The sequence below is a fragment of the Paraburkholderia largidicola genome (assembly GCF_013426895.1).
In the GTDB taxonomy this organism is placed as follows: domain Bacteria; phylum Pseudomonadota; class Gammaproteobacteria; order Burkholderiales; family Burkholderiaceae; genus Paraburkholderia; species Paraburkholderia largidicola.
In genome coordinates this window covers 1713133-1943818 of the sequence record NZ_AP023176.1, presented here as the reverse complement: position 1 = coordinate 1943818, position 230686 = coordinate 1713133, and the positions used below count along the sequence as shown (strand labels likewise).

Genomic DNA, 230686 nt, shown 5'->3' with positions numbered 1-230686 from the left:
TGCACGTGCATATGTCGAAGGATCTTTCGTGTCGACAAGCGATACACCCGGAAAGTCACTGGCAAATTCGAATGCTGCAATGCGGCTTGCGACAACGGGAATACCCGATGCCAGTGCTTCGAGAAAGCCGATGCTATGGGCTTCTCTGAGCGACGGCATCGCAAAGACCTGCGAAGCATGCAGAATCGCCGCGACGTTCGATGCTGGACCGCACAGCGTTATCCGCGACTCCAGATTCAAACGATGCACGAGATTCGTGGCCATATCGTGATAGGCGGGATCTTCGATGACGCCATACAACACCAGGCGCGCGTCGGGTTCCTGTTGCAGCACGATGTCGAATGCCTGAATGGTTTCCAGTTGTCCCTTGTCGACGACGTAACGGCCCAGCTGCACGATCTGCTGCGACGCGCCACAGCTGGCCATAGCGGATGCGGGATCGGCGCTCTGAAAGCGCGGCAGGTCGACGCCGTTGGGGATCACCGTGACGAGCGGATGCGGTCCGACTTCGCGCAGATAGTCGAGCGTATTCTGCGGCGAGACGCCGACCACGGCCTTTGCGCGGTGGGATAGCATGCGTTCCGCCCACCGCAGTTTTGGATTGGCGAAGTCATTGGAACCCGAGTGCATCACATAGATGACGGGTACGGCAACGGGAAGAAGACGCACATAGAGCGCGGCCAGCGTCGCGTGCGCAATGATCACGTCCGGTCGAAATTGCCGTACGCTGCGCCACAGATGCATGAGACGCCCGACACGTCCTTGTGGCGAATCGGGAAAGTCGCACAGTACGTCGGCGGCCGCGAGTTCACTGCGGCTATGATCGAAGTCCGCCATTTGCGGCTGCATCGACGCAATGCAGACTTCGTGGCCACCCTCCCTGTGCTGGATCGCGAGACCCTTTGCCAAAATCTCCGCCCCAGACAAACGTGGCGCATAGACGACCTGTAGTATCCGCACTTTTCACCGTCTCGAATGGGGCGTTGTCTCAGAGAGCCGTGTCTCTCTTCTTTTCTGCAGCGTACGGTTGCGTAGATCAATCGTCAATTGTCGTAATCGACATATGTGGATATACCATACGCAAGCAACACGTTGCGATTCGGTCAAGCACTAGTTGTTGCTGGACACGGATAGTCGTTCAAAGAACTTTTCGCTTTTCTTTTCGCAAATGCGAGTGAGAGCAACCCTCATCCGAAATGCCGATGCTGTGTCTTTATTGAAACAGACGGTCGAGCCAGAGCGTTTCCGAGTAAACGGCTGGCAGCGAAAAAACTTCCATCGGAATACTTTGAAGGTCGATTCCATTGAACGCGTATCGCACGAATGCGGACGTGCCGGCCGAGAAGAGTGTGTTGGCGAGTAGCGCATCGGTACGCTCATAGAAGACGAGCGCTGTGTGGTTCCGGTCGCGAAGCAGCGACGGCGCCGTGTCCTGCCAGCGCAAATCGCGCAGATAGCCGAGAAGAACCGGCGAAGTCTCGCCATTCTGCAGGTTCCATTTCCATACGTCGATGCCGCCGGGCTGCGGGAAATGCGGAACGGTCATCACTATCGTCATGTCGGCGCTGGTGTCGCTCGCAAAGCGTGTGGTGTCGCGTTGGAATCGAGGAGGGAGAAAAGACGTTGCACCCAAGCTCCAGCGATCCTTGTCAATGCTGAGTGTCGTGACGGACGGGCGACGGCTTTCGTCGGCAGATTGAACGGCAATGAATGTTGCCGTGTCTTTGCGAGTACTTCTCGCTGCAAGCAGTTGCACGTTGGACTTCAAATGACCCGTGCCGCTAACTTTTTTCTGCTGGATATGACCGGTCTTATCCGTGGCTATCGTCCAGAGATCGACCCCATTGTCTGATGTTTGAACTGCAGCCAGGATCTTTTCGTGTGACGTTTCTTTTGTCGAAAAGGCAAGGTACTGCTGCGTGCGTTCCGCAGGAATTCTTTCGTCGCTCTGAAACCATAGAGCGGGAGCGGCAAAGCCATTGCCGTTACTGCGCAACAACCAGAAGGCGGATCCGCTGCTTCCCGGCGTGATGACCATGAGATCCGCACGGCCGTCGCCATCAAAGTCGCCGACCAGAAAGCGCGCGCTGTCGAAACACAATGCGTCTGCGCTACATGTCGGCGTTGTCGCGCGGCTATCGAAGCGTACGGCATTCGCGTACCAGTTCGAGGGCGCTTCAGGTTTTCCTAAGATTGAAGTCTGAACAAAGACGTCGAAGCCGGGACCGTCTGAACGTCTTTGCACATAGATCGCGGCGGGCGTGCCGCGTCCCGTTACGTCGCCGTACATGGCGCCCGTGAGACGCAGATCGGTCGACCATGCTGGACGTGCCGTCGACCATCGGTAGCGCGTCGTCAACGATGCACACCCTCTAATATGAAGGCGATTGTTTTCTTCTCCAAGGCAACGCCGCGAGGGCGTGAATATCAGGCCAAAGTCCCACGGCGTCCAGCGTTGCGACGCATTCCATTCTTCACATGGTTCTTCCGCGAGTTTGCCGTCATGTTCGGCGATGCATTGGCCCGTCGAGGCGGACACGAGTGCCGCGTTGTGCTGGTTGCCTGCATATGCAGCACGCGGTTCCCATTTCCATTGTTGGCTGACCGAATCATCACAGGGCGCCAGTTCGGGGGCGCCATGACTGCCTTGCGAAGTCAGGCACTGGCTGGAACCGGTATTGAAGAGCACAGAAGGAATGGCGACGAAATCCGGCGTCCTGTGAAGCGTGGTGTCGTTGCGTAAATAGTTGCGTAAAACCCAGTTGCCGTCCCACTGGTACTCGCCGAACACATGCCCGAAGTCGCCACCGTCGATCGAGAAATAGCTGGCCGCTACGTCGCGCTTGCGTTGTGCTTCTTCGCCGAACAGCGTGGCGGGCCATGTTCCTGTCGGATATGTCGTATAGAAGGCAATGGGAATATCACGGCCTGACGTCTGCGCGACATGGCGTGTCATACGGGCGGCGTAGATATGATCGGGATGTTCGATGAACGGCACGGTGTCCGGGTTGAGCGTGGCGATTCTTGTCGCGTCCCGCAGTATCGTTTTGAGGACGGCGGAAAGCGAATCGCGTGTATAACGCGTCGCCGGCAGTTCTCCATGTCCCATTGGATAAGTCGTGAGCGTCGCGCCCTGATCCCAAAGCAACGCGAGCGGCACGCGGCCGCCGCGGACCGCGCCGCCGGGAAGCCTGAGTTCGAGCAGCCGCACGCGTGGTTCGGCTTTCAGCGTGAGCTGGAATACCGGCTTTCCGGCAATGGGTACTGTCGATTCATCCCACGTATTCGCGACTCCGGCAAGACGCGCATAAGCGAGCCGCGAAGCTTCTTCACGCTTTTGCACGTAGGCGAAATTCGCTCCGTTGGCGCCGCCGATCAGATGAACGGTCGTGACGCACCATCCCGCGCGCAGCCGTTCGCTGATAGCGGGTTCAACGAACAGCAGGTCGTCGTCGAGATGGGCGACCACCGTCACGAGCGTGCCCGCGCTGCAAGCGGCGGATGCCGCGCGGGCCTTCCCGACGAGGATCAAGCACAGGCAAAGAAGCAACAGGACAGAGCGGGATAATCGAAAAAGCCCGAATGGCGACGTATTCATTTGATGGCGGTCGTCCCTTTTTTCTTGGTGTTGTCCCGAGAGCCGTCGTCGAACGAATGAAGTAGCCTCGGCTTGTTTACACGTGCTATTACACGAGTTGAATCCTTACCATTTGAAAGACAGTCATCCTTTATGGCCAAAAAATATCGAAGTGGCCGCTTCCAGATAAGCACGAAGGCCAGTCTATATTTGTGAGCCGTTCTTTAATAGAGCGTAGTTCTCCCGGTTCGAACACGGATTGCAACGCGACGAACAGCCTTTAATAGACAGATTGCAGTTGTCAGTGGCAATTCATACAAACGCAACCTTGTACCCGTAATAGAGTAAGTGACGGCTGACGCAGCGTTCGTCAGTGGTCTGAGGAAGGAAGAACAATTCAATAACGGCATCCCGACGGGTTCGCGCGTCGTGCGTTTCTGCCAATAGTGGTGTTTTGAGGACGTCATGCGGATGCTGTTCGTTATCGGTCACCTCGGTGACTACCACGTGCCGCGCTATGAAGCGCTGATGCGGCTTGCGACGAGACGTGGCGATGAAGTCTCTCTGATCGAAGTATTCGGGCGGTCGGGTTTCTACTCGTTCCCGCAAACGCGGCGCGCGTCTTTTTTCGAGCAACGTCACGAGCGCGTCACCACCCTGGAGAACGATGTCAGCGATGCGGGTGGACGCTGGCTGAATGTCTTCACGCGTCTCACGGCGATCATCCGTCGAATCGAGCCTGATGTCGTCGTCACGTTGGGCTATGACACGCCGTATTCGTTGTGGCTCTGTTTCGTCAGAAGGTTCACGAGGCCGTTTGGTCTGATCTACATGTCGGACTCGAAGGCCGACGACGGTCCGCGCAGCAGCGTCAAGGAATGGCTGAAGCGGTGGCTGGTGCGGCGGTTCGATGCCGCGCTGGTCGCGGGAGAAAGGCATCGCGACTACGCTGAGTCTCTCGGCATTCCGCGCTGGCGCTCCCGCATCGGTTTCGATGTGATCGACGTCGACCAGTTCTCGCGCCGCGCATCGGCGGCGCATGCCGCTGCCGAAGAGGTGCGCCGGGTACGCGGCTTGCCGCAGCGCTATGTGCTCTGCGTCAGCCGCTTCGTGGCGCGCAAGAACGTGAACGTGGTGATCGATGCGTTTGCGCGTGCCCGTCTCGCCGATCATGCCATCGAACTGGTGCTGATTGGCCAGGGACAGGATGAACCCATGCTGAGAGCCCTCGTGTCACAACTCGATCTTGAAAGCAGCGTGCGCTTTCTCGATGCACTGCCCAATGGCGAAATGCCTGCAATATACGGCCTTGCCGATTTCGTCGTGCTCGCCAGCGAGTTCGATCAATGGGGACTCTGCATCAACGAGGCATTCGCGGCGTCGCGCACGGCGATCGTCACGCATACGTGCGGCGTCGCGCGTGAGCTCGTCGTGAACGGCAAGAATGGCTATGTCATCGATCCGGGCAACGCGGACATGCTTGCGGCGCGCATGCGTGCGCTGGCATTGGACGATGGGCTGCGCGAACGCCTGTCCGCGCGAGCACGGCTGACTGTCGAGCAATGGAAGCCGTCCACGTTCGCGAGCAATCTGATGGAGCTCGCCGATTGCGTGCTCGATTCCGATCAGGTTATTTCGCGAGCCGAACATGAGTAGCGTGCATCGCGGCATCACAGCGCAGGGGGACAATCATGAATGAGCCAGAGAGCCTCGGTATGTACACACCATTTCGTTTATGCATGATGGCCGAGGAGCAGGACGAAGCGCTCACGGATGTCATGGCGCTGGCGAAAGCGAATAGCGAACTCGACCCGAATGTGGCGATAGACAGACTCGCTGAGATTCACGAACTCGTGAAGGACTATCTCGATACCTGAGTCGAGAACATGCGGCAGATCGCGTCACGCAGCCATGCAATGCCGGGGTCGGCGGAAAACTGCATATGCGTGTGTACCTGAATTTCAATTGGTGGCAATGAAAAGGGCAACGGCAGGATCCGGAACGCCTTGTTCCGGTTGAACCGCTGCGCAATGCTCTTCGGGAAGATGACGGCGAGATCGGTGTTCTGGACGATCTCCGGCGCAACCACGAAATGCGGCAGCCGCAGCACGATATCGCGGCGCAGATTCAATTCTTCGAGCCATTGCTCGACCATCCGGTGACCAGTTGCATTCGTACTCGCATACACGTAACGCAGGGCGGCAAGGTCGTCCTTGGTCGGATTGCGTTTGCGCAGCGGATGCCCCGCGCGCACCACGCACACATGCTCGTCGACGAACAGTGTCGTGCTGATGCAGGCGGCGTCGAGTCCCGGCACATAACCGAGCGCGAGATCGATCTCACCGCTGCGCATTGCCGTGCTCACGGCATCCACGGAGAAGTTGACGACCTCGATACGTATGCCGGGCGCCGTGCTGTCGATCATCGCAAGCAGCGGCGGCAGAAAATAGAACTCTGACATGTCCGACATCGACACGCGGAACACGCGATGCGCGGTTGCGGGATCGAACTTCGCCAGTTGCTGAACCGCGACGTTGATGATGCCGAACGCCTGTGCGAGCGGCGCGTGCAGGCGGACGGCGGCGTCGGTGGGCACCATGCCCGTCGGCGTGCGAACGAACAGGGGATCGTCGAAGAGCGTGCGCAAGCGGCGCAATGCGTGACTGACGGCGGGTTGCGTGAGCCCAAGACGTTCGCCCGCCGCCGTGAGGCTGCGCAGATCGGAAATGGCCAGAAACACGCGCAATAGATTCAAGTCCGTGATGCCTTGGGGCGTCTTTGTCATGTCGTTCGGAACCCGGCCGTGGCGGCGCGCGACTGGTTTGCAGTCGGACGCGCCTCGCTGTTGGACCGAACCCGCATGCCCGCGTTCGGCGCTTTCACTCGCGCGTCAGATTACCGTAAATGCTGTGCATCGGGTAATGCGGCGTCGCTCCGCTATACGGCGGAAACGAATCGAAGTCCGCTTTCATACGGGCACGCACGGGCGAGGCCAGCGCGGCATCGAGTGAAGCGACGTCGTCGAATACCACCTTGTTGCGTTGCATGGCCGTTGCGCGCGTGTGCTTCAAAGCCGAGCGATAGTCGATGCGCGTATAGATCTCCAGTTCGCGAATGCCAGGCAGTTGTGTCATCAATGGCGGATGATGGGTCAGGTAATGCGTGAGCCACGCGTTGAAGTCGTGCGCTTCACCTTCATAGCTGACGAGATAGGTGCAACGCTCGTCGTGTGTATCGCTTGCATGCGGTGTCGGGAACTTGCGCACGGCCATTGCCTGCTGGAGCAGCGTGCACTCGTCCACAGTTGCAGCGATGCTGTCAGCGGCGGCTTGTATTGCGCCGCCAGGCTGCAGCGCCGCTTCGAGCCGTTCGAGATCGTCGAAATACCATTGTGTGACACAGAACGGCGCCGAAGCCACGCGCTCGTCGTGCCCGGCAGGAAGATGCAGCACGAAGCGACGCAAGCCCGCGGCGTCATGTGCGACAGACTGCAAGCGCGAGATCTCCGATCGATCGAGCACACTGCGCGCTTGAGTAGTACTTTCGCCAATCAGAAAGAAGCAGACTTGCACGCTTACCTCGCGCATTGAGTGGCAACGGACGCTGTGGTCGCGACGGGCCGCACTAGGCGATGAAACTGCCGCGCGAAATAGATCAGACCGTCGCCATCCGAGCGTACCGAGATAGCGTCGATCCGCACGAACATGACCGAGTGCGATCCGACGCTCTTCAGTTCGACGATCGTGCCTTCGAGGTTCGCAATCGCATGCGAAAGCACGGGTACGTCCGAATGGCCCAGCTTCCACGGATGACGCGCGAAGCGCTCGTCCATCGGGCACGACGTCATGCCCGCGAAGTCGCGCGCGAGATCCTGATACTCGCCGGCAAGCACGTTGATGCAGACGCTGCGGTTTTCACGCAGCACGTCGTGCACATAGCTGGCCTGGTTGATACAGACGAGCATCGTCGGCGGTTCGTCGGTCACCGAGCAGACCGCGCTCGCGGTGATGCCGCAGCGGCCGCTCGGGCCGTCGGTCGTAATGACATTGACGGCAGCGGGCAGGCACGCCATCGCGTCGCGAAAGCGCCGCTTCATGTCTTCGTTCGTCATCGCTTGCTCCTCGGGTTCGATCGCGCGTTGCATCAGGGATACGGCGTGACGGGCGGAATGCCGACGAACAGCGCGCCCGACGCGTCATACGTGCCCTCGCCGAGAAACGCGTGCTGCGTCACGACGATCGAGTCGCGCACCAGACGCTGCAAACGGCTCTCGCGATAAATCGCGGCAATGCCCGCCATCTGATACGCCTGCATCACGACTTCGGCACATACGTGGGCCGCATGTGTCGCGCTCAGGCGCATCAGATTCGCCTGCTCCGGCGTGACGGGGTCGCCCGCGAGAATCGTGTCCCACGCGGCTTGCGCGGACTCGTAGAAGAACGCACGCGCGCTGCGCCACTGCGCTTCCGCTTTCGCGAGGCCGGAGCGGTAGTAGCCGCGGTCTGCGAGACGCGGCGCGCCCGTCGTCGTTTTGGTCGCGCCGGACATGTCGCTCAGGAGATCGAGCGCGGCGCGCGCCAAACCGACGTTCACGGCCGCATGCACCTGCGCCTGATAGGCGACAGCGGGGTAGCGGTACAACGGTTCGTCGATCAGCGCGTGACCGCCGCGCACGAAGGTCCATTGCGCATCGACGAACTTGTCGCGCAGGCGCAGATCGTGACTGCCCGTGCCCTGCATGCCGACCACGTTCCAGTTGTCGACGATCTCCACCTCGCTCGCGGGAAATACGGCGGTGAATGGTTTGCCCGCGCCCGCATCGCCCGAACTCGCGGGCGTGCCGCCAATACCGACGCCGATCCAGTCCGCGCCTTTACAGCCGCTCGCGAAGCGCCACTGGCCGCTGACCTTGTAGCCGTCCGGCACTTTGATCGCGGGTTGCAGCGGGTAGAGACCGCCCGCGAAAACCTGATCCGGTCCCTTCGCGTAGATCCGCTGTTGCGTTTCAATGGGCAGCGCCGCGAGGTACGTATTCGCCGATCCGAACGCGGCAACCCACGCAGTCGAGCCATCCGCGATGGCAATGCGTTCGAGGATCGCGAGAAACTGCGGCGGCGGCAGTGCGTCACCGCCGAAACGGCGGGGCGTGCTGGCGCGGTAGATGCCCGCGCGTTTCATCTTCGCGATCATGTCGCGCGGCACATGCGACACCTGATCGAACTCGTCGCGACGCCGTTCGATTTCCTCGATCAGAACATCGAGCGAAATGGGACCGGCATACTCGGGATACGACTCGCCCTGGTCGATGAAGCGCGGCTCGCGGGCAACCGTCGAAATGCTGTGAAGGCTTTGCATGATGGATACGTGTTGAGTGGAATGGAGCAGTCGATCAGGCCGTGACGGGCTCGGCGCTCTGCTTTGCCTGCAGCCGTGCGGCGCGTGGGAAGGTTTCGGGGGCGATGCAGGTCGCGATCACCGTGACGAGCGCGAGTGCGACGAGATAGATCGCGACGGGCGTGGCGCTGCGATAGTGAGCGAGCAACGCGGTGGCGATCATCGGTGAAAGGCCGCCGCCGAGTACCGACGAAATTTCGCGTCCAATGCCGAGGCCCGAGAAGCGCAGATGAACGGGCAGCAGTTCGCTGATGAACGCGGGCTGCGCGCCTTCCAGAATACCGAGCGTGATGCTATTGGCGAGGATCAGCGCGGCAATTACTTTCCACAGCACGCCCGAGGCGAGCAGCGTGAAATACGGATACGCGACCAGCACCATCGCAATGGCACCGACAAGATAGACGGGCTTGCGGCCGACCTTGTCGGTGAGATGTCCCATCAGAAGCGACACGGGGAGCATCAGCAGCATCGACAGCGTGAGTCCGCCGAGTATCCATGTCGACTTCAGGCCGAGAAACTGGCCATACGCAATCGAGAACGCGAAGAAGATATACGACGCGCCGCCTTCGCCGAAGCGCAGGCCGAACACAGTGAGCACCTGACGCGGGCAACGGCGCAATACTTCGACGATCGGCATGCGGCTTTCGCGGTGCGTGGACTTGACTGCGGCGAAGTCGGCGCTTTCTTCGACGGAGCGGCGCATCCAGAGTCCGAGCACGACGAGCACCACGCTGCACAGGAACGGCACGCGCCAGCCCCAGCTGAGGAAGTCGTCGGGCGACAGCGTTTGCGCAAGCAGGAACGCAGCCGTCGACAGCACGAAGCCAAATGCCGCGCCGCTCGGGCTCCAGGCGGCAAGTGCACCGCGCCTCGATGGCGGCGCGCTTTCGTGAATCAGCAGAATGCTGCCGCTCCATTCGCCGCCCGCTGCGAGCCCCTGAAGAATGCGCAGCAGGACAAGACCGATAGGCGCCGCGATGCCGATCTGCTGATACGTCGGCAGAAGCCCCATGCACATCGTCGCAACGCCCATCGTCAATAACGTGAGCATCATCACCGTCTTGCGTCCGTAGCGGTCACCGATATGGCCGCACAGCACGCCGCCCACAGGCCGTGCAATAAAACCCACGGTGAATCCGCCGAATGCCGCGATCGTGCCCGTCAACGGATCGCTGCCGACGGGAAAGAACAGTTTGCCGAATACGAGCGCGGCTGCCGTTCCATAGAGAAAGAAGTCGTACCACTCGAGTATCTGGCCGAGCACGGCCGTCGTCACCGCGCGGCGGACGCTGCTTGTCTTGCGTACGGGAGAGGAAGGAGAAAGCGTGGCTGTCGCGTGAGGATTCATGGCATTGGGCTGAGCAAGACGTTGAAGTTTCCGCTTCCCGATCCTGGGACGGGCAAGGCGACCTGGCGAATCAGACAGACATGAGCGAACGATAGGAGCGTGCAGAAAGACCGTCAAATTCAGGCCAAAAATGCGCGACATAAATGGCATTCATGTCGCGTGTGACTGCGTTTGCTTGCGTGCAGGTTTAAATAAAGCGCGCTTATCGCGCCTGCTCTATTTGACTGATTTGACCGCGCATAACGGCGAACTTAGATTGCGGTCCTCGTAAGAGCCGCGGCGCAGTCATCATTCGCTGCGTCATTCAATCGAAGCAGTCGGGATGAACGGGATGACGAATCTATGAGAATCAAATCCGCAGCCGCATTGGCCGCATTGACGTTGGTCGAGTGTGCGTTCGCTGGCGCGGCGCACGCGCAGAGTTCGGTGACGATGTACGGCATCGTCGACGATGGTTTCAACTGGACCTCGAATTCGGGAGGCCACAATCTGTACAACGTGTCGAGCGGCGTGATGCAGGCGAGCCGCTGGGGGTTGCGCGGCAAGGAAGATCTCGGCGGCGGTCTCGCTGCGCTCTTCGTGCTCGAAAACGGCTTCGATCTGAATAGCGGATCGCTTGGCCAGAAGAATCGCGGCAGCACGCAAGGGCTGATGTTCGGACGACAGGCGTATGTCGGGCTGTCGAACGCGTATGGCTCAGTGCTGCTCGGCCGCCAGTACGATTCCGTCGTCGATTATGTCGGCCCCTTTGAAGCAGGCGATCAGTGGGGCGGCTATATCGCCGCGCATCCGGGCGATCTCGACAATATCAACAACGCGTATCGCGTGAACAATGCGATCAAGTACACGAGCGCCAACTATGCGGGCCTCACGTTCGGCGGCGTGTACAGCGTGGGTGGCGTAGCGGGCGAGGCGTCGCGCAATCAGGTGTGGTCGCTCGGCGCCGGCTATGCGAACGGTCCGCTTTCTCTGGGCGTCGGCTATCTGAATGCGCGCAATCCGAATGTCGGTTTCTTCGGGGACAACGGCGCGAGCACGGCAGCCACGGCGAGCACGAACTTCATTTCGTCACCGGTGTATAGCGGCTATGCGTCGGCGCGTACGTATCAGGTGATCGCGGCGGGCGCGGCTTACACGTTCGGCGCGGCGACGTTCGGTGCAACGTATTCGAATACGCAGTTCAGGAATCTCGGCGATACGGTGGAGTCCGGTCCGAATCCGCGCGGCTATCATGGCAACGCGACGTTCAATAACGCGGAAGTGAACTTCAAGTATCAGCTGACGCCTGCCTTCCTGCTCGGGGCGGCATTCGACTATACGCACGGCGGCAGCGTCGATTCGTCGACGGGAACGAACCCTGGCGCGCGCTACTATCAAGGCGCGATCGGCGCGGATTATTTTCTGTCGAAGCGCACCGACGTGTATCTGATCGGCGTCTATCAGAAAGCGTCGGGCACGGACTCGACGGGCACGGCGGCCGTTGCGGCCATCAACAATCTCACGCCGTCCACCAGCGACCGGCAAAGCACCGTGCGGGTCGGCATCCGGCACAAGTTCTGATTGCTGCATCAAGCCGCCGGTTCATATGAACGCGGCGGCTTTGACCGTTTTAGAACCGGTGCCGCATCCCGACAGCAACGACAATCTGTTGATCGTTCGATGAAGCGCTTTGTCCGCTGATATCGGCAGTGAGACCGGAGCCGTCAGCGGAGATATGCTGATAGCTCGCCTGCACGTAAAGGTCGGTTCGCTTGGACAGGAAGTAATCGGTTTGCACCGAGACTTCATGCCACTTCGGATGATGCTGGCCCGTCGCATTCGACATCGAGCCCGACGTGTACGTGTATTCGCCGTTCAGCGCGATGGTCGGCGTGAGCGAGTAGCTTGCATTGAGTTCGTAATTGCTGAAGCTCATACCCTCGCCATTCGCAGCGAGGCCGAGGCTGTTCGCACCGTTGATCGTCGCGAGTCCGCCGAGTTGCGTGCGCGTCCAGACCGCACCGAACGTCGCCGCGCCGATCGAGTAGGTTCCGCCCGCGCCATACGTGCGCTGACGCGCTGCGATAAACGTGCGGTCGGTCAACGTCAATGCGCCGTTCGTGTTGCTGCTGCCGCCGTTGTCCGCCTGGAAGTAGCCTGCGCCGAGACGCAACGGGCCTGCCTCATACGAGGTACCGAAGCTGTATAGCCGGTTGTCGTCGAATCCGCCCGCTTCGTTCGAGAAACCGTACAACGCGCCGAACTTCACGCCCGCATAGCTGTTGCTCGCGAACTTCACCGAGTTGTTCACGCGGAACGAGTTGTTCAGATTGTCGTTGTCGTAAGGGTGCGCGGAGAGATTGTTGCCGCCGGGATGATGACCCGTGAAGCTGAGCGGCGCGAGGTAGTCGACCACGGAATCGTACTGACGTCCAAGCGTCAACGTGCCGAACCTGTCATTCGACAGCCCCGTATAAGCCTGGTAACCGAACAGACGCCCACCCTGGCGCAGCGTGCCGTTCATCACGCTGAAGCCGTTTTCGAGCTGAAAGATCGCCTTGGTGCCGCCGCCCAGGTCTTCGCGAGCCAGCATGCCCCAGTGGCTGCCCGTCACGTCGCCGCTGCCCGCTTGCCACGCGCTGCTGCCTTTCTGGTTGTTCGTGTACGACAGACCCGCGTCGATCACGCCATACAGCGTGACCGTGTTTTGTGCCTGCGCATGGCACGCGTAGCTCGCCGCGAGGGCAGCCATGACGAATGTCTTTTTCATTTTTTCCCCTTTTTGTTTGATTTGAACGATTTGACGATCCACGCAGCAGCGCGGCGCCCACCGGATGGCGGGCGTCGTGCGTTGAAACGGATGCGGCGTGGCGAGGTGGCTGGCTGGGACGCTCGACGAATGTCTAGCGGCTGGCGATGCCGTCCTGAACCGACAGACCGTCGATCAGGACTTGATGCTGGCCGCGCGAACACGATTCGATTCGCGCGGTGACTCCGAATACTTCTGCAAGGCTCGCTTGCGTGACGACATCGGCGCAGGGTCCGAAGCCTGCGATGCGGCCTGCGTGAAGCAGCATCGCCTGATGGCAGGCGCGCATGGCCGTGTTGATGTCGTGCAGAACCACGACGGTGACGATGCCGCGTTCCCGCGTGATGTCGCGCAGCACGCGCATCACATGGAACTGGTAGTTCAGGTCGAGCGCGGACAACGGCTCGTCGAGCAATAGCACTTGCGGTTCGCGCACCAGTGCCTGGGCGATACCGACGAGTTGTCGTTGTCCGCCCGATAACTCGTCGAGCGAGCGCGATGCGAGTGCATCGATGCCGAGGCGTTCGAGCACGGCCCGCGCATTCGCGAGGTCGTCGGTACGGGCGCCGTGAGCGCGGAATGCGCCGCGCGTCGCGCAACACGCGACGAGCACGGACTCGAGCACTTGCAGCTTGACGCCTGCGGGCAATGACTGCGGCAAGTAGACAACGCTATGTGAACGGGCGCTCGCTGCGGACAGTTCGAGCGGCGTGCCGTCGAGCGTCAGTTGACCGGCATGCGCGCGCGTGAGGCCCGCCAGCGCGCGCAGCAGCGTCGACTTGCCGCTGCCGTTCGGACCGAGCAGCGCGGTGATCTGGCCGCGCGGCAGCGGGCCGGCATCGAGCGATTTGAGCACCGCGCGCTTGCCGTATTGCACGCTGAGACCGTGAATCGACAGGCCGTTCATTGCGTGGCTCCTTGCGAGCGCACGACGATCCCCAGAAAGAGGGGAATGCCGACCAGCGCTGTCACGATGCCGACGGGAATCAGCACGCCCGGCACGATGATCTTCGATGCAATCGACGCAAGCGACAGCATCAACGCGCCGATCAGCATGCTGCCGGGCAGATAGAAGCGGTGGTCCTCGCCGAATACCGTCCGCGCGATATGCGGCGCAATCAGCCCGACAAACCCGATCGTGCCGACGAACGACACCGCAAGCGCTGACAGCACCGACACGCGCAGCAGCGTGCCGAGTCGCAGGCGTCGCACGTCGATGCCGAAGCTGGCGGCGCGATCTTCGCCGAGTCGCAGCGCGGTGAGCGTCCACGCGTTGCGCATCGAGAGCGGCAACGCGACTGCGAGCGCGACGGCGAGCACCGCGATCTTCGGCCAGTCGGCGCGCGCGAGCGATCCGAGCGTCCAGAACACGAGGCCTTGCAGTGCGTCGGCGGAAGCGATGAACTGCATCAGCGAGACGAGCGCATGGAACGCGAATACGAGCGCGATGCCGAGCAGCACGACGCCGGATGTCGACATGCCGCGCCAGCGCGCGACGCCGTCGAGCATCAACGCCGACATGAACGCGAACAGGAATGCGTTGGCCGACACGACCCAGCTTTGCGCGATGCCGGGCAGCGTGATATCGAGCACGATTGCAAGCGACGCACCGAACGCCGCCGCCGCCGACACGCCGAGCGTGTAAGGACTCGCGAGCGGATTGTTGAGGATGGTCTGCATTTCCGCGCCCGACAGGCCGAGCGACGCGCCCACCAGCAGCGCCATCACCGCGTACGGCATGCGGATCTGCCAGACGATGACATTCGTCGCGGCATCGGCGGATGCATGATGAAACACCGCGCGCAGCAGCGTCGAAACGGGCAAGCCGGACGGGCCCGAGCGCAGATCGAGCAGCAGCGAGCCGACGATCAGCAATGCGACGACGCACAGCCACAGCACACGCAGGCGCGTGATGCGCAGATACGGCTGCAGGCTGGCGTCCGCGGCGCCTTGCTGCGCGCGCGCGGAACGGGTCAGGGAAACGGAATCGGACATCGCTGCGCCTGTTAATGCGAAGCGTCAGCCGTGGACTGCGCGAGCGGCGCGTCGACCCACTCGGCGCCTTGCGGCGGCACGGCGAGGAAGCGCTTGTACAGTTCGGCTTGCGTCGCGTGGACGTCGAGGTCCTTGAACTGCGTCGGGTAGAACCACTTCGCGAACGCTTCGATTGCGAGAATGTTGTACGGCGAGTCGTAATAGTTGTGCGAGATGCCGTGCGCGTTGCCGTCGTGGATCGCCTTGATCGTATCGAAGCCGGGACGCGCGACCAGTTGCGCGAGGCTCGCGCGCGCATCGTGCTCGCTCGTCATCGGGCCGACACGCAACGACGCGAGGCCCGGTTTCGTGCGGCTGCCCGTCGCGATGTAGACGTCGGGTTGCGCGGCGATCACCTGTTCCATGCTGATGTCGCCGAGCACGCCCGGCACCAGACCTTGCGCGATATTGCGTCCGCCCGCTGCCTGCACGAACTCGCCGAAGTTGCCGTTGCCCGCCGTGTGACAGCAGCCGGCATCCCAGACGCCCGCGAGCAGATCGACGAATACCTTCGGACGCTGCGCTTCGGGCACGCGGTTGACGACGCTCTGCACGCGCGCCAGATGCTGCTGATAGAACTGGATGTACGCATTGGCCTGCTGATCGCGATGCAATACCGCGCCGAGCAGCTTGATGCTCGGCAGCGTGTTCTGCATCGGATGCAGGCGGAAGTCGACGAACACGACCGTCGTGCCCGTTGCTTCCAGTTGCTTCACGAGCGCGCTGTAGCGGCTCGGGCCGTGGCCCGCGATGCTGAAGATCGCCAGATCGGGTTTGAGGCTCAGGGCCTTTTCATCGCTGATGCTGTCTTCCGTCGCTTTGCCGATCAGCGGGATCGTTTTGATGTCGGGAAATTTTTGCGCGTACGTGTTGAAGGTCTGCGGGTCCATCAGCGGCAGATCGCCTTGCCAGCCGACGATGCGCGCGAGCGGCTTCTGGCCTTCGAGCAGCGCGACGGCCGACAGCAGGCGGCTTTCACCGAGCAGGATGCGCTGCGGTTCGGCGGCGGGCACGCGGATCGTGCGGCCGGCGAGATCGGTGAGGGTGGCCGGCGCGCTAACAGCTGCGGGCGTTGGGGCGCTTGCGGGTTGAGCGGCGAGCGCGGGTGCGCTGGCGGTCAGCATGAAGCCGGCGGCTACAGCGAACGCGACGGAGGAGACCACCGGGAAGGCAGCGCGCGCCGCCGTCGAAACGGCCCGCCCGCAGGCCGAGGAAAGCACGGAAATCGACATGATATAGTTGCTGGATGAGAATTATTTGCATTTACGGGCGCCACTTTATCGGCGGGATGTAATGGCGATGTGTTGAAACGGCGCACTTTTGTAATGGAATGTGTTGAGCCGTTTTTTTCCCGTGGCAATACGGACAATGCGGCTGAGTGGAAGAAAAGAAGAGCTTTTGATGGACCACATACTTGTCGTCGACGACGACCCGAACATTCGCCAGCTGCTCGGCGACTATCTGCGCAGCATGGGCTATCAGGCGACGACGGCCACCAGCGGCGCGCAGATGAAGCAGATCATCAAGGCGTCGCAGATCGATCTGGTCGTGCTCGACCTGATGCTCGACGGCGAGGACGGACTCGAACTCACACGCGAGCTGCGCCGCGAACAGGGCATGCCGATCGTGATCCTGAGCGCGCGCGGTGGCTTGCTCGACCGCATACTCGGCCTCGAAATGGGCGCCGACGACTACCTGCCCAAGCCATTCGATCCGCGCGAGCTGGTCGCGAAGATCAAGTCGGTGTTGCGCCGCGCGCGCAGCATGCCGGGTGCGCTTCCCGCCGATGCCGCCGCGTTCGTCAGCTTCGCGGGCTGGAAGCTCGATACGCGGATGAAGCAGATGCTGTCGCCCGAAGGCGTGGTCGTGTCGCTCGGCGGCTCCGACTACCGGACGCTGCGCACGCTGCTCGATCATCCGAACCGGCCGCTGTCGCGCGATTTCCTGCTCGACCATGTGTTCGACAAGGAGCACACGCCGCTCGACCGTTCGATCGACGTGTGCATCAGCCGCCTGCGACATCATCTGAAAGACGCCGCGCGCAGCGCCGCGCTGATTCGCACGGTGCGCAACGAGGGCTACATGCTGGTCGCCGACGTCACGTTCGAAGCATGAGCGGCCGCGCGATGAAACTGCGTCCGTGGCCCGATTCGCTGTTTGGGCGGCTCGTGATGATTCTCGCCGTCGGTATGTTCGCCGGGCAATTGCTCACTAGCACGATCTGGTTCGACACACACGACAACCGCACGCTCGAAATTCCCGCGCGCCTGTTCGCGAGCCGTCTCGCGGATACGGTCCGGCTGCTGCAGCACGCGCCCGATGCAGCGGCGCGCGACGCGATCGTGTCGCAGTTGTCGGATGCGCGTTACCGTCTGCAATGGACCGATACGCCGCAGCCCGTGCAACAGACATCGCTTGCGAAGCGCACGGTCGGCGATCTGATCGCGGGCGTGATTCGGCGGCGACTTGGCGAGCCGATCGACGTGCGCCTGATCGATGCCGAACTGCGCGACGAAGAGCACAAGCACAAGGGCATTCTCAGTCTGTTCGATTCGCGCATGCCGACGGGCGATTTCCACGTGCAGATGAAACTGCCCGATGGCAAGTGGCTCGACGTGCAGGCCAATGAAGGGCAGGCGGGCATGCTGAGCGAGCCGGGCTCGCTGGTGTTCGACTATCTCGTCAGGATCTATCTGCTTCGTTTCGTGGCGATCTGCGTGCTGGCGTTCGTTGCCGTGCGTTTTGCGGTTCAGCCGCTGCGCGATCTTGCCAAAGCCGCCGATGCGCTCGGCCGCAACATCTACCGGCCGCCGCTGCCCGTCAGCGGGCCGCTCGAAGTGTGCAGCGCGGCGATGTCGTTCAACTCGATGCAGCGTCAACTGACGGAAAGCTTTGCTGGACGCGCACGGTTCTTGACCGCCGTGTCGCACGATCTGCGCTCGCCGTTGACCAGGCTACGTCTGCGCGTGGAGATGTTGCCCGACGAACAATGGCGCGATCGGCTGCGCGGCGATCTCGACGACATGGAGGCGATGGTGCGCGCGACGCTCGATGCCGTGCAAGGCATCGAAGTGACGGAAGCGCGGCATGAAATCGATGTCGATTCGATGCTCGAAGGGCTGGTCGAAGATGCGCGTGAGGCCGGGCATCCGGTCGCGGTGGAAGGGCAGGCGGCGCGACCGGTTGCGGGTTATCCGCGCAATCTGAAGCGCTGTTTGCAGAATCTGCTCGACAACGCGATCCGGTATGGCGGCGAGGCAGCGATTCATGTTGTCGATGACGGACGCGCGGTGCGCATCGCGATCCGTGACAACGGCCCGGGTATTCCGGATGAAACGATGCTGGCGCGCGTGTTCGAGCCGTATTTTCGCGGGAATGCGGCGCGTGCGGAGGGAACGGGTGCGAGTGGCGGCACTGGGCTTGGGTTGACGATTGCGCAAAGCATCGCGGCGACGCATGGCGGGACGTTGACGTTGCGCAATCGCGCGGCGGGTGGGCTCGAGGCGGAGCTTGTGTTGCCGCGCGACGTGTGAAATCGCTCGCGCCGGGTCGCTCCGTCGCGCGTACACCGAGGCGCAATTTCGATGGAATAAGCTTGTATCGTCAGCTGTTCTGGTAAGGAAAAGCACAAAAACGCCACCGATATACCCTCCTTACCGGATCGTCATCATGTTTCCCTCCCGCACGTCCTCCCTCGACGTCATTCGCGCAATGCGCCCCGGCGTGCAACGACAGATCGCATACCGGGCGGCGCTAGCTTGCGCCGTGCTGATGTTGCCCTTCGCCGCGAATGCCGCCGACGTAACCCCACCTTCGCTGGTGCCTACGGGCGCCCAGCCGTTCGCCGTTACGACGGCAACAGGTGTGCAGATGTATGCCTGCGAGTTCGACAGTGCGCATCGTCTCGGCTGGGTGTTCCAGCGGCCCAACGCCACGCTGTATGACGACGCGGGTCAAGTGTCGATCCAGCATGGAGCGGGTCCATCCTGGGAGGCGGCCGATGGCAGCCGGATCGTCGGTAAAGTGATTGCCCAGGCGCCGAGTGCGAATGCGAACAGCATCCCGCAACTGCTGCTCGAAACGCACAGTACCGCCGAAGGCAGTCTGTCCGGCGTGCGGTTCGTGCAGCGGCTCGACACAGCAGGCGGCACGCCGCCTTCCGCGCCTTGTGCACGTGAGCATCAGGCGGGTAGTTCGCCGTATTTCGCGCGGTACATCTTCCTGAAGTAGCGTTCTGTTTGTGTCGCGTGCACCCGCAAGCTTCATGGCTGCCATGAAGCTTGCAGATGCACGCGACGTCGCCCTCGCGAGCGATGCGGGTTACGGCTTGTATCCGTCAGTCAGCGTGTTCATGAACGCGATGATGTCCTTGATGTCATCGTCGGACATCGCAGGCTTTTCGCCCAGCTTGCGGTCGAACGGTGCGTCGGCCACGTCGATATTCGCGTGGTACTTCGCGGGAAGATCGTCGTACTTCTGCGGCTTGCCGGCGGCATCGAGCGGATAGATCTTTTCGGGGCTCGTATTGCGCAGGTTATAGAAGTCCATCACCTGCTTCAGGTCGTGGTAGACGCCGTTGTGGAAAAAGGCGTGTCGCGTGGCGACATTGCGCAAGGTCGGCGTCAGGAACATTCCACAGTATTGCGTGAGCGTCGCTGCGTCGTCGCGGAAGGGACCGCATACGCCCATGTCGTAGAAATTCCGGTCCTTGTTGACAGGCAGATCGCGATTGCGCGGCACGCCGAGCGCCTCGTATTGCGTGTCGGTGAAGAGCGGCGGCAGATGATCGGCTGTCGGCTTGCTCAGATGGCATCCGGCGCAGTTCGCCTTGTCGGGATCGTTGAACAGGCGCAAGCCGCGCATCTCCGCCTGGGTCAGACGTGCCTTGCCCTGGAGCCAGTAGTCGTACTTGCTCGTGAAGCGATGAAAGGACGGGTCTTCGAACTCGTAGCGTCCCACTGCGAACATCGCTTCGTCGAAGAGCAGGTCGGGCTGGCTCATGATCCGGTCGCCGAACAGCTCCTTGAACTGGTCGAGATACTTCGCGTTCAGCAGCTTGTGCACGACGTCGCCGGTGTTCTTGTTGGCCATTTCGACGGGATTGAGCATCGGGCCGATCGCCTGATCCTGCAACGTGCTTGCGCGGCCGTCCCAGAACAGGCCGCCCTGCGGAACGAGTGCGGGTGCCGCGGGCGCAACGCCCGCCGTTTTCACCGCGCGTTGCGTGCCGCTCGCTGCCGTGGCCAGTTGATCGAGCGTGACGGGCGCGGCGTCCATGTCGTTTTGATCGGGGCCAATCGAGAACGGCGCCTGGCGGTAGAGGTACGCAAGCGACGGCGGCGGCCGGTAGCCCGCGTCCGTCATATGCGGCCCGCCGAGTTGTACGGACAGATCGTTCGGCGGCCCGTACGCATGTTCGGGGCTGTGGCACGACGCGCACGACTGCTTGCCCGACGCCGACAGCGACGGGTCATTGAAAATCTGTTTGCCGAGCAGGGCAACCGCGCTCAGCGGCTGGCTCGGCGGTACGTGCAACGCGACCGGCTGCGGATTCGCGCCGGTGATGTCTTCGACGATGGTGCCGATCGCAAGAGGCATGCGCTCCGGATAGATTGCCGCATAGGCGATGAAGGCGGCGCAGCCGGCCGCAACGACGGCAACGGCCCAGCCGAGTACGCGCAGAAACTGTCGTTTGGCGCTCGCGGGTTGCGAGGGATCGCCGGCAGGCAGTGAGGGCGGCAATGCAGGGTTTGGAGAGCTCATGGCGATGATGGCAAAAATAATCCGCAAAAGACGTCGAGCCAGCACGTTGCCGCGCTGGCTCGACCCACTTCGAGTTATCTGGCGTCCCGCTGCCCGTTGCGCCGGCGCGAGCCGGCGAGGCGTGAAACAAGCGGGACGCGCGTCGGGTTAGTTGGTCGCCGGCGCAGCTGCGAGCTTCGTGCCAACAACCGGGTCGAGGAAGACGGTCGCGTTGTTGCCCGCGCCAGTCAGATTCAACATGCCGCGGATATCGCCGGCCGTTGCGTCGAACGAACCCGCGCCGAGCCGCTTGCCGCCGAGCCAGTTGTCTTCGATGAACTTGACGACCGACGCCTGCGTGATCTGCGTGTGGTCAACGAAGTTCTGCTTTGCCCACGGCGAGATCACGAGGAACGGCGTCCGTGTACCCGGGCCGCAACGGCCGTTGACCGCACCACCGTTGATGCCGAGCGGCTGCGTCGCGCTCGCCGACGTGCACTGGCCCTGGCCCGACAACTGGTCGGCGCCCGTGAAGGTTGCCGTGCCGACGTGCGTGACGAGCGTGGTATCGAACGACGAGCTCGTGATTGCCGGCGTCACGTGGTCGTACCAGCCATCGGAGTCGTCATAGGCGATCACGACGAGCGTGTTCTTCCAGTCGGGTTGCTGCTGCAGGAAGTTCGTGACCTTCACGACGAATGCCTGCTCGTCGAGCGGGTCCGAATTGCCCGGATGGCCGTCGCTGATCGCGGGCGCCTTCAGGAAGCTGACCGACGGGAAGTTGCCCGCCTGTACGGACGCGAAGAAGTCGTCGGTGTCGTACTGGTGGTGAACCGGCGTGGCCGTATTGTCGAGCGTCGGCTCGGTGAAGCCGATCATCGCGGTCGAGGTCGGACGCTGGTGCGTCGGATTGGCCGTCGATGCGTAGTACTGGAACCAGGCGTGATGCTGGACATAGTCAGTCGGCGCGCTGCCGAGCACGTCCGACCACGTCGAGCGCAGGCAGCCCGTCGTACCGTTCGCGTTGACGGTCTGCAGGTTGAAGCCGCCCATGAAGCCGCCCCACGTGATGTTCGAAGCATTCAGCAGATCGCCGATGTTCTTGCCGCCCATCATGCCCGTCGGGCCGGACGTGGTGGTTTGCGCGGCCGCCGTGCAGGTGTCGGTGGTCGGATCCAGGTCGCCGATCATCGTGAAGCTTCCCTGTCCGTCAGGAATCGCATTGCTGCTCGTCGTGACAGTCGGGTTCTTCGGATTGGGCGTGACCGTCACGCCCTGATTCTGGCCCGAGATCACTTCGATGGCACCCGGCGTCGACGGACCAAACGTGTCGGTCCACGCGTTGTCGTTCATCGCGAAGTTCTGTGCGAGGTTCCAGTACGCGGTGACCGTGTTGCCGTCGAAGTAGCCGAGCACCTGCGCCGACGAGCCGAACTGGCCCGTGCTGCCCGCGATGATCGAGCTGGCCGACGTGAAGAGCGGGAACGCGTCCATCTTCAGGTTGTCATCGGCGAGCTGTTCAGGCCCATAGCTGTGGTTCTGGCTCTTCGTGTTCGCCTGGGAACGGTCGAGGCGGAACGGTTGCGCGGTGGTCGTGGTCAGCGCGGCGCCCAGCGTCGGCGGCGTGGTCGTCTGGCCGTTGACCGTCGCAGCGACGATGTTCGGCGAGGTGGCCTGCGCGTTCGGGTTAGCGGCGCCCGTCAGCCCAGCGGCCGCGAGCGTGGCGATATCCGTTTGCGTGCCGGTCGCCGCGGTGAACGTCGGCTCGCCCGCTACGTTCTTCGCGCTCGGATAGGTAGCGAAGTAGTGGTCGAAGGAGACGTTCTCGCCGAAGATCACCACGAGGTGCTTGATGGGCGTCGCAGTCGCGAGGGCATCTTGCGCGGAAACGGCGGGCGGGGTCGACGTCGTCGTGTTGTTGTGCGAGTTGCTGCCGCACGCGGCGATGGTCAACAGCGACGCAACAGCGATCGCGCTGGGTAGTATTGTCCTGTAAAGCATTTTCTCGGGGGCTCCAGATTGCCGTTCAGCGCTCCGTTGTGCGTGGAGTTGCTGGGTTTTTTTAGGTGGAATTGCAAGCTCACTTCAAGATGGAGGTGAAGCAACGGCATTGAAGCATCCGCATATTTCGTCATCGAGAAATATTCCTTACCAGGCTATTACATACATTTGCATTGCTATTGCTTTCGTTTTTATTCGTTATGAGGGGGAGTGTGCTGAATGATTAGTGATCCGAATAGTTGTGAAGGGCAACGAGAGGCGCACGGGTTTCGATTGCCGACCAGCGGCACACCAGATTCGCACGATGCTTTTCTCACACAGTCGTGCGAATCATCAATTAAGTAAATAAAGTCGTTTGATGAATCTACGGGAAAACCCTAGAGTAGGGGCTTCCCCGTCCCATCGAGCCACGCCGTCATGCCGTCTCCCATCACCCTCGACCGCAAATCACTGGTCCGCCTGGCCGTCGTCACAGTGCTGACGGGCGTGGGCGCGGGCCTCGGCGGCATGCTGCTCGCGCTGCTGCTGCACGCCGTCCAGCACATCGCGTACGGCTACAGCCTCGATGCGCTCGTCGGCGGTGAAAGCTTTCTGCAAGGCGTCGGTGGCGCGTCGCCGGAACGGCGCGTGATCGTCATGACGATGTGCGGCCTGGTCGCCGGGTTCGGCTGGTGGGCCGTGCGCCGTTTCGGCACGCCGCTCGTGAGCATCAGGCAGGCAGTGAAGTCGCCCGACGCGCGCATGCCGATGCTCAGCACGCTCGCGCATGCGCTGCTGCAGATCGTGACCGTCGCGCTCGGCTCGCCGTTGGGCCGCGAGGTCGCGCCGCGTGAAGTCGGTTCGCTGGTGGCGGCTTGGCTCGCGCGCGTCGGCGGTCTGTCAGCGAACGAAACGCGCGTGATGATCGCCTGCGGCGCGGGCGCCGGCCTCGCCGCCGTGTACAACGTGCCGCTCGGCGGCGCGGTGTTCGTGCTCGAAGTGCTGCTCGTCACCTTCGATGCCACCACGGTCGCGATTGCGCTCGTGACCTCGGTGATCGCCGCCGTCGTCGCGTGGCTGGGTCTCGGCGACGAATCGCAATACGCGATTCCGTCATTCGCGCTGAGCGGCAGTCTGGTTGCGTGGTCGGTGGCGGCGGGGCCGCTGTTCGGCATCGCGGCCTATGCGTTCTCGCGCTTCATGGATCGTGCGCGCCATGCCGCGCCGGGCGCAGGCTGGCTGATCATCCCGCTCAACGTAATCAACTTCGCCGCGATCGGTGTGCTCGCTATGCACTTTCCGCAATTGCTCGGCAACGGCAAGGGCACGGCGCAGCTTGGCTTCGACGGTCAGTTGAGCATTGGGCTCGCGGCTGCGCTGCTTGCGTTGAAGATTGCCGTGAGTGCGAGCAGCTTGCGCGTCGGCGCGCATGGCGGTCTGCTGACGCCGGGGCTGACGGTGGGCGCATTGCTTGCCGTCGTGCTCGGCGGCGCGTGGAATCTGATCGGCGCGAGCGTGCCCGTCGGCGCGTTCGCCATTGTCGGCGCGGCCGCGTTTCTCGCTTCGTCGATGAACATGCCGATCACGGCCATCGTGCTCGTCGCCGAGTTCACGCACCTCGGGCACGACATGCTGTTTCCGGTGGTGTTCGCGGTTGCGGGTTCAATCGGCGCGAGCCGCGTGTGCGCGATGCTGGCGAGCCGCGCGAGCACCGCCCCGAAGAATGTTCAGGCGCATGTGGCGGCAAGCGTGACGCCACATGCGGCGCAAGAGCGGCCCGCTGCGATGAAGCTGTTACCCGTCACGCACAAGTGAAGATCGAAGGGCGCATCACGTGAAGCAATCCAGATGCGCGGCGATTCAGAACGTCTCCCAATCGACTTCAGCACGGCTAGCGGCTGCTTTCCCGGCGCCCGGCATCTGAGCGGCGAGCGGTTTTGCAGAAGCCGCGTTCGCGGTTTTCCTTGGCTCGGCCACGGCGGCGCGCGCAACCGCCTTCGGAGGAGCGGACGCAGCGCTCATCGCGTTCGCCTGTTGCCCGCCCGGCAGCCTGAACACCGATACCAGTTCACGCAACGTCGCAGCCTGCGACGCCATCGACTGCGTTGCCGCCGAAGCCTGCTCGACGAGCGCTGCGTTCTGCTGCGTCACCTCGTCCATCTGCGAGATCGCGACGTTGACCTGCTCGATGCCGCGATGCTGCTCGCCGGACGCCGCGCTGATCTCGCCCATCAGATCGGACACCTGGCGCACCGACTGGACGATCTCGCCCATCGTGCGGCCCGCTTCGTCGACGAGCGCGGTGCCGCTGTTCACGCGGCTCACCGATTCGCCGATCAGATCCTTGATCTCCTTCGCCGCCGCCGCGCTGCGTTGCGCGAGCGTACGCACTTCGCCCGCGACGACCGCGAAGCCGCGTCCCTGTTCGCCCGCACGCGCCGCTTCGACGGCTGCGTTCAGCGCGAGGATGTTGGTCTGGAACGCGATCCCCTCGATCACCGAGATGATCTGCGCGACCTGCTGCGAACTGGTCGAGATGCCGCGCATCGTATCGACCACGCGGCTCACGACCTCGCCGCCGCGCGCCGCCGTTTCCGACGCACGCGCTGCCAGCGCGTTGCCTTGCGTCGCGTTCTCCGCGTTCTGCTTGACGGTCGCCGTCAGCTCTTCCATGCTCGCGGCCGTTTCTTCGAGCGATGCGGCCTGTTCTTCCGTGCGCTGGCTCAGATCGGTGTTGCCCGCGGCGATTTGCGACGAGCCCGTGGCGATGCTTTCGCTGCTCGAACGCACGCGGCTCACCGTGTCCTGCAGTCGTTCGTTCATGTGGCGTAGCGCGCCGAGCAACTGGCTGAGTTCGTCCGAGCCGTCGACGTGAATCGCCGCAGTCAGATCGCCGCGCGCGACGGTTTCGGCCACACCGACGGAACGGCGCAGCGGCCCGACGATCGAGCGCGTGGTGACGACGGCGATGAACGCGCCCGCGAGCAGTGCGAGTGCCGACAGCACGACAGTCCACATGCGCGCGCTGTGGAACGCGGCTTCCGCCTTCGCGACTTCTTCGACCGAGCCTTCATGGTTCAGCTTGATGTCGCGGTCGATCAGATCGAGCGTGGTCGTGAAGCGTGCCGATGCGTCGCCCGCCGCGAGTTGCCGCGCTTCTGTTGCGCTCGATTCTCCGGCGTCGATCAGCTTTTCGATCTTTTCGTCGACTTCGAGATAGCTGGCCCACGAAGTTTTGATGTTGTCGTCGAGCTGCTGTTCTTCGGGCGACGAGATCAGTTTCGAATAAGCGTCGAGCGACTGCGCGAAAGCATTCACAGCATTCGCATGCTGGGCGCGCGTCGCGCGCATCTGGTTCGCGTCCGTGCTGAGCAGTTCACGCAGCGACAGGCGGCGCACGTCGTCCGCATGGCTGCGCAGCGTGCCGAGCGTTTCGACACTGGGGAGCCAGTCATTGCCGATCCGATACGTGCCGTCGTAGATGCGCGACGATTGAAGCAGGCTAACGCCGCCGACGGCGCAAAGCAGAAGCAGAACGATTGCAAAGCCCGCGCCGAGACGCGGACCGATCTTGAGGGTATTGAGAAACGTCATTGACAGTTGTTATGCGAGAGACGAACACGTTCTCTTATCGACAAAGAGGTATGCGTTCTGCAATAACGTTTCAAATATGACGAATGGCCGACAACGGTGATACGACGGCATTACATCGACGCAGTGCGTGAAAGGTTGGGGCCGCAACGTTCCGGCTGAACGCCGTCAAGTTTCCAGCGACGCATCGCCGCGCGCGAACATCGACATCCTGCGCAAGATCCATTCGAGCAGTTCATTGGCGGCAGCCGCGAGAGGCCGCCCCGACTTCACGAGCAGGCGTGCTTTCGCGCCCTGAAACAACGGGTGATCGATCGGTACGATGGCGAGTTCTTCCGCCACCAGTTCGCGATACGCAGCGAACTCGCCGATCAGCGTCACGCCGTCGCCATGCGCGACGAAGCGCTTGAGTGCCGTCAGCGAATTGCTGGTGAGCGTCGCGCGGATTTTGATGTTCTCGGCGAACTCCAGCATTTTCGCGGCATGGCCGATGCCGAACGTGGCCGGCATCAGCGCGAGCGGCCATTCGAGCAGGTCCTTCACGCTGGCGGGCATACCGCGTAACGCGAGCGGATGATCGCGCCTCACCAGCAGCACGACGGGTTGCGCCGAACTCGCGCGGTACTCGATGCGCGGATGCGGCGGCGGATTGTACGCAAGCCCGATATGCGCGCGGCTCTCGGCGACCTGGTTGAGCAGATCGTCGACAGCAAGAATTTCGACGCCGATATCCAGCTTCGGATACTTCGCGCAGAACGGCGCGATCACCTCCTCGATCAGCGGATCGACATAGCCCTCGCTGACGGCCAGTTGCACCTGGCCTTGCTGCAGCCCTTTCAGCAAATGCAGCTGGTCTTCGAGCTTTTCCTGCTGCGAGCGGTAGCCGCGCCAGAATTCGAGCAGATGCGTGGCTGCCTCGGTCGGTTTGACGCCGCGCGCCTCGCGCTCGAACAGCGTCGTATCGAGTTCCTCTTCGAGCAGCCTGATCTGGCGCGTAATCACGGAAGGCGACGTGTTCAGGCTGTCCGCCGCGCCGCGGATGGTGCCGTGCGACAGCACCTCGTGAAAGTAGCGCAGCCGTTGCTGGTTGATTTCGCGCATGTCCGACATCTCCAGAGCTGTTGGTTTGGCAGTCGTTGCCTTGCAAGCAACGAAGTGTGAACTTAGTTGCTCTTGCTCGCGCATTTTTACCCCGACACCATGCTGGAACGCAAGCACGGGATTCAAACCCGAGATACCGGAGACGAACATGACAGCGATACAGACCCTGAAGGAGAGCGACGCGGCGCGCGCCCTCTACAACCGGCTCAACTGGCGGTTGCTGCCGTTTCTTCTGGCTTGCTACATGTTTGCGTATCTGGATCGCGTGAACGTCGGCTTCGCCAAGTTCCAGATGCAGAGCGATCTCGGTTTCTCCGATGCGGCGTATGGCGTCGGGGCGGGCATCTTCTTTCTCGGCTACGTGCTGTTCGAATTGCCGAGCAATCTGCTGCTGCCGAAAATCGGCGCGCGCAAGACGTTCAGCCGCATTCTCGTGCTGTGGGGCATCACGTCGGCGTGCATGCTGTTCGTGCGCAACGTGCCGATGTTCTACGGCATGCGCTTTCTGCTCGGCATTTTCGAAGCGGGCTTCGCGCCGGGCATGATCTATTACCTGTCGTGCTGGTACGGACCGACGCGCATGGCGCGCGCCATTGCGATCGTGTTTCTCGCCGGGCCGCTGGGCGGGATCGTCGGCGGGCCGTTGTCGGCGTGGCTGATTTCGGCGCTCTCGGGTGTGCACGGGCTGGCAGGCTGGCAATGGATGTTTCTCGTCGAGGGCTTGCCGTGCATCGTGCTTGGTGTGGTGACGCTGTTCGTGCTGTCGAACCGTCCCGCCGACGCACGCTGGCTGAATGCCGACGAAAAGCAGCTGCTCGAAAGCGAAACGGGCGCGGCACACGCGCACAACCATTCGTTCAAGGCCGTGGCGCGCGATCCGCGTGTCTATCTGCTGGCGTTCGCGTACTTCTCGATCATCTTCCCGATCTACGCGATCAGCTTCTGGCTGCCGACGCTGATCAAGGAACAGGGCGTGAGCGACACGCTGCGTCTTGGCTGGTATGTCGCGATTCCGTATGTCGCGGCGGGGATCGGCATGTACGTCGCGGGGCGCAGCTCGGACCGCACGGGCGAGCGGCGTTATCACTGCGCGCTGCCTGCCTTGATCGGCGCGCTGCTGCTGGTCGCATCGATTTTCACGCAAGGGCATCTGTTCGCGACGCTTGCGCTGCTGACGGCTGCCACGGCGATGATGTGGATGGCCTACACGGTGTTCTGGGCAATGCCTGCCGAATACATCAAGGGCCCGGCGGCGGCGGGCGGCATTGCGCTCATCAATACGATTGGATTGTCGGGCGGCTTCTGGGGCCCGGCGGCAATCGGCTGGGCGCGCACGGCGACGGGCAACTCGCAACTCGCGCTGATCGTGATGGCGTGCATGCCGGTGATTGCGGGCTTGCTGATTCTGGCCAACCGGTCGACGCGCAAGTCCGCTCATGAAGCGCCGGAATTGACGTTGAGCCCTGAATCGAACTGAGTTCGCAGAGCACGAGGACGAACGAATCATGAAGATCCTGATTGCTGGATTTCAGCACGAGACCAACACCTTTGCGCCGACCAGGGCGTCGTACCAGAGCTTCATTCAGGGCGAAGGCTTTCCGCCTTTGACGCGCGGCGCCGACGTGCTGACCTTGCGCGACGTGAACGTGCCGATCGGCGGTTTCATCAAGGCTGCCGAGGCAGCGGGCCATCAACTGATCCCCGTCATCTGGGCCGGCGCGAGCGCATCCGCGCATGTGACGGAAGATGCGTTCGAACGCATTGCCGGTGAGATCGTCGATGCCGTGCGCGCGGGCGGGTTCGACGCGATCTATCTCGATCTGCATGGCGCGATGGTCGCCGAACATATCGACGATGGCGAAGGGGAATTGCTTGCGCGTGTTCGGGGCATCGTCGGTGATGAGATGCCGCTCGTCGTATCGCTCGATCTTCACGCGAACGTGACGGACAGGATGCTGCAACTCGCGGATGCGATCGTCGCGTATCGAACTTATCCGCATGTCGATATGGCCGAAACGGGCGAGCGCGCTGCCGCGTTGCTTCAGAGGCTGATGCACGATCGACGCCCTTTGCAACGCGTGTCGCGGCGCATTCCGTTTCTGATTCCGGTGAATGCGATGTGCACGCTCGTCGAGCCCGCGCTCGGCATCTACGACATGCTGGCCGCGCTCGAAGAGGGGCCGGTTGCTTCGCTGTCGTTTGCGCCGGGGTTTCCCGCTGCGGATTTTCCTGAGTGCGGGCCGGCGATCTGGGGTTACGGCTATGACGAAGACGCGCTCGAGAAGGCTATCGATGCGCTACACGCGCGCATGCTCGCCGACGAAGCGCGATGGGACGTGCGCTTCCTGTCACCCGACGAAGCGGTGAATGAAGCGTCACGTCTCGCGCAACATGCGCACAAGCCCGTGATCATCGCCGATACGCAGGACAACCCGGGCGTCGGCGGCGATTCCAACACGATGGGCATGGTGCGCGCGTTGTTGCGGCATCGCGTGCAGGACGCGGCCGTTGGCGTGATATGGGATGCGGAGGCGGCAGCCGCGGCGCATCGTGCGGGCGTCGGCGCGCGCATCGACATCGCGCTCGGGGGCCGCTCGGGTGTGCCGGGCGACGCGCCGTTGCAAGGCGTTTTCGAAGTCGAGCATCTGTCGGATGGGCGTTTCCGTTTCGATGGTCCGATGATGAACGGAATGCAGGGCGATCTCGGGCCGGTCGCGTGTTTGCGTATCGACGGTGTGCGGATCGTGGTCAGCACGATCAAGATGCAGATTTTCGAGCGTAACTTTTTTCGCGTTGGGGGCGTTGAGCCTGAGCGGATGAAGGTACTCGTCGTGAAGAGTTCGGTGCATTTTCGCGCGGATTTTCAGGCGGGCGCGCATGCGGTGCTGGTGGCGAAAGCGCCTGGGCCGATGGCCGCCGATCCGTCGGACTTGCCGTGGAAGAGGCTGGATGAGCGTATGCGGGTGCGGCCGATGGGGCTCACGTTTGCAGAATGGCGTTCGGCGACTGCGAAGGAAGCTGTTGGTCAATTGCAGTGAGCGACCAGACGCGTACGCCCCAAGGCTTGCACATCACCCCCATTTCCGGCGAAATAGCGCATCCTCAACGCTCGCGCATGCCTACCAGCCCATGATCTCCTTCGACACCGACGGCCACCGCTTCAACTTCCGCGCCGTCGCCGTCATCACGACACGCGAGCGCGTCCTGCTGCATATGCTGGAAGGCGATGAATACTGGTCGTTGCCGGGCGGCCGCGTCGAGGCGGGCGAGGACGCGGCCACGGCCGTCGCGCGCGAGATGCGCGAGGAACTGGACATCCAGGTGAGCGTCGGACGCTTGCTATGGATCGTCGAAAACTTCTTCACGGGTGGTGGTCGCCCACATCATGAAGTCGGCCTGTACTTCGCCACCGACGTACCACCCGAGGCCCGCATCCTCGATTTCTCCATGCATCACGCAGGCAACGAACCGGGGCGCAAGCTCGAATTCGCGTGGTTCGACCGGCACGAACTGGCGAGCATCGACGTGCGCCCCGCATTCCTGCGCGACGCGCTCGCACGAGACCCGCTTCCGTTCGCGCATATCGTCAGCCGCGATGCCGTACCCGCCTAGCCCGTTCTCCTGCTGGCCTCGCGCATACGATCGCTAAGGCTTGACGAACTTGAGCGTCATGCGATCCGATTCTCCGATTGCAGCAAAACGTGATCTGTCGACGTCACCGCCTTGATAAGTCGGCGGCAGCGACCACACGCCGTGTGGATAGTCCTTGGTATCTTTCGGATTCGCGTTGATCTCGCTGCGCGCAAGCAGAACGAAGCCGGCTGCTTTTGCGTGCTCGATGACGAAAGCCTCAGTCACGTAACCGGAATCGATCATCTGTTGCTCAGTCGTGCCTGGCCGTGCGCGGTGCTCCTCGACGCCGAGTTCGCCGCCGTGCTTCAGCGCGCCGTAGAACGCGCGCAGGTTCGCATCGAATTGCCCGTCCTTGATCCAGTTATGGATGTTTCGGAAGGTCAGCACGCGGTCGAACCGCTCGTTCGAGTCGAAGCCGTTGAACTGGCCCGCATGCAACGTGCCGACGACGATGTTCCCGTAGACCGATGGCGCATTCGCGAGCTTGCGCCGATAAGCGGCATCGGTCGCGCTGTCTTCGGCGGCGAGATCGACTGATGTGCTGAGATATTGCGCTTCGTAAAGCTGGCCGGCGTTGCGCAGGTAGGGCGCAAGTATGTCGGTGTACCATCCGCCTCCCGGGGCGATCTCCAACACCGCTTGCGTCGGACCGAGGTCGAAGAACTGCAGCGTTTCTTTCGGGTGACGATAGACGTCGCGCGCACGCGCCTGGCTGCTGCGTTGCGATCCATTGATGGCGGCATCGAGCGACGCGGCGCTGGCACCTTGCGATTGCGAGCCCCGCGATGAGTCTTGCGAGTCCAGCGACGAGGACGCGCAGCCTGTCAGCGTAAGTACGAAAAGGGCGGCGGCAATCGTGATTGTGCGCGCACGGCCATGGCGAGTAGCGTACATGGGATCGATTCAGGTTTTGAGGTACGGGAGACGATACGCGATTCTTGAGCTATCCGCTCCCGGTCATATTGATCGCCCGCGCAGCGGTGTGCGTTCGCCAGTTCAATCACGACCAAGCCACCTCGCGCAACCGATGCGCACACACAACACTGCATAGTGACCGGCAGGCTTACAGTCGCTTACTATCCCGTCTCCATAATAAAACGCCAACACGGCGCGAATCGTTGAGACCATTTATGAACCCTGCACGCCAATTCGTCGTTCCGTTGATCGCATCCGTGTTCGCTATCGGCATCGCCGCGAATACCGCACATTCGGCGGAACCGGCATCGGATGCCACGCCCGAGGCCGAAGTGGACATTTCCAAAGGCGGCGAAGCACCGACGAGCGATCTTCACAGCGACCTCGGCGAATTCTGTTTCTTCGCCCACCTCCCGCCCGCCAGCCAGAAATACAAGGTCATCAAGAACATCAAGATCGGCAAGGGCTCGTACGGCAGCGTTCAGGACATTCTCCCGAAGATGGCGGAGTACGCCCAACTACGCGGGGCAGATGCCATCGTCGAGTACAACGGATCACAGCGCTTCGGCTTCTGGCCGTGGCGTCTGGTCCGGCCCGTCGTTCGTGGCGTCGCGGTGCAATGGACGGATCCGAAGCGTTCCGATTGCGAATCCATCGGTGGCACGAAGCTGAGGACGATACTTTCATCGGGGCAGCCACCTGCACAGTAATAAGTTTTCCGCTCGCGTCGCGTGCTTCTGACGCCATCGAATAGCGGCGGTAGTGACCGCCCATACCGGATTCATCGACGGAGATTCGCCGGAAAGTCTTTTGCCTCACTGAATACGCTCAGAGCGTAGTGGCGGCATGCGCGTCTGACGGCCGGGAAAGATAACGATGTTGTAATGAGCGGGTCAGCATCGGGACAGGCACCACTGCCGAGAATGAAGGAACTACTCATCGACGCCGATGGGGAGGCTCAAGGTCGCGTTCATGGTGAATGTGGCCGCTACGCTCCCAAAGGGGAACCATCATGAAAGCACTGGTCAAGGCGGTACTGATTGCCTGCGCGCTGAGCGCATCTACATTCGCGGTTGCCCAAACCTCCAACGCGCCGGTGACGCGCGCCGAGGTACAAGCCGATCTCGTCCGGGTCGAACAAGCCGGTTATCGTCCAGCAGCGAAGGACCCGTACTATCCCTCCGACATCCAGGCGGCCGAAGCGAAGGTCGCGGCGCAACGCCAAACGCCCGAAACGGAGTCGGTCGGCGGCGTGCCGACGGGCGCCTCACAGGCCGGCGCGCCTCTTGCGCTGAACGACGCGCAGCCGGTCTACGATCATCATTGAAGCACGTCATGCTGCCGCGCGCTGCCGGACCGGGTCCGGCGTAAGAGGGACGCGTCTTGGCCTGAACCCTTGAAGGGCGCGGCACGCTGTTCCCCGCCGCGTCTTTTCCTTGATGGAAACGCACCAACATTTTCCCCATGCCCGGCACTCGTAAAACCGGCAGCGTCAGCGGTACCGTCAATTCTATTGGCCGCTCGACACCATCGCATTCTGGAGCGCGACGTTGTGATCTCGCTTGCACTCCGCCGTTGCTGTGCCTGCTCGTGACGTCCACTAAGACAATACTTGGATTCCAGAACGATTCAATCGATCAGGGCACACCTGATGGTCGCCTCGCTAGCCGCGATCGCAATTGACGCAAGCGTTCTTGTGGTGATGGGACTATTCAATGTCCCCGAGTCGGCCTTCGAAACGACGATCTTTCGGATCGCGGTGATTGTTGGCGTATCTCTCTCTGTATTCTGGACACGAAGTCTGGCGCTCATATCCTATCGATCGGCTCTGCGACAGGGTCACATTTTGATGGCCACTGAAATCGAAGACATACATCTGTCTGAAGCATGTCCCTTCCGACCACTGGTGATATTGCATTTTCGACTGAAGGGTGTTTCACGAAATCTGATTCGATAGCGATTCGACTCGTTCAACTTTCACACTGGACGGATGGTTCCAGGTTCACTGGCTGTTGTTGACGACTCCGGTTTATCCGGTTGCCGAGATTGGCGTGAAGCGCCTTGACGTCGACCTCATCATGACATGGTCGGAACGGCGTGTCGGTAACCGGCTCATTTTTGCATCGACAGCAGCAACCCTTCCGACCTGCTAGACTGAAAGTTCCCCTGCAAGCTATGGAGGGAAACATGACGACTATCTACGTCGTGAAGACTGGCGAGAAGTTCCTCTGCACCGCAGAGGACGGCGATATCGGCATGGCGCCGGAGATTAAGGAAGCCACTTCCTTTCTCTCGTATGAGGAAGCGAACAAAGTCGCGAACGAGCACGCCGACCCCGGATACGAAATCGTGGCCGTCAACCGTACGAGACCCTGATTAGGAGTTCAACGGAATGGTGCGGTGTGGCGGCTCGTCGGACTCGTAACCCGAAGGTCGCAGGTTCAAATCCTACTTCCACAACCAGGTGGAGTAAGGTTTTGCGCGATTCAGGCCATGTTCGCCACGGAGTGTTTCGACGAATTTGGGCGCTATGTGGGCGCTGGCCCCGAAAATCCGGCAAAAACCGTCACGCCATCAAACCCGCCTGCGAGCGGGTTTTTTGTTTTCGGCGAGAGCTTGCGTAGGCCCTCTCCGCGCCCGTCAGGCTGCAGCGAGTTCTTCCTTGATTTCCTGGTACTTCTCTCACGCCCGCTCGGAAACGCGAACTTCGTCGTGCCAGGCTGCTTTGGCTGCTTACCGTGCCGCCTTGGCCGCGAGCACGACATCTTCAGTGACGTCGCCTTTCTTGTGCGCTATGACCATCGCCGCAATATGCACGCGTTTCAGCACGTACTTGAGCAGTTCGTCTCGATGTCGGATCGATCTCAACGTCCACAATCTCACCGACAGGCGCTGTTTTATTGCCGCGAATGCTGCTGGCGCGTACGTCGGTAAATCGCTGAGTGCGGTTGTGAACCTGCATACCAACGAGTGCACAGCGGGAATGCATATCTCTCGGAGATACTTCGTGCGTCGCGGCGGCTGCACGACCGTCGTCATCCGGTGTAGTCACGGCCGGGTATTGGCGTTGGGTTCACGCCGATCGTACGAAAAATCTTGAGCAGGGGATGCGCTGGCACTGCGGTAAGCTATCCTCGCTCGATACAGCGTTGAAGCAGATTGAACCGACGAGCGCGTTGCGCTCGCAAAGGCAGCACGCATCGGGCTTCGTTTCGCATACTTTTGAATAGTCCGACGGCAACTTCACCCAGGACGCATCCCGCGCCCGCTCATCAGGAACGGCATCATGGGCAACTACTCCTCTGGGAAGGTCGGTGACCTGCTCGCAGGCGGCAGCCGCCATCATCAGATTTTCCCCACGCTGACCGAGCGACAGGTCGCGTTGCTCGATCGATATGGCGAGCGCCGCATGCTCAAGATGGGGGACGTCCTGTTTTCTCAAGGTGACCGGCATATCCCAATGTTTGCGATCGTTTCCGGAACGATCGAAGCGACTCGCGATTCGCTTGACGGCTCCCATCCCATTGGCGTGCACGGGCCGGGCTGTTTTACGGGTGAAGTGGGCACGCTTGCCGGCCGGGCGGCCATCGCGACGGCGCGGGCCCAAACGGATTGCGAAGTCATCGTTATCGACGAGGAGTCGTTGCGCGCGCTGGTGATCGCAGAGGCGGAACTGGGTGAAACGATCATGCGCGCCTATATTTTGCGGCGCGTCGCGTTCATCCAGGATCAACAAGGCGGCGTGCTCGTGATCGGCAGTTCTGCATCGGCCGAAACGCATAAGCTGCGTCACTTTCTGAGCCGTAACGGCCAGCCTTTCGCCTACTTCAATATCGTCGAGCATCCCGAGGGCAGGGAACTGCTTGAGCGATACGGCGCAACGGATGCCGATATGCCCGTTGTTATCACGCTGCAGGGTGACGTGCTCAAGCGGCCGACGCATCGTGCCGTCGCCGACGCCATCGGCCTGAGTCCAGACCGGTTGAACGACGGGCGCTTCGACGTCGTCGTGGTCGGTGCAGGGCCGGCCGGTCTCGCGGCTGCGGTGTACGCTGCTTCGGAAGGGTTACGGGTCGCGGTGCTGGATACCAAAGCGCCGGGCGGCCAGGCTGGGACCAGTTCAAAGATCGAAAACTACTTTGGTTTTCCGACGGGCATTTCTGGCCAGGCGCTCGCCGGCCGCGGGTTGTCGCAGTGCCGCAAGTTCGGTGCCGAGGTCGGGGTGCCGATCGAAGCGCTGGCAATCGAGTGCAAAGACGCACCGCCCTTTCATATCAGCCTCAGTCACAACGAGCACGTCTACGCCCGGGCGGTCGTCGTCGCGACGGGCGCGCGCTATCGCAAGCCCGCTCTCGGCAATCTGGAGAACTTTGAGGGGCGTGGCGTCTACTACAGCGCGAGCTATATGGAAGCGGCTCTCTGCGGCAACGAAGAACTGGTCGTGGTCGGCGGGGGTAATTCGGCGGGCCAGGCTGCCGTATTTCTGTCGGGTTTCGCGCGGCACGTACATGTCGTGATTCGTAGCGATGGACTCAACGCCAGCATGTCGGACTACCTGATCAGGCGCATCGACGCAGCGGCCAACATTACGTTGCACGTGCGCACGCAAATCGTCGGGTTACAGGGCGAAGACAGGCTTGAGGGCATCACGTGGAACCGGCAAGGCGAGATTGAACATAAAGCGATCCGCCATGTGTTTCTGTTTCTTGGCGCGCAGCCCAATACCGCCTGGCTGCGCGACTGCGTTGCGCTCGACAAGAACGGATTTGTGCTGACTGGCCCTGATATCGGCACGAAATGGGCGTCCGAGCGGCCACCGCATTTTCTGGAAACGAGCCGCCCCGGAATCTTCGCGGTGGGCGACGTGCGAAGCGGTTCCGTGAAGCGGGTCGCGGCCGCTGTCGGTGAAGGTGCGGCCGCTATTCAGTCACTGCATCAGTACCTGGCCTTATTGGGTGACCGTCCTGCGTGATGGTCGGGCGTTTTCAGGTCGCAATCCGTCGACGGGTGAGACCATCACCCATCCAGCAGCGAAGGTTGGAGGTTCACCGCAGGCGTGGCGCTCAAGGACGTCGTAATTGCCGCATGAGTGGCTCGGTGTGCAGCGTCGCCTGATCAGAGAGCGTGTTGACGCAGCAATCTCATGCATGCGCGGGAATTCACGCAACCGGTTTTCTTTCCAGATAGTGCTCGACAAAGCTGAGAACCGCCTTCGAGCGATAGTGCTTCGCCAACTGGTACAAGTGATCTGCGAAGGGGCGATAGCGCTCGTCGAGTTCGTTGAGATGCGCGGCATGCTGCACGATCGCGCGCATGTCACCGAGCCGCGCCAGATGATGCAGCGCCTTGATTTCATCCGGCGGCGGAGCGATCAACGTCTCCGCCATTACCGGTGGCGCGCCAGCGATAGCGTCGCTCCATTCGAGATCCAGCAGTTTTGCGATCTGCGACAACAGCGCCCGATAGTCGACCGGCTTTGGCAAAAACGCGTTCGCGCCCGCCGCCAGACTTTTCGCCGCATCGCTGCCCGACGCGCTGGCCGAGATCGCAATGATGGGCAGATCGCGGAATGCCTGCATCTGCCGCAAGCGTCGCGTGACTTCGAGCCCGTCCATGCCGGGCATGACGATGTCCATCAGCACCAGCGCCGGCCGAAGTGCCTGTATCTTTTCCAGCGCATCCAGCCCGTTGACCGCTTCTGCCGTCTCGAAGCCGATCTGGCCGAGCATGTTGACCGCGACGGCACGGTTTTCCATCACGTCATCGACGACGAGCACGCTCTTGCGTGGCCCCTTGTAACCGCTGACCGCCCATTCGGGTGCGGTATCGACGGCCTGGGGCGCGACCACGGGGACATTCAGCTCGAACGAGAACGTGCTGCCCGCGCCGCGGCGGCTCACGATATGGATATCGCCGCCCATCAGCCGCAAGAGCTGCCGGCTGATCGCGAGGCCGAGCCCGGTGCCGCTGAACCGGTGCCGGTTGTCGCTCGCCTGTTCGAAGGGCCGGAAGATCGTTTCGAGACGCGCCTCGTCGATGCCGATGCCCGTGTCCAGCACTTCGAAACGTAGGCACTCCGGCGGCAGGAAGGCGACGCGCAGTGTCACGTCGCCTTCCTCGGTGAACTTGATCGCGTTGGAGAGCAGGTTGAGCAGCACCTGTCGCAAGCGCTTTTCGTCGACCCGTATGCCTGCGGGCAAAGGCGGCGTCATCTCGCACGTGAACGAGAGGCCCTTTTCCGTTGCTTTCACCCGGATCGTCTCCGCGATGAAGTAGATGAAGCGCTCGAGCGGCACGTCCGTGGGGTCGAGCTCCACTTTGCCGGCCTCGATCTTCGCCATGTCGAGGATGTCGTTGATCAGCGTCAGCAGATGTTCGCCGCTGCGCTGGATCACGGTGAGTCCGTCGATCTGGCGCTGATCGAGGCGCGTGTCCCGCCTGAGAATCTGCGCGAAGCCGAGAATCCCGTTCAACGGCGTGCGTAGCTCGTGGCTCATGTGTGCCAGAAAATCGCTCTTCGCCTGATTGGCCGCGTCTGCGTGTTCCTTCGCGATCGCGAGTTCGGCCGTGCGCTCGCGAATCATGTCTTCCAGATGCTCGCGATACCGGCGCAGCTCTTCTTCGGCGCGCTTGTGCTCGGTAATGTCGCGCGAAATGCCGAGCAGAAACTGCGGCTCGCCGCGCACATCGAGGATCGGCATCTTCATCGTGTGCAAGAAGCGCTGCCCATGACGCGTGTGGACGGGCTCTTCGGGCACGTCGACCATCTGCTTCGACGCGAGCACGTCTCGATCCTTCAACGCGAAGAAATCGGCCTCATCCGGCGGAAACAGATCGTGGACGGACTTGCCGATGACCTCGTCGCGTCCATAGCCGAGCAGTATCTCCGTGGCCTTGTTGACGCGTACGAAGCGCAACGTTGCCGCCTCCTTGACGAAGACGGTGTCCGGGATGTTCTCGACGATGCTGCTCAGGAATTGTTCGCTGGCGCGCGCGGACTCTTCGGCATGCTGACGTTCGACGATCTCGGCCGCCTGGCCGGCCAGCGCCGTGCTGAGTTCGGCCGTGCGCTGCGCGACGCGCGCCTCGAGTTCAATGTTGAGTTCTTTCAGAGCTTCTTCCGCCTGACGTCGCTGGCGCCGGTCTTCGAGGAACTGCTCAACGGCGCGCGCCATGTCGGCGATCTCGTCACCGCCGTGCACGGGCATGCCGGCTTGTTCGCCTTCGGGATCGCCATGGCGCAGCGTATGGCTCACCCGCCGTAATCGCGCTACGACACGGCGGCCGAGAAAGACGCGGGCAATCAGCCACGCGATCAGCAGGCTCACCGCTACTTCGCCGGCCACCCACCTACGCGTGCGGTCCGCCTCGTTGGCAAGCGCCTCGACGGCTTCGCGATAAGCGCGCGACAGATAGCCCGACTGCTGGTGCGCTGCGGCGGAGAGAGCATCGGCCTGGCGGTGCAGTTCGTCGTCGAGTGTCGCCAGTGACGTGTCGGGCGGCGCGGCGCCCGGTGCGCTTCCCTGCGCAGTCCCGGTAGCGAGCGCCGTCTCGCGCATCTGCGCCTCGACGTTGACGGTGTTTCGAAAGCGCTGGCTCGAGCGATGCAGCGCCAGCGCGTCGACGCCGACGTCGTCGCTCGCCGTCGCGGACGCGAGGCGGTCCACCAGGCCATCGAATGACGCGAGTTGATCGATGATCTGGCGATGTGTCTCCCGCACGGCTTCGACAGTGTCGTTGCCGGACAGTTGCGACGCCAGGCGTTCGATCTTCAGCGTCTGCTGCGCGAGATTTTGAGCGTCCTCGAGACGCGCCAGGCGCGCTTCAGCCAACTCACGGATAGCGTGGGCCGAGCTGGACAGCGAGTAAAGCGTCGTGCCGCCGACCGCGACCACGAGCGCCGCGAGGCACGATACGACTAGCGCAAATTGCGCGCTCAGCGACTGAGGAAGGAGCAGTTTCACGGGCGTTGCCAGATGTGGCGATAAATGTTGCGATAGTCATTGGCCGGATCGTAGATCAGACGGTCGCCGCCGTCCGCATTGACGTTGTCGGCCGTCACGAGATGCACGGGCACCACGTAGTTCGTGACGCTTTCGCCGGCGAACAGCCGGTTCATCTCGTCAATCAGTTGCCAGCCGTGCAGATTCAGCGGTTCGGCGACGGTGCCCGTCTGGAAGGTGCCCGTGCGGATTCGCAGAAACGCGGACTCGCTGCCGTCGCCCGCCGACAGCATCGACAGCGCGCTATCGGGCATACCGGCCTGGGTCAGCACAGGCGCGGCATAGTCGAAGTAGATGTCGTTGATTGCGAGCGCGTACGTCCAGCGCTTTCCGTAGCGTGCGAGCAGCGCGCGGGTCGTGCCCGGCATCAGCTCCCGGCTGCGCGAGATCGCGACGTCGCGCACGTCCAGTAACGTGCAGCCACTGCATGCGCGTATCACGGCGGCCATCGCATCGGCCTTGTCGCGCGCGATCGGGAAGTACGCGTCGGTGAAGACGACGACACCCGCCTGTCCGCCGGACTGCACGATAGCCGCGAGGGCCGTCACGCGGGCGACTTCCAGCGGATCGGTCGAGACGTTCATGGCTACGGGCGTGCCGGGCACGGGACCCGCCTGGGCAGCGACATGCCAGCCGACGATGGGAATGCCCCGATCGGCGAACGGCCGCAGCGCGGGTGCCAGCGCGCGGGCATCCGCACCTGCAATGATCAGACCGTCGGGATGGCTGGCGAGGGCGCTCTCGAGGACTTTCAGTCGAAGATCCGGCAGGCCCTCGGAGTCGAAGACCTTCACGCTCCAGCCGATGACCTTCGCGGCTTCCAGCATGCCGTCGACCACACCGAGCACGCCGCCGTTACGCAAATCCTCGGCGAGGACGGCGATGTGTTTGTCGGGCTGGGCGCGCGGCCCGGTACGCGGTCCGCTCCACGGAGTGATGGACCGCGACGCAGCGTCGACGATGCGCTTTGCTTCCGTGAGAAAGCTTCGCGTGCTCCCGGCAACCGAAGCTGCGGGCGCAGGGGCCGCGGTGACACCCTGCGCAGCAACGATTGGCGGCACGCATGCACATGCGCATGTCAATGCCCACGCCAGAGGCAAGCCCCTCATGCTGTTCCCCACCACCCCCGTCGGGGTCGATTGTCGTCCGCGAAGACGTATATGGATGTCGCGTGCGCAAATGGTCCTGCCATCACGATAGTACACCGCCATCGAGGCATTTCAGGGAGGGTTAGGGTAGGGGAAAGTACAGGTGCGAGTCGCACGCACGAGCGTGAGGACGTCCCATGGTCGTCATGCTGGAAAAGGTGGCTCGCACGCACAAACCCTGTCGCGCACCAGGCAGTCTTGCCACGGAGCCTGCGCCCGGAGAACGACAATTCACGGTGCGTCCGAACGCGCAATCACGACCCTAAGCCGCCTTTGACCCGGCGCGACTTCGACGGCAGGTTCACCAGTTACAACGCCCATTCGAGCGGTCGACTCGGAAGATAAGTGCCGTCACATTGACGCGTGCAGCGTGTCGCTCCACCAGCAGCGTTGGGAACAGCGAGCGCAGCGAAAAACTCGTGGTGGCCGGCGTGGCACCGATGCGCAGCAGCCTTGCTCGCGTGACACGTCTATATTTCCGAACGCTTCAGAAGATAATCGAGGCCGCCAACCCGATACCACCGATAGCCATAAGGTTCGAGCACCACTGCATGACGACCGTCCGCGCCAGGCTCGCTATGGTCGTCCGAAAGCAGATTGATCAGACGGCAGCCAACCGGTTCGTTGCAGCCCGAGCGAAACTTCACCGTGCATGGCTCGGCGCCGAAGTTATGTAGAAACAGTACCGAGTTGTTGCGCCAGTGATAACAGAGCGCGAGGACATCGTTTCGCGAGGTGCGCAGTACGTCGAAATCGCCCCAACTGATTTCGGGGACTTCCTTGCGCATGCGGATCATCCGCTCCATCCAGTTGAGAAGCGAGTTCGGGTCGCGCCGCTGCCGGGCCACGTTGACCCGCTCGAAACCATATGCCCCGCCGGATATGACGCGTGTATGAGGCTTTGGATGTTTGGTGAAGCCGCCCTGTGGCTCTGTCGACCATTGCATCGGAGTGCGCGCACACGCCCGCTCGGGGAGGCGCAGATCGTCGCCCATCCCGATCTCATCGCCGTAACGGAACACGGGCGTGCCCGGCAAACTGAGCATCAGACTGTAGGCGAGTTCAAGGCGGCGCCTGTCGCCCGCCAGCATCGGGGCAAGCCTGCGTCGAATCCCGCGCTCATAGAGTTGCATGTTCGGCTCAGGGCCGAACGCAGAGAACACGGCAGCGCGTTGTTCGGGCGTGAGGCGACCCAGATCGAGTTCGTCGTGATTGCGCAGGAACACGCCCCATTGTGCGCTCGGGGGGCGCGGCCTGGTCGCCAGCAGCGCATGCTTCAACGGCTTCGTGTCACCCGTTGCGAGGGTATAGAAGGTATTCTGGTTCACCTGGAAGTTGAACATCATGGGCAAGCGCTCGCCTGCATCACCGAAATACTCGAGGTCTGTATCCGGGAGTACATTCGCTTCCGCCAGAATGATCGCGTCACCTTCACGCCATTGCAGGAATTCTCGAAACGTCCGCAGCATTTCATATTGCTCGACGGGCTGGCGCACCTTCGGTCCCTTGGTTGAAATTACAAATGGCACTGCATCCATCCGGAATCCGGATACGCCGAGCTGGATCCAGAAGCCCATGATTTTCAGCAACTCAGCCTGAACATGAAGGTTGGTGGTATTCAGGTCCGGCTGAAAATCGTAGAAGCGATGGAAGTACCAGCGCTTTGCACATTTGTCGAAACTCCATGTCGATTTCTGCACGCCTGGAAATACCACGCCACGTTGTGCGTCTGGCGGCTTTTTATCTGACCACACATACCAGTCGCGATATTTCGAATCAGGATCGCTGCGTGCTTCCTTGAACCACGGGTGTTGGTCCGAAGTGTGATTGACCACGAGGTCGATGATCACCCGCAGGCCGCGCTCGGCACAGGCGTGGGTAAATTCGGCGAAGTCGCCGAGCGTGCCGTATCTGGGATCGACGTTGTAGTAGTCGGAAATGTCGTAACCGTTGTCACGTCCGGGCGAAGGTTGAATGGGCATCAACCAGATCGCCGTCATGCCGAGACCTTGAAGGTAGTCGAGCCGACGCATGAGTCCCTGGAAATCACCGACACCGTCGCCATTGGCGTCCATGAAGGTCCCTACCGATAGACAGTAGATGATGGCGTTCTTGTACCAGAGGTCGTTGAGCATATGGTCCGCACGTGGCGCCAGGCGGTCGACTATGTAGAGGAATTGAAATGCCGGAGCTGAAGTGGTGGCAACGCGGTGTGATCTATCAGATCTATCCTCGCTCGTTTCAGGACAGCAATGGCGACGGCATCGGTGATCTCGTCGGCATTGACGCACGTCTTGAATACGTCTCCGCGCTGGGCGCCGACGCTGTCTGGATTTCGCCCATCTATCCATCTCCCATGGCGGACTTCGGCTATGACGTGGCGGACTACTGTGACATCGATCCCATGTTCGGCAGCCTGCCGGAGTTTGAGCAATTAGTGATCCACGCCCATCACCTCGGCCTCAAGGTACTGCTCGATTTCGTGCCGAACCATTCGTCGAACCGGCATCCATGGTTCGAGGAAAGCCGCTCATCTCGCGACAATCCGAAGCGCGACTGGTATCTGTGGCATGACCCCGCGCCCGACGGCGGCCCACCGAACAACTGGCTGAGCCGCATGGGTGGTTCTGCGTGGGAGTGGGATGAACATACGGGCCAGTACTACTATCACGCGTTCCTGCCCGAGCAGCCCGATCTGAACTGGCGTAATCACGATGTACGCCGCGCGATGGATGGCGTGTTGCGATTCTGGCTCGATCGCGGTGTCGACGGATTTCGCGTGGACGTGTTGTGGCTGCTCATCAAGGATGACCAGTTTCGCGACAATCCACTGAACCCCGCATATCAACCTGGTGAACCGGAGCATCATCGGTTATTGCAGACCTACACGGAAGATCAGCCGGAAGTGCACGAGATCGTGCGCTCGATGCGGGCCACGCTGGACGATTATGGCGACCGTGTGCTGATCGGCGAGATCTACTTGCCGGTTACGCAACTGATGAAATACTACGGCGCGGCCGGCGATGGGGCGGACATGCCGTTCAATTTCCAGTTGCTCAATGCGAGATGGAGCGCAGCCACGATTGCCGGCATGATCCGGGATTACGACAGGGCGTTGCCTGAGCATGCCTGGCCAAACTGGGTCTTGGGCAATCACGACAATCCGCGGATCGCATCGCGCGTGGGCGCTGCTCAGGCACGCGTGGCCGCTGTGCTGCTGCTGACGTTGCGGGGAACGCCGACGATCTATTACGGTGACGAAATTGGCATGACGGATGGGGACATCGAACGGGATCAGGTCAGGGACCCGGCTGAACTCAGGCAACCAGGCATGGGTCAGGGACGCGATCCCGAGCGCACGCCAATGCAATGGGAGCGCTCGCTGCCGAACGCAGGCTTTACGGACGGCAAACCGTGGCTACCCGTTGCGACGAACTCGAGCGTGCGCGAACAGGACGGTGACACGTCGAGCATGCTCTCGCTCTACCGGCGCCTGCTTATCCTGCGTCGTAGCCATGCCGCTCTCGTGCAAGGCACGATTGCGAATGTCGTCGCAAACGGTGACGTGCTGACTTACGAACGCCGATACCGTGACCAATCGCTCTTCATCGCGTTGAACTTCGGCGTCGAATGCGCCATGGTGCAGTCGCGGTCCGGCGTGGTGGTGCTGTCGACGTCTACACGGCGCGACGGCGAAGTCGTTGCGGCAGGCACCATCCCTCTCGCAGCTGGCGAAGCAATCGTCGCCTCTGTTTGATGCTGCCCGACGCGAAGGCTTGCCGCCGCGAACTGCGCGTTATGAGAGCGGGCTACCTCGTTCGATAACCGCGGGCAACGTAAAAGTACGTCACACACCTGCCATGCGGAAATACATGTCTGGACATTCGTCCGGTCGCGTCCAACTGCGCAGTAAATGCTCCGATTCTCTGTGCGGTACTCGTCGGGCACATTTGACTTTCTGTCGACTGGCGAACGTCGAGATGCATGCATGACTCATCGGGGCTCGATCTGGCCAAGCCGCTGCGTCAGCGATTGCGGATGGCCATCAAAAAGCGCCGCGTAGTACACCGTGTTCGACAATACATTCTTGACGTAGTCGCGGGTTTCGTTGAACGGAATCGTCTCCGCGAAAATGGCACCTTCCACCGGACGCGGCAGGTTGGCCTGCCACTTACGCGAGCGCCCAGGGCCGGCGTTATAGCCGGCCGTCGCGAGTACGGCAGAACGGTCAAGCTGGTTGTAAATCATCGATAGATAGTACGTGCCGAGCAGGATGTTCGTGTCGATGTCGTTCATCCTCGCCCGCGAGATCGTACCGAGCCCGATCTTCCTCGCGACCATCGCGGCCGTGTCTGGCATCACCTGCATCAGACCGCCCGCGCCAACCTCCGAGCGCGCATTGATGATGAAGCGCGACTCCTGACGAATGAGGCCATACGCCCATCCGACGTCGAACCCGGTGGACTGCGTATCGCGCTCGACAATCGTGCGGAATGGCGCCAGGTACCGCAGCGAAAAATCATGTTCCGCCTGCGTCCTGTCGGCAGTGCTCACAGCCCGGTCGTAAAGCTCGATGCGGCGCGCGTACTCGGCGACTGCGAGCAGTTGTCGGTCGGTCATGCCGCGCAGCTGCCAGTTCCATTCGCGGTTGCCTTCCGTACGCAGGTGCAGCGCGTAAAAGCGTTTCGCCAGCTCGAAGCCTGGTATCCGGCTGGCCCGCTCAACTTCTTCGTCGGTCGCCCTGGTTTGTGGCGGGATCACGACCTGCCGGCCGAGCGCCTCGGAGGCCAACTGGCCATAGAAGGTGTAGTTACCCGCGATCGTTCGGAAAGCCTGGTCGGCCGCTGCCACCTCGCTGTTCTGCTTCAAAGCGCGCGCGTACCAGTACACCCATCCTGGCTGCGTGCGTAGCGCGGCCGGCATCTGCTCGATTGACCAGCGCACCATGGTCCAATCTCCGGCCAGCAGCGCACTGCGCGTGCGCCACTCGTAGGCCTGACTCGACAGGGGCGCGTTTGCCGACAGCCGGTACCAGTTGACTGCGCCCGATAGCTGCCTGATCGCTGCCTGATAGGCAATCGTGCCCCAACCGATAGCCCGTTCCGCCAGGGTGAGCGACGGTGCGATTGCGGTGAGGGTAGCCTCGGCGGCCTCCGGATCGCCGACCGCCAACTGTGTGATGGCGAGCAACGCGAGCTGATGGGAGGCTGCGTCCAGCTGGATGCCTTTCGCGAGCAACAGGCGTGGCTGGTTCGTCGCCTGGTCGAAGAGCAGCGGATCCGGGCGCGCCGCGCCCAGCGCATCGACCAGTCTGCCGCCCGTCGTCGTCGCGCCCTGTTCATAGGCCTGGCGAATCAGTTGCCAGACATCGTCCGGAGTGAACTGCTGGTTACGGTTGAGCGCGCTGATCAGATCGACGCAGCCGTCACCGTGCCACTTCGGCTCGACGAGCAGCGCCCGCGCCGCGTCAGCCACATTTTCACCTCGCGTGGCGCGGGACTCGAGCGCATAGCACTTCACCTGCGTGTCGTCGTCCAGGACGAACTTTGCATATTGCGAATCGAAGTTTTGCCAGTCGTGGCGCGCCCCGAGCACGCGAAGGTAGTCGTTGCGCAGACGGTCGCCAATTGCCTGTCCGTCGTAGCGTTGCAGAAATGACAGCACGGGTGCGTCCGGCGCGTCAAGATTTGCATGCCCCGCGCCAGTGAACAGACGCGGCTTGATCTGGAAATAGCTGAGATAAGCCGGCGCCGGATAATTCGGAATCAGGCTTGCGAGGTGCGCGGCGCGCGCGGGGTCGTTGTCGCGTGCAGCGTCATGCAACCTGATGAAAATCTGATCGTCGGCGGATAGCGAGGGGAACGGCCCGGGATGTCTGGCTAGCACCGTGCCAGACATGAACAATGTCACGGCGACGAAGGCAAAGCCAACGGTGTGAGACACCCGGTGGAGTCGTGTGGACATCGCTGTTTTCTCATTGTTTGGGTGCAGAACATTGAGCCCAAGCTTAGGCCGCAACCCGGCGAAGCGAAGCTTCGAAAAGCACTGGACTCAACCCGCAATTCGGCTCATTGCGAGCCGGATGCCTGGACCACATCGGCGCTTGCGTGTCGGTTGTTTCGTTGAGTGAGAAAGACTGGAAAGACCTGGCGTGGAGACTGAGGGGAAGTCGTCTCCTTCTACGGCGAAGTTCAGAAACCCGAAGACGGGTGCCGTCCGGTCTGACTACGCGACCAATAGTACCTGGTGAATTGGCGGCTGCACACGGCCCCATCGAGCTGCTTCGGCGTGCATCCGGTGAGGGCAGCAGTAGATATCGGTTTGCTCGGAGATATCGTCGTCGTTGCCGACGTGCGCTCGGGGGCCGCGCGCAGCGCGACCTCAACGTTCTTCGGGCATCCCGGGCGATCAGCGCACGCAGATAGACGTTGCCACGCCAGTCGATCCGCCCGAGCGGGATCTGCCGACGTTCGCCGCAATTGCAGATTCAAGCCGCGGGCAATCTCCGCAGTCTCCAGCGCCACGAGTCGTCGAATTAACAATTTCCACGTGGCCCTAAAAAAATAATTTGCACGCAAACCTTTGCGTCATCCTGGCGCAGGGTTCGTCACCCTACAGTAAAGCCCAACCGCGCCGTAATGCGAAATGCATAGGCGCGAAGTGTGTGTCCTGTGCTATCCGGGGAGGCGTCGTTCCGGACACCGAACGGCTTGACTCACCGGTTCGCGTACAACAGGTAACAAGTAGAGTCGATATATGAATCTCAACACTCTGTCGGTAAAGGCCAAGCTCACGGGAGCTTTCGGCGTGCTTGCCGCTGTCGTTCTGATCGTGTCGGGCATATCGCTGAAATCGCTGAACGACGCCAACGACCGGTTCGCAAGTTTCGTGTCGGGCGTCAATGCCCGCGCCAACATGGCCACACAGGTTCGAACCGCGGTTGACCGGCGCGCGATCGCAGCGCGCAACATGGCGCTGGTCACCACACCGGGCGATTTCGAAATAGAAAAGGCCGCCGAAGCGCAAGCGCAGATGGAGGTGCAGGCGAACCTCGCGAAGCTCAACGAGATGGTTTCGTCCGCGTCCGATGCGACTGAAAAAGCCCGCGGCCTCGTGGGCGAAATCAACCGGATCGAGGCCGCGTATACACCTGTTGCCAACGCGATCGTTGCCCTCGCCGTTGCAAACAGGCGCGACGAAGCGGTCAGGAAAATCAACGACGACTGCCGGCCGCTGCTTGCCGCGCTGGTCAAGGCATCGAACGACTACGCGGAGTACACGCGTGCCCGTGCCGATGAACTGGTTAGCGAGTCGGAGGATCGTTATACGACGCAGCGGAACCTGCTGATGGTGATTTGCCTCGCCGCCGTCGCGATGGCGATCGTGGCGGGCCTCGTCATCACACGGGGCCTGCTGCGCGCCCTGGGTGCCGAGCCAGCCGAACTGGGGGCCGTCACGCAACGCGTCGCGTCGGGCGATCTCAGCCCGGTCGCGGGTGCGAAGAACGCGCATGCCGGGAGCGTGCTCGCCTCGATGGGGGACATGCAGGCCAGTCTCGTCAGTCTGATCGCGCAGGTCCGCACCGCGGCGGACAGCATCGCGACGGGTTCCAGCCAGATCGCTTCGGGCAACGTCGATCTTTCGTCACGGACCGAACAGCAGGCTGCATCACTACAGGAAACCGCGTCGAGCATGGAAGAGCTGACCGCGACGGTGAGGCAGAACGCCGAGAACGCGCAGCAGGCCAGTTCGCTCTCCGCCAATGCATCCGAAGTGGCGCACAAGGGCAATGAGGTGGTCGGACAGGTCGCCGGCACGATGGGCGAGATCAGCGCGAGCTCCAGCAAGATTGCGGATATCACCGGGATCATCGAAGGGATCGCGTTTCAAACCAATATCCTGGCGCTGAACGCGGCGGTGGAAGCGGCGCGCGCAGGTGAAGAGGGCCGCGGCTTCGCGGTGGTCGCGAGCGAAGTGCGCAGCCTCGCGCAGCGATCATCCAGCGCAGCGAAGGAAATCAAGGAACTGATCAACGCTTCCGTGCAGAAGATTCAACACGGTTCGGTGCTTGCGGACGAGGCGGGAAAGACGATGTCGCAAGTCACCCGGGCCGTCGCGCGGGTGACCGACATCATGGGGGAAATCGCCGCTGCGTCGACTGAACAAAGCCGGGGTATCGAACAGGTCAACCAGGCCATCACGCAGATGGACGAAGTCACGCAGCAGAATGCCGCGCTGGTAGAGGAGGCGGCGGCGGCCTCCCGATCGCTCGAAGACCAGGGGCGCCAGCTCAATCAGGCGATTGCTTTCTTTCAACTGGATGCCGGAGGCGGTTCGCCCGCGACGGGCGGAAGGGCGCCACGCGCGCCATTTGTTCGTTAACCGGGCTGCGAGCCCAGCGGGCGATGGTAAGGGGAGACACGGCCTCCGACCTCCCTTAGGTCAAACTGTACGGATAGCCCCAACACATATCGCGCGTCTGTTGGGCGACGTGCTTCATCGGGGCGCTTGCAGCACCGCGCCCGTAAAGCCAATTTCTCGTTTAATCAATGGCATAGCGCGATACGGCGAATTGGCACGTCCCATGCAATGTTGGTTTCAAGCCAGCGTTGCCTTGCGCCGACAGGCGCAAAACGGCATCGGGAGGCTTCGAAACACCGGGCGCATCGGCGCCCGGTGTGGCTTCCGGGAGTCTACCCATGCCGCTCGCTCGACTGCTCCTCTGCTTTCGCCAGTGCCTGCTCGTGGCCGCGGTGCTTGTGCCCGTCGTCGCGGGCGCGGCGAATCTGCCAGCCGCATCCCAACGCGATGCGTCCGCCACGCGCGACGCGGGTCCCAGCGATCCGGCTGCGCCTCACGCACTGAAAGCCGGTATCGAGCGCCTGCGCGCCGGGACGTGGTGGGAAGCCAACCGCAAGATCCGCCCGGAACTCGCGCAGGTCGGCGATCTGATGTTTCTCCTGCCGCTTGCCGACAAAACGCTCGAACCCTCGTCGGATGCGATCGGCCGCGTGCAGCGCCTGCGCGAAGCGCTGCGCAGCCACCTGACGCGCGAGCCCGCAGGCTGGGGCCGCCTCGTTGCGCAGGTGCGGGCAGAGCGCGCGAAGGCCGGCGATGCGTCAGCCGCGATCCTCGCCGACGCGCTCGTCAACGAGGTCCGCTACCGCGACGGAACCGACGGCAGCTACTACGCGCCGGCCCGGTTCTTTGCCGAAAGCGGCGTGTGCAAGGATTTCGCCGTCGCCAAATATCTGCTGCTGCGCGACGCGGGTTTCGACATCGCGCGGCTGCGTCTCGTGTCGCTGGCGCCGCGCTACAACAACACGCCGGACGACTGGCACGTCATCCTCGTCGTGCAGATCGACGGCGCGAGCGAACCGCTGGCACTCGATTCACCGAGCGGGCCGGCCACGAAGCGCACCGGCGAAACGGCCGACGAAGCATCGGCTTCGAGCGGTCCGTCCGCGTTGCTTGCCGCGATCCTCGCCGGCCGCACGCCCGCGAGCGCGGTGCTGCGCGCGCCCGCAGGACCGCTAGCCGCGTCGCTCAGCCAGTCGGGCCAGGCGCGGCGGCCGCTTGCGACCGTGTTCAACGAGCAGGGCAGCCGGTCGTTCGAACGCGCCGCACCGGGCGCGCTGCGGCGCGCGTCGACGGCCGCGCGAGGCGCGAACGCGACGTATGTCGACGAGATGGGCGAGTCGTGGAAAGTCGACGGCTCCGCGACGTTTCCGAAGTGGCGGGTCGCCGTTGACCCGGCCGATGCGCTGGCGAAGCCGGGGCCGGCGGCAGGGCTGATGCGCGTGGCGGCACGCTGACTGAGCTTTCGCCGCAAGGCCGTGACCAGATCTAAATCGACAACAATGAATTGCCCTGTTGGTGCTCACTTCCGGGCGGTCGCCGATCTACACTGCTTTCACTGAGCCAGCAAAAGGCTGCGCGCGAAAAACACTCCCCGGAGAAAAATCATGAAACTCGTTAAGTTCATCGTCGCTGCATCGCTGTTGGTCCCGGCTGTCTCTTCGTTCGCTCAGTCGACGCCGCAGGCGATGAACGACGACGTCAGAGCACAACTCGCTCAAGACAAGACGACCTACCGATATTCGGATTCCAGCGATCGGAAGCAGGCTTCGATCAGTGATGCCAAACGGAGTGCGACGCTGCCGCATCAGATCACCGGCATGGACATGGGTCGGTACTCGCTATCCGTGGTACGCCCTTCGTTTTAACAGCGGTCAGCTTGTCGACCTTCACGTGCCGCTGACGGCGCCTGGCAACCTGAGCGCCGTCAGCGGCAACTGCCGCATCTAACGCTAGCAGGCGTCGTACTGCAGATACTTGTGAGCGAACGCGATGGCCATGCTGCCCTCGCCGACCGCGGAAGCGACGCGTTTGACAGGGCTCAACCTCACATCCCCACAAGCAAACACGCCAGGCACACTCGATTCGAGCAGGTAAGGATCGCGACTACAGGACCAGTGTCCCGCCTTGACGACATCGTCGCCGGTGAGAACATATCCGCGCGCGTCGCGAGCGATTTCCGTCGGCAGCCATCCGGTTTCTGCGTCGGCGCCAATGAACACGAACAATCCACCACAGTCGCGCCGGCTCACCTCCGCGCCCGGTCCTTCGCGTATGTCGATCGCGGTGAGATGGGTGTCGCCGTGTGCGCCGACCACTTCCGAACGCAATTGCACCGCCACGTTTGACTTGCTGCGAAGCTGCTCGATCAGATAGCGCGACATGCTCTTCTCTAGTGAATCGCCTCGCAAGATGAGCGTGACCATGCGTGCATGATTGGCAAAGTACAAAGCGGCCTGGCCGGCCGAGTTTCCACCGCCGATCAGATAGACGTCGAGTCCGTGCGTCGCGTTCGCTTCGCTGCGTGACGCGCCGTAGTAAATTCCTTTACCGATGAACCGGTCGAAGCCATCGATCGCGAGGCGGCGCCACGTGACGCCCGTCGCGAGAATGATCGTTCGCGTATGGATGACGTCGCCGCCATCGAGGTGAACGTTACGCCCGTCGACATCGATGCGAGCGACTGACCGCGTCACCAGAATCTCGGCACCGAGCCGCCTTGCCTGCTGCAACGCGCGGCTTGCGAGTTCGTCGCCCGACACGCCGTTGGGAAAGCCGAGGTAATTCTCGATGCGCGAGGACGTTCCGGCTTGCCCGCCTGGCGCTTCGCGCTCCACCACCATCGTGCGTAAGCCTTCCGACGCGCCATACACTGCCGCAGCCAGACCTGCGGGGCCTCCACCGATGATCAACGTGTCGTATGCAGCAAGGCGGGGCTGCGTCTGCAGACCCAGTAGCCCGGCGAGCTGACGTGTCGCCGGGCGGCAAAGCACCGTCCCGTCGACCAGCCGCAACGCCGGGCAATCGTCCTCTGGCGGGCGAGTACCCGGCCAGCGCGCGGGCAGTTCGGGCGCATCGGGCGTCATCCAGTCGCAGCTGATCTGGTTGCGGGCCAGAAAGTGGCGCAGCTCGGTACAAGCTGTGTCCCAGCGATTGCCGACAAGGGTCACGCGAGGCTTGGGCGTCTCGGCGGAGAGGCCCTGCAGTCCGCCGATGCGCTCGCGGGCGAGGGCGCCCATCTTCAACGCAATGTCCGGCGCAGCGGCAGCGAGTGTGTAGTAGCGCTGCGCGTCCACGCGCATGACACGCGACGGCTCCGCAGCCCGATAGGCGCCTGGAAACGGTGAACTCAGCGCGAGCGGCACTTCGCCAAAGATGGTTCCGGGCAGACGCCAGCCCAAGGTGCGCTCGATGCCGTCGAACGTCTTGATGACTTCCATCTTGCCGGTCAGAACGGCGTACAGCGCCCGCTCGCCACCTTCATGGACCGCGAATTCACCCGCGCACAGATGCAGGTCTGCCGACGTGTGCGCGAGATGCTCCAGCTCGGTGTCGGAGAGTGTCGAGAACAGGGGAATCGCCCGGATGTCGTCGATGGTGAGCATGGCTTCGTCCAAACAGAGCAGATGAGGTGAAGCTCGGTCAACGACCTTCGGGACGTGTGCCCGACCCCAGGGACATGCGCCGCCGGGCGCACGGATACGGCTCGAACGGCGATGCGAATGCCTATCACAATCGCACTGCAGACAGCAGGCAGACTTAGCCAGTATATGACCTTCGGAGGCGAATGGTCATCCGCTGCAGCCAGCCTTAACCGCTCGCCGATGACAACCCGAAACGCTTGCGCTGCAGGAACCGGCGCACGGCCGGATCGCGCGCGAGGCCGATCGCGAGATCGTAAGCATGGAGCGCTTCGGCCCTGGCGCCGCTACGCGCGAGCAGATCGGCGCGCGCGGCCCAGTACGGCTGGTAGTCGGCCAACCGCGGGTCGTCTGCATAGGGCGCGAGCGCGTCGAGCGCCGCCTGCGGGCCGTCCCGCTCCGCCAGCGCGAGCGCGCGGTTCACGGCGACCACCGGCGACGCTGCAATCGTGAGCAGCGCATCATAGAGTTGGACGATCTCGTCCCAGTTCGGGCGGCGCGTGCGGCAGCGGTACACGTGCGCCGACTGGAGCGCGGCCTCGAGCTGAAAACGTCCGATTGCGTTGAGCGCGTTCGCGCGATGCAGCATAGCGTCGGCTGCGTCGATCATCGGTGCGTTCCATGTCGCCGGGTCTTGAGCCGACAGCGGGACGTAGTCGCCCACTGCATCGCGTCGCGCGTCGCAACGGGCCTGCGCATACAGCATCAGTGCGAGCAGCCCCAATGTCTCTGGCTCCTCGGGCAGCAGTTCGACGAGCAGATGTGCAAGAAACAGCGCCTCGCCGGTGAGATCGCGCCTTTCGGTATCGCCGCCAACCGGGTCGGTCCATCCTTCCGCATACGCCGCATAGACCGCTTCCAGCACGGCATCGAGCCGGCCGGGCAACTCTTCGCGTTCGGGCACGCTGAACGGAATGCCCGCTTCACGGATCTTGTTCTTCGCCCGCACGAGGCGCTTGCTCATCGCCGCGGGTGACATCAGGAACGCTGACGCAATCGTCTTTGCTTCGAGCCCGAGCACCACCTGCAGCATCAGCGGCGTGCGAATCGCGGCCTCGAGCGCAGGGTGCGTGCACGCGAACAGCAGCGCAAGCCGCCGGTCGGGCAATGCGCCTGCTTCACGCTCGTCGATTTCGTCGGCGAGGATCGCGAGCTGGTTCACCACTTCGTCGCCGACGCGGCGATGGCGCGCGCCGTCGATCGCCCGGCGGCGCGCGACCGTCATCAGCCACGCTTCGGGATTCGCCGGGCAGCCGCGCTCCGGCCAGTCGGCGAGCGCGGCCGCGAACGCGTCGGCCAGCGCGTCCTCGGCCGCGGCGACGTCGCGCGTGCGCATCGCCAGCAGCGCGACGAGTTTGCCGTAACTGCGACGGGCGACCGCCTCGGCAATCGAACGCGCGGCGCCGTCAGCGTCACGGTCGCCGCCGGACGGACTCATGCAGCGGATGGCGCATCGTAGGGCGCCGTCCAGACCGGGCGCACTTCCATGAGGCCATGCGCCGCGCCGGGACAACGTGACGCCCACGCGATCGCCGCATCCAGGTTGGGCACGTCGATCAGGTAGTAGCCGGCGAGCTGCTCCTTCGAATCGGAGAAGGGGCCGTCAAGAACCTGCGGCTTGCCGTCGACGAGCCGCACCGTGGTGGCCGTGTTCGTGTGCTGCAGCCGGTTTGCGCCCGCCAGCACTTCCGCTTTTTTCAACGATTCGGTGTACGCCTGATACGCGGCGACGCCTTGCTGCCGCTCGCTGTCCGTCATCTGGTTCCAGCGGCCTTCTTCCGAATAGATCAGCAACAGGTATTGCATATGAGCCTCCGTCATGGAATTGAGGCGGGTGATGTCATCAGGCCGCCATCACAATGACGCGTGGGCCGCATGCTGATGGACAGGCTACGTCGAAAAGTTGCGCACGCCACCGCCGCCTTACCCATACAGACTAAAGTGCTTTATACGGCACGGGATTGTTCGGGCTTCATGGCACACTCTCACGAGCAGGAAGCGCGTTTCATTTGAAACCACGCTCTGGCGAAGGTTCACAGTCGTGCCGATTGCTGCAACTGCAGCATGCGCAACCGGCATCGATGGGTAACAGAGGTCGTCTCGGCCGATGCCATTGCAGGTGGCTTTCGTTAGAATCTGAGTTCGATTCGTTTGTTCGTCTATTACCGGAGGCGAATGTGCCAGGTTTACTTCCCAATGTCGACCGCGAGGGGCTCCTCGAATACTCGGTCGTGTACACCGACCGATCAATCAATCACATGTCGCAACTCTTTCAGGGCGTCATGCGCGATATTTCCGCCGCCCTGAAAAAAGTCTACAACGCGAAGGCGGTCGTTGTTGTCCCGGGCAGTGGCACGTTCGGCATGGAAGCCGTTGCCCGGCAGTTCGCGACGAACAGAAAGTGTCTGGTCATCCGCAATGGCTGGTTCAGTTTCCGCTGGTCTCAGATATTCGACATGGGCGGCATTCCGTCTGAATCGACGGTGTTGAAGGCGCGTCCCGTCGAATCAGGAAGGCAGGCCGCCTATGCGCCGGCTCCGATCGAAGAAGTGGTCGCGGCGATCAAGGAAAACAAGCCGGATCTGGTGTTTGCGCCGCATGTCGAAACTGCGTCCGGAATGATGCTGCCGGATGACTATATGCGCGCGGTGTCCGACGCCGTGCATTCAGTAGGCGGCATGTTCGTGCTGGATTGCATCGCCTCCGGTACGGTCTGGGTGGACATGCAGGCCAGTGGCGTCGATGTGCTGATCAGCGCGCCGCAAAAGGGATGGAGCGCGTCGCCATGTTGCGCACTGGTGATGCTCAGCGCGCTTGCCCGCGAAAGAATCGACTCGACGACCAGCAGCAGTTTCTCTTGCGATCTTCGCAAATGGCTGCAGATCATGGAGGCCTACGAGAACGGCGGGTTCGCGTATCACGCCACGATGCCCACTGACGGTCTCGCGGTACTGCGCGACGTCATGAAGGAGACCGAGGCATACGGCTTCGACAAGGTGAGAGTCGAGCAACTCGAACTCGGCAAGCGCATTCGCTCACTCCTGACGGGCGCGGGTTTCAAAAGCGTGGCGGCGGAAGGTTTCCAGGCTCCGGGCGTCGTGGTCAGCTACACGGACGACGACGGCATACGATCCGGGAAGAAATTCGCCGATGCGGGCCTGCAGATCGCGCCTGGCGTTCCCCTTCAATGCGACGAGGGTGATGATTTCAAGACCTTCCGCGTCGGATTGTTCGGGCTGGACAAACTGCATGACATCGAAGGCGCTGTCGCCAGGTTCGCCAAGGCGTTGGACAGGGTTCGTTAAAGCGCTTTCCGGAGCTTGTGCGCATGGCGTGTTCCTGCAAATGCATTGGCGGCTGGAAGAATCCGGAGCATGGCGGAATTGCTATGCGCACAATCCGGCCATAGCCGCGTGCCGTGCGTCGGCTCCACGATGGTTCGCTGCCATTCGCAAAGCGGCATCGGCGAATGGCATTTCTTGCTGTCAATGAATGAGTCTTACCGACCCACGTCTGACATCCGGCGCGCCATCCTCGTTATCCTCATCAGTGTCACCATCGGAATAGCGCACCTTATCCGGACGCGGGGTCGGCGTCGATCACCGTCCGGTCCGTATCGCACACTCACGTCACGTCTGGCGCCGGCATCTTTCGGCCGCCATCAGTTGCAGGCGAACTGCGCAGTTCAGCGTGCGGCGTTCAGTAACCGCCGCCTGACGAATTGGTTGAACTGCCCGACGCGCCGTTGCCGCCTTGATTCATGTCGCCCGCAACCGCGGATACTGAAACCACGGCCATTCCGAGGCAAACGAGACACGCAAGAACCATCCGGATCAGCTTCATGATCATTCCTCCTGGCGTAGCTCGCAGGCAGTCCCGCAGAGGGATATCCAGCGAGGCATGAACCGCGCTATTAACAAACACACCGACGTGCCGGTGCATGGCGGACGCGTCGCGCGGTGAATCGCGAACGCAGGCGTCGACATAACCGTAAACGTCGCGCGGCGACGCCTTATTCCACTGGCCAGTCTTATTCTGGAGCGGGATGAAAGAACTCGACAAGCACCACGAGCCCCGCGCGGATATTCACTTTGATAAATGAACGACTACTGTATGGTTTTTCGCCTACTCTTTGATCGGTTGCCCGCGAAACACGTAGTGCGAGTCAGCCGAAGTTACTACCCAGGAGGTGGGCCATTATGAAGACCTTAGTCCACGCAGTTTGTGCGGTCGCCGTGATTGCTGTGCCAATTGCATCGTTGGCGCAGTCGGACGGGGCGATGTCCCGCGCGCAAGTGGAAGCAGAGATCACTCAGCTTCAGCAAGCCGGCTACAACCCGGCCAATGCGAATACCGTCGATTTTCCTGTCAATCTGCAGGCCACTAACACAAGTGCCCCAGGTCAAGGCAGCGGCTACGGCCCGGGGACCAACGGTTCGTCGCAGATGGGCCGTCCGGCCATCACGAGTACGAGCGGGATGAAGCCCGTGTTCTTTGGTGGGTCGTAAGCTTTTTCGGTTCACCAGGTTGGGCGACGAGGAGCACGCCGTTTCTATCTGGCACGATGCGGGTGTGTCGTGTCATGCGCGTCTGCCGAATGGTTGCGGCTGCTTCCTGAGCGGGTTCATAGGTTTTCGATGACACCAGCGGCCAGCTTGCGCAGTTCGTCGAACTGCGTAACGAGTTCGAGGCACAGAATAAAGGCGAGCATTGCTGAAGGCCCCGGGCGATGTTCGATCCATCGCAGTGCCGAAGTCGCATAGCGCAGGCGGATCGCATCTCGCGTCATGACATAGGTAATGCCGATTCCCACAGCGGCGCCCACCAGCAAATCGGTTGGGTAGTGAAAGCCGAGATAGGCACGCGGGACGCAGATGAACAGCACGGTATAGAGAATCGCCAGCACACCGATGCCACGCCACACAAGGAAGATGCCGGTAGCGACCGCCATCCATAGCATCGCGTGATCGCTTGGAAAGGAACTCCATTTCGTCAGCAGTGCGTCCTTGATATTGCTACCTGCAAACTGCAGATGCAGTTCGGTGCTATAGATGGGACGGACTCTGAACGGCAACCAGTGGGTCAGCAGTCTTCCGACGAAGAGTGCCACGATTCCACTGATAAGCGTTGCGAGCACCATTTCTCGCCGCCATTCGCGGCGCTCGCCCTGCCGAAACCACATCCACCACAACACGGGAATGAGTACGAGACCTTTGAAGGTGTAAAGGTCCGCAATGGCTTCTATGGTTCGGGTGGCGAAATGACTGAAATGGATGTTGGACAGATATGTTTCAATAGACGAATCAAAGCTATTCATTTAGTAGGAAGATAGTGCTAGTCGCGTTGGGTTAGCATAGCCCACTGCATGCACCGCATTTTTTTGTGCTTACTTTTCCTGACAACTTTTACGGTGCAATTCTTCGCCAACCTTCAATGATGCTTTCTGCGCGCATACGCTGAATTTCGGGCAATGAGGCTTCATCGGCTGGATCGTCAAGCGCGGCAGCGAGCGCCCGCCTGCGGGCCGCGAATAGCGAAGGTGCCCCGGTGCAATCCGCCATGCTCCCCAAATCCGGGCGACGCCGGCGCGTCTCATGAGCGATATCGCTCGATGATCTCGAACAGTCGCCGACACGATGTAGCGAGGTGCTGTTCAGGAGCGGTAGCCACCCCGAGCAAAAGGCCGGGTAAAGTCCAGGACGGATTCGCGAACCACACGGACAATGGCGATGGCGCCATGCCAACGGTCATCGCTTCACGAACGATCCGCACGTCCGGTGCGCCGTCGGGGAGTCGAAGCAGGACTGCCAGGCCGGCGTTGACCCACTCCGCGTCGCGCATTCGCAACTGCTCGCATAGTGCGTCGCGCTGGGCGGAATATAGACGCTTGAGCCGACGCACGCGCCGGATGTAGTGGCCGTCACGCATGAATTGAGCCGTGGCGAGTTGAATGACGGGCGAAGGCGCGGGAGCGAGTGTTGCGGCGACTTCGGCGAATGCGTTCGCCAGTTCGGTCGGCGCCACGACGAATCCGAGCCGCAGTGCGGGGCTGACGGTCTTGCTGAAAGAACCGATGTGGATGACCCGTTTGCCCTCGCCCAGCGACGCCATGGCAGGTGCCGGCCTGCCTTGAAGTTGTAGATCGCCAAGGTAATCATCCTCAATGATCCAGGCGTCCCTCGAAGCCGCCCACTCGAGCATCTGAAGACGTCGCCTCAACGACAGGGTCGATCCCAGCGGGGCCTGTTGACCGGGCGTCAAAACGGCTAACGCGGCGTCCGCAGCCTTCTCGATACCATAGTCGACGTTGAGACCGTCTGCATCCACCGGGATCGGCACGATATTCAGGCGTGCGAGCTCCAACCCTTTGCGCGTGACCATGAAACCGGGCTCTTCCATCCAGACTTTCTTACCGTCCAGATTCAATACCCGCAGCGCAAGGCCTAAACCGGAGCTGTATCCCGACGTGACGAACACCTGCTCCGGGTGGCAGTGGAAGTTTCTGGCAATGGATAGATTGCCCGCGATTTCCCTGCGCAGTTCGAATTCCCCTCTTGGGTCGGGATAGAGCAGGGACGATAAACATCCCGTTTTCAGTAGATTGGACGAGCGCGCCCGTGAAAAAAGCTTCTCCGGTAGCCCTTCAAACGCTGGAACGCCGAGCTGGAAGATCGCCGGTCCCGCGTTCATCTCCTCATAGGCCCGCATAAACGCCCCGAGCCGCGGCGCTTTGGGTAGCGTTGCCGCCACGCGGAGCCGCGGGGCCACGCGGGTGCCGCCTGCCCCGAATGTTTCGATCATCTGTGCATCGGACAACCGTTCATATGCCGCTTGAACCGTTCCGCGTGCCACGCCGAGCTGCGCGGCCAGGTCCTGCCACGAAGGCAGTCGGGTGCCGGGAGCGAGCACACCTGACTCTATGGCCCTACTGATGCTCTCACGAATCTGTTCTGCCAGAGAAAGCTTAGCTGTCCGGTCCAGCTGAATCTGCAAGTCCGAATCCATGTTCTTAGTACACACAAAAGTGGGTGATCTTGGTTCTTCTGTTCGTACCATCGATGGTACAGAATAATCGCACCATCGTTGATATCAATGTAAGGCCAACGCGGAGAGCGCTGCTCATGATCATTCGACCGATTCTGTCCGCGTTCTGCGCGAAAGCCGATGACATGTGGAAGGTACGCGGCAGGAGTCGCCACTCTGATCCTGAGCAGGCGCTCGACGCCGCAATTGGCCTGTGAAGCAGCCGGAGAAAGAGGCATGAATATCCTGCATATCGATTGCAGCGCGCGACGGGAGTCGCACAGTCGACAGTTGTCGGCGGCCGTCGTCGAAAGGCTTCTCGCGATCGTCCCCGACGCGCACATTCGCCGCCGGGATCTGGGCTATGAGCCGATACCTCATCTCGGGGCTGCCTATGCCACCGCGCTTTCGACGCCCGCGACGCTGGCCGCAGCAGGGCGGTCCGCCGACGCGTTATGTCTGGCCGAGCAGCTCATCCAGGAGGTCGAGCATTCCGACGTCATCGTCATCGGAACGCCGATGAACAATTTCACGGTGCCGTCTGTCCTGAAGGCGTGGATCGATCAGATCCTTCGTGTCGGCCGCACGATGAAGTCCACGCCGGCTGGGAAGGTCGGATTGCTTCGGGACCGTCCGGTATTCATCGGGATCGCTTCGGGTGGTGTATTCACGGGCGATCGAGCCAATCAGCCGGATTTCCTCACGCCTTATCTGAACGCTGTACTTGGCTGCATCGGCCTCAATACAGTCCATTACCTGCCGTTGCAGGCCACGGCTTTTATGGATGATGCTCGCGCGGCCGAACGTCGCCGCTCGCTCATCGCCACGATCGAACCAGCGATGGCAAGCCTCGTGCGCTACGCCGTTTGAGCAGACGAAAATCGCAATTTAATGGGATCAATGCGGTGCCAGGTACTACTACCTGAAAGATGTTCTCGATGCCGGATACCCGGATGGGTGTTCGACAAGGTTTTGATGATGAACGATGCGCGACCATGCAAAACGAACGTTCGCCCTTGCACATTTCAATCGTGGAGAAGCTGTCGACGACGACAATCAGCATACGCTGGAGCGATCCGTGTCTGGGTCATTACGCAAATCAGATCTGGGGTATCGGTCTCGCGCGTGCGGATGCTATTTGTGTGCTGTCCGGAAAGCCGATACGCCGCGGGGACTCGGTATTTCGTCCGCGCGTCTATCAATCGCAAGTGCCCATCAATCGCCATCGGATGATCCTGGCTTCAGCGGTATCGGGCTTTCTCCAAAGATCATCACGTTAAAAGGTACTAAAGTATGAGCAGGTCACGAAAGGTTGTCGTCGTAACCGGCGCGTCGCGCGGGATTGGCGCCGCGATCGTTCGGGCATTCCGCGAGCTCGACTATGCCGTCGTTGCAACCTCACGTTCGATCAAGCCCTCGGACGACGCGAACGTCCTGACGGTAGCCGGTGATATCGGTGATCGGGCCGTTGCGCAACGCGTCATTGCCGAAGGCATCGCCCGATTTGGCCGGATCGACACGCTGGTGAACAACGCGGGCATTTACATCGGAAAGCCTTTCACCGAACACACATCAGAAGACTACGCTGCTGTGATGGACGTGAATATGAGGGGCTTCTTCTACATCACGCAACTCGCCATTGCCGAAATGGAAAGGCATTCGAGTGGTCACGTGGTTAACGTGACAGCCAGCATCGCTGACACTGCTTACACCGGCGTGTATTCGGTGCTGGCAGCGCTGACCAAGGGCGGTCTGAATGCCGCTACAAAGTCACTCGCGATCGAGTACGCGCGCAAGGGGATTCGCGTGAATGCCGTTGCGCCCGGCATCATCCGATCGCCGATGCATGCACCGGAGACTCATGATGCACTCGGGGCGTTCAATCCGCTGGGACGCATAGGGGAGATGAGCGATATCGCCGACGCGATTCTCTTTCTCGATGCCGCACCGTTTATCACAGGAGAAATCCTGCACGTCGACGGCGGGCAAAGTGCCGGCCGCTAAGACGCGCCGACGCTGATAGCAAAGCACAAAGCGAGTGGCGCTCAATCATGCAATCTTCACACGCAGGCTCGCGCAATAGCCTGATCACATGTCGATCTTCCCTGTGCTGAGGCCGAACGGAGTCCTATGTCCCAAGTCGACTGGCTGAGTCATCTGTTGCAAATGATCACCATCACCGGGCGGTTGGAGATCCGTTGCACCTATGGTGCGCCATGGCGTGTGGCCTGGGCCGAGTCGGCAGCGAACGAGATTCCCTACCACGTCGTGCTCAAGGGACGGGCCATCGTTGAGAATCCGGCGACAGGGACGGCCAGAGAGCTGGTGGGCGGCGACATCGTGCTGATGCCTCACGGATCGGCACATGTTCTGCACGACGGCAGCGGACGTGCCCCTGGGCCTACTTACGAACGCGAAAATTCTGCTGGGTTGACGCTCAGTGAGAATGACGGCACGGGCGACCATCTGGACATGTTGTGCGGACGATTTTTCATTGAGCCACCCCATGATCGGCTGATTCGCAATTACCTGCCCACGGATCTGGTAGTACGGACCATGAATGACGATAGTGAAAAAATTATCGCGTCTGCTTCGACTCAGCTTGCCAGTTTTGTGGGGCTGATGCGCGAAGAGTCCACGGGCGACAAGGTGGGCGGATACGCGATCCTCAACGCACTCAGCTCGGCGCTGTTCACCCTCGTGCTGCGCGAGGCGAGCGGATCAGAACAGGCTCCGGCAGGCTTGTTGGCGCTCGTCGGACATCCACGTCTGGCTCCCGCCATTTCAGCCATGTTCTCCGATCCCGCCCGGCCCTGGAGTCTGCCGGATCTGGCCGGCTTGTGCAGCATGTCACGCGCCACCTTCATGCGGCACTTCCAGGACACGCTCGGGCGCTCGGCCATTGACTTGCTGACTGATATCCGCATCAGCCTGGCTGCCAACGCGCTGAAGAATTCGACGATGAGCACCGAGGCTGTCGCCGAATCGGTTGGGTATCAATCCGTCTCGTCATTCCGGCGCCTGTTCGCCGACCGGATGGGAATGACGGCTGGTGAATGGCGCCGTCTGGCGCGCAAGTGCCCGTCATAGCCTCGAACCCTCGCTTCGCTTTCGGTGTGAAGCGTGGATGAGCGTTAGCCTGAACCTCGATCCCGATGAGACGCCATGCCTTTGTTCCGTGTTTTGAAGTGAAGGAAATCGTCTGTGTTCACTTGATCCTTTTGGATATTTTTTTGAGTAAATGCAGGCGTGAAGTTGCGGTCCAGTGAGCCTAAATTAGAGGCTCACAACCACCTGATGAAGACCACGCACCGAAAGCACTCGTGCACTACAACCTCTCTCAACAGCCATAGGAACCACCATGACCAATGCAGTCATCGAATGCATTCTGAGCCGCAGCGCCGCCAAGTATTACGATCCCGCTGCTACCTTGAGCGACGAACAGATCCGCGAGCTGGTGCAGATCGGCACCAGTGCGCCGACCTCCTTCCACTTGCAGAACTGGCGCTTTATCGCCGTGCGCACGCGTGAAGCCAAGGCTCGGCTGAGTCCGATTGCCTGGAACCAGCCCGCAGTCACCGATGCGGCGGTTACCTTCATCGTCTGCGGCCAGCTGGTCGATACGAGCGTCATACCGGAGCGCCTGGCTCCGCTGGTGGAAGCGGGCGTGATGCCGGCCGCGATGGTGCCGGAATGGGAAAACCCCGCGCGCGATCTGTACATGGCATATCCGCAGCGCCGGCGCGACGAGGCCGTCCGCACCGCCACCTTCGGTGCGGCAGCGATGATCTATGCAGCCCGCTCACTCGGACTAGGTTCGACGCCGATGATCGGCTTCGACGCCGAAGCGGTGCACCGCGAGTTCGGCCTGGCCACGGACGAAGTGCCCGTCCTGCTGTTGTCCATCGGAGCGGAGCGACCAGGAAACTGGGCACAGAAGCCGCGCCGTCCGGTGGCCGATGTATTGGCGCTCGTATAGGCCCGTCGTCGAGGCGTTGATCGCATGGATTGACCAGGCGGTCGTTAAAACGGGAGGCAAGCGCAACGTACCTCCTGGTTGAAGACCTGACCCGCTTCGACCCGGGGCCAGGCAGGAAGTAAGTAAGCAGAGGGAAGGGTTGCACCTGAACTTTCCCCAGGCAGTGAAACCCGTAACTTATAGAGACTATGATGACAAGGACTACTATCTTAAAGCAGGACCAGGTACCGAACGATTCGAAGCCGACACTCGATGCGTTCACCAGGAATATCGGATTCACCCCGAATATGATGGCGGCCTTCGCGCAGAGCCCGATCGCGTTCAACGCATGGGCGACCCTGCTCGGGTCCTTGAGCAAGGCACTTGACGTGAAGACGCGAGACAGCATCGGCCTGGCTGTGTCCGAAGTGAACGGATGCAACTACTGCCTGACGGTTCACAGCTTCACGGCTGAGCATATGGCGAAGCTGCCGGCCGATGAGATCGTTCTCGCCCGGAAGGGTCACGCAACCGATCCGAAACGGGACGCCGCGGTGCAGTTTGCGCGCAAGGTCATCGAAACCCGGGGCCAGGTCAGTGACGCCGATCTGAAAGCGGTCCGCGATGCCGGCTACACGGATGCAAACGTGATGGAAGTCGTCGCGCTGGTGGCCATGTACTCCCTGACGAACTTTTTCAATAACGTGTTCGATCCGGAGAAGGACTTCCCCGCTGTTGCGCCGGCAGGCTCGATCTGAACGCTGTTCAAGCAATCGAGGCCCTCCGCGTTCGTCCGTGAGAAGCCCAGGAGGGCGAGCAGTTTTGCCCTCCCGTGAATCGTCGTTGTCCGTTTTCCTGGTGCCGATGGCTCTGCCACGGAGCCAGGGGGAAGGGCAGTGCAGCGCGGGTTGGAAGTGGCGGTGGCCTGAGGCAAGGCCGGCATAAAAACACCGAAGTGCAAAAGACTAGCCGATACTCAGAAGGAAAAGTCCATGAAGATCCGAACCATCATCGCTGCCAGCTACGTGACACTCGCCATCGTGACGGCCTGCTCCGCCTCGGCCCACGACGGCGCAGGGGAAACCGTCACCAAGAACTTCGATGGAGTCATTCCCAATGTTCCCGGCAAGTCGCTGATTGCTGTGGAAGTCGACTACGCGCCGGGCGCGGCTTCCCCGCCTCATTCCCACGCGAGGTCGGCCTTCATTTACGCCTACGTGGTCGCGGGTGCGATCGAGTCGAAGGTGAATGACGGTGAGACGCACATCTATCGGGCAGGCGAGAGCTGGTCCGAACCGCCGGGCGCTCTCCATTCGATCAGCCGCAACGCGAGCAAGACCGAGCCGGCAAAGCTGATCGCTGTGTTCGTCCTCGATACCAACGACAAAGCGCTGACCTCGCCGATCAGGTAACTACGAAGAGGAAAGCAACATGAAACAGTCCGCCCTGATCGGCGACAGAATCGCCGACAAATCTTCACAACCCGATGAGCGCACTGTCCGCGACTGGATGGGGCCGGAGGCGTTTGAACATTGGGTCGAACTACGTCACTGGATCGAGGCATCCTACCCCGGCGTTTTCGCGCCAGACTGGCTATATGGTGGCAAGAAACGCGGTTGGTCACTGCGCTACAAGAAAACCAAGGCCTTCTGCACTCTGCTGCCGGCATACAGGTTGTTGTCGGTTCTGGTGGTCTTGGGGCGAGTTGAGCGAGAGAACTTCGAGGCGCGGCGTTATTCCTGGAGTCCACAGTTGGTCAAGCTCTACGACGAAGCCCACGCATACCCTGATGGGAAATGGCTGACTGTCCCGATCTTATCCGCGCATGATCGACATGAGGTGGAAGAGCTGATGAGTATGAAGCGCCCTGCGCCTTCACGCGGTTGATCGTCGCGGAAGTTCTAAAAGCCGCGACACACTCCCCGGCCCCGATCGCACGGACGTTACAGTGAACAGACACTGCCGTGTGTTTGCAGGTGAATCAGGTTGGTCTCTCGCGCCTTTGCCCCGGCAGGACGTCTACTTTGCGGACATCCGCCGAGGAGCGGCAAACCCTGCTGACCGTTGCTCACGCGTGACGAGCCTTCGGGTTTTTTTTGCCTTTGCGTGAGGCGGAGCGCTGGCTGGCATCCTTTGGAAAGTGATGTGGATTGCGAAGGAACTCGATCAGCCGTGTCTCGCATTCGGAAAACGAGTACCCGCGCCGCTGCGAAATCATGAACGTGAGGGGGCGCATGTGCCATGCGCGCCGTTGGAGTTCGACAAGCGTTCCATTCGCGAGGTCTTGCGCAACCAGATGATGCGGCATGTGCCCCCAGCACAAACTTCCCCGGAGCAGATCGTGCTTCGCGCCGAGGTCATTCACCAGCCACTGGCGTTCACTGGCGATGCCTTGTTGTGTCTTATCCGCATCGGGCTGATTGTCGGTTACGACGAGCTGGATGTGCCGGCCGAATTCCTCCCGCGGGATCGGCGCCGCGATCGCGGCCAGCGGATGCGATGGCGCACAGACGGTCACCATTTGCGCTTCACATAAATGCTGCCTTTCTATGGTGCCTGGGCTCAGCTCCGGCACGTCCGTGATCGTCACCGCCAATGCGCACGTGCCTTCGAGCACCAGGCGCTCGCCGCCCTGCATGGTCGTCATGCGCAGATTGATCGCTACCGTTGGAAAGTCGACCTGCAGGGTGCGCAGGCATTCAATCAGGTGCGCACGCGGAAAATAGGTATCCACGGCAATCGAGACCTGTGGTACCCCCGCTTCGGCAATCGCGACCGCGCGCATCTTCATTTCCTCGGTGCGTGAGATCACCCCGCGAGCATCAGGCAGAAGGCTGCGTCCCGCGGCCGTCAGCGTCGCTTTGCGAGCGTTGCGCTCGAACAGCAGCACATCAAAGGCACTCTCGAGCGCGCTGATCGCGTGACTGATCGCCGACTGCGCACGCCGCAGCTCCCGTGCGGCCCCGGAAAAGCTTCCCTGATCACACACGGCGACGAAAGCCCGAAGTTGATTGATGGTGACGTTGTCGAGCATAGGTATCTAAAAAGTAGATGGTATTGATAGATTTTTAGTCAATTGGCTTCATGAATCAATAGCTTCAGAATCGTGTTGTCGCTTTTGTTTTCGAAGGATGCATGACATGAAAAGACTGAATGGAAAGACGGCCGTGATTACCGGCGGCGCGACCGGGATCGGCCGCGCCGCCGCAAAGCGCTTTATCGAGGAAGGCGCCTTCGTCTTCATCTTCGGCCGCCGGCAGGAGGCGCTCGATGCCGCTGTGGCCGACCTCGGTTCCAACGCCCGCGCGGTGAAGGGCTCGGTCTCCGATCCGGCCGATCTCGACCGACTCTACGCGGCGGTGAAGGCCGGGCGCGGCACCCTCGACATCGTCTTCGCCAATGCCGGGGCGGGAAGCCAGCTTGCGCTCGGCAAGATCACCGCCGAGCACATCGACGAAACCTTCGACACCAATGTGAAAGGTACGATCTTCACGGTCCAGAAGGCGCTGCCGCTGATGGGCGAGGGCGGTTCGATCATCCTGACGGGATCGAGCGCCGGCACCACGGGCGCCCCGGCGATGAGCGCCTACAGCGCGAGCAAGGCGGCAGTGCGCAACCTCGCGCGGACCTGGGCGGAGGACCTGAAGGGCACGGGCATCCGGGTCAACGTGCTGTCGCCCGGAGCGACGGCGACCGAACTCGCGAAGGAAGCGCTGGGCGAGGAGGGTCAGAAGGTCTTCGCCTCGATGACCCCGCTCCAGCGCATGGCCGATCCGGCGGAGATCGCAGCGGTGGCCGCCTTTCTCGCGTCGCCGGACAGCAGTTTCATGACCGCCAGCGAGGTCGCCGCCGACGGCGGCCTGGCACAACTCTGACGCGCTACGCCCGACGGGCCACTCCATGCGATATCAGGAGCCCGCAGGGCGTGCCACACCGAAGGAAAACTGATGAGCTACGCAATTATTGGTTTCGGCAAGATCGGCCAGGCGCTTGCCAGGGCGTTTGCCCGAAGCGGCATCGAAGTATCCGTTGCAACTACTCGCGATCCGGAAAGCTTTGCATCCGCTGCCGCTGCGATCGGACCTACGATCATTCCCAGAAAACTGACGGAAGCGGTCAAGGCGGACATCGTCTTTCTGGCTGTCGGTTTCAAGTCGCACCGGGATGTCGCGAAGGCGCTGCCCACCTGGCAGGGGAAGATCATCGTCGATGTGACCAATGCCTACGGCGTGCCCCCTGAGGAACTGGGTGGACAACCGTCTGCCAGAGCCGTCGCGCAGGCTTTCACAGGCGGCAGACTGGTCAAGGGCTTCAATCATTTGCCCGCGGCCGTCCTTGGGCAGGATCCCGCCGTACATGGTGGCAGGAGAGTCGTGTTCCTGGCGAGCGACGATGACGGCGCCGCAGCGGAGACTGGTGCGCTTGCGGAAAACCTCGGTTTCTCGCCGATCAAGCTTGGCGGCCTTTCGGAAGGTGGACTGCTCGTGCAGGCGCGCGGAAATAGCTGGGGTCAACTGATCTTTCAGGACCTGGTCAAGTTCGACTGATCCTGCCTCGTGAACACAGGGCAGTCACAGTTTGACTGGCGAAAGCAGGACAGGCTACGGCTTCACCAGAAGCCGAGCATCTTCCACCAGAGGCTGCCCACCACCGCGAAGATCAGCAACTCCACCACACACATCACAAAGCCGACGCGCCACCAGGTTCCCATCGTGACGTAGCCGCTACCGAAGATGATCGGCGACGTGCCCGTCGCATAGTGGGTCAGCGTCATCATGATCGCCGAGCCGGCCGCCATCATCAGCATGAACGGCGCCACATAGCCGGGTGGCATCAGATGGACCCCGACCGTCAGGAAGGCGAGCATCATCGCACTGATGTGCGCCGTCGTACTGGCAAACAGGTAGTGTGAAAACACGAAGGCCAGTACCAGGATCGTGGCAGTGGCGCCCCAGCCGATGCCGCTGGCAACGATCGCGCTCTTCATGGCTTCCGAGAACCAGGTGATCACGCCTTGCTTGTTCAGTTGCTCGGCCAGCATGATGAGCGCACCAAACCACACCAGCGTGTCCCAGGCGCTCTTCTCCGACAGCACATCGTCCCAGTCAATGGTGCCGGTGATGATCAGCAGGAACAGCCCGACGAAGGCGACCACTGTCGGATCCAGGATGAACGACGGACCGAACACCATCGCCGGCACGTCGGCCCACAGCAGCAGTAACAGCGCGAAGGTCCCCAGCATGACCATTTCCTTCGGTGACATGGGGCCCATCTTCGCCAGTTCGGCGCGGGCATACGCTACCGCATTGGGTGTGGCATGGAGCTGCGGCGGCGCCAGCACGTAGATCACGAGCGGCATGACCAGCATGCATAGCAGGCCGGGCAGCAGCATGCACAGCGCCCAGCTCGTCCAGGTCAGATGCAGGCTCTGACCGGTCGCCTTGGCGATGTAGTCCACCACCAGCGGATTGGGCGCGGTGGCGGTCAGAAACATCGCCGAGGTAATCGGGTTGGCGTGATAGTTGACCATCGCCAGGTAGGTGCCGACCTTGCCCTCGGTTCCCCTGGCGGGATCCGAGTCGAAAGCGTTGGCGATCGACTTCATGATCGGATGGACGATGCCGCCACCGCGCGCGGTATTGCTGGGTGTGAACGGCGCCAGCACCAGTTCACAGACGGCCAGACCATAGCCGATGCCTACCGTGCGCTTGCCGAGCAGTGAGATGAATATCAGGCCGATGCGACTGCCCAGGCCGGTCTTCTTCAGCCCGCGGGAGATCAGAATGGCCACCACGATCAACCAGATCAGCGGACTGTCGAAGGCGGTCAACGCATCGGCGATCGCCCCCTTGGACGAGGTCGAGGTCACCTGTGACAGCGAGAGGACGACGATTGCCATCACCGCCATGACCCCGATCGGCATGACCTTCAAAATAATCGCAACGATTGTTGTTAGAAATATGGCAACGAGGCCCCAAGCCTTGGGCTTCAGCCCCTCCGGCACAGGCAGCAGCAACAGGGCTACCAGCACGGCCGTTGTGATCAGCGCGGGACCCAGCCGGAACGGGACAACGCTGTTGAAGTAGCGGAACGTCGCTTTCAGTCTCGAGAGCATTCTGCGATCCTTCCCGGAATAGTTGGCCGCGTCCGCTGGAACATAGTTCAGGGCGGTGCGTTTGGCAACGTGCAGCTTGCCTCGCCTGCACGTGCGGGAAGACGCAGACCCTGAGCCGTCGTGACGCATCCTCACTGGACCTGTCGGTGATTGTGGGAGCGCATAACGTCGTCCCGGAAGTCGACAGCGTCCAGCTAAAGCAAAAATCAGCTTTGAGTCACCTTTGGGTTCACCAACGCCAGCCGTCTTAAAGAACCTCGGACCATTGTCGTTAACCGGAAAGTCAAGGTAGTCTCGACATCAGGCACCAAGGCACCGTCCTTGCGTACGTAGCCGTCGTTTCGCGTGTTTCTCAGCGCCTGCTACGCCAATACAGGCAAAAATTGCCGGTAGGCCACCTTCAAATGATGCGGTAAGCATGTCGGAGACTTCGTTTGGCCAGTCGTGTTTTCAGTCGGATCTCGCTTCCCATCCGCGTGACGCTGTTTCTCGTCGTCGTCTGCGCGCTGTTGATCGGCAGTGACGTATGGCGCAGCGTCACGTCGCGTCAGGACCAGATGGAGGAAATGTCCGTGGCGGCCGCGAACCTCGCGCGCGCCATGGCGCAGCACGCCGACGACACCATCAAGCAGGCCGACACCACGCTAGTCGGCGTCGTGGAGCGCGTCGAGCATGACGGCGTGAGTCCTGCTGCGCTCGACCGGCTGCATCGGCTGTTCATGCAGAACGTGACGGAACTGCCGCAACTGAACGGCCTCTATCTCTACGACCGCGACGGCAACTGGCTCGCGAACTCGCAGCCCACGCTCGCCAGGACCTTCAACAACGCCGACCGCGAGTATTTCGTCTACCACCGCACGCACACGGACCGCGGTCCGCACGTCGGCATGCCCGTGAAAAGCCGTTCGACGGGGAAATGGATCATCCCCGTATCGCGCCGCATCGACGGACCGGACGGGCAGTTCGCGGGCGTTGCGCTCGCGACCATCGACATCGATTTCTTCTCGCACTTTTACGACAGCCTGGACATCGGCCGATACGGCGCCGTCGCGCTCGTCGCGGACAACGGCATCATGATCGTGCGCCGTCCGTTTGAAGCACGCTTCGTCGGCAAGAACATCACCGACACGATGCTCTTCAAGGTCCATCGGCAATCGGGCGAATCGGGCCGCTTCGTGTCGAAGTCCGCGCAGGACGGCGTGACGCGCCTGAACAGCGTGCGCAATCTGAGCCAGTACCCGCTGTTCGTCGCCGCGGCGCTTGCACAGGACGAGATCCTCGCGCCCTGGTGGTCGGACACGTTGTGGCATGCGGCAGGCACGACCGTGCTCGTGCTGATGCTCGCCGTGTTCGGCTGGCGGCTGGTGCGCAACGCGAACGCTCGCACGCGCATCGAGCGCAAGCTGGCCACGAGTCTCGAAACGACGCGCGCGATTCTCGACACGGCCGTCAATCCCATCCTCACGCTCGACCGCTCGGGCGTGATCCTGACGCTCAACCCGGCGGGCGAGAAGGCCTTCGGTTATGCGGAACGCGAGATCGCCGGCAAGGATGTGCGCGTGCTCGTGTCGGGCACGGTCAACGAACTGTTCACCCGCTACGCGTCGCAGTTCGCCGAGAACGGCAACCAGGACGCACGCGAGATCGCCAGCGAATGCGAGCTGGCGGGCCTGCGCAAGGACGGCAGCGAGTTTCCCATCCATGTGTCGACGGGGACGATGGTGACGGGCCGCGAGCGCCGCTTCGTCTGCGTGATCACCGACATGTCCGAACAGATTCGCGAGCGCGCCGCGTTGTCGGAAGCGCGCGACCAGTTGCTGCTGGCTGCGGACATCGCCGAACTGGGTATCTGGTCATGGGAGTTTGCGAGCGACGCGCTGCGCTGGAACCCGCGCATGTTCGAGATTTTCGGCTACGCGTCGACACCTGCTGACGGTCTGCGCTTCGAGCACTGGCTGTCGCGCGTGTACGAAGAAGACCGCGCCCCCGCAGTCGAAAAACTGGAAGCGGCGTTTGCCGGGAAACTTGCCGCGAAGCACATCGATCTGCCGCTTTACCGGATCGTGCTGCCCGACGGCGAAATCCGCCATATCCAGACGACGTTCACGGTTCAGTACGATGCCGCGGGCAAACCCATCGGCATGACGGGCGTGAATCACGATGTCACCGAGCCGCGCAATATCGAGCTTCGGCTGCGCGACGCCAAGCAGCAGGCCGACGCGGCGAATGCGGCGAAATCGGCGTTCCTCGCCAACATGAGCCACGAAATCCGCACGCCGTTGAACGCGGTGCTCGGCATGCTTGATCTCGTGCAGTCGACGGGACTCAACGAGCGGCAGGGCGGCTATGTCGTCAAGGCCGAAACGGCCGCGAAGTCGTTGCTCGGTTTGCTGAACGATATTCTCGATTACTCGAAGATCGAAGCCGGCAAGCTTCAGCTCGACACGCATACGTTCGAAATCGAGCCGCTGATGCAGGATCTCGGCGTCGTGCTCTCGGGCAATCAGTACGACAAGGAAGTCGAAGTCCTGTTCGACATCAGCCCGGACCTGCCGCCCGTCGTGATCGGCGACAGTTTGCGGCTGCAACAGGTGCTCGTGAATCTCGCGGGCAATGCGCTCAAGTTCACGATCAAAGGCCAGGTCGTCGTCAGTTTCACGCTGCTGTCGCGGCTCGATAACGGCGTGCGCGTGCGCATCGCGGTGACGGACAGCGGCATCGGTATCAGCGAGGCGCAGCTCACGCAGATTTTCGAAGGCTTCAGCCAGGCCGAAGTGTCGACCACGCGCCGTTTCGGCGGCACGGGCCTCGGCCTCGCGATCAGCCGGCGGCTCGTCGAACTGATGGGCGGCAGGCTCGAAGTGGCGAGCGAACTCGGCAAGGGCAGCCGCTTCTGGTTCGACATCAATCTCGGTGTCAGCGACGTGGTGCCCGCGGATCACTTCGATCTGTACCAGCCGCGCGACCGGCGCTTGCGCGTGCTCGTCGCCGACGACAACGGCATTGCGCGCGAAGTGCTGTCGCGCACGGCGCGTGCGCTCGGCTGGGAGGCGGACGTGGTGCCGGGTGGCATTTCGGCCGTCAAGCTGACGAGCGCCGCCGAGCGCGAGAACGAAGGCTACGACGTGATCCTGCTCGACTGGCGCATGCCCGACCTCGACGGCCTGGCGGCGGCGCGGCGCATCGACGAAGCGCGCGCGGGCCGCAGCACGCCCGCTATCGTGATGATCACCGCGTACGGTCAGGAAGTGCTCGCCGCCGCGCAGGAATCCGATGACATGCCGTTCGATGCCTTCGTCACGAAACCCGTCACGCCGAAGCAGCTTGCGCAGACCGTGCAGCGCGTGCTGACGGGCCAGAAGACCACGCACGTGAAACGGAGGCCGGCGCATGCACCGGCGGGCGCGGGACGCCTGGCCGGCCTCACGTTGCTGGTCGTCGAAGATAATCCGTTGAACCGCGAAGTGGCCGAAGGCTTGTTGAGCCGCGAAGGCGCGCAGGTGGCGCTCGCCGAAAGCGGCCTGGAAGGCGTCGAGAAGGTGCTGACGGGCACGCGTGTGTTCGACGCCGTGTTGATGGACATGCAGATGCCGGACGTCGACGGTCTCGAAGCGACGCGGCTGATCCGCTCGCATGAGCGCTTCGCCGCGCTGCCGATCATCGCGATGACGGCCAACGCGACGCGCGCGGACCGCGACGCGTGTCTTGCGGCGGGCATGAACGACCATGTCGGCAAACCGATCGACGTCGCGCAACTGGTCGACGTGTTGCTGACCCACACGCGAGCCGGCGCACCGCCGGCATCGACGGTGAACGCGAGCACCGTCGATGAGCCTGCCGTGAACGAATTGCTCGAACGGAAGGAATCGGTCGTCGGGCGCTTTGGCGGCAGTGAAGATCTGATCCGCAAGGCGCTTGGCGTGTTCGTCAGCGAAATGGAACGGCATCTCGACGATTTGCGCGACGAAGCGGAGCACGGCGGCACCGGGCGCAGCGCGGCGCTGCTGCATGCGATCAAGGGCAGCGCGGGCACGATGGGCGCCAAGGCGCTTGCCGATGTCGCGGCAGCGCTCGAACATCGCGTGATCGAGGCGGACGGAGAAGACTCAGCGGCATGTGTCTCGCACGCCGAAGTGGACAGACTCGAACGGCTGCTGCTCGACAGCGTCGCGCAGTTGCGTGTCGTGTTCGGCAGCAAGCAGGGCGCGCAGGCGGCGAGCGCCGCGCAGCTGCAGACGGACGAATATCGCGAGCGGCTTGGCCGTTTGCTCGAACGGCTGGAGTCGTCCAATCTGGAAGCGCTCGATCTCGCCGAAACGCTCGCGCCGCATGTGCCGTCGGCGTTGCAGCCACGCTTCGACCGGCTGCTCGCCGAGATCGAAGCGCTCGATTTCGTCACGGCCGCCGCAAGCACGCGCGAGATGCTGGATAACCTGACATGCTAGAACACATCCCCGGAGACTGGGCTCACACCTTCACGCGGCGTCCGAAAGTGCTCATTGCTGACGATCAGCCCACGAACGTCCGCGCGCTGCATGCGCTCTTCAAGGACGACTGCGACGTGTTCATGGCGACCAGCGGCGCGCAGACCCTCGAGCTATGCAGCAAGGTGATGCCCGACCTGATCCTGCTCGACGTCGTGATGGACGGCATGGACGGCCACGAAGTATGCCGCCGCCTGAAGGCCGATCCGCTGACGCACACGATTCCCATCATCTTCGTCACCGCGCAGACCGACGAGGCCGACGAAGAGTACGGCCTGTCGCTCGGTGCCGTCGACTTCATCACGAAACCCGTCAAGCCGGCCATCGTGCGTGCGCGGGTGCGCGCGCATCTGTCGCTGAAGATGCAGGGCGACGTGCTGCGCTCGATCGCGCTCGTCGACGGGCTGACGGGCGTCGGCAACCGGCGCAAGTTCGAAGAGGATTTCGACGCGAGCTGGCGGCACTGCCTGCGCGAATCGGCGCCGCTGTCGCTGGTGATGGTCGATGTCGATTACTTCAAGCGCTACAACGACCGTTACGGGCATCAGGCGGGCGACCGCTGTCTGCAAACCGTCGCAAAACGGCTGACGGAAACGCTGCGCCGCCCTTACGACACGGTCGGCCGCTATGGCGGCGAGGAGTTCGCCTGCCTGCTGCCGAACACGCCGCTCGAAGCGGCGGCGCGTCTTGCTATGCGCATGGAAGAGGGCGTGCGCGCGCTCAAGCTCGAACATCTCGATTCGGGGTGCGCGGAGACGGTGACGATCTCGGCGGGCGTCGCGACGCTGATCCCGACTGACGACGCGCAGCCCGCCGAACTCATCGATGCCGCCGACCGCCAGCTCTATGAAGCGAAGCACGCCGGACGCGGCCGTGTCGCTTCGCCGATGCGGATGATGGAAGGTTAGGCCGGCGCGTCGTCGCGGCGCGTCACGTTCTTTCGCGCGGCATCGCTTGCAGCGTATCGACGATCTCGCGCATCAGCGCCTTGCGGTCGTCCGACGCGCGCTGCACCATGCCGACCGTGCGCAGCGTCGGCGGGCTGGCAATGGGGATCACGCGCAACAGCGGGTCGTTCAGCCAGTTGCCGCGTATCAGCAGCGGCAGCACCGCGACGCCGACCTTCTCGCGCACCAGCGCGACGATCGTTTCGATCGAATTGAGTTCGAGATACTCGTTGACCATCAGGCCCGCTTTCTCCAGCGCCTGCTCGACCACCTGGCCGGTGCGCACGCGCCGGTCGAAACGCAGAAAGCCGTGGCTGCGCAAGATGCGCTGCGGGTCATTGTCGGCGACGTCGCGGCTCACGATCAGCATCATCGGTTCGGTGTAGAGCGTGGTCCATTTCAGCGTGTCGGGCAGTGTTTCGTCGGCACGCGCGACCACGGCGGCAACGTCGACTTCGCCGACTTCCACCATGTTCGCCAGTTCGTCGGAGCGTGCCGAGAGCAGGCGCACGTCGAGCCGGGGATGAGCAGCCTTTAGTCGCGCCACCGCCAGCGACAGCGCCCCGATCACCGACACCACCGCGCCGATGGTGACAGGCCCTTCCATCGCATCCGTCGGCTTCCCTTCCAGTTCTGCAAGCAGATCGAGAATCTGCTCGACTTTTGGCCAGATCGACTGGCCGTGCTGCGTCAACGTAATTTGTCTGCCTCTGCGATCGAACAGCTGCCGCCCCAACGCCTCTTCGAGTCCGCGCATCTGCAGGCTGACGGCGGCTTGCGTCAGCGCGACCTTATCGGCGGCGGCCGAGAACGAACCGGTGCGGGCAACGGCCTTGAAAGTCTTCAACATGCGAAGCGTCGGCATGGGCGGTTCCGGATCCGAGTTTCACGGCCGATCGCTCGATCGACTCATGAGAAAAACTTAAGTATGGAAAAGAAAGTTTAATATTTTTTGTACGTAGGCCGCCAGTATGATCGTTCGATGACGATCTGCAAGGACGAGCAATACGATGCGGAGTACCCAGGCATGACCGGTGCTGAACGCCGGCCGGTTCTCGATGTACGCGGCTTCTCGTTGAAGTTTTCGAACGCGCCCGATGTGCCGAATGTCGTCGACAACGTCTCGTTCCCGGTTCATGCGGGCGAGACGCTGTGCATGGTCGGCGAGTCGGGTTGCGGCAAGAGCGTCACGTCGCTGGCGCTGATGGGGCTGCTCGCGAGTCCGCCCGCGCGGCGCGTCGGCGGCACTGCGCATTTCGAGGGCGTGGATCTGTTCGAGTTGTCCGAGCGCGAACTGGCCGACATTCGCGGCAACCGGATGTCGATGATCTTCCAGGAGCCGATGACCTCGCTCAATCCCGCCTACACGATCGGCGAGCAGATTGGCGAGAGCATCCGGCGGCATCGCGGCGTCAGTCGCGCAGAGGCCCGCGAAGAAGCGCTGAAGATGCTGCGCCTCGTCCATATTCCCGCACCTGAAACCCGGCTCGACGCGTTCCCGCATCAACTGTCGGGCGGCATGCGCCAGCGCGTGATGATCGCCATGGCGCTCGCCAACAGCCCGCGTCTGCTGATCGCCGACGAACCGACCACCGCGCTCGACGTGACCATCCAGGCGCAGGTGCTGTCACTCGTGCGCACGCTGCAGAAAGAAACGGGCACGGCGATGCTGCTGATCACGCACGACCTCGGCGTGGTCGCTGAAGTCGCGGATCACGTCGCGGTGATGTACGCGGGCAGGATCGTCGAATACGGCACGGTCGCCGATCTGTTCGACGATCCGCAGCATCCGTACACGATCGGTTTGATGGGCGCGATTCCGTCAGTCGGCAAGCGCGAAGGCTCGCTCGCGACCATTCGCGGCTCGGTGCCGTCGCCCGAACAGATGCCGCGCGGCTGCCGCTTCGCGCCGCGCTGTCCGTTCGCGGAGCAGCGCTGCATCGAAGCCGCGCCGCCCGATAGAACGCTCTCGGGCGAGCATCGCGTCGCATGCTGGCTCGCGCCTGTCGAGCAGCTCGTCAAGCCTGTGCAGCAGAAGGAACTGACATGACGAGCGCGACGCATATCGCGACACCCATCCTCGAAGCGAGCGCGCTGACCAAACGCTTCGGCGGCGAGCGCCAGATGTTCGCGCGCACGCCGACTGTGCACGCCGTCAATGAAGTGTCGTTCGCCGTGCAGACGGGCGAGACGTTTGCGATCGTCGGCGAATCGGGCTGCGGCAAGTCGACGCTCGGCCGTCTGCTGCTGCGCCTGATCGACGCGACGCAAGGTCACGTGCTGTATCAGGGCGAAGACATCACGCACTGGCAGGGCGCAAAGCTGCGCCGCTTGCGCCGCGAGATGCAGATCATTTTTCAGGACCCGTTCGCGTCGCTGAACCCCGGCATGACCGTCGGGCAGATCATCGCCGAGCCGGTGGCGTTTCATGGGCTCGCGCGCAATGCGTCGGAGCGCCGCGATCGGGTGGCGCAACTGCTGACCAAAGTCGGTCTGCAGCCCGCGTATGCGGAGCGCTATCCGCATGAGTTTTCGGGCGGGCAGCGGCAACGTATCGGCATTGCGCGGGCGCTGGCGGGTGAGCCGAAATTGATCGTCGGCGACGAGCCGGTGTCGGCGCTCGATGTGTCCGTGCAGGCGCAGGTCATCAATCTGCTCGAATCGCTGAAAGCGGAACTCGGTCTCACGCTCGTGATGGTCGCGCACGATCTCGCCGTGATCCGCCATATGAGCGACCGCGTCGCGGTGATGTATCTCGGCGAAATCGTCGAACTGGCACAGGTCGACGAACTGTTCGACGCGCCGCTCCACCCCTACACGCAGGCGCTGTTGCGCGCGATTCCCGCCAGCAGTCCGCACGAGCGGCGCACGAAGCCCGCCTTGCAAGGCGATCTGCCGAGCCCGACCGCGCCGCCGCCGGGCTGCCGTTTTCATACGCGCTGTCCGCACGCGAAGCCGCGCTGCTCGCAGGAGCGTCCGATCGCCGAAACACTGCCGGGCGGACGACAAGTTGCCTGTCATTTCTGGCGCGACGTGCAGAACGCGGGCGGCGGCGCGCCGCTCGCCGCGAGCGTCAGCACGAAGCTGAACGAGCGCCTCGCGATCTACCGCGAGAAGCAGGCGGCACTGACGGCGAACCCATAGCACAACCCTCTGATGGCAACCCGAACTGCAACAAGGACATAACGCATGCGAAGAATGTTGATTGCCGCCGCGCTCGCATTGGGCGCTTCCGCCGCGATGGCCCAGAGCACCATCCGCATTGGCTTGCAGGACGATATCGGCTCGCTCGATCCGGCCCGCAGCGTGCAGTTCGTCGACCGCATCGTGTTTGCGTCGCTGTGCAATTCGCTCGTGGATGTATCGCCCGATCTGAAAATCGTGCCGATGCTCGCCACGTCGTGGACGACGAGCCCCGACGGCAAGAGCCTGACTTTCAAGCTGCGCCAGGGCGTGAAGTTCCAGAACGACGAGCCGTTCAACGCGGCGGCCGTGAAAGAGAATCTCGACCGCTACCGCAGTCTGCCGACCAGCAACCGCAAAAGCGAGTTGTCATCCATCGATCACGTCGATGTCGTCGACGACAGCACCGTCAAGATCGTGTTGAAGCAGCCGGACGCCGCGCTGCTCGCCACGTTGTCCGATCGCGCGGGCATGATGCTCGCGCCGAAGACGCTCGCGGACGCCGCCGGCGTCGGATCGCACCCTGTGTGCTCGGGGCCGTACAAGTTCGTGCAGCGCGTGCAGAACGATCGCGTGGTGCTGGAGAAGTTCGCGGGCTATTGGGACGCGGACAAGTACCCGATCCAGCGCGTCGTGTTCCAGCCGATTCCGGACAGCACCGTGCGGCTCGCAAACCTGCGTTCGGGCTCGCTCGATATGCTCGAACGTCTCGCGCCTTCCGATGTCGCGTCGGTGAAGGGCGACGCGAACATTCAGTTCAAGCCGGTGACGGGTCTCGGCTTCTACTACGTGACCTTCAACATCAACAACGGGCCGCGCGGCAACAATCCGCTGAAAGACAAACGCGTGCGCCAGGCGTTCGAACTGTCGATCGATCGCGAGGCCATCGATCAGGTGATCGGCGCCGGCATTTTCTCGCCGGCCAACCAGGGCATTCCGAAGTCGAGCCCGTACTACAACACGTCGCTGCCGACCACGAAGCGCGACGTCGCGAAAGCCAAAGCGTTGCTGAAAGCAGCAGGGCAGGAGCATCCGACCATCGAGTTCGCGTATCCGAACAACACGGTCGCGAGCCAGATCACACAGATGCTGCAGGCGATGCTGAGCGAGTCGGGCATCACGCTGAAGCTGCGTCCGAGCGATTACGCAACGGAACTGAACGCCGGACATAGCGGCGATTTCGAGGCGATGTACACGGGCTGGTCGGGCCGCGTCGATCCGGACGGCAACCTGCATCAGTTCAATACCTGCGCGGGCAACCTGAACTACGCGCATTACTGCAACCAGCAGGTCGACTCGCTGCTCGATAACGCGCGCACGCGGCTCACGCCGGCCGAGCGCAAGACGGACTACGACGCCGCCGGCAAGATCCTCGCCGACGACGACCCGATCGTCTATCTGTACGCGCAACCGTGGCCGTTCGTGCTGTCGAAGAAAGTGCAGGGCTTCACGCCTTCCGCCGACGGTCTCGTGCGCCTGCGCGGCGTGTCGGTGAAGGGCTGAGCGTCATGCTGCGGATCATCGCGAATCGCATGCTGGTGGCCGTGCCGACGCTGATCCTGGTGTCGATGCTGATTTTCGGCCTGCAGAAGCTGCTGCCGGGCGACCCGGTGCTGGCGATGGCGGGCGAAGATCAGGACGCGCAGGTCATCGCGACGCTGCGCGTCAAGTATCACCTCGACCAGCCCGTGCCGACGCAGTACGCGCTGTGGGTGCGCGACGTCGCGCGCGGCGATCTCGGTTCGTCGCTGCGCACGGACGTGCCCGTGCGCTCGCTGATCGCGCAGAAGCTGCCCGTCACGCTCCAGCTCGCGGTCATGGCGATGATCCTCGCAATCGGCATCGGCATTCCGGCCGGCGTGATTTCGGCGGCGAGCCGCGGCGGGCCGCTCGATTACGCGGCGAACATCTTCGCGCTCTCGGGCATGTCGATACCGAACTTCTGGCTCGGCATCATGCTGATCTTCATTGTCTCGGTGCGCTGGCATCTGCTGCCGTCGTCGGGCTATGTGTCGCCGGGCGAGGACTTCTGGCTCAGCATCAAGACCATGCTGATGCCCGCATTCGTGCTGGGCGCCGCGCTCGGCGCGCAACTGATGCGCCACACGCGCAGCGCGATGCTCGGCGTGCTGCGCACCGACTACATCCGTACTGCGCGCGCGAAAGGTCTGTTGCGCGGCGCCGTGGTCGTCAAGCATGCGTTCCGCAATGCGCTGATCCCCATTGTCACCGTGCTCGCATTGCTGTTCGGCGAACTGCTCGCGGGCGCCGTGCTGACCGAACAGGTGTTCACAATTCCCGGTTTCGGCAAGCTGGTCGTCGATGCCGTGTTCAATCGCGATTACCCCGTCGTGCAAGGCGTCGTGCTCGTCACGGCGCTGGCGTTCATCGTCGTGAATCTGTGCGCCGACGTGCTGTATATCCTGCTCAATCCCCGACTGAGGCGCAGTTGATGGCTACTTCAATCGATGCACGTTCCGCCGCAGCGGCGACGCTGCCGCGCCGCAAGCGCCGCGGCCTCGTGCGCTTCATGCGCAACAAGGCGGCCGTGTTCGGCGCGCTGCTGGTCGCGCTGATCGTCGTGATGGCCCTGTTCGCGCCGTGGCTCACGCAGTACGACCCGGTGCAGGCGAGCTTCATGACCGTGCGCCAGGCGCCGTCGGCGGCACACTGGTTCGGCACCGACGAACTCGGCCGCGACGTGCTGAGCCGTCTGCTGTACGGCGCGCGCGCGTCGCTGCTGGCGGGCGTCGTATCGGTCGGCATTGCCGTGGTGCTGGGCGTGCCGCTCGGGCTGCTCGCGGGCTACTTCGGCAAGCTCGTCGACGGCGTGATCTCGCGTATCGCCGACGCGCTGCTGTCCATTCCGTTCCTGATTCTCGCGATTGCGTTGAGTGCGTTTCTGGGCCCGAGCCTGACGAACGCTATGGCCGCGATCGGCATTTCGGCGATGCCGCGCTTCATCCGCCTCACACGCGGGCAGGCGATCAGCGTGAAGGCCGAAGAGTACGTGGAAGGCGCGCGCGCGATCGGCCTCGATCACGGGCGCATCATTCTGCGCTACATTCTGCCGAACGTGCTGCCGCCCATCATCGTGCAGGCGAGTCTCACGGTGGCGAGCGCGATCATCGCCGAAGCGAGCCTGTCGTTTCTCGGGCTCGGACAATTGCCGCCCTCGCCGTCGTGGGGATCGATGCTCAACACCGCGAAGGATTTCGTGAGCCAGGCGCCGTGGATGTCGATTTTCCCCGGCATCGCGATCTTCCTCGCCGTGCTCGGCTTCAACCTGCTCGGCGACGGTCTGCGTGACGCGCTCGATCCGCGCGAGTCCTGATTTATTTACACAGCGCCGTTGCTCAAGACGGCGCTGTGGCTGAACTGGCAAAACCTGAGAGTGACAACATGACAAGCTTCAACTGGCAGAACCCGTATCCCACGCTGCGCATGCCCGTCTTTGCGCGCAACATCGTGTCGACTTCGCAGCCGCTCGCCGCACAGGCGGGCTTGCGCATGCTGTGGAAAGGCGGCAATGCCGTCGATGCCGCAATCGCGGCGGCTGCGGCGATCACCGTGGTCGAGCCGGTGTCGAACGGTCTGGGCAGCGATGCATTCGCGCTCGTGTGGGACGGCAAGAAGCTGCACGGCCTGAACGCCTCGGGCGTCGCGCCCGCCGCATGGAACGTCGATTACTTCAAACGCAAATACGGCGAAAACAATGGCGTCGCCACGCAGCCCGTGCGCGGCTGGGATACGGTGACGGTGCCGGGCGCAATCGCTGGCTGGGAAGCGCTGCATAAGAAGTTCGGCTCGCTGCCGTTCGCGGACCTGATGGAGCCCGCCATCGAGATCGCCGAGCGTGGCCACGCGGTGGCGAGCGTCGTCGCGCGCAAGTGGGCGGCCGCCGTGCCCGAACTGAAGAACCAGCCGGGGTTCGCCGACGCCTTCATGCCGCATGGCCGCGCGCCCGAAGTCAGCGAACTGATCCGCATGCCGGGCCACGCGAAGACCCTGCGCCTGCTCGCGGAAAAAGGCCCGCGCGCTTACTACGAAGGCGAAATCGCGGAGCGCATCGCGGCCTTTGCGCGTGAAGCCGGTGGCGCGATGACGTTCGACGATCTGCGCAACTATCAGCCCGACTGGGTCGAGCCGATCGGCAAGGACTATCGCGGCTACACCGTGCACGAAATTCCGCCGAACGGGCAGGGCATCGCCGCGCTGATCGCGCTCGGCATCCTTGAACAGTTCGACGTGGCTTCGATGAAGCTCGACGGCATCGAATCGCAGCATCTGCAGATCGAAGCAATGAAGCTCGCCTTCGCCGACGTCTACCGCTACGTCGCCGATCCGCGTTCGATGGAAGTGACGCCCGAGCAGATGCTCGACGACGCCTACCTGAAATCGCGCGCGAAGCTGATCGACCCGAACCGCGCGACGCAGTTCGACTTCGGCATGCCGAAGACGGGCGGCACGATCTACATGTCGGCGGCGGACGAGCGCGGCATGATGGTCAGCTTCATCCAGTCGAACTACATGGGGTTCGGCTCGGGCTGCGTCGTGCCCGGCATGGGCATTTCGCTGCAGAACCGCGGCTGCGGTTTTTCGATGGACCCGAAGTCGCCGAACGTCGTGGAAGGCGGCAAGCGGCCATTCCACACGATCATCCCGGCGTTCCTCACGCAGCAGGTGAATGGCCAGCAGGAAGCCGTGATGAGCTTCGGCGTGATGGGCGGCGACATGCAGCCGCAAGGCCATTTGCAGACCGTCGTGCGGATGCTCGACTACGGCCAGCAGCCGCAGGCCGCTTGCGACGCGCCGCGCTGGAAGGTCAACCGCGACTTCTCCGTCGACATCGAAGCGACGCTCGATCCGCGCGTCGCGAGCGAACTCAAGGACCTCGGCCACACGATCAAGTCGATCGACGATCCGTATATGGATTTTGGCTCCGGCCAGTTCATCTGGAAGCTCGACCGCAACGACCCCGATCGTGGCTATGTCGCGGCGAGCGACAGCCGGCGCGACGGTCTCGCAGCGGGGTTCTGAGCGGGCGCTCGCGGCGTACTGCGAAGAACCAATAAGGGGGCGAAAGCGCTTTCGCCCCCTGATCAATCGGGAACTGTCCCCTCGCCGTCCTTGCGTTCGACACGCCGCGCGGCTTTCTCCACGGCGAGCCAGTACTCGCGCATCGCGCCGATCCGTTTCTGGTCCGCGTGCACCGACGCAATCGCCTGCTTCACGCGCGCCTTGAGCACGGTGGGTTGCGCGCGATTCAGCACGCTGTCGGCGAGACCGTTCAGCAGTGCGCCTTCATAGTCGGCGTTGTCGCTGGCCGCGCCGTCCGTCATCAACAGCACGGGCACGCCTTCGAGCCGCGACTCTTTCTTCAATGCCGCGCATAGCTGCAAGCCGCTCGTGTCCGACAACGCGGCGTCCACGAGAATCACGGTCGGCAGGCTGTGCAGCGCGCGTTCGAGTGCTTGCGCGCCCGTCGTCGCGGACGTGCAGCGGCCCAGATCGTGCAGCAGGTCCTGCAGGCGGCTCGAGCGGGCGGGATCGCTGTCGACGACCAGAACGTTGTCCGGCAACGCGCCGAGCATGGGCGGCAGGAACAGGCCGGCGCGAAAGCTCTCCGACTGGTTCAGGATCTTCAGCCGCCTGCGCAGCTGCGTCTCGACGCGTGCGCGCAATTGGGTGGCGTTCAGCGGCTTCGTCACGTAATCGGCTGCGCCTAGCCGGAACGCATCGATTTCGAGCGCGGGCGCGTCGTGGCTGGTGACGAAGATCACCGGGATTTTCGCGAGTTCGCTGTCGGCCTTCAGGATTTCGCAGAAGTCGAAGCCCGTCATGCCGGGCATGCTGGCGTCGAGCAGAATCAGGTCCGGTGTGGACTGGCGCGCGAGGAGCAGACCCATTTCACCCGACAGCGCAAAGCGCCGTTCTCCGTAACTGGAAAGCATATCGCTCATGATGCGCACCGTCGCGACGTCGTCGTCGACGATCAGGAGCTTGAACTTGTACGCTGACATGTGATGCGTAACGCCTCGGAATGAATGCCGAACGCAGCGTTCGACGACGCCGCTTGCGATGCAGGGTATGACCGCTGGCCGACCTCAAGAGTAGGCGGAGATGCATGCAACGGGCAATAGCGATTTCCCGATATTGATCGCGAATACTCGTGCGTCCCATCCACTCAGCGTGTCATGTGACGCGCGCATGTCAAGTGTTCGGGTTTTTCCGGCGATCACTTCATGCGTTTAGCAATCAGTGTCACGAACGCTTCTGCGACGCGCGGCAAGGTGCGGCCGCGTTTCCTGATCAGCGCGATGGGCCGCACGAACGAAGGATCGTCGATGGGCTTCGCGATCAGATCCCGTTCGGCCAGCACCTCGCGGGCCGTTGCCGGCAGGATCGTCACGCCGAGCCCGCCGCGCACCATCGCGACGGCCGTCATCATGTAGGTCGGCTCGCAGGCGATCTCGGGCGCGCAGCCGGCCTGTTCGAGCGCGGCATCGACGACGCTGCGAACGCTCGTGCCTTGCGCCGTCAGCACGAGCGGCGACGCGGCGACATCGCTGACCGATACGCGACGCTTGCGGGCCAGCGCATGGTCTTTCGGGCACACCACCACGAGCCGGTCGGCGCCCTCGACCAGCACTTCGAGCGCCGCGTCGAAGGTGTCGCCGCCCGTCAGCCCGATATCGGCCTCTTCATTGCGCACGAGCGCATTCACCGTGCTCGCGACGACGTCGCGAATCTGGAACTGCGCCTGCGGCACGCGCTTTCTGAACGCCTGGATCAGATCGGGCAGCGCGCTCGCCGCGAACGTCGGCAGACACGCGAGGCGCACGGTGCCGCTCGATCCGTCGCCGAGCGCGCGGGCGTCGCGCAGCACGCGCTCCATGTCGTCGAGCGAGCGCTGCAGCAGCGGCAGCAGTTCGCGGCCCGTTTGCGTGAGCGCGACGGTGCGGCTATTGCGGTCGAACAGCCGCGCGCCGACGGTCTCTTCGAGCCGCCGTATCTGCACGGTGAGCGCCGGCTGCGATAGATGCAGGCGGGCGGCGGCGCGCGTGAAATTGCCCGCGTTGGCGACCGTGACGAAGGCGCGGATGTCGCGAAGATTCAGATCCATAACGGTTTTTGATTGCTGCGATCAAATCATTTCAATTGTGTTATTGCTGCGCTGAACTTACGCTCGAAGCCATTAAAAGACAAGATCTGGAGACACGCACATGCTGCCTTCACTGGGGCTCATCACCATCGCCGTACTGCTCGGCGCCATTCTTTCGAAGCGCATGTCGCCGCTCGTCGCGCTGATCATCGTGCCGATTGCGGCGTCGCTGATCGGCGGGTTCGGGCTGCAGACCAGCAAGTTCGTCGTCGACGGGTTGAAGAGCCTGGCGCCCGTGGTCGGCATGTTCGTGTTCGCGATCCTGTACTTCGGCACGATCACCGACGCGGGCACGCTCGATCCCATCATCGACCGGATTCTGCGGGCGGTCGGCACGCGGCCGACGCGCATCGTGATGGGCACGACGCTGCTGGCGCTGCTGATCCATCTGGACGGCTCGGGCGCCGTCTGTTTTCTCGTCACGATTCCGGCGATGCTGCCGCTCTACGAGCGTCTGCAAATGGACAAGCGCGTGCTGGCGGCGGCCGTGTCGCTGGCGGCGGGCATCAACTTCCTGCCGTGGACGGGGCCGATGATCCGCGCGTCCGCGTCGCTGCATCTGCCCGTCTCGGCGCTCTTCAATCCGTTGATCCCCGTGCAGGCGATCGGTCTCGTGTTCGTGTTCGGCACGGCGTACTGGCTGGGGCGTCGCGAAGAAAAGCGGCTCGGCGTGTCGGGCGCGGCGGGCGGGATTCCGATGCCGCAACGCGAGCTGACGCCCGAGGAGCAGGCGCTGCGCCGTCCGCAGAACTTCTGGTTCAACATCGTGCTGACGGTGATCGTGCTCGGCACGATGGTCGTGATGGGCGAGAAGATCCCGCCCGCGATCATGTTCATGGTCGGCCTGTGCATCGCGCTGATGGTGAACTATCCGAACGTCGACATGCAGCGCAAGCGCATCGATGCCCACGCACGCGCCGCGCTGATGATGGCGGGCATTCTGCTCGCGGCCGGCGTGTTCACGGGGATCATGCAGGGCAGCGGCATGCTGAAAGCGATGGCGCAGGCCGCTGTCGGCTTCGTGCCGCCTGGCATGGCGGGTCACATTCCCGTCGTGCTCGGCCTGCTTTCGATGCCGCTCAGCATGCTGTTCGACCCCGATTCGTTCTATTTCGGCGTGCTGCCTGTGATCGCCGAAGTGGCGGGGCAACTCGGCGTGCCCTCCGTGCAGGTCGGCCAGGCGGCGCTGCTCGGTCAGATGACGACGGGCTTTCCCGTCAGCCCGTTGACGCCCGCGACGTTTCTCGTGGTCGGCCTGTGCGGGATCGAACTCGCCGAGCATCAGAAGTTCACGTTTCCGCTGCTGTTCGGCGCGTCGATCGTGATGACGCTTGCGTGCGTCGTGCTGGGTATTTTTTCGTTGTGAGTTTTAGCAGAGGGTGGTGCGGCAATGACAGCAAATCAGCGCGAACGACGCGTCAGGCTCGGAGCCGGCGCAGGTTACTCGGGCGACCGTATCGAGCCCGCCGTCGAACTGGCGGAGCACGGACAGCTCGACTTTCTCGTGTTCGAGTGCCTGGCTGAGCGGACCATCGCGATCGCGCAGCAGGCGAAACGCAAAGATTGGCAACTCGGCTACGATCCGCTGCTCGAAGCACGCATGCGCGCCGTGCTGCCCGTTGCCGCGCGCAACGGTGTGCGGATCATTTCGAACATGGGCGCGGCCAATCCGCACGCGGCCGCGCGCAAGACGGCGCAGATCGCGCAGTCGCTCGGTCTGGGCGGCCTGAAGGTCGCAGCGGTGAGCGGCGACGACGTGCTCGACGTCGTGCTGCAAGGCCAGTTCCGTTTCGAGGAGTCGGGCGATGACGTCGCGGCGTATCGCGAGCGCATCGTGTCGGCGAATGCCTACCTGGGCGCAGCGCCCATCGTCGCCGCGCTCGATGCGGGCGCCGATATCGTGCTGACCGGGCGCGTCGCCGATCCGTCCTTGTTCACGGCGCCGCTGATCCACGCGTTCGGCTGGCGCATGGACGACTGGGCGACGCTCGGGCAGGCGACGGTCGTCGGGCATCTGCTCGAATGCGCGGGGCAGATCACGGGCGGCTATTTCGCCGATCCCGGCTACAAGGACGTGCCGAAGCTCGCGCGGCTCGGTTTCCCTATCGGCGAAGTCACGGCGGACGGGGCCGTCACGATCACGAAAGTGCCGCATGCGGGCGGCCGTGTCAGCGCGGCGACCTGCAAGGAACAACTGATCTACGAGATTCACGACCCGGCCCGCTATCTGCAACCGGATGTGGTCGCCGATTTCACCGGGGTCGACGTCGCGGAAGAAGCGGTGGACCGGGTGCGCGTGACGGGCGGCAAGGGCACGGTGCGCACGGATACGTTGAAGGTGTCGGTGGCGTATGCGGATGGCTACATCGGCGAAGGGCAGATTTCGTACGGCGGGCCGGGTGCCGTCGCGCGCGCGCGGCTCGCGCTCGACATCGTGCGCGAGCGACTGGCTCTGACGGGCGTCGCCGCGAGCGAACTGCGCTTCGATCTGATCGGCGTCGATTCGCTGTACGGCGAGACGGCCGCGGACGAGCGCGGCGAGCCGTACGAAGTGCGCGTGCGCGTCGCCGGACGCACGGCCACGGCGGAAGAAGCGCTGCGCATCGGCAATGAAGTCGAAACGCTCTATACGAACGGACCGGCGGGCGGCGGCGGTGTCACGAAATCGACACGCGAGGTGCTCGCCGTGCAATCCGTGCTGTTGCCGCGCGCCGACGTGAAACCGTCATTCGCTTTCGTGGAGGCTTGACATGCAACTACGCGAACTCGCGCATTCGCGCACGGGCGACAAGGGTAATACGCTGAACGTGTCGGTGATCTGTCACGACCCGCGTCATTACGAGCATTTGCGCACCCATCTGAGCGCGGCGCACGTGAAGGCCTGGCTCGCGGATTTCGTGCATGGCGAGGTGACGCGCCATGAGTTGCCGCGGCTCGCGGCGTTCAATTTCGTGCTGCGCGATGCGCTCGGCGGCGGCGTCACGCGCTCGCTTGCAATCGATGCGCACGGCAAGTCGGTCAGCTCGGTGCTGCTCGGCATGACGGTGCCCGATCCGGACTGACACGGAAGCGGCAAGCGGTTTCACGGAAATGACCGTGAAATCCGTTACTTTTTGCATGGAAGGACAGGCGGCGCGTTGTACGGCAGGAACACGTCATTGCGCAATCCCGTCTAGAATCGCCGGGCGTCGCTTGCTGGCCGGGTTTGTTTCCGGCTTCGGCATCGGCGGCGCGCAATACCGTTTCGACGGGCGCCGTTCAGCGAGAACGCTGCCCGCTCCATGCCTGAAAGGACCGCTGTCGTGTGGCATTTCCCCACCGCTATCCCCGCTTCGCTCGGCCCGTGGGCCGTGTTTCTCAGCGTGCTCGTCACGCAACTCGGCGTGCCCGTGCCGGCCGCGCCGATGCTGATGCTCGCCGGGACGATGGCGGCGATGGGGCAGGTGTCGTACGCGGGGGTATTCTTCGCGGCCGTCGGCGCGACGCTGCTCGCCGATTCGCTATGGTTCTTCGTCGGACGCGTGCGCGGCCGGCGGCTGCTGAACGGACTCGTGCGCTTTTCGCTGTCGCTCGATACGACGCTGCGGACGGCGCGCGGCGTCTTCGAGCGGCATGGCGCGCCGATTCTCACGCTCGCCAAGTTTCTGCCTGGCCTCGGCCTGATTTCCGCGCCGCTGCTCGGCACGACGGCCATCGCGCCCAGCGTGTTTCTGCTGTGGGACGCTATCGGCGCATCGCTGTGGACGGGCGTGTATCTGATCGGCGGCGCGGCGCTGCATGACCAGATCGTGCAGGCGATGCTGCTGGTCCGGAACAACGGCGGCACGATCTTCGACGCGTTCGCGGCCATCTGCGTGACGGTGCTCCTGTATCGCTGGGTGCGGCGCGTGCAGTTCCGGCGCCTGCTCGCGAAGACGCGTATCAGCCCCGACCAGCTCGACACGATGATGCGCTCGGACGCGCCGCCGCTGATCTTCGATGCACGACCGCGCAGCGTGCGCGAACAGGAGGCGTACCGCATCGCGGGCGCCTATCCGCTCGATCTCGACTCGCCGGACAAGCTCGACGCCGTGCTGCTCGCGCATCCTATCGTCGTGTATTGCGTCTGTCCGAGCGAGGCGACGGCGCGGCGCATCATCGCGCAGTTGCATCGCAAGGGCATCCGGCATGCCCACGCGCTGAAGGGCGGGCTGGACGCGTGGGAAAAGCGCGGCTATCCCGTCGAGCCGCTGCCGTCCGATTTCTACACGTCGCTGGAACGGCTCGCGGTCGACGTGCCGGAAGGCGAATACACGGTACGCGCGACGATGGCGAGCTGAGGCTTCGGCGAATCGTTGTCATTGCAGCGATTCGTCCGTAAGCCGCACGACCGTTCGCAAGACCTTCTACAGACGGCAACGCTGCAATTTTTCCCCTTCGACGGGCGTTTCCGCGCCTCGCAAAAACGCCTGAAAGCCCCGTCCCACAAGGCGCCGGGCGCCGTGACATAGGCTGAAATAACTTCCGCATAGCCTGTAACGACGGCTATCACTACAGTGCGCTTATCGGATGCGATGCACTGACTGATCCAACACCACCGCAGACGATACCTCCCGCCACAACCGTTATGGCATCGTCATGGAACACTTCGGAAAACTTCCTCTTTACGCTTCGGCCGTCATCGTATTCGTGTCGCTGATCGAAGCAGTCGTGCTCAGCAGAAAAAAACGCAGCACCGCGACGCCGTTCGCGTGGTACGAAGTCTGGATTTCGCTGTTCGACCTGGTCGGGCGCAAGCTGCTCGCGCTGTTGCCGCTCTCCCTCGCGACACCCGTCTTCGCCCTCGCATGGGACCACCGGCTCTTCACTGTGTCGATCAATAGCGCGCTGATGGTGTTCGCGCTCTTCATCGGACAGGAGTTCTGCTACTACTGGTATCACCGCGCGTCGCACCGGATGCGCTTCTTCTGGGCCACGCATGCCGTGCATCACTCGCCGAACCAGTTGACGCTGTCCACTGCCTACCGCCTCGGCGTGACGGGCAAGCTGACGGGCTCGGCGATGTTCTTCACGCCGCTCGTGTTCCTCGGCGTGCGTCCTGAAGTCGTGCTGCTGACGCTCTATATGAACCTGCTGTACCAGTTCTGGCTGCATACGACGTGGGTGCCGAAGCTCGGCTGGCTCGAATACGTGTTCAATACGCCGTCCGCGCACCGTGTGCATCACGCTTCGAACGTCGAGTATCTCGATGCGAACTACGGCGGCGTGCTGATCATCTTCGACCGTCTGTTCGGCACCTATGTCGAAGAACGCGCCGAGGAACCCTGCCGCTACGGTCTTGTCACGCCGACCACGTCGCGCAATCCGTTCGTCGTCGAGTTCGAGCACTGGGCCACGCTGATTCGGGATGTCGTCACGGCGAAGAGCGTGTGGATCGCGATCAATCATGTGATCCAGCCGCCGGGCTGGTTGCCCGATGGCGGCGGCGAAACGACGGAAGAGCTGCGCCGCAAGAGCAAGCCGGTGCGTAGCGAGGTCGAGACCGTCAACGGTTGAGGCCACAGCAAGAAGCAGAAGCGGGGCGCGCAGTGATCTGCGCGCCCCGTCTGCTTTTGCATTCCGGATCAGGCGCTGCGCTTGCTCAAGTCTTTTGCAAGCGAGTATTCATTCTGGGTATGCGCGTGCTTCTTTCAATTGAATGACGTGGGCCGACACGCCTGCACGCTATGGGCCAATGGAGTAGTCTATCGACCTGATCTTTGCATCCGCGTTTGCGCTCGCACCGAAGCTTGCGAGCGATCTGCATCATTCACCGTTTCATCAATGAGGCCAACATGGAATATCGACACCTGGGCGCGTCAGGATTCAAGGTGCCCGTACTCAGCTTCGGCACGGGCACGTTCGGCGGCAAAGGCGAATTTTTTCAGGCGTGGGGCGCAACGGATGTCGCCGAAGCACGCAAGCTCATCGATATCTGTCTCGACGCCGGCGTCACGATGTTCGACACCGCCGACATCTATTCGAACGGCGCATCGGAATCGATTCTCGGCGAGGCATTGAAAGGGCGCCGCGACAAGACCATCATCTCGACGAAAGCCACCTTTCGCTTCGATGAAAACGATCCGAATGCCGTGGGCTCGTCGCGTTTCCACCTGATCCAGGCAGTCGATAACGCGCTCAAGCGTCTGCAAACCGACTATATCGATCTATTCCAGTTGCATGGCTTCGATGCGAAGACGCCCGTTGAAGAAACGCTCTCGACGTTGAACGATCTCGTGCGGGCGGGCAAGATCCGCTACACGGGCGTGTCGAATTTCTCGGGCTGGCATCTGCAGAAATCGCTCGATGTCGCGGACCGCTATGGTTATCCGCGATACGTGGCGAACCAGACGTATTACTCGCTGATCGGACGCGACTACGAATGGGAACTGATGCCGCTCGGCATCGACCAGGGCGTGGGCGCTGTCGTGTGGAGTCCGCTGGGCTGGGGCCGTCTGACGGGCAAGATCCGTCGAGGCCAGCCGCTGCCGGACCAGAGCCGCTTGCACAAGACAGCGGACATGGGCCCGCCCGTGCCGGAAGAATATCTGTATCGCGTGGTGGATGCACTGGACGCGATCGCTGAAGAAACGGGCAAGACGATTCCGCAGATCGCGCTGAACTGGCTGCTGCAGCGGCCCACTGTATCGACGGTGCTGATCGGCGCGCGCAACGAGGAGCAATTGCGTCAGAACCTCGGCGCGGTGGGCTGGAATCTCACGCAAGAGCAGGTCGCGAAGCTCGATGAAGCGAGCAAGGTCCGGCCGGCGTATCCGTACTGGCATCAGGAAGGATTCGCGGAACGCAATCCGTTCCCCGTATGAGTTGAGTTGCATCGTAGGGCCGGCGCGTCATCCTGTTCGAAACGGAACGTGCGCCGGCTTTCGGTTTCCTTCGACAGCAATGTATCCAGGCGCGCTCGAACGTCACGAAGCGGACGCGAGCGCAGTGCATCGAATGGTCAAGAGCGAGGCCAGATATGCCGACAGTGCTGCTTGTAGATGACGACGTTGAAACGCTGGACGCATGGCAATGCGTGTGTGAAGCGCATGGCTATGCGACCTGTCTCGCGGAAGATGGGCGCGCCGCGCTGGATATGCTGCGCGAGCGCGACGTGGATGTCGTCGTCGCAGACTGGCGGATGCCCGTGATGTCGGGCAGCGTGCTGTGCCATCACGTGCGCAACGAGCAGAACCTCGCGGAGATCGTGTTCATTCTCGTATCGGGCGAACCGAGCCCGCCCGCGTTCGTGTACTACGACGGCTTTTTGCGCAAGCCGCTGGACCCGACGGATCTGCTGTCTGCCATGGACAGGCTGTTGCTGGAACGCGCCGCTGATGGGAGGCGCAGACGCAACGTCTCTACCTCCTCGCCGAAGAACGGATAACCGTCGGCGCTGATCACGTGCAATGCGTGATTAGCGCGCAAGTCGCTTTTCGCTTTCGAGCACGCGCCGGTGTGCTTCCTGTCAGCCGATCACAAAAGCACTTTTAATCTGTCTGAAAGCAATCCAGCTTCGGCATGCGTTGCTTTTGCGTTGCACGTCTGCGCCCTTCGGCACCGGTTATTTTTGACACTCCTATGATGAAGACGCTGCTGAGCCTGGCGCATGCGAGGTTGCCAAACCGTCGTCCGTTCTTTTATGATCGCGCGCCAAAAAACGCTTTACAGCGACAACACGGAGCCAAACCGACATGAAGAAATCTTTACTCGCCCTCGCAACCCTCGGCGTTTTTACCGCTTCCGCGCATGCGCAAAGCAGCGTGACGCTTTATGGTCTTATCGACACCGGTCTGGTGTACACCAATAACCAGCAGGGCCACAGCAACTGGCAGATGGTGACCAGTTCGACGCAGAACACGGTGTTCGGGCTCAAGGGCTCCGAAGATCTCGGGGGCGGCCTGCATGCCGTGTTCAAGCTCGAGCAGGGCTTCTTGCTGAACAACGGCGCGCAGGCATTTTCGGGCAGTGCGTTCGGTTCGCAGGCGTGGGTCGGCCTGCAAAGCGATCCGTACGGCACGTTGACGTTCGGCCGGCAATTCGACGTGATGAACGACCTCGTCGGCCCGCTGACAGCCGAGTTCAACACATGGGGCGGCAGCATGGCCGCGCATCCGTTCGAGAACGACAACCTTGCCGCGAACTCCGTCGTCATCAACAACTCGGTCAAGTACACCAGCCCGACGTGGAGCGGCGTCACGCTCGAAACGATGTATAGCTTCAGCAACAAGGCAGGCGACTTCGCGAACAATCGCTCGTATGGCTTCGGCGTGTCGTATGTGATGGGCCCCGTCAATCTCGCCGCCGGATACCTGCAGTTCAACAATGCGGGCAACGGCACCGGTGCGGCCACGTCGTCGGATACGACCGCGAACTTCATCGCCGAACGTCAGCGTATCTGGTCGGTTGGCGGCAACTACACGTTTGGTCCGGCGACGGTCGGTCTGGTGTGGAGTCATTCGCAGATCGATAACGCGGCGGGTGTGTTCTCGTTCGGCACGGGCACCTATCTCGGCTCAAACGATTCGTCGGCGGGAACGCTGGCCGGTTCGTTGCGACTGGATAACTACGAGGTGAACGCGAAATACGCGCTGACGCCGGCGCTGAGCGTATCGGGCGCATACACGTACACGCACGGCGCGTACAACGGCTCGTCGCCGGGATGGAATACGGCAATGCTGCAAACCGACTACTCGCTCAGCAAGCGCACCGACTTCTACCTCGAAGGCGTCTATCAGAGCGTGCATGGCGCACCGACGGGTTCGGTGCTCTCGCATGCGATGATCAACACGCTGTCGCCGTCGTCGACGGATACACAGGTTGCCGTGACGGTCGGGCTGCGTCACGCGTTCTGATCTGTTCGATGTAGCAAGCGGGCGTCAGAACAGATGCCGCAAGCCAACGCGCACGGCAAGCTGCGAATTGGCGCCCGTTCCCGAATTGCCGATAAAGCTCGAACTCGCGCCGATTTCGGCCTGCACGGGCACTTCGTGTCCATTGACGACGTTGCTGCCCGATGCCTTCTGATAGATGGCAAGTGCATACACGTCGGTTCGTTTCGACAGGGCATAGTCGACGAAGCTGTTCACCTGATGCCATTTGCCGCTGAACTCGCCGCTCAGATCGGAGAACGTGTAACCGAGCCCGCCGCTGAATGCGTTCGTGAACGCATATTTTCCGCCCACTTCATAGTTGTTCACTGTCGACTCGTGTGACGCGATCTGCGTGAGTTGCGTATGCGTCCAGTTGCCCCACACCTTGCCGCGCCCAATCAGATAGCTGCTGCCGATGCCGAAGGTGCGCAGATCGCGCAGCGGCCCCGTATTGATGTTCGCGATGCTGGCCGTGAAGGCGGGCGTCGCGCTGCCGGGAAAGCGGATATCGGTGTAGGCGGCGCCGATCGCGAACGGACCCGGCGTGTAGTTGACGCCGGCGCTAAACGTTCTCGATGAACCTTGCGTCGTCGTGGTGCCCGTGGTCGTGGTGGGTGAGCCCGAGAACGCGCCTGCCTGATTCGAAAAGCCATAGAGCACGCCGAACGTCAGGCCATTGAAGTTCGCGCTGCTGAACTTGACCGAGTTGTTGATGCGGCTCGATGTCAGCTGATCCAGATCGTTGATGTGATAGGCGTAGTTGCCAGCCGGCGTCTCGTGGCCCATCGCGTAGTTGTGGAGGTAGTCTCTGGACAGCGAGTACTGACGGCCGAACGTCAGCGAGCCAACGCCGTTCCTGTTCAATCCGACCCAGGCTTGTCGTCCGAACAGCGCGCCGCCTTGTGCGATCGTGCCGTCGCCGGAACTGAAACCGCCTTCGAGCGTGAAGATGGCCGAGAGGCCGCCACCGAGATCTTCCTTGCCGCGAATACCCCAGCGGCTGCCTTGCGCGACACCGTCGGCATATCGGACGAGAGAACCATGTCCGGTCGACGTGGCGACATGGTTCGCATAGGTGATGCCTGTATCGATCAAACCATACAGCGTCACGCTGCTTTGCGCGTGCGCGACGGAACCGGCCAGGCTCAATGCCGCAGTAGCAAGCGTTCTTCTTAACATCCCAATTCCAGTCATAAAAAGAGTTCAACGATCGATCGCTCGATCTCGGATCGATATGTCGACGGGAATATAACGGATGGCAAAAAATTTGTCGCAAGGCAGGGCGAATGGGTACGTCAAGGCATGCCGTGCATTTTCTAAAGCAGTTGTAGTTTTAGAAAACGTATTTGCGTGAGAAGCGATATATGCGGGAGAGGCGAGAAAGATGTATTGAATCAGGAGGTCTCACGCCGAGTCGCGATGCGATCACGGACTTCGTCGAAGACGCTGCAGCTTGAGCCGTCTGTCCGATTCTTCATATCAACCGTGCCCCATCTACGATCCTCATAGCGCATCCATGGCAAACTCCAGCTTTGCCATCTCTGCCCTGTTATGCCTCGCCCCTCCGCTTGCCGGGAAGGGAAAGGACACACACCTTATGGACGCCGACGCCCACGCCTTCAACCAGCTTCGCCCGCGCCTGCAGAAAATCGCCTACCGGATGCTCAGTTCCGTCGCCGAAGCCGAGGACATCGTGCAGGACGTCTGGCTGCGCTGGCATGCCGCCGACCACGCGAGCATCGACAACGCGGAAGCGTGGCTCGTCTCCGTCACGACGCGCATGTCCATCGACCGTCTGCGTGCCGCCAGGATCCAGCGCGAGCACTACACGGGCATCTGGTTGCCCGAGCCTGAAATCAGCGATTCGCCCGCTACGCCGGAGGAAATGAGCGAGCGCGCCGACGATGTATCCGTCGCGTTCCTGCTGCTGCTCGAACGGCTCACGCCTGAAGCGCGCGCCGCGTTCCTGCTGCGCGAAGTCTTCGATGCGGACTACGACGAAGTGGCCAATGCGATCGGCAAGACGGAGTCCGCCTGCCGTCAACTGGTGAGCCGCGCGAAGGCGCAACTGCGCGACGAGCGCCCGCGCTACGCGGTGCCGCGCGAGACGCATCGCCAGTTGTTGCAGAGCTTTGCGCAGGCGCTCGCGAGCGCCGACTTCCACGCCATCAACGCATTCCTCGCCGAAGACGCCACCCTGATCGGCGACGGCGGCGGCAAGGTGACGAGCTTCCCGAAGCCGATGGTCGGTGGGCGGCGCATCGCGCAGCTTTTCTACGCGTCGTTGCTGCGCTTCCCGGGCGGGGTGCATGTCAGGCTCGTGACGCTCAATGGTCAGAGCGCGCTGCTGCGTTATATGGAAGGCAAGCTGGAATCGGCGATGTCGTTCGAAACGGACGGCGAGCGCATCGTCAGCATTCACGTGCAACGCAATCCCGACAAGCTGGCGCGCATCGCCGCCGCTTACGGCGAACCCTGAGCGCACTTCGCGCCGCTGCGATGACTTCGCCCGCCCGCACCTGATGGCGGGATTGGTGCCGGACGGGCAACACCGTGAGCCCGTCCGCAAGCCTACCGCGGCGCGCGTCCCGAACCTACCATGACGACGTGCGGTTCACTACCGCGAACGGCATCCGTCCGGCACGGATGCATCCGTCATCGTCGCCAGGAGAAGTCATGACTCAGCGTATCAACTACTTTCAACAATCGCCCGAGCTATCGAAGAAGTTCATCGAGTTCAGCAACCAGCTGAAGGACTGCGCGATCGAAGAACCGATCCGCGATCTCGTCAACATTCGCGCTTCGCAGATCAACGGTTGCGGCTTTTGCCTCGACATGCACGTGAAGGAAGCGACCATTCACGGCGAGCGCGCGCTGCGCCTTCACCATGTGGCGACCTGGCGCGAGTCGACGCTGTTCTCGCCGCGCGAACGCGCCGCCCTCGCGTGGACGGAAGTGCTGACGACATTGCCCGAGCACGGCGTGCCCGACGATATCTACGAGCGCGTGCGCGGCCAGTTCTCGGAAAAGGAACTGTCGGACCTGACGTTCGAAGTGATGTCCATCAACGCCTGGAACCGCGCGAACGTGGCGTTCAGGACGGTGCCGGGATCGTTCGACAAGGCTTTCGGACTCGACAAGGCGAACCTCGCCTGAACGGGCGCGGCGTCCCTGTTCCACCTCGGCCTGTGCGGGCCGCGTCCATGTGAGGAGCGCATCATGTTTCGCTCGAAGAGAATTGTCGCAGCCCTGCTCGTCATGGCGGGCGCGTTGACCCACCAGGCCCGCGCCGAGGCGCCGGCGGCTATCGTGACCCCTGTCATGACCAAGCCGCTCGACGACTATCCCGGCAAGGAAGCGTTGATGATCCTGGTCGAATATCCGCCTGGCGCCGCGGACCCGGTGCATCGGCATCATGCGCATGGCTTCATCTACGTGCTGGAAGGATCGATCGTGATGCAGGTCAGAGGCGGCAAGGAGGTCACGCTGACGCCGGGCCAGTCCTTCTATGAAGGCCCGAACGATGTCCACACGGTGGGCCACAACGCGAGCCAGACGAAGCCGGCGAAGTTTCTGGTGCTGCTGCTGAAGGACAAGGGCGCGCCCGTGCTGGTGCCGGAGAAGTAACGCGCGAGCGGCCTCGCACGTGGCCGCAAAAGAAAATCGCCGGGCGATGTCACAAACGCAAGCGCTGAAACGTCTAGTCGGATAAGGACCTCCACTCTTCGCGCTTCCATGTCAGACTACGCACCGCGCCGCTCCGTTACGGGCGCCGACGATCCGATTGCTAGCACGTTTGCAACCAGTTTCGCCGGCGTCGTTTCCTTTCTTGCCGTTGCCAACGAAGGCAGCTTCGCCAGAGCAGGCGATCGCCTCGGCATCGGCCGCTCGTCCGTCAGCCGGAACGTGCAGAAGCTGGAGGCCCAGCTGGACACGCGCCTCTTTCTGCGCACGACCCGCAGTACGTCCCTGACGCGCGAAGGCGAGCTTTTCTTCGAGAACTGTCAGGCGGGCGTCGAGCGCATCGTCCAGGCGCTCGAAGAGATGCGCGAGCTGCGCAGCGGGCCGCCGCGCGGGCGGCTGCGCATCTACTCGACGCCGGGCTTCGGGCGCAGGATCGTCGCGCCGTTGCTGCGCGGTTTTCACGCGCAGTACCCGGATATTTCGCTGGAACTGCTGCTCAACGACCGTCCCGCCGACTTCACCGTCGATCGCATCGACGTATCGTTTCGCGACGGGCGCATGGAAGACAGCGAGATCGTCGCGCGTCAACTGATCCCCATGCAGATGCTCGTCTGCGCGTCGCCCGCGTATGCAGCCGCGCACGGCTTGCCGCGCGCTGTCGATGAACTGGCCGATCATCGCTGCATCAACCTGCGTGCGGCATCGGGGCGCGTCAGGGAGTGGGAGTTCAAGGTCGACGGCCTGCCGCTGCGCCGTCAGCTGCATGCGCCGCATACGTTCAACGACCCCGATCTGATTCTCCAGGCCGTGCTCGATGGACAAGGCATCGCGCAACTGCCCGGTTATCAGGTGGGCGATCTGCTTGGCGAGGGGCGTCTCGTCACCTGTCTCTCCCAATATGCACCCGACGACAGCGGCCACTACATCTGCTATCTGAGCCGCAAGCATCTTCCGGCGCGCATCCGCGTGTTCGTCGACTACATGACCGAGCACACGCGAGCGCTCGACCTGCATTGCCTGACCACGCTGGATGCGATGTCGACCGTCGACTGAGCGTGGCCATGCTTCGATTGGTGTCCGCAGGGCAACACGATGGGTACCTTCGCAGGTCTACTGCATCGAAGCGCGCGCGCCTACGATGCTTCCTGTACGGACGCCGCGCATCGCGGCAAGTCCGGCAAAGCAACCGGCAATGACGTGTTCTGGTCTGCCGGCTTCGAACGCCTGGAAGCGGCCAATGCGCCGCGCAAGACATTGGAGAACATCATGAAGATCGTTGTGATCGGCGGCACGGGATTGATCGGCAGCAAGGTGGTCAAGCATCTGCGCGGGCGTGGTCATGAGGTCGTTGCCGCTTCACCGGCATCGGGTGTCAACACGATCACGGGCGAGGGCCTGAGCGAAGTATTGGCGGGCGCGAACGTCGTGGTCGATCTCGCCAACTCGCCCTCATTCGAAGATGCAGCCGTGCTCGAATTCTTCACGACGGCAGGCAAGAACCTGTTCGCTGCCGAAAAGGCCGCAGGCGTTCAGCATCACGTGGCGCTCTCGGTCGTCGGCACGGACCGGCTCGCGCAAAGCGGCTATTTCCGCGGCAAGATCGCGCAGGAAAAGTTGATCCGCGAATCGGGCGTGCCTTATACGATCATTCACTCGACGCAGTTCTTCGAGTTTCTCGGCGGCATTGCGCAGTCGGGTGGCGAGGGCGAGACCATCCGCCTGTCGCCCGCGTACTTCCAGCCCATCGCATCGGATGACGTCGGCGCGGCCGTCGCGGACTATGCCGTCGAAGCGCCGCGTAACGGTATCGTCGAGATCGCGGGACCGGATCGCGTGCGACTGGCGGACATGGTGCAACGCTTCCTCGATGCCACGCACGATTCGCGCAAGGTCGTCGCGGATACGGGCGCGCGTTACTTCGGCGCAGAGCTGGACGACGACACGCTCGTGCCCGGCGCGAATCCGCGTCTCGGCGCGTTGAACTTCGACGCGTGGTTCTCGCAATCGCAAGCCGCGCGATAAGCGGCGCATGCGGTGACGTGCGATGCACGTCACCGCGACGGCGCTTCGCTTTCAGCAGGACATGACGACGGCGTCCGCCCGTCGAACAGCACCGCCATCCCGCAGTCCGATGTCAACATGCGCCGCGCGTCATGTCCCACGCCGGGCACTTCCACTACACGCTGAGTCAGCCCGACGGGATACCGGCTTTGCAGGTAATCGAAGTACCCAAGCCCACGCGCGAGCCGAAACGGACCTTGCGCCATCGCCGCACAGGAGCGGTCGATAAAGTGCGTGCGCGGGTCCACGTCATCCATGCCGAGCAGATAGACGACATCGCGCTTCGCGTAGCGAGCCTCGATATCTGTCGCATCCTGCGCGGCAACATAAGCTGGTGGGTCGACCATGCCGTATTTCCATTCGACAGCGCGCGGACAAGCCTGCGCATCGACGTGCTGGAAAACGCCGCGCGATACGGGACGTGCATCGTCGAAGTACAGATAGCTCGACGGATTCGCGACGACGTACCGCACGCGGATGCCGTCGCGCGCCAACGTTTCTTCAGCGCGCCCGGCCACGGCATAACGCTGCACGACCTGCGCACCCGCCGAATGCCCGATCACCGTCACCATCGATAACGCGGGATAGCGCCGCCGGTCATCGAAGTGTTCGAGCAGGGCATCGAGCGCCGTGAAAGAACTGATCGATGCGGGGCGGCGCGCGGGCGCACCTTCCTTCCATCCGGCTTCGGACCACGCAAGCGTACTCGCGGGCATCTGAAACGCGCGGAGATCGCGCGTCGTCAGAAACTGCGGCGCGACGATCATGCTTCGTGTCGCGTCCGCGCCGGCTGCGGCGAGTACTTGCTGCCCGGTGGCGAAGTACTGGTCGGCGTTGCGCAGCGTGCCGTGAACGATGATGAATACGCGGGTGACGTCGGGTTCTGCGCCGTCGATGTTGCGATCGGCGTAGAGTGGCAAGGTGCCGTCGCCGTCGCCGTCGGGCGTAGGGACGCGCATGGCCTGATCGGCGACATGCGCGACGGGCGCATCCTGTCGCGACGGCGCAGCGTTCGCGGCGGCCTGCGCGAAGTTTGCCGCAGTCAATGCCAAAGCGATCCATGCCGCGGCGAGCAACGCGCGGCGTGCCGGTTCTGAAGACATATCGAATGCCTCGTGACGTACGTGCGTAATTAAACGCGCGACGCAGCGCATTCCGTCGCACGAATCGGGTGCGTCGCGGTACGCGAATTGCTGTGTGGTGATGCTGGAAATCCGCCGACACGCGACTTTCGCCGCTGTACGGCTGAAAATCTTCGCGGTCGCTCGACCGCCTGGGAGACGTCCATGAACCGTTGGCACCGTTCGTTCTCCAATCCGGGCAGTTCCCGGCATGCCGCGATCCTGTGCATCGTCATAGCGATTTGCGTGTCGTGCAGTGGGGGCGGCTCGTCGAACAATGCGAGTACGGACGGCGGCAGCGGCAGCGCCGGCTCGGGCAGTTCGGGCGGCTCGGGTGGCTCGGGCAGTTCAGGTGGCGCGGGCGGCTCAGGCGGCACGGCAGCGGCCGCCGCCGACGTGCTGACCTTCCACAACGATCTGGCCCGTACCGGGCAATATCTTGCCGAAACCACGCTGACGCCTGCGAACGTCAACGCCGCGAGCTTCGGCAAGGTGGGTTTTTTATCCGTCGACGGCAAAGTCGACGCGCAACCGCTATATGCCAGCAATGTGCCGGTGAACGGTGCGGCGCACAACGTCGTGTACGTCGTGACCGAACACGCGAGTGTCTACGCATTCGATGCCGACACCAACGCCCAGCTATGGCAGCGTTCGCTGCTCGGCGCGGGCGAAACGACCAGCGACCCCCGCAACTGCGCGCAGATTTCCCCTGAGATCGGCATCACGGCGACGCCTGTCATCGATCGCGGGCGCGGGACCAACGGCGTCATGTACGCGGTGGCGATGAGCAAGGACGGCGGCGGCACGATTCATCAGCGCCTGCATGCCGTCGATCTCGCCACGGGCGCCGAGGTGCTCGGCGGACCCACGGAAATAACGGGCAGCTATCCGGGCAGCGGCGCGAACAGCAGCAACGGGCTCACCGTCTTCGATCCGCAGCAATATGCGGAGCGGCAGGCGCTGACGCTGGTCAACGGCAACGTCTATCTGGCGTGGACATCGCATTGCGACCAGGGCGTCTATGCCGGCTGGGTGATGGCCTACAACGCCGATACGCTCGCGAAGACGAGCGCGCTGAACCTGACGCCGAACGGCAGCGGCGGCGCGGTCTGGATGGGCGGCGGCGGGATGGCATCGGACGGAACGTCGCTCTATCTGCTCGACGCGAACGGCACGTTCGACACCACGTTGAACGCGCAAGGTTTTCCATCGAATGGCAATTTCGGCAACGCGTTCGTCAAACTCGGAATCTCGCCGCAGCTGGGCGTCGCCGATTATTTCGCGACTTTCGACACCGTGTCGCAATCCGCGCGCGACGCCGATCTCGGCTCGGGCGGCGCGATCGTGCTGCCCGATCTCGTCGATGGGAGCGGCGTCACGCGGCATCTCGCGCTCGGTTCGGGCAAGGACTCGAAGATTTACGTCGTCGATCGCGACAACCTCGGCAAATTCAACGGCTCGAACAATGCGATCTGGCAGGAGATCGACGCGCAACTGATAGGCGGCGTGTTCACGACGCCGGCGTATTACGGGAACGTCGTGTACTACGGCGCAGTCGGCGACAACCTCAAGGCGTTCCCCGTCAGCGGCGCGCGTCTTTCCACGACCCCCGCGTCGCAAAGCGCGTTCAAGTTCCCGTATCCCGGCACGACGCCGAGCATCTCGGCGAACGGCGCGCAGAACGCGATCGTGTGGGCGGCGGAGAATGGATCGGTGGCGGCGCTGCATGCGTTCAATGCCGCGAATCTCGCGCAGGAGCTGTACAACAGCAATCAGTCCGCTTCGCGCGACACGTTCGGCGCGGGCAACAAGTACATCACGCCGATGGTCGCGCATGGACGCGTGTACGTCGGCACGACCAATGGCGTCGCGGTATTCGGGTTGCTGAAGTAGAGCGGGGGCGGCCTGGCGCGCTGGCTAGCACGTGGCCCGCGCCTCGGCCAGCAGGCGATGAACCTGCGCGACCACGGCCGCGCCTTCGCCCACTGCGGACGCGACACGCTTGGTCGACCCCGAGCGCACGTCGCCGATCGCGAAGACGCCGGGCACGCTGGTCTGCAATGACATCGATTGCAGCCCGGCGCCGGGAATGTCGGGGCCCGTCAAAACGAAGCCTTTGTCGTCCAGCGACACGCCGCATGTCTTGAGCCAGCCGGTGTTCGGCTCGGCACCGATGAAGACGAACAGATGATGCGTCGTCATGCTGCCTTCGATACCGCCCGCGCCCCTGTAGTGCACGCGTTCGAGCCGCGCATCGCCTTGCAGCGCGGTCAGTTCGATGCGCGTGTGGAGCGTCACGTTCGGCAGCGCGAGGATGCGTTCGATCAGATAGTGCGACATGCTGTGTTCGAGGCTCGCGCTGCGTATGAACATATGCACATGCTCGGCGTGCGACGCAAGAAACACGACCGCCTGGCCCGCCGAATTGCCGCCGCCGATCAGCAGCACGGGCTCCTTGCGGCACAGGCGCGCCTCGATCGGCGTGGCCCAGTAGTAGACGCCGGCGCCTTCGTAGCGCTCCAGCCCTTCGACATCCGGGCGCCGATACTCCGCGCCGCTCGCGATCACGACCGTGCGCGCCGTGATGCGCCGCGAGTCCGTGAGTTCGACGACGGGCGGTTGCCTGTCGCAATACAGGGCACGGACCTCGCACGGAATACCGATATGCGCGCCGAACTTCTGCGCCTGCACAAATGCGCGGCCCGCGAGCGCGTGCCCGGTGATGCCCGTCGGAAAGCCCAGGTAGTTTTCGATGCGCGAACTGGTGCCTGCCTGGCCGCCGGGCGCGCGGCAATCGAGCGCGGCCACCGACAACCCTTCCGAGGCCGCATACACGGCCGCCGCCAGCCCCGCCGGGCCTGCGCCGACAATGGCGACGTCGTACACATGCGCCGGATCGAATTCGGGAATCAGCCCGAGACAGGACGCGAGTTGTCCTTCGTCGGGATTGCGCAGCACCGTGCCGTTCGGGCAAAGGACGAGCGGGAAGTCGTCGGGTTGCGGCGTCAGGCGTTCGAGCAGCGCGATCGCTTCGGCATCCTTGTCGGCGTCGAGCGTCATGTTGGGGAACGTGTTACGGCGCAGGAAGTTTTGCAGCGTGGCGAGCCGCCCGCTGCTGGATGGCCCGACCAGCACGACGCCGTGTCCGCGCTCGATCACCAGAACGCGCCGCAGAATCAGCGCGCGCATGATCTTCTCGCCGAGGTCGGCCTCGCTGATCATCATCGCGCTCAGTTCGTCGGGCCGCAGCAGGATCGCTTCGACATCTTCGACCACGTGCGCATCGACGACGGCCGGCTTGCTGGAGAGCTGCGTGACATCCGACGTGAACTCGCCGCGTTGCGTGTAGGTGTGAATGATCCGCTCGTGGCCGAGACCGTCGCGCCCGACTATCCGCACCTTGCCCGACAGCAGCACGAACACGCCGGGACACAGGCTGCCCGCGCGATAGAGCAGGGCGCCCGTCGTGTAGCGGGACCGCTCGCCGAAGCGTCGTATCCGCTCGATTTCCGTTTCCGAGAGGACGGGAAACATTTGCTGGTGCCGCGGATGATCGCGCACGCTCGGGTCTTCGAGGAGATCGCCGTCGAAGAGGTTTGCGTCCGTGGCTGGCTCATGGGCGGGCGCTGCGTCTGACGGCGTTGACTCGTTGCTCATCGCGGGCTTCCTCCGGCGAATGACGGGTGGCGCGTGGGCGGTGCGCAAGTGTTGGCCGCCCGTAAGCCAAGCATACTTCCATCATCCGATTCCTGCGTGCGATGGGCCGGTTTGGCGGTTTCGTATGGAGCCGTTTCATTTGACCCCGTCGTATCGCATCGTGGGTTGCTATCGAAAGTGTGTGAGCGATTAAATCGTATGCGATTGACATGATGAGATGTTTCGATCAGTATGCATCGCATGCGATCGAATCGCATGAGCCATATCACCCGGTATCCACTTTCGACCAAGGAATCACGATGACCAAAATTGAAAAAGTCCTGTTCACGGGCAAGACGCACACGACGGCGAGCCAGCACACGGGCGCTTCGCGCGGCCATGAAGAACGGCTCGACCTCAGGCTGTCGGCGCCCGGCAACGACGCGCATCCGCAGCATGTGTTCGAAGCCGCCGATCCGCATCCGACCGCGGAGCAACTGTTCGCGGGCGCGTGGTCGGCCTGTCTGATCACCGCGATTGGACTTGCGGCCAAAGCGAAGAAAGTCGCGCTGCCGTCCGACCTTGCGCTCGATATCGAGATCGATCTCGGCATGACGGGCAACGCGTATTTCCTCGGCGCGCGGATCGACGTGACCATGCCGGGCGTGGCGCGCGACGTCGCCGAGGCAGTCGTGCATGCCGCGGACGAAATGTGTCCGTATTCGAAGGCCACGCGCGGCAATATCGACGTTGCGATCAATGTGATCTAAGCAAGGCTTGCGGCTGCGCATGTGTCTGCGCGTCTGAAGAACGCCTGGCCCAAAAGGGCGCGCTAGAATAAAAATCCGCGCCCTTTCTTTCGACGGCAGACGGCCATGAACCTGTGCATCGCCCGCGTTGTTCGCTCCACGGTGTTTGCCATGTGTGCTGCGTCGCTCGCCGCGCTCGCGGCGTGCGGCGGCAGTGTCTGTATCGGCGTCGACGGTTGTGTGGGCGGAACTGTGACGCAGAATCTCGCGCTCGCGGGCACGGCCGCCACCGGCAAGGCGCTTGCGAGCGCGAACGTCAACGTGGCCTGTGCGCAAGGTTCGGGGGCGACGCTATCCGATGGTGGCGGACGCTACAGCCTTGCGTTCAACGCGACGCCTCCGTGCGTGATAACCGTGACTTCCGGCGGCACGACACTGCATTCGCTCGCCTTCGCGGGCGGCACGTTCAACACGACGCCGGAAACCGACCTTCTGCTCGTCTATCTCGCCGCGCAACTCGGCACCACCGAGTCCGGTCTGATTGCGAATTTCGCCAGCAACGCGCAGTTTCAGCAGGCGCTTGCGAACCAGAGCAATGTATTGAACGCACAATCGGCCGTCGTCGCGAATCTGCAGCAGCACTATGCGGTCACGCTATCTGCGCCCGCTTTTCTGACGACGCCCTTCACGGTCGGGCAGGCAGGCGTCGACAGCGATCTCGACGCGCTCGCGAAAGCGGGCGCCATCGATTCCAACGGCATGCCCGATCCCGCCGCGATTGCGCTGATGGCCCAGGCGGGTGCTGCGCATCCGCTTGCGAAAGCGTCCGCGCCTTTATCGGGCGGTATGTAGAACCCGCATCACGCGATCGGCTCCGTCGTCATGGCGCGTGTAAGGCCATGCATCGGACGACGCATCGCGACATCGAACGGATTCACCTGCGGACCGATCAGATCGGCTTGCCGCTTGAGGAGTTCGACGACCATCGGCAAACGGTCGTCGCCCAGACGCGCCGACAGCGTGCCGACGCTCAGCGCCGCCACCGCGCAGCCCGTACGGTCGATGATCGGCACGGCCACGCCCGCCATCCCTTCCAGCACGCCGCTATTGCGCCCCGCGTAGCCGAGTTGCCGGACGCGCTCGATTTCCGTGCGCAGATAGACTTCGTCGAGCACGCCATAGCTGCGCAGGCGCGGCACGTTGAAGCGAATGATTTCTTCGCGCTCGGCTTCGGGCAGGAACGCGAGAATCGCGAGGCTGCCTTGCCCGACGCCCAGCGCGACGCGGCCGCCGATATCGCCCGTGAACGAGCGGATCGGAAACGGGCCTTCGCACATGTCCAGACACACGGCATCGAAGCTGCTTCTGACGAGCAGAAAGATCGTGTCGCCGAGACTCGCGCACAGCCGCAGCAGGGCAGGGCGGCACAACGCGCGCATGCCGCTCGGATTGCCGGCCTGCGCGGCCAGCGCAAAGAAATCGACGCTCAGCCGATACAGCTTCGTACCCTGATCCTGTTCGACGACCCCTTCGGCAATCAGCGCATGCAGGATGCGATGCACGGTGGCCTGCGTCAGCCCAACGGCTTTCGCAATGCGCGTCACGCGGCCGCCGTCCGGTTGAATGTCTCCGAGCACGCGGATCACCGCGAAGGCTCGCTGCAACATACCCGTGCCGGGAGCGTCGGCTTCGTTCGAAGAATTCATTGGCGATCTCGGTTTCGATTCCATTGAACGGAATACTAGCCGATGTTCTCACTGAAAAACAAACTGGCGTCGACAAACCCGTCGTGTACGCCTGTGTGCACATATTTCAGTATTTTCACTGACGCCACGCAGCGGAATAGAACATACAAGCAGACGTAAAAGTATTCCACTAAACGGAAGAAATGCGATCTTTATATCGTTGATTGGAATTTGACATTGACGCTCTGGAATTTGGCTAGCTAGAGTCGGCTCAACAGACACCAGTCGATTCAGCCGGTGCCGTGCACCGAAAGGCCAGACCATGTCGTTCCTCACATTGACCGACGTTTCGAAGACGTTCGGCGATCTGCATGCCGTGACGGGCATCAATCTCGCGGTGGAAAAGGGCGAGTTCGTGTCGCTGCTCGGCCCGTCGGGTTGCGGCAAGACGACCACGCTGCAGATGATCGCAGGCTTCATCGAAACGACGCGCGGCCGCATCACGCTCGACGGCCGCGACATCACGCATATGAAGCCGAACCGACGCGGCCTTGGCATCGTCTTTCAGAGCTACGCGCTGTTCCCGCATATGAGCGTCGCGCAGAACGTGAGCTTCGGGCTGGAAATGCGCGGCATCGATAAGACCGAGCGCGCCGACCGCGTGCGCGAAGCCCTGGCTTTGGTGCGGCTCGATGCGCTCGCGCATCGCTTTCCGCGTGAATTGTCGGGCGGTCAACGGCAGCGCGTGGCGATTGCGCGTGCAATCGTGATCGCGCCGCCCGTGCTGCTGCTCGACGAACCGATGTCGAACCTCGATGCGAAGCTGCGCGAGGACATGCAGTTCGAACTGCGCTCGATTCAACGCAAGATCGGCACGACGACGATCATGGTCACGCACGATCAATCCGAAGCGCTGTCGATCAGCGACCGCGTGGTCGTGATGGAAGCGGGGCGCATCACGCAGATCGACACGCCGTATCGCGCGTACGAGCGGCCCGAGAATCTGTTCGTATCACAGTTCATCGGCAAGGCGAACATGCTGGCGGGCAAGGTCGTGTCGCGCGACGGCGACGCGATCGGTATCGACCTCGGCCACGATCTCGCGGAGACGGGCAGCATGGCGCAACTCGCCGCGCAAGGTCAGGCCATCGACGTCGGCGACGCCGTCACGCTCTGCATTCGCCCGGAAAAACTGCGCCTCTGCGCGCCCGACAAAGGGCGTCTTGCGGGCAACGTGACGAGCCGGTTCTTTCTCGGCAGCCAGTGGCTTTACCGGCTCGACAGCCGCGTCGGCGAGATGCTGGTGTGCTGCCAGAACGAGGGCAACGAGCCGTTTTCGGAAGGCGCGAAAGTCGGCATCGACTGGCATAGCGACTCGCTGCGCCTGATCGGTCAGGAGCGCGCGCATGGATAGCACGCTGCCCGCCACGCAAGGCGCGAACCGCAGCGCGGCGCGCGCGCCATGGCGCGCCTTCGTGCCGCTCTGGCTGATGAGCGCGCCCGCGTTGATTCTGTTCGCGACGCTCGTACTCGTGCCGCTCGCGATGACGCTCGCGCTGACGTTCTACCGCTTCGATCCCGCCGTCGGCCCGATCGCAGCATTCGACTTTCACAACTACGTCGACGTGCTCGGCTCATCGTATTTCCACACGATCTTTCTGCGCACCTTCGGCATTGCCCTGCTGACGACCGTGCTGTGCGTCGCGATCGGCACGCCCGAAGCCTATGTGCTGTCGCGCATGCGCGACCCGTGGCGCTCGCTGTTCCTGCTGGTGATTCTCGCGCCGCTGCTGGTGTCGGTGGTGGTGCGCGCGTTTGGCTGGAGCATGCTGCTCAACACGAACGGCCTTGTGAATCAGGCGTTCGCGTTGTTCGGCCTCGGACCATACAAGCTCGAATACACCACCTTTGCCATCGTCATCGCGCTCGTGCACGTGATGCTGCCGTTCATGGTGATCCCTGTGTGGACCGCTTTGCAACGGCTCGATCCGCAGACGGAGAACGCCGCGTTGTCGCTGATGGCATCGCCCGCGACGACGCTGCGCCGCATCGTGTTGCCGCAACTCGTGCCCGGCATTCTGTCCGGCAGCCTGATGGTGTTCGGCCTCTCGGCGAGCGCCTTCGCGATTCCCGGCCTGCTCGGCGGACGTCGTCTGAAAGTCGCGGCTACGGCTGTCTACGACCAGTTCCTGAGTTCGATGAACTGGCCGCTCGGCGCAACGATCGCAGTGCTGCTGCTGGTCGCGAACCTGGTGGTGATGCTCACCTACTACCGCGTGCTCGAGCGGCGCTACACGCGCAGCATGGGCTGACGCGAACCCTACAGGCGAAACATCATGCGCAAGAACGGCCCCATTGCACTCGCGTTCCACACCATCGTGATTCTGTTCGTGCTCGCACCGCTGGCGATCGTCGTACTGGTCGCCTTCACGCCCGACGAAACCCTGACGCTGCCCACGCACGGTTTCTCGCTGCGCTGGTTCCGCGCGATTCTCGACTATCCCGACTTCATCACGGCTTTCTTCAACAGCCTGAAACTGGCGTTCGCATCGGCGACGCTGTCGCTCGTCGTGGCATTGCCCGCGGGCCTGGCGATTGGCCGCGCACGCTTTCCCGGACGCAATTTTCTCAACGCGCTGCTGCTGTCGCCGCTCGTGATTCCCGGCCTCGTGCTCGGCATCGCGATGCTGCGCTTCTTCGCGCTGATCGGCGTGACGGGTTCGTTTGCGTGGCTGATTCTTGCGCACATGGTCGTGATTACGCCGTTCGTGATGCGCCTCGTGCTCGCGTCGGTGAGCGGGCTGGACCGCAGCATCGAGCACGCGGCGTCGTCGCTGGGCGCCGATGCATGGACCACGTTCCGCCGCATCACGCTGCCGATGATCGTGCCCGGCATCACGGGTGGCTGGCTGCTCGCGTTCATCAACAGTTTCGACGAACTGACGATGTCGATTTTCGTCACGTCACCGCAGACGGTCACGCTGCCGGTGCGGATGTACATGTACGCCACCGAATCGATCGATCCGATGATGGCGTCCGTCTCCGCGCTCGTCATCTTCATCACGGCGGGCGCGATGCTGCTGCTCGACCGCGTCTACGGTCTCAACCGGATTCTGATTGGCCAGCACTGATGGCTTCTTTCTTTCCCGCTCACATGTCCAGTACTCACAGCCAGTTGCTGCGCGTGGCCGAAGCCGAACGCGCGCCGGTGTCGTTCTTTCTCGATGGCGTCGAAGTCGGCGCGCTGACGGGCGATACCGTGCTGACGGCGATCCTGATGCAGCAGCGTCACGTGCGTCATAGCGAGTTCAGCGGCGAGCCACGTGCGGGCTTTTGCATGATCGGCGCGTGCCAGGACTGCTGGGTGCGCTGCGAAGACGGCGCGCGGATTCGCGCGTGTTCGACGCTGGTGAAAGAAGGCATGCGGATCGTGACGAAGGGCGCGCGATGAGCAGCGGACAACAGGTGGTGATCGTCGGCGCGGGGCCTGCGGGGATTCGCGCGGCGCAGACGCTGGTCGCGGCGGGCATCCGGCCCATCGTGCTCGATGAAAACGCGCGCTGGGGCGGACAGATCTATCGTCAGCCGCCTGCCGATGCGGGCTTCCGTCGCAGCAAGGCGACGCTGTATGGCTTCGAATCGAAGAAGGCCGATGCCGTGCACGAGACGATGCGCGCGTTGCTGCCGCAGATCGACTATCGGCCGGAGACGCTCGTGTGGTCGTGCGAGGGCCGCAGGCTCGATACGATCCGCAATGGCCGCGAGGCGAGCGTGCCATTCACGCAGTTGGTGATTGCGAGCGGCGCGACGGATCGCGTGTTGCCTTTGCCTGGCTGGACGCTGCCCGGCGTCTATACGCTCGGCGGCGCGCAGGTCGCGCTGAAGGCGCAGGGCAGCGCGATCGGGCGGCGCGTCGTGCTGGCGGGTACCGGTCCGTTGCTGTACCTCGTCGCATATCAATACGTGAAGGCAGGCGCGCGGATCGAAGCCGTGCTCGACACGAGCGCGTGGTCGAAGCAGGTGGCGGCGGTGCCGAAGCTCATCAGCCAGCCGTCGACGTTCGCCAAGGGCGTGTATTACGTGGCGTGGCTCAAGGCGCGCGGCGTCAGGGTGGAGCGTGACGTGACGCTGGTCGGCATCGACGGCCCGGACGGTGTGGCGGGCATCCGCTTCAAGCCTTCGCATGACAATGGACGCATCGAAACGATTGCCTGCGATGCAGTCGGCCTCGGCTTCGGCCTGCGTCCCGAAACGCAACTCGCCGATCTCGCCGGATGCCGCTTCCGCTTCGATGCATTGAACGGTTGCTGGCTGCCCGAGCGTGACGCGTCAGGACGCAGCTCGGTGGCGGGCATCTATCTGGCGGGCGACGGCGCGGGCATCGCGGGCGCGGATGCGGCGGAACTCGCGGGCCGGCGCGCGGCGCTCGCGCTGCTCGACGATCTCGGCATCGCGCATCCTGCGGACGCGGAAGGCTTCGACGCCGCGACACTCGAACGACGCTTGCAGCGCATCGCCGTGTTCCGCGCTGGCATCGAAGCGGCCTTCGTGCCGCCGTCACAACCGGCAAAGCAGTGGCCCGACGAGATGACCGTCTGCCGCTGCGAAGAAGTCGATGCGGGCACGCTGCGGCACTGCATTCGCGGCGGCGAGGCAAGCGAGATCAACCGGCTCAAAGCCTTGACGCGTGTCGGCATGGGCCGCTGCCAGGGACGCATGTGCGGCGAGGCGGCTATTGCGCTGCTCAGCGAGGAAACAGGGTGTCCGGTGGAAAGCGTGGGGCGGTTGCGCAGCCAGGCGCCCATCAAGCCGATCCCCATTTCGCCGATGCTGTTCGACGACGACGTCGCCGCGATTCCCGAGGAGGCACGCGATGAGTGACGCCGTCCACTATCAGGTCGTGATCGCGGGCGGCGGGCTGGTCGGCTCGTCGGCAGCGCTGGCGCTCGCGCGGCGCGGCGTGCGCGTCGGTCTGTTCGAGCGGCGCTATTGCGGCGCGCAGGCCAGCGGCGTCAACTACGGCGGCGTGCGCTGCCAGGGACGCCCCGTCGAACAGATGCCGCTCGCAATGCGCGCGCGGCGCGTCTGGGACCGCTTGCCCGAACTGATCGGCATCGACGGGGAACTCGTCGTGTCGGGGCATCTGCGACTGGCGCGGCGCGACAGTGACTTTGCCGTGCTCGAAACATGGGCCACGATGGCGCGCGAACACGGCCTCGAAACCGAACTGCTGGCAGGCGCGGCGTTTCGCAAGCGCTATCCGTGGCTCGGCGAAGCGGCGTTGGGCGGTTCGCTGTGCATGAGCGACGGCCATGCGAATCCGCGCCTCGTGTCGCCCGCTTTCGCGCGCGCGGCGCAACGGGCGGGCGCCGTGGTCCGCGAGCACACCGCGCTGACCGACATCACGCACGATGGCACGCGCTTCCAGATCCGCGCGGGCGACGAGCGCATCACGGCCGACTGGCTGATCAACAGTGCGGGCGCGTGGGCGAACACGGTCGCGGGCTTTTTCAACGAAGCCGTGCCGATGAAACCGATCTACCCGAACATGTGGGTGACCGAGCCGCTGCCGCGTTTCGTCACGCACAACCTCGGCGTCGTGGGCGGCGGCGTGTACGCGCGCCAGGTCGAACGCGGCAACTGCGTGATCGGCGGCGGGCGCGGGCATGGCGACGGCGAATACGCGCAACCGTCGACGCGAACCACGCGCGCCGTGATGCGCGACGCGTGCGCGCTGCTGCCGGCCTTGCGCGACGCATTGCTGATCCGCACGTGGAGCGGCGTCGAAGGCGAGACACCCGACAGCAATCCCGTGATCGGCGCGAGCCAGAAGGTGCCGCGCCTGCTGCATGCATTCGGTTTTTCGGGCGGCGGCTTTCTGCTTGCGCCCGGTGTCGGCGAAGTGCTGGCCGACCTCGTGATCGACGGCGAGACCTCGACGCCGCTCGATGCGTTTGCGATCGGCCGCTTCAACCGAAGCGCGATCCCCGCTGTTCTTTAATCCTGTCAAGGAGACCCACAATGAAGCTGTCAAGCACGGTCGCGGCGCTGGCCGCTGTGTGCGCGATCGGGGCGGCTGCGCCCGCCTGGTCGCAAACCAAAACGTTATACATCGGCATGAACGGCGGCCCGATGGAGAAGGCGTACACGAGCCAGGTGCTGCCCGACTTCGAGAAGGCGAACAACGTGAAAGTGGTCGTGGTGCCGGGCACCTCGTCCGATGTGCTGGCGAAGCTGCTCGCCAACCGTAACAGCCCGCAGATTCACGTCGCGTTTCTCGACGACGGCGTGATGGCACGCGCCGTCAGTATGGGCGTGTGCCAGAAGCTCGACGATGCACCCGTGCTGAAAGAGCTGTATCCGTTTGCGCGCATGAAGGATGACATCGGCGCGGGCGTGCAGCTCGGCATGACGGGTATCGGCTACAACACGAAGCTGTTCGCCGAGAAGGGCTGGGCGCCCCCCACGTCGTGGATGGACTTCGCCAATCCGAAGTACAAGGGCAAAGTGGTGTTTCAGTCCGCGTCGAGCAGCACGTTCGGCCTGCACGGCTTTCTCGCGATCAACCGTTTGATGGGCGGCAGCGACCAGAACGTCGAGCCGGGTTTCAGCAAATGGTCGAGCACGGTTGGGCCGAATGTCGTCGAGTACATTCCCAATTCGGCGAAGCTCTCGGAGATGGTGCAAACGGGTGAAGCAGGTATCTTCCCGCTGACGCCGACGGCGGTCGGCGATCTGCAGGACAAGGGCATTCCTGTCGGCTACGCGAATCCGAAGGAAGGCGCGGTGCTGCTGCTGGTCGATTTGTGCGTCGTGAAGAACAACGCCGATCCGCAGCTTGCGCAAAAGCTCGCGCAGTTCCTGTTGTCCGCGCCAGCGCAATCGAAGGCGGCGGCAGCGGGCAAGCAGATCCCGACCAACGAGCACGCGACGATGACGCCCGCGATGCAGAAGAGCCTCGGCAATCTGGATGATCTGGTGAAGAAGGTGACGGTCGTCGATTGGGATTCGATCAACGCGCACCGTGCGCAATGGGATCAGCGCTGGAACCGGCAGGTCGAGCAGTAATGATCTGATGTGCGGCGAGCGGGCAGTGCCGCTCGCCGCCGTTCGGCCCAATTTCGCGCGCCTTTTCTGTCTGTGCCCCAGCGTACGGACAGGCATGAAAATATCCGGCGTGCCGACAAACCGCACACGAAACGTGTAATTTGTTCTACCCTATAAAAGTTACCTGCTGCGCATTCACGCTCGTCTCGCGTTGGTGCCGATCGGGAGCCGCCGCAAAGCGGTTGCGCCCCCGCCTGGTCGTACGGCATCATGGCCGGCGGCTAACGTCAGAAGCTCTCTAGGCTGATTCCCGATAACCCGCCGGCTGTCGTCACAGCGACAGCGGCGGCATCCGACGCATCGGTCGGAACCTGTTACCACGGAGAAAGAAGATGGCGATTCGACTAGGAGAAGTAGCGCCCGATTTCACGGCGGAGACCACGGAAGGCACGATACGTTTTCACGAATGGATTGGCGACAGCTGGGCAATCCTGTTCTCGCATCCGAAGGACTTCACGCCTGTCTGCACGACGGAGCTGGGCTACATGGCAGGGCTCAAGCCGGAGTTCGACAAGCGCAACACGAAGATCATCGGACTGAGTATCGACCCTGTCAGCGATCACCAGAAATGGGTGAAGGACATCGAGGAGACGCAGGGCAATGCGATCAATTATCCGATGATCGGCGATGCCGATCTGAACGTCGCGAAGCTCTACGACATGATTCATCCGGAAGCGGGCGGCGGGCCCCGCACGGCCGTCGACAACGCGACGGTGCGTTCGGTGTTCCTGATCGGGCCGGACAAGAAGGTCAAGGCGATGCTCGTCTATCCGATGAGTTCGGGCCGGAATTTCGACGAAGTGCTGCGTTTGCTGGACTCGCTGCAACTGAACGCGAAGCACACGGTCGCCACGCCCGTGAACTGGAAGCCGGGCGACGACGTGATCATTCCGACGTCCGTTTCCGATGAAGCTGCCAAAGAAAAGTATCCGCAGGGCTTCAAGACCTTGAAGCCTTACTTGCGTTACGTGCAGCAACCCAAGTAAGACCTTGAGGCGACCGTCCGGCGCGCGTGCTACCGAAGCCTGAAGCGCGTGCCGGCGTGATTTCTATTCGCATCAGAGACGTTTTCCCCCACACGTTCAGAGACCGTGAGCATGCTGATCTTCCGGCAGCTGTTCGACCAGCAATCGTCCACCTACACCTATCTGCTCGCTGACAGCGACACACGCGAAGCCGTGCTGATCGACCCCGTGTTCGAGCAGACGCGCCGCGATGCCGCGCTGCTCGACGAACTCGGCCTGCGGCTGCTCTATACGATCGATACGCACGTTCATGCGGATCATGTGACGGGCGCGTGGCTGCTGAAAAAGCGCACAGGCAGCCAGATTGCGATCTCGGCGGCGAGCGGCGCCGAGGGCGCGGACCGCTATGTCAGCCACGGCGACGCCATTGCGTTCGGCGCACGTCAACTGCGCGTGCGCGCGACGCCTGGTCATACGAATGGCTGCATCAGTCTCGTGCTCGACGACGAGTCGATGGCCTTCACGGGCGATTGTCTGCTGATTCGCGGCACGGGCCGCACGGACTTTCAGAACGGTAATCCGCATGCGCTGTTTCGCGCGGTGCACGAGCAGCTTTTCTCGTTGCCCGAAACCTGCCTGCTGTACCCGGCGCACGATTATCGCGGCCTGACGGTGACGAGCGTTGCCGAAGAGCGGCGCTTCAATCCACGGCTTGGCGGTGAACTCTGCGAGGACGATTTCGCGGGCTACATGACCAATCTCGGGCTCGCGCATCCGCGGCAAATCGACGTGGCTGTGCCCGCGAACCTGAAATGCGGCGTCGCGGCCAGCGATCCGTCGCTCAAGCCGCAACCCGAATGGGCGCCGCTGACCTATACGTTCGCGGGAATCTGGGAAATTCATCCGCAATGGCTCGAAGAACATCTGCAATCGGTGCAGATCGTCGACGTGCGTGAGCCTGACGAATTCAGTGGCCCGCTTGGACGCATTCCCGAAGCGAAGCTGATTTCGCTCGGCAGCCTGGCGAAACGCACGGCGGAACTCGACAAGGCGCGTCCAGTCGTGACGGTCTGCCGCGCGGGCGGCCGTTCGGCGCAGGCGACCGTGATGCTTCGCCAGGCCGGCTTCGAGAATGTGGCGAACCTCGCGGGCGGCATGTTGCGCTGGCGCGCTGAAGGGCGGGTCGTCGACAACGGCAGCATGTAAGCGCCATTTTCAACGGTATTTCTCCCTTTCGTCTGACACATCACGCTCGGGGCGCCTCTTCGCGAGGCGGAAAGAAGTGCGCGGGCACGTCGCGTCTTTTTCAGTTCGTCAGGTAGGTTCTTCCCATTTGAATGCGCGCTGTAAAAATGCACATGCTGCAAATGTGTAATGGGCACGTCTTTATTTCATGCAAGCAGGTAGAAACGGGTGAAAGCGAATGCACTTCTCAGCGAATCCAAATAATTCGACATGCTTATTAAATGCGATTCGATCCGTTTTTGAAGTTTGATCCTGCCCTTGGACAACACCTCATGGATTTCGGACAATCCTCTCGCGTGTACTCGCCATGCGCCGTTACTGCCGATCATACGTGCTAGCGTTAGTCGGGCGGTTCATGCATGTCGACGACAGGGAGGGATGATGGAGAGCGTGATCGAAAGACACACTGTCGACGATAAGATCGAGGTGCTTGCTACGCGCGTCGCGGTCGTCATCGCGACGAAAGGGCGTCCCGATGCGATACCCAACGTGCTTGCATTTCTCGCGCGTCAAACGATATTGCCTTGTGTCGTTATTCTTTCGGCCACGAATGAAGCTGATATTGGTGAAAAGTACTCGGCGCCTTTTCCCGTGATGCGCGTTTTCGGATCAGCTGGTTTGCCTGCGCAAAGAAATCGCGCGCTCGACGCGCTTCCGCGCGATATCGATATCGTTGTGTTCTTCGACGACGATTACGCTCCATGCCGCGACTGGATCGAGCAATGCGTACGGATGTTCGAGTCCAATCCACGCGTGCTCGGCGTGTCGGGGAAAACCGTGCAAGATGGCTCGAAAGGCTGCCCGCTGACATGGGATGACGCGCGGCGCGTCGTAACCGATGCGGAAAATACGGCGAGTGCGCCGCATACGCTGACGCCTTGCATTTCGCTGTATGGCTGCAATATGGCGGCCCGTTTGAGTGCGATGAGCGACCTGCGTTTCGACGAACGCCTCGTGTTGTATGGCTGGCTCGAAGACAAGGACTTCTCGTGCCGGCTCTCGAGTCGCGGTCCTATCGTGCGATGCGCGCAGATGAGCGGCGTGCATCTCGGCATGGCGTCCGGCCGCGTATCGGGGAAGCGGTTCGGCTATTCGCAGGTCGTGAACCCGAACTATCTGCGGCGCAAGGGCGAAATGTCGCGCCGTGAAGTGGCGCGTTATATCAGCAAGGCGCTCGTCATGAACGCGCTCAAGTCATTCAGACCCGAGCCGCATCTCGACCGTCAGGGACGTTTGATCGGCAATCTGCTCGGCCTGATCGCCATCGTTTCTGGATCGGGCGATCCTGAAAAGGCCGCGAAACTGTAGCGCGAGGCGCTCCGTCAGATCGTGCCGAACAACGCCCGTGGACGATCGCGCAACGCTTGCGCGAGCGTCTGCAGCGCGCTCACCAGCTGCTCACGCGACGATGCGCACGCGAGATTGATCCGCACGCCGTGCTCGACTTCCGCACGATCGACCGCAAAGGCCGACGATGGCATCACGATCACGCCGCGCGCTTTCGCATTCGCGGCGAAATCGTCGGCACGCCACGGCGGCGGCAGCTTGAGCCACACGAACATGCACGCGGGGTCGGACTCCAGCCACTCCTGCGGCAGAATCTGCCGCGCAAGATCATGACGCACGCGAATCTCGGCGAGTTGCGCGTCCATGATGTGTCGTGCGGTGCCGTCCTCGATCCAGATCGTCGCGATCAGCATCGACATCGGTGCGGGCATCCATGCCGTGGTGCGCACGGCTTCGGCGGCGAGCGCGGAACGCTCGGGCGGACTCAGCAGATAGCCGAGACGCAGCCCAGGCGCGAGTATCTTCGATGTCGCGGCGATGTGAAACGTCAGCTCCGGGCAGAGGCTTGCAAGCGTAGGCAGACGCTGCGAGACGAGCGGGCCGTACACGTCGTCTTCGATGATCGCCACGCCATAGCGCCGTGCGATATCGACGAGCGCCACGCGCCGCTCGAGGCTCATCGTCGTCACGGTGGGGTTCTGCAGATTCGGCACTGTGAAGATCGCCTTCACGGGCACACGGCTGCAAATGCGTTCGACTTCATCCGTGAGCAGTCCGTCGCGGTCGCTCGGCACGCTGACGATCTCGAACTGGAACACGGGTGCTAGCGCCTTCAGGCCGTAGTACGTGAGGCGGTCGGCGACGATCACGCCATCCGTGCCGATCAGGCTGTTGAGCACGGCATAGAGGCCATGCTGCGCGCCGCTCGTGACGACGAGATGGTCCTGCGAGGGCGTGAAGCCGGGCCCGGCCATCCACTTCGCGCCTGCGGCGCGTGCCCAATCCGGTCCTTGCGGCGGCTGATATTCCTGTAGCGATGGATAGCGCGGATCGCGCGGCAGATCGGCGAGCGTCGTCGCGAGGCACGCCAGGAACTCGCCTGTCGCGGGCCGGTTGACGGTCAGATCGATCGCGCCGCCCGCTGCGGCATTGGGCGCGCTGGATGTTTCGACGCGCGGCATCGCGCCGCCCGTCACGAGCGAGCCGCGCCGCTTGCTGCCGATCACGAGGCCGCGCAGCTGCAATTCCTTGTACGCGCGCGATACCGTCGACACATTGATGCCCAGCTCGGTAGCGAGCTGACGCTGCGGGGGCAGGCGGCTGCCGGGCGGATAGACGCCGCCGCGAATCTCATCCTCGATCGACGCCGATACCTCGATATAGGTCGCGCGTTTTGTCTGGACCGGCTCGTCGTTTGTCTGGCCCACCTCAGTTGCGGCGCCGTTGCTGCGTGCTGCCTTGTCTCTGCTGGAAGCCATTGTCTCGCCCTGTCTCCATACAAAACAGGCTTTGTCTGCCTGTCTGTGCCAGTTCGCCGGATTTTATACCAGATATGCGTCTCCGCCACCAGTTTCAAGCCTGGCAAGGAGTACGCCCAGTGACGTCAGGGAAAGTCCTGGACCACACAATGAGGTTTTTAATTGCACACAAAAAATTGTTGTGTGATTCTTTTATCGTGTTTTGTGTGGTTTGAATCTCAGGATCGCGTTTGAAGGGGATGTCACGTGGCAGAGAGCAGGGCAAACGCTCGCGCATCGCGCGACGCGGATCAGGGCGGGCGCACTGGCTTTAGGGCAGCAGCCGACGCAGGCACATTGCCGGGAGAGCGTTGATGGCCGAGATTGGCATCGTCGGGGCGGGTTTCATCGGGCTTGCCAGCGCCGGCTGGCTAATGCGCGATGGGCACCGCGTCACGCTGTTCGATCCGGCGGGCGTCGCGCAGGGCGCGTCGTTCGGTAACGCGGGCACGTTCGCGCCGTATGGCTGCATTCCCGTCAACAACCCTTCCGTGTTTCGCGATCTGCCGCGGTTCCTGCTGTCGAGCGAAAGTCCGTTCCGCTTGCGCTGGAGTTATTTGCCGCATCTGTTGCCGTGGCTCGCGCGCTTCATGGTCAGCTCGACGCGCAAGCGCTATGAAGCGAGTGCCGGCGCGCTTGCTGCGCTGCTCGCGCAGGCCCAGGTGGGCTACGCGCCTTTGCTCGAAGAACCCGGACTCGCGAAGTATGTGCGACCGCGCGAATGCCTGTATCTGTATTCGAGCGGCGCGTCGTTCGATGCCTCGCGTGCTTCGCTGGATTTGCGCAAGCAGCTCGGCGTGTCGTTCGACGTGCTGTCTGCCGCCGAGGTGCGCGAACTGGAGCCTGCACTTGCGCCGATCTTCGAGCGCGGCGTGCTCTTCAGCGACAGCTGGCACTTCTCCGATCCACAGGGCTTTTTGCTATCGCTGCATGAACGGCTCGCGGCGCGTGGCCTCGCGTTCGAACGCAAGCGCGTGAACGCGCTTGCGCCCACGGCAGACGGGGTCACGCTGACGACGGACGATGGCACGCCACGCCGCTTCGATCATGTCGTCGTCGCGACGGGCGCGCGCTCCGCGAAATTTGCGGCGCAATGCGGCGACCGCGTGCCGCTCGATACGGAGCGCGGCTATCACGTGCGCTATCGCGGCGCGGCGCAACTGATTTCGCGGCCCGTCGGCTGGGCCGAGCGCGGCTTCTACATGACGCCGATGGACGACGGCGTGCGCGTCGCGGGAACGGTCGAACTGGGTGGCTTCAGCGACGTGCGCAACCGTTCGCTGCTGGACCTGCTGACGTTTTCTTCGAAGCGCGCGTTGCCGGGGCTGACGCAGCCCGACAGTTCGTGGCTCGGCTTCCGGCCTACGCTGCCCGACGGCGTGCCCGTGCTGGGCCGCTCGAGCGACAGCGAGCGCGTGATTTACGCATTCGGACATCAGCATCTCGGACTGACGTTGGCGGGCGTGAGCGGGCGCATCGTGGCCGATCTCGTCGCGCGGCGCGCGCCGCCGCTCGACCTCTCGCGCTACGCGGCGACGCGGTTCTGAGGCGACGCATACGTATTCATTCGAGGACGACTTCGACGCGTCGCGCATCGGGTCAGTCGACAGGCAAGGCGCGCGACATTTTCTATCGACAGGAGCGCATCATGAATCGACGTACATGGGTGATCAGGTTAGCGGTTTGCGCTCTGGCGGCGCATGCTTCGTTTGCATTTGCCGCGGATCCGGAAATCGTCAAGATAGGTTTTGTCGGCCCGTTGACGGGACCCGTCGCGCGGGTCGGCAAGGATCTGCAATACGGCGCGCAACTCGCGCTCGATGAAGAAAATGCGAAGCATCCGACCGTCGCGGGCAAGCCCGTCAAGTTCGTGCTCGACGTGCAGGACGACCAGGCCGATCCGCGCGTCGCGATTCAGGTCGCGCAAAAGCTCGTGGATGAAGGCGTGGTCGGCGTGATTGGTCACTACAACTCGGGGTGCAGCATTCCGGCCTCGACTGTGTACCACAACGCCAATGTGGCAATGATCACGCCTGGCTCGACCAATCCGCAGCTAACCAGGCAGGGTTACAAGAACGTGTTCCGCACGATGGGGCATGACGGCATTGGCGGCGTGGTGGCGGGGCATTTCGTCGTCGAGCAGATGAAGGCGAAGCGCATTGGCATCATCGACGACCGCACGGCATTTGGGCAAGGTCTCGCCGATGCATTCGAGAAGGGCGTGAAGGAAGCGAACGGCAACATCGTGTCACGCGAATTCACCAACGACAAGGCCGTCGACTTCCGCGCGATTCTCACTTCGCTGAAGAGCAAGAATGTCGACGTGATTTTCTTTGGCGGACTGGACGAGCAGGGCGCGATGCTGGTCAAGCAGATGCGATCGCTGGGTATGCAGACGCAGTTGTTTGGCGCGGGCGCGTTGAAGAGTAATGCCTTCTTGCAGATAGCGGGGTCTTCGGGTGAGCGCACCCAGGATCTCGAGCCGGGACCCGCGCTTGATAAGTTGCCTGCGGCGCAGGAATTCGGCAAGCGTTACAAGGCGCGGTTCAATCAGGATGTCGAACTTTATGCGCCTTTTGCGTATGACGCTGCGCTCGCTATGTTGAAGGCGATTCATGATGCTAATTCGCTTGATCGTGCGAAGATTGTTGAGAGTTTGGGGAAGGTGTCTTTGACGGGTGTCACCGGGAAGATTACTTTTGATCCTTATGGGGATTTGATTCGGCCGCCATACACACTCTTTGAAGTGCAGCAGGGGCAGTGGAAGAGTGTCAAGACTGTGGGGGGAGGGGTGTAAAGGTTGGGGTATTTGGGTATTTGGGCTTTTTTCGCTGGCATCCGCGTGATGTTATTGGTTCGCAAGCGTTGCCCCTGTGCGGGGCGGCACCTACTTTTCTTTGCCGCCGCAAAGAAAAGTAGGCAAAAGAAAGCGGCTCACACCGCCAGCCCATGTTCCTGTCCACGGGCCCCCAACGTCCCCACACTTCACACGGCAGTGCCCTTGTTCGCCTGCGTTGCCAACGCGCTGAATGAACGCCTCACCCACTTCAAACACCCGCACAAGGGCAAGCGGCAGCGACTGGTTGCTGCCGCCCAGGTGGCAAACTGTGTGTAGGTTGTCGAGTCGTATGCGTTAGCGCTCTTACAGGTGGAACGCGTGCGTTACCGGTCCGAAGTGAGGCGTGTGGAGCACTTGGGCCGACACACGGTTTGCCACCTGGGCGGCCGTGGAATATCTGGCACGGCGTGCTGTAACGCGGGCACATGAAGCGGGTGAGGCGTACAGAGAGAACGTTGGCAACGGACGCGAACTGGCGCGTTGCCGTGTGAAGCGTAAGAACCTTTGGGGGCCCTCAGGCAAACATAAGAACTGGCGGTGTGAGCCGCTTTCTTTTGCCTACTTTTCTTTGCGGCGGCAAAGAAAAGTAGGTGCCGCCCCGCACAGGGGCAACGCTTGTGAACCAGAGGCATAACGCGGACGCCAGCACAAAGGCCAAAACACCGACCGGCGAAACCCACACCACGAGGGCAACTAGCGGATGCCAGCGCAAACGCCAAAACACCAACCATTCACAGCACCAGCTCAAGAAACCTCGTCCCCTCAACAGGATTAAAAACATAAGCAGAAATCGGCCTGAACCCTAAAGCAGCATAGAGCCGCTGCGCGCTCTTCATACTCGGCAGCGTATCGAGCCGCATCCTCCGATACCCCGCTTCCTTAGCGGATTGAACGACAGCCTGTGCAAGAAGTGTCCCGATCTGATGCCCGCGCCCTTCGGGCCGCACATAAAGTCGCTTCATCTCGCAGATATCAAACTCGAAAGGCCGCAGCGCAACGCTGCCGATCAAACGTTCATCGCGCCACGCGAGCAATATCGTGCCACGCGGCGGCGAGTACTTACCAGGCAGCGCGGACAGTTCCTCATCGAACGCCTGAAAGCTCAGGTCAATACCGAGACCATCCGCGTACTCGCGGAAAATCGCCCGCACCAAGTCGATATCGTCAGGAAAACAAGCGGGCCGAATCTCGATCATCGAAGTCTTCCTGCAATGCGTGATGTATCCAAGTGTAGTCGCGGATTGCGATACGTTCACGCCAAAGAGAAAGCGACAAATGCAGAAGCACCTCGCACGAGAACCGGCAAAAGATCAGGGAAGAGAAATAGTCAGATTCGCCGACTGCGGCCCAAGCCGGATAATCTGCGAGTAAGGCGCAAGCGAGCGCAACGTCGCATCCTTCAGATAGGTGTTAAGCCCGAGGAACGCCACGAGGCCAACGAGCGCAAACACAGCACCGATCGTCCACAGCGGGACCTCTCGCTTGAGCCGGTGCGCAATCTGATCGGGCAACGCCCAATGCGGCGCAAACGGCGCACGTTTGCCCTTCATATGCGCGATTTCATCGCCAAGACGCGCAGTCAGATACGCAAGCTTTTCCGACCCTTCGAGCAAATACTTGCCCTGAAAGCCCAGCAGCAAACACATATGAAAAACCTCGAGCGATTGCAGACGCGCGGCCCCTTGCGCACGACATTCCTCCAGATGCTGGAAGAACTTCTCACCAGCAAGCTGCTCGCCGAACAACGCAAGCTGCAGCGGACGGCGCTCCCACTCCGTACGGATCGCAAACGGCGACGACAACACCATCTCATCGACGGCTGCGCAGAATGCGAACTTCGCCGTGTACGCGTCTTCCGCCGCAACGTCGAGCTTTTTCGCGCCGCGCTCGAAATCACCCAGGAACTGCTGGATGCGATTCATGAACTCGGCAGCGTTGCCCGGTTCGCGCCCGTTCTTCAACAGGAACAGCATGAAAAAGCCGTCGTACAGCAGATCGAGCAGCGAGCGGACCTGATAGCTCGGCTGCAATGCGGACGGCGGCAGCGCGGACGGCTGCGTGCTGGTGTCGAACAGGGAAGGTGCGTAGCTCATGGTGTGACCGCGATCAGTTCGAGTTTGAGATCGTTGAGTCCCGACGGTGCGTAGATCATCGTCGAACGGGCCTGCAACATGCGTTCATAGAGCGCGCCGCGTGCTTCCAGCGAGAAGTAGCATGCGCCCGGCCGCACGGGAATCGCGGGCGGCACTTGCGGCGTGTACGCGAGCCGCACGCCCGGCATCGCCGAGAGCACGAGCTTGTCGACGTCGTCGGGGGCGCCCACCTTGAAGCGCGCGGGCACGGCGTCGACGAGTTCGACGGCGGGCAGATCCGCCGACACGGCGAGGAAGAACTGCGTCTTGTCGTCGATCTTGCCCGAGTCGAGGCGCCCCGCATGGAACGACGGGCGGACTTCTTCGAGCGCGATCGCGAAGTAGCGCGTCGAGATCACCGTCTCCAGCAGATCGCGCAAGATGCCGTCGAGACGCGCGAAGCCCGGCCCAGGATCGTCGTGCCGATAGGCGGGCAGATCGGCGAGCGCGTAGCCTTTGGAGAACGTCATCAGCTGGCCCGCGAGTCGCAGCAGTTCCTGAAACAGCCGCTCGGGATGCAGCGCCGAATGCTGATACAGATGCGCGAGCGCGGCAAACGCGGCGCTCGCGGTATGCAGTAGCCAGAACGACGCAATGTCACCCGAACGGAATTCGATGATGTTCTTGGTCGGTTCGCGATGAAAACCATAAAGCGCATTCACCTTCGCCTGCAACGCGTCGATCAGTTGACGCAGCCTTTGATGCAGAAGCGGCGAGGCATCGATCGCCAGGCACGGCGGCACGAACGACTCGTCCAGCTCGAAACCGGAAGTGGCCGTGCGGCGCACGCGCACGAGCGGCACGGACAGTAGCTGGTCGCGCGGTTCGCTGTGCGCGATCAGCTTCACGCTCGTCTTCAGAAACGTGATGTCGGCTTCCGCAGCGTCGGTGAAATGATCCGGCACGACGCTCTGCCTGCTGACGTAGCGCGACACGAAACCGTCTTCATCGGTCGAATAGTTCTGCCCCGTTTCACGCACGGGATGCAGCGCGAGATAGAACGTGAATTCATTGATGCCGTCGGGCAGCGTGTCGAGCGCGACGGGCGGCGGCAGTTCATCCGCCTGTGGCGCGGCGTAGAGCGCGCCATCGGGAAACACGAGCGACAGTTCGCTTACGCGCAGCACGTTGCTGCCGAGCGCATCGCGGTCGAAGCGCACCGAACGCACGCCCCAGTTGTACGGCTGGATGGCCTGGATCGATTCGAACAGGCGTGCCTCGTGGTACGCGTCCTGTCGCTGGAAATGCTGTGGCCTCAGAAAAAGGCCTTCCCCCCAGAGCACCTTTGCGGAATAACTCATCGCGAACCTGTCTTTATGCGAATCACATCTTTAAGCGGGGATGGCAATGCCCGATTAAGTGGCAATTCGGGCATTTATCACGCGCCATTGTTAATTGTTAAATGACATTTAAACGTCATCTTTAGCCGCAACTGACCGACGACAGCAAATTTAATGACTGCACGGGCAATGCCTGATCGGGCGGAATCACCGTGCCATTTGTCACCGTCATTGCACAGTTATGCAGCCCGATCATTATGCCGGATTTCTCCGATTTTCCTGGATCGAACGCGAACTTCCAGCGCTGCAAGGCGGGATCGCGGAATAGTGCCACGATACCGAATGCCTGCGCCTCGCGCGATACCTTTTCGGTGACGTTATAGCGCTGCCCGGGAATGAGCGTCACTTCGCGCACGCCAAGCAGATCGCCGCCCAATGTGCTCTTTTCTTTAGTAGGATCAGTAAACGTATCGAAAGGCGCCTGTTGAAAAGAGGTGGGATCTTTCAGCGTGTAGAGGCGCACGACTAGTGCAAGCGGACGCTTGTCATTCGCTGCGTTGAGATTGGACGCCGCATATAAGGTCAAGCCGATATTGCGCGGCGGCTTTTGCGAGTCCGGCACGTCCGGCTTGCCGATTCCCGCGGCCTGCAAGGCCGACGAGGCGGCCGCGCCGAGCACGCTGACGCCGGCCGCGCAGCCCCCCAGCAGCGAGCTTCCGCCCAGACTCAATGCGATTAGCGATGCAACCCGGATAGCGCGCGTATTCATTCTATATAGACCGGCATTCGAGCCGGCTACCCCTGTTGAATTGTCAATTAAAACGGTAGACGAGTGCTTCGTTTTCACCCTGCGCGTGTCGGGTTGCAAGCAATGAGCTGAAAGACCGGCAGCGCAGCGACTCAGGAAATTATTGCCGCCAATCGATGCTCAATGAATTGCCGATGGCAATAATTTACCGGCTATGTCGAAGATATTGTATTGGCGTCTTATCCGAGTTTCCCTTCGATAGATGAAAGTTGAATTAATAAAAATTGGCCTGTACTATACGCGCGCACTTAGTGCAAAGCAAAACCGTTTTCTTCCAGATTATAAAATTCGCAACGGCGGTGAAACAACGATGAAAAATCGGCTCTTTACCAGTCTTTCTGGGGCAGTGCTGGTATGCGGCATGATTGCCGGATGCGCCACGCAGGGAAATTCCACTCCACCGACGCCCGAAGCATTTAACAAAGCGCTCAGCGACGCAGATACCGTAGCGAAGAATGGCGATCAGGATCGCGCCATCGCGCTTTATCAGCAATTGGCCAAAACCGATCCGACGCGTGAAGAGCCGTGGTCGCGTATTGCGCAGATCCAGTTCACGCAAGGTCATTACGGCCAGGCCATCGTCGCCGCGCAGGAGGCGCTGCAGCGCGACCAGACCGACCGCCAGGCTAAGAGCGTGCTGGCTGTCGCAGGCTTGCGCGTCGCGACGCAATCGCTCGGCGAGTTGCGTCAGGACGCGGCGCTTGCGGGCGACGCGAAGTCGGATGCGCAAGCGCTCGCCAGGCAATTGCGCGACACGCTCGGCGAAGCGACGCTGTTCCCGCCCGACGCGAGCGACAAACAGGCTGTGAAGAAGAAGCGTGTCGTGCGTCACGTCGCGAAACAGGCGCCGAAGGCAACGGATCCGGCCGACAGCAGCGCCGCCGCGCCGGCTGCCAATGCGCCTGCGCCGACACCTGCCGCTGCGCCCGCCACGCCCGCTGCACCCGCGAAAGCAGCGCAAAGCGGCGGCGCGTCCGATCCCTTTAGCGCGCTGCGCTGATAGCAGTCTGGTCTGAACCACACGCAACCGGGAGCCGTCGATGGCCAAGAAAGAAAGTATTCAAAAGCGCTTGCAGAAGGTACGGCCGCCGCGCGTTCAACTGACCTACGAGGTCGAGCGCGGCGATGCGATCGAAGTGAAGGAACTGCCGTTCGTAGTCGGCGTGGTCGCCGATCTCGCCGGACAGTCGGAAGTCGAACAGCCGAAGTTGCGCGATCGCAAGTTCGTCAGTATCGACCGCGACAATTTCGACGACGTGATGAAAGCCATCGAGCCGCGCGCGGCCTTCCAGGTGGAAAACCGCCTGAGCGATGCGGGCGGCAAGTTCGGTGTCGATGTGCGTTTCCGCTCGATGGCCGATTTCAATCCCGACGAAGTGGTTGCGCAGATCGAACCGCTGCGCCGTCTGCTCGAAGCGCGCTCGAAGCTCGCGGATCTGCGCAACAAGCTGGCCGGCAACGACAAGCTTGAAGATCTGCTTGGCGAAGTGCTGAAGAACACGCAGCAGTTGCAGGCGCTCGCCGGGACGACGCAACGCGCCGAGGGCGATAGCGCAGGCAGCGAATCGCGTACCGACGAGAACAAGTAGCCTCACCAGGCACCGGGGGTAACATGAATCAGCAAGCGGCTGCAGCCCAATTTTCCGACGCGCAGGCGAGCGAAGGCGTGTCGCTTCTCGACGAAATCGTCGAGAAGAGCAAGGTAGCGAAGTCCGAATCGGAACATGCTCGCGCGAAAGATCTGATCGGCGAACTTGTGAATCAGGTACTGGACGGCACGGTGATCGTGTCGGACAACCTGTCGGCAACGATCGACGCGCGCGTCGCCGAACTCGACCGCCTCATCTCCGACCAGTTGAGCGCCGTGATGCACGCGCCCGAATTCCAGCGCATGGAAAGCACATGGCGCGGGCTCGACTATCTGTGCAAGGAAAGCAACACCGGGTCGACGATCAAGATCAAGGCGCTGCATGCACCGAAGCGCGACCTCGTACGCGACTTCAAGACGGCCATCGAATTCGACCAGAGCGCGCTCTTCAAGAAGGTCTATGAAGAAGAGTTCGGTACGTTCGGCGGGTCGCCGTTCGGCACGCTGATCGGCGACTTCGAAATCACGCGTCAGCCGGAAGACATGTACTTCATCGAGCAGATGTCGCACGTTGCGGCGGCTGCGCATGCGCCGTTCATTACGTCGTCGTCGCCGGAACTGCTAGGTCTCGAGTCGTTCGCCGATCTCGGCAAGCCGCGCGATCTCGGCAAGGTGTTCGATACCGTCGAATACGCGAAGTGGAAGTCGTTCCGCGACGCCGAAGATTCGCGCTATGTCGGCCTGACGCTGCCGCGCTTCCTGGGCCGCCTGCCGTTCAATCCCAAAGACGGCGCGACGGCGGAAGGCTTCAATTTCGTCGAAGACGTGGACGGCACCGATCACAGCAAGTACCTGTGGTGCAACGCCGCCTGGGCATTCGCTGCGCGCCTGACGGCCGCATTCGACGACTTCGGCTGGTGCGCGGCCATTCGCGGCGTGGAAGGCGGCGGTCTCGTGGAAGATCTGCCCACGCATACCTTCAAGACCGACGACGGCGAAATCGCGCTGAAGTGCCCGACCGAAATCGCGATCACCGACCGCCGCGAAAAAGAACTGAGCGATCTCGGCTTCATTCCGCTCGTTCATTGCAAGAACTCCGACTATGCCGCATTCTTCGCCGCGCAGTCCGTGCAGAAGCCGAAAAAGTACAACACCGACAGCGCGAACGCGAATTCCGTCCTGTCTGCGCAATTGCAGTACATCTTCTCGGTATCGCGCGTCGCGCATTACCTGAAGGCGATGATGCGCGACAAGATCGGGAGTTTTGCATCGGCGCAAAATGTCGAAGTATTTCTGAACCGCTGGATCTCGCAATACGTGCTGCTCGACGATAACGCGACCCAGGAACAGAAAGCGCAGTTCCCGCTGCGCGAGGCCTCGATTCAAGTCTCGGAAGTTCCCGGCAAACCCGGCTCGTATCGTTCGGTCGCGTTCCTGCGTCCGCACTTCCAGCTGGATGAGCTCTCGATTTCCTTGCGCCTCGTGGCGGATCTGCCGAAACCGGCAAATTGATAAACGGAGTCAGTACGCCCGGGTAGGCCGCCCGGGTGACTGTAAAAACCACCTCTTTGGGGAGTCGCGCAATTATGAAGGACATCTACTTAAAATTCGGCAATCCTGCAATCAAGGGTGAATCTGCCGACAAGGACCATCAGGGCTGGATCGAAATCGATTCGTGGACGCATGCGATCACGCAACCGCGTTCGGCGACGGCATCGACGGCGGGCGGTCATACGTCGGAGCGCTGCGAGCATGCCGACATGGCGTTCACGAAAGACATCGACGTCGTCAGCCCGCTGCTTTATCAGCACGCGTCGGGCGGCACGACCTTCGACGAAGTGACGATCGACTTCATGCGTTCGGACGGCGAAGGCAATCGCATCAAGTATCTCGAAGTGAAACTGAAGTACGTGATCATTTCGAGCATCACACCGAGCGTAGTCGGCGAAGGTTTGCCCACGGAAGCGTTCTCGCTGAAGTACGCTGCCGTGCAGTGGAAGTACACGCAACAGAAGATCGGCGGCAATCAGGGCGGCAATGCACAAGGCGCATGGAGCCTGACGAAGAACGACAAGACGTACGCGGTTTGATGACGGCGGGTTCGCGTGTCGCAGTGCACGCGGACCCGTTGCCGCCATTTCGTTGAGGCCGCTCGAAGCAATCTTATGAAGCGATTCGAACCCAGTTTCTTCGACAAGCTGTTCGACGACGAACCGCATCTGCCGGCACCCGCCGCGATGCGGCAATTGTCGCTGGAAGAACTGAAGTCGAATGTCGCGCGCGATGTCGAAGCGATCCTCAATACACGTATCGCGCTGACGGAAGCCGACCTCGCGGCATTGCCCGAGTGCCAGCGCTCGGTGCTCACGTATGGGTTGAACGATTTTTCCGGTTTGAGCCTGGCAAGCCACTACGACCGCATGTTCATCTGCAAGTCGATCCAGCAGGCGATCGGGCGGCACGAGCCGCGCCTGCAACAGGTCGCCGTGACGCTCGAATTGAACGAGCAGTCGACCAATGCGCTGTACTTTGCGATCCAGGCGTTGCTGGTCGTGCATCCGGCAGAAGAGCCGGTGAGTTTCGACGCGATGCTGCATCCGTCGACCTTGCAATACTCGGTGACGCGCGCACGCGCGAAGCTGTGATACCGCTGCCTGCGAGCAGGCCAAAGCGGAAAGATCTCGCTCGGGGATGGAGTCATGGAAGAACTACTGCCGTATTACGAGCGCGAGTTGTCATTTTTGCGGCGCTATTCGCGAGACTTCGCCGAGCGCTACCCGAAGATCGCCGCGCGCCTCGCGATGACGGGCGAGCATTGCGAAGATCCGCACGTCGAGCGGATGATCGAGTCGTTCGCGCTATTGGGCGCGCGCATCAACAAGAAGCTCGACGACGACTACCCCGAATTCACAGAAGCACTTTTCGAAGTGCTCTACCCGCATTATCTGCGGCCTTTTCCTTCCTGTTCGATTGCGCAATTCGGCGTGTCGAGCGGCATTGGCAATCTGACGCAGCCTGCGACCATCGAGCGCGGCACCGAAGTGAAATCGCGCCCGATACGCGGCGTGCAATGCCGTTTCCGGACCGCATACGACGTGACGCTCGCGCCCATTCGCATTTCGGAAGCGAAGTACACGTCGGTGGCAATGGCGCCAGGCGCGACCGTATTGCCCCCCAACGCGACAGGTTTGCTCTCGATCACGTTTGAATCGACCGCACCGCAACTCGATCTCGGCGCGCTGAAGCTCGGTACGTTGCGCGCGCATTTGCATGGCGAGCAATCGTTTGTCGCCGCAATTTCCGATTGCCTCTTCATGCACGCGCTGGCTGCGTATGTCGAGCCGGAACGAAACGGTGTATGGAAAACGCTGCGCGCCATGCCCGTCGCGCAGGCCGGATTCGACGAGCAGGACGCGTTGATCGATTATCCCGCGAAGTCGCATCCGGCTTACCGGCTATTGACCGAGTATTTCGCGTTTCCGGACAAGTTCAGTTTCGCCGACTTCGATATGGCTGCGATGCTGCGCGCAAGCGGCCGCTGCCATCGCATCACGCTGCATGTCGTGCTGAAAGACGTGCGCGGCGATTCGAATATCGCGCGCCTGCTAGACGGGTTGTCCGCACAGAACCTGCGCCTGTTTTGCACGCCCGTGGTGAATCTCTTCCAGCAGCATGGCGAGCCTATCCGCATCAGTCATCAGGCGGTTTCGTACCCTGTCGTGGCCGAAGCGCGGCGGGCGTTCGCGTACGAAGTCTATTCGATCGATTCGGTGCGGCTCGTGCGTCAGCAGGCGCATGGCGAGTCGGTGACGGAGTTTCGGCCGTTCTATTCGCTGCATCATGGCGACGCGACGCGCGCGGGCCACTACTGGTTTGCGCGCCGCAACGATTGGGTCGCGCAAAAGAGTCCCGGCTATGAGACGGAGATCTCCATCGTCGATATCGACTTTGAACCGTCCGCGCCGCAAACGGATACGCTCAGTGTCGATCTGACGTGTACCAATCGCGATCTGCCTGCGCAGCTCGCGGCGGGTCTCGAAGGCGGCGATCTGTTTCTGGAAGGCGGCTCGCTGGCGAGCACGCTCACGCTATTGCGTCGACCCACGCCGAGCGTTCGCTTCGAGCGTGGCCGCTCCGCGCATTGGCGTCTGATTTCGCACCTCGCGCTCAATCACGTTTCGCTGGCGGGCAGCGGACTGGCGGCGCTCAAGGAAATGCTCGCGTTGTACGATCTGCGGCGCACGGCGGTATCGGCGCGTCATGTCGACGGCATTACGGGCATCGACCAGCGCGCGGCTGTGCAATGGCTGCCGGGTAATCCGTTCGCGACCTTCGTGCGCGGCATCGAAGTGCGTTTGACCGTCGACGAAGAGCATTTCGTCGGGGCGAGTCTCGCTTCGTTTGTCGGCGTGATCGATCGCTTCTTTGGGCTGTACGTGCATCTGAACAGCTTTGTGCAACTGGTCGTCGTGTCGAAGCGCACAGGCGAGGAGATCTTGCGATGCAAACCGCGCAGCGGCGAATCGATCCTGGCGTAGTCGAACAACTGCTCGACGAGCCGCACCGCTTCGAGTTCTTTCAGGCGGTGCGTCTGCTCGAAAAGTGGTTTGGGCAGGAAGCGTCCCAGCGTGCGGGCGATGTCGTCGCGCAACGCCTGACTTTTCGCACCACGCTGTCGCTGGCCTTTCCGCCGAGTGAAATCCAGGCGGCGATGTCGTACGACGACGACGGCAATGCGCTCAAAGACAAGGCGCAGCGTACGGCCGCGCTCGTCGACGACGCGATCGACAAGGTCGATCTGACGCCTGCATTCTTCGGCCTGCTCGGCGGGCAGGGCGCGTTGCCGCTGAACTATACGGAGCAGTTGCTCAACCGCGAGCAGATGACGCGAGACCGCGCCGCGCGCGAGTTCTTCGACGTGTTCTCGAATCGCGCGACGGCGCTCTTCTACGCGGCATGGAAGAAGTATCGTCTACCGTTTCACTATGAACTCGACCGTGACGAGCGGTACTTGCCTCTGCTGCTGTCGTTGGCAGGTGTCGCCGATGCGAACACCCGCGCGAGCCTGCAAGACGGTAAAGGCGCGCTGTTCGACGAAGCGATCGCGGGCTACGCACTGGCCGCACGTCATCGGCCCGTATCGGCTGCGTATTTGCAGCGCAATCTCTCCGAGTACTTCAACGTGCCAGTACATGTCGAACAGTTCGTCGGCAAATGGTACGACGTGCCGCGTGACCAGTTGACCGTGCTCGGCAGTGTCAACGCGACGCTCGGCGCGACCGCGCTGGCGGGCACGCGTGTCTGGCAGCGCGACATGCGCGTGCGCCTCGTCATCGGCCCGTTGAAGAAGACGGACTACGAGGCGTTCCTGCCCGGCGCGGAAAGGGCGATCGCACTCGAGCGGATGTTGACGTTGCTGGCGGGGATCACGCTCGAATACGAAGTGAAGCTGAAGCTGCGTCATGAGGACGTCGGCCCCAGCATTCTCGGCAAAGGGTCGCGGCTGGGCTGGGACGCATTCCTCTGCACGAGCGAAGTCGCCGAAGACCGCGCGGACGCACGCTACGAACTGCACGTGATCCACTGACGGCAAGCGAAGAACAACGACATGCAGGACCTATCGGACAGTACGCCATGACCACGCCATTGAAGACCCTGATCGCCAAACTCAACCCGATCTGCCGCCAGGCCGCGGAACAGGCGGCGAGCCGCTGCTTGTCGCGCGGTCACTATGAGGTCGATCTCGAACACCTGTTCGGCGCATTGCTCGATGAAGCCGCGACGGACGTGCCGCTCGTCGTGCGCGCGAGCGATATCGATATCCACGCGCTGCGTGCCGATCTCGAACGCGAACTGGGACGCCTGAAAACAGGCAACACGCGCACGCCCGTGTTCTCGGTGCATCTGATTGCGCTGTTCGAGCAGGCGTGGCTGATCGCGTCGCTGGATTCGCAGATTGCGCGCATTCGATCGGGGCATCTGTTGCTCGCATTGCTGAGTGCGCCGGATCTCGCGCAATTCGCGCAGCGCATGTCGCCGCTGTTTGCACAAGTGCGTGTGACGGAGTTGAAACACAGGTTCAATGAATTGACGCAAGGTTCGCGTGAAAGCGAAACCGTGTCGACGACCGGCGAAGAAGCGGCGACGATGGAAGACCCCGCGCGTGCGAATGCCGCTTCGAAAACGCCCGCACTCGATACGTACACGACGAACCTCACGCAACGCGCGCGCGAAGGCCATATCGACCCGGTGATCGGCCGCGAAGTCGAGATTCGCCAGACCATCGACATCCTGATGCGCCGCCGCCAGAACAATCCGATCATGACAGGCGAAGCGGGCGTCGGCAAAACGGCCGTCGTCGAAGGGCTGGCGCTGCGCATCGCCGCGGACGACGTGCCGCCGCCATTGCGCGGCGTCGCGCTGCATGTGCTCGACATGGGGTTGCTGCAAGCGGGCGCGAGCGTCAAAGGCGAGTTCGAGAACCGTTTGAAAAGCGTGATCGATGAGGTGAAGAAGAGCGCGCATCCCATCATTCTGTTTATCGATGAAGCGCACACGATCATCGGTGCAGGCGGTACGGCGGGACAGAACGATGCCGCGAATCTGCTGAAGCCGGCACTCGCGCGCGGCGAATTGCGCACCATTGCCGCGACGACATGGAGCGAATACAAGAAGTACTTCGAGAAGGATGCAGCGCTTGCGCGGCGCTTCCAGGTCGTGAAGATCGAAGAGCCGAACGAAACGCTCGCGGCGGCGATGTTACGTGGTATGGCGTCGTTGATGGAGAAGCACTTCAACGTCCGCATTCTCGACGATGCGATAACAGAAGCCGTGCGTCTGTCGCATCGCTATATCAGCGGACGTCAGTTGCCGGACAAGGCGATCAGCGTGCTCGACACGGCCTGCGCGAAGGTCGCGCTCGCACAAAGCGCAACGCCCGCAGCAATCGACGATACCAGCAAGCGGCTGGAACGCACCGACGCCGAAATCGCGGCATTGGAGCGCGAAGCGGCGAGCGGCGCATCGCATGATGAGCGCCTCGCGGCTTTGTGCGAGCAGCGCGCGACGGACCTTGAACGGCTTGCACACGATCAGGCGCGGTATGAGAAGGAGCGCGCGATGGTCGGTGAAATCGTCGCGTTGCGTGAAAAGATCGATGCGGCGCGCGACGCGAAGAGCAATGAAGAAGAACTCGCGGGCGTACGCGAAACGCTGGAACGTCGTGTCGCCGAACTGGCGGAAGTACAGAAGACCGCGCCAATGGTGCCGCTGCAGGTGGACGCGCACGTGGTCGCTGAAATCGTTGCTTCCTGGACGGGCATTCCGCTTGGCCGTATGGTGAAGGACGAATTGCGCACGGTACTGAATTTGCAGCCGCTGCTGACGGCGCGTGTGATCGGACAGGATCATGCGCTCGAAGCAATTGCGCAGCGCGTGCGTACGGCAAGCGCAAATCTCGAAGATCCGAACAAGCCGCGCGGCGTGTTCATGTTCGTCGGGCCGTCGGGTGTCGGCAAGACGGAAACGGCGCTTGCGCTGGCCGACATTCTGTATGGCGGAGAGCGCAAGATGATCACGATCAATATGAGCGAGTACCAGGAAGCGCACAGCGTTTCCGGCCTGAAGGGTTCTCCGCCGGGCTATGTGGGTTACGGCGAAGGCGGCGTGCTGACGGAAGCGGTGCGGCGCAACCCCTATTCCGTTGTATTGCTCGATGAAGTCGAAAAAGCGCACCCGGACGTGCTGGAAATGTTCTTCCAGGTATTCGATAAAGGCACGATGGACGACGCCGAAGGGCGAGAGATCGATTTCCGCAACACGCTGATCATTCTGACGTCGAACGTCGGTTCGTCTGCTGTCATGCAAGCGTGCCTGAACAAGAGCGATGAAGAAATGCCCGACGCAGAGGCGCTTGCAGAAATGCTGCGCCCGCAGTTGTACAAGGCATTCAAGCCTGCGTTTCTTGGCCGCATGAAAGTCGTGCCGTACTACCCGATTTCTGACGATGTGCTAGTCGACATCATCGAATTGAAGCTCGAACGCATTCGGCGCCGCATCGAGAGCAATCACAAGGCCGCGTTCGAATGGGACGAGTCACTGGTCGAGGCGGTGCTTGCGCGTTGCACCGAAGTGGATTCGGGCGCACGCAATGTCGATCACATTCTGAATGGCACCTTGCTGCCTGAAATTGCGCAACATGTGCTCGAACGCATTGCCGACAATGTGCCTATCCAGCGGATCGGCGCACGCGCGACCGAAGCGGGCGAGTTCGAATATTCCGTTGTCTGACATTCTTTAGAAACATGCCGACCAATTTCACTACATTGCTAGAACCGATCAGCGACGCGTCGCCATGTGGCGACGACCTGCTGTTCTCGGCGGAATTCGATGCGATCCAGCACGCGCGACGTTTCGACGATGCGTCGCTGGATCAGGGTGAATGGGTTACCGAAATCAAGGAAGCCGACTGGTCGTTCGTCATCGAGCAATGCACGGTGTTGCTTCAGAACCAGACCAAGGATCTGCGTCTCGCTGCGTGGCTGACGGAGGCGCTTGCGATCGAAGAGGGCGCGGTCGGTCTGACGCAAGGCTATGCACTTCTGGCGGGCTTGTGCGAACGTTACTGGAACAGTGTGCATCCTCTCGCCGACGGCGACGATGCGGAGTACCGGCTCGGCAATATCGGCTGGCTGGTGGTGCGCACGGCGGAACTGCTGCGCGCGTTTCCTGTCACGCAGGCGCCCGGCAGTTCGTTCAGCACGCTCGATTGGGACGTGGCCACGCATGTCGCGCAGGCAATCCGGCGCGACCCCGAGCATGCGGACGACATCGCGCGCGGCAAGCCCTCGAATGAACAGATCGAGATGTCGAAGCGTTCGACGCAGCCCGCGTTCTATACGGTGCTGCTCGCGGATCTGCGCGCATTCGAGGCGGCGATGCTCTCGCTCGAGCGCGAACTGGAGCGCCACGCGGGCGATGCCGCGCCGAGTTTCCGGCAGGCGAAGGATGCATACGAAGCGGTGTACCGGCTTGCGGAGCGCTTTGCAAAGGACGTAGGCGCGAACACGCAAACTCCGACGCAAGCCGCGCCACAACCACAACCCGAAGCTGTCGAAGAACGCAGCGAACCGTCGTTCAGAACGGCGCCGCTAGAGGAGCCACCGTTACCCATGCCGACCACCAACGTGCCGAATCCGACGCCAGGCGTCATTCAAACCCGGGCGCAGGCGGTGGCGCAATTGCGCGCGGTCGCTCGCTTCTTTCGCCACACGGAGCCGCACAGCCCGGCTGCGTATCTTGCCGACAAGGCGGCGGAGTGGGCCGATATGCCCTTGCATCAGTGGCTTGCGACCGTCGTAAAGGACGACGGCTCGTTGTCGCATATTCGCGAGATGCTGGGCGTGAAGCCCGAAGACAACAACTAGGCGTCGATAGTCGATAGCGCGCTGTTCAACGCAACAGCGCGCATCGCGTCACGAACCCGCGCGGAATTCGATGCGTCGGTTGCGCGCGCGGCCATCGGCTGTATCGTTCGAGGCAATCGGCTGGTCTGGTCCGACGCCGAGCGTCGACAGTTGCTGCGGCGAAATACCCTTGGTGACCAGATAACCCTTCACGGCATCCGCGCGCGCCTGGCTCAGCGCGACATTCGTCGAGCGGTTTCCCGACGCGTCCGTATGCCCGATGATCTCGACCTGCTTCGTCGTCATCTTCGTGAGCACGGCCGACATCTGATCGAGAATCGCGCGGCCTTGCGGCGTCAACGTCGCGCTGCCCGTTTCGAATTCGATCGTGCGATTGGCGAGCGTCTGATCGAGCAGTCCCTGTTCCGACGCACTCACGCGCAACGCGTTCCGGATCGTGTAGGTCGGGTTCAGCGCATTCGCCATGTCGCTTGCAAGCTGCTGGCGTTGCGCTTCGTTGCGCACTTCGCCTTTGACCTCGATCGACGTGCCGTCGATCTTCAGTTGCCCCTTGCTGATCTGCTTCAACTCTGGCCCGATGAGCTTCTGTACGTTCGCGCTCCAGTTCGGCGGCGTTGCCACGTCGGCGATTTCGATCTGATCGACGACGTTCGCCGCACCATACGTGTCGCGCAAACGCGCGAGCACGGCTGCCTTGGTGGCTTCGTCGGGCAGCTTGCCGCCGACCACTACCTGTCCCGGCACGGCATTCGCGGCGGGCGGCGCGGATGTGACGGCGCCCGTTGCGGCAGGCGCGGCAGATGCCGATGCGTTCGGCACGGAAGCGGGCGCGGGCAGCACGGTCGTATGAATCTTGACGCCGCTGTTGTCGACGGGCGTCACGTTCGCGGGGCCGGCATTGTCGGCGAGCGCCGTGCCGCTTGCCGTCGCGGCGAACAGTGCGGCCGCGATCACGTTGCGCCTGATTCGCATCGTCATGATCTCAGGCTCCTGCAAATGCTTCGCGGAACGTGTCGATGCTGACACGCAGCGAGAGTTGCGGTTGATCGAGGTAACTGACGAGCTTGCTGATGCCATGGTCGTTTTGTGCGTGTTCGTCGATCCACTCGGGATCGTCGATATCGATGTTGTGCTGCGCATACGCTTGCGGATCGACGACGCTGTGCAGCGTTTTCGCCGACGCGCCGTTGAAGCCGATCACGAGGCGTTCCCGTTGCGCGATCGTGCCGATGAAAATGGCCAGTTCGAAATCGGCATGCGCGACGAACGGCGCGATCAGTTCGAGCCAGAACGCGGCGACGAGCGTGCGATAGAACGGGTCGCTCGGCAATGGCAACGTGAGACCGCGTTCCAGATGCGATGTTCCGCTCGTCATCACCGGGCGCAGCAGCGAGCCGAGCGCGAGCATCGCGCCGCGCAGCCGCACGGGATGTCCGCTTGCGAGCAGCATCTGTTCGAGACCGGACAGCGTTTGATGTTCGACGAAATCGTTGAACGTGCCGTCATGCGGATTGCCAGGCCCCGCAATCTCGATCGGCACCTGTGTTTCGCCGAGCGCCTGCAACGCCCCCGCCGGTTCCGTGGAATCGAGCAGCGGCTTCATCTGCGTGGCCACGCGTGACCACAGCCGCGCAAAGGCCAGAGGACTACGCGCGAAGAACGCGAGCGGGCGGTCCACTTCGAGCGCGGTCGCCGCGAGAAATGGGAAGCGCCGCGCCGACTGGTCCTGGCTCGCGACCATATGGCCCGCGATGGCGAGCTTGCTGCGCGAGCCGAGAAACGCGAAGTGCATCGGCTTCGCGCTTTCATAGACGATCTTCCAGCGCGGATCTTCCGCGAGCAGTTCCATGGCCTGCGCGATCCAGCGGTCGAGCGTCTGCAGCAATTGCGGATTGTGCGCGCTCTTCACGAAGTCGCCGCGCGACGGAATCTTGCCGAAGTAGGCGATTTGCGCCTGCACGGTCTGGCTCATTGCGCGCTCCCGTTGTTGGTGGCGGCAACGGCTGCCGTCGCCGTGGGCGACGTGGCAGCGGGCGTCGAGGCCGTCGCGGCGACTGCGCCCGTGGGCGTGCCCACATCCGCAATCGACGAAGGCAGTTTCAGGCCGCGCAGTGATTGTTGTTGAGGCGCATCGCCGCTTGCGGTTGCCTGCGACGTGCTGATGATGCGCATGCTCACCGACACGGACACGCTGCCTTGCGTCCACGTGAGATCGAACGTGCCGTCCGGGCGGCGCGAGCGTTGCGCCGTGTTGATGAGCTTTTCGAGGCCGTAGCGTCCCGGCTCGTTGACGAGCTGCACGGTGCGGCCATCGAACGTCGTGGCCGACAGCGTCGCGCCCGGCGAGCCCGAAGGATTCGGCCACACGAAGTTCGTCCATTGGGGCGGCGTGTTGCGATAGCGCAGCTGCTGGCCGTCGATTGCAACCGTGTACTCCGTCGTGCCACTGCTCGGCTGCGGCAGGATCTGGAACACCGTCTGCGGTTCCGACGAAGCCTGCGCGCCGCCCGCCGCGCCGCCGGCAAGCGGCGCGACCCAGCGCGCGAAGCCGTTGGTGAAATCGGGCGCGAGCGCGAGGCCCATGTCGCCCCACGTGCGTGCGGTGAGCGTGTCACCGCGCCGTACCGCGAGCGGTCCGAGCGTGTTGCCGACGAACTTGGCGACGGCGCCGTCCGGCCCGAAGATCTGCGCGATTTCGCTCGCGCCGGCCTCGACCTTCGCGTCGCCCGCAAACGGATACTTGCTTGCCAGCGAGGCCTGGAAGGGCTGATACACCTGCGCATTCCAGACCTTGTTGACCTCGGTGCTGGCGGGCTGGATCACGACGGCATACGCCTGCATCAGCGGACGCACGAGCAGCGGACGCAGGGCCTTGCGTTGCGCGTCGGTGAGACCCGTGAGCATCTGTTCGTCGACGTACTTGAGCGAGTCGGCGAGTTCGGAGCCGTTGCCGTCGAGTGTCTGCTGCATCAGCTGACGCGCGCCCGGACCCGGATCGCCCTGGTTCTTCAGCACGTTGAAGCGCGTGCGCACCTTGGACAGCGAGTCCATATAGCCGCGCAGCAACGATGCGTCGCCATTCTTCACAGCGATGCGCGCGAGACCCGCGAAATCCGCGCCGACGGGGCCCATCGGCAGATCGACTGGCTTGCCGTTGATATCGACGTTCGCATTCAGTTGCGACGCGGGCGTGCGCGAGAACCACTGCTTGACCCAGTTCACGACGCCGCCTTGCGCGCTCTTCAACGCGACGTTGGCCAGCGACGGGTTATCCCACGAGGTCTGCTCGTACGCGGTTTCGAGCACCTTGCGAATCGGCGAATCTTGCGGATCGCCGAGACGGTTCATCGCCTCGACAGCCTGGTTGAAGTTGCCGAAGCTCTGCACCGCGATGCCCTGCATGAACTTTTGCCAGTGCTGCGCATACTCGGTCTTGTACATGCCGACCAGCGCCTTCTGGATCTGCTCGGGGCTGCCTTCGAGCGTGAGGTCATCGCGCGCGGACGTGTTGAGCACCCAGTCCTTCGCCTGCAGTTCTTTGGTGGCGGCGTCGCGGATCGCGGGTTGCACGTACTGGAACCACGCGTCACGCGTGAAGGTGCCCGGAATCGCGTAGCTGCCCGCAATCAGCCCCGTATTGTTCTCGCCGACGATGCGCGCAATCGTCATCGGAGCGAAGCGCGTCGACGCGCGCGCCTTGATCTCTTCATACACACGCTGGCGGGCGGGCATGCCGCGCACCACGCGGCGCAGATTGTCGCGAGTCTGGTCGACGAGCGAGAGATTCGCGTCGATCATCGGCCAGTCGTCGTCGCTGACGCGCGACAGGTAGAACGTGATCATCCGCTCGGCGCTCTTGATCATCTCGTCGCGCGGCATGTTGCCGCGATTCTGTTCGAGCCAGCCGCGCCAGAAGCGCGCGACCTGGTCGGTCAGATGCGCAGTTTCGACGTGACGCTTGTCGGAGAGCATCAGATAGGTCTTCAGCGCGTTGTACGCATCCTCGACGTTGGTCGGCGATGCATCGCTATAGAGGCCGCCCTGACTCGCCGACGTCATCGCCGTGTGCGCGGAGACAGGAATCGCGCCGGAGTCGGGCGCGTGCGTCATCGGCGCGAGCTGATCGGGATGCGCGTCCACGTCCTTCAGGAAAGACGCGAGGCTCTGCGACACGGGCGTCAGCATGATCTGCTTGATGCCGTTGTAGTACTCGGTCAACAGACGCTGTTCGAGACGGTCGCCCTGATAGAGACCGAGCGATACGGAAAGCGGGCGCTCGCGGCGGAACTGTTCCAGTTGCTCGATGCGGTCTTCGAGCACGTCCATCGCCTGCAGGCGCGATTGCAGATCATTGCGGCCCTGCTGCATGCGCGTCACGTTGTCGAGATCGGCTTGCACGTTGGCGGTGAGCTGCTGGTTGCCGATCGTCGACCACGTCCAGCCGCCCAGCGCGAGCGCGAGAATCGCGACGAAGCTGAAGAACGTGGCGTAACGCAAACGCGCCTTGGCCGGGCTCGCGAATTGCCGCACCGTTTGACGATCCGCGAAAATGACTTTCGAAAACAGGTCGCGCAGGAAGAAGCCGTTCTTCGAAAACGTGCTTTGAGGCTTCGGCAATGCGTCCGCACTGAGGCCGAAGCGGTTCGCGATGCGCTGTGCAGCGGCGCTGTTCGTTTCGCCTTCCTGCAGCGCGCTCGTGAAATAGAAGCCGCGAAAGATCGGCTTGTGCTGGAACGGGTTGTTCTCGAACAGCGTCGCGATGAACGCGCGCAGCGATGGCTTGATGGTCGAGAATTCGAGCGGGAAGCTCAATTGACCGGGCGAAAGCTTGTTGCCGCGGCTGATCGACAGTTGCGCGACGCTGATTTCTTTCAGACCTTCGTAGAGTTCTTCGAAGTGCTCGTCGAACTGCGCAACCACATCACGCTTCTCGTCGGGTTGGTAGGGCAGGGTGGCGCCCCACGCGCGGTCGTACTCGTGACGCTCGCTGCCGCTGAAGAATTCGGTGAAGCCGGTGATGAGATCCGCCTTCGTGAACATGACGTAGACGGGCGCGAATACTTCGAGTTTCTCGGTGAGTTCCTGCACGCGCTGGCGCAGGTTCTTCGCGAGGTTGATCGCGAATTCGGGCTTGTTGCCCGTCAGTTCCGCAATGCTCGCGGTCACGATGATCCCGTTGATGGGCGCTTTCGGACGATAACGTTTGAGCAGGCCAAGAAAGCCGAGCCATTCGGTGCGGTCTTCCTCGTGCACCGAATAGCGACCCGCCGTGTCGAGCAGAATGCCTTCTGTCGTGAAGAACCAGTCGCAGTTTCGCGTGCCGCCAATGCCGTGCACGACGGCATCGTTCTTGTCGGCGAACGGAAACTGCAGGCCCGAGTTCAGCACGGCGCTGCTCTTGCCCGCTGCCGGATTGCCGATCACGATGTACCACGGCAATTCATAGAGTGCCGAGCCGCCCGAGGTCTGCCCGATCTTCGACGTCTTGATGGTCTTCACAGCGTCGACCAGACGCGTGCGCAGCACGTCGAGATCCGCGCCACGCGCGGGCGCAGCGGGCGTGGCGGTCGTCGCTTCGCTGCCGACTTGCGCCTGCTGTTCGAGCATCTCGCCGAGCTTGCTGTTCGCGCGGCGAATGCGGATGCGTTTGACGAGCCATGTGGCGAGCAATAGCGCGATCAGCACGCCGACCGCAATGGCCGGCCAAACGGGATCGATCTGGAAAAAGTCCGCGCCGACGAATAGCACGGCCGCGAGCGCGAGCACGCCGATCACGGTCAGCGTGCGTCTGGAGGTCAACCCGTTGAGGAAGCGTTGCATAAGCCTGTCAGGTCTTGATGATAGGAATAGCGTGTGAAAAGACGTCTAATGCGGCGCAATCAGCCTTTAACGGTCATTCGGCCGAGCGTTTCAATGCGTCTTGAATAAAATTGAAAAAGCCGCGATTCATGTCTCGATTGGCGGCTCAAAAGTGCGATTTAACATTTTATCTGTTGCGACCGAGCACGAAACCGGGCTTGTGATATTCGACGTGTCCGAGGTCCATCATTTTCCATCGTCCGCCCCATGTCAGCCCCACTTGCTCGGCGACTTGTCCGTATAACTGGTAGCCTTGCATGGCCCACGGATCTTTTTCGGAAATGACGATCTTGCCGTCGCGCAAAAAGGCATTGTCGGCCGCGAGACCGTATTGATGATAGCTTTGGAATGCGGCTGCATTTGTGACATTGCTACCCATTTGCGCAAGACGGTTTTGCCTTTCCGGACTCCGATAACCCTCCAGCAAAGCCATCTCATAGCCATGTTGCTCGCGCATGATTTTATAAACGAGCAATAGACGCGTCCGGAAATCGGCGTCGAGCATGTTCCAGTCGCGGCTCGCGTCTTTCAGCGCCGGCCGGATCTGCTCGACCTCCTGCGTGGCAAAGGCTTCGGGCGGCAGCGGCGGAGGCGGCACCAGTTGTTCGCCATTGAGCAATTGAGCGATTTTTTCGTCCGGTGACCTGGAAACGTCATCGAACTGGAATAACTGTTTGCCGCGCAATGCAACGGCCACTAATGGCGGCGTCGCAAGAATACCTGTCGTGGTTAAAATCAGCAAGCGCCGGCGAGCCAGTAAGTTTTGCATATCGGCAATTGTCGCTTGAGACATTTTTGCCGAATAACTTAATTGCGCTTTAGCTTTCAATGCGTTATTCGATGCGCGTCGCATGAATCGCGCATGCAAATCGGCTATGCCGCCAAAGATTGTCAAACGGACAGGCGGCAATAGAGCGATTGCTGCAATGAGCACAGCAATGGCGAAATAGGTGACGAGTGCGACGGCAATCAAAGGAAAGACCCCGGAAATTCACAGCAATTGTTTTTTGTAATGCTTGATCTTAGAATCAGGCGTGCCCCGAGGAGGGGCTTTTACATATTTCCCTCGCGAATATTAACCAGTTTCCAAGAGACAGTGAATGAGTGCGCCTGAATCGAACTCAAAAGTCCCGCCAAGCCTGCTATCGGAGCCGGCTAAAGACGGGCAGGCGGGTGGTTCGCGCATTCTTGCCAATCTCGAAGGACGCGTCGATCCTTCCGCGAACCAGAAGCCGAAGCGTTCGCGCACGCTGCCCGTCGTCGTGGCGGCGCTGGTGATCGTTGCGGGCGGCGTGGGTGCTTATCAGCTACAGCATCGTTCGTCTGCAGAGAAGGTGGCAACGGCTGCCGCGAACGGCGCCTCCACGGTCGTGGCGTCGAGCGTCACGCTCGCGAGCAGCGTGACGGCGAGCGCGCCCGCTCCTTCTGCTTCCCTGCCGGCGACTGCGCCCGCCACGATCGTCGCCGCTGACGATACGAGCAAGGACGCGCCGCGCGCCCAGGCGTCGACCGATGACGGCAGCCGCCTGTCGCGCGCGTTGGCGGATGGCGCGGGCGCATCGGAAGGGCCTGCGTCGGCTGCGATCGTTGCGAGCGCTAAAGAAGACGATGCTGCGAAGTCTGCTAGTGCCGCGAACCCGAAGCATGCCGACACGGCATCGAAAGCGTCGCACGGCAAACACGACAAGCGGCAGCTCGCGGAAGAGCGCCATTCGAAGGAAAGCAAAGCGGCCGTCGCATCGCGCGCAAAGAAGCAGAACGGCAAGCAGGACCCGAAGGACGATTCCGATGCCGATCTGCTCGCAGCACTGGTCGCGCGCACCAAGCCGGCTTCATCCAAACCTGGTCAACCCGCCGACCAGGTTGCGTCGAAGAAGGTGAGCGCAACGGGCAATCCGACCGCGACACTCGCCGAGCGCATCAATGAATGTGGCCAGCACGGTTTCTTCGAAGAGCAACTGTGCCGCTGGCGCGTGTGCGATGGGCATTGGGGCAAGGACCCGCATTGTCCGGCGGCGGCACAGGCGCGGCAGCCCTGAGCGTGGATGTCTCTTCGTGACATGAGAAGCGGCGCAGCGTGCGCCGCTTTTCATTTAAGGTCGCAACCGCTCAACACTAACGTTGACGCATTCAGGTGGCCGCATCAGCGTCCGCGATATGCCGCACGATGGCCGCATTGACCTTGTCCGCGTGCGTGAGCGGTCCCATGTGTCCTGCACCCTCGACGATGGCAAGGCGCGCCGCTGGCAGCAACATCGGCAAGCGCTCGGCAATCGCGCGCGTCGGAACGGGCGCGTGCTGGCCGCGCATGATCAGCGCCGGGACACGTAGACCCGTGTATGCGCTTGCGGGCGTGCGCTCTTCCAGCAACGCGCGGAAGTCGAGTGGCGCCTTCGGTGCCCAGCGCGTGAGCGCGTCCTGCACCGAAGGCCGCAGTGCTTCCCACGCGCCCCGGCCGCCCCAGTAATCGACGAATGAAGCCGCCGCGCCGCGATAGTCGCCGCTGCTCACGCCATCGGCGGTGCGCTTCGAAATCGCGACGATCTCCGCCAGCGCGTGCGCTCCATACGAGCCCATCATTTTGAGCAGATGAAACGCCGAGGGCTCGTATAGCGTCAGGCTCGCGATACGCTCGGGCCGCTCGACGGCTGCGCGCAACGCCACGCCACCGCCATACGAGTGACCGACGAGATGCACCTTGCCGCGCGATGCGTCGATGATGCCGACGGTCCTTGCGGCCTCGTCCGCGAGCGTGAATGCGCGTTCGCCGCTCCATGGTCCCGTGCTATCGCAGCCGTAGTGCTCGGGCGCGACGAACGCGTGGCGCGAGCCAAGTGCTTCGCCGAGCTTGCGCCATTGCGCTGCTCCCGAGCCAGAGCAATGCAGTGCGATCACCGACGTTGGAGAGGAAAAGGCGTGCGACATGACTGTGCTGTCCATGTTGTTCAGTGAGTTCGAAAGTTGGATCGGGACGTCGGCGCGTGCGCCTCAGTCGATATCGCTCGAATGCATGCGGCGTTCGAGTTCGACCATGTCGACCGCGGATGCCAGGTACGCGTCACGGCGACTATGTTCGGCGCGGTCAAGCGCCTTTCTCAACAGCTGGAACAGATAGATGAGCATGATGTCCTCTGGCCGGTCGCATGACCGATTGCGTAGCGGCATGAACGCCGGGTACTTGCAGAGTCCATGCCACATTGCTGCGAGCCTTGTCTGGCGGAGTTTTCAGCTGTCTCTGCGGATTAGGATCGGACGAAGCGTCGTGATGGGGCCGACAGATCACCGAGCGGAGTTGGAATGAAACAGACATCCATGTCGCGACGTACTGTGGAATGAACTTCGCTGCGCATGAGCGCAGCGAAGCCGGTTGACACAAGAAACGCGGTGTCTGAACGAAACGGCCAGACGCCCCGCGTCCAACCCGATTCAGCGTCGTTCCACCACGACTTCGAGGTACTCGCTCGGCAGAACGAGCGTCGCATCGTTCGACCGGTTGCGGCTCTCGATCAGTGTCATCAGGTCGCGTAGAAACGCCGCCTGCGGCTCGCCTTCGAGTGCGGCAAACGCCTTGTTCATCGGCCCATAGAAGGTACGGAACACTTCGATGAAATGCTCCGCCGAACGGTAGCGGAACGTGAAATCTCGGCTCGTCGCAATGATCTTCCGGGCGTTGCCGCCGAACAGCTCTTCGAGGCGCGTCTTCGTGCCCCAGAGTGCTGGCGACTTCACGCCTGCCGGCGGCGGGATGTACTTGCCGATCGTCTTGAAGATCTGCCCGATGAAACTCTCCGGCGTCCAGTTCGCGAGACCAATCCGTCCGCCCGGTTTGCACACACGCACGAGTTCGTCGGCCGCTTTCTGCTGGTCGGGCGTGAACATCACGCCGAAGGTCGACATCACGATGTCGAATGAGGCATCCGCATACGGCAGCGCTTCAGCGTCCGCTTGCTCGAACTGCACCGCGAGTCCTTCGGCTTGTGCGCGCACACGTCCGGAATCGAGCAGCGAGGCGACGTAATCGGTCGACGTGACGTCGCACCAGCGGCGCGCCGCGGCGAGGGTCGCGTTGCCATTGCCGGCGGCAACGTCGAGCACGCGACTGCCGGCACGCAGATCGAGTGCTTCGCAGAGGGTCTCTCCGACGATTTGCAGCGTGGTGCCGACGACGGCATAGTTGCCTGTCGACCAGGCCGCCTGTTGGCGAACCTTGACGGCGGTGAAGTCTGCAACGGGTGCGAGAGCGGAATCAACAGCGGACATGAAGAACTCCTGTAAGTCCAGTGCAGCGATACGCAAATGCAGGGTTGTGCTGCGTGTCTGATGGCGCCGCGAATACTTGCTGCGAGCATGCCCGCGCGGCGAACGGGCAAATCGGATTGATCGGAAGACGCGACGGTTGCCCGGCAGCTACTCGATGGCGCTGATGCCCGAGCCGCCCATTTCACTCGGCAGGTCCCTGAGTTTTGGCAGGCCATCGTGCATCGGCAGCACGGATTCCGGGTAGTGAACGTGCACACCCGCCGCATACGGAAAGTCTTCGACTACTGCGGCGTAGACATCGATGAGGCCGAGTCCCGGATGCTCGGTAAAGAGGTGTCCACCGCACAACCGGCACCACTTGCGATAACTGTGCGGTGTCTTGTTGTAGGTGCTGATGTCCTCGGCACCATGCGTGACGTGCAGCGCGCCGGGGTACCACAGCGTGAATGCATTGACCGGGCTGGCGGACCAGCGTCGGCACGACTCGCAATGGCAATAGCCCATTCCCGCGGGCTCTCCACTCAACGTGAACTGCACGGCGCCGCAAAAGCATTGGCCTCGATAGATATCCATGTGACTCATGTTTGTCTCCGGATAGAGCGGTGTCCGCGCGTTTGACGTTTCATGAGCGCTTCATCGTTCTTTATTGCAGAATGGCTGAGTGCTAGTATCGGCACGCAGGCAGGATCGAGGAATGACCAGGCGTCCAGATGTTTTGCGCAGGACGCCGAAACTGATGAGCGCTGTCATGGATGCTTTCTCAGATGTCCTTCGCGTGGTGCGTCTCGGCGGGGCGGTGTATCTAAACGCCGACTTAACCGCACCCTGGTGTGTGGTCGGGGAAGTCACGTCGGATTTGTGCGCCACGTTCCTGCCACGCGCTGAACGTATCGTTTCGTATCACCTCATCACGGAAGGCAGTTGTTGGGCTGCGCTCGTCGACGATCCAGCTTCTGCCATGCGTGTCGATGCGGGAGAACTGCTCGTCGTGCCGCAAGGCGAGGCGCATCTGATGGGCAGTGCACTCGACATCGAGCCCGCGCCTTCAGGCGACCTGATGTCGAAGTACCTGAATACTTCACCGGGTGAAGTGATGACGTTGAATTACGGCGGCGGTGGCGCGCATACGCGGATCATCTGCGGCTTTCTTGCTTGCGACGATTCGCTGACGAATCCGGTCCTGTCGGCACTGCCGCGCATCTTCAAGGTCGACATGCGCAACGATCCGCAATCGGCGTGGCTCGAATCGTCGCTGAAACTGGCCGCCAGCGAAGCAGCGGACTGGCGCGTGGGTAGCGCGATCGTGCTCGCACGGCTTTCGGAGTTGCTGTTCGTGAAGGCGGTGCAGCGTTGCATCGAGACGCTGCCGGCCGATCGCAAGGGTTGGCTGGCGGGCGTAGGCGATCGCTTCGTCGGCCGCGCGCTCGCCATGCTGCATGCGCAGCCCGCCTATGGCTGGACCGTCGAAGAGCTCGCGCGCAAGGTCGGTCTCTCGCGTTCGGCGCTTGCGCAGCGCTTCACGGAACTGCTCGGCCAGCCACCCATGCAGTACCTCGCTCGATGGCGCCTGCAGGTCGCAGCGCAGGCCTTGCGCGACGGAAACCAGACGCTTGCGGCAGTGGCCGAGCAGGTCGGGTATGAATCGGAGGCTGCATTCAATCGCGCGTTCAAGCGGGAATTCGGCATGCCGCCTGCCAGTTGGCGACGCAGCAAAGGTCTCGCGAATGACCGCGATTCGATCGACGCAGACGCCGATACGCGAATCGGTGATGATTCGTCCGAAGAGCGTTTCGTGGCCGGTTAGCGTGTTTGTTGACGTCGTTAACGCGCGCTAACCGGCGGATACGTCACTGTTCACGAGCCGGTTCGAGTTCAACGACTGCAAGTTTCGCAGCCGTGTCGCCAATCACACGGCTTCGATGTCCTCGTCCGGTTGTGTCTTCGAGAAGCAGCGCATCGCCGGCCTGCACGCAGTGCCGCTCTCCATCTGTCGCCTCGAATTCCATCTCTCCGTCGAGAACGAATATCCACATGCGAAGCGGAGATGGATGCAGATCACCGATCCATTCGGCAGGTACCACCAGGAAGCCATTCCGTACGGCGGGTACGAATCCTGAAACGTTGAAGGCCGGTGCGGGCGGCGCGAAGTTACGTGTAATCGTTTCGATGAATGCCGCTTCGAAATGCGATTCGCCAACGCGGTCGGCATAGAGCCGCAGGTAACTGACGGTAGGGGACATGGCCATCGCACATCTCCTTTCAGGAAGCGGCCGGTGTAAAGCCATGGAGACAGTGTAGGCCGGGCGATCGGGCGGTGACGAACGTCGTCTGTGCCCGCGCGTGTTGCCCGAACATTCGCAACTAACTGTCTGCCGCCACCGACGCCCACCAGGGCTGCCGCCCAAACCGCGGTCTACAGGCCCACGGGGATATACCCGATTCCCCACAGATGCAAGCGCCAACCCGCCAAAAGGCGGCTGCACAACGCCTTCACGCACCATCGGCGGCGCGCGTCGATCGACAGTGCTAGTCTTTGCGCTGATCGCGCATACCGGCCGTCGCGAACTTCATCGCGCTTCGCGGCTCTTAGCGCAAACGGCGACGCGTCGTGGGCCGCATCCGTGCCCTGGCGCCGCGCCGTCCACCGTGCTCGACGGGCACAGACGACCGAGGCGAGGTAACGTGAATGAACACACCATCAAACAACGACGTTGTCTTTCTGTTCGACGTCGATAACACGCTGCTCGACAACGATCACGTGCTGACCGATCTGCGCACGCACATGACGCGGCAGTTCGGCGAAGAAAATAGTGCGCGCTACTGGGAGATCTTCGAAAATCTACGCAGCGAGCTCGGCTATGCGGACTATCTTGGCGCATTGCAGCGCTATCGAAACGAGCACCACGACGACACGCAGCTTCTGTTGATGTCGTGCTACCTGATCGATTATCCGTTTGCGAACCGCGTATTCCCAGGCGCGCTCGATGCGCTGCGCTATGCGAGCGGGTTCGGCAAGACGGCGATTCTCTCCGATGGCGACGTCGTGTTCCAGCCGCGCAAGGTCTCGCGCTCGGGCCTGTGGGACGAAGTCGAAGGACGCGTGCTGATCTACATTCACAAGGAGCTGATGCTCAACGACGTGATCGCGCATTACCCCGCGCGCCACTATGTGATGGTCGATGACAAGCTGCGCATCCTCACCGCGATGAAAGAGCAATGGGGCGACCGGCTGACGACGATCTTCCCGCGTCAGGGCCACTACGCGCTCGATGCCAAGGAGATCGCGAAGTACCCGGACCCTGACATTACGATCGAAAGAATCGGCGAGCTGACGTCGATCGACTTCGACGCGTTGACGACAAAGGGGCGTCGATAGACGAATCGACAGCACGCGAACGCCGCTATTCGCTCATCCATTCGCCGCTCAGATCGCTGCTTTGCAGCAACTCGAGCAGCGTGCCTGCTGGCTGACTGAGGCGCTTTGCGCCCAGCGCAATGAATTCGACGTCGGGCAGTGCGGGCAGGCTCGCGCTGTTCACGGGCGGCGCGAGCCCGCGCGCGGACACGTATTGCGATTTCGCCGTCAATCCCAGGCCGCCGCGCGCGGCGGCGATGCAGCCCGCGTGGCTGCTGCTCGTGCACACCACTTCCCAGCCGAAACCTTTTTCGGCGAGTGCATTCAGCACGACGGCGCGTGTCACGCTCGGCTCCGCGACGAGCACCAGCGGCAACGGCTGTTCGAGATCGACGACCGTGCCGGGCCGCGCAATCCATTCGAGCCGCGAGCGCAGCAGCGGCGTGCCGCGTCGCTCGCCCAGGCGCCGCTTGCCGACCAGCAGATCGATCGAACCGGCATCGAGCAGTTCATAGAGGCGGCTCGTCATGCCGATGCTGATCTCCAGTTCCACATCGGGATGGGCCGCGCGAAATGCGGCCAGCACGTTCGGCAATGCACCGAGCGCGATATCGTCGGATGTGCCCAGGCGCACGCGCCCCTTCAGCCTCGGTTTGCGGAACTGCGATTCGGCGCGATTGATGGCCTGCAGGATCACGTTGGCATGCACGAGCAGCGCTTCGCCGTCGGCGGTCATCGCGAGCGAATGCGTGTCGCGCACGAATAGCCGTCTGCCGACGCTCTCTTCGAGGCGGCGAATGTGTTCGCTGACGCTCGACTGATTCAGGCCGAGCCGCTTGCCCGCTTCGGTGAAGCTGCGGCAGGTGGTGACGGTGGCGAACGTCCTGAGCCAGAGAGGATTGAGCATGCGGCATTGTCATCGGCATTGGCGATGACAGTCAATGCTTTCAGGTGACTTCCCGATTGCTGGTGAAATCGATACCATGATCGCTGCATCTGGACGAATCGGCCTGATCGCCGGTTCGGCGAAACGCCCGTTTCCGAGGCTATGCGATCGCGACACCGTGTTTCAGCGGCTTGCGTCGTGCCTCTCCGAACTTCATCATGACCCGCGATTCCTCACATACCGCGCTGCTCTGGATCGTCGCTGCTGCATTCTTCATGCAGGCGCTCGACACGACCATCGTCAACACCGCGCTGCCTTCGATGGCGCAAAGCCTTCACGCATCGCCGCTCGCCATGCAGCCGGTCGTCGTCTCGTACTCGCTGACGATGGCGCTTCTCACGCCCGCCTCAGGCTGGTTCGCTGACCGCTTCGGCACACGCCGCGTGTACTTCGCCGCGATTCTCGTGTTCGTGCTCGGCTCGGTGTGCTGCGCGGGCGCGCACACGCTGGATCAACTCGTGATCGCGCGCGTGCTGCAGGGCGTCGGCGGCTCGATGCTGCTGCCCATCGGGCGGCTCGCCGTGTTGCGCAGCGTGCCGGGCGAGCAGTATGTTTCGGCGCTCGCGTTCGTTTCGATTGCGGGGCAGGTCGGGCCGATCGTCGGGCCGACGTTGGGCGGCTGGCTCACACAAGCCATCTCGTGGCACTGGATTTTCCTCGTCAACGTGCCCGTCGGCGCGATCGGCCTGATCGCCGTGCAGCGCTTCCTGCCGCACGACAATGCAAGCCATCCGCCGCCGTTCGATTTCATCGGCTGCGGGCTGCTGTCGCTCGCGATGATCCTGCTGTCGCTCGCGATCGATCCGCCAATGAGCACCTATCGTGTCGAATGGTCCGTGGGTCTCGCGTTGGCGGGTGTCGTCGCAGCGCTGGCCTACATTCCGCACGCACGTTCGAGCGAGCGGCCGCTGTTCAGGCTCGCGCTATTCAGCGAACCGAATTTCAGCGTCGGCTTGGTCGGCAACCTGCTGTGCCGGATCGGATCGAGCGCGGTGCCGTTCATGCTGCCGCTGTTGATGCAGGTGCAGCTCGGTTATTCGCCGCTGCGTTCCGGGCTGATGATGCTGCCCGCCGCCATCGCGGGCACCGTGTCGAAGCAATGGATCGCGCCGCTCATCAAGCGCTTCGGCTATTCGGCGTTTCTGCTCGTCAATACGGTGATCGTCGGCTCGACGATCGTTGCGTTCGCGCTCGTGTCGAAACAGTCGACGCCGTTGCTGGAAATCACGCTGCTCGCCGTGTTCGGCGCGGCCAACTCGATGCAGTTCGCCGCGATGAACAGTGTGACGCTCAAGGGCCTGTCGCATGCGGACGCGGGCAGCGGCAACAGCCTGTTTTCGATGGTGCAGATGCTGGCGATCGCGATGGGCGTGTCGATCGGCGGAGGGCTCGTCAACCTGTTTTCCGCGGGCGCTGGGTCGTCATCGACGGGGTTCATGTTGAGCTTTGTCTGCGTCGGCGTGATCACACTGTTGTCGGCGCTCGTGTTCAGACGGCTCGATGTTTCGCCCGCCGCAAGGCCCGCTGTCGCGGCGCGGACCGCGCGCTGATTCGCGCTTTAAGCTGGCGCATGCGTGCGCTGCGCCCGCTCGACGAGATGATCGACCATGCGTTGCGCGGCAGGCTGTAGCGATTCGAAATCGCGAAAGCACACCACGAAATTCCGCTTCGCCCATTCGTCCGTCAACGGAATGACACGCACGTTCAGAATGTGCGCGTAAGTGTCGCCGACCACCTGCGGAATCACGCTGATGCCGAGCTTCGCGGCCACCACGCGAAACGCGGCGTCGAAGTTCGACACCACCGCCCTGTACGACACCGTGCCGCCCGCGCGCGCCGCGGCGCGCTGCAACATCATGTGCACCGAGGTGGTCGGCGGCAGTCCCACGTGCTCGTACCCGAGCGTTTCCGTGAAGCGGAGCGTCGAACGCTTCGCCAGCGGATGTTCGGGATGCACGGCGAGCGCAAGCCGGTCCTCGCGATACGGCCGATGCTCGAGTCCTTCCAGATCCACGTTGTCCCAGCACACACCGACGGACGCGGTGCCTTCGCGCAAGCGCCGCACCAGATCGTGCGACAGCCACTCTTCGACATGCACGCGGATGTTCTCGTGCGCGGGCATGCTCATGAACGACGCGACGTCGTCCAGCAGGCTTTCCGCAATCGCCGATGCCGACGCGCACACGCTGACGCTGCCGCGCAGGCCGCTGCCGAATGCGGCGACGTCGCTCGCAATCCGGTCCATCGTGAACAGCATGTTGCGCGCATGTTCGAGCAGCGCGACGCCCGCGGGTGTGGGCTGCACGCCGCGTCGCGAGCGCGTGAAGAGCGGCACGCCGAGGTCGCTTTCCAGTTGCGCGATCCGCTTGCTGACGGCGGACGGCTCGATGTGCTCGTCGTGCGCGGCGCGCGCCATGTTCTTGTGCTCGCACACGGCCACGACCAGCCGCAAGGTTTTCAGATCGATGTCGCGCATTCGCGGTGTCTCCTTGTGGGTTTCCCGTTCGGAAACCTGGCGCTTCCAAAATAGCGCTTTATGTATCGGATGGAATGTCTAAAGTTAGCACAACGCCGGCACTCACAACGACCGGCACGCAAACCTGGAGACACCTTCCATGCCCCCATTCCCATCGAGCGTCGTGATCCGCGAAGTCGGCTTGCGCGACGGGCTGCAAAGCATCCAGACCCTTCTGCCGACGCATCGGAAAATCGAATGGATCGCCGATGCATATGCAGCCGGTCAGCGCGAAATCGAAGTCGGTTCCTTCGTGCCCGCGCGTCTGTTGCCGCAACTGGCGGACACGGCGGAACTCGTCGCGTTTGCGAAGACGCTGCCGGAGTTGCGCGTGTCGGTGCTCGTGCCGAATCTGAAGGGCGCCGAGCGCGCCATCGATTCACACGCCGACCTGATGCTCGTGCCGCTGTCCGCGAGCCACGCGCATAGCGTTGCGAACCTGCGCAAGACGCCCGATGAAGTGATCGCGGAAGTCGCGCGCATGCGTGCCGCGCGCGACGCTTCGGGTTCGAAGACGCTGATCGAAGGCGGCATCGGCACCGCGTTCGGCTGCACGATTCAAGGCACCGTCGATCAGTCCGAGGTGCTGCGCTGCATGCAGGCGCTGCTCGATGCGGGCGCGGATGTCGTGAGCATCGCGGATACCGTCGGCTACGCGAGCCCTGCCGCCGTGCGCGATCTGTTCGAGAAAGCGCGGCGCATCGCGGGCGGGCGCTTCTGCTGCGGCCATTTTCACGACACGCGCGGCCTCGCGCTCGCGAACGTCTATGCGGCGCTGGAGGCGGGCGTTGCTCGCTTCGATGCCACGCTCGCGGGCATCGGCGGCTGTCCGCATGCGCCGGGCGCGAGCGGCAACGCGTCGAGCGAAGACCTCGCGTTCATGCTCGCGGACATGGGCATTGAAACGGGCATCGATATCGAACGGCTTCTCGCGTTGCGCGCGAAGGTCGCGCTGTGGCTGCCGGACGAAACGCTGCACGGCTCGCTGTGGCGCGCGGGCTTGCCCAAAACCTTTGCCAATCACACTGCTATTGCCTGAGGGCCACCATGAGCACTTCCACTCGACTGCCTCTCGACGGCGTGCGCGTCGTCGAATTCACTCACATGGTCATGGGCCCGACGTGCGGGATGATCCTCGCGGATCTCGGCGCAGAGGTCATCAAGATCGAGCCGCCAGGCGGCGACAAGACGCGCAAGCTGCCGGGGCTCGGCATCGGCTTTTTCCGCACGTTCAATCGCAACAAGAAGAGCGTCGTGCTCGATATCAACACGCCCGAAGGCCACGCAGCCGCCGAAGAACTGATCGGTCAGTGCGACGTGATGCTCGAAAACTTCCGGCCCGGCCTGATGACGAAACTCGGGCTCGACTACGACACCTTGTCGAAGAAGTTTCCGCGCCTGATTTACGTGTCTCACAAGGGCTTTTTGCCGGGGCCATATGAAAAGCGTCTCGCACTGGATGAAGTCGTGCAGATGATGGGCGGGCTCTCATACATGACGGGGCCGGTGGGGCGGCCATTGCGCGCGGGTACGTCGGTCAACGACATCATGGGCGGCATGTTCGGCGCGATCGGCGTGCTGGCAGCGCTGCGCGAGCGCGATTTCACGGGGCGCGGACAGGAAGTGCAAAGTGCGCTGTTCGAGAACTGCGTGTTTCTCGCTGGTCAGCATATGCAGCAATACGCGATGACGCACGAAGCGCCGCCGCCGATGCCGTCGCGCGTCTCGGCATGGAGCGTGTACGACGTGTTCACGCTGGCGAATGACGAGCAACTGTTCATCGGCGCCGTGAGCGACAAGCAGTTCGTCACGCTCTGCGACGTGATCGGTCGCCCCGATCTCGCCGATGAACCGCACTTCGCGGACAACGCGATGCGTGTCGCCGTGCGTCCTGAACTGCTCGCGCGGCTCGGCGAGATCCTTGAGCACCACCGCGTGGACGAACTCGCGCCGAAGCTGGAAGCGGCGGGCATTCCTTACGCGCCGATCGTGCGTCCCGATCAACTGTTCGACGATCCGCATCTGAAGCAAAGCGGCGGCCTCGTGCCGATGCAGACCGACGACGGCGACACCACGGAAGTCGTGCTGCTTCCGCTGACGATGGGCGGTCGCCGCCCCGGCGTGCGTCAGGCACTGGCGAAGGTCGGCGAGCATACGCAGGAGATTCTGGCGCGGCTGACGGGCAGGGCGGCCGCCTGAACGTCTGGCAGGCGAGAAAGCAAAGACGCGAACGAATCATCAACCATCAGGTATCCGAACTAATTAAAGACCGATGGTGAACTTCAGGAGACATTCATGCAGCGTACTATCACCGCAGACAATCCCCCGTTTGCGCCTTCCGATGCACAGACCCATTTGCGCGCGGCTGCGGCGTTGTCGGCGCGGATGGACCGCTTGCCCGTCACGCGGCATCTATGGATGCTCGTGCTGCTGATTTCGCTCGGCGGTTTCTTCGAGGTCTACGACCTCATCTTCACCGGCTATATCGCGCCGGGCATGGCGAAGAGCGGGCTGCTCAAGACCACGACGGAATCGTTCTTCGGCCTTCAGGGCATTGCGGGATTCATTGCATCGACGTTTGCGGGCCTGTTCGTCGGCACGTTCTGCTTCGGCTGGTTGCCGGACCGCTTCGGGCGGCGCAAGGTCTTCACGGTTTCGCTGCTGTGGTATTCGATCGGCTCCGCGATCATGGCGTTTCAGACCTCGCCGGAAGGGTTGATCCTGTGGCGCTTCATCACGGGAATCGGCGTGGGGATCGAGATCGTGACGATCGACAGCTATATCACCGAACTCGTACCCCAGCATATGCGGGGCCGCGCGATGGCGTTCAATCAGGCCGTGATGTTCGCTGCCGCGCCCGCCGCCGCGATTCTCTCGTACTGGCTCGTGCCGGTTACGCTGGCGGGTATCGACGGCTGGCGCTGGGTCGTGCTGCTGGGCTCGGCTGGCGCGGTGATCGTGTGGTTCATCCGGCTCGTCGTGCCGGAGAGTCCGCGTTGGCTCGCCAGTCACGGACACGTCGAGCGAGGCGAGCGCGTGGTCAGAAAGATGGAGGAGATGGCTATCGAGCAGACGGGCCGTGCGCTACCCGCGCCGCTGCCCGTCGTCGAGCAACCCGTGCATCGCCGCGCATCGCTAGCGGAATTGTGGCAGCCGCCGTACCGGTCGCGCCTCATCATGCTGATCGTGTTCAACTTCTGCCAGGCGATCGGTTACTACGGGTTCGCGAACTGGGTGCCGACGCTGCTGATCGGTCAGGGCATCACCGTGACGAAGAGCCTGCTGTATTCGTTCATCATCGCGATTGCGCTGCCTTGCGGGCCATTGCTCGCGATGCTGTTCGCCGACAAGGTGCAGCGCAAATGGCTGATCGTCGGTTCCGCGTTTGCGGTCGTCGTGTTCGGGCTGATGTTCGGCCAGGTGAAAACGGTGATGCCGCTGATCGTGCTGGGCGTGCTCATCAGCCTCGCGGGGCAGACCATTTCCGTGTGCTATCACGCGTACCAGGCCGAGCTGTTTCCGACGCGCATCCGTTGCCGCGCAAATGGGATCGTTTATTCCGCGAGCCGCGTCGGCGCGATGATGTCGGGTTTCATGATCGCGCATCTGTTGCGTGAGTTCGGCGTGGCGGGCGTGTTCGTCGGGATTACGGCGTGCATGCTCGTGGTGATGATTTCGATCGGCGGATTCGGGCCTAAGACGAACGGCATGCGGCTCGAAGAGCTGTGCCACTGAAAACAGAAACGCCGGCCGGATCTCGAAAGACCCGGCCGGCGTTTTGACTTCGTGCAGCGACTAAACGCGTGAAATTACGCTTTGCCTGCTGCCTTCAATTGCAAACGGAACTTGTGCAGCAGCGGTTCCGTGTAACCGCTAGGCTGCGCGCAACCTTCGAACACCAGCGCGCACGCGGCCTTGAACGCGATCGAACCATCGAAGTTCGGCGCCATCGGCTTGTAGTGCGGGTCGCTTGCGTTTTGCTGATCGACCACGGCTGCCATGCGCTCCATCGTCTCGCGCACGAACTCCGGCTGGATCACGCCGTGGCGCAGCCAGTTCGCGATGTGCTGGCTCGAAATGCGCAGCGTCGCGCGGTCTTCCATCAGGCCGACGTTGTGGATGTCCGGCACCTTCGAGCAACCGACGCCCTGATCGATCCAGCGCACCACATAGCCGAGAATGCCTTGCGCGTTGTTCTCGACTTCGCTGCGGATCTCCTGCTCGTTCCATTGCGCGCGTTCGACGACGGGAATCGTCAGCAGTCCGTCCAGCAGTTCATCGCGAACGCCGGCGAAATCCGTGCGCTCCAGTTCCTTCTGAACGGCCTGCACGTCGACCTGGTGATAATGCAGCGCGTGCAGCGTCGCGGCCGTGGGCGAGGGCACCCATGCCGTGTTCGCGCCTGCTTTCGGATGCGCGATCTTCTGTTCGAGCATCGCTTTCATCAGGTCGGGCATCGCCCACATGCCCTTGCCGATCTGCGCGCGGCCGCGCAGGCCTGCCGCGAGGCCGACGAGCACGTTGCTGCGCTCATAGGCGGCGATCCACTTGCTCGACTTCATATCGCCCTTGCGCATCATCGGGCCCGCTTCCATCGAGCTGTGCATCTCGTCGCCCGTGCGGTCGAGGAAGCCCGTGTTGATGAACGCGACGCGCTCCGCAGCCTGGCCGATGCATGCGGCGAGGTTCACGCTGGTGCGGCGCTCCTCGTCCATGATGCCCATCTTGATCGTGTTGCGCGCGAGGCCGAGCAGGTCTTCGACGCGCGAGAACAGCTCGCTCGCGAACGCGACTTCAGCCGGGCCATGCATCTTCGGCTTGACGATATAGATCGAGCCCGTGCGCGAATTGAGCTTGTGCGTGCGGTCGTGCAGCGCGCACAGCGTCGTGACGACGCCGTCGAGAATGCCTTCGGGAATCTCGTTGCCGTCGCGGTCGAGCACGGCCGGGTTCGTCATCAGATGGCCGACGTTGCGGATGAACAGCAGCGAGCGCCCATGCAGCTTCACCGGCTGGCCGTTCGCGCCTTGATACTCGCGGTCCGCGTTCAGGCGGCGCGTGAAGGTCTTGCCGCCCTTCGTCACTTCTTCCGTCAGATTGCCGACCATCAGGCCGAGCCAGTTGCGGTAGAGCAGTACCTTGTCGTCGGCATCGACGGCGGCCACCGAGTCTTCGCAATCGATGATCGTGCTGACAGCCGCTTCCATCAGCACGTCCTTGACGTGCGCGGGGTCGGTCTTGCCGATCGAGTCGTCGGCGTCGATCTGGATTTCGAAGTGCAGGCCGTTGTGTTTGAGCAGCACGGCCGTCGGCGCATTCGCGTCGCCCTGATAGCCGATGAATTGCGCTTCGTCCTGCAGCGCGGCCGTGCCATTCTTCAGCGCAACGCTCAGCTTGCCGTTCTCGACGCGATAGCCCGTTGCGTCCTTATGCGAGGCATTCGCGAGCGGCGCGGCGTCGTCGAGGAACTTGCGCGCGAATGCGATCACGCGCGCGCCGCGCACCGGGTTGAACTTCGCGGTGCGTTCCGCGCCGTCGGTTTCGTCGATCGCATCGGTGCCGTACAGCGCGTCATACAGGCTGCCCCAGCGCGCGTTCGCGGCGTTCAGCGCGTAACGCTGGTTCGACAGCGGCACGACGAGCTGCGGGCCCGCCTGTTCGGCGATTTCGCGGTCGACATTGTCGGTCGTCGCTTTCACGCCGGCGGGCGTCGGCACGATATAGCCGATGCTTTCGAGGAAGCCGCGGTATGCGCGCAGATCGCGCACCGGGCCCGGATTCGCGCGATGCCATGTGTCCAGTTCGACCTGCAGGCGGTCGCGTTCGGCGAGCAGCGCGCGGTTCTTCGGCGCGAGATCGTGCACGAGGGCATCGAAACCGGCCCAGAACGCGGCGCTATCGACACCGGTTCCAGGCAGGGCTTCCTTCTCGATGAACTGTTCGAGGTTTGCGGCGACCTGCAATCCGCCGCGTTGGGTCAATTGAGTCATGGCTGTTCCAAGAGTGGCAAATTCGGGGGGCAAATTTTTCTTGTTAGCGCGGCGTTCAGCCGTTCGCTTGGCTGGCAACGGCCGCGGCACCGGCCTTTGCCACTTGCGCATCCTGATCGGCCTTGACGCCGGAAACACCGACGGCGCCGACCACCTGACCATTTACCACAACGGGTACGCCGCCTTCCAGCGTGCCCGACAGCGGCGCGCTCAGGAACGCGGTGCGGCCGTTGTTGATCATGTCCTCGTACTGCTTCGATTCGCGGCGGCCGAGCGCGGCGGTGCGGGCTTTATCCGTCGCGATGTAGGCGCCGACGGGCGCGCAGTTGTCGAGGCGCAGCAACGACAGCAGATGGCCGCCGTCGTCCACCACCGCGATCGTGACGGCCCACTGGTTGCGTTCGGCTTCGGCGCGCGCCGCTTCGATGATTTTCGTCGACTCGGCGACCGTCAGCACGGATTTTGTCTGCATGTTGCGATTCCTGAAACGATTGAAGTGAATACCACCGACAGACCGGCCGCAAGCCGCGCATGCACATGTCAGCCGACGTCCGCGCGCACTGCAAACGTGCACGCGAGGTCCAGTCTTATATATGACTTGGTGTCCATTGTTCCGGGTTCCAGGCGACTTGTCGACCCGGTGGAACACTGGTCATACCAGTTTTTCTCATTCTTTTTTCGGCGCCGGGCGCCTGGAGGCGTTGCGCCAGGGAAAACCCGCGCAAGAAGCCAATGCGCTTGACCGGGAAGAGCACGGCGCGAATACTACTAAGATATTAGTGAATGACGGATACAGGCAGCCCATGTTCGCACTCGACGATCACCGGATTCATCTGGAAGCCGAGCCGTTCGCACGTGACGTCGATGCGCAGACCGTGGGCGCATTGCTTGCGAGTGGAACGGCATGCAGGGCGCCCGTGGATGGCACGGTCTACGGAACGCTGTTGAACGATCGCGCCGCGCTCGATGCACTCGGAGACGCGGTCAACGCGGCGCCTTATAAAGCGCCGCCGAAAGCACCCGTGCTGTATGTGAAGCCGCGCAATACGTTCGCCGGTCATCGTGCAAAGGTCGTTGTTCCGGATGATGAACAAGGCGTGCAGGTGGGCGGCTCGCTCGGTGTCGTGATCGGGCGTACGGCTTGCCGTGTCAGCGTCGAGAGCGCTCTTTCGTATGTCGCGGGCTACACGATCGTGGCCGACCTGTGCGTGCCTCACGAAAGCGTTTATCGGCCCTCGGTGCGATTCCGTGCGCGCGATGGTTTTTGCGTGATGGGTCCTGCCCTTGTCGCGCGTCGGCATGTGGTCGATCCCGATGCGCTGCGCGTCGCAATCAGTATCGAAGGCAAAGCGCCGTTCATGGCGAACACGTCGACCTTCGTTCGCAACGTCGCGCGCCTGATTGCCGACGTTACCGACTTCATGACGCTCGCGCCCGGCGACGTGCTGACGCTGGGCGTTCCGCATGGTGTGCCGATCGCGCACGCGGGCGACCAAATCAGCATTGCGATTGGCGACTGGCTGCCGCTGCGTTTCTCGATGACGGCAAAAGAAGGAGGCGGACGATGATGCGCGGCCGTGTTGCCTACGCAGGCGCGATTCATGAAGCGTATCCGCACGAATATGGCGTGCGTCTCGCCGATGGCCGTGTGTGCCGCGAGGACGAAGTCGTCTGGCTTGCGCCGATTCAGCCCGGCACGATCTTCGCGCTCGGACTGAATTACGCGGAGCACGCAAAGGAACTGCAATTCTCGAAACAGGACGAGCCGCTCGTTTTTCTCAAGGGCGCGGGCGGTGTGATCGGTCATCGCGGCGTCACACGGCGTCCTTCCGACGTGACGTTCATGCACTACGAGTGCGAGCTTGCCGTCGTGATCGGCCGGCCGGCGAAAGAGGTGACGCGCGACGACGCGATGCACTACGTGGTCGGCTATATGATCGCGAACGACTATGCGATTCGCGATTATCTGGAGAACTACTATCGGCCGAATCTGCGCGTGAAGAACCGCGACGGCGGCACGGTTCTCGGCCCCTGGTTCGTCGATGCCGCCGATATCTCCGATGTCGCGCAACTCGAATTGCGCACGTATGTGAACGGCACGCTGCATCAGAACGGCAATACGCGCGATCTGGTGACAGACATTCCCGCGCTGATCGAGTACCTCAGCAGCTTCATGACACTCGCACCCGGCGACATCATTCTGACGGGCACGCCCGAGGGCGTCGTCAATGTGAATGCGGGCGATGAAGTCGTCTGCGAAATAGACGGTTTGGGCCGTCTCGTCAACACGATCGTTTCCGACGCGGACTTCAACCGCGTTTGACTATTCAGGACTCGCCATGCGAATCGACCATCTGATCAACGGCAAACCGAAGGCAGCGCGCGATTACTTCGAAACAGTGAACCCGGCCACGCAGGAAGTACTCGCCGAAGTCGCGAGCGGTACGGCGGAAGATATCGACGCCGCCGTGCGTGCCGCGAAAGACGCGTTTCCCGCATGGGCCGCCAAACCTGCGAGCGAACGGGCGAAACTCGTGCGCAAGCTCGGTGAGTTGATCGCGAAGCACGTGCCGGAACTCTCCGATACGGAAACACGCGATACGGGGCAAACCATTTCGCAAACGCGCAAGCAACTGGTGCCGCGTGCCGCCGACAACTTTACGTACTTTGCCGAGATGTGCACGCGCGTCGACGGTCATACGTACCCGACCGACTCGCATCTGAACTACACGCTGTTTCATCCCGTCGGCGTGTGCGCGCTGATTTCGCCGTGGAATGTGCCGTTCATGACGGCGACATGGAAAGTCGCGCCGTGTCTTGCATTCGGCAATACAGCCGTGTTGAAGATGAGCGAACTGTCGCCGCTGACGGCGTCGATGCTCGGCAACCTCGCGCTGGAAGCGGGCATTCCTGCGGGCGTGCTGAATGTCGTGCATGGCTACGGCAAGGATGCCGGCGAGCCGCTCGTCGCGCATCCTGACGTGCAGGCGATTTCCTTTACCGGCTCGACCGCGACGGGCAACCGGATCGTCAAGACAGCGGGTTTGAAAAAGTTCTCGATGGAACTGGGCGGCAAGTCGCCATTCGTGATTTTCGACGACGCGGATTTCGAACGCGCACTCGATGCCGCGGTGTTCATGATCTTCTCGAACAATGGCGAACGCTGCACGGCAGGTTCGCGCATTCTCGTGCAGAAGTCGATCTACGCGACATTCGCGGAACGGTTCATCGAGCGTGCGAAGCGTTTGAGCGTCGGCGATCCGCTCAGCGAGCAGACGATCATCGGCCCGATGATCAGCCAGGCGCATCTGGCGAAAGTACGCAGCTATATCGAGCTCGGTCCGAAAGAAGGCGCGACGCTCGCATGCGGTGGACTCGACGCGCCGTCTCTGCCGGCTGCATTGAAGCGCGGCAACTTCGTCACGCCGACCGTGTTCGTCGATGTCGATAACCGCATGCGTATCGCGCAGGAAGAAATCTTCGGGCCAGTCGCATGCCTGATTCCATTCGACGACGAAGCCGAAGCGATACGCCTCGCCAACGATATTTCATATGGGCTCTCCAGCTACGTGTGGACCGAGAACACGGGCCGCGCGCATCGCGTGGCGGCCGCTGTCGAAGCAGGCATGTGCTTCGTGAACAGCCAGAACGTGCGCGATCTGCGCCAGCCGTTTGGCGGCACGAAGGCGTCGGGCGTTGGACGCGAAGGCGGCACCTGGAGTTATGAAGTGTTTCTCGAACCGAAGAACATTTGCGTATCGCTCGGCTCGCATCATATTCCGCGCTGGGGCGTCTGATCTTTCCGTTCGACGCGCGTTTCAGCCATCTGGATGGGAAAGGAGAACGCGATGGGCAAGCTCGCACTGGCCGCCAAAGTGACCCACGTGCCTTCGATGTACTTGTCGGAACTGGATGGCCCGCACAAAGGCTGCCGCCAGGCTGCGATCGACGGACATCATGAAATCGGACGTCGTTGCCGCGAACTCGGCGTCGATACGATCATCGTGTTCGACGTGCACTGGCTGGTGAATAGCGAATACCACATCAATTGCGCGCCGCAATTCGAAGGCGTTTATACGAGTAACGAACTGCCGCATTTCATCAACAACATGGCCTATGCGTATCCCGGCAACGTGCAGCTTGGCAAGCTGATCGCCGAAGTCGCGAATGAAATGGGCGTGAAAAGCCGCCCGCATAGCGAGACCTCGCTCGAACTCGAATACGGCACGCTGGTGCCGATGCGCTACATGAATGCGGATCAGCGCTTCAAGACGATATCAGTCGCCGGCTGGTGCATGTGGCACGACCTGCCGACCAGCGCGCGCTTCGGGCTCGCCGTGCGCAAGGCTATCGAGGAGCGCTATGACGGGACGGTTGCGATTCTCGCCAGCGGCTCGCTGAGCCATCACTTCGCGAACAACGGCACGGCCGAGCAATTCATGCACAAGGTGTGGGACCCGTTTCTCGAACAGACTGACCGGCATGTGGTGTCGCTGTGGGAAAAGGGCGAGTGGAAAACGTTCTGCGGCATGCTGCCGCTCTATAACGAAAAATGCTGGGGCGAGGGCGGTATGCACGACACCGCGATGCTGCTCGGCGCACTCGGCTGGGATCGCTATGAAGGCAAGGTTGAAGTCGTGACGCCTTATTTCGGTAGCTCGGGCACAGGACAGATCAATGCGATCTTTCCCGTGACGCCGCTGCCTGCCTGATCGATCAAGGGAGAGTTGACGTGCCGCATCTCACGCTCGAATACAGCGCCAATCTGGCGAATGATGACAGCATCGGAACGCTTTGCCGGAAGCTCGCGCAATGTCTCGATGCGCAACGCGAGAACGATCAACGCGTCTATCCGCTCGGTGGAATACGCGTGCGCGCGGTGCGTTGCGAACAGTACTGCATTGCCGACGGCAGGCCGGACGCCGCGTTTCTGCATGCGAACCTGAAGATCGGCGCGGGGCGCTCGGAGAGTGCAAAGACGGCGACTGGCGACGCGTTGTTCGACGTCATCAAGCAGCATTTTGCCGATGCATTCGACAAACACGGGCTGGCGCTTTCACTGGAGATCAATGAGTTCAGCGAAGCGGGCACCTGGAAACACAACAATCTGCACGCGCGGCTACAAGGTTGATGAAGAGCTGAGTGTGATCATCGGGAACTCGACATGTTAGACCAGACGACTATCCGCGAACTCGCCGCGAAACTCGACCAGGCCGAGAAAACGCGCACGCAATTGCGGCACTTTTCTGCTGCCTATCCCGAGATGACAATCGAGGACGGCTACGCGATCCAGCGCGAATGGGTCAAGATGAAGCTGGCGGAAGGCCACGTGATCAAGGGACGCAAGATCGGCTTGACGTCGCGTGCCATGCAGCGATCGTCGCAGATCGACGAGCCGGACTACGCGCCGCTTCTCGACTACATGTTCATCGAAAACGGCCAGGACATTCGCGCCGATCGCTTCATCGCGCCGCGTGTCGAAGTGGAACTGGCGTTCATTCTCGCGCGGCCGCTCAAAGGGCCGGGCGTGACGCTCATCGACGTACTCGATGCGACGGCCTATGTGACGCCCGCCGTCGAGATCATCGACGCGCGTATCGAGCAGTTCGATCGCGAGACTAAAGCGCCGCGCAAGGTCTTCGATACGATTTCCGACTTTGCGGCGAATGCGGGGATCGTGATGGGCGGTCGTCCCGTACGTCCATTGGGTGTCGACCTGCGTTGGGTCGGCGCGTTGCTTTACAAGAATGGCGCTGTCGAAGAGAGCGGTCTTGCCGCTGCCGTGCTCAATCACCCGGCAACGGGCGTCGCGTGGCTCGCGAACAAGATCGCCCCTTATGACGAAGCGCTCAATGCGAACGATGTGATCCTCAGCGGCTCGTTCACGAGTCCCATTCCTGCGCGCGCGGGCGATACGTTTCATGTCGACTATGGCCCGCTCGGCGGTATTGCGCTGAATTTCGTTTAAGCGGGTCGTGCGGGCACACGGTCATTCAGATCGGTGCGATCTGCAAGGTATCGGAAGCGAAATTGGGAATGAGAAGGCTCCTGCCATCGGGGGGCACCGATATGTCGCGGGGAAACAGGCCGCTCGCTTCAGCACGATTCCCACAGGTTGGGTTCCTCCCGAATAGCTATCCCGGCATCTCTTCCAGCCAGCAGGCGACTTTTCGAGTACCGCAATTGCGCCAATCTTCGTTGTCGCAGTCGTGGATTGAACTGTGCCCGTCAATCCCGTCGATCCCGGTTGCGCGGCGCCGCCCGATATGTCGGACGACGAGACCTTGCTGAGTGAGACAAACGCATGTTTGTCATCGTTGGTGACGGCGGCCTGAAAGACGTGTCCGAAAAAAGCGAGCGTGACGGGATTCCCTGTGACTCCGCTTGATGCCAGGATAGAAGGCAGATTACTTCCGGACTTTACGGGTGATGAATCGCGTCCGTCACCGGCAGCCAGAAACGCGCACATCATCAGCGTAAGAAGCCATTTCATTTCAGTACACCCCATATCAGCCACGACGCAAGTGGGCAATAAACTGAAAAATGAGAATTCAGACGAAACTCTAAGAATCACCAGGGGATTTAATTTCTTTAACTCTGTGATTTTTAGGGGAATGCTTAATAAGAATGTATTGTCCGTACATTGATTAATTGACGTTGAAATATGGCACACTATGACACGTTGAATCTGGACTAACCAGTTCCTTATTGTCAAACAACTACAAATATCCACTAACTCATGAGCAAACCATTGGCGACGAAGTTATTCTTGTGCAATATCAATTCTTGAAATGGCACTCAGAATTTGACGTAGGATAAAAAACGCGCAGATAAGAACCTCTTACAGTCGTTAGAGGGAAAAGACGCGCGAACTTGCGAGTCGTTTAATCGCGCAAGAACATAAAACAGAAGAGGGCATTGGTAAACGGGTGTTAAAGGTGAACGCGTAAAGCAACCCTGAACGGTTCACCCTATCAAGCCCATTGCTCGGAGATTGCATGAAGACTCACCAGTTGCGCGCGCTCGTCGCGATAGCGGATACGGGTAGCATTCGCGGCGCGGCGCGCTTACTCGATTCATCACCAGCGGCCGTTACGCAAAGCCTTCAATTGCTCGAACAGACTGTCCAGGTACAGCTCGTTCTACGTACGCCATCGGGCGTGACACTGACGGGAGCGGGACAGGCGCTGCTCGTTCATGCGCGCCTGATCGTTTCGCAGATGGCCCGTGCCTATGAAGCCGTCGATGCGCGGCGTGGGCTAGGCCGCAAGCGCCTTTCAGTGGCCGTGACTGCGTGGGTGGCGCTCACGTTCTTGCCGGACACAGTCGCGCGGTTTCGACAACGCATGCCGGATGTTCAACTGGAACTCTTCGAAGGTTTGCTCGCGATCGCGAATCCGCGGCTCCGTGATGGCAGCCTCGATATCTATATAGGCAGACAGACGCCGGGAGTCGTGACACCAGAGTTCGCCTACCAGCCTCTTTTCGCATCGAGTCGTGCGGTCGTCGCCCGCCGCGGCCACCCTCAAGCAGATTGCCGCACGCTTTCGGAACTGCTCGATCTCGACTGGCTCGTTGCAGTCGACCCCGAAACAGAAGGGCAAGCGCCGTACCGCATGTTCCAGCGATACGGCTTGCCCGCCCCTGCGAGCATTCACTATTTGCATTCGCTGTCTGTGGCCATTCCGCTTCTTAAGAACAGCGATATGCTGAGCATCTTTCCGTGGCCGCTCGTCGAGTTGTGCGCCGCACGCGACGGGTTGTGCGCATTGCCGTTGCGCGAACCGCTCGATGAATCGATGGTCGGGATCATAACGCGCGCCGGTGAGCCGTCCGATGTGGCTTCACGTTGCTTTATCGATTGCCTGATCGATGCAGTGCGCGACGACAAGTGGAGTCATATCGCTGAGATCCGCCGCGCGATGGAGTCGGTCACGGTATTGATCTAGCTCGAGTTATATCGGGTGCCGTAGCGCATTTTTTGACGACTAGCAGGCCGCCTGCACATCAAGGCACAATCAGAGCGTCGCGCATTCGCGCCGCACGGCGGGATGCGCTCACTGTGTGGATCCTTTTGACGCGGAGCCGGCACCATGCGGTCATCGATCAAGCTCGTGCTATTCGATATGGAAGGTGTGCTGTCGCATTACGATCGCGCGGCACGCGCGCAACGTATGGCGCAACTGACGGGCAAGCCGCCCGAAGCCGTGCGCCATGCGATCTGGGAGTCGGGCCTCGAAGCGCGTGCCGATGCCGGTGAGATTACCGATGACGCGTATCTGCGCGAACTGGGCAATATGCTGGGCTGCGCCGTCAGCCGTGACGACTGGCTGACGGCGCGGCATGCATCGATCACGCCGGATGCGGAAACGTTAGCGCTTGCGGCTCAAGTGGCGGATCACCATTCGATCGCCGTGTTGACCAACAATTGCCGGCTCGTCACCGACCATATCGGCTATCTCAATCCGCCCGTCGCGCGGCTATTCGGCCCGCACGTTTATCCGTCGGCGGCATTCGGCGCCGCGAAACCCGCTGCGCAGGCGTATCTGGGCTGCGTTCGTCAGCTTGGCGTCGATGCGGACGCAACGCTCTTTATCGACGACTCCGATGCCAACGTCACGGGCGCCATCGATGCAGGGCTGCATGCCTACAAGTTCACGAGCGCTGACGCACTGTCGGAAGAACTTGCGCGCTTCAATCTGCTTTAGCGCGCGACCGTTTAGCCGACGCTTTGCGCCGGACGAAGTGCTGCTCGACGACAGCCTCTCCCCATTGCGTGCCCTCGGCCTCCTCGGCCAACTGGAAGCCGAATGCTTCATACAAATGACGCGCGGCATCGAGGCCCTTGAACGTCCACAAGTAGGTTTCGTCGAAGCGTTCGTCGACGAACGCCATCGCGCGCGTCATCAGTTGCCTGCCGATGCCCAAGCCGCGCAGCGAATCGTCGACGATGAACCAGCGCAAATGTGCAACGCGTGTCTTCGCGTTTCCGTCGATGGCGATCGATGCCAGCGTTCGCCCGTTGTCGACCACGAGCCACAGTTGTCTGTCCGGATCGGGCAGCAATTCGGCAAACTCGGCGAGCCCTGTTGCAACGAGCTTTTCGAAGTACACGCCAAAGCCGGAATGCTCCGAATAGTAGCGCGCGTGAAGACTCGCAACGTCGCCAATGCAGCCGGGCTGATAGCCCTCGACGATTTGCGGGCCAGATACAGCAGCGTGCTGCGGCTCTTTGGCGTCGTTGTCCTGCTCGAGCGCGCTTGCGTACAGCGAGAGCGCGCGCACCAACGACTGCTGATCGGATGGAGCAAGCTTGCGCAACGCGCTCGAGACCTGATCGGTCGCGAACTTGTCGATCTTCTTGCGCAGTTGCTGGCCCGCTTTGGTCAGGTAAAGCTCCGACGAGCGCGCGTCGCCGCTCGATGCAGTGCGCTCGATCAGTCCGGCTGTTTCGAGCTTGGCGACCTGCCTGCTCGCGTTCGACTTGTCGAGCCGCAGCAGATGCGCGAGATCGCGCGCCTGAATGCCTGGCGTCGCGCCGATCTCAAGAATGGCGTGCACGGCCGACGGCGCTAGATCGCTGTCCGCCAGCGTGGAGCGCATGAAGCCCAGTTCGCGCACGAGCTTGCGCGAGAACTCCCGCAGTTCGAGGATGGTCGAGTCGCGCGATTGGGTAGGTGTGTCGATGATATCCATGATCTTTGCTGTAGTTGCGCTTCGCAACCACTATAGTTGCGAAGCGCAACTTATGCAAGTCTGGATGTAGAACGCAAGGTCACTCCATCTTCCACTTGATCGAACATCCGAAGGCCGGATACTGCGTGTCAGGTGCGGCACCCGTCTGCGCGATCTGTTGCATTGCTTCGTACAGGTCGCGGCGCGCATCGGGAACGGGGTCCTTGCGCGAGGCATCCAGTCTGCCGCGATACCGCAGTAGCAGCCCGGAATCGAAGCCGTAAAACTCCGGCGTGCAGACGGCGTCATAGGCGCGCGCCACCTGCTGCGTTTCATCGAACAGATAGGGGAAAGGCAGTTGCCATTCGGCCGACAGCGCGACCATGCGCTCGAACGAATCTTCCGGATACGTCTTGCTGTCGTTCGAATTGATCCCGACGGTGCCGATACCCAGCGTCGCCAGATCTCGCGCTTCGCGGACGATGCGCGGCAACGCGGCTCGTACGTACGGACAATGGTTGCACATGAAGATCACGACGAGTCCCTTCGGACCGCGTACGTCGTCGAGTGCACAGGTGCGGCCGTCGGTAGCGGGCAGCGAAAACGCGGGCGCTGCAGTACCCAGTTCACCCGGAGGAGATTCAGTACCCATCCATTGCTCCTTGATTTGAAGTATCGGAGAACCTTGTTTCTTTAATAGCTGTAACGCTGACGTGCTAACGCCCCATCGCCGCAGCCATCGTGTCTTCCTTCATTGGTGTTGCAACGGGCATCGCATCGGGCGAGACATGAGACAGCCTCATCATGCGCGGTTGCAGCAGTAACGCAACGAGTCCCGTCCACCCCGTCTGATGCGAGGCGCCCACACCGCGCCCGTTGTCGCCGTGAAAGTACTCGTGGAACAGGATCAGATCCTGCGAACGCGGGTCCGTTTGCAGCATCGGATACGCGGCCATTACGGGGCGCACGCCTTGCTCGTTCTTCATGAAGAGCGTGGTGACGCGGCGCGCGAGATCGTCGGCGACTTCGCTGAGCGAAGAGTAGTGCTCTGAGCCTGTCGGATGCTCGATGCGGAACTCGTCACCATAGTAGCGATGGAACTCGTATAGCGATTCGATCAGCAAATAGTTGACGGGTATCCACACCGGTCCGCGCCAGTTGGAGTTGCCGCCGAACACGCGCGAGTCGGATTCAGCAGGTTGATATTCGATGCAGACATGCACGCCATCATGATCGAACACATACGGCTCATGGAGATGCACACGCGAGAGCGCCCGCACGCCATACGAAGAGAGAAACTCGTTTTCATCGAGCGCCCGCTTGAGCAGCGATTTCATTCTGTGTCCGCGCAAGAGCGAGAGTAATGACGTGTTGCCTTTGCCGGATTCCGTCCAGCGCGAGACGAGTTTCGCCAGATTGGGCCGGTGATCGAGAAACCATGCGAGCCGTTCGCGCAATCCCGGCAAATGGCCATGTATCTGCTCGTCGAGGACGTGCACCGCGAACAGCGGAATCAATCCGACGATCGAACGAATACGCATCGGTACGCGCGTTCCATCGGGCAAATGCAGCACGTCATAGAAGAATTCGTCGCGTCCGTCCCATAGCCCTGTATTGCAGACCTCGCCGCAACTGACGGCTTCCGCGATATACAGAAAGTGCTCGAAGAACTTCACCGCAATTTCGACATAGGCGGTGTTCGTCATCGCGAGTTCGAGTCCGATCTGCATCAGGTCGAGCGCATAGGAGGCCATCCACGCGGTGCCATCCGCCTGATCGATGCGGCCGCCCGTCGGCAGCGGGGAAGAGCGATCGAAGATGCCGATGTTGTCGAGCCCGAGAAACCCGCCCTGGAAGATATTGCGGTCGTCGGCGTCCTTGCGGTTGACCCACCACGAGAAATTGAGCAGCAGCTTATGAAACATCACTTCGAGAAACTCGTGATCGCCGACACCCGTAATCTCGCGATCCAGTTCATAGACGCGCCACGTTGCCCACGCATGCACAGGCGGATTCGCATCGCCGAACGCCCACTCGTAGGCGGGCAGTTGCCCATTCGGATGCATGTAGCGCTCTTTCACGAGCAGTTGCAATTGCTTCTTCGCGAAGTCGGGATCGACGATGGCGAACGCGACCGCATGAAACGCGAGGTCCCATGATGCATACCATGGGTACTCCCATTTGTCGGGCATCGACACGATGTCGCCATTGCACATGTGTCGCCAGTCCGCATTGCGGCCGCGCCTGCGGCCTTTCGGCGGCACCGGCTGGCCGGGATCGCCGTCGTGCCAGCGTGTCACGTCGAACTGGTAGTACTGCTTCGACCATAGCATTCCGGCAAGCGCCTGACGTTGCACGAGACGCGCGTCGGCATCGGCAATATCGTGCTGAAGTGCTGCATAGAATTCATCGGCCTCCGCCTGGCGGCGCGTAAAGAGCGCCGGCATGTCGAGCGGCGCAGTCTCGACAGCGGCTTCGGGGCGCCAGCGCAGATACAGCACCGACTGTTCATGCGGGCCAAGCTGGAGAATCACGTGCGCGGCGGCGCGCGTGCCTTTGTCGCGCCGGATCGCGTGTTCATTGCCATCGACGAGATAATCGTTGAAACCGTCCTTGAACGGCCCGTCACCGTCGATGCCGAAAATGCGGCGCGCGTTGGTTTCGTTTTCGCAGAAGAGCCATTCGATGGGCTGCTGCGCCGCTGCCGTCACGATCATCGTGTCCAGCGCGGGATTGCGGGCGATGACCCGCGCGCCTTCTGCCGCACTCGGCTCCAGCGTCAGCGATGGCTTGCCGGGCTTGCCTGACCACGCCCAGCGGTTGCGCGCCCAGAACTGCGGCAGCACGTGCAGGGTGCCGGGCACATCCGAGCGGTTCTCGACGGTCACACGCATGACGATGTCGTCATGGGTGTGCTTCGCATACTCGACCCACACGTCGAAATAGCGGTCGTCGTCGAACACGCCCGTATCGAGCACTTCGTATTCCGGCTGATCGGCACCGCGCCGCGCGTTTTCGTCGAGCAGATCCTGGTACGGGTACGCGTCGTGAGGATACTTGTAGAGCATCTTCATGTACGAATGCGTCGGCGTGCCGTCCAGATAGAAGTAAAGCTCCTTCACGTCCTCGCCGTGATTGCCCTGCGCGTTCGTCAGGCCGAAGAGTCGTTCCTTGATGATTGCGTCGCGTCCGTTCCAGAGTGCGAGCGACACGCACCAGTCGAGCGGATCGTTGCCGAAGCCGGCGATGCCGTCCTCGCCCCAGCGATACATCCGGCTGCGCGCATGGTCGTGCGGAAAGTAGTCCCATGCAGTGCCGTATTCGCTGTAGTCCTCGCGCACGGTGCCCCATTGACGGTCGCTCAGATACGGTCCCCAGCGGCGCCAATGCGCGAGGTCCGGGCCATGGAGGCGCGAACCTTCTTTCGTCTGGAGCAGATTGATTGCGCTTGCAGGCTGCATGGCACCTCCCGGCCGAGATCGATCGTCCGACACGTTCTGCATATGAACGTCTGTGCTTTTCCGTCTCGCGTGCGGCGTGCATGGACGGAATCATGATGATATGCGCCAACGCGTTGCATGGCGATCAAAGGGCGCGGCTATCGGTCGTGCGGCATCGATATTGCACCGTCATTCTGCGCGCGCATTCTGCTGCATACTGGAGCGCATCACATTGCGGAACATATCGACATGGATGCGAACCCCGCACGCTCGTGGTTGACGTTCAGTGCACCCGTAGCCGCCGCGCGGGCGGCCGGCCGCCCGATAGTCGCGCTGGAGTCGACGATCATCGCTCACGGCATGCCTTATCCGCAGAACGTGCGCACGGCGCGCGAAGTGGAGCAGGTGATCCGCGATCTCGGCGCGCAACCCGCGACGATCGCGTTGATCGGCGGGCGTATCCGCATTGGACTGTCGGACGACGAACTCGAACTGATTGCGCGCTCCGACAATGTGCACAAGGTCAGCCGCCGAGATCTGCCGGCCGTGCTGGCAAGCGGCGAACTCGGCGCGACGACGGTGGCCGGCACGATGATCTGCGCCGCGCTGGCGGGAATCGAAGTGTTCGTCACGGGCGGCATTGGCGGCGTGCATCGCGGCGCGCCGGAAACCTTCGACATATCAGCCGACCTGCAGGAACTGGCGAAAACGTCGGTCGCAGTGGTCTGCGCGGGCGCGAAATCGATTCTCGACATCGGGCTCACGCTGGAATATCTGGAAACGCATGGCGTGCCGGTACTCAGTTGCGAGCAGGACAATTTCGCTGCGTTTTATACGCGCGACAGCGGCTTTCGCGCGGATTTCAGACTCGATGACGCAGCGGAGCAAGCGCGTTTCCTTCGCGCCAAGTGGGACCTGGGCCTCGCGGGCGGCGTCGTGTTGAGCACGCCCGTGCCCGAGGCCGCTGCGATGCCGTCGGCAGAAATCGACACGTTGACCCGGCAGGCGCTCGAAGAAGCGGCTGCGCAAGGCATCACGGGAAAAGCCGTAACGCCGTTCCTGCTGTCGCGTATCAAGGCGCTGACAGGCGGGCGCAGTCTCGCGACCAATATCGCGCTGGTGAAGCACAACGCCGAGGTCGGCGCGCGGCTCGCACTCGCGTTGGCCAATGCAGGGCAGGCAGCGGCATGAACATGTCCCTATGTCTCGGATACCTGGATCTGGTAAAGGCCCCACGGAGACAATACGAAGCGATCCTTGAGCGGCTTTGGTGCGAGGTCCGGGATCTTGTCGGCATCGTAGATCGCCCATAGCGGACCGAGGCCGCCCAGCGGCATCGGCTTGCCGTCCATATGCGTCGCGACGATGAAGCGCCATGCGCGAATGTTGTCGAGCGTAGTCAGCACGACATAGCCGTCGACGGCGCGCAAGGAAATCTTCGTGTCGCCCGCGCTGGGTGCGCCGGCCTGCTCGAGTACATTGGCGAGCAATGGACCGCTTAGCGTGTGCGGCTTCGCGTCGTATTCGATGATTGGCCTGATGGTGACGGCGGGCAGACTCGTGAGCGACGGATAGTCGAAGGTATAAGCCGACGTGAATTTGACGAGTTGCTTGGCCATCAATGGATCGAATGCCGGATCGAGTGGGCCGCGATTCGAGCGCTTGATCGCGCCGGACACGGTGAGTAGCGCGGGCGCCGCAGCGCATGCAGTGGCTTTCGCATTCGTCGCGCCGAGTGCGGGCGTGACGCTGACGCCGATGGCAGCGGCGCTGGTCAGGAACTGTCGTTTGTTCATGTTGGATGGCTCCGCGGATGTCCTCGATTGTTTTTCGAATCTTATACACCGGCAACAAGTCTCTGGCGTTGTCGGTGGCATGTTCAGTGAATGCTTCATGAGGCTTGGCTTGCGTGGCTTTTCCGGTCACGCTCCGGCGTAGAATCTCTCAGTACCCAGCGTCCCACCGAACCGGGAGAATCGCATATGGAAGACGATTCACAACGCGAACTCGCGCAACTCGTCGTCGTGCGTCCCGACAGGGAAATTGCCACGACGCAGCGCTTGCCGTACTTCGTCGGCATTTCTTCAACGACGGCGGGCGCGCAGGGACTGTCGATGCATCTCGTCGTCGTTCCGCCCGGCGGACACGCCGAGCCGCACATTCACTGCGGTTATGAAACGGGAATCTATGTGCTCGAAGGGCGTGTGGAGACGCGTTACGGGCCGGGCCTGCGTCAGTCGATCGTGACGGAAGCCGGGGACTTTCTGTTCATTCCGCCCGGCGTGCCGCATCAGCCGTTCAATCTCAGCACGACGGAGCCGGCGCGGGCGGTTGTTGCGCGTAATCGTCCTGATGAGACGGAGCAGGTGTTGCCGTACGAAGTCGGTGCATAAACACCATCGCGACGAATCGTAGAAGCGATCACTTCGACGCGCGAAGCGCAGAAGTAGGGCTCGCCAACGTCGGCGTCAATGCGCGGACCATCGTCAATCTAAAAACGAGCAGACCTTCGCCTGAGTTCCGCGCAATTCGCGGTTCGGGCTCGCACGCGAACAGACCACCGGCGAGGCCGAACGGCATCGCCATCAATTACGGCCTTTTCCTCCCGAAGGGCTGCGCCGCGCCATCCAGAGCGCTTCTAGATTCCCAAATGCAATCCGCATGAGATGTTGCATTGCTTGCATGATTTGACAGTTGTTACTAAATGTTTCTGATACATTGCGCGCGCTTTCCAGAACTACCGCACGCATAAAAAATGAACAAGAGAGCTTTCCGGCTGGTATTCAGCCGGATCCGGGGAATGCTGGTCGCAGTCGAGGAAACCGCCGCTGCGACTGGAAAAAAGAACCAGGGCGAAACAACTGCTGTCGCATCCGTCGCGGAGCGAAGTTCTTCGCCGTGGTTGCTACGAGCTGTCGCCGCAGCGACGGGTGTGATTGTCGTCGGCATGTCGACCGCGTTCGCACAGGTCGTCGCCGACCCGAACGCGGGCGCGCATCGGCCGACGGTCATCCAGACCGCGAACGGCATCCAGCAGGTCAACGTCACGCTCCCTTCGGCAGCGGGGGTGTCGATCAATGGCTACACCCGGTTCGACGTGCCGAAGGCAGGCGTGGTCCTGAACAACTCGCCGACCATTGTCAACACGCAGCAGGCAAAAATGGTGTTGTTACGGTATTGGGGGAATAGGGTATGTCGATCATGATGGTGCTTGAAATCGAGCGTGGAGTCGAATCCGCGAAAATTGTCAGGATCCTCGAAAGTACAGGTGCGACTGCGATTCTGGACAAGCAGCCGAAAATCCACGGAAATTTTCCTATTTCCAATATGTTTTACTCGTACGAAGAATGTTCGGCGTTAGAGGGAAAACCCAAAGCAGAGGATTTCCATGGAGATTGGGCAGTGGGAAGCAGGATCGTATTTGTCTATGTCAATGACCGACTTGCAGATTGTAGTTCGCAACTGCACGACTTTCTGCGTACCATAGATGAGATCGTTTTCTCCAGGTGGGTGCTTTCATTTCAGTACGAGTCGGTGTGCGCCATGCGCGACCGCCACGGAACGCATTATCTTAAAGATTTTTGAGGGGAAGTATTGGGTTGCTCAATGATGTCCGATAACTGAAGAAAAATGTGATTCGCGAAAGAAGCTCGTGGGGGCGTGTGACGCACGGTGCGAGAAGAAGAATTTCGATCAATCTATAAGATACAATGCACTGGAAATTATTTACATTTTATGCAGCCTTGTCGCTGACTGGATGCAGCACTGTAGGCCATCCGTATCCTTTTCCCAAGGACTCGGAGCCATCTGCAGAACTTCAGATTCAAAGCAAGGCCGTCTATCTCCTGACCTTGAACGAGAAAGGTTGCTACGCAGGCAAGACCTACGTCGATGGCAGCCCGGGTGCGATGCCTGTGAAGGTTGTCCCTGACAAACCACTCGTGATCTCCTACGAGGAGAACGTATGCATGCTGCCTGCTACGTTCACGCCGCAGAGAGACGTTCATTACCGGCTGGTGGCTGTGGAGGGTCACAAGCCATCCGATCCGGGTGTCCCTTTCCTGCAGTCGATGATCCACATACATGACCGACAATGCATCGTGAGTGTGGTGGAGGTCGATGCAGATGGTCTGCCGGTCAAACCGGTCAAGTTAAAGGAATTGCGCCCACAGCAAGCCGGTATTACTTGCATCAAATTTCGCTAAAGCCGCTTAAAGAATCGCTCGATCTTGCCGTAGATTAATGAATTACCCACGATGAAAAAGAATGGCCGGCGCTGCGAAGACTACGACTCGGAGCGTGTCCTTGCGAGTAAGAATCTCTCTTTTTTACCGCGACTTTGTCGCGCGTGGAATACGGTGTCATCAGCCACTCACCGGGTTTCAATCCTAAGTGCAGACGAGTTTAGCGTCGTAAAGTAAGTTAATCGATCGTTTCTGACATTGGGACAGCGCGGGCATGTGAGCGTCGCCAGCTGTTCTGTTCCGCTGCCGACACCTCTTACGTCAATGTCGAAGCGAATGACGCACGCACGACAACAAAGTGACCCAAAGCCACTTTATACAAATAAACCAAGTTTCGGGGAAGAATAATGTTTTTCGCATCGCACAGAGCAGCCGCGGCGCTCTTCACAGTAGCTGTCGTCGCCTCAGTCTCAGCGTGCACGTTTCTCCAACCCGCGCATCACGTGACGGAAACAAGTCCGAGGTACGATCCAGCGGTTTCATCTCGCATCCGATTTCTAACCGGAAACGGCACGAAAAGCACGTCTTTCCGACCGAACAGCGTCTGCTACCGCAGTGCCTGGGAGAATGACCCTGATGCAATTGAGGTAGACGATGGATATCTCGCTGCCTGGAAGTACTCGTCACATAGCGTGACCATCGGCATGCCATCCAGTCCACGTTCCTTTATGCGTGTAGAGGGTTTGAACTTCAAGGACATGATCAAGGAATATGTCGTTGAAGCAGGAAAGCCACTCACGATTTCGTCGAATGTACATTCGTCGACTGGGACCGTTTCCTACTCCTGCTCACCGCCTGCGATGACCTTCACACCCGTCGCGGGCCAGGACTACGACGTCTTCCAGGATTCCAACGGCAGACAGTGCTGGCTTTCGGCTCGCCGCATCGATGGTCACGGCATGGACGAACCCGTGAAGCTCTCACCTGCATCGAAATGCCCGGATGATGACGCCGTGCGAGCCGCCCGGCCGGTCAAGACTGGTCCCTGAACGACGCATAGGTAAGGCGGGCACACGTATCTCCCGCCTTTCCGCTACACGCCATACACGCAAGTAATGAAAACCAGAAAGAGGCTGGCGGCACTCCCGCTCACAGCCCTGATATCACTAACGGGCCAGGCGCAGCAGGCGCCAACTCCTGCAGACACGGTTGCCGCTGCACGCGCGAACGCTGAACAGAATCAGCAGGTGCAGCAGCAACGCGACGCACAACAGCGAGCCCAGGCGGTCAACGCGCCGGCAGTACGCTCGACTGCGCCGAAGGCCGACGGCTTTCCCGTGCTTCCCGCCGAATCGCCATGCTTTCGTATCGATACATTCGCGCTCGACGTGCCCGACACATTACCCGATGCGATCCGCAAGCAGGGCGCATCAGCTTTGCCACTCGACCGCTTTGCATTCGCGCGGGAATGGCTCAATCACTACGCGGGTCAATGCATCGGAAAGCAGGGCTTCGACATTCTCACCAAGGGCGTGCAGCAACTCCTCCTGAGTCGCGGGTACATCACGACCCGCGTGTTGCTGCCCGAGCAGGACGTATCGAAAGGCACGCTAAGGGTCGCACTCGTACCCGGAGTCGTGCGTCACCTGCGCTTCGCCAGTCCGGACACGCGTGGGACATGGAAATCTGCATTCCCCGCTCGCGATGGCGATATGTTGAATCTGCGCGATCTCGAACAGGGCCTCGAACAGATGAAGCGCGTCGCGAGTCAGGACGTGAACATGAAGATCGAGCCAACTTCATCGCCTGGAGAAAGCGATGTGGTGATCGACGTAAAGCGCACCAAGCCATGGAGTGTCGTCGCATCCGTCGACAACTCGGGCACGCGCGCGACGGGCAAACTGCAGGGCAATCTGAGCCTGGGCCTCGACAATCCACTGGGTCTTAACGACGTGCTCGCATTGAGTGCCAATCAGGATCTCGAGTTGGGCGACAAGCGTTTGGGCTCGCATGGATTCAATGGCTCTTACTCCGTGCCATGGGGTTACTGGACAGCGACGCTCTCGGGCAACACCAATACCTACTACGAGCAGATCGCTGGCGTGAACCAGACGTTCGTGTCGAGCGGCAATTCGCAGACTGCAGCGTTCAGGCTGGCGCGAGTTCTGTCTCGCAGCCAGAACGATGTGTTCGGTATGCAGCTTCAGTTATCGAAGCGCTTCGGCGAGAGCTTCATCGACGACACAAGCATCCCGACACAGAAGCGCGACAACACCTTCATCGAAGCGGGCCTGACAGATCGTCATTACTTTGGTGCTGCGCAATTCGACGGCACGCTTGCGTATCGTCAGGGCGTCGGCGGTCTGGGCGCGACGTCGGATCCGTATCCTGATGGTCCGACGTATCGCTTCCATATGGCCGTGGTCGACGCGAATCTTTCCGTACCTTTCGCCGTTGCAAAGCAGAACTTCCGGTACGTGAGCACAGTGCACGGCCAGTTCACGAACGACACCTTGTTCTATATCGACGACCTGACTATCGGCAGCCGGTATACGGTTCGCGGTTTCGATGGCGAGACGATGCTCGCGGCGGAAAAGGGGTTTTACTGGCGAAATGAACTGCAATGGGCTATCGGACAGACGGGGCAGGCGCTCTATGCGGGAATCGACTATGGGCACGTGTATGGGCCTAACACGGCGTTTCTCGCCGGCACACAACTGGCGGGTGCTGTAATCGGCATTCGCGGCAGCCTGCCGACACGTATTGCAGGCTTTGCGTATGACCTGTTTGCAGGTACGCCCATTTACAAGCCGGCCGGGTTCCCAACAGCTCGCGTGACAGTGGGATTTCAGATGACGGCCCAATTCTGAAGCGACGATCAGTGTTCGTGGCTACTCGTTGAGTGTCTTGCCTGCTAACGCGCGGCACATAGTGTCGATATCGGGAAACCACGGAAGGACGAATTCGAACACATCACGATGGTCATGGTGTGGCTGCGCTTGAACCTGAGCGCGCGAGCGCCGACAACTGCACACAAGCGCTTCTGCTAGCCTGCAAACGACGCCGATTCGCGCGGCATCGCTCGCCCCGATCGCGCTATCAGAAAACCTGATCGTTCCGATCCAGATTACGCGTTTTTCTTACGCCAGAAAATCCTGCATAGTAGCCACACCACGATACACGCGAGGTAGTGACTGCCATGAACATGCGAACCGATCCCGCATTGCTCGCCGATCCCCAGCTGAGTTTTGCGACCGTCGCATCGGGCATCTGCATTCCCTACGTCGAGCGGGGCGTGGGCGAGCCCGTCGTGTTCGTGCATGGTTCACTCTGCGATTACCGCTATTGGGACGCGCAGATCGCGCCGTTGTCCGCGCATTTTCGCTGTATCGCGCCGAGCCTCAGTCACTATTGGCCCGCGGCCGAAGCGTGCATCCAGAACGAGTTCGGCTGGCAGGAACACGTCAGCGAGCTGGCGGAATTCATCGTGGCGATGGATCTCGCGCCCGTCCACCTCGTCGGCCATTCGCGCGGCGGATGCATCGCATTCCAGCTTGCGCGCGACTATCCGCGTCTCGTCAAAACCTTGACGCTCGCCGATCCGGGGGGGCCGTTGCAACTGGACGGCATGCGCGAAGCGTCATTGCCCTCGGCGATGAACGCATTGCGTGCCAAGGTGGCGGGCATGATTCAGGAGGGCGTCGTGGAGCCTGGCCTCGAACTGTTCGTCGATTCCGTCAGTGCGCCGGGTGCCTGGAAAAAGAGTACCGACGCATTCCGTATGATGGCAATCGACAACGCCAGCACGCTGCCCAAGCAGTTTCTCGATCCGCTGCCCGCCTATTCGCGCGATACGGCGTCACAGGTGACCTGCCGGACACTGCTGATCGACGGCCAGAAGAGTCCGCGCATGTTTCGCAATAACGTCGAGAGCCTCGAAGGCTGGATCTATCTCGCGCAACGAGGCACGATAGCGGGCGCCTCGCACGGCATGAACGTCGCGAATCCGGGCGCGTTCAACCGAATGCTGCGGTCGTTTATCGACAACTGACGCGCACCACAACCCGTTCAACCGATCCGCAAAATCATCTCGACTTCGCGATCCGTGTCATCGTCGATCGCATCTTCGCAGGGTTCGACTTCCACCGCTTCAAAGCCCGTCGCGCGGTACAACGCAATTGCGCTGGCGTTCTCCACGCCCGTATTGAGCGCGATCTGGGTCAGGCCCATCGCGCGTGCCTGATCGACGGCAGTCGAGATCAGTCGCCGCGCGATGCCGCTCCTTCGGTGCGCATGCACGACGAACAGCCCCCACAGAAAGCCCTTTTGCTGCACCGGACGCAGCGGATAACGCCGCAATCCCGCAACGGCCACGAGCGTCTCGCCGGCAAAAGCGCCGAACACCACCTGATTCGCCGTCGCACAGATGCGCGCCTCGATCTCACCGATCGTTCGTTTTTCTTCTTCTTCGCGTGTCGACAGAAAGGTTTCCGGCGCTTCGCCGATCGCGCACAAGCGCAGCGACGCGTAGGCGGCGGCGTCGCTGGCGCATAAGGGGCGAATGATAGGGCTGGTCGATTCCATCGCGCAATTTTAAGGCACGGGCGGTGATGTGGGCTTCATTGGCGTGACTCGCGAATCGAAATACGTCGTCGTACAACATTCGTCTGGGGATGCAATTTTTAAGTCTTTGCGGGCGAGCAGCCCACGGCCTGAATATGCCAGTCAGTGCATGAATAGCCAAGGCTACGGAGGCCCGCCAGGGTAAACGCCGGATTGCCAAAAATGGTGCAGCGCTTCAATCTGTCGTCAGACAACCTATGAGGCGAGGAGTGCGTTTCCGCATTCGTTGCACTCGCCGGGTTGCGCAATCTTGCCGGCTGAACGCTGGTGCGCGAAGAGGAGACATGACATGGCCAACGTTGTGCAAGGCGTGACCGCTGAGCGGCGAACCCGCATCCGCTACGGGATCGTCGCGATGCTGTTCTTCGTCACGGCCGTCAACTATGCAGACCGTGCAACGCTATCGATGGCGGGCACATCGATGTCGAAAGACCTCGGTCTGGATGCAGTGGCCATGGGCTTCATCTTCTCCGCGTTCGGCTGGTCGTATGTGATCGGCCAGTTGCCGGGCGGGTGGCTGCTCGACCGCTTCGGATCGAAGCGCGTCTACGCGGCCAGCATTTTCATCTGGTCGCTGTTCACGGTCATGCAGGGCACGGTGACCTTTCTGAGCGTCTCAGTCGCCGTCACCACGCTGTTTGCGCTGCGCTTTCTGGTGGGCCTCGCCGAAGCGCCGTCATTTCCTGCCAATGGCCGCATCGTCGCTTCGTGGTTTCCCGCTGCGGAGCGCGGCACGGCGTCGGCCATTTTCAACTCCGCGCAGTACTTCGCGACAGTGTTGTTCGCGCCGATCATGGGCTGGGTCACGCATCGTTTCGGCTGGCCGTATGTGTTCTATTTCATGGGGGCAGTGGGCATCGTCGTGAGCCTCGTCTGGATGAAGACGGTCTACAGCCCGAAGGACCATCCCCGCATCAGCCGCGCAGAACTCGACCATATCAAGGAAGGCGGCGCGCTCATCGATATGGACCAGCCGAAGAAGAGCCGCGCCGCGAATCAGGCCGCAACGATCGCCAGTGCTCCGGCGCAAAGCGCGAACGAAGCGCCGAAAGCGTCCTACGTCAAGCAATTGCTGAGCAACCGGATGCTGCTCGGCGTGTACATCAGCCAGTATTGCATTACCACGCTCACGTACTTCTTCCTGACGTGGTTCCCCGTCTATCTCGTCAAAGAGCGTGGCATGTCCATTCTCAATGCGGGCTTTGTCGCCGCATTGCCGGCCGTGTGCGGATTCGTCGGCGGCGTGCTCGGCGGCATCTTCTCCGACTTCCTGATCCGCAAGGGCTGCTCGCTGACCGTCGCGCGCAAGGTGCCGATCGTCGTGGGCATGCTGCTGTCGACCAGCATGATCGCGTGCAACTACGTGGATTCGTCGGCCGTCGTGGTTGCGATCATGGCGTTTGCGTTCTTCGGCAAGGGCCTGGGCGCGCTCGGCTGGGCGGTCGTTGCGGATACCTCGCCAAAGCAGATCGCGGGTCTGAGCGGCGGCATGTTCAATATGTTCGGCAACGTCGCCGCCATCACGACGCCGATCATCATCGGCTACATCGTCAAGGCGACGGGGTCGTTTAGCGGTGCGCTGGTATTCGTCGCCTGCAATGCGCTCGTTGCGATCGTCAGCTACCTGGTGATCGTTGGAGAAATCAAGCGCGTTGAATTGAAGTAAGCTCATATGGCCCGCTCTGCTCGATTGCTGTATCGAGCGTAGCGGGCTTTTTTACGCGCCGTACTTCACCACACCGCCTGACTCGTAATCGCAAACTGCTTCAACTGCGCATCGACAGGCAGCGGTCCATTGCGCATCATCTTCTCGATGCTGTCCACATGCGGCAGCCCAAGTCCTTCGAGCCACGACGACAGCCCGAACTCGACGGGCGTATCGATCCGCACGAACATTCCCGCATGCAGCGCGAGCCAGTGACTGATCAGCGCCTTGGCGCGGCTGGCGTCGGGCGAATCGGGCGCGACGACGGGGCCGATCACATGCCCGTCGCCAAAACGCCTGAACAGTGCAAAGCCGATCAATTCCCCGTCGCGATCGAGCGCGATGCCGCTCGCGATATCGAGCAGCGCAGGCAGTAGCTCACGCCGGTCCAGTCCGCTTGCGCGCGAAGCGAGTTCGACGAGACGCGGCGCGTCGTTGACACCGAGCGGGCGCAGCCGCTCGCCCGGTGGCAGCGAAACGAGCGGCGGCTGGAACGCCGCGCCCTGATGCTGGTTGATCGTGCCGATGCGCTGAAAGCCGAGGTTCTCACACAGTGACACGCCCGCCGGGCTCGCATGAATCAGCAACGTGCGCGGGCCGAGTTCATTGATCAGCAGCTCGATCAGCTTGCGTCCCACGCCGCGCCGCTGCCGCTCGGGCGCGACGATGATCATGCCGAGCGTCGCCGCCTCGCGCCCGAAGCGCCAGGCAAGCGCGGTGCCGATCACGCCGCTCGCGTCTTCGGCGACGAAGCCCTGGCCGATGCGCGCCGCGAAGCGCCAGTCGTCGGGACGATGCCGCCATCGGACGGCGCTGGATAACGCATGCCCTGCGGCGATGTCGTCGGAGGTGAAAGGGCGATAGTCGATCACATCGTTCCTGTTTGGGTCGGACACGCCGGCCTCCTCGTTGTGAAGACACATACCGTGACTCTCTCACTGTCTTGCGCGTCTGACTAGGACGATCCTCCTGTCGCGTCCGTCGCAAACGCGCGGTAGATGATGCAACGCAAAACGCGGGGTTCGGGCAACGATAACGCGTCAATTGTGCTGTGGGCACTTTTTTGTCGGTGCAATATGCCGCGTCCGTGAGCCTACGATTTCCAGCATCGAAGGCAATCGAGGACTCACGCAAATGGACCGTTTCGATCCCACGACGATCGACGTGCGCAGTGGACATTTCATCGGCGGATCATATGTCGATGAACATGGCCCGCGAATCGACGTAGCACGCCCATCCGACGGCGTGGTCTACGCATCGGTGCCCATCGCCGACGCGGCCATGATCGACCGCGCCGTGCAGAACGCCTGGACGGCTTGGCGGACGAGCGGCTGGGCACGCATCGCACCGCGCGAACGTGCGCGGGTGCTGCGGCGGTTCGCCGAGCTCGTCGCCGCGGACGCGCAAATGCTCGCGCCGCTCGAAGCACTTGGCTCGACGCGGCCCATTCGCGATGCGTTCAACTGGGACGTGCCGTTCACCGCGGAAGGCATCCGCTTCTACGCGGAGTTTGCCGACAAGATCGGCGGCGACGTGGTCGCGACCGATCACGACCATCTCGGCATGACGATCGCCGAACCGTACGGCGTGATCGCCGCCATCGCGCCGTGGAATTTTCCGCTCGTGATGGCGTCGTGGAAGATCGCGCCCGCACTGGCGGCGGGCAACGCGGTCGTGCTGAAACCCTCGGAGATGACGCCCTTTTCCGTGCTGCGGCTAGCCGAACTCGCGGTCGAAGCAGGCGTCCCGCCCGGCATCTTCAACGTTGTGCAAGGCGACGGACGCACGACGGGCGACGCACTCGTGCGTCATCCGCGCATCGCGAAGGTGACGTTCACCGGCTCGACGCGCACGGGCGCGGCGATCATGGCCGCGTGCGCCGAAACGGGCACGAAGCCAGTCACGCTCGAACTGGGCGGCAAGAGTCCGCAGATCGTATTCGCCGACGCACCGCGTATCGACGATGTCGCGCGCCGCATTGCCGGCGCGATCACGACCAACGCGGGACAGGTATGCGTCGCGGGCTCGCGGCTGCTGGTCGAGCGGTCGATCGCGGACGAACTGGCCGGGCGCATCCAGCGCATCTTCCGCGAACTGAAGCCGGGCGCAACCTGGACGCCGGGCACGACGCTGCCTCCGATCATTTCCGGGCCGCAAGCGGCGCGCATCGAAGCGATCGTGGAGCGCAGCGTCGCGAGCGGCGCCACCCTGCGTTGCGGCGGCCAACGCGCGGATGCAGCCACGCCGGGCGCCTTCTACACGCCGACGCTGCTCACCCATGTCACACCGCAAACGGAAGCCGTGCGCGAGGAAATCTTCGGGCCCGTGCTGACCTTACAAACCTTCGACACAGAAGACGAAGCGCTCGAGCTCGCCGCGCATCCCGACTACGGCCTCGCGGCGGGCGTGCATACAGCGGATCTCGGCCGCGCGCTGCGCATGGTGCGCGGCATCGAGGCGGGCACGGTATGGGTCAACCGTTACGGCCGCACCAGCGATTTCATGATCCCGACGGGTGGCTACAAGCGCTCGGGTCTGGGCAAGGATCTCGGGCGGCAGGCGTACGAAGCGAATCTGCGTTTCAAGAGCGTGCTGATCGACGTTCGCACCTGACGAATCAGGGCAACTACCTACGCTGCGACAACGCCGGAAAAGCCGCCGCATAGTCTGCTGCCGACGCCCCTCAAAACGCGTGGTTTGTATCGTCGGAGCCACTCGAATCAACGACAACCGAAGTTTTTGCACTGTTTAAATTTTCCACAGGGATGCGTTTCCTGTATTCGCCACTGAACTCCGTATGGGTTCACAACACGATAGGACTGACACCATGATCGATTTCGAGCCGAAGTACATCACATTCGACTGCTACGGCACGCTGACGAAATTCCGTATGGCCGACATGGCGCGCGAGATGTACGCCGACCGCCTGCACGGCGCGGAACTGGAGCAATTCGTCGCGTTCTTCGCGGGCTATCGCCGCGATGAAGTGCTCGGCGCATGGAAGCCGTATCGCGATGTGATCGTGAACTCGGTGCGCCGCGCGTGCAAGCGCATGAACATCGAGTTCAATGAAGCGGAAGCCGAAAAGTTCTACCTCGCCGTGCCGACGTGGGGCCCGCATCCGGACGTGCCGGAAGGTCTGTCGCGTCTGGCGAAGAAGTACAAGCTCGTGATCCTGTCGAATGCTTCGAACGACCAGATCCAGAGCAACGTCGACAAGCTCGGTGCGCCGTTCCATCGTGTGTTCACCGCGCAGCAGGCGCAGTCGTACAAGCCGCGCATGCAGGGCTTCGAATACATGTTCGACCAGTTGAACTGCAATCCGCAAGACGTGCTGCATGTGTCGTCGAGCCTGCGCTACGACCTGATGACGGCCCACGACATGGGTATCAAGCACAAGGCCTTCGTCAAGCGCGGCCACGAGCCCAGCACGCCGTACTACGAGTACTACGAAGTCGACACGATCGGCGACCTCGCGTCGAAGCTCGGCCTCTGATCCACGCATCCGCGCAAAGGCACCCGATGAAACTCGACTCCTACTGGCTCGACACCGCGCCCACCGGCATTCAGGTGAGCGAGGGGCCCGTCGAAGGCCATGTCGACGTCGCCGTGATCGGTGGCGGGTTCACCGGGCTGTCCGCTGCGTTGGCGCTCGGCAAACGCGGCGCGTCGGTGGCGGTGCTCGACGCCGGACGCATCGGCGGCGGCGCGTCGGGACGCAATGGCGGCCAGTGCAACACGGGCGTCGCGCAGGACTACGCGGCACTGCGCGCGCAACTCGGTATCGAGCGCGCGCAGGGTTGTTATCGTGCGTATGCGGCCGCCGTCGATACGGTCGAACGGTTGATCCGCGAGGAGCAGATCGATTGCGACTATCTCGCGTCGGGCAAGCTGAAGCTCGCCGCGAAGCCGCACCATCTCGCGCATCTCGAACAGACAGCCGAATTGATCCAGCGTGAAGTCGATCCGCACGTCGAGATCATCGCGCGTGACAGGATTCGCAGCGAAGTCGACTCGGACAGTTTTTTCGGCGGCCTGCTGCAGAAGCGCGGCGGCCAGATGCACATGGGCAAATTCGCGGTTGGCCTCGCGAACGCGGCAGCACGCAACGGCGCGCGGCTATTCGAACACGCAACCGTCACGTCGATCGCGAAGGATCGCGGCGCGTATCGCATCGATTCGTCGCGCGGCACGTTGCGCGCGCAGCAGGTGCTGATCGCGACGGGGCCTTCGCGGCATGGGCCGTTTGGGTGGTATCGACGCAGGCTCGCACCCGTCGGCTCGTTCATCGTCGTGACGGAACCGCTGCCCGCGGAACACCTTTCACGCCTGCTGCCGCAGCGCCGCTCGTACACGACGAGCCGCCTGATGCACAACTATTTCCGCGTCACGCCCGATTCACGTTTGCTGTTCGGCGGACGCGCGCGCTTCACCGCCTCCGAGCAGCCGTCCGATGCAAAGAGCGGCCGCATCCTGCAAGCGAATCTCGCGGCGACGTTTCCGGGTCTCTCCAACGCGCGCATCGATTACTGCTGGGGCGGACTCGTCGATATCACAGCGGACCGTCTGCCGCGCGCGGGGCAACACGACGGCCTGTACTTTTCGATGGGCTACAGCGGCCACGGCACGCAGATGTCGACGCACATGGGCCAGGTGATGGCGGATGTGATCGGCGGCAATGCGGCGGCGAACCCGTGGCGCGATTTCGACTGGCCCGCGATTCCGGGACATACGGGCAAGCCGTGGTTCTTGCCGCTGGTCGGCGCGTACTACCAGATCAAAGACGTTTTCTATTGACGTTGCTTGCTGACGTCACGCACACAGACAGCCCGAAGCTGCCGATTGATTTCCCACAAGCCATCTCACGCGGAGAGTTTCATGAGCATCGATAAATCGCCTGAAGCAGTCGCCCACGCCGGCATCCGGCTCGAAGAGTTGACGCGGCGCGGCGCATCGCGGCGCGAGGTCCTGCGCGCGATGGCGGCGGGCGGACTGATGTCGCTGACGGGCGCAGGCCTGCTCGCGTCCAGCAGCGGCGCATTCGCGCAGCAGCAAGGCAAGCCGAAGCAGGGCGGCAAGATTCGCGTGGCGACGCAATCGTCGTCATCGGCGGATACGCTCGATCCCGCCAAGGGCGCGCTCGGCACCGACTATGTGCGCGCCAACATGTTCTACAACGGCCTGACGGAACTCGACCCGCACCTCGGCGCGAAGATGGCGCTGGCGGAGTCGCTGGACACGAAGGACGCGACCGTGTGGGTCGTCAAGCTGCGCAGCGGCGTGCAGTTTCACGACGGCAAGTCGCTGACGCCGAACGACGTGATCTATTCGCTGATGCGTCACAAGGACCCGGCCGTTGCATCGAAAGCGAAGACGCTCGCCGATCAGATCAAGGACGCGAAGGCGACCGGCCCGAACGAAGTGACGATCACACTCGAAGGCGCGAACGCGGACCTGCCCGTGATTCTCGCGACGTCGCATTTCCTGATCGTCAAGGACGGCACGACCGACTTCAAGACGGCCGTCGGCACCGGGCCGTTCAAACTCAAGGAGTTCGCGCCGGGCGTGCGCACGGTCGGCGTGCGCAACGAGAAGTACTGGAAGTCCGGCATGCCGCATCTCGACGAAGTGGAACTGATCGGCATCGGCGACGAATCCGCACGTGTGAACGCGCTGTTGTCCGGCGACGTGCAACTGATCAACGCCGTCAGCCCGCGTTCGACGGCGCGCATCAAGGGCACGCCCGGCTTCTCGGTGCTCGAAACGAAGACCGGCCAGTACACGGACCTGATCATGCGCGACGAAGGCGGCATCACGGGCACCGCGGATTTCCGCCGTGGCCTGACGCACCTGATGGATCGCGAGCAGATTCGCCGCGCGGTGTTTCTCGGCTATGGATCGATCGGCAACGACCAGCCGATCGACCCGACCAACAAGTACTACCTGAAGGGCCTGCCGCAACGCGCGTTCGATCCGGAGAAGGCGAAGTTCTACTTCCAGAAGGCCAAGCTCGGCAGCGCGCCCGTGCAGCTCTACGCGTCGCCAGCAGCCGAAGGTTCCGTCGAGATGGCGATGCTGCTGCAACAGGTCGCGCCGCAAGCGGGCCTGAACCTGCAGGTGGTGCGCGTGCCGTCCGATGGCTACTGGTCGAACCACTGGATGAAGCACCCGCTCGGCTACGGCAACATCAACGCCCGCCCGAGCGCCGACGTGCTGTTCACGCAGTTCTTCAAGTCGGATGCGCCATGGAACGAAGCGAACTGGAAGAACCCCAAGTTCGATCAGATGCTGGTCGCCGCGCGCGGCGAGCCGGACGACGCGAAGCGCAAGCAGATCTACGGCGACATGCAGCAGCTCGTGCACGATGACGGCGGCATCGGCATTCCGATGTTCCAGAGTTCGCTCGACGCGCACTCGTCGAAGCTCAAGGGCCTCGGCTCGATTCCGCTCGCGGGCCTGATGGGCTTCATGTTCGCGGAGAACGTCTGGCTCGAAGCGTGAGCATGCCTTGCCACTGCGCGCGCCGCTGACAGGCGGCGCGCGGTTTCAACGAAGGAGGCGATATCCGATGAAAGCCCACGCGCAACGACTCATCGCCGCGCGCCTCGGTCTCGCGCTGCTCACGCTGCTGCTGGTGTCGGCGATCGTATTCGCGATCACGGGCCTGTTGCCTGGCGACGCGGCGCAACAGGCGCTCGGTCAGGCAGCGACACCCGAACAGGTCGCGGCCCTGCGCCATCAGTTCGGCCTCGATCAGCCCGCGCTGCAGCGTTACTTTCAATGGCTCATGCATGTGGTGAACGGCAACTTCGGCACGTCGCTGTCGAATAACCTGCCCGTCAGCGAGCTGATTGCTACGCGCCTGCCCAATTCGCTGGTGCTGGCGGGATTGACGACGCTGGTGTCCGTGCCCGTCGCGCTTTTCATCGGCATTCTGTCGGCGATGTATCGCGGCTCGCTGCTCGACCGCGCGCTCAACGTGCTGACGCTGTCGACTGTAGCCGTGCCCGAGTTCCTGATCGCGACCATCGCCGTGCTGATTTTCGCGGTGAAGCTGCGCTGGCTGCCGGCGCTGTCCTACCTGTCCGAGGTGACGTCGTTCGGCGCGCTACTGCGCATCTATGCAATGCCCGTGATGACGCTGTGCTGCGTGATCGTCGCGCAGATGGCGCGCATGACGCGTGCTGCCGTGCTCGATCAGTTGAATGCTTCATATGTCGAGATGGCGTTGCTCAAGGGCGCGTCGCCGATGCGCATCGTGTTGCGCCACGTGTTGCCCAACACGATCGGCCCGATCGCCAATGCGGTTGCGTTGAGCCTGTCGTATCTGTTCGGCGGCGTGGTGATCGTCGAGTCGATCTTCAACTATCCGGGTCTCGCAAGCCTGATGGTCGATGCCGTGACGAATCGCGACATGCCGCTCGTGCAGGGCTGCGTGATGGTGTTCTGCGCGGCGTATCTCGCGCTGGTGCTGATCGCCGATCTGTGTCAAATCATCTCCAACCCGAGGCTGCGTCAACGATGAACCGACCCGCCACACCTCATGCAACGACCGTGCTGTACGCGACGCCCGACGAAGACGGCAAGCTGTGCGCCGACGCCGTGCAGGAAACGCCCGTTGAAACCCAGGTTGCCACGTGCGGGCCGCTGCGCCGCTTCGTGAAGCGCTCTTCCGTGCTCGGCCTGATCGGACTGGCGATCGTCGTGTTCTGGCTGTGCGTCGCGTTCTTCGGTCCGCTCGTTGCGCCGTACAAGGGCGGCGCGGTGACGTCGACGGAAATCTTCGGCCTGTATAGCGCCGCGCATCCGCTCGGCACCGATTACCTGGGCCGCGACATGCTGAGCCGCGTGCTGTACGGCACGCAATACACGGTCGGACTGGCGCTCGCCGCGACGTTGCTGGCGAGTTGCATCGGCACGTTCTTCGGCCTCGTCGCGGCCGTGTCCGGACGCTGGGTCGATGAAACGCTGAGCCGTCTGTTCGACGCGCTGATTTCGATTCCGAGCAAGGTGCTCGCGCTCGTCGTGATCGCCGCGTTCGGATCGTCGGTGCCGATGCTCATCATGGTCGCCGCGCTCGCCTACATTCCGGGTGCGTTTCGCATCTCGCGCTCGCTCGCCGTCAATCTGATGACGCTCGAATACGTGCAGGTCGCGAAGGCGCGCGGCGAAGGGCTGTTCTATATCGCGCGCGTCGAAGTGCTGCCCAACATGATTCATCCGATGCTTGCGGACTTCGGCTTGCGCTTCGTGTTCATCGTGCTGTTGCTGAGCGGCCTGAGCTTTCTCGGCCTCGGCGTGCAGCCGCCGAACGCCGACTGGGGCTCGCTGGTGCGCGAAAACATCGGTGGTCTCTCGGAAGGCGCGCCCGCCGTGCTGATGCCCGCTGTCGCGATTGCGACGTTGACGGTCGGCGTGAATCTGCTGATCGACAGCCTGCGCCGTCATGGCGCGCGTGCTCACGGAGGCGCCCAATGAACATGATCGAAGTGAAAGGCCTGCGCGTGGTCGCGGGCGCGGCCCCCGACCCTGTCGTCGAAATCGTGAAGGGCGTCGACTTCACCGTAAAGAAAGGCGAAGTGCTCGCGCTGATTGGCGAGTCGGGATCGGGCAAGACGACGATTGCGCTGTCGCTGCTCGGTCACGCGCGCGGCGGATGCTCGATTGCGGGCGGCTCGGTGAAGATCGGCGGCGTGGATGTGCTGTCGCTCGACGAGAAAGGGCGGCGCGCGTTGCGCTCACGCACGGTGGCGTATGTCGCGCAGAGCGCATCGGCGGGCTTCAATCCGGCGCGCACGATCATGGATCAGGTGACGGAACCCGCGCTGCTGCACAAGCTGATGACGCCCGCCGCCGCGCGCACGAAGGCCGTCGATCTGTTCCGCGCGCTCGCGCTGCCCGCACCGGAGACGATCGGTGCACGCTATCCGCATCAGGTGTCGGGCGGGCAATTGCAGCGCTTGATGGCCGCCATGGCGCTGATTACCGATCCTGCCGTCGTCGTGTTCGACGAACCGACCACGGCGCTCGACGTCACCACGCAGATCGAAGTGCTCGCCGCGTTCAAGCGCGTGGTGCGCGAACTCGGCACCACGGCCGTCTATGTGTCGCACGATCTGGCCGTGGTCGCGCAGATGGCGGACCGCATCGTCGTGTTGAACGGCGGGACGGTGCGCGAGAACGGCGCGACGGCGCAAGTGCTCGATGCGCCCGTCGATGCCTACACGCGCCAGCTGCTCGCGGCGACGATGCGTCCGGAGCCCGAGCTTGTGTCGAGCATCGCGAGCGATCCGCCGCCGCTGCTCGAAATCCGCAATCTGAGCGCGGGCTATGGACGGATCGACTCGAACGGCGTGCCGGCCGTGCGCGTGCTCGACGACGTGAGCCTGAAGATCGCGCGCGGCAGCACGCTTGGCGTGATCGGCGAGTCGGGCTCGGGCAAGACGACGCTCGCGCGTGTGGTGGCGGGACTGGTGGATCGCGCGCGCGGCGAGGTGTTGCTGGATGGCAAGCCGCTGCCCGCGAAGCTCTCCGAACGCACCCTCGATCAATACCGGCGCGTGCAGATCGTGTTCCAGAACGCGGACACGGCGCTCAATCCGAGCCGCACGATCGCCGACATTCTCGCGCGGCCGATGAACTTCTATCACGGTCTGCGCGGCGCTGCGGCGCAGAAGCGCATGCTCGAACTGCTCGATCTCGTGAAGCTGCCCGCATCGGTGGCGAAGCGTCAGCCGGGCGGATTGTCGGGCGGACAGAAACAGCGCGTGAATCTGGCGCGCGCGCTCGCCGCGAACCCGGCGCTGATTCTCTGCGACGAAGTGACGTCCGCGCTCGATACCGTGGTCGGGGCGGCGATCCTCGATCTGCTGGGCGAATTGCGGCGCGAACTGGGTGTGTCGTACATGTTCATCAGCCACGACATTTCGACCGTGCGCGCGATCTGCGACGAAGTGATCGTGCTGTATGCGGGGCAGTGCGTCGAAGCGGGCCAGCGCGATGCGTTGTCGGCGCCGCCGTATCACCCGTACACGGGGCTGCTGATCGATTCCGTGCCTGCGCTGCGGCCGGGCTGGCTCGACTCGCGGCGCGCGCTCACAGCGGGCGCATTGCCCGCCATGGGGCCCGCTTCGGATTCGCACGAACTGTGCAGTTTCCGCGCGCGGTGTACGGCGCGTATCGACGGCAAGTGCAATGTCACGCCGCCGTCGATGAAGAGGCTGCCATCGGGCGCGGAGATTCGCTGCCATCACTCGGCTGCCGATCTGACCCGCATGCAGACGGCCGATACGGTGGCGGCATGAACGCACGCTTCGTGAGAGTGGCGGAGACGGGGCGCAAGACCTTCGACATCACCGTCGACGGCATCGTCACGCAGGCGGCTGAAGGCGACACGCTGATGGTCGCGCTGCTGACGGCACAAGACACGCTGCGCGATTCCGAATTCGGCGTCGGCCGCCGCGCGGGTTTCTGTCTGATGGGCGCGTGTCAGGACTGCTGGGTGTGGACAGCGCAAGGCGAGCGCGTGCGTGCCTGCACGACGCCCGCTGCGCCGGGCATGTCGATCGTCACGCGCATCGCGCTTGCCGGGGAGGGCGTATGGCCGCGCATCGGGACGTGAAGCAGCCGAAGGTGATCGTGATCGGCGCGGGGCCGGCGGGCGTGCGCGCCGCGCAGGCGCTCGTCGAAGCGGGGCTGCGTCCTTTGGTGATCGATGAAGGACGGCGTGACGGCGGGCAGATTTATCGGCGTCAGCCGGACGGTTTCTCGCGTTCGTACGCTACGTTGTATGGGACTGAGGCGGCGCGCGCCGCGTCGCTGCATCGCGACTTCGATGCGCTGCGCTCGCAGATCGACTATCTGCCCGACACGTTGGTGTGGAATATCGGGCCGAAGGCCGTGCATGTCGTCAGCGGTACGCGTCATGATGAACTCGCATTCGATTCGCTGATCATTTGCAGCGGCGCGACGGACCGGCTGATGCCCGTGCCGGGCTGGCACCATGCGGGCGCGTTCAGCCTTGGCGGCGCGCAGGTCGCGTTGAAATCGCAGGGCTGCGCGGTGGGCGCGCGGACCGTCGTGATGGGCACGGGGCCGCTGCTGTATCTGGTGGCCGCGCAATACGTGAAGGCGGGCGCGACGGTGAGCGCCGTGCTCGATACATCGACATTCGCGCAGCGGGTGCGCGCGTTGCCGCAACTGCTCGCGATACCCACGGCGCTGCGCAAGGGCGTGGCATTGATGAACGTGCTGCGCCATGCGCGTGTACCGGTGCATCGCGGCGTGACGCCCGTTGCGATCGACGGCTCGCCTGAGCATGGCGTGACGGGCGTGCGCGTGAAGCTCGCCAACGGCGCGACGCTCGACGTGAAGTGCGACGCCGTCGCGCTCGGCTACCACTTGCGCGCCGAGACGCAGCTTGCCGATCTGGCGGGTTGCGAATTCCGTTTCGACGATGCGACGCAAACGTGGCTCCCGTATATCGATGCGGATGGTCGCAGCAGCGTCGCGGGCGTTTATCTGGCAGGCGACGGCGCGCGCGTGCGCGGCGCCGATGCCGCCGAGCGCGCGGGACGGCTGGCCGCGTTGGCCGCATTGCGCGACGCGGGCATCGAGCGTGAAGGCGCTGAAGGATTGCGCGCCGAACTCGCGCGCTATACGCGTTTTGCGGCGGGCTTGCGGGCAGCGTTTCCGTGGCCCGCACGTTTTGCGGCGACGCTACCTGACGACACCATCGTGTGCCGCTGTGAAGCAATCACAGCGGGCGAATTGCGGCGTGTCGTGCGGGACATGGGCGCGCAGGAAGCGAACCGTGCGAAGGCGTTCTCGCGCGTCGGCATGGGCCGTTGCCAGGGACGTTTCTGTGCGCATGCAGGCGCGGAAGTGATTGCAGCCGAAGCGCGCGTGCCGCTCGAAGCCGTCGGAAGATTGCGCGGGCAGGCGCCCGTCAAGCCGCTGCCGATGGCGCTGGAATCGACGTGCGCGGCTCAGCGTGATCCAGAGGAAGCCAACACACGCGCACAGGAGTTCAGCGAATGAGTGATCGTGCCGATGTGATCGTGATCGGCGGCGGGATCGTCGGGACGTCGACGGCGTTTTTTCTGCGGCGCAGACAGCGTTCGGTGATTCTGCTCGAGCGCGGTTTGACAGGGCAGCAGGCGAGCGGTGTCAACTTCGGCGGCGTGCGCCGCCAGGGCCGCGCGCTGACGCAACTCGCGATGTCCAATCGCGCGCTCGAAACGTGGCATCGTTCGAAGGAACTGCTTGGCGAAGACGTGGAATTTCTACCGTCCGGGCATACGCGGGTCTGCTATCACGCGCACGATGCCGAGTATTTTCATCGCTACGCCGCCGAGGCGCGCGCGTACGGTCTCGATCTCGAAGTGCTGGATGGCGCGGCGATGTTCCGGCGCTATCCGTTTCTGGGGCGCGAAGTATTGGCGGCGTCCATTTCGCCGCGCGATGGGCATGCGAATCCGCGGCTTGCTTCGCCTGCTTTTGGCCGTGCGGCGGCACGCCTGGGCGCGCGCATCGTCGAGAACACGGAGATCGTGCGTGTCGAGAAGGAAGCGGGTGGATTTCGCGTCGAGAGCGCGGCGGGCGACGTCTATCGCGCGGAACAGGTGTTGATCTGCGCGGGCGCGTGGGCGAACGCGCTGTCGACGCAGTTCGGCGAGCCGGTGCCGCTCGTCGCACGCGGGCCGCAGATGGCGGTGACGGAGCCGGTTCCGTATGTGTTCGGATCGTCGATGGGTGTGTATACGTCGATCAAGGAAGAGAGCGTCTATTTCCGGCAGATTCCGCGCGGCAATATCGTGCTGGGTGGCGGCCCTGCCGGTCCCGCCGATGCCGTGACGTGCCGCGCTTCGGTGTTGCCGGAGAACACGGTACAGCAGATGGCGCAGTTTCGTCGGCTCGTGCCGGCGCTCGCGGCCTTGCATGTGATACGCGTGTGGAGCGGCGTCGAAAGTTATTTGCCGGATTCCGAGCCGGTGATCGGGGCGAGTTCTACGACCGATGGTCTTTTCTACGCATTCGGTTTTTGTGGATCGGGGTTTCAGATCGGGCCGGGTGTCGGCGAAACGCTGGCCGAACTGATCGGTACGGGCAGCACGCCGATTTCGCTGGATGCGTTTTCGATTGGGCGGTTTCAGCAGGGCGAGGCGGTTCAGGGCGCGCCACTTACTAGCGAGGCTTCTCCATGAGTGCCATTGAATCATCGTCTGTCGCGCTGCGGGATGCGCTGACCTACATCGAAACGAACTTCGACAAGGCGGTGAGCCTCGCGCAACTGGCCGAGTTGTCGGCGCTCAGCGTGTCGCGGTTTGCCACTGTGTTCCGGCAGCAGGTCGGGCTTTCGCCTTACCGGTATCTTTGCGGTGTGCGGGTGCGCCGTGCGCAGACGTTGTTGCTGGCAGGCATGCCGGGGGCGGTGGTGGCCACGGAAGTCGGGTTCTTTGATCAGAGCCATCTGGCACGGCACTTCAAGCGGTTCTGCGGGATGACGCCGAGCGTGTTTCTGCAAAACGCGAACATGGTGAAGTAGGCGACTCGCGCACAGCGCCTCGTGCCTTACTGGCCAATCGTATTCTGCGCCGCCCGGATCAGCCAGTTGCCGTCCGTCCTGACGAGCACCCATGTGAAGATGCCGCGATATACGGGGGCAGGACTGCCATCGGGGTTATCGACGCCGCTGATCGACCAGCGCCAGTGAATCAGCGCAACATCGGGCTGGATCAGGCTGAAATCGGCTTTGCCGTCCTGCTTGAACACGCTCTTCGCATACCTGCCGGCAAACAGTTGCGCATGCCAGTGGACAAAGTCCTGCCGTCCATGCAGCAGCATGCCGCTCACGAGCACGAAGTCGACGTCGGGCGTCATCAGGTTCCCGAGCGTGGCGGCATCATGCGCATTCCAGCCGTCGATCCAGCGCGTGGTCGTCGATAACGCCGGCGCATCGCCCGGATCGGCTGTTGCATCGGTCATGCCGAATGCAAGCAGCGCGAGACAGAAACAGGCCGACAAAAGGTTTCGCAAGTTGAACATGGCGTGCTCCCATCGCCGCCGACCCACTCCGTGCCGGGCGGCGAGTATCGTTTCGGTAAGGTGTTGTCCGTTGCCTACCTGCCGCTGAAGCGCGCGTCGCGAACCCTGTCCGGATCGCGCTTCTGCTCGATCCAGCCGTCGAGGCTGAGTCCCGTTGCGCCGTATTTCGCCAGCATGAGGAAGCCGCCCGCCATCACCATGTTCTTGAAGAACATGATCACCATGACGTGGTCGGAGAAGTTTGTGTGGAAGATGGTTGCGGTGAGAAGGCACCAGCCGGCGAGCAGCGGAGCAATCCGTCTGGTACCCAGGCCGAGCGCCAGCAGCAGGCTGCTGCCGATTTCCCATGCCGCCGCCGGCCATAGCAGAATGCCGGGAACGCCGAAGGAGCGCATGTAGGTTTCCATGGCTGCGCTATTGAAGAGCTTGCCGATGCCCGACTCCAGAAACAGCGACGCCATCAGCAGCCGCACGGGCAGATCGATCCACGCGTAGTCGTCATCCATCGCGCACCTCACGCGGTAGCTGGATTGGTAGTCGAAAACGCGTAACGGGCAATCTTCCATGTTCCCTCAACCTTCTGGAACAGGAAGAGTTCCTGATTCGCTTCCTCTTTGCTCTCGCCAGTGGCGTGTACCTTTACCGTTCCGTTCGAGCGGGTCCGCGCTATCGCCCAGAAAGGCGAGAGCTGGAGAATTTCCTGTACCTCGAACGTCACGCTCAACTGGATCGCACTGAACACGCTGTCATACGTGCGCCTGATCTCCGCGGCGCCGACGCCTGGCTGGAAGTGTTGCGGCAGGAACACGCCGTCGCCGGCATATAGCCGCATGACGGCATTGGCATCCGACGCATTCAGCGCGGCCTCGTATTGACTCAATACATCGTTGATCGCTCTTTCATCTGCGTTCATTGACCTCTCCTTTTGACGATTCATCAGCAGCGCAAATCAATCGCGGTAACGCCTGGCACTGTGCTGTTCCATCACGATCTCCGTTCATGGCCTCTACAGGTAGTCACGGTAGCCATGTCGCACGCCTTCGAACAGGCCGCGGATGTCGAACCCGAGGTTCGATCCAGTCGAACGCGACCGTGTACGGCGCTCGGGCCGTGCGCGAATGCATGGATGCGGGGGCCAGGACCCGCGTGTTCGAAAAAGCGGAACCGCAGATTCGATTGCCGCGCACTGTTGCCGGACGGCTTGCGCTTCTACTCTGCCGGCAGTGCCCTGCGTGATCGGGGCCATCACGATCTCCCCGTCATTCAAGTGAGGACCATGATGAAGCGCACCACGCCGGCGAAACACTGGATCGACGGGCAATGGACGGATTCCGCCGTTCATCGCGATTCCATCGATCCTGCGACGGGCACAGTGATCGGCAGCTATGCCGACGGCGGCGAACCCGAAGCACGCGCGGCCGTTGCCGCAGCGCTGCGCGCGTTCGACGGGAAATCATGGAAGCGCGATGCCGCGCTGCGCGCACGCGTGCTCGAGGAAATCGCGGCCGCATTCGAGCAGCGGACCGAGGCGATCATCGACCTGCTCTCGCTCGAAAACGGAAAAACGCGGCCCGAAGCGCGCTTCGAGGTCGAGATGGTGCCGTCGAAATTCCGTTACTACGCCGCACTCGCGCTCGCGGAACGAGGGGGCAGCGGCACGCCGCGCCGGGATGTCGTTTCCCTCGTGCTGCGCGAACCGATGGGCGTCGCGGGCATCATCGTGCCGTGGAATTCTCCCGTGGTCCTGCTGGCGCGCTCGCTCGCACCGGCGCTGGCGGCGGGGACGACGGTCGCGATCAAGATGCCGGGCCAGACGGCGCAGACCAACGCGTTGATCGCCGACGCGCTCTCGCAAGCGAGATCGTTGCCGCGCGGCGTGATCAACCTGTTCAGCGAGTCGGGCTCGGCAGGGTCCAGATTTCTCGTTGCATCGCCGGACGTGCCCGTCATCAGCTTCACCGGCTCATCCGCCACGGGCCGCGCGATCTCCGCCGTGGGCGCGCAGCGGTTGAAGCGCTTCGGTCTGGAGTTGGGCGGCAAGACGCCTCATCTGGTATTCGACGATGCGAAGCTCGATGACGCACTGCCCATCATCGAGAAGTCGCTGACCGTGTTCGCCGGGCAGTTCTGCATGACGGGTTCGCGGCTGCTGGTTCAGCGCGGCATTGCGGACACGGTGCGCGACGGTCTCGCTGCGCGTCTTCGCGCAGTACGCGTCGGGCCCGCCGCCGATCCTGCCAGCGACATGGGGCCGCTCATCGACAAGGCGAACGTCGAGCGCGTCAACGGCGCGGTCGAGCGGGCGATCGCGGCGGGCGCGCGAGTCGTGTTGCGCGGCGGCCCCGCCACCGACGGCAAGCTCGCGCGCGGCGCCTTCTATCGTCCGACCTTGCTGGAGGTCGACGATTCAAAGCTGGACATCGTGCAGCAGGAAACCTTTGGCCCCGTGATGACGATGCAGATGTTCGATACCGAGGCGCAGGCTATCGCGCTCGCCAACGACAGCGAGTACGGACTCGCCGCCGCGATCTGGACGCGCGACGTGCAGCGCCCGTTTCGCGTGGCGCGGGAACTGGACGCCGGCACGGTGTGGATCAACGACTGGGCGAAGGTCTACGACGAGTTCGAGGAAGGCGGTTATCGGCAGTCCGGGTTGGGCCGGCTCAACGGGGCGGCGGCGATCGACGACTTCATCGAATACAAGCACATCACGTTCACCGCGGGAGAAGCGCAATGAAAGGCAAAATCGTGCTCGAGGAGCATCTGACCACTGACCTCAACAATAGCCTGTGGAATGCCTCCGGCGAGGCTGCCCGCAACGGCAAGGCCTACATGGACGACGTCGATGCGCGCCTGCTCGACCCGGACGGGCGCATCGACGAGATGGACGGGTGGGGTATCGACATCGCGGTGCTGTCGCTGACGTCGCCCGGTGCGCAATCGATCCTCGACCGCGCGAAAGCCGTCGACTTCGCGAAACGCACCAACGACGAGATCGCCGAGCGATTCACGCGCAAGCATCCGACGCGCTTGCGCGCGTTCGCGACCGTTGCGCTGCAATCGCCGCGCGATGCGGCGGACGAACTCGAACGGGCGGTCACTGAACTGGGCATGCTGGGCGCACTCGTCAACGGCTACACGAATATCGGCCATGCCGACAGCGCGCAATATCTCGACGAAGCGCCCGTCTGGGAGTTCTGGGAGCGCGCCGCCGCGCTCGACGTTCCCGTCTACCTGCATCCCCGCGAGCCCTTGCCTGGCCAGCAGCGGATTTACGAAGGCTATGCGTCGCTGGTAGGCTCGGCATGGGGCTTCGCACACGAGACCGCGACCCACGCGATACGTCTGATGCTCAGCGGATTGTTCGATCGCTATCCGACGTTGACGGTTATCGTCGGCCACCTGGGCGAGGGGCTGCCGCTGATGCTGCCGCGTCTCGAGCATCGGCTGCACATGCAGCGCGATGGCGCAGGACTCGGTCAGGCGCAGCGGCGCGTCGGCGAATACTTCAGCGACAATTTCTATGTCACGACGAGCGGCCACTTTCACACGAAAGGCCTGCTGGACACGATAAGCGAGATCGGCATGGATCGCGTGCTGTTCTCGGTGGACTATCCGTACGAAAGCATGCAGACCGGCTGCGAATGGTTCGATCAGGCGCTGCTCAGCGAGAATGACCGCATCAAGATCGGCCGCACGAATGCCGCGCGGCTGCTTCGCCTGTAAGCGGGCCGCCGATGGATGCCGATGCGGGCGCGCCGGCGTCGCATGTTGATCTTCCCCATCATTCTGCGAGCGATCTACGATGGTCACCGAACACGAACGATTGCTGCAGGCGTTGTATGACGGCGCCGCTACGCCGCGGCAGGCCGCATTGCTGCTCGCGGTACGTCGTCGGGTGTACGACCTGGCCTTCTGTCGACGTCACACGTCGTGAGGGCCGTATTTCACAAGAGGTCTTGCGCGACTACGCGAACTTCAACCCCGTCTGCCCCATAGCCTCCCGCAACCCAAGCCGAGGGTACTTCTTCTCGATGATCCGCATATCATTGCGAGTCTCTTCGATGAGCCAATCGCGGACGTCGTCCACGATAGGCCGTAAAGGCTTGTTAGCAGGCCGCACCAGACAGCATCGCCGATTCGTCACGATCACTTCCTGCTCAGCAGGCAAAAGCGCTCCTTGCGCGAGCCAATGCGATACGACATTGAGCCACCCAAGCGCGATCCCCTGCCCAAGCAGCGCTGCCTGCACCACAATCGCGTAATCATTGAAGCTCAGCATCCCGGCGACATGCCGCCCATGCCCGACGAACGCGCCGAACCGCTCGTGCCAGCCGCGCTCCTCGTCATCCATGACGATGACCGTATCCCCATGCGCGCGCCCCGCATCGCTTGACGCATTCTCCCGATACCGCTCATTGCAAACAGGCAAAAGCGTTTCAGGCATCACGAGCACCGCGTGCTCATCGATCTCGCCATCGTGCAAAAACCGCATCCCGAGATCGACGTCATTCAGCGGTCCGCCGATCCGCCCCGATATCAGCTGAAACCGCAAATCGATATTAGGGAAAGCCTGATTCAGCCGGCTCATGCGCGGCATCAGCCAATGCGTGGTGAAACCCGTCGAAACCGACAACGTCACCGACTCGACGCCCGTCGCACGGGCCTCGATTTCCCTGATTGCGTTTTCTACGCCATTGAAGCCCTCAGAGATCGCGCGATACAGAATCTTGCCGCTTTCAGTGAGTTCGATACCGCCGCGCACCCGCTCGAACAGGCGCACGCCGATATGGTCCTCCATGCGCGCGAGCATGCGGCTCACGGCAGGCTGGCTCACATAGAGCTCCTGCGCGGCGCGCGTGAAGTTGCCGCAGCGGGCGGCCGCTTCGAACACGAACAGCGCATTCGCACTCGGTAGTTTCTTGCGAAGGTTGGGCATGACCTGATGTTATGCCCGATCCAACAATTTGGGAATTGCCGTCAAAAAGAACGGGACTTATATTTTTCTCAACACACCCCTTTCCAGCGAGACAGGCACCATGGACGCACGAGCGAAAACGGGAGTATCGATCAGGTCGGCAGCGAAGCGTTATGGTCCAGTGGTCGCGCTGGACGACGTATCGCTCGATATCGCGCCGGGTGAATTCGTGTCGCTGCTCGGGCCGTCCGGGTCGGGCAAGACGACCTTGCTCGGCATCCTCGGCGGCTTCGTGCAGCCGAGTTCCGGTACGGTCTGGGTCGGTGAGCGCGACATTACATTTGCGCCGCCGCACAAGCGCAACATCGGCATCGTGTTCCAGAACTACGCGCTGTTTCCTCATATGACAGTCGGCGAGAACGTCGCCTTTCCGCTGCGTGCGCGCCGCGAGCCGAAAGCAGGCTGGGCGAAGAAGGTCGCCGACGCGCTCGCGATGGTCGAACTGAATGGCTACGAGTCGCGCAACATCAGCCAGTTGTCGGGCGGCCAGCGTCAGCGCGTGGCGCTCGCGCGGGCGATGGTGTTCGAGCCGCAGCTGATCCTGATGGACGAGCCGCTCTCCGCGCTCGACAAGCAACTGCGCGAAACCATGCAGATCGAATTGCGCCGCCTGCATCGCAAGCTCGGCGCGACCATCGTCAACGTCACGCACGACCAGCGTGAAGCGCTGACGATGAGTGACCGCGTCGCCGTGCTGAAGGACGGCAAGCTCGTGCAGATCGATACACCCGAACGCCTCTATGACCGCCCGTGCGATGCGTTCGTCGCGAGCTTCATCGGCGAAGCGACGCTGCTCAACGTCAGCCGCGCTGGCGACGACGCCGTGCGTCTCGGCGATGCCGTGTTGCGCACCGCGCATCCGCTGCCACGCGGCGACAAACTGCTGCTCGCGGTGCAGACGGAGAAGCTCGTAATCGACGCCGCGGATGGGCAGGGCGTCGCGCACGCAAATCGCCTGTCGTGCCGCGTCACCGAAGTGCTGTATCAGGGCGAGAGCCTGCGCGTGTTCGCCGCGCTCGCCGACGGCACGGCCATCAGCCTTCGACAACCCGGCAGCCACGAAGCGCGCCGGCGCATTCCATCGCCGGGCGCGCAGATGACGGTCGCGCTCGATCCTCAGGACACGATCGTCGTGCCCGCCTGAATTCACTCACCGCCTGTGCACGGGCATGCCTTCTTACGCGATTCACGCAAACTGCAAAAGGATGATGCAATGAAGCTCACCGATTTCAAGGTTCTGACGTTCGATGTCGTCGGCACGCTGATCAACTTCGAAAAGGGCGTGCTCGCCTCGATACGGCGTCTGGGCGGCGCAAAAGCGAAAGACCTGACCGACGAAGCAATCTTCGAGCCGTACATGCGCGGCCGCGCGACCTATCCGGGCCGCTCGAGCCATGAAATGGCCAACGTCTATCTGTACGTCGCGAAAGAACTCGGCCTGCCCGATGACGCGCAATCGGCCGCTGCGTTCCAGCGCGACGTGCTCGACTGGCCCGCATTCGAAGATTCCGTCGCGGCGCTGAAGCGGCTGCGCAAGCACTATCGCCTCGTCGCGATGACGAACGCGGACCGCGTCGCGCTGTCGGCGTATGCGCACACACTCGGCGATCCGTTCGACGACACGGTCTGCTGCGACGAAACGGGTGTGGCGAAACCCGATCCGCAGTTCTTCGCGTACAACCGCGGACGCCAGGCGGCATTCGGCTACAAGTTCGGCGAAATCCTGCATACCGCGCAAAGCCAGTATCACGACATCGGCATCGCGACGAAGCTCGGCTACGCGACCTGCTGGATCGAGCGTCGTCAGGGTTTGAAGGGTTTTGGCGCAACACCCGTCCCCGAAGCCGTCACCGAACCGACGTTCAAGTTCGCGACGCTCGCCGCGCTGGCGGATGCCGTCGAAGCCGAAGCGCGCGCCGCCTGATCATGCTCGCGCCGACGACACCGCACCGGCCGCAGCCGGACTCGCTCTGGCGGGCGATGGCGGCGCGCTCGCCCGTCGCGGATGCGTCCGTCAGCACGGGCGCGCCGCTCGCGCGCGATCTGATCGTCGATGTCGCGATCATCGGCGCGGGTTACTCGGGTCTCGCCGCCGCGTATGCGTTGCAAAAGCGCGGTGTCGATTGCGCGGTGTTCGACGCGAATCCCGTCGGCTGGGGCGCGAGCGGACGCAATGGCGGCGTGGTGTCGTCGAAATTCAGACTGTCGTTTCCGTCGATTGCGAGCGCGTACGATCTCGATACCGCGAGGCGTATGCACCGGCTCGCACATGACGGCGTGCGCGTGGTCGAGCAGTTCGTCGATGAATTCAAGCTCGAGCGTGCGCGCTTCGAACATACGGGCAGCCTGCGTTGCGCGCATACCGAGCGCGCGTTCGCGTCGATTCGCGCGGAAGCCGACTGGGTTCGCACGCAACTCGGCGACGGCTCGATGAGCGTGCTGTCGCGCGCGGAAATCACGCATGAGACAGGCTCGAACGGTTTTGTCGGCGGCGTGCTGAGCGCCGATGCAGGCACGATCCTGCCGCTCGAATACGTATGCGGCATCGCGCGTGCGCTGACGGCGCGCGGCGTACCGATCTACGAATCGACGCCGATCCTCGACATGACGCGCGTGCAGGACGGTGTGATGCTGCGCGCGCCGGGCGGTAGCGTGCGCGCGAAGCAGGTGATCGTCGCGACCAATGCCTACTCGAATCTCACGCAGGCCACGTCTTCGTATCAGCGCGAACTCGTGCCGTTTCGCAGCGCGATGATAGCGACGGAAAGATTGTCGCCGGAACTCGACGCGAAGCTGATGGTCAACGGGCGCAGCTACACCGAAACGCGCCGCATGATGAAGTGGTTTCGCAAGGTGGATGGCCGCATGCTGTTCGGCGGCCGCGATGCGTTCGGCAAGGAAGGGCAGGCCACGGGCTTCGATGCGTTGCAGCGCGCGATGGTCGCGCTCTTTCCGGATCTTGCGGGCGTGCGTGTCGAGTACGGCTGGTCGGGCTATGTGGGCATGACATTCAACGCGTTGCCGCATGTCGGCCGCAGCGACGACGTCACGACATTCTGTCTCGGGTATAACGGAGCAGGTGTCGCGATGGCGAGCCTGATCGGCCAGCATGCCGCTGCGCTGGCGCTCGGCGAGAAGCCCGAGCTGGCGTTGCTGGCGCAGCAAGGCTTGCGGCCGGTGCCGTTTCATTCGCTGCGCGCGCCGGGCGTCAGGCTCGTCGCCGCGTGGTATCAGTTTCTCGACGCAGTGGGTGCATGATGACGACAGCCAAACACGTTTTCCAGGAACAGACTGTGATGCAGGCCACTACGATCGATCCGTCGGTACGTCACCAGCAGCGCGAAGACCGCGCGATGCTGCTGCTGATGGCGCCCGCGCTGCTCGTCGTCGTGGTGTTGCTGGTGGTGCCGCTGGCGTGGCTTTCGTGGCAGTCGATCTATCACGACGGCGCGTTCACCCTCGTCAACTATCGGCGCGTTTTTACGGGCACGTATCTCGACACGTTTCTGATGACGTTCAAGCTGAGCATCATCGTGACAGGCATTACGCTGCTGCTCGGTTATCCCGTGGCGTATTTCGCCGCATCCGTGCCGCCGAAATGGAGCGCGCTGATACTCGGCATGGTGATTCTGCCGTTCTGGACCAGTGTGCTCGTGCGCACGTACGCATGGCTCGTGCTGCTGCAACGCACGGGGCTCGTGAACAAGGCGCTGCTGTCGATGGGTTTGATCGACCGGCCGTTGCAGCTTTCGTACAACCAGTTCGGCACGATCGTCGCGATGGTGCACATCCTGTTGCCGTTCATGGTGCTGCCGTTGTACTCCGCGATGCAGAAGATTCCCGGCAACCTGTCGCAAGCGGGCGCGAGTCTTGGCGGCTCGCCGTTGCATGTGTTCTGGCGCGTGTTCCTGCCGCTATCGATGAGCGGCGTCGTCGCGGGCGTGACGCTCGTGTTCGTGCTGTGCCTCGGTTTTTACATCACGCCTGAGCTGATGGGCGGCGGCAAGTCGATCATGGTGTCGATGGTCGTGAGCCGCAATGTCGAGATCTACAACAGTTGGGGCGCGGCGAGTGCGGTGAGCGTCGTGTTGCTGGTCTGCGTGTTCGCGATCTTCTATGCGGCGAGCCGCGTGATTCCACTCGAAAAGACCCTGGGCGCAAAATGAACAAGCTCTCATTCGGAAGGCTGACGCTCGGTGCGGGCGTCGTGCTGATCCTCGTGTTTCTGATGCTGCCCGTGGTAATCGTCGTGCCGCTGTCGTTCTCCGATACGCGCTTCATGACGTTTCCGCCGCCGGCGTATTCGCTGCGCTGGTATCACTCGTTCTTCGACAACCCCGCGTGGATCGACGCGGCACGCGTGACGCTGACGGCCTCCGTGTGCGCCGCGCTGATCGCCACGCCGCTCGGCATTGCGGCTGCGTATGGTATCCAGCATGGCTCGCACTGGTCGATGCGCTATCTGCGCACGCTGCTGATGCTGCCGTTGATGGTCCCCATCATCATCGTCGCGGTGGGCGTGTTCTTCGTGTTCACACAGGCCGGGTATGTGAACACGCTCACCGGGTTGATCGTCGCCGATACGATGCTTGGCTTGCCGTATGTGCTGATCTCGGTGGGCGCTGATTTGCGGACTTTCGATCGCACGCAGGAAATGGTCGCGCGCAGCCTCGGCATGAACCGCTTTCGCAGCTTCATGACGGTGACGCTGCCGCAGATCAAGGCGAGCGTGATCTCCGGCGCGGTGTTCGTGTTCATTCAGGCGCTCGATGAAACGGTCGTCGCGCTGTTCATTTCGGGCGGCTCGAACCAGACGCTGACGCGGCGCATGTTCGTCACGTTGCGCGACGAAATCGATCCGACCATCGCCGCGATCAGCACGATGCTGACGGCGCTGACGCTGTGCCTCGTGATGATCGTCGTCGTGAGTCGCCGTTCGTCGACCGTCGCGCGGGCCTGATTTCTTTCTACGGAAACCGGATGTCCAATTCACTGAAGTTCTATATCGACGGCGCTTGGGTCGAGCCGTCCAGCAACGCGCGTCTGCCTGTCATCGATCCCTGCACCGAAGAACCGTTCGCTGACGTGGCGCTCGGCAATGCGCAGGATGTCGAGCGCGCCGTCGCGGCGGCGAAGCGTGCTTTTGCGTCGTTTTCAAAGACACAGCCAGAGGAGCGCGTCGCGTTGATCCGGCGCATTCTCGATGCGTATCTCGAACGTTATGACGAGATGGCCGAGACGATCATGCGCGAAATCGGCGCGCCCGCGAAGCTCTCGCATGCGTGGCAGGCGGGTCTTGGCAAGCGGCATCTGGAAGAAGTGCTGCGCACGTGCGAGACCTTCGAATGGCAGCGCAAGAAGGGCACGACGCTGATCAATCACGAGCCCGTTGGCGTCGTCGCGTTGATTACGCCGTGGAACTGGCCGATCAACCAGATCGTCTGCAAGGTCGCGCCGGCGATCGCGGCGGGCTGCACGATGGTGTTGAAGCCCAGCGAGGTCTCGCCGCTCAATGCGGTGCTGTTCGCCGAGATCATCGATGCCGCTGGCGTGCCCGCTGGCGTGTTCAACCTGGTCAACGGCGACGGGCCGACGGTGGGCGCCGCGCTGTGCGCCCATCCCGATGTCGACATGGTGTCGTTCACGGGTTCGACGCGCGCGGGCATCGAGATCGCGAAGCTCGCTGCGCCGACTGTCAAGCGCGTGCACCAGGAACTGGGCGGCAAGTCGGCGAACATCCTGCTCGACGACGCCGATTTCGAAACGGCCGTGACAGCCGGCGTCAATTCGTGCTTCGGCAATAGCGGCCAGTCGTGCAATGCGCCGACGCGCATGCTCGTGCCCGCGTCACGCCACGACGAAGTGGTCGAGATCGCGCGGCGCGCGGCGGAGGCGCATCGGGTCGGCCCGGCCGACGCCGCGGATACGACGATGGGCCCGGTGGTCAGCGACGTGCAGTTCGGGCGCGTGCAGCGGCTGATCGCAATCGGTATCGACGAAGGCGCGCAACTGGTGGCGGGCGGCGTTGGGCGTCCCGATGGATTGACGCGCGGCTATTACGTGAAGCCGACCGTGTTCGCGAACGTCGATCCGTCGATGACGATTGCTCGCGACGAGATATTCGGCCCCGTGCTGGCGATCATGCCGTATCGCGATGAAGAAGACGCGATTGCGATCGCCAACGACACGCCGTTTGGATTGGCGGCATATGTGCAGTCGGCGGATATCGAGCGGGCGCGGCGAGTCGGGTTCAGGATGCGCGCGGGCAGCGTGTATCTGAACTATCCGGCGTGGGATGCGGGGTCGCCGTTCGGCGGGTACAAGCAGTCGGGGAACGGGCGCGAGTATGGCGAGTGGGGGCTGGAGGCGTTTCTGGAGGTGAAGGGGGTGGTGGGGTTTGGGGAGTGAGAGACGGAATGGAAGGCTCCATTGACGCGGGAGCTTCCATCCCGGGAATGGCGGCGCGTATTACACCGCCCGAACATCGAGACGCTTGCCCAATACCGCAAACGCCGATTCGACCATCTCGATCTTCGATGAATGGCCGAAGTTCAGAAGTCGATCGACCTGCACCTGATTGACGCTGAGCCGCCGGGCGAGTTCAGCCTTTCGCACGTTCTGGCGGAGCATTTCATCCGCGAGCAGCACCTTTGCGGTGACGAGTGCCGGCAACGTGACGACGGGTTGCCCGCGTTTGGCCTTCGAAGGCATCGGGATGCTGCGCTTCTCCGCGAAGTAGATTTCGAACGCGGCCTCCAGCGCATCCAGCGCTTGTACTTTCGCGTCCTCTTCGTCGTCACCGACGGTGATGGCTTCCGGAACATCCGGAAACGTGACGAGCAGCGTGCCGTTGTCGTCGGGTGTCAGGCTGATCGGGTAGCTGAGCATACGTGTGTCGTGGTTTGCCATTCTTCAAAGAACATGGACGTGATACGCGAGTGAGAGAGCCCGCGTGGGGCTCTCTGCTTCACCTGATACCGAGTTGCTTCCTGATGGCTTCCAGCAGTCCTTTACCCATTCCTTCGCACCGTGATCGGGGAAGATGGTGGTCCTGCCATCGAGCGTCACCCGGTAGTGACTTGAGCCGCTTCGGTGCTTTTCGAACGTCGCGCCTTGCTGCTTCAGCCACTTCCTGAACTCGCTGTATTTCATGTTCTCCCCATGTGGTTAGGAATGGGGAAATTTACAACATAAATGTTGTATTTATAAGTGGAGATATGCAACAAAATTGTTGTATTTTTTCTCAGAGGCAAACCGGGGTATAGGACCGGTTCAGACTCCTCCGGACGCTTTTATCATCCCCGCCACCCTCTCCGCCAACATGATCGTCGGCACATTCGTGTTCGCGCACGGGATAGACGGCATCAGCGACGCATCGCACACATGCAGTCCTTCCACGCCATACACCGCGCCGTCCGCGTCGGTCACGGCCAGCGGATCGTCGGGCGCACCCATCCGGCATGTCCCCGACGGATGCCAGGTGCCGCCAACCGACCGCCTGACGAACTCTGTCATCGCCGCGTCATCGGCCAATAGCTCATCGATCGAAACACCCTGCGTCACCACACGCCGGATCAGCGGCCCACGCAACGGCCCGGCGATATCGAGCAGCGCGCTCAACGCTCCACGCTGAAACGCATTCCACACGCCCGGCACGGCCACAGCCGCGACGCGCGGCGAATAGCTCGACGGAAAAATCGCATCGCGATGCGCGGCCATCGAAGGCGCCGCCAGCGTCTGCGCGCCAAAACGCAACGCGAGCTTCAACCGTTCGAGATCGCGCGGGTCCGATAGCATCGCGAAGTCGACCAGCGGCTCATCGAACGGATTCGCGGACGCGAGCTTCAAAGACCCGCGCGAATACGACTTGTTGACCCAGAAGAAGATCGTCCCCAGCCGATAACCGACCGAATGCCAGCCCGAGCGCGACAGGATCGCCCCGTGCATGTCGCCGGGCACCGTATCGGGCACGCCGGAAGAAAAGCGCACGATCGCCTGTTCGTGATGCTCGTCGGGAAACGGCGTGCGCGCCGCGCGCGGCAGAAACGCCGACACGGCAATCGACGGATGCTCCATCAGATTGCGTCCCACGCCCGCGCGGTCCGCGCGCACCTCGATGCCGAGCGCAGTGAGATCGCTGGCGGGACCGATGCCGCTTCTGAGCAGCAGCGCCGGACTATGAATCGCGCCCGCGCTTACGATCACGCGGGCTGCGTTTAGATCCTCATGTGTGCCGTCCGCTCGCAAGACCCGCGCACCTATCGCGCGCTGCCCGTCGAACAAGATCCGGTCGACGACAAGGCCCGTACGTATCGACAGGTTCTTGCGCGCGCGCACGGTATCGTCGAGGTAACAGACGGAAGTCGGAATGCGCTCGCCGGTCTCGCTCACAGCAATCGAGCCGACGAACGTGCCGTCTTCCCACGGCCCGTTCTGATCGTCGTGCAGCACATGTCCACGCTGTTGCAACGTGCCGAGCACGGCTTGCACGAATGGCGAGATGCGCGGCCAGCGCGTGCGTTGAATACGCACAGGTCCATTCGCACCGTGCAATTCACCGCTGAAATCGCAATCGGATTCGAGCTTGCGAAAGTAGGGCAGGCATGCCTGCCAGTTCCAGCCACGCGCGCCGAGCGCTTCCCACTCATCGTAATCGGCGGGCGCGCCGCGGTTGGCCATCAGCGCATTGATCGCCGAGCCGCCGCCCAGCAGCTTCGCCTGTTCATAGCGGCGTAGCGCCGCTGGCGCGCTCATGCGCGCTTTCAGTTGCTGCCAGATGTTGCTGGTGTCGAGATAGGCGCGGCCAGGATAGCGGCTGCGGATCGCAGCGGGCATGGTCGCCTGCGAGATATCGCGGCCCGCTTCGATCAGACATACGGTCTTGCCCGCATCTTCGGACAGTCGCGCAGCCAGCACGCAGCCTGCCGAGCCGCCGCCCAGAATCAGATAGTCGATCACGTCGAGTGTTGTGCGGCGTGTGTCGCCGGCAATGCGTGAAAAGCGATCAAATGAAAAACGCCCGCAACGAACGACGTTCCTGCGGGCGTCTGATGGCCATGCGCGACTAACGTTATTGCATGAACTTCAGCCAGCGCGCCTTGGCCTGAATGCCGGCATCGGAGGCCCACCATTCTTCTGACATCAGCGCCTGCTTCGACGCGTTATCCGGCGAACTCGGCAACTCGCTCGCGCGCTTCGCAGTGATCTTGCCCGTCTTGAACGCCGCGGGGTTGCCCGGACCGTAGTCGATATAGAGCGGCAGATTGGCCTGCAAATCCGGCGACAACGCAGCGTTGACGAATTTGATCGCGTCGGGCAGGTTCGGTGCATTCTTCAGCACGCACAACTGCGTGTTCTGCAGAATGCCGTCGTTGAACGTGAAGTCGACATCGGGATCATCCTTCTTCACGGCGCTGGCGCGGCCGTTCCAGATCATCGTCATGTCCACTTCGCCGTCGTGCAGCAATTGCGCCGACTGGCCGCCCGACGTCCACCACACGGTAATGTCGGGCTTGATCTGCTGCAGCTTCCTGAACGCGCGATCCACATCCAGCGGATAGAGCTTGTCGCGCGGCACGCCGTCTGCCAGCAGCGCCGCTTCGAGCACCGTCTGCGGATCGTTGCGCAGCGCGCGCGTGCCCGGGAAGTTCTTCACGTCCCAGAAGTCTTTCCAGCTTTGCGGCACCTTCTTGAGGTTCTTCTTGTTGTAGCCGATTACCGTCGAATAGAACTCGTACGCAACCGAATACGGCGTGCGATATTTTTCCGGCACAGCTGCCGCGTTCGGGATCTTCGAGAAGTCCAGCTTTTCCAGCAGACCTTCGCGGCCGCCGCGCAGACAGTTCGAAGTCGGCGTATCGACCACGTCCCAGATCGGCTTGCCCGTCGCGCCTTGTGCCTTGATCTGCGGCCAGGCGTCGGGAATGCTGTCCTGGTTGATCGTGATGCCCAGCTGCTTCGCGGCGGGATCGAGGATCGCCTTGGTCTGGGCTTCCTGATACGTGCCGCCTTGTGAGACGAACGTGATTTTCCCCGCCGCGAACGCGGGCGCCATACCCGCGATGCTCAACGCGAGCGTCATAACTAATGGGCGCAACTTCGTTTTATTGATCACGACTTTTTCCTCGACACGGTTGAAGCGAAAGACATCTTCCAGGTCGTGCTGTCGCGCTTCCTGCGTGGCGCAGGAAGCAGAACAACGCGGGATTGATTGAAAATATAGTGAGTCAATTTCGGCGGAGCAACGCCGGAATTGTTGGAGTCCCCATGACGTAGTGTTATGTCAGACGCTTGATGTGCACGTCACCAGGGCTCGCACCGATCGCCTGCCGTCAGAAGATCACGTAGACCTTGCGCATCGTCTCTTCGACTTCCCATGTGCCTTCCGTGTGAGCTTCGAAGAACAGCGTGTCGCCACCCGTGAAGTGAACCGTGTCTTCGCCATCGGGCGTGAAGCGGCCGCGGCCGCTGAGGAAGTGCATCACTTCGGCCTGCTTGACCGAGCGCCGATACGTGCCGGGCGTGCATTCGAAGATGCCCGTATCGACGGTCTCACTGCCGCGAATCACCTTCTGCACGCCCGATACCTGGATCTGCGGCGTGTCTGGAAGACCGGCCGTGCCCCAGTCTTCCAGCCCCTGCAATGCAATGCTTTGTTTGATCTGCTGGACTTTCATCTCGTGTTTTCGTTGACGATGGTTGGAATGACGGCAAAAACTATTGCGTTCGCGCGATGCGCTTCTCGATCTTGCCGAGCCGCACGACGGTCACGCCCGCGCGCAGTTGCCTGAGCGAAGGCATCACGAGCATGCAGTCGGGATAGGGTGTGCGCACGGCTTCGCCGTCCGACCAGGCGATCACGCTGTCCGCTTCAGGAAACACCTCGAGGCCCGTATAGTCGCCAGCGAAGCGAAAGTCGAGGCTCTTCGCCACGACAGGTTCCGTCACGCGCACGATCAGCATTTCGTCGGGCAGCGGCAGCGTCCAGCCTTCGGGCAAGTCGGCTTCATCGACCACGTTGGAGAGCACTAGAAAACGCGCCGTCACATCACGCGCAACGGCGACGGCACCCGCTTCCCAGTGCTGTCCGCACTCGATCAGCAACGCGTTCTTCGCGCTTCGAGCGTCGCCGAAACCTTCGTAATCGCGCATGCGGCGGCCTTCCGGATGGCCTTCGTCGCAGATCACCGTGGCGGGCGTGCCGAGCCGTTCCGACAATGCAATGCCCTTGTCGAGCGGCCCGGCGACGATCAACGGTTTGCTCTTTTCATGCATCGAATGCAGATCGAGCAGCAGATCGACGGTATCGATCACGGGCCGCATCGCGCGTGCGCGGCGCAACTCGCTCGAATCGAGCGCGCTGTTGTCGAGCGTTTGTGCCGTCCACACGCGATTGAAATCCTGATCGACGAAGCGCCCTGCATCCGGCTTCGACGGATCGAAACGCGCATACGCATCGACGTTCGCGAACGCGAGCGTCAGCTTGCCGCGCCGTGGACGCAGCTTCGCGCGCAGCAGCGCATCGACGACGATCGCGCCGCACACCTCGTTGCCATGCGTGAGGGCGTTGATCATCACGTGCGGACCGTCGATGCCCGAATCGAACGTATGCACGTACGCGATACCCGTGTCGCTGCGCTCGTGCGTCGAGATGTCGGGGAATGCGACTTCGATCGGATAGGCCTGCGCGTTCATTCGAGCCCACCCTGGCAGAGATATTTGATCGACAGGTAATCGTCGAGGCCGTATTTCGAGCCTTCGCGACCATAGCCCGATTCCTTCACGCCGCCGAACGGCGCGGCTTCACTCGCGAGCGCACCTTCGTTGATGCCGACGATGCCCGCTTCGAGCTGCCGCGCAACGCGGTCGATGCGCCGCACATCCTGGCTGTAGAAGTACGATGCGAGGCCGAACGGGGTGTCGTTAGCGGCGTGGATCGCTTCGGCTTCGTCATCGAAGCGGAACAGCGGCACGACAGGGCCGAAGGTTTCTTCGCAACTCAGTTGCATGTCGGGCGTCGCATCGGCGAGCACGGTCGGCGCGTAGTAGTTCGTGCCGAGCTCGGATAGACGCTTGCCGCCCGTCAGCACGCGTGCGCCGCGGCTTACGGCGTCGTCGACATGACGCGCGATCTTGTCGATGGCGCGTGCGTTGATCATCGGGCCGATCTGCGCAGCGGGGTCGGTGGCGGGCGCGACCTTCAGCGCGGCAACGCGCGTCGCGAGCAGGTCGGCGAAACGCTCGTACACGCCGGACTGCACGTACACGCGGTTCGGGCACACGCAGGTCTGCCCGCCGTTGCGGAATTTCGAGGCCAGCAGGCCCGCGACGGCGGCATCGAGATCGGCGTCGTCGAATACGATGAAGGGCGCGTTGCCGCCCAGTTCCAGCGACAGCTTCTTCAACGTTTCCGCCGATTCACGCGCCAGATACTTGCCGACGGGCGTCGAACCCGTGAACGTGATCTTGCGCACGCGGCTGTCCGCGAGCCAGTCGCCGACGGCGGGCACCGCGTTTTCACGCGACGCCGAAATGAGGTTCAGCACGCCCGCCGGCACGCCCGCTTCATGCGCGAGCATCACCAGCGCGAGGGCCGTGAGCGGCGTGTCTTCGGCAGGCTTGCCGACGACGGTGCAGCCCGCCGCGAGCGCGGGCGCGATCTTGCGCGCGATCATCGCGAGCGGGAAATTCCACGGCGTGATCGCGGCGACGATGCCGACAGGTTCCTTCACCGCGCTCATGCGCTTGCCGCGCTGCTGCTGCGGAATGATGTCGCCGTAGATACGCGTCGCCTCGTCCGCGAACCACGCCACGTATGACGCGCCGTACATCACCTCGCCGCGTCCTTCGGCGAACGGCTTGCCCTGTTCGAGCGAGATCAGGCGGCCGAGCGCGTCGGCGTTCTCGACCATCAGCGCATGCCAGCGATGCAACACGGCCGCGCGGTCCTTCGGCAATGCATCGCGCCAGGCGGGGAAGGCGCGGGCGGCGGCATCGGTGGCGGCACGCGCGTCGGCGGCGTCGCTATCGGCGACCTGCGCGATCACTTCGCCCGTCGCCGGATTCGTCACGTCGAAGCGCTTGCCTTTGACCGACGCAACCCAGTTGCCGTCGATGAAATTGTCACTGCGGATCAGTTCGCTCAGTTCGTATCGCTTGGTCATCTAAAGACTCCTGTGATTCAGGCGAGGCGATGCGCAATCGCCGCGCCGACTTCAGCCGTATTCGCCTTGCCGCCGAGGTCGCCCGTATGCGGGCCTTCCTTGAGCACGGCTTCGATCGCGGCGAGGATCGCGTCGTGTGCTTCGCGTTCCTTGCCCGCGCCGTTGCCGAGGAAATCGAGCATCATCGCCGCCGACCAGATCATCGCGATCGGATTGGCGATACCTTTGCCCGCGATATCGGGCGCGGAGCCGTGCACGGGTTCGAACAGCGACGGGAACGTGCGGTCCGGGTTCATGTTCGCCGAGGGCGCAATGCCGATCGTGCCCGTGCAAGCCGGGCCGAGGTCCGACAGGATGTCGCCGAACAGGTTGGTCGCGACCACCACGTCGAAGCGATCCGGATTCAACACGAAGCGTGCACAAAGAATATCGATGTGCTGCTTGTCCCACTTCACGTCCGGATAGCGCGCGGCCATCTCGGCGGCGCGCGCGTCCCACCACGGCATGCTGATCGAGATGCCGTTGCTCTTCGTTGCGACGGTGATCTTCTTCTCGCGGCGCTGCGCGAGATCGAACGCGAACTTGAGCACGCGCTCGGAGCCTTTGCGCGTGAAGATCGACTGCTGCATCACGAACTCGCGCTCGGTGCCTTCGAACATCGTGCCGCCCACCGACGAGTATTCGCCCTCGGTGTTCTCGCGCACGATCATGAAGTCGATATCGCCCGCCTTGCGGCCCGCCAGCGGCGACGGCACGCCTTCGAACAGGCGCGCGGGACGCAGGTTGATGTACTGGTCGAACTCGCGGCGGAACTTGAGCAGCGATCCCCACAGCGAGATGTGATCGGGCACGGTGTCGGGCCAGCCGACCGCACCGAACAGCACGGCGTCGACGCCTTCGAGTTGCCGCTTCCAGTCGTCGGGCATCATCTGGCCGTGCTGCGCGTAATAGTCGCAGCTTGCCCATTCGATGTGCTGGTAGTCGAGGCCGATGCCGTAGCGCTTGCTGACGGCGTCGAGCGCGCGCAGCGCTTCGGGCATCACTTCCTTGCCGATGCCGTCACCGGGAATCACTGCGATGCGATAGTTGCGGGTCATATGCGTCTCCTCGTCGGGAAAATGTCGGAAAGGGTTCGGGTCATTCAGGCCCAGCGTTCACTAACGACTAGTCTATTCCTGATTAACCGTCATAAAATCGCGCTTTCGGTTAAGCCACTATGCACGAACTGTGAATAAATCGCCGAACCTCGACGACCTGCGCGTGTTCTGCACGGTCGCCCGCAATGCCAGCTTCAGCGCGGCGGCGGACGCGCTGTCGGTGTCGCCGGCGTATGTGAGCAAGCGGGTGAACATGCTCGAAGCGGACCTGGGCACGCGCCTCTTTCATCGCTCGACGCGCCGCGTCGCGATCACGGAAGCGGGCGAGCGCGTGTATGCGTGGGCCGAAAAGATTCTCGACGACGTCGACCGGCTGGTCGAAGACGTGTCGACCACGCGCCGCGTGCCGCGCGGCACCCTGCGCATTTCGAGCAGCTTCGGCTTTGGGCGCCATGTCGTGGCGCCGGCACTGGTGCGGCTCACCGAGCGCTATCCGCAACTGAGCGTGCGGCTCGACCTGTTCGATCGCATCGTCGATGTGGCGGGCGAGGGCTTCGATCTCGACATTCGTATTGGCGACGACATCGCGCCGCATCTGATCGCGAAACGGCTTGCGGAGAACCATCGCGTGTTGTGCGCGTCGCCGGAATACCTGAAGCGTCACGGCACGCCGCGACAGCTTGCGGAGCTTGGCACGCATCAGTGCCTTGCGATCAAGGAGCGCGACCATCCGTTCGGCATCTGGCGTCTGACGGAGCGCGGCGAGACCGTCTCCGTCAAGGTGACGGGGCCGCTGTCGACCAATCACGGCGAAGTGGCCGTGCAATGGGCGCTGGCGGCGCGCGGCATCGTATTGCGTTCGATGTGGGACGTGCGCGCGCTGCTGGAGTCGGGCGCGCTCGTGCAGGTGCTGCCCGGTGTGACGCAGCCCGCTAACGTGTGGGCCGTGTATCCGGCGCGGCTGGCGTCGTCGGCGAAGGTGCGCGTGTGCGTCGATTTCCTGGCGGACGAGTTCGGCCGCCTCGCCGGGCCGGGCGCGCCTCAGTGATGGTTCTGTGAGAAGAGTGTTTCGAGCGGATAGTGCGTCTTGACGAACGGCGTCTTGATGATCACGTAGCTGAAATACTTTTCGATGCCGATGTCGCGCTCCAGCAGCCCTTCGATGATGCTCTGATAGTGACTGACGCTGCGCGTGATGAACTTGAGCAGATAGTCGTAGCCGCCGCTCGCCAGATGACATTCGACGATCTCGTCGACATCCCTGATGGCGTTGACGAACTTGATGAAGTCTTCGCGGCGATGGTCGGCGAGCGTGACCTCGGTGAAGACGATCTGCACATCGCCGAGCTTTTCGAGCTGGATCTGCGCGCCGTACCCGATGATGTAGCCCGCCTTCTCCAGACGCTTCACGCGGATCAGACAAGGGCTGGGCGACAGCCCGACTGCGTCGGCCAGTTCGACGTTCGTGATGCGTCCTCGCTTTTGCAACTGCGAGAGGATGCGCAGATCGATTCGGTCCAGTTTGCAGTCGGTGCTCATCGTGAGTCGGTCGGTCCCGCATGTCGAAGGGTCGGTCGATGTTATCACGCAGCCGCGCGGCGTTTAAATTCGATCGAACCCTTCAGTGCGGCGCGCACGTCGGCTTGCGCGAGCACGTCGTCGAGCGTCTTTTCGAGGCGCTCGAACAGCAGGTCGAACTCGCTTTCCGTGTAGCAGAGCGCGGGCGCGAAGCCGAGAATGTTGTCGCCGAACGCGCGGAACACGAGACCGTTCGCATACGCGGCCGCGGCGATGCGGTCGGGCAGTTTCAGCGCCGCGTCGAAGCCCTGTTTCGTGTCCTTGTCGGCGACGAGTTCGAGCGCGCCGAGCAGACCGCGATGCCTTGAGTCGCCGACGAGGGGATGCGCGAGCAGCGCGTCGAGCCCTTGCGCGAAGCGCGGCGCACGCGCCATACCGTTCGCGAGCAGGCCACCTTCGTGATAGAGGCGCATCACTTCGAGGCCGATCGCGGCGCTGACGGGGTGGGCCGAATAGGTGTGCCCGTGACCGATCGCCGCCGCGACGTCGCCGCCATCGGCGATGCCCTGATAGATGGCATCGGACATCAGCACTGCGCCCATCGGCGCATAGCCCGCCGTAAGGCCCTTGGCGACCGTCATCAGGTCCGGCTCGACGCCTTCTGCTTCGCAGGCGAACAGTGGCCCGGTGCGGCCAAATCCCGTAATGACTTCGTCGGCGACGAACAGGATGTCCAGCTTGCGGCAGGCTTCGCGCATGGCCTTCAACCAGCCGACAGGCGGCACGATGACGCCGCCCGAGCCCTGGATCGGCTCGCAGAAGAAGGCGGCGACGTTGTCCGCGCCGAGGGCTTCGACTTTCGCTTCGAGCGCGGCGACGGAGGCGGCGATCAGGGCGGCGTCGTCGGCGAAATCGTTGCGGTATGCGTAGGGCGACGGGATGTGATGTTGCGTGGGCAGCGGCACATCGAAGTTGCGATGGAACGCGGGCAGCGCGGTGAGGCCTGCACCGATCGACGACGAGCCGTGATAGCCGCGTTGCAGCGCGATGATGTGCTTCTTCGACGGACGGCCTGTCGCGTTGAAGTAGTGGGTGATGAAGCGCAGCGCGGAGTCGACGGCATCCGATCCACCGAGCGTGAAGTACACGTGCTGCAGCGACGCGGGCGCGAGTTCGACGAGCTTTGCGGCGAGTTCGATGGCGGGCTCGGAGCCGAAGTGGAAATAGCCTGTCGCGTAGGGGAGACGTTGCAGTTGTCGTGTCGCTGCGTCGACGATGCTTTGGTGGCCGTAGCCGGTGTTGACGCACCAGAGACCTGAGAACGCGTCGAGCAGTTCGTTTCCGTCGATATCGCGCAAGTAGACGCCTTGGGCGGAGTCCAGCACGGTGACGCCGCGGGCTTCGTGCGCCCTGTAGCTGACGACGGGGTGGATCAGGTGCTTGCGGTCGGCTTCGATGAGGGATCGGTTTGGCATGAGGTGGGTCTCGGTTCTTTCTTCGCTCTCGCGGGTGCGAGGCGGACCGTTTCATACTACAGAGAGGGGGTTGGCGCTTGATTCGCCAAATAAATCCTTGAATAGCGTGGATGTGGTTTTTTTGGGGGGTGGGGCGGCATTTTGTGCTGAATTGGTTTTTTTTGTCTGCGACGCTGGGTGGGTTGCTGGTGTTTGTGGTGGCTGAGTGAGCGGTTTGGTTTTGCTCGTGCGGTCGCTGGCATCCGCGTTTCGTTACTGGTGCTTCACGCGTTGCCCCTGTGCGGGGCGGCACCTACTTTTCTTTGCCGCCGCAAAGAAAAGTAGGCAAAAGAAAGCGGCTAACACCGCCAGTTCTTGTTCTTATCCACGGGCCCCCCACGTCCCCATGCTCCACGCGGCAGCCTTGCTGTTCGCGTGCGTTGCCAACGCTTTGTATAGAAGCCTCCCCTGCTTCAGGCACCCATACACGGGCGAACGGCAGCGAATGGTATGTGCCGCCCAGGCGGCAAACTATGTGTAGGTTGTCGCGTTGTATAGCGTGGCGCTCATACAGGGTGGAACGCGTGCGCTATCTGTCCGAAGTGAGGCGTGTGAGGTACTACGGCCTACACACAGTTTGCCACCTGGGCGGCAGCGGACGATCTGGCGCCGTGTGCTGTGACGCGGGCACATGAAGCGGGTGAGGCGTGTGAAGTGCTACGGCCTACACACAGTTTGCCACCTGGGCGGCAGTGGACTATCTGGCGCCGTGTGCTGTGACGCGGGGACATGAAGCGGGTGAGGCGTACGGAGAGAACGTTGGCAACAAACGCAAAAAAGCAGGTCGCCGTGTGAAGCGTAAGAACCGTTGGGGGCCCTCAGGCAAACACAAGAACTGGCGGTGTGAGCCGCTTTCTTTTGCCTACTTTTCTTTGCGGCGGCAAAGAAAAGTAGGTGCCGCCCCGCACAGGGGCAACGCTAGCGAACCAATAACATCACGCGGATGCCAACGCAAAGACCAAAACACCACCGACAACGCCTGCGCCGCAAAAGCAAAAACGCCCCAGCGTCGCAGACGAAAAAAACCTAATACCCCCGCCTCCGATCAACCTCCCCAACCATAGTCAATCCCTCACGCCGCCGGCGAATATTCTCCAGCACCACATCAACCGCACTCTCAGGCCGAGTCGCACTAGCAATATGCGGTGTAACCCTGACCCGCGGATGCACCCAGAACGGATGCGACTCCGGCAACGGCTCCGGATCCGTCACATCGAGAATGGCATTCTGCAATTGCCCGCTATCGAGCGCATCGAGCAGATCCTGCTGATTAACCTGCGGACCGCGCCCGACATTGATGAAAGAAGCCCCTTTCGGCAGCATGCCGAACAAACGCCTATCCAGCAGGCCACGCGTGGCATCGGTCAGCGGCAGCAGGCACACGAGCACATCCGTCCGGGCAAGAAACGCATCGAGCGCATCGACCCCAGCAAAACACTCGACACCTTCGAGCCGATGCGCCGACCGACTCCACCCCGCGCAAGGAAACCCAAACACCCGCAAACGCTCCAGCACGGCAGTGCCCAACATGCCAAGCCCCAGCACCCCGACGCGCCGCGTCGAAGCCGCCCGCACGGGCATCTCACGCCAGACCCGCTGTCGCTGCTGCAAAGCGTAATCGAACAGATCGCGATGAATGGTCAGCACAGCATGCGTCACATACTCGACCATGCCTTCGACGATCCCCGGCTCGATCATCCGCACAACGGCAATATGCGGCGGCACCCGCGACAGATCGAACTGATCGATGCCCGCGCCCACCGAAAAGATCACCTCGAGATTCGGCAGCGTGCGCGCCGGGTCCTCGGGTGGCTGCCACGCTGCGAGATAACGCACGGCCGCCGGATCGCCGATGTCCGGCCACAGCCGGAAAGGAATCTCGGGCGCCTTCTGCGCGAAGTGCTGCGCCCATAGCTTGCCGCGTTCGGGATCGGCCTTATAGAGAAGCGTCATGATTTAACCGAGTGCCTGATTGACGATAGCGAACTGCACGACGGCAGGATCGCTTGCCGGTGCGCCGTTGCGGGACATCTTGACGACCGTGTCGACGCATTTGAGGCCGAGTGCTTCGAGCCACGGTGTGAGCCCGCTGTCGCCGGGTGTATCGATGCGGGTGAATGCGCCTGTGTTCGCCGCAAGGCAATGCGAGATCAAGGCTTGCGCAAGGCGCGCCGATTCGTCGGCGACGTGCGCTACGACGACGGGCCCGATCGCATGTCCGCGCCCGAAGGGCCGCAGTAACGCGAAGCCGAGTACAGAGCCATCCCGCTCCAGCACAACGCCCTGCGCAACGTCGAGCAACGCAGGCAGCAGCGCACTGCGATCGAGGCCGCCCGCGCGCGAAGCAAGATCGATCAGACGCGGCGTGTCGGCGGATTGCAAGGAGCGCAGTTGTTCGCCCGGTTTCAGCGCGATCTGCGGCACGCGAAAGTCAGCGGCCTGGTGCTGGTTGATTGTGCCGATCGCGTGGAAGCCGAGCTTTTCGTACAGCGGCTGGCCGGCAGGCGTCGCATGTAGCACCGTGGTTCGCCCGCCGAGCATTTCGAGCAGACGCTCCATCAGCTCGCGTCCGATGCCTCGCCCTTGCTGGTCCGGCGACACGATCACCATGCCGAGCGACGCGCCGTGCTCGCCATACTTCCAGCACAGCGCCGTGCCGACGATGCGATCCCCGCTCAGCGCGACAAAGCCGCCGCCGGCACCGGCGACCAGGCGCCAGTCGTCGGCGCGATGCGGCCACTTCACTTCGAGCGACAGCGCGTGCGCGGCGGCGATGTCGTCGGGCGTGAACGGCCGGAAGGTAATAGTGGAAAGCGCGGAAAAGGCGGAAAGCGGTTCGGGCGTGGACACGAAAGCTCCTCTGGCTGGATACGCCCGTCACTTTGGCATGTCGTGGGTGCAAAGACTAGGACGATCCTGTTGCGACAGGCGCACGCCATTTTGCGCAGCGCCGCAAAGCGCATCGTGCCGGGGTCGTGGTTCGGGCAAACAGCCGCCGCAATGCGGTCTATCATGGAAAGTACAGCATTCATCAGCGCAGGAGCACACCATGCCCTCCGAACCGTCCGCTGAGCCGACCGCCAAACCTCTCGACCCCGCGCAAAACGTATCCGGCAAGCAGCCGGCCAAGCCCGCGAAAGACGACCTTCCCGACGCCGCCGCGGCCGAGCCCGTCCCGCACGAGCATCTTCCGAGCCGAAGCGACGACAACTGACCAACAGCGAAAGCGCCGCTCAATCAAGGCTCGCACCGGTTCAAACCGGAAGGGAGCGAATCATGCAGAACATCCTGGCAGGTTATGACGGGTCGCCGTCCGCGCGGCATGCCGTCGCGTTCGCAGTCGATCTGGCGAAGCGCTTCGATGCGCGCCTGCATGTGCTCGTCGTCGCGCGCGCGCCGGACTGGGGCGCCATCGAGCTCGAAAGAAAGGAAATGGTCGACTACGAGTTGCGTCACGCGAACGAAGTGCTCGACGACATCAAGGCAAAGCTCACGTCATCGAACGATCGCGCCGAGTTCGATCTCGTGATCGGTCAGCCGGCGAAAGAGATCGTGCTCTACGCAGAGCAGCACGACATCGATCATCTCGTGGTCGGGCATCGCGGGCATACGCCGTTCGACCGCTGGCTGATCGGCTCCGTCGCGCGTCAGGTGCTGGCCTATGCGCCGTGCGCCGTGACGATCGTGCGCGATCCGGCGTCGATGAAGAAGCGCTTCGCAAAGAGCGCGCAGCATGCGGTGGACGAAGCGCCGTTCGTGTGAGGCGGGAATCGCAGACGATGCGTGAAGCGCGGGTAAAACACGCGTCACGCGTCAGTTGGCGCAGCATCGTGGCCGAGCTTCTCGGGCCGCGTGCTGAAGCGCGGCTCGTCGATCCATGCCGCGAGCCAGTCGTGAAACTGGCCCCAGTCGTCAGCAAGGTCGAGTTCGCGTGCGCCCGGCTGGCCGCGGGCGCCGTCGCCGATCCATGCGTAGACGGTGCGCGCGCCACCCCACCACGCGATCATGCCGTCCGTCAGTTCGGCGATGGTCCCGTCGGGCAGCGCCCGTAGCAGCCGCGACAGGCGCGCGTCGAATTCGTCGAATCTCATGCCCGGCCCTCAATGCACGACGCCGAAGAACGCAATCGCGCCCTCGGCCGGCGTCAGTCCCGCCTTGAAATACCCTTCGAGCCGGTCGGCTGTCGATTCGTCGAGCGTGAAAGGCGGGTGAACGAGGCCCACCTTGAATGCATGGTCATACCAGTCGCTGATCCACGCGCGCAAATCGATCACGTAAAGCGGCAGTGCGTTCGAAGCGTCGTCATACATATGCGTCTCCCCCATGCCCGATGATCCAATGCTAGGGGCAACGCGATGCAGCGCCAATCGGCAGCGGCGGATTGTGTATTCAGGAAATGCTGATTTGAAGCGTCAGGATTTCCCTGGGCGCGAGCGCGGGAATCGCTGACGTACAAGGGTTTCTACGTATCGGCGGCGGCTTGCGCGCGCGAACCGCGTTAAGGATTTCCTGACACGCGAATCAGGATGTCGCACGCGGGTTTTACAGCCCGTGCTGACTGCGACACACATAATGGCCGCAGATCATCAGGCATCGAAATGCAACATCGAGCCGACGCGTCATGATTGCCTATCTGTCCGAGCGTGAGAATGTCGTGGAGCAGGTCAACTCGCTCTGTCTGCAGCTGTTCGACACATGGTGCGAATCGCGCAGCGTGACGGCGCTGGCGTATCTGATGCACTGCTGGCCTTTGATGGAAAGCACGCCCGCTGCGTTGAGACGGCTCGGCGAAACGATGTGCGAGTTGCGGCGCTATCACGCGGACCAGCTCGACGCGCACGGTTTTCAGGCGCTGTGCGAAATGGCCGACCTGATCGACGAACTCGTCGGGCGGCCGGTGCGCACGGTCAGATTGACGGCGTTTGGCGAACTGCCGGAAGTGGCGGGGTAAAAGGACAGACGTTTCAAGCGCCCGGCCGACTGACCCGGCCCATGGACCGCGCTTTGGCATCGAGTGCAGAATAAGACAACCAGAACGGCGGCACTCGCGGGGTGATATGGCTCTCGACAGGTTCGACGCAGGATGGAGCGGGCTCCGTTACGTGCGGCGCAGCGTAGTGCTGCGGCTGCTCGGGACGGTGCTCGCGTTCAGCTGCGCGATCACGCTGATCCTCACGGCCGTGCAGCTATACCGCGACTATCAGCGCGGCGTCGAGCAGATCCAGAACCGCCTCGTCGATATCGACCGCAGCTATCGCGACAGTCTTGGCGAAGCGCTCTGGCGTCTGGACCAGCCGCAACTCCAGCTCGAACTCGAAGGCATGCTGCGGCTCGCCGATATCCGCGCGGCGGAAGTGCGCGAGCTGCCTTCCGTCAGCTCCGCGATGATCGTGAGCGTGGGGCAACGCATGCCGGGTATGACGATCGCCCGCGAATTTCCAATCATGTACCGCGTGCAGGACAAGGTCGAGCAGATCGGCACGCTGTACGTGGAGGCGACGCTCGCCAACCTCTATCACGACCTGACGCGCACGGCGCTCGTGATACTCGTGAGCCAGGGCGCGAATACGTTTCTCGTCGCGCTGTTCACGTTTTACATTCTGTGGCGGCTCCTCACGCGGCATCTCGCGGCGATTGCGCGCAGCGTCAGCGACTACGACTTTCACGAGCCGCAGCATCCGTTCGTATTGCAACGCAAGCCGCCGCGCGAGCCGGACGAACTCGACCGCGTGGTGTCGGCATTCAACGCAATGGGGATGCGGCTGCATCGCGCGTATCTCGACGAACGCGAAGCGGCCGTCGAGCGCGAAGCGCGGCACCTGGCGGAAGCGGCCAATCGCGCGAAAGGCGAGTTCCTCGCGAACCTGAGCCACGAATTGCGCACGCCGCTCAACGGCATTCTCGGCTATGCGCAGATTCTCCGGCGCGACAGTACGCTCAGTTTGCGTCAGCGCGACGGCGTCGCTGTGATCCAGCAGAGCGGCGAGCAGCTGCTGGCGCTGATCGACGAGACACTCGATTTCGCGAAGGTCGAAGCGGGCAAGCTGCGCATCGAGATTTGCGACGTGCCGCTGGCGGGCCTGGTCGATTCGATCCGCGAGATCATCGGCGTGAAGGCCGGGCAGCGCAAGCTCGCGTTCGACTGCACGGTCGCCGACGACGCACCGGGAGGCGTGCGCGCCGACGAGCACCGTTTGCGGCAGGTACTGCTCAACCTGTTGTCGAACGCCGTGAAGTTCACCGATGCGGGCTGCGTGCGCCTGTTCATCGGGCGCGCAGAAAACGGTGCGGTCCGCTTCGAGGTCCACGACACGGGCATCGGCATTGCGGCCGAGTATCACGAGACAATCTTCCTGCCGTTCGAACAGGCAGGCGGCGCGGAACGCCGCGCGGGCGGCACGGGGCTCGGCCTCGCGATCAGCCGTCAATTCGTGCGTGCAATGGGCGGCGAAGTGAAGGTCGAAAGCACGCCGGAACGCGGCAGTGTCTTCTGGTTCGAGTTGCCGGCCGCGCTCGTCGAGCCGGCTGCCGCTCGTATTGGCGGTGTCATGGGTGCCGCCACGCTCATCACGGGCTACGAAGGTCCGCGCCGCAAAGTGCTCGTGATCGACGACGTGCAGATCAACCGCGCGGTCATCGTCGAGATGCTGACGCGGATCGGCTTCGACACTGTGGAGTCCGCGAGCGGCGCCGACGGCATCGCGCTCGCGCAAACGGAATATCCCGATCTGATCCTCACGGACATCGTGATGCCCGGCATCGACGGTCTGACTGTGACGCGGCGCTTACGCGCAATACCAGCCTTCGCGCACACGCCGATCATCGCGATCTCGGCGTCGCCGTTCGGCGTCGACGGCGCAAGGAGCCTCGAAGCGGGCGCGAACGCGTTCGTCAACAAGCCAGTCGATTTCGACGTGCTGCTCGCGCGGATCGCGGCGCTGCTCGGCATCGAGTGGCTTCGCGAGGCGGTCCAGCAGCACGCCGCCAGATCGCCCATGCCGGCGACCCTGCCCGCCAGCATCCCCGCCGCCGCGATGAACGAACTGCATCAGCTCGCGCGCGACGGCAACATGAGCGGCATCGTGCAATGGGCGGAGCGGATGGCGGCGGGCGACCCGTCGCACGCGGTGTTTGCGGCACGGCTGCATCAACTGGCGCGTGCCTGGCAGTCGAAGGCGATCCTGCAACTGGTGGAGCGCTATCTCGAAGGGAACACGGCATCATGAGCCACGTCGCTGCGTCCGCCGTGCCGTCGGGCACGATCCTGATCGTCGACGATACGCCCGCCAATGTCGGCGTGGTCGTCGACAGTCTCGAGGCGCGCGGCATCCGCGTGCTGGTTGCGCTCGACGGTATGGAGGCGCTCGAACGCGCGGCCTTCGCGCAGCCCGATCTGATTCTGCTCGACGTGAAGATGCCCGGCATCGACGGCTTCGAAACCTGTCGACGGCTCAAGCGCGACGAGCGCACGCGCGATATCGCCGTGATCTTCATGACATCGCTGACGGGCAACGAAGACCGCGTCGAAGGGTTTTCGTCGGGCGGCGTCGATTACGTGACCAAGCCGCTGCGCGTCGACGAGATGCTTGCGCGCGTCGGCGTGCATCTCGAACTGCGCGCGATGCACAAGCAACTCGTTGCGCAGAACCGGCAACTGCTGGCCGAAGTGGCAGTGCGCAAGGAAACGGAAGCGGCGCTCGAACAGGTGCGCGACGATCTCGAACGGCGCGTTGCGTTGCGCACCGAACAACTGGCGCGCGCGAACGCGAACCTGCAGGCGCAGATCGACGAACGCCGCCGCGCGGACGCCCGTTTGCAGGCGAGCGAGGCGCGCTTTCGCGCGATCGTCGAAACGAGCCCCGTGCCGTTGTGCATCACGTCGATGCCGGACGGACGCATCCTGTACACGAACGAGCCGCTGCGCGCGCTGTTCGGCATGGGCGAGGGCATGGCGTTGAACATCGCCAACATCGCGGACTTCTACGCAGACCCGGATGAACGCGAGCGGCTGATCGGGCATCTGCGCACGGAGGGCAGTCTGCGCGATACCGAGGTCTGCTTCCGCCGTCCCGACGGCACGCAATTCTGGGCGATGGCGACCGCGCGGGTCGCGACCTACGACGATTCGCCCGCCATCTATGTCGGCCTGAACGACATTACCGGGCGCAAGCAGATGGAACAGGAACTGGTCGAGTCGCGCGAGGAGCAACGCGAGCTTTCCGCGTACATGGAGGCGATCCGCGAAGAGGAGAGAAAGCGCATCGCGATGGAGATTCACGACGAACTGGGCCAGTTGCTGACCGCGCTGAAGATGGACGTCTCGCTGCTGAAGATGCGCCTCGCGTACGACCCGGAAGCATTGAAAAAGGCCGATGACATGCGCGAGCTGGTCGAAGGCACGATCTGGATGGTGCGCAATGTCGCGAGTCACCTGCGGCCCGCCGCGCTCAACTTCGGGATCGTATCGGCGCTCGAATGGCTCGTCGACGAATTCAACCGGCGCAACGCGATTCCCTGCGAGCTGCGTATCGAGGGGGGCGAGCCCGCGCTGTCGGACGCGCACGCCACGGCGGTGTTCCGCATCGTGCAGGCGTCGCTGACCAACGTGGCGCGTCATGCGAACGCGACGCGTGTCGACGTGTCGCTGATTTCAACGGCAACCCATCTCGAACTGCATGTGCGCGACAACGGCTGCGGCTTCGATCTGCAGGCGGCGCACCGCGATTACTCGTATGGCCTGCTCGGCATGAACGAGCGCGCGCGGCTGATCGGCGCAACGCTGTCGATCGACAGCGCGCAAGGCACCGGCACGACAGTTTCGATTCACATTCCGCTCGATGGCGGGCTCAAACCATGATCAGGATACTCATTGCAGACGATCACGCGATCGTTCGCGGCGGACTCAGGCAGATCATCGCGACGACGAGTGACATGGTCGTCGCGGCGGAAGCGGCGCACGGCGCCGAAGTCGTCGACAAGCTGCGCAGTTGCGCGGTCGACCTGCTGTTGCTCGACATGACGATGCCAGGCATCAGCGGCGTCGATCTGATCCGCCGCGTGCGGGCCGAGCAGCCTGCGTTGCCCGTGCTGGTGCTGAGCATCCACGACGAGGCGCAGGTCGCGTCGCGCGCGCTGCGCGCCGGCGCGACAGGTTATCTGACGAAAGACAGCGATCCCGATGTGCTGCTCGCAGCGATCCGCAAGCTCGCGGACGGCGGACGCTTCATCGATCCGAAGCTCGTCGATGCGATGGTCTTCGAAACGCATCGCGGCGACATGCCGCCTCACGAGGTCCTGTCCGACCGCGAGTTTCAGGTGCTGCAGATGCTGGCGGCGGGCAAGAGCATCAACGACATTGCCGACACCTGTGCGCTCAGTGCAAAAACGATCAGTACACACAAGATGCGGCTGATGCAGAAACTCGGCCTTGCGAACAATGCCGAGGTGATCCGCTACGCGATCCGCCATGGGTTAATCGTCGAATAGGCGCGAAAAACAGGTTTCACATGCTCGAAGTGGTTGAAGGCTTCGAGCAAGTATTGCGTTTGCAATATGTCAACGGGTTTGTCCGAATGTCGATGCCGGCACGCTCCGTGACACGATCTGGGCAAGCCTGATAGCGCAAGATCTGCACGTTCCCGTATTCGTCTCTCGTACTTATGCATCGCAG

At 62.5% G+C, this 230686-nt stretch carries 205 protein-coding genes (2 of these 205 running past the window's edge); 128 read left to right on the top strand and 77 right to left on the bottom strand.

The features are described 5' to 3' along the window. Together PPGU16_RS37435 and PPGU16_RS37430 are read right to left on the bottom strand one after the other, a co-directional pair. A protein-coding gene (locus PPGU16_RS37435; RefSeq protein ID WP_180725851.1) for a glycosyltransferase family 4 protein crosses the window boundary here: on the bottom strand, window positions 1-960 show its 5' portion. It extends 168 nt beyond the left edge of the window; only the first 960 of its 1128 coding nucleotides appear in the window; it begins with the start codon at window positions 958-960; its stop codon lies off the left edge, out of view. Window positions 961-1213: 253 nt separating this feature from the next. Beyond that, complete coding sequence (locus PPGU16_RS37430; RefSeq protein ID WP_180725850.1) at window positions 1214-3598, bottom strand: PIG-L family deacetylase; 2385 nt, start codon at window positions 3596-3598, stop codon at window positions 1214-1216. A 450-nt stretch (window positions 3599-4048) separates the two neighbouring features. Between PPGU16_RS37430 and PPGU16_RS37425 the strand changes: the two genes are divergently transcribed. Further along, window positions 4049-5233 (top strand): glycosyltransferase family 4 protein, encoded by a 1185-nt coding sequence (locus tag PPGU16_RS37425; RefSeq protein WP_243460687.1) that lies wholly within the window; start codon window positions 4049-4051, stop codon window positions 5231-5233. A 35-nt stretch (window positions 5234-5268) separates the two neighbouring features. Beyond that, the gene (locus PPGU16_RS37420; RefSeq protein WP_180725848.1) at window positions 5269-5454 is read left to right on the top strand and encodes a hypothetical protein; all 186 of its coding nucleotides are present in this window, start codon (window positions 5269-5271) and stop codon (window positions 5452-5454) included. On the opposite strand, the gene PPGU16_RS37415 is transcribed toward PPGU16_RS37420, so the two are convergent. The 5 genes from PPGU16_RS37415 to PPGU16_RS37395 all read right to left on the bottom strand — a co-directional run bounded on the left by PPGU16_RS37415 (window position 5439) and on the right by PPGU16_RS37395 (window position 10319). Then, entirely contained in the window at window positions 5439-6362 is a 924-nt protein-coding gene (locus tag PPGU16_RS37415; protein ID WP_180725847.1) for a LysR family transcriptional regulator, read from the bottom strand. The two genes, PPGU16_RS37420 and PPGU16_RS37415, sit on opposite strands and share 16 nt — an antisense overlap. 94 nt (window positions 6363-6456) lie before the next feature. Continuing rightward, window positions 6457-7149 carry an EthD family reductase gene (locus PPGU16_RS37410; protein WP_434064438.1) on the bottom strand — a complete coding sequence of 231 codons (693 nt, stop codon included), beginning with the start codon at window positions 7147-7149 and terminating at the stop codon, window positions 6457-6459. A gap of 2 nt (window positions 7150-7151) precedes the next feature. After that, window positions 7152-7688 carry a 4-hydroxyphenylacetate 3-monooxygenase, reductase component gene (gene hpaC, locus PPGU16_RS37405; protein ID WP_180725845.1) on the bottom strand — a complete coding sequence of 179 codons (537 nt, stop codon included), beginning with the start codon at window positions 7686-7688 and terminating at the stop codon, window positions 7152-7154. A gap of 32 nt (window positions 7689-7720) precedes the next feature. Further along, complete coding sequence (locus tag PPGU16_RS37400) at window positions 7721-8932, bottom strand: acyl-CoA dehydrogenase family protein (protein ID WP_180725844.1); 1212 nt, start codon at window positions 8930-8932, stop codon at window positions 7721-7723. A gap of 34 nt (window positions 8933-8966) precedes the next feature. Continuing rightward, the gene (locus tag PPGU16_RS37395; protein ID WP_180725843.1) at window positions 8967-10319 is read right to left on the bottom strand and encodes an MFS transporter; all 1353 of its coding nucleotides are present in this window, start codon (window positions 10317-10319) and stop codon (window positions 8967-8969) included. Between the two features lie 342 nt (window positions 10320-10661). On the opposite strand from PPGU16_RS37395, the gene PPGU16_RS37390 reads away from it, so the two are divergent. Then, a complete protein-coding gene (locus tag PPGU16_RS37390; RefSeq protein ID WP_180725842.1) occupies window positions 10662-11879 on the top strand; it encodes a porin in 1218 nt (405 codons plus the stop codon). A 49-nt stretch (window positions 11880-11928) separates the two neighbouring features. Here PPGU16_RS37390 and PPGU16_RS37385 read toward each other — a convergent pair whose 3' ends face one another. The 4 genes from PPGU16_RS37385 to PPGU16_RS37370 form a co-directional block, all read right to left on the bottom strand. Further along, window positions 11929-13068, bottom strand: coding sequence for a porin (locus PPGU16_RS37385; RefSeq protein ID WP_180725841.1), 1140 nt, complete (start codon window positions 13066-13068; stop codon window positions 11929-11931). A 133-nt stretch (window positions 13069-13201) separates the two neighbouring features. Then, window positions 13202-14014, bottom strand: a complete 813-nt coding sequence (locus PPGU16_RS37380; protein WP_180725840.1) for an ABC transporter ATP-binding protein — start codon at window positions 14012-14014, stop codon at window positions 13202-13204. Further along, on the bottom strand, window positions 14011-15102 hold the full coding sequence (locus PPGU16_RS37375) for a FecCD family ABC transporter permease (RefSeq protein WP_180725839.1): 1092 nt from the start codon (window positions 15100-15102) through the stop codon (window positions 14011-14013). Before PPGU16_RS37375 ends, PPGU16_RS37380 begins: the two co-directional genes overlap by 4 nt. Window positions 15103-15113: 11 nt before the next feature. Continuing rightward, the gene (locus PPGU16_RS37370; RefSeq protein WP_274599995.1) at window positions 15114-16373 is read right to left on the bottom strand and encodes an ABC transporter substrate-binding protein; all 1260 of its coding nucleotides are present in this window, start codon (window positions 16371-16373) and stop codon (window positions 15114-15116) included. Between the two features lie 169 nt (window positions 16374-16542). Here PPGU16_RS37370 and PPGU16_RS37365 point away from each other — a divergent pair, with 169 nt between their 5' ends. The 3 genes from PPGU16_RS37365 to PPGU16_RS37355 all read left to right on the top strand — a co-directional run bounded on the left by PPGU16_RS37365 (window position 16543) and on the right by PPGU16_RS37355 (window position 19371). Continuing rightward, window positions 16543-17256 carry a response regulator gene (locus PPGU16_RS37365; protein WP_180725838.1) on the top strand — a complete coding sequence of 238 codons (714 nt, stop codon included), beginning with the start codon at window positions 16543-16545 and terminating at the stop codon, window positions 17254-17256. 11 nt (window positions 17257-17267) lie between these two features. Continuing rightward, a complete protein-coding gene (locus PPGU16_RS37360; protein ID WP_180725837.1) occupies window positions 17268-18674 on the top strand; it encodes an ATP-binding protein in 1407 nt (468 codons plus the stop codon). 136 nt (window positions 18675-18810) lie between these two features. After that, window positions 18811-19371 (top strand): DUF3455 domain-containing protein, encoded by a 561-nt coding sequence (locus tag PPGU16_RS37355; RefSeq protein ID WP_180725836.1) that lies wholly within the window; start codon window positions 18811-18813, stop codon window positions 19369-19371. Window positions 19372-19461: 90 nt separating this feature from the next. On the opposite strand, the gene PPGU16_RS37350 is transcribed toward PPGU16_RS37355, so the two are convergent. Together PPGU16_RS37350 and PPGU16_RS37345 are read right to left on the bottom strand one after the other, a co-directional pair. Beyond that, window positions 19462-20904: a cytochrome-c peroxidase gene (locus tag PPGU16_RS37350; protein WP_180725835.1), complete on the bottom strand. Its 1443-nt coding sequence runs from the start codon at window positions 20902-20904 to the stop codon at window positions 19462-19464. A gap of 147 nt (window positions 20905-21051) precedes the next feature. Next, window positions 21052-22884 carry a phospholipase C gene (locus PPGU16_RS37345; RefSeq protein ID WP_180725834.1) on the bottom strand — a complete coding sequence of 611 codons (1833 nt, stop codon included), beginning with the start codon at window positions 22882-22884 and terminating at the stop codon, window positions 21052-21054. Between the two features lie 417 nt (window positions 22885-23301). On the opposite strand from PPGU16_RS37345, the gene PPGU16_RS37340 reads away from it, so the two are divergent. Continuing rightward, on the top strand, window positions 23302-24678 hold the full coding sequence (locus PPGU16_RS37340) for a chloride channel protein (protein WP_180725833.1): 1377 nt from the start codon (window positions 23302-23304) through the stop codon (window positions 24676-24678). 45 nt (window positions 24679-24723) lie between these two features. On the opposite strand, the gene PPGU16_RS37335 is transcribed toward PPGU16_RS37340, so the two are convergent. Together PPGU16_RS37335 and PPGU16_RS37330 are read right to left on the bottom strand one after the other, a co-directional pair. Next, window positions 24724-26457 (bottom strand): methyl-accepting chemotaxis protein, encoded by a 1734-nt coding sequence (locus PPGU16_RS37335; RefSeq protein WP_180725832.1) that lies wholly within the window; start codon window positions 26455-26457, stop codon window positions 24724-24726. A gap of 165 nt (window positions 26458-26622) precedes the next feature. Beyond that, on the bottom strand, window positions 26623-27555 hold the full coding sequence (locus PPGU16_RS37330) for a LysR family transcriptional regulator (protein WP_180725831.1): 933 nt from the start codon (window positions 27553-27555) through the stop codon (window positions 26623-26625). Between the two features lie 148 nt (window positions 27556-27703). Between PPGU16_RS37330 and PPGU16_RS37325 the strand changes: the two genes are divergently transcribed. The 3 genes from PPGU16_RS37325 (at window position 27704) to PPGU16_RS37315 (ending at window position 31167) form a co-directional block, all read left to right on the top strand. Continuing rightward, a complete protein-coding gene (locus PPGU16_RS37325; RefSeq protein ID WP_180725830.1) occupies window positions 27704-29032 on the top strand; it encodes an MFS transporter in 1329 nt (442 codons plus the stop codon). 28 nt (window positions 29033-29060) lie between these two features. Continuing rightward, complete coding sequence (locus tag PPGU16_RS37320) at window positions 29061-30593, top strand: M81 family metallopeptidase (RefSeq protein ID WP_180725829.1); 1533 nt, start codon at window positions 29061-29063, stop codon at window positions 30591-30593. 91 nt (window positions 30594-30684) lie between these two features. After that, complete coding sequence (locus PPGU16_RS37315; RefSeq protein WP_180725828.1) at window positions 30685-31167, top strand: NUDIX hydrolase; 483 nt, start codon at window positions 30685-30687, stop codon at window positions 31165-31167. A gap of 33 nt (window positions 31168-31200) precedes the next feature. Here PPGU16_RS37315 and PPGU16_RS37310 read toward each other — a convergent pair whose 3' ends face one another. Next, window positions 31201-32082, bottom strand: a complete 882-nt coding sequence (locus tag PPGU16_RS37310) for a class I SAM-dependent methyltransferase (RefSeq protein WP_180725827.1) — start codon at window positions 32080-32082, stop codon at window positions 31201-31203. A gap of 236 nt (window positions 32083-32318) precedes the next feature. Between PPGU16_RS37310 and PPGU16_RS37305 the strand changes: the two genes are divergently transcribed. From PPGU16_RS37305 to PPGU16_RS37285, 5 genes are all read left to right on the top strand, one after another. Beyond that, window positions 32319-32813 (top strand): hypothetical protein, encoded by a 495-nt coding sequence (locus PPGU16_RS37305; protein ID WP_180725826.1) that lies wholly within the window; start codon window positions 32319-32321, stop codon window positions 32811-32813. A gap of 302 nt (window positions 32814-33115) precedes the next feature. After that, complete coding sequence (locus PPGU16_RS37300; protein WP_180725825.1) at window positions 33116-33430, top strand: DUF4148 domain-containing protein; 315 nt, start codon at window positions 33116-33118, stop codon at window positions 33428-33430. 860 nt (window positions 33431-34290) lie between these two features. Then, window positions 34291-34479, top strand: a complete 189-nt coding sequence (locus PPGU16_RS37295; RefSeq protein WP_180725824.1) for a hypothetical protein — start codon at window positions 34291-34293, stop codon at window positions 34477-34479. A gap of 117 nt (window positions 34480-34596) precedes the next feature. Continuing rightward, window positions 34597-35037, top strand: coding sequence for a hypothetical protein (locus PPGU16_RS37290; RefSeq protein ID WP_180725823.1), 441 nt, complete (start codon window positions 34597-34599; stop codon window positions 35035-35037). Window positions 35038-35389: 352 nt separating this feature from the next. Beyond that, complete coding sequence (locus PPGU16_RS37285) at window positions 35390-37075, top strand: FAD-dependent oxidoreductase (RefSeq protein ID WP_180725822.1); 1686 nt, start codon at window positions 35390-35392, stop codon at window positions 37073-37075. Window positions 37076-37262: 187 nt separating this feature from the next. Here the strand turns inward: PPGU16_RS37285 and PPGU16_RS37280 are convergent, their stop codons facing one another. The 3 genes from PPGU16_RS37280 to PPGU16_RS37270 all read right to left on the bottom strand — a co-directional run bounded on the left by PPGU16_RS37280 (window position 37263) and on the right by PPGU16_RS37270 (window position 43389). After that, a complete protein-coding gene (locus PPGU16_RS37280) occupies window positions 37263-40067 on the bottom strand; it encodes an ATP-binding protein (protein WP_180725821.1) in 2805 nt (934 codons plus the stop codon). Beyond that, window positions 40064-41215, bottom strand: coding sequence for a substrate-binding domain-containing protein (locus tag PPGU16_RS37275; protein WP_180725820.1), 1152 nt, complete (start codon window positions 41213-41215; stop codon window positions 40064-40066). Before PPGU16_RS37275 ends, PPGU16_RS37280 begins: the two co-directional genes overlap by 4 nt. 509 nt (window positions 41216-41724) lie before the next feature. After that, entirely contained in the window at window positions 41725-43389 is a 1665-nt protein-coding gene (locus PPGU16_RS37270) for an alpha-amylase family protein (RefSeq protein ID WP_180725819.1), read from the bottom strand. A 47-nt stretch (window positions 43390-43436) separates the two neighbouring features. Here PPGU16_RS37270 and PPGU16_RS37265 point away from each other — a divergent pair, with 47 nt between their 5' ends. Beyond that, on the top strand, window positions 43437-45011 hold the full coding sequence (locus PPGU16_RS37265; protein WP_180727210.1) for an alpha-amylase family glycosyl hydrolase: 1575 nt from the start codon (window positions 43437-43439) through the stop codon (window positions 45009-45011). Window positions 45012-45247: 236 nt separating this feature from the next. Here the strand turns inward: PPGU16_RS37265 and PPGU16_RS37260 are convergent, their stop codons facing one another. Next, complete coding sequence (locus PPGU16_RS37260; protein WP_180727209.1) at window positions 45248-47218, bottom strand: lytic transglycosylase domain-containing protein; 1971 nt, start codon at window positions 47216-47218, stop codon at window positions 45248-45250. Window positions 47219-48010: 792 nt separating this feature from the next. Between PPGU16_RS37260 and PPGU16_RS37255 the strand changes: the two genes are divergently transcribed. The 3 genes from PPGU16_RS37255 to PPGU16_RS37245 all read left to right on the top strand — a co-directional run bounded on the left by PPGU16_RS37255 (window position 48011) and on the right by PPGU16_RS37245 (window position 51480). After that, the gene (locus PPGU16_RS37255) at window positions 48011-49636 is read left to right on the top strand and encodes a methyl-accepting chemotaxis protein (protein WP_180725818.1); all 1626 of its coding nucleotides are present in this window, start codon (window positions 48011-48013) and stop codon (window positions 49634-49636) included. A gap of 317 nt (window positions 49637-49953) precedes the next feature. Next, window positions 49954-51069 carry a transglutaminase domain-containing protein gene (locus PPGU16_RS37250; RefSeq protein WP_180725817.1) on the top strand — a complete coding sequence of 372 codons (1116 nt, stop codon included), beginning with the start codon at window positions 49954-49956 and terminating at the stop codon, window positions 51067-51069. A 150-nt stretch (window positions 51070-51219) separates the two neighbouring features. Then, the gene (locus tag PPGU16_RS37245) at window positions 51220-51480 is read left to right on the top strand and encodes a hypothetical protein (protein ID WP_180725816.1); all 261 of its coding nucleotides are present in this window, start codon (window positions 51220-51222) and stop codon (window positions 51478-51480) included. A gap of 84 nt (window positions 51481-51564) precedes the next feature. Here PPGU16_RS37245 and PPGU16_RS37240 read toward each other — a convergent pair whose 3' ends face one another. The 3 genes from PPGU16_RS37240 to PPGU16_RS37230 all read right to left on the bottom strand — a co-directional run bounded on the left by PPGU16_RS37240 (window position 51565) and on the right by PPGU16_RS37230 (window position 55059). Beyond that, a complete protein-coding gene (locus tag PPGU16_RS37240) occupies window positions 51565-53217 on the bottom strand; it encodes an FAD-dependent oxidoreductase (protein WP_180725815.1) in 1653 nt (550 codons plus the stop codon). A 205-nt stretch (window positions 53218-53422) separates the two neighbouring features. Next, on the bottom strand, window positions 53423-54691 hold the full coding sequence (locus tag PPGU16_RS37235; protein WP_180725814.1) for an RNA polymerase sigma factor: 1269 nt from the start codon (window positions 54689-54691) through the stop codon (window positions 53423-53425). Continuing rightward, window positions 54688-55059: a YciI family protein gene (locus PPGU16_RS37230; RefSeq protein WP_180725813.1), complete on the bottom strand. Its 372-nt coding sequence runs from the start codon at window positions 55057-55059 to the stop codon at window positions 54688-54690. Before PPGU16_RS37230 ends, PPGU16_RS37235 begins: the two co-directional genes overlap by 4 nt. Window positions 55060-55430: 371 nt before the next feature. Here PPGU16_RS37230 and PPGU16_RS37225 point away from each other — a divergent pair, with 371 nt between their 5' ends. Continuing rightward, a complete protein-coding gene (locus PPGU16_RS37225; RefSeq protein ID WP_180727208.1) occupies window positions 55431-56558 on the top strand; it encodes an aminotransferase class V-fold PLP-dependent enzyme in 1128 nt (375 codons plus the stop codon). Between the two features lie 394 nt (window positions 56559-56952). On the opposite strand, the gene PPGU16_RS37220 is transcribed toward PPGU16_RS37225, so the two are convergent. Then, entirely contained in the window at window positions 56953-57096 is a 144-nt protein-coding gene (locus PPGU16_RS37220; RefSeq protein WP_180725812.1) for a hypothetical protein, read from the bottom strand. A 356-nt stretch (window positions 57097-57452) separates the two neighbouring features. Here PPGU16_RS37220 and PPGU16_RS37215 point away from each other — a divergent pair, with 356 nt between their 5' ends. Further along, complete coding sequence (locus tag PPGU16_RS37215) at window positions 57453-57761, top strand: DUF4148 domain-containing protein (protein ID WP_180725811.1); 309 nt, start codon at window positions 57453-57455, stop codon at window positions 57759-57761. Between the two features lie 116 nt (window positions 57762-57877). Here the strand turns inward: PPGU16_RS37215 and PPGU16_RS37210 are convergent, their stop codons facing one another. After that, on the bottom strand, window positions 57878-58570 hold the full coding sequence (locus PPGU16_RS37210) for a phosphatase PAP2 family protein (RefSeq protein WP_180725810.1): 693 nt from the start codon (window positions 58568-58570) through the stop codon (window positions 57878-57880). A 275-nt stretch (window positions 58571-58845) separates the two neighbouring features. After that, window positions 58846-60258 (bottom strand): MocR-like pyridoxine biosynthesis transcription factor PdxR, encoded by a 1413-nt coding sequence (pdxR, locus tag PPGU16_RS37205; RefSeq protein WP_243460686.1) that lies wholly within the window; start codon window positions 60256-60258, stop codon window positions 58846-58848. 255 nt (window positions 60259-60513) lie between these two features. Between pdxR and PPGU16_RS37200 the strand changes: the two genes are divergently transcribed. From PPGU16_RS37200 to PPGU16_RS37165, 8 genes are all read left to right on the top strand, one after another. Further along, complete coding sequence (locus PPGU16_RS37200; protein WP_180725808.1) at window positions 60514-61146, top strand: FMN-dependent NADH-azoreductase; 633 nt, start codon at window positions 60514-60516, stop codon at window positions 61144-61146. A 59-nt stretch (window positions 61147-61205) separates the two neighbouring features. Continuing rightward, complete coding sequence (locus tag PPGU16_RS37195; protein WP_345961193.1) at window positions 61206-61556, top strand: DUF3331 domain-containing protein; 351 nt, start codon at window positions 61206-61208, stop codon at window positions 61554-61556. A gap of 13 nt (window positions 61557-61569) precedes the next feature. Continuing rightward, complete coding sequence (locus tag PPGU16_RS37190; protein ID WP_180725807.1) at window positions 61570-62280, top strand: SDR family NAD(P)-dependent oxidoreductase; 711 nt, start codon at window positions 61570-61572, stop codon at window positions 62278-62280. A 126-nt stretch (window positions 62281-62406) separates the two neighbouring features. After that, on the top strand, window positions 62407-63366 hold the full coding sequence (locus PPGU16_RS37185; RefSeq protein WP_180725806.1) for an AraC family transcriptional regulator: 960 nt from the start codon (window positions 62407-62409) through the stop codon (window positions 63364-63366). Between the two features lie 271 nt (window positions 63367-63637). Further along, window positions 63638-64255 (top strand): nitroreductase family protein, encoded by a 618-nt coding sequence (locus PPGU16_RS37180; protein ID WP_180725805.1) that lies wholly within the window; start codon window positions 63638-63640, stop codon window positions 64253-64255. A 191-nt stretch (window positions 64256-64446) separates the two neighbouring features. Continuing rightward, a complete protein-coding gene (locus PPGU16_RS37175) occupies window positions 64447-64992 on the top strand; it encodes a carboxymuconolactone decarboxylase family protein (protein ID WP_180725804.1) in 546 nt (181 codons plus the stop codon). A gap of 234 nt (window positions 64993-65226) precedes the next feature. Beyond that, window positions 65227-65646, top strand: a complete 420-nt coding sequence (locus PPGU16_RS37170; protein ID WP_180725803.1) for a cupin domain-containing protein — start codon at window positions 65227-65229, stop codon at window positions 65644-65646. Between the two features lie 19 nt (window positions 65647-65665). Beyond that, complete coding sequence (locus tag PPGU16_RS37165; RefSeq protein ID WP_180725802.1) at window positions 65666-66121, top strand: DUF3788 domain-containing protein; 456 nt, start codon at window positions 65666-65668, stop codon at window positions 66119-66121. Between the two features lie 181 nt (window positions 66122-66302). On the opposite strand, the gene PPGU16_RS37160 is transcribed toward PPGU16_RS37165, so the two are convergent. Next, on the bottom strand, window positions 66303-67268 hold the full coding sequence (locus PPGU16_RS37160; protein ID WP_180725801.1) for a LysR family transcriptional regulator: 966 nt from the start codon (window positions 67266-67268) through the stop codon (window positions 66303-66305). A 106-nt stretch (window positions 67269-67374) separates the two neighbouring features. Here PPGU16_RS37160 and PPGU16_RS37155 point away from each other — a divergent pair, with 106 nt between their 5' ends. Beyond that, the gene (locus PPGU16_RS37155; RefSeq protein WP_180725800.1) at window positions 67375-68109 is read left to right on the top strand and encodes an SDR family NAD(P)-dependent oxidoreductase; all 735 of its coding nucleotides are present in this window, start codon (window positions 67375-67377) and stop codon (window positions 68107-68109) included. 72 nt (window positions 68110-68181) lie between these two features. Beyond that, complete coding sequence (locus tag PPGU16_RS37150; RefSeq protein WP_180725799.1) at window positions 68182-68781, top strand: NADPH-dependent F420 reductase; 600 nt, start codon at window positions 68182-68184, stop codon at window positions 68779-68781. 62 nt (window positions 68782-68843) lie between these two features. Here PPGU16_RS37150 and PPGU16_RS37145 read toward each other — a convergent pair whose 3' ends face one another. Beyond that, entirely contained in the window at window positions 68844-70349 is a 1506-nt protein-coding gene (locus PPGU16_RS37145) for a DASS family sodium-coupled anion symporter (RefSeq protein ID WP_180725798.1), read from the bottom strand. Window positions 70350-70783: 434 nt separating this feature from the next. Between PPGU16_RS37145 and PPGU16_RS37140 the strand changes: the two genes are divergently transcribed. Both PPGU16_RS37140 and PPGU16_RS37135 read left to right on the top strand, forming a co-directional pair. Next, on the top strand, window positions 70784-74794 hold the full coding sequence (locus tag PPGU16_RS37140) for a response regulator (protein WP_243460685.1): 4011 nt from the start codon (window positions 70784-70786) through the stop codon (window positions 74792-74794). After that, window positions 74788-75741 carry a diguanylate cyclase domain-containing protein gene (locus PPGU16_RS37135; RefSeq protein ID WP_180725797.1) on the top strand — a complete coding sequence of 318 codons (954 nt, stop codon included), beginning with the start codon at window positions 74788-74790 and terminating at the stop codon, window positions 75739-75741. Before PPGU16_RS37140 ends, PPGU16_RS37135 begins: the two co-directional genes overlap by 7 nt. Window positions 75742-75763: 22 nt before the next feature. Here PPGU16_RS37135 and PPGU16_RS37130 read toward each other — a convergent pair whose 3' ends face one another. Then, a complete protein-coding gene (locus tag PPGU16_RS37130) occupies window positions 75764-76645 on the bottom strand; it encodes a LysR substrate-binding domain-containing protein (RefSeq protein ID WP_180725796.1) in 882 nt (293 codons plus the stop codon). Window positions 76646-76807: 162 nt separating this feature from the next. Between PPGU16_RS37130 and PPGU16_RS37125 the strand changes: the two genes are divergently transcribed. From PPGU16_RS37125 to PPGU16_RS37100, 6 genes are all read left to right on the top strand, one after another. Continuing rightward, a complete protein-coding gene (locus PPGU16_RS37125; protein WP_180727205.1) occupies window positions 76808-77830 on the top strand; it encodes an ABC transporter ATP-binding protein in 1023 nt (340 codons plus the stop codon). After that, the gene (locus PPGU16_RS37120) at window positions 77827-78924 is read left to right on the top strand and encodes an ABC transporter ATP-binding protein (RefSeq protein WP_180725795.1); all 1098 of its coding nucleotides are present in this window, start codon (window positions 77827-77829) and stop codon (window positions 78922-78924) included. Before PPGU16_RS37125 ends, PPGU16_RS37120 begins: the two co-directional genes overlap by 4 nt. A 45-nt stretch (window positions 78925-78969) precedes the next feature. After that, window positions 78970-80466: an ABC transporter substrate-binding protein gene (locus tag PPGU16_RS37115; protein WP_180725794.1), complete on the top strand. Its 1497-nt coding sequence runs from the start codon at window positions 78970-78972 to the stop codon at window positions 80464-80466. 5 nt (window positions 80467-80471) lie between these two features. Continuing rightward, window positions 80472-81416 (top strand): ABC transporter permease, encoded by a 945-nt coding sequence (locus tag PPGU16_RS37110; protein WP_180725793.1) that lies wholly within the window; start codon window positions 80472-80474, stop codon window positions 81414-81416. Next, window positions 81416-82297 carry an ABC transporter permease gene (locus PPGU16_RS37105; RefSeq protein WP_180725792.1) on the top strand — a complete coding sequence of 294 codons (882 nt, stop codon included), beginning with the start codon at window positions 81416-81418 and terminating at the stop codon, window positions 82295-82297. The genes PPGU16_RS37110 and PPGU16_RS37105 overlap by 1 nt, the downstream gene beginning before the upstream one ends. A gap of 68 nt (window positions 82298-82365) precedes the next feature. Beyond that, on the top strand, window positions 82366-84003 hold the full coding sequence (locus PPGU16_RS37100; protein ID WP_180725791.1) for a gamma-glutamyltransferase family protein: 1638 nt from the start codon (window positions 82366-82368) through the stop codon (window positions 84001-84003). Between the two features lie 62 nt (window positions 84004-84065). Here the strand turns inward: PPGU16_RS37100 and PPGU16_RS37095 are convergent, their stop codons facing one another. Both PPGU16_RS37095 and PPGU16_RS37090 read right to left on the bottom strand, forming a co-directional pair. Beyond that, window positions 84066-84986: a response regulator gene (locus tag PPGU16_RS37095; RefSeq protein WP_180725790.1), complete on the bottom strand. Its 921-nt coding sequence runs from the start codon at window positions 84984-84986 to the stop codon at window positions 84066-84068. A gap of 215 nt (window positions 84987-85201) precedes the next feature. Continuing rightward, window positions 85202-86089, bottom strand: coding sequence for a LysR family transcriptional regulator (locus tag PPGU16_RS37090; RefSeq protein WP_180725789.1), 888 nt, complete (start codon window positions 86087-86089; stop codon window positions 85202-85204). A gap of 100 nt (window positions 86090-86189) precedes the next feature. Between PPGU16_RS37090 and PPGU16_RS37085 the strand changes: the two genes are divergently transcribed. The 8 genes from PPGU16_RS37085 to PPGU16_RS37050 all read left to right on the top strand — a co-directional run bounded on the left by PPGU16_RS37085 (window position 86190) and on the right by PPGU16_RS37050 (window position 95001). Further along, window positions 86190-87494 carry a CitMHS family transporter gene (locus PPGU16_RS37085; RefSeq protein ID WP_180725788.1) on the top strand — a complete coding sequence of 435 codons (1305 nt, stop codon included), beginning with the start codon at window positions 86190-86192 and terminating at the stop codon, window positions 87492-87494. Between the two features lie 24 nt (window positions 87495-87518). Then, a complete protein-coding gene (locus PPGU16_RS37080) occupies window positions 87519-88877 on the top strand; it encodes an acyclic terpene utilization AtuA family protein (RefSeq protein ID WP_180725787.1) in 1359 nt (452 codons plus the stop codon). A 1-nt stretch (window position 88878) separates the two neighbouring features. Beyond that, on the top strand, window positions 88879-89190 hold the full coding sequence (locus tag PPGU16_RS37075) for an AtuA-related protein (protein WP_180725786.1): 312 nt from the start codon (window positions 88879-88881) through the stop codon (window positions 89188-89190). Window positions 89191-89409: 219 nt separating this feature from the next. Next, window positions 89410-90447 carry a VTT domain-containing protein gene (locus tag PPGU16_RS37070; protein WP_243460684.1) on the top strand — a complete coding sequence of 346 codons (1038 nt, stop codon included), beginning with the start codon at window positions 89410-89412 and terminating at the stop codon, window positions 90445-90447. Between the two features lie 298 nt (window positions 90448-90745). After that, complete coding sequence (locus tag PPGU16_RS37065) at window positions 90746-91663, top strand: sterol desaturase family protein (RefSeq protein ID WP_180725785.1); 918 nt, start codon at window positions 90746-90748, stop codon at window positions 91661-91663. Between the two features lie 278 nt (window positions 91664-91941). Further along, window positions 91942-92970, top strand: coding sequence for an aldo/keto reductase (locus PPGU16_RS37060; protein ID WP_180725784.1), 1029 nt, complete (start codon window positions 91942-91944; stop codon window positions 92968-92970). 155 nt (window positions 92971-93125) lie between these two features. After that, on the top strand, window positions 93126-93533 hold the full coding sequence (locus tag PPGU16_RS37055; protein WP_180725783.1) for a response regulator: 408 nt from the start codon (window positions 93126-93128) through the stop codon (window positions 93531-93533). Between the two features lie 307 nt (window positions 93534-93840). Continuing rightward, window positions 93841-95001 (top strand): porin, encoded by a 1161-nt coding sequence (locus tag PPGU16_RS37050; protein WP_180725782.1) that lies wholly within the window; start codon window positions 93841-93843, stop codon window positions 94999-95001. Window positions 95002-95025: 24 nt separating this feature from the next. On the opposite strand, the gene PPGU16_RS37045 is transcribed toward PPGU16_RS37050, so the two are convergent. After that, window positions 95026-96198 carry a porin gene (locus PPGU16_RS37045; protein ID WP_180725781.1) on the bottom strand — a complete coding sequence of 391 codons (1173 nt, stop codon included), beginning with the start codon at window positions 96196-96198 and terminating at the stop codon, window positions 95026-95028. A gap of 418 nt (window positions 96199-96616) precedes the next feature. On the opposite strand from PPGU16_RS37045, the gene PPGU16_RS37040 reads away from it, so the two are divergent. The 5 genes from PPGU16_RS37040 (at window position 96617) to PPGU16_RS37020 (ending at window position 100725) form a co-directional block, all read left to right on the top strand. Continuing rightward, window positions 96617-97498, top strand: a complete 882-nt coding sequence (locus tag PPGU16_RS37040; RefSeq protein ID WP_180725780.1) for an RNA polymerase sigma-70 factor — start codon at window positions 96617-96619, stop codon at window positions 97496-97498. Window positions 97499-97695: 197 nt separating this feature from the next. Then, window positions 97696-98175, top strand: a complete 480-nt coding sequence (locus PPGU16_RS37035) for a carboxymuconolactone decarboxylase family protein (RefSeq protein WP_180725779.1) — start codon at window positions 97696-97698, stop codon at window positions 98173-98175. A 63-nt stretch (window positions 98176-98238) separates the two neighbouring features. Continuing rightward, the gene (locus tag PPGU16_RS37030; RefSeq protein ID WP_180725778.1) at window positions 98239-98646 is read left to right on the top strand and encodes a cupin domain-containing protein; all 408 of its coding nucleotides are present in this window, start codon (window positions 98239-98241) and stop codon (window positions 98644-98646) included. A 108-nt stretch (window positions 98647-98754) separates the two neighbouring features. Then, window positions 98755-99756, top strand: coding sequence for a LysR family transcriptional regulator (locus PPGU16_RS37025; RefSeq protein WP_180725777.1), 1002 nt, complete (start codon window positions 98755-98757; stop codon window positions 99754-99756). Window positions 99757-99969: 213 nt separating this feature from the next. Then, on the top strand, window positions 99970-100725 hold the full coding sequence (locus tag PPGU16_RS37020) for an SDR family oxidoreductase (RefSeq protein ID WP_180727203.1): 756 nt from the start codon (window positions 99970-99972) through the stop codon (window positions 100723-100725). A gap of 29 nt (window positions 100726-100754) precedes the next feature. On the opposite strand, the gene PPGU16_RS37015 is transcribed toward PPGU16_RS37020, so the two are convergent. Beyond that, window positions 100755-101867, bottom strand: coding sequence for an alpha/beta fold hydrolase (locus PPGU16_RS37015; protein ID WP_180725776.1), 1113 nt, complete (start codon window positions 101865-101867; stop codon window positions 100755-100757). A gap of 183 nt (window positions 101868-102050) precedes the next feature. Here PPGU16_RS37015 and PPGU16_RS37010 point away from each other — a divergent pair, with 183 nt between their 5' ends. Continuing rightward, window positions 102051-103778, top strand: coding sequence for a PQQ-binding-like beta-propeller repeat protein (locus PPGU16_RS37010; protein WP_180725775.1), 1728 nt, complete (start codon window positions 102051-102053; stop codon window positions 103776-103778). Between the two features lie 24 nt (window positions 103779-103802). Here PPGU16_RS37010 and PPGU16_RS37005 read toward each other — a convergent pair whose 3' ends face one another. Continuing rightward, window positions 103803-105542, bottom strand: a complete 1740-nt coding sequence (locus tag PPGU16_RS37005; RefSeq protein ID WP_180725774.1) for an FAD-dependent oxidoreductase — start codon at window positions 105540-105542, stop codon at window positions 103803-103805. 299 nt (window positions 105543-105841) lie between these two features. Here PPGU16_RS37005 and PPGU16_RS37000 point away from each other — a divergent pair, with 299 nt between their 5' ends. Both PPGU16_RS37000 and PPGU16_RS36995 read left to right on the top strand, forming a co-directional pair. Then, a complete protein-coding gene (locus PPGU16_RS37000) occupies window positions 105842-106291 on the top strand; it encodes an Ohr family peroxiredoxin (protein ID WP_180725773.1) in 450 nt (149 codons plus the stop codon). A gap of 105 nt (window positions 106292-106396) precedes the next feature. Then, a complete protein-coding gene (locus PPGU16_RS36995) occupies window positions 106397-107122 on the top strand; it encodes a hypothetical protein (RefSeq protein ID WP_180725772.1) in 726 nt (241 codons plus the stop codon). Window positions 107123-107130: 8 nt separating this feature from the next. On the opposite strand, the gene PPGU16_RS36990 is transcribed toward PPGU16_RS36995, so the two are convergent. Next, a complete protein-coding gene (locus PPGU16_RS36990; protein WP_180725771.1) occupies window positions 107131-107976 on the bottom strand; it encodes an IclR family transcriptional regulator in 846 nt (281 codons plus the stop codon). Between the two features lie 301 nt (window positions 107977-108277). Here PPGU16_RS36990 and PPGU16_RS36985 point away from each other — a divergent pair, with 301 nt between their 5' ends. The 10 genes from PPGU16_RS36985 (at window position 108278) to PPGU16_RS36940 (ending at window position 118580) form a co-directional block, all read left to right on the top strand. Next, on the top strand, window positions 108278-109369 hold the full coding sequence (locus PPGU16_RS36985) for an ABC transporter ATP-binding protein (protein WP_180725770.1): 1092 nt from the start codon (window positions 108278-108280) through the stop codon (window positions 109367-109369). After that, on the top strand, window positions 109362-110267 hold the full coding sequence (locus PPGU16_RS36980; RefSeq protein WP_180725769.1) for an ABC transporter permease: 906 nt from the start codon (window positions 109362-109364) through the stop codon (window positions 110265-110267). The genes PPGU16_RS36985 and PPGU16_RS36980 overlap by 8 nt, the downstream gene beginning before the upstream one ends. Window positions 110268-110291: 24 nt before the next feature. Next, window positions 110292-111086, top strand: coding sequence for an ABC transporter permease (locus PPGU16_RS36975; protein ID WP_007744232.1), 795 nt, complete (start codon window positions 110292-110294; stop codon window positions 111084-111086). A 23-nt stretch (window positions 111087-111109) separates the two neighbouring features. Continuing rightward, on the top strand, window positions 111110-111406 hold the full coding sequence (locus PPGU16_RS36970; RefSeq protein WP_309296547.1) for a (2Fe-2S)-binding protein: 297 nt from the start codon (window positions 111110-111112) through the stop codon (window positions 111404-111406). Next, entirely contained in the window at window positions 111403-112836 is a 1434-nt protein-coding gene (locus tag PPGU16_RS36965) for an FAD/NAD(P)-dependent oxidoreductase (protein ID WP_180725767.1), read from the top strand. Before PPGU16_RS36970 ends, PPGU16_RS36965 begins: the two co-directional genes overlap by 4 nt. Further along, complete coding sequence (locus PPGU16_RS36960; protein WP_180725766.1) at window positions 112829-113956, top strand: NAD(P)/FAD-dependent oxidoreductase; 1128 nt, start codon at window positions 112829-112831, stop codon at window positions 113954-113956. The genes PPGU16_RS36965 and PPGU16_RS36960 overlap by 8 nt, the downstream gene beginning before the upstream one ends. Window positions 113957-113976: 20 nt before the next feature. After that, window positions 113977-115023 (top strand): extracellular solute-binding protein, encoded by a 1047-nt coding sequence (locus PPGU16_RS36955; RefSeq protein ID WP_180725765.1) that lies wholly within the window; start codon window positions 113977-113979, stop codon window positions 115021-115023. A 371-nt stretch (window positions 115024-115394) separates the two neighbouring features. Continuing rightward, window positions 115395-116048 (top strand): peroxiredoxin, encoded by a 654-nt coding sequence (locus PPGU16_RS36950; protein ID WP_180725764.1) that lies wholly within the window; start codon window positions 115395-115397, stop codon window positions 116046-116048. A gap of 114 nt (window positions 116049-116162) precedes the next feature. Further along, the gene (locus tag PPGU16_RS36945; protein WP_180727202.1) at window positions 116163-117233 is read left to right on the top strand and encodes an MBL fold metallo-hydrolase; all 1071 of its coding nucleotides are present in this window, start codon (window positions 116163-116165) and stop codon (window positions 117231-117233) included. 417 nt (window positions 117234-117650) lie between these two features. Next, window positions 117651-118580 (top strand): glycosyltransferase, encoded by a 930-nt coding sequence (locus PPGU16_RS36940; RefSeq protein WP_180725763.1) that lies wholly within the window; start codon window positions 117651-117653, stop codon window positions 118578-118580. A gap of 14 nt (window positions 118581-118594) precedes the next feature. On the opposite strand, the gene PPGU16_RS36935 is transcribed toward PPGU16_RS36940, so the two are convergent. Beyond that, on the bottom strand, window positions 118595-120037 hold the full coding sequence (locus tag PPGU16_RS36935) for an aminotransferase-like domain-containing protein (protein ID WP_180725762.1): 1443 nt from the start codon (window positions 120035-120037) through the stop codon (window positions 118595-118597). Between the two features lie 353 nt (window positions 120038-120390). On the opposite strand from PPGU16_RS36935, the gene PPGU16_RS36930 reads away from it, so the two are divergent. Both PPGU16_RS36930 and PPGU16_RS36925 read left to right on the top strand, forming a co-directional pair. After that, window positions 120391-121623, top strand: coding sequence for an NAD(P)/FAD-dependent oxidoreductase (locus PPGU16_RS36930; RefSeq protein WP_180725761.1), 1233 nt, complete (start codon window positions 120391-120393; stop codon window positions 121621-121623). 101 nt (window positions 121624-121724) lie between these two features. Then, window positions 121725-122873 carry a branched-chain amino acid ABC transporter substrate-binding protein gene (locus PPGU16_RS36925; RefSeq protein WP_180725760.1) on the top strand — a complete coding sequence of 383 codons (1149 nt, stop codon included), beginning with the start codon at window positions 121725-121727 and terminating at the stop codon, window positions 122871-122873. A 773-nt stretch (window positions 122874-123646) separates the two neighbouring features. Here the strand turns inward: PPGU16_RS36925 and PPGU16_RS36920 are convergent. The 4 genes from PPGU16_RS36920 to tssJ form a co-directional block, all read right to left on the bottom strand. Beyond that, entirely contained in the window at window positions 123647-124111 is a 465-nt protein-coding gene (locus tag PPGU16_RS36920; RefSeq protein ID WP_180725759.1) for a GNAT family N-acetyltransferase, read from the bottom strand. Window positions 124112-124225: 114 nt separating this feature from the next. Next, window positions 124226-125008, bottom strand: a complete 783-nt coding sequence (gene icmH / locus PPGU16_RS36915; protein WP_180725758.1) for a type IVB secretion system protein IcmH/DotU — start codon at window positions 125006-125008, stop codon at window positions 124226-124228. Beyond that, the gene (gene tssK, locus PPGU16_RS36910) at window positions 125005-126348 is read right to left on the bottom strand and encodes a type VI secretion system baseplate subunit TssK (RefSeq protein WP_180725757.1); all 1344 of its coding nucleotides are present in this window, start codon (window positions 126346-126348) and stop codon (window positions 125005-125007) included. Before tssK ends, icmH begins: the two co-directional genes overlap by 4 nt. Window positions 126349-126469: 121 nt before the next feature. Next, entirely contained in the window at window positions 126470-127096 is a 627-nt protein-coding gene (gene tssJ, locus PPGU16_RS36905) for a type VI secretion system lipoprotein TssJ (protein ID WP_180727201.1), read from the bottom strand. A gap of 349 nt (window positions 127097-127445) precedes the next feature. Here tssJ and PPGU16_RS36900 point away from each other — a divergent pair, with 349 nt between their 5' ends. The 9 genes from PPGU16_RS36900 to tssA all read left to right on the top strand — a co-directional run bounded on the left by PPGU16_RS36900 (window position 127446) and on the right by tssA (window position 138148). Further along, window positions 127446-128135 carry a tetratricopeptide repeat protein gene (locus tag PPGU16_RS36900; protein WP_180725756.1) on the top strand — a complete coding sequence of 230 codons (690 nt, stop codon included), beginning with the start codon at window positions 127446-127448 and terminating at the stop codon, window positions 128133-128135. A 40-nt stretch (window positions 128136-128175) separates the two neighbouring features. Continuing rightward, window positions 128176-128724: a type VI secretion system contractile sheath small subunit gene (gene tssB, locus PPGU16_RS36895; protein WP_180725755.1), complete on the top strand. Its 549-nt coding sequence runs from the start codon at window positions 128176-128178 to the stop codon at window positions 128722-128724. Window positions 128725-128747: 23 nt separating this feature from the next. Beyond that, the gene (gene tssC / locus PPGU16_RS36890; protein ID WP_180725754.1) at window positions 128748-130235 is read left to right on the top strand and encodes a type VI secretion system contractile sheath large subunit; all 1488 of its coding nucleotides are present in this window, start codon (window positions 128748-128750) and stop codon (window positions 130233-130235) included. A gap of 74 nt (window positions 130236-130309) precedes the next feature. Next, window positions 130310-130813, top strand: coding sequence for an Hcp family type VI secretion system effector (locus tag PPGU16_RS36885; RefSeq protein WP_035995719.1), 504 nt, complete (start codon window positions 130310-130312; stop codon window positions 130811-130813). A 75-nt stretch (window positions 130814-130888) separates the two neighbouring features. After that, on the top strand, window positions 130889-131368 hold the full coding sequence (tssE, locus tag PPGU16_RS36880) for a type VI secretion system baseplate subunit TssE (RefSeq protein WP_060610206.1): 480 nt from the start codon (window positions 130889-130891) through the stop codon (window positions 131366-131368). A gap of 54 nt (window positions 131369-131422) precedes the next feature. Then, window positions 131423-133261: a type VI secretion system baseplate subunit TssF gene (gene tssF, locus PPGU16_RS36875; RefSeq protein WP_180725753.1), complete on the top strand. Its 1839-nt coding sequence runs from the start codon at window positions 131423-131425 to the stop codon at window positions 133259-133261. Beyond that, the gene (tssG, locus tag PPGU16_RS36870) at window positions 133225-134310 is read left to right on the top strand and encodes a type VI secretion system baseplate subunit TssG (protein ID WP_180725752.1); all 1086 of its coding nucleotides are present in this window, start codon (window positions 133225-133227) and stop codon (window positions 134308-134310) included. The genes tssF and tssG overlap by 37 nt, the downstream gene beginning before the upstream one ends. Before the next feature lie 47 nt (window positions 134311-134357). Then, window positions 134358-137012: a type VI secretion system ATPase TssH gene (gene tssH / locus PPGU16_RS36865; RefSeq protein ID WP_180725751.1), complete on the top strand. Its 2655-nt coding sequence runs from the start codon at window positions 134358-134360 to the stop codon at window positions 137010-137012. 14 nt (window positions 137013-137026) lie between these two features. Further along, complete coding sequence (gene tssA / locus PPGU16_RS36860; protein ID WP_180725750.1) at window positions 137027-138148, top strand: type VI secretion system protein TssA; 1122 nt, start codon at window positions 137027-137029, stop codon at window positions 138146-138148. A gap of 48 nt (window positions 138149-138196) precedes the next feature. Here tssA and PPGU16_RS36855 read toward each other — a convergent pair whose 3' ends face one another. From PPGU16_RS36855 to PPGU16_RS36840, 4 genes are all read right to left on the bottom strand, one after another. Beyond that, on the bottom strand, window positions 138197-139120 hold the full coding sequence (locus PPGU16_RS36855) for an OmpA family protein (RefSeq protein WP_180727200.1): 924 nt from the start codon (window positions 139118-139120) through the stop codon (window positions 138197-138199). A gap of 10 nt (window positions 139121-139130) precedes the next feature. After that, a complete protein-coding gene (tagF, locus tag PPGU16_RS36850; RefSeq protein WP_180725749.1) occupies window positions 139131-140120 on the bottom strand; it encodes a type VI secretion system-associated protein TagF in 990 nt (329 codons plus the stop codon). Beyond that, window positions 140117-143968: a type VI secretion system membrane subunit TssM gene (gene tssM, locus PPGU16_RS36845; protein WP_180725748.1), complete on the bottom strand. Its 3852-nt coding sequence runs from the start codon at window positions 143966-143968 to the stop codon at window positions 140117-140119. Before tssM ends, tagF begins: the two co-directional genes overlap by 4 nt. Window positions 143969-144134: 166 nt before the next feature. After that, window positions 144135-144980 (bottom strand): M15 family metallopeptidase, encoded by an 846-nt coding sequence (locus PPGU16_RS36840; protein WP_180725747.1) that lies wholly within the window; start codon window positions 144978-144980, stop codon window positions 144135-144137. Between the two features lie 127 nt (window positions 144981-145107). Between PPGU16_RS36840 and PPGU16_RS36835 the strand changes: the two genes are divergently transcribed. Then, window positions 145108-146046 carry a hypothetical protein gene (locus PPGU16_RS36835; RefSeq protein WP_180725746.1) on the top strand — a complete coding sequence of 313 codons (939 nt, stop codon included), beginning with the start codon at window positions 145108-145110 and terminating at the stop codon, window positions 146044-146046. A 91-nt stretch (window positions 146047-146137) separates the two neighbouring features. On the opposite strand, the gene PPGU16_RS36830 is transcribed toward PPGU16_RS36835, so the two are convergent. The 4 genes from PPGU16_RS36830 to PPGU16_RS36815 form a co-directional block, all read right to left on the bottom strand. Beyond that, window positions 146138-146947 carry an alpha/beta fold hydrolase gene (locus PPGU16_RS36830; RefSeq protein ID WP_180725745.1) on the bottom strand — a complete coding sequence of 270 codons (810 nt, stop codon included), beginning with the start codon at window positions 146945-146947 and terminating at the stop codon, window positions 146138-146140. 48 nt (window positions 146948-146995) lie between these two features. Continuing rightward, the gene (locus PPGU16_RS36825; protein ID WP_180725744.1) at window positions 146996-147130 is read right to left on the bottom strand and encodes a DUF3563 family protein; all 135 of its coding nucleotides are present in this window, start codon (window positions 147128-147130) and stop codon (window positions 146996-146998) included. A gap of 303 nt (window positions 147131-147433) precedes the next feature. After that, complete coding sequence (locus PPGU16_RS36820) at window positions 147434-148267, bottom strand: class I SAM-dependent methyltransferase (protein ID WP_180725743.1); 834 nt, start codon at window positions 148265-148267, stop codon at window positions 147434-147436. A gap of 147 nt (window positions 148268-148414) precedes the next feature. Next, complete coding sequence (locus tag PPGU16_RS36815; RefSeq protein ID WP_180725742.1) at window positions 148415-148849, bottom strand: GFA family protein; 435 nt, start codon at window positions 148847-148849, stop codon at window positions 148415-148417. Between the two features lie 166 nt (window positions 148850-149015). On the opposite strand from PPGU16_RS36815, the gene PPGU16_RS36810 reads away from it, so the two are divergent. Beyond that, the gene (locus tag PPGU16_RS36810; RefSeq protein WP_224030987.1) at window positions 149016-150071 is read left to right on the top strand and encodes an AraC family transcriptional regulator; all 1056 of its coding nucleotides are present in this window, start codon (window positions 149016-149018) and stop codon (window positions 150069-150071) included. A 43-nt stretch (window positions 150072-150114) separates the two neighbouring features. Here the strand turns inward: PPGU16_RS36810 and PPGU16_RS36805 are convergent, their stop codons facing one another. Beyond that, the gene (locus tag PPGU16_RS36805; RefSeq protein ID WP_180725740.1) at window positions 150115-150513 is read right to left on the bottom strand and encodes a cupin domain-containing protein; all 399 of its coding nucleotides are present in this window, start codon (window positions 150511-150513) and stop codon (window positions 150115-150117) included. Window positions 150514-150953: 440 nt separating this feature from the next. On the opposite strand from PPGU16_RS36805, the gene PPGU16_RS36800 reads away from it, so the two are divergent. After that, entirely contained in the window at window positions 150954-151643 is a 690-nt protein-coding gene (locus PPGU16_RS36800) for an HAD family hydrolase (protein WP_180725739.1), read from the top strand. Window positions 151644-151668: 25 nt separating this feature from the next. Here the strand turns inward: PPGU16_RS36800 and PPGU16_RS36795 are convergent, their stop codons facing one another. Then, on the bottom strand, window positions 151669-152529 hold the full coding sequence (locus tag PPGU16_RS36795) for a LysR family transcriptional regulator (RefSeq protein WP_180725738.1): 861 nt from the start codon (window positions 152527-152529) through the stop codon (window positions 151669-151671). Between the two features lie 197 nt (window positions 152530-152726). On the opposite strand from PPGU16_RS36795, the gene mdtD reads away from it, so the two are divergent. Further along, window positions 152727-154118 (top strand): multidrug transporter subunit MdtD, encoded by a 1392-nt coding sequence (mdtD, locus tag PPGU16_RS36790; RefSeq protein WP_238267995.1) that lies wholly within the window; start codon window positions 152727-152729, stop codon window positions 154116-154118. An 8-nt stretch (window positions 154119-154126) separates the two neighbouring features. Here the strand turns inward: mdtD and PPGU16_RS36785 are convergent, their stop codons facing one another. After that, window positions 154127-155044, bottom strand: a complete 918-nt coding sequence (locus PPGU16_RS36785) for a LysR family transcriptional regulator (RefSeq protein WP_180725737.1) — start codon at window positions 155042-155044, stop codon at window positions 154127-154129. A gap of 139 nt (window positions 155045-155183) precedes the next feature. On the opposite strand from PPGU16_RS36785, the gene PPGU16_RS36780 reads away from it, so the two are divergent. The 3 genes from PPGU16_RS36780 to PPGU16_RS36770 all read left to right on the top strand — a co-directional run bounded on the left by PPGU16_RS36780 (window position 155184) and on the right by PPGU16_RS36770 (window position 158818). Beyond that, on the top strand, window positions 155184-156122 hold the full coding sequence (locus tag PPGU16_RS36780) for a hydroxymethylglutaryl-CoA lyase (protein ID WP_180725736.1): 939 nt from the start codon (window positions 155184-155186) through the stop codon (window positions 156120-156122). 8 nt (window positions 156123-156130) lie between these two features. Continuing rightward, window positions 156131-157282, top strand: coding sequence for a CaiB/BaiF CoA transferase family protein (locus tag PPGU16_RS36775; RefSeq protein ID WP_180725735.1), 1152 nt, complete (start codon window positions 156131-156133; stop codon window positions 157280-157282). 96 nt (window positions 157283-157378) lie between these two features. Then, on the top strand, window positions 157379-158818 hold the full coding sequence (locus PPGU16_RS36770; RefSeq protein ID WP_180725734.1) for an MFS transporter: 1440 nt from the start codon (window positions 157379-157381) through the stop codon (window positions 158816-158818). Between the two features lie 74 nt (window positions 158819-158892). Here the strand turns inward: PPGU16_RS36770 and PPGU16_RS36765 are convergent, their stop codons facing one another. Continuing rightward, the gene (locus tag PPGU16_RS36765) at window positions 158893-161073 is read right to left on the bottom strand and encodes a malate synthase G (protein WP_180725733.1); all 2181 of its coding nucleotides are present in this window, start codon (window positions 161071-161073) and stop codon (window positions 158893-158895) included. 55 nt (window positions 161074-161128) lie between these two features. Next, on the bottom strand, window positions 161129-161545 hold the full coding sequence (locus tag PPGU16_RS36760) for a heme-binding protein (RefSeq protein WP_180725732.1): 417 nt from the start codon (window positions 161543-161545) through the stop codon (window positions 161129-161131). A 331-nt stretch (window positions 161546-161876) separates the two neighbouring features. Here PPGU16_RS36760 and PPGU16_RS36755 point away from each other — a divergent pair, with 331 nt between their 5' ends. From PPGU16_RS36755 to PPGU16_RS36720, 8 genes are all read left to right on the top strand, one after another. After that, window positions 161877-162641, top strand: a complete 765-nt coding sequence (locus PPGU16_RS36755) for a fumarylacetoacetate hydrolase family protein (protein WP_180725731.1) — start codon at window positions 161877-161879, stop codon at window positions 162639-162641. Then, window positions 162638-163396: a fumarylacetoacetate hydrolase family protein gene (locus PPGU16_RS36750; RefSeq protein ID WP_180725730.1), complete on the top strand. Its 759-nt coding sequence runs from the start codon at window positions 162638-162640 to the stop codon at window positions 163394-163396. The genes PPGU16_RS36755 and PPGU16_RS36750 overlap by 4 nt, the downstream gene beginning before the upstream one ends. Window positions 163397-163412: 16 nt before the next feature. Then, a complete protein-coding gene (gene hpaE, locus PPGU16_RS36745; protein ID WP_180725729.1) occupies window positions 163413-164870 on the top strand; it encodes a 5-carboxymethyl-2-hydroxymuconate semialdehyde dehydrogenase in 1458 nt (485 codons plus the stop codon). 51 nt (window positions 164871-164921) lie between these two features. Next, window positions 164922-165785 (top strand): 3,4-dihydroxyphenylacetate 2,3-dioxygenase, encoded by an 864-nt coding sequence (gene hpaD, locus PPGU16_RS36740; RefSeq protein ID WP_180725728.1) that lies wholly within the window; start codon window positions 164922-164924, stop codon window positions 165783-165785. Between the two features lie 20 nt (window positions 165786-165805). Next, window positions 165806-166204, top strand: a complete 399-nt coding sequence (locus PPGU16_RS36735; RefSeq protein WP_180725727.1) for a 5-carboxymethyl-2-hydroxymuconate Delta-isomerase — start codon at window positions 165806-165808, stop codon at window positions 166202-166204. A gap of 33 nt (window positions 166205-166237) precedes the next feature. Further along, the gene (gene hpaH / locus PPGU16_RS36730) at window positions 166238-167041 is read left to right on the top strand and encodes a 2-oxo-hept-4-ene-1,7-dioate hydratase (protein ID WP_180725726.1); all 804 of its coding nucleotides are present in this window, start codon (window positions 166238-166240) and stop codon (window positions 167039-167041) included. A 1030-nt stretch (window positions 167042-168071) separates the two neighbouring features. Further along, the gene (locus PPGU16_RS36725; RefSeq protein WP_180725725.1) at window positions 168072-169022 is read left to right on the top strand and encodes a LysR substrate-binding domain-containing protein; all 951 of its coding nucleotides are present in this window, start codon (window positions 168072-168074) and stop codon (window positions 169020-169022) included. Window positions 169023-169166: 144 nt separating this feature from the next. Continuing rightward, a complete protein-coding gene (locus tag PPGU16_RS36720) occupies window positions 169167-169781 on the top strand; it encodes an HAD family hydrolase (protein ID WP_180725724.1) in 615 nt (204 codons plus the stop codon). On the opposite strand, the gene PPGU16_RS36715 is transcribed toward PPGU16_RS36720, so the two are convergent. The 3 genes from PPGU16_RS36715 to PPGU16_RS36705 form a co-directional block, all read right to left on the bottom strand. Continuing rightward, window positions 169768-170769: a bifunctional helix-turn-helix transcriptional regulator/GNAT family N-acetyltransferase gene (locus PPGU16_RS36715; protein ID WP_180725723.1), complete on the bottom strand. Its 1002-nt coding sequence runs from the start codon at window positions 170767-170769 to the stop codon at window positions 169768-169770. The genes PPGU16_RS36720 and PPGU16_RS36715 overlap by 14 nt on opposite strands. 79 nt (window positions 170770-170848) lie before the next feature. Continuing rightward, on the bottom strand, window positions 170849-171400 hold the full coding sequence (locus PPGU16_RS36710) for a thioredoxin family protein (protein ID WP_180725722.1): 552 nt from the start codon (window positions 171398-171400) through the stop codon (window positions 170849-170851). Window positions 171401-171464: 64 nt separating this feature from the next. After that, the gene (locus PPGU16_RS36705) at window positions 171465-174209 is read right to left on the bottom strand and encodes an MGH1-like glycoside hydrolase domain-containing protein (RefSeq protein WP_180725721.1); all 2745 of its coding nucleotides are present in this window, start codon (window positions 174207-174209) and stop codon (window positions 171465-171467) included. A 228-nt stretch (window positions 174210-174437) separates the two neighbouring features. Here PPGU16_RS36705 and PPGU16_RS36700 point away from each other — a divergent pair, with 228 nt between their 5' ends. Beyond that, window positions 174438-175379: a pseudouridine-5'-phosphate glycosidase gene (locus PPGU16_RS36700; RefSeq protein WP_180727198.1), complete on the top strand. Its 942-nt coding sequence runs from the start codon at window positions 174438-174440 to the stop codon at window positions 175377-175379. A gap of 8 nt (window positions 175380-175387) precedes the next feature. On the opposite strand, the gene PPGU16_RS36695 is transcribed toward PPGU16_RS36700, so the two are convergent. Beyond that, entirely contained in the window at window positions 175388-175984 is a 597-nt protein-coding gene (locus PPGU16_RS36695) for a putative pterin-binding protein (protein ID WP_180725720.1), read from the bottom strand. A 186-nt stretch (window positions 175985-176170) separates the two neighbouring features. Between PPGU16_RS36695 and PPGU16_RS36690 the strand changes: the two genes are divergently transcribed. The 7 genes from PPGU16_RS36690 to PPGU16_RS36660 all read left to right on the top strand — a co-directional run bounded on the left by PPGU16_RS36690 (window position 176171) and on the right by PPGU16_RS36660 (window position 182423). Continuing rightward, complete coding sequence (locus tag PPGU16_RS36690; protein ID WP_180725719.1) at window positions 176171-176581, top strand: cupin domain-containing protein; 411 nt, start codon at window positions 176171-176173, stop codon at window positions 176579-176581. A 407-nt stretch (window positions 176582-176988) separates the two neighbouring features. Then, on the top strand, window positions 176989-177393 hold the full coding sequence (locus PPGU16_RS36685) for a filamentous hemagglutinin N-terminal domain-containing protein (RefSeq protein WP_243460683.1): 405 nt from the start codon (window positions 176989-176991) through the stop codon (window positions 177391-177393). After that, on the top strand, window positions 177381-177773 hold the full coding sequence (locus tag PPGU16_RS36680; RefSeq protein ID WP_180725717.1) for a hypothetical protein: 393 nt from the start codon (window positions 177381-177383) through the stop codon (window positions 177771-177773). The genes PPGU16_RS36685 and PPGU16_RS36680 overlap by 13 nt, the downstream gene beginning before the upstream one ends. A 125-nt stretch (window positions 177774-177898) precedes the next feature. After that, window positions 177899-178393 carry a hypothetical protein gene (locus PPGU16_RS36675; RefSeq protein ID WP_180725716.1) on the top strand — a complete coding sequence of 165 codons (495 nt, stop codon included), beginning with the start codon at window positions 177899-177901 and terminating at the stop codon, window positions 178391-178393. A 671-nt stretch (window positions 178394-179064) separates the two neighbouring features. Next, window positions 179065-179421, top strand: coding sequence for a hypothetical protein (locus PPGU16_RS42810; protein WP_243460682.1), 357 nt, complete (start codon window positions 179065-179067; stop codon window positions 179419-179421). A 66-nt stretch (window positions 179422-179487) separates the two neighbouring features. Further along, window positions 179488-181242: a ShlB/FhaC/HecB family hemolysin secretion/activation protein gene (locus PPGU16_RS36665; RefSeq protein WP_180725714.1), complete on the top strand. Its 1755-nt coding sequence runs from the start codon at window positions 179488-179490 to the stop codon at window positions 181240-181242. 329 nt (window positions 181243-181571) lie between these two features. Then, window positions 181572-182423 carry an alpha/beta fold hydrolase gene (locus PPGU16_RS36660; RefSeq protein WP_180725713.1) on the top strand — a complete coding sequence of 284 codons (852 nt, stop codon included), beginning with the start codon at window positions 181572-181574 and terminating at the stop codon, window positions 182421-182423. Window positions 182424-182440: 17 nt separating this feature from the next. Here the strand turns inward: PPGU16_RS36660 and PPGU16_RS36655 are convergent, their stop codons facing one another. Beyond that, complete coding sequence (locus PPGU16_RS36655; protein WP_180725712.1) at window positions 182441-182956, bottom strand: GNAT family N-acetyltransferase; 516 nt, start codon at window positions 182954-182956, stop codon at window positions 182441-182443. 328 nt (window positions 182957-183284) lie between these two features. Here PPGU16_RS36655 and PPGU16_RS36650 point away from each other — a divergent pair, with 328 nt between their 5' ends. Next, window positions 183285-184661: an MFS transporter gene (locus tag PPGU16_RS36650; protein WP_180725711.1), complete on the top strand. Its 1377-nt coding sequence runs from the start codon at window positions 183285-183287 to the stop codon at window positions 184659-184661. A gap of 65 nt (window positions 184662-184726) precedes the next feature. Here the strand turns inward: PPGU16_RS36650 and PPGU16_RS36645 are convergent, their stop codons facing one another. Continuing rightward, window positions 184727-185623, bottom strand: a complete 897-nt coding sequence (locus PPGU16_RS36645; RefSeq protein WP_180725710.1) for a GNAT family N-acetyltransferase — start codon at window positions 185621-185623, stop codon at window positions 184727-184729. 211 nt (window positions 185624-185834) lie between these two features. Here PPGU16_RS36645 and PPGU16_RS36640 point away from each other — a divergent pair, with 211 nt between their 5' ends. From PPGU16_RS36640 to PPGU16_RS36590, 11 genes are all read left to right on the top strand, one after another. After that, the gene (locus PPGU16_RS36640) at window positions 185835-187313 is read left to right on the top strand and encodes an aldehyde dehydrogenase family protein (protein WP_180725709.1); all 1479 of its coding nucleotides are present in this window, start codon (window positions 185835-185837) and stop codon (window positions 187311-187313) included. Window positions 187314-187527: 214 nt separating this feature from the next. After that, the gene (locus tag PPGU16_RS36635) at window positions 187528-188196 is read left to right on the top strand and encodes a haloacid dehalogenase type II (protein WP_091790199.1); all 669 of its coding nucleotides are present in this window, start codon (window positions 187528-187530) and stop codon (window positions 188194-188196) included. 26 nt (window positions 188197-188222) lie between these two features. Beyond that, window positions 188223-189497, top strand: a complete 1275-nt coding sequence (locus tag PPGU16_RS36630; protein ID WP_180725708.1) for an NAD(P)/FAD-dependent oxidoreductase — start codon at window positions 188223-188225, stop codon at window positions 189495-189497. 81 nt (window positions 189498-189578) lie between these two features. Continuing rightward, window positions 189579-191201, top strand: coding sequence for an ABC transporter substrate-binding protein (locus tag PPGU16_RS36625; protein WP_180725707.1), 1623 nt, complete (start codon window positions 189579-189581; stop codon window positions 191199-191201). A gap of 67 nt (window positions 191202-191268) precedes the next feature. Next, a complete protein-coding gene (locus PPGU16_RS36620) occupies window positions 191269-192225 on the top strand; it encodes an ABC transporter permease (RefSeq protein WP_180725706.1) in 957 nt (318 codons plus the stop codon). Further along, window positions 192222-193178, top strand: a complete 957-nt coding sequence (locus tag PPGU16_RS36615) for an ABC transporter permease (protein WP_180725705.1) — start codon at window positions 192222-192224, stop codon at window positions 193176-193178. The genes PPGU16_RS36620 and PPGU16_RS36615 overlap by 4 nt, the downstream gene beginning before the upstream one ends. Continuing rightward, a complete protein-coding gene (locus PPGU16_RS36610; protein ID WP_180725704.1) occupies window positions 193175-195004 on the top strand; it encodes an ABC transporter ATP-binding protein in 1830 nt (609 codons plus the stop codon). Before PPGU16_RS36615 ends, PPGU16_RS36610 begins: the two co-directional genes overlap by 4 nt. Continuing rightward, a complete protein-coding gene (locus tag PPGU16_RS36605) occupies window positions 195001-195321 on the top strand; it encodes a (2Fe-2S)-binding protein (protein ID WP_180725703.1) in 321 nt (106 codons plus the stop codon). Before PPGU16_RS36610 ends, PPGU16_RS36605 begins: the two co-directional genes overlap by 4 nt. Continuing rightward, window positions 195300-196739 (top strand): FAD/NAD(P)-dependent oxidoreductase, encoded by a 1440-nt coding sequence (locus PPGU16_RS36600; protein WP_180725702.1) that lies wholly within the window; start codon window positions 195300-195302, stop codon window positions 196737-196739. The genes PPGU16_RS36605 and PPGU16_RS36600 overlap by 22 nt, the downstream gene beginning before the upstream one ends. Continuing rightward, a complete protein-coding gene (locus PPGU16_RS36595) occupies window positions 196736-197905 on the top strand; it encodes an NAD(P)/FAD-dependent oxidoreductase (RefSeq protein WP_180725701.1) in 1170 nt (389 codons plus the stop codon). Before PPGU16_RS36600 ends, PPGU16_RS36595 begins: the two co-directional genes overlap by 4 nt. Beyond that, window positions 197902-198246: a helix-turn-helix domain-containing protein gene (locus tag PPGU16_RS36590; protein WP_180725700.1), complete on the top strand. Its 345-nt coding sequence runs from the start codon at window positions 197902-197904 to the stop codon at window positions 198244-198246. Before PPGU16_RS36595 ends, PPGU16_RS36590 begins: the two co-directional genes overlap by 4 nt. A 26-nt stretch (window positions 198247-198272) precedes the next feature. Here the strand turns inward: PPGU16_RS36590 and PPGU16_RS36585 are convergent, their stop codons facing one another. The 3 genes from PPGU16_RS36585 to PPGU16_RS36575 all read right to left on the bottom strand — a co-directional run bounded on the left by PPGU16_RS36585 (window position 198273) and on the right by PPGU16_RS36575 (window position 199659). After that, the gene (locus PPGU16_RS36585) at window positions 198273-198746 is read right to left on the bottom strand and encodes an SgcJ/EcaC family oxidoreductase (protein WP_180725699.1); all 474 of its coding nucleotides are present in this window, start codon (window positions 198744-198746) and stop codon (window positions 198273-198275) included. Window positions 198747-198820: 74 nt separating this feature from the next. Beyond that, window positions 198821-199252, bottom strand: a complete 432-nt coding sequence (locus PPGU16_RS36580; RefSeq protein WP_180725698.1) for a DoxX family protein — start codon at window positions 199250-199252, stop codon at window positions 198821-198823. A gap of 8 nt (window positions 199253-199260) precedes the next feature. Beyond that, the gene (locus PPGU16_RS36575) at window positions 199261-199659 is read right to left on the bottom strand and encodes a YybH family protein (protein WP_180725697.1); all 399 of its coding nucleotides are present in this window, start codon (window positions 199657-199659) and stop codon (window positions 199261-199263) included. A gap of 366 nt (window positions 199660-200025) precedes the next feature. Between PPGU16_RS36575 and PPGU16_RS36570 the strand changes: the two genes are divergently transcribed. From PPGU16_RS36570 to PPGU16_RS43150, 3 genes are all read left to right on the top strand, one after another. After that, the gene (locus tag PPGU16_RS36570; protein WP_180727197.1) at window positions 200026-201483 is read left to right on the top strand and encodes an aldehyde dehydrogenase family protein; all 1458 of its coding nucleotides are present in this window, start codon (window positions 200026-200028) and stop codon (window positions 201481-201483) included. After that, window positions 201480-202472: an amidohydrolase family protein gene (locus PPGU16_RS36565; RefSeq protein WP_180725696.1), complete on the top strand. Its 993-nt coding sequence runs from the start codon at window positions 201480-201482 to the stop codon at window positions 202470-202472. The genes PPGU16_RS36570 and PPGU16_RS36565 overlap by 4 nt, the downstream gene beginning before the upstream one ends. A 79-nt stretch (window positions 202473-202551) precedes the next feature. Beyond that, window positions 202552-202683 (top strand): hypothetical protein, encoded by a 132-nt coding sequence (locus PPGU16_RS43150; RefSeq protein WP_274599994.1) that lies wholly within the window; start codon window positions 202552-202554, stop codon window positions 202681-202683. A 30-nt stretch (window positions 202684-202713) separates the two neighbouring features. Here the strand turns inward: PPGU16_RS43150 and PPGU16_RS36560 are convergent, their stop codons facing one another. Next, window positions 202714-203685: a LysR family transcriptional regulator gene (locus PPGU16_RS36560; RefSeq protein ID WP_180725695.1), complete on the bottom strand. Its 972-nt coding sequence runs from the start codon at window positions 203683-203685 to the stop codon at window positions 202714-202716. A gap of 100 nt (window positions 203686-203785) precedes the next feature. Here PPGU16_RS36560 and PPGU16_RS36555 point away from each other — a divergent pair, with 100 nt between their 5' ends. The 6 genes from PPGU16_RS36555 to PPGU16_RS36530 all read left to right on the top strand — a co-directional run bounded on the left by PPGU16_RS36555 (window position 203786) and on the right by PPGU16_RS36530 (window position 210132). Continuing rightward, on the top strand, window positions 203786-204868 hold the full coding sequence (locus PPGU16_RS36555) for an ABC transporter ATP-binding protein (protein ID WP_180725694.1): 1083 nt from the start codon (window positions 203786-203788) through the stop codon (window positions 204866-204868). A 69-nt stretch (window positions 204869-204937) separates the two neighbouring features. After that, a complete protein-coding gene (locus PPGU16_RS36550) occupies window positions 204938-205648 on the top strand; it encodes an HAD-IA family hydrolase (protein ID WP_035995617.1) in 711 nt (236 codons plus the stop codon). A 2-nt stretch (window positions 205649-205650) separates the two neighbouring features. Then, window positions 205651-206982, top strand: coding sequence for an NAD(P)/FAD-dependent oxidoreductase (locus PPGU16_RS36545; RefSeq protein WP_180725693.1), 1332 nt, complete (start codon window positions 205651-205653; stop codon window positions 206980-206982). 38 nt (window positions 206983-207020) lie between these two features. Beyond that, window positions 207021-207890 (top strand): ABC transporter permease, encoded by an 870-nt coding sequence (locus PPGU16_RS36540; protein ID WP_243460681.1) that lies wholly within the window; start codon window positions 207021-207023, stop codon window positions 207888-207890. After that, window positions 207887-208684, top strand: coding sequence for an ABC transporter permease (locus PPGU16_RS36535; protein ID WP_180725691.1), 798 nt, complete (start codon window positions 207887-207889; stop codon window positions 208682-208684). Before PPGU16_RS36540 ends, PPGU16_RS36535 begins: the two co-directional genes overlap by 4 nt. 20 nt (window positions 208685-208704) lie before the next feature. Then, window positions 208705-210132 (top strand): aldehyde dehydrogenase family protein, encoded by a 1428-nt coding sequence (locus tag PPGU16_RS36530; protein ID WP_180725690.1) that lies wholly within the window; start codon window positions 208705-208707, stop codon window positions 210130-210132. Between the two features lie 60 nt (window positions 210133-210192). Here PPGU16_RS36530 and PPGU16_RS36525 read toward each other — a convergent pair whose 3' ends face one another. From PPGU16_RS36525 to PPGU16_RS36490, 8 genes are all read right to left on the bottom strand, one after another. Then, the gene (locus PPGU16_RS36525) at window positions 210193-210612 is read right to left on the bottom strand and encodes a type II toxin-antitoxin system HicB family antitoxin (RefSeq protein WP_035995606.1); all 420 of its coding nucleotides are present in this window, start codon (window positions 210610-210612) and stop codon (window positions 210193-210195) included. 24 nt (window positions 210613-210636) lie between these two features. Further along, complete coding sequence (locus PPGU16_RS36520; RefSeq protein WP_345961192.1) at window positions 210637-210876, bottom strand: hypothetical protein; 240 nt, start codon at window positions 210874-210876, stop codon at window positions 210637-210639. Between the two features lie 120 nt (window positions 210877-210996). Continuing rightward, the gene (locus PPGU16_RS36515) at window positions 210997-212682 is read right to left on the bottom strand and encodes a GMC family oxidoreductase (RefSeq protein ID WP_180725689.1); all 1686 of its coding nucleotides are present in this window, start codon (window positions 212680-212682) and stop codon (window positions 210997-210999) included. A gap of 112 nt (window positions 212683-212794) precedes the next feature. Further along, window positions 212795-213805, bottom strand: a complete 1011-nt coding sequence (locus PPGU16_RS36510; RefSeq protein WP_180727196.1) for an ABC transporter substrate-binding protein — start codon at window positions 213803-213805, stop codon at window positions 212795-212797. 250 nt (window positions 213806-214055) lie between these two features. Then, entirely contained in the window at window positions 214056-214400 is a 345-nt protein-coding gene (locus tag PPGU16_RS36505) for a cupin domain-containing protein (RefSeq protein WP_180725688.1), read from the bottom strand. Between the two features lie 40 nt (window positions 214401-214440). Continuing rightward, window positions 214441-215418 (bottom strand): M14 family metallopeptidase, encoded by a 978-nt coding sequence (locus PPGU16_RS36500; protein ID WP_180725687.1) that lies wholly within the window; start codon window positions 215416-215418, stop codon window positions 214441-214443. After that, window positions 215415-216887, bottom strand: a complete 1473-nt coding sequence (locus PPGU16_RS36495) for an NAD-dependent succinate-semialdehyde dehydrogenase (RefSeq protein ID WP_180725686.1) — start codon at window positions 216885-216887, stop codon at window positions 215415-215417. The genes PPGU16_RS36500 and PPGU16_RS36495 overlap by 4 nt, the downstream gene beginning before the upstream one ends. Window positions 216888-216904: 17 nt before the next feature. After that, window positions 216905-217984, bottom strand: a complete 1080-nt coding sequence (locus tag PPGU16_RS36490) for a tartrate dehydrogenase (RefSeq protein WP_180725685.1) — start codon at window positions 217982-217984, stop codon at window positions 216905-216907. Between the two features lie 130 nt (window positions 217985-218114). Between PPGU16_RS36490 and PPGU16_RS36485 the strand changes: the two genes are divergently transcribed. Then, window positions 218115-219032, top strand: a complete 918-nt coding sequence (locus PPGU16_RS36485) for a LysR substrate-binding domain-containing protein (RefSeq protein ID WP_180725684.1) — start codon at window positions 218115-218117, stop codon at window positions 219030-219032. Here PPGU16_RS36485 and PPGU16_RS36480 read toward each other — a convergent pair. The 4 genes from PPGU16_RS36480 to PPGU16_RS36465 all read right to left on the bottom strand — a co-directional run bounded on the left by PPGU16_RS36480 (window position 219026) and on the right by PPGU16_RS36465 (window position 223866). After that, window positions 219026-219523, bottom strand: coding sequence for an Lrp/AsnC family transcriptional regulator (locus PPGU16_RS36480; protein WP_180725683.1), 498 nt, complete (start codon window positions 219521-219523; stop codon window positions 219026-219028). The genes PPGU16_RS36485 and PPGU16_RS36480 overlap by 7 nt on opposite strands. A gap of 44 nt (window positions 219524-219567) precedes the next feature. Beyond that, window positions 219568-220977 carry an aspartate aminotransferase family protein gene (locus tag PPGU16_RS36475; RefSeq protein ID WP_180725682.1) on the bottom strand — a complete coding sequence of 470 codons (1410 nt, stop codon included), beginning with the start codon at window positions 220975-220977 and terminating at the stop codon, window positions 219568-219570. Window positions 220978-222042: 1065 nt separating this feature from the next. After that, window positions 222043-222969 carry a 2-hydroxyacid dehydrogenase gene (locus PPGU16_RS36470; RefSeq protein ID WP_180725681.1) on the bottom strand — a complete coding sequence of 309 codons (927 nt, stop codon included), beginning with the start codon at window positions 222967-222969 and terminating at the stop codon, window positions 222043-222045. Window positions 222970-222972: 3 nt separating this feature from the next. After that, window positions 222973-223866, bottom strand: a complete 894-nt coding sequence (locus PPGU16_RS36465; protein WP_180725680.1) for a GNAT family N-acetyltransferase — start codon at window positions 223864-223866, stop codon at window positions 222973-222975. Window positions 223867-224065: 199 nt separating this feature from the next. Here PPGU16_RS36465 and PPGU16_RS36460 point away from each other — a divergent pair, with 199 nt between their 5' ends. Further along, window positions 224066-224230, top strand: a complete 165-nt coding sequence (locus PPGU16_RS36460; RefSeq protein WP_180725679.1) for a hypothetical protein — start codon at window positions 224066-224068, stop codon at window positions 224228-224230. A gap of 62 nt (window positions 224231-224292) precedes the next feature. After that, the gene (locus PPGU16_RS36455; RefSeq protein ID WP_180725678.1) at window positions 224293-224778 is read left to right on the top strand and encodes a universal stress protein; all 486 of its coding nucleotides are present in this window, start codon (window positions 224293-224295) and stop codon (window positions 224776-224778) included. 44 nt (window positions 224779-224822) lie between these two features. Here PPGU16_RS36455 and PPGU16_RS36450 read toward each other — a convergent pair whose 3' ends face one another. Together PPGU16_RS36450 and PPGU16_RS36445 are read right to left on the bottom strand one after the other, a co-directional pair. Continuing rightward, window positions 224823-225107: a hypothetical protein gene (locus PPGU16_RS36450; protein WP_180725677.1), complete on the bottom strand. Its 285-nt coding sequence runs from the start codon at window positions 225105-225107 to the stop codon at window positions 224823-224825. A gap of 9 nt (window positions 225108-225116) precedes the next feature. Then, window positions 225117-225326, bottom strand: coding sequence for a hypothetical protein (locus PPGU16_RS36445; RefSeq protein WP_007583220.1), 210 nt, complete (start codon window positions 225324-225326; stop codon window positions 225117-225119). A gap of 311 nt (window positions 225327-225637) precedes the next feature. On the opposite strand from PPGU16_RS36445, the gene PPGU16_RS36440 reads away from it, so the two are divergent. From PPGU16_RS36440 to PPGU16_RS36420, 5 genes are all read left to right on the top strand, one after another. Further along, a complete protein-coding gene (locus tag PPGU16_RS36440; protein WP_180725676.1) occupies window positions 225638-225967 on the top strand; it encodes a hypothetical protein in 330 nt (109 codons plus the stop codon). A gap of 106 nt (window positions 225968-226073) precedes the next feature. Further along, window positions 226074-228242 (top strand): hybrid sensor histidine kinase/response regulator, encoded by a 2169-nt coding sequence (locus tag PPGU16_RS36435; RefSeq protein ID WP_180725675.1) that lies wholly within the window; start codon window positions 226074-226076, stop codon window positions 228240-228242. After that, window positions 228239-229873 carry a response regulator gene (locus tag PPGU16_RS36430; protein ID WP_180725674.1) on the top strand — a complete coding sequence of 545 codons (1635 nt, stop codon included), beginning with the start codon at window positions 228239-228241 and terminating at the stop codon, window positions 229871-229873. The genes PPGU16_RS36435 and PPGU16_RS36430 overlap by 4 nt, the downstream gene beginning before the upstream one ends. After that, a complete protein-coding gene (locus tag PPGU16_RS36425; protein ID WP_180725673.1) occupies window positions 229870-230502 on the top strand; it encodes a response regulator in 633 nt (210 codons plus the stop codon). Before PPGU16_RS36430 ends, PPGU16_RS36425 begins: the two co-directional genes overlap by 4 nt. Before the next feature lie 173 nt (window positions 230503-230675). Then, window positions 230676-230686, top strand: the start of a protein-coding gene (locus PPGU16_RS36420) for a type 2 periplasmic-binding domain-containing protein (RefSeq protein WP_180725672.1). It continues 865 nt past the right edge of the window; the window shows 11 of its 876 coding nt (coding positions 1-11); the start codon lies at window positions 230676-230678; the stop codon falls past the right edge of the window.

Coding starts and splice junctions, on each gene's coding strand:
- PPGU16_RS37100 (WP_180725791.1), top strand. CDS start 82,366: ATGACAAGCTTCAACTGGCAGAACCCGTATCCCACGCTGCGCATGCCC.
- PPGU16_RS36920 (WP_180725759.1), bottom strand. CDS start 124,111: ATGATCGAGATTCGGCCCGCTTGTTTTCCTGACGATATCGACTTGGTG.
- PPGU16_RS37120 (WP_180725795.1), top strand. CDS start 77,827: ATGACGAGCGCGACGCATATCGCGACACCCATCCTCGAAGCGAGCGCG.
- PPGU16_RS36555 (WP_180725694.1), top strand. CDS start 203,786: ATGGACGCACGAGCGAAAACGGGAGTATCGATCAGGTCGGCAGCGAAG.
- PPGU16_RS37055 (WP_180725783.1), top strand. CDS start 93,126: ATGCCGACAGTGCTGCTTGTAGATGACGACGTTGAAACGCTGGACGCA.
- PPGU16_RS37190 (WP_180725807.1), top strand. CDS start 61,570: ATGAGCAGGTCACGAAAGGTTGTCGTCGTAACCGGCGCGTCGCGCGGG.
- PPGU16_RS36900 (WP_180725756.1), top strand. CDS start 127,446: ATGAAAAATCGGCTCTTTACCAGTCTTTCTGGGGCAGTGCTGGTATGC.
- PPGU16_RS37385 (WP_180725841.1), bottom strand. CDS start 13,068: ATGAAAAAGACATTCGTCATGGCTGCCCTCGCGGCGAGCTACGCGTGC.
- PPGU16_RS36535 (WP_180725691.1), top strand. CDS start 207,887: ATGAACAAGCTCTCATTCGGAAGGCTGACGCTCGGTGCGGGCGTCGTG.
- PPGU16_RS36825 (WP_180725744.1), bottom strand. CDS start 147,130: ATGCTCATCTATCTGTTCCAGCTGTTGAGAAAGGCGCTTGACCGCGCC.
- PPGU16_RS36490 (WP_180725685.1), bottom strand. CDS start 217,984: ATGACCCGCAACTATCGCATCGCAGTGATTCCCGGTGACGGCATCGGC.
- PPGU16_RS37430 (WP_180725850.1), bottom strand. CDS start 3,598: ATGAATACGTCGCCATTCGGGCTTTTTCGATTATCCCGCTCTGTCCTG.
- PPGU16_RS37110 (WP_180725793.1), top strand. CDS start 80,472: ATGCTGCGGATCATCGCGAATCGCATGCTGGTGGCCGTGCCGACGCTG.
- PPGU16_RS36940 (WP_180725763.1), top strand. CDS start 117,651: ATGATGGAGAGCGTGATCGAAAGACACACTGTCGACGATAAGATCGAG.
- PPGU16_RS37380 (WP_180725840.1), bottom strand. CDS start 14,014: ATGAACGGCCTGTCGATTCACGGTCTCAGCGTGCAATACGGCAAGCGC.
- PPGU16_RS36765 (WP_180725733.1), bottom strand. CDS start 161,073: ATGACTCAATTGACCCAACGCGGCGGATTGCAGGTCGCCGCAAACCTC.
- PPGU16_RS36635 (WP_091790199.1), top strand. CDS start 187,528: ATGATCGATTTCGAGCCGAAGTACATCACATTCGACTGCTACGGCACG.
- PPGU16_RS36445 (WP_007583220.1), bottom strand. CDS start 225,326: ATGTATGACGACGCTTCGAACGCACTGCCGCTTTACGTGATCGATTTG.
- PPGU16_RS36705 (WP_180725721.1), bottom strand. CDS start 174,209: ATGCAGCCTGCAAGCGCAATCAATCTGCTCCAGACGAAAGAAGGTTCG.
- tssB (WP_180725755.1), top strand. CDS start 128,176: ATGGCCAAGAAAGAAAGTATTCAAAAGCGCTTGCAGAAGGTACGGCCG.
- PPGU16_RS36820 (WP_180725743.1), bottom strand. CDS start 148,267: ATGTCCGCTGTTGATTCCGCTCTCGCACCCGTTGCAGACTTCACCGCC.
- PPGU16_RS36800 (WP_180725739.1), top strand. CDS start 150,954: ATGAACACACCATCAAACAACGACGTTGTCTTTCTGTTCGACGTCGAT.
- PPGU16_RS37185 (WP_180725806.1), top strand. CDS start 62,407: ATGTCCCAAGTCGACTGGCTGAGTCATCTGTTGCAAATGATCACCATC.
- PPGU16_RS36495 (WP_180725686.1), bottom strand. CDS start 216,887: ATGACCAAGCGATACGAACTGAGCGAACTGATCCGCAGTGACAATTTC.
- PPGU16_RS37050 (WP_180725782.1), top strand. CDS start 93,841: ATGAAGAAATCTTTACTCGCCCTCGCAACCCTCGGCGTTTTTACCGCT.
- PPGU16_RS36575 (WP_180725697.1), bottom strand. CDS start 199,659: ATGAACGCAGATGAAAGAGCGATCAACGATGTATTGAGTCAATACGAG.
- PPGU16_RS37105 (WP_180725792.1), top strand. CDS start 81,416: ATGGCTACTTCAATCGATGCACGTTCCGCCGCAGCGGCGACGCTGCCG.
- PPGU16_RS36925 (WP_180725760.1), top strand. CDS start 121,725: ATGAATCGACGTACATGGGTGATCAGGTTAGCGGTTTGCGCTCTGGCG.
- PPGU16_RS36455 (WP_180725678.1), top strand. CDS start 224,293: ATGCAGAACATCCTGGCAGGTTATGACGGGTCGCCGTCCGCGCGGCAT.
- PPGU16_RS36660 (WP_180725713.1), top strand. CDS start 181,572: ATGAACATGCGAACCGATCCCGCATTGCTCGCCGATCCCCAGCTGAGT.
- PPGU16_RS36440 (WP_180725676.1), top strand. CDS start 225,638: ATGATTGCCTATCTGTCCGAGCGTGAGAATGTCGTGGAGCAGGTCAAC.
- PPGU16_RS36450 (WP_180725677.1), bottom strand. CDS start 225,107: ATGAGATTCGACGAATTCGACGCGCGCCTGTCGCGGCTGCTACGGGCG.
- PPGU16_RS36475 (WP_180725682.1), bottom strand. CDS start 220,977: ATGCCAAACCGATCCCTCATCGAAGCCGACCGCAAGCACCTGATCCAC.
- hpaC (WP_180725845.1), bottom strand. CDS start 7,688: ATGACGAACGAAGACATGAAGCGGCGCTTTCGCGACGCGATGGCGTGC.
- PPGU16_RS36545 (WP_180725693.1), top strand. CDS start 205,651: ATGCTCGCGCCGACGACACCGCACCGGCCGCAGCCGGACTCGCTCTGG.
- PPGU16_RS37215 (WP_180725811.1), top strand. CDS start 57,453: ATGAAGACCTTAGTCCACGCAGTTTGTGCGGTCGCCGTGATTGCTGTG.
- PPGU16_RS36580 (WP_180725698.1), bottom strand. CDS start 199,252: ATGGATGACGACTACGCGTGGATCGATCTGCCCGTGCGGCTGCTGATG.
- PPGU16_RS37400 (WP_180725844.1), bottom strand. CDS start 8,932: ATGCAAAGCCTTCACAGCATTTCGACGGTTGCCCGCGAGCCGCGCTTC.
- pdxR (WP_243460686.1), bottom strand. CDS start 60,258: ATGGATTCGGACTTGCAGATTCAGCTGGACCGGACAGCTAAGCTTTCT.
- PPGU16_RS37230 (WP_180725813.1), bottom strand. CDS start 55,059: ATGCAATACCTGTTGCTGATCTATTCGGAAGAAGGCCGCTGGAACCAG.
- PPGU16_RS36600 (WP_180725702.1), top strand. CDS start 195,300: ATGGCCGCGCATCGGGACGTGAAGCAGCCGAAGGTGATCGTGATCGGC.
- PPGU16_RS36430 (WP_180725674.1), top strand. CDS start 228,239: ATGAGCCACGTCGCTGCGTCCGCCGTGCCGTCGGGCACGATCCTGATC.
- PPGU16_RS37330 (WP_180725831.1), bottom strand. CDS start 27,555: ATGCGCGAAATCAACCAGCAACGGCTGCGCTACTTTCACGAGGTGCTG.
- PPGU16_RS36595 (WP_180725701.1), top strand. CDS start 196,736: ATGAGTGATCGTGCCGATGTGATCGTGATCGGCGGCGGGATCGTCGGG.
- PPGU16_RS36855 (WP_180727200.1), bottom strand. CDS start 139,120: ATGCGAATCAGGCGCAACGTGATCGCGGCCGCACTGTTCGCCGCGACG.
- PPGU16_RS37340 (WP_180725833.1), top strand. CDS start 23,302: ATGCCGTCTCCCATCACCCTCGACCGCAAATCACTGGTCCGCCTGGCC.
- PPGU16_RS36550 (WP_035995617.1), top strand. CDS start 204,938: ATGAAGCTCACCGATTTCAAGGTTCTGACGTTCGATGTCGTCGGCACG.
- PPGU16_RS36995 (WP_180725772.1), top strand. CDS start 106,397: ATGAACCTGTGCATCGCCCGCGTTGTTCGCTCCACGGTGTTTGCCATG.
- PPGU16_RS36510 (WP_180727196.1), bottom strand. CDS start 213,805: ATGACGCTCGCGTTGAGCATCGCGGGTATGGCGCCCGCGTTCGCGGCG.
- icmH (WP_180725758.1), bottom strand. CDS start 125,008: ATGAGCTACGCACCTTCCCTGTTCGACACCAGCACGCAGCCGTCCGCG.
- PPGU16_RS37290 (WP_180725823.1), top strand. CDS start 34,597: ATGTTCGCCACGGAGTGTTTCGACGAATTTGGGCGCTATGTGGGCGCT.
- PPGU16_RS36650 (WP_180725711.1), top strand. CDS start 183,285: ATGGCCAACGTTGTGCAAGGCGTGACCGCTGAGCGGCGAACCCGCATC.
- PPGU16_RS36675 (WP_180725716.1), top strand. CDS start 177,899: ATGCACTGGAAATTATTTACATTTTATGCAGCCTTGTCGCTGACTGGA.
- PPGU16_RS37160 (WP_180725801.1), bottom strand. CDS start 67,268: ATGCTCGACAACGTCACCATCAATCAACTTCGGGCTTTCGTCGCCGTG.
- PPGU16_RS37250 (WP_180725817.1), top strand. CDS start 49,954: ATGCCGCTCGCTCGACTGCTCCTCTGCTTTCGCCAGTGCCTGCTCGTG.
- PPGU16_RS37260 (WP_180727209.1), bottom strand. CDS start 47,218: ATGTCCACACGACTCCACCGGGTGTCTCACACCGTTGGCTTTGCCTTC.
- PPGU16_RS37255 (WP_180725818.1), top strand. CDS start 48,011: ATGAATCTCAACACTCTGTCGGTAAAGGCCAAGCTCACGGGAGCTTTC.
- PPGU16_RS37285 (WP_180725822.1), top strand. CDS start 35,390: ATGGGCAACTACTCCTCTGGGAAGGTCGGTGACCTGCTCGCAGGCGGC.
- PPGU16_RS36520 (WP_345961192.1), bottom strand. CDS start 210,876: ATGAAATACAGCGAGTTCAGGAAGTGGCTGAAGCAGCAAGGCGCGACG.
- PPGU16_RS36810 (WP_224030987.1), top strand. CDS start 149,016: ATGGATGCTTTCTCAGATGTCCTTCGCGTGGTGCGTCTCGGCGGGGCG.
- PPGU16_RS37345 (WP_180725834.1), bottom strand. CDS start 22,884: ATGCTTTACAGGACAATACTACCCAGCGCGATCGCTGTTGCGTCGCTG.
- PPGU16_RS37365 (WP_180725838.1), top strand. CDS start 16,543: ATGGACCACATACTTGTCGTCGACGACGACCCGAACATTCGCCAGCTG.
- PPGU16_RS36975 (WP_007744232.1), top strand. CDS start 110,292: ATGCGCAAGAACGGCCCCATTGCACTCGCGTTCCACACCATCGTGATT.
- hpaD (WP_180725728.1), top strand. CDS start 164,922: ATGGGCAAGCTCGCACTGGCCGCCAAAGTGACCCACGTGCCTTCGATG.
- tssG (WP_180725752.1), top strand. CDS start 133,225: ATGCAAACCGCGCAGCGGCGAATCGATCCTGGCGTAGTCGAACAACTG.
- PPGU16_RS37075 (WP_180725786.1), top strand. CDS start 88,879: ATGCAACTACGCGAACTCGCGCATTCGCGCACGGGCGACAAGGGTAAT.
- PPGU16_RS36460 (WP_180725679.1), top strand. CDS start 224,066: ATGCCCTCCGAACCGTCCGCTGAGCCGACCGCCAAACCTCTCGACCCC.
- PPGU16_RS37360 (WP_180725837.1), top strand. CDS start 17,268: ATGAAACTGCGTCCGTGGCCCGATTCGCTGTTTGGGCGGCTCGTGATG.
- PPGU16_RS36835 (WP_180725746.1), top strand. CDS start 145,108: ATGAGTGCGCCTGAATCGAACTCAAAAGTCCCGCCAAGCCTGCTATCG.
- PPGU16_RS37370 (WP_274599995.1), bottom strand. CDS start 16,373: ATGTCGATTTCCGTGCTTTCCTCGGCCTGCGGGCGGGCCGTTTCGACG.
- PPGU16_RS36690 (WP_180725719.1), top strand. CDS start 176,171: ATGGAAGACGATTCACAACGCGAACTCGCGCAACTCGTCGTCGTGCGT.
- PPGU16_RS37085 (WP_180725788.1), top strand. CDS start 86,190: ATGCTGCCTTCACTGGGGCTCATCACCATCGCCGTACTGCTCGGCGCC.
- PPGU16_RS36930 (WP_180725761.1), top strand. CDS start 120,391: ATGGCCGAGATTGGCATCGTCGGGGCGGGTTTCATCGGGCTTGCCAGC.
- PPGU16_RS37320 (WP_180725829.1), top strand. CDS start 29,061: ATGAAGATCCTGATTGCTGGATTTCAGCACGAGACCAACACCTTTGCG.
- PPGU16_RS37275 (WP_180725820.1), bottom strand. CDS start 41,215: ATGAGGGGCTTGCCTCTGGCGTGGGCATTGACATGCGCATGTGCATGC.
- hpaE (WP_180725729.1), top strand. CDS start 163,413: ATGCGAATCGACCATCTGATCAACGGCAAACCGAAGGCAGCGCGCGAT.
- PPGU16_RS36785 (WP_180725737.1), bottom strand. CDS start 155,044: ATGCGCGACATCGATCTGAAAACCTTGCGGCTGGTCGTGGCCGTGTGC.
- PPGU16_RS36645 (WP_180725710.1), bottom strand. CDS start 185,623: ATGTGTCTTCACAACGAGGAGGCCGGCGTGTCCGACCCAAACAGGAAC.
- PPGU16_RS36710 (WP_180725722.1), bottom strand. CDS start 171,400: ATGGGTACTGAATCTCCTCCGGGTGAACTGGGTACTGCAGCGCCCGCG.
- PPGU16_RS37060 (WP_180725784.1), top strand. CDS start 91,942: ATGGAATATCGACACCTGGGCGCGTCAGGATTCAAGGTGCCCGTACTC.
- PPGU16_RS36725 (WP_180725725.1), top strand. CDS start 168,072: ATGAAGACTCACCAGTTGCGCGCGCTCGTCGCGATAGCGGATACGGGT.
- PPGU16_RS36970 (WP_309296547.1), top strand. CDS start 111,110: ATGTCCAGTACTCACAGCCAGTTGCTGCGCGTGGCCGAAGCCGAACGC.
- PPGU16_RS37265 (WP_180727210.1), top strand. CDS start 43,437: ATGCCGGAGCTGAAGTGGTGGCAACGCGGTGTGATCTATCAGATCTAT.
- PPGU16_RS36720 (WP_180725724.1), top strand. CDS start 169,167: ATGCGGTCATCGATCAAGCTCGTGCTATTCGATATGGAAGGTGTGCTG.
- PPGU16_RS37130 (WP_180725796.1), bottom strand. CDS start 76,645: ATGCCGACGCTTCGCATGTTGAAGACTTTCAAGGCCGTTGCCCGCACC.
- PPGU16_RS36685 (WP_243460683.1), top strand. CDS start 176,989: ATGCTGGTCGCAGTCGAGGAAACCGCCGCTGCGACTGGAAAAAAGAAC.
- PPGU16_RS36815 (WP_180725742.1), bottom strand. CDS start 148,849: ATGAGTCACATGGATATCTATCGAGGCCAATGCTTTTGCGGCGCCGTG.
- tssJ (WP_180727201.1), bottom strand. CDS start 127,096: ATGAATACGCGCGCTATCCGGGTTGCATCGCTAATCGCATTGAGTCTG.
- PPGU16_RS36640 (WP_180725709.1), top strand. CDS start 185,835: ATGGACCGTTTCGATCCCACGACGATCGACGTGCGCAGTGGACATTTC.
- PPGU16_RS36620 (WP_180725706.1), top strand. CDS start 191,269: ATGAAAGCCCACGCGCAACGACTCATCGCCGCGCGCCTCGGTCTCGCG.
- PPGU16_RS37390 (WP_180725842.1), top strand. CDS start 10,662: ATGAGAATCAAATCCGCAGCCGCATTGGCCGCATTGACGTTGGTCGAG.
- PPGU16_RS36605 (WP_180725703.1), top strand. CDS start 195,001: ATGAACGCACGCTTCGTGAGAGTGGCGGAGACGGGGCGCAAGACCTTC.
- PPGU16_RS36655 (WP_180725712.1), bottom strand. CDS start 182,956: ATGGAATCGACCAGCCCTATCATTCGCCCCTTATGCGCCAGCGACGCC.
- PPGU16_RS36665 (WP_180725714.1), top strand. CDS start 179,488: ATGAAAACCAGAAAGAGGCTGGCGGCACTCCCGCTCACAGCCCTGATA.
- PPGU16_RS37145 (WP_180725798.1), bottom strand. CDS start 70,349: ATGCTCTCGAGACTGAAAGCGACGTTCCGCTACTTCAACAGCGTTGTC.
- PPGU16_RS37350 (WP_180725835.1), bottom strand. CDS start 20,904: ATGAGCTCTCCAAACCCTGCATTGCCGCCCTCACTGCCTGCCGGCGAT.
- PPGU16_RS37005 (WP_180725774.1), bottom strand. CDS start 105,542: ATGAGCAACGAGTCAACGCCGTCAGACGCAGCGCCCGCCCATGAGCCA.
- PPGU16_RS37425 (WP_243460687.1), top strand. CDS start 4,049: ATGCTGTTCGTTATCGGTCACCTCGGTGACTACCACGTGCCGCGCTAT.
- tssK (WP_180725757.1), bottom strand. CDS start 126,348: ATGAGTTATTCCGCAAAGGTGCTCTGGGGGGAAGGCCTTTTTCTGAGG.
- PPGU16_RS36470 (WP_180725681.1), bottom strand. CDS start 222,969: ATGACGCTTCTCTATAAGGCCGATCCCGAACGCGGCAAGCTATGGGCG.
- PPGU16_RS37115 (WP_180725794.1), top strand. CDS start 78,970: ATGCGAAGAATGTTGATTGCCGCCGCGCTCGCATTGGGCGCTTCCGCC.
- PPGU16_RS37375 (WP_180725839.1), bottom strand. CDS start 15,102: ATGTCCGATTCCGTTTCCCTGACCCGTTCCGCGCGCGCGCAGCAAGGC.
- PPGU16_RS36540 (WP_243460681.1), top strand. CDS start 207,021: ATGCAGGCCACTACGATCGATCCGTCGGTACGTCACCAGCAGCGCGAA.
- PPGU16_RS36885 (WP_035995719.1), top strand. CDS start 130,310: ATGAAGGACATCTACTTAAAATTCGGCAATCCTGCAATCAAGGGTGAA.
- PPGU16_RS36435 (WP_180725675.1), top strand. CDS start 226,074: ATGGCTCTCGACAGGTTCGACGCAGGATGGAGCGGGCTCCGTTACGTG.
- PPGU16_RS37135 (WP_180725797.1), top strand. CDS start 74,788: ATGCTAGAACACATCCCCGGAGACTGGGCTCACACCTTCACGCGGCGT.
- PPGU16_RS36590 (WP_180725700.1), top strand. CDS start 197,902: ATGAGTGCCATTGAATCATCGTCTGTCGCGCTGCGGGATGCGCTGACC.
- tssM (WP_180725748.1), bottom strand. CDS start 143,968: ATGCAACGCTTCCTCAACGGGTTGACCTCCAGACGCACGCTGACCGTG.
- PPGU16_RS37020 (WP_180727203.1), top strand. CDS start 99,970: ATGAAGATCGTTGTGATCGGCGGCACGGGATTGATCGGCAGCAAGGTG.
- PPGU16_RS37045 (WP_180725781.1), bottom strand. CDS start 96,198: ATGTTAAGAAGAACGCTTGCTACTGCGGCATTGAGCCTGGCCGGTTCC.
- PPGU16_RS37220 (WP_180725812.1), bottom strand. CDS start 57,096: ATGAAGCTGATCCGGATGGTTCTTGCGTGTCTCGTTTGCCTCGGAATG.
- PPGU16_RS37000 (WP_180725773.1), top strand. CDS start 105,842: ATGACCAAAATTGAAAAAGTCCTGTTCACGGGCAAGACGCACACGACG.
- PPGU16_RS37170 (WP_180725803.1), top strand. CDS start 65,227: ATGAAGATCCGAACCATCATCGCTGCCAGCTACGTGACACTCGCCATC.
- PPGU16_RS37420 (WP_180725848.1), top strand. CDS start 5,269: ATGAATGAGCCAGAGAGCCTCGGTATGTACACACCATTTCGTTTATGC.
- PPGU16_RS37355 (WP_180725836.1), top strand. CDS start 18,811: ATGTTTCCCTCCCGCACGTCCTCCCTCGACGTCATTCGCGCAATGCGC.
- PPGU16_RS37080 (WP_180725787.1), top strand. CDS start 87,519: ATGACAGCAAATCAGCGCGAACGACGCGTCAGGCTCGGAGCCGGCGCA.
- PPGU16_RS36830 (WP_180725745.1), bottom strand. CDS start 146,947: ATGGACAGCACAGTCATGTCGCACGCCTTTTCCTCTCCAACGTCGGTG.
- PPGU16_RS37165 (WP_180725802.1), top strand. CDS start 65,666: ATGAAACAGTCCGCCCTGATCGGCGACAGAATCGCCGACAAATCTTCA.
- PPGU16_RS37150 (WP_180725799.1), top strand. CDS start 68,182: ATGAGCTACGCAATTATTGGTTTCGGCAAGATCGGCCAGGCGCTTGCC.
- mdtD (WP_238267995.1), top strand. CDS start 152,727: ATGACCCGCGATTCCTCACATACCGCGCTGCTCTGGATCGTCGCTGCT.
- PPGU16_RS36585 (WP_180725699.1), bottom strand. CDS start 198,746: ATGTTCAACTTGCGAAACCTTTTGTCGGCCTGTTTCTGTCTCGCGCTG.
- PPGU16_RS36950 (WP_180725764.1), top strand. CDS start 115,395: ATGGCGATTCGACTAGGAGAAGTAGCGCCCGATTTCACGGCGGAGACC.
- PPGU16_RS36775 (WP_180725735.1), top strand. CDS start 156,131: ATGAGCACTTCCACTCGACTGCCTCTCGACGGCGTGCGCGTCGTCGAA.
- PPGU16_RS36425 (WP_180725673.1), top strand. CDS start 229,870: ATGATCAGGATACTCATTGCAGACGATCACGCGATCGTTCGCGGCGGA.
- PPGU16_RS36610 (WP_180725704.1), top strand. CDS start 193,175: ATGAACATGATCGAAGTGAAAGGCCTGCGCGTGGTCGCGGGCGCGGCC.
- PPGU16_RS37070 (WP_243460684.1), top strand. CDS start 89,410: ATGCCTGAAAGGACCGCTGTCGTGTGGCATTTCCCCACCGCTATCCCC.
- PPGU16_RS36530 (WP_180725690.1), top strand. CDS start 208,705: ATGTCCAATTCACTGAAGTTCTATATCGACGGCGCTTGGGTCGAGCCG.
- PPGU16_RS37010 (WP_180725775.1), top strand. CDS start 102,051: ATGAACCGTTGGCACCGTTCGTTCTCCAATCCGGGCAGTTCCCGGCAT.
- PPGU16_RS37195 (WP_345961193.1), top strand. CDS start 61,206: ATGTTCTCGATGCCGGATACCCGGATGGGTGTTCGACAAGGTTTTGAT.
- PPGU16_RS37125 (WP_180727205.1), top strand. CDS start 76,808: ATGACCGGTGCTGAACGCCGGCCGGTTCTCGATGTACGCGGCTTCTCG.
- PPGU16_RS37030 (WP_180725778.1), top strand. CDS start 98,239: ATGTTTCGCTCGAAGAGAATTGTCGCAGCCCTGCTCGTCATGGCGGGC.
- PPGU16_RS37245 (WP_180725816.1), top strand. CDS start 51,220: ATGAAACTCGTTAAGTTCATCGTCGCTGCATCGCTGTTGGTCCCGGCT.
- PPGU16_RS37335 (WP_180725832.1), bottom strand. CDS start 26,457: ATGACGTTTCTCAATACCCTCAAGATCGGTCCGCGTCTCGGCGCGGGC.
- PPGU16_RS36560 (WP_180725695.1), bottom strand. CDS start 203,685: ATGCCCAACCTTCGCAAGAAACTACCGAGTGCGAATGCGCTGTTCGTG.
- PPGU16_RS37025 (WP_180725777.1), top strand. CDS start 98,755: ATGTCAGACTACGCACCGCGCCGCTCCGTTACGGGCGCCGACGATCCG.
- PPGU16_RS37240 (WP_180725815.1), bottom strand. CDS start 53,217: ATGCTCACCATCGACGACATCCGGGCGATTCCCCTGTTCTCGACACTC.
- PPGU16_RS36960 (WP_180725766.1), top strand. CDS start 112,829: ATGAGTGACGCCGTCCACTATCAGGTCGTGATCGCGGGCGGCGGGCTG.
- PPGU16_RS37235 (WP_180725814.1), bottom strand. CDS start 54,691: ATGAGTCCGTCCGGCGGCGACCGTGACGCTGACGGCGCCGCGCGTTCG.
- PPGU16_RS37295 (WP_180725824.1), top strand. CDS start 34,291: ATGACGACTATCTACGTCGTGAAGACTGGCGAGAAGTTCCTCTGCACC.
- PPGU16_RS36755 (WP_180725731.1), top strand. CDS start 161,877: ATGTTCGCACTCGACGATCACCGGATTCATCTGGAAGCCGAGCCGTTC.
- PPGU16_RS36505 (WP_180725688.1), bottom strand. CDS start 214,400: ATGAAAGTCCAGCAGATCAAACAAAGCATTGCATTGCAGGGGCTGGAA.
- PPGU16_RS36625 (WP_180725707.1), top strand. CDS start 189,579: ATGAGCATCGATAAATCGCCTGAAGCAGTCGCCCACGCCGGCATCCGG.
- PPGU16_RS37305 (WP_180725826.1), top strand. CDS start 32,319: ATGAACCCTGCACGCCAATTCGTCGTTCCGTTGATCGCATCCGTGTTC.
- PPGU16_RS36570 (WP_180727197.1), top strand. CDS start 200,026: ATGAAGCGCACCACGCCGGCGAAACACTGGATCGACGGGCAATGGACG.
- hpaH (WP_180725726.1), top strand. CDS start 166,238: ATGTTAGACCAGACGACTATCCGCGAACTCGCCGCGAAACTCGACCAG.
- PPGU16_RS37155 (WP_180725800.1), top strand. CDS start 67,375: ATGAAAAGACTGAATGGAAAGACGGCCGTGATTACCGGCGGCGCGACC.
- PPGU16_RS36955 (WP_180725765.1), top strand. CDS start 113,977: ATGAAGCTGTCAAGCACGGTCGCGGCGCTGGCCGCTGTGTGCGCGATC.
- PPGU16_RS36565 (WP_180725696.1), top strand. CDS start 201,480: ATGAAAGGCAAAATCGTGCTCGAGGAGCATCTGACCACTGACCTCAAC.
- PPGU16_RS37270 (WP_180725819.1), bottom strand. CDS start 43,389: ATGCTCAACGACCTCTGGTACAAGAACGCCATCATCTACTGTCTATCG.
- PPGU16_RS37300 (WP_180725825.1), top strand. CDS start 33,116: ATGAAAGCACTGGTCAAGGCGGTACTGATTGCCTGCGCGCTGAGCGCA.
- PPGU16_RS36935 (WP_180725762.1), bottom strand. CDS start 120,037: ATGGCTTCCAGCAGAGACAAGGCAGCACGCAGCAACGGCGCCGCAACT.
- tssF (WP_180725753.1), top strand. CDS start 131,423: ATGGAAGAACTACTGCCGTATTACGAGCGCGAGTTGTCATTTTTGCGG.
- tssH (WP_180725751.1), top strand. CDS start 134,358: ATGACCACGCCATTGAAGACCCTGATCGCCAAACTCAACCCGATCTGC.
- PPGU16_RS36700 (WP_180727198.1), top strand. CDS start 174,438: ATGGATGCGAACCCCGCACGCTCGTGGTTGACGTTCAGTGCACCCGTA.
- PPGU16_RS37395 (WP_180725843.1), bottom strand. CDS start 10,319: ATGAATCCTCACGCGACAGCCACGCTTTCTCCTTCCTCTCCCGTACGC.
- PPGU16_RS36760 (WP_180725732.1), bottom strand. CDS start 161,545: ATGCAGACAAAATCCGTGCTGACGGTCGCCGAGTCGACGAAAATCATC.
- PPGU16_RS36750 (WP_180725730.1), top strand. CDS start 162,638: ATGATGCGCGGCCGTGTTGCCTACGCAGGCGCGATTCATGAAGCGTAT.
- PPGU16_RS36525 (WP_035995606.1), bottom strand. CDS start 210,612: ATGCTCAGCTACCCGATCAGCCTGACACCCGACGACAACGGCACGCTG.
- PPGU16_RS36615 (WP_180725705.1), top strand. CDS start 192,222: ATGAACCGACCCGCCACACCTCATGCAACGACCGTGCTGTACGCGACG.
- PPGU16_RS36500 (WP_180725687.1), bottom strand. CDS start 215,418: ATGAACGCGCAGGCCTATCCGATCGAAGTCGCATTCCCCGACATCTCG.
- tssC (WP_180725754.1), top strand. CDS start 128,748: ATGAATCAGCAAGCGGCTGCAGCCCAATTTTCCGACGCGCAGGCGAGC.
- PPGU16_RS37015 (WP_180725776.1), bottom strand. CDS start 101,867: ATGTCTTCAGAACCGGCACGCCGCGCGTTGCTCGCCGCGGCATGGATC.
- PPGU16_RS36695 (WP_180725720.1), bottom strand. CDS start 175,984: ATGAACAAACGACAGTTCCTGACCAGCGCCGCTGCCATCGGCGTCAGC.
- tssA (WP_180725750.1), top strand. CDS start 137,027: ATGCCGACCAATTTCACTACATTGCTAGAACCGATCAGCGACGCGTCG.
- PPGU16_RS36990 (WP_180725771.1), bottom strand. CDS start 107,976: ATGAATTCTTCGAACGAAGCCGACGCTCCCGGCACGGGTATGTTGCAG.
- PPGU16_RS36980 (WP_180725769.1), top strand. CDS start 109,362: ATGGATAGCACGCTGCCCGCCACGCAAGGCGCGAACCGCAGCGCGGCG.
- PPGU16_RS36630 (WP_180725708.1), top strand. CDS start 188,223: ATGAAACTCGACTCCTACTGGCTCGACACCGCGCCCACCGGCATTCAG.
- PPGU16_RS37035 (WP_180725779.1), top strand. CDS start 97,696: ATGACTCAGCGTATCAACTACTTTCAACAATCGCCCGAGCTATCGAAG.
- PPGU16_RS37210 (WP_180725810.1), bottom strand. CDS start 58,570: ATGAATAGCTTTGATTCGTCTATTGAAACATATCTGTCCAACATCCAT.
- PPGU16_RS37095 (WP_180725790.1), bottom strand. CDS start 84,986: ATGTCAGCGTACAAGTTCAAGCTCCTGATCGTCGACGACGACGTCGCG.
- PPGU16_RS36985 (WP_180725770.1), top strand. CDS start 108,278: ATGTCGTTCCTCACATTGACCGACGTTTCGAAGACGTTCGGCGATCTG.
- PPGU16_RS37175 (WP_180725804.1), top strand. CDS start 64,447: ATGACAAGGACTACTATCTTAAAGCAGGACCAGGTACCGAACGATTCG.
- PPGU16_RS37180 (WP_180725805.1), top strand. CDS start 63,638: ATGACCAATGCAGTCATCGAATGCATTCTGAGCCGCAGCGCCGCCAAG.
- PPGU16_RS37315 (WP_180725828.1), top strand. CDS start 30,685: ATGATCTCCTTCGACACCGACGGCCACCGCTTCAACTTCCGCGCCGTC.
- PPGU16_RS37310 (WP_180725827.1), bottom strand. CDS start 32,082: ATGTACGCTACTCGCCATGGCCGTGCGCGCACAATCACGATTGCCGCC.
- PPGU16_RS36795 (WP_180725738.1), bottom strand. CDS start 152,529: ATGCTCAATCCTCTCTGGCTCAGGACGTTCGCCACCGTCACCACCTGC.
- PPGU16_RS36805 (WP_180725740.1), bottom strand. CDS start 150,513: ATGGCCATGTCCCCTACCGTCAGTTACCTGCGGCTCTATGCCGACCGC.
- PPGU16_RS37090 (WP_180725789.1), bottom strand. CDS start 86,089: ATGGATCTGAATCTTCGCGACATCCGCGCCTTCGTCACGGTCGCCAAC.
- PPGU16_RS37415 (WP_180725847.1), bottom strand. CDS start 6,362: ATGACAAAGACGCCCCAAGGCATCACGGACTTGAATCTATTGCGCGTG.
- tssE (WP_060610206.1), top strand. CDS start 130,889: ATGAAGCGATTCGAACCCAGTTTCTTCGACAAGCTGTTCGACGACGAA.
- PPGU16_RS37065 (WP_180725785.1), top strand. CDS start 90,746: ATGGAACACTTCGGAAAACTTCCTCTTTACGCTTCGGCCGTCATCGTA.
- PPGU16_RS36680 (WP_180725717.1), top strand. CDS start 177,381: ATGTCGATCATGATGGTGCTTGAAATCGAGCGTGGAGTCGAATCCGCG.
- PPGU16_RS36780 (WP_180725736.1), top strand. CDS start 155,184: ATGCCCCCATTCCCATCGAGCGTCGTGATCCGCGAAGTCGGCTTGCGC.
- PPGU16_RS43150 (WP_274599994.1), top strand. CDS start 202,552: ATGGTCACCGAACACGAACGATTGCTGCAGGCGTTGTATGACGGCGCC.
- PPGU16_RS37200 (WP_180725808.1), top strand. CDS start 60,514: ATGAATATCCTGCATATCGATTGCAGCGCGCGACGGGAGTCGCACAGT.
- PPGU16_RS37040 (WP_180725780.1), top strand. CDS start 96,617: ATGGACGCCGACGCCCACGCCTTCAACCAGCTTCGCCCGCGCCTGCAG.
- PPGU16_RS37325 (WP_180725830.1), top strand. CDS start 27,704: ATGACAGCGATACAGACCCTGAAGGAGAGCGACGCGGCGCGCGCCCTC.
- tagF (WP_180725749.1), bottom strand. CDS start 140,120: ATGAGCCAGACCGTGCAGGCGCAAATCGCCTACTTCGGCAAGATTCCG.
- PPGU16_RS36770 (WP_180725734.1), top strand. CDS start 157,379: ATGCAGCGTACTATCACCGCAGACAATCCCCCGTTTGCGCCTTCCGAT.
- PPGU16_RS36480 (WP_180725683.1), bottom strand. CDS start 219,523: ATGAGCACCGACTGCAAACTGGACCGAATCGATCTGCGCATCCTCTCG.
- PPGU16_RS36965 (WP_180725767.1), top strand. CDS start 111,403: ATGAGCAGCGGACAACAGGTGGTGATCGTCGGCGCGGGGCCTGCGGGG.
- PPGU16_RS36715 (WP_180725723.1), bottom strand. CDS start 170,769: ATGGATATCATCGACACACCTACCCAATCGCGCGACTCGACCATCCTC.